Below are 226196 nucleotides of genomic sequence, written 5' to 3' on the forward strand. Positions count from 1 at the left end.
CTCGGCCGTGGCGGTCGCCGACGCCGCGACCTCGTCGGCGGTTCGGCCGGTCGCCTCGGCCAGCGCGCGGGCCGTGTAGGGCAGGCAGTACGGCTCGTTCGGAGCACCTCGGAACGGATGCGGTGTCAGGAACGGCGCGTCGGTCTCGAGCAAGTACTGCCCGTCCGGGACCAGCTGCGCCGCCTCCCGCAGGTCATGCGAGTTCTTGAAGCTCACGGTGCCGGAGAAGCTGAGCACGTACCCCGCGTCGACACACACCTGCGCCATCTCGGGACCCGACGAGAAGCAGTGGAAGATCACAGTCTCCGGTGCGCCCTCGTCCAGCAGCACCGCGAGAACGTCGTGGTCGGCGTCGCGGTTGTGGATCATCAACGGCTTCCCGACGCGCTTCGCCAGGTCGATGTGCCACCGGAACCCGTCGACCTGCTCCTCGACCGAGGCGCAGCCGTCGAGCTTCCCCGGCCAGTAGTAGTCGAGCCCCGTCTCCCCCACGGCGACGGTGCGGGGATCTCGCGCGAGGCGTTCGATCTCGGTCTTCACCTCGTCGGTGAGCACGTTCGCCCGCGTCGGGTGGATGGCAGTGGCCGCGAAGACGCGCGAATCCCAGTGCGCCGCAGCGACGGCGAAACGGGCCGCGTCCAGGTCGTCCGCGACGGTGACGACGCGTCCGACGCCCACCGACTCGGAACGATCCAGGATCGCCGCGACCGACGCTGCATCGGTGGCCCCGCACGCGTCGAGGTGCGTGTGCGCGTCCACGAGCGGTGCGAGCGGAGTGGGCAAGTCGGGGGCGGGACGGTCTCTCGGCACGAAAGATAGAGTAGGCGCACCATGACTGAGACCGGTTCGAACAAGCCTGCGTTCTACATCACGACCGCTATCGCCTACCCGAACGGTGATCCCCACATCGGCCACGCGTACGAGTACATCTCCACCGATGTCCTCGCTCGGTTCAAGCGGCTCGACGGGTTCGACGTGCGGTTCCTGACGGGAACGGACGAGCACGGTCTGAAGATGGCGCAGACGGCGTCGAAGGAGGGCATCTCCACCGCCGATCTGGCGCGCCGGAACTCGGACGCGTTCCAGGCCATGCAGGAGTCGCTGAAGATCACGTTCGACCGGTTCATCCGCACCACCGATGCCGACCACCTCGAGGCCAGCCGCGACCTGTGGCAGAAGATGACCGACAACGGAGACATCTACCTCGACTCGTACAGCGGGTGGTACTCGGTGCGCGACGAGGCCTACTACGCCGAGGGTGAGACCACGCTTCAGGACGACGGTTCCCGCATCGCGACCGAGTCGGGCACACCGGTGGAATGGACGGAGGAGTCGACGTACTTCTTCCGACTGTCCGCGTACCAGGACAAGCTCCTCGCGCTGTACGAGGAGCGTCCCGACTTCATCCTCCCGGCGGGTCGCCGCAACGAGGTGGCGAGCTTCGTCAAGTCCGGTCTCAAGGACCTGTCGATCTCACGGTCCACCTTCGACTGGGGTGTCCAGGTTCCCGGCGATCCCGACCACGTCATGTACGTGTGGGTCGACGCGTTGACGAACTACCTCACCGGCGTCGGCTACCCCGACACCGACAGCGAGTCGTTCCGGAAGTTCTGGCCGGCCGACGTCCACATGATCGGCAAGGACATCGTGCGATTCCACGCCGTGTTCTGGCCGGCGTTCCTGATGTCGGCAGGTGTCGAATTGCCGAAACGCGTGTTCGCGCACGGCTTCCTGACCAACAAGGGCGAGAAGATGTCCAAGTCGGTGGGCAACGTCGTGAGCCCGGCGGCCTTGATCGAGGAGTACGGCCTGGACTCGCTGCGCTTCTTCCTCCTGCGCGAGGTGTCGTTCGGACAGGACGGCAGCTACAGCCACGAGGCGATCGTCACCAGGATCAACGCCGACCTGGCGAACGAACTGGGGAACCTGGCTCAGCGGTCGCTGTCCATGGTGGCCAAGAACTGCGATGCGCAGGTGCCGACACCCGGCGAGTTCACCGCCGACGACGAGGCGATGCTCGCTCGCGTCGATGAGCTTCACGCCGCGGTGCGCGGCCACATGGACGCCGTCGAGATGCACCTGGCGCTCGACGCGATCTGGTCGGTACTCGCGGAGACCAACCGCTACTTCTCGTCGCAGGAACCGTGGGTTCTGCGCAAGACGGATCCGGCACGCATGGCGACGGTGCTGTACGTGACCCTCGAGGTGCTCCGCGTGACCGTCCTGCTGACCCAGCCGTTCATGCCCGACAGCACGGCGAAGCTGCTCGACCTGCTCGGGGTGACGCAGCGCGAATTCGATTCGCTGACAACGCGTCTCACGCCGGGTGTGGCGTTGCCCAAGCCTGCGGGCGTGTTCCCCCGCTACGTCGAACCGGAGGAGTGAGCGGCCCGATCGGCGACCGTCGTGCCGACCACGACGAGCAGGATCACCGCCGTCACGGCCCCACTGACGACGGCCGATCCGGGTACCGCAGTGGCCGCGAGCACGGCCACACCGCCGACCGGCGTCACGATGTTCACCAGCCGTGACGACCGGCGGCGCATCGCCACCATCCAGAACCCCAGGACGAAGACCGCGACCGGAATCGTGATCGCGGCGGAGGACTGACGGTCCGACAGCACTCCGTCTCCCTCGATGTGCGCGACAGCCACCTCGATACCCGCGGACACCGCGCCCGCGGCCGCGAACACGAAGTAATGCGTGTAGCCGAAGCTCAGCGAGCGGCCGAGTCTCGCCCCGACCGAATCCTCCTGCGACACCGAGAAGTACAGCCACCACATGCCGGCGACGACGACGAGCGTGGCCATCGCGAGGCCGACGAGTTCGACCGTGTGATCGTGTTCGTTGATGCCGCCGACGATGGCCGTCGCCGAGGCCAGCAACGACTCACCGAGCAGGATGAGGGTGAAGAGACCGTAGCGCTCGGCGATGTGCTCGCCGTGCAACGGCGTCCGTCCCGCGCGCTCCGCCAGCACCGGGACGGCGAGCTCCGCGGCCACCAGCGCGACGAACCCGAGCACGGCCACGCTGTCGGGAAGCGCGAGGCGGGCGACCCACAACACCTGCACGACGGTGATGCCCACCGCGTATCGCACGGCGGTGGCGCGGAATTCGCTGTTGCGCAGCCCCGCCCGTATCCACTGACTCACCATCGCCAGTCGCATCACGACGTAGCCGATGGTCACCAGCGTGAAGTCGTAGTCGATCATCGCGTCGGAGACACCGCTGGCCAGGATCAGTACGCCGGCCATCTGCACGATGGTGGTCACGCGGTACAGCCAGTCGTCGGTGTCGAACGACGTGGCGAACCATGTGAAGTTCATCCACGCCCACCAGATGGCGAAGAACACCATCGCGTAGGCGCCGACGCCCGACGCGATGTGGTCCTCCTCCAGCAGATGGGCGAGTTCCACGGAGGCGAACGACACCGCGACGACGAAGACCAGGTCGAAGAACAGCTCCAGCGAACTCGCCGCTCGATGTTCCTCGTTCGGGTCCCGCGGAACCATGGGCCGCAGAGCGAGACTCACCCGTCGGCCAACTTTTCGAGCTCCTCGAGTGCGGTGTCCAGATGCGTGAGCATCCGCTGCAGGGACGGCACGCTCCGTCGATCGCCGACCAGTCCGAAGTTCACGTTGTCGGCATTGGTGGCCAACGTGATGTTCAGCGCCTGACCGTCGAGGACGATCGACGCCGGATACACCCCGTCCAGTCGCGCACCGTTCCAGTACATCTCGGTCTTCGGGCCAGGCACGTTGGAGATGATCACGTTGAACGGCGGTGGAGTGTTACGCACGAAACCCGGGACGGGAGTCAGCAACAGGGGGGCCATCACGGCGGCACCGTAGCTCAGCGCCTGCAGCGGAGACAAGTTGCGCATCATCGCCTTCGACTCGTTCATCGACGAGACGACGGAGGCGAGACGACGCTCCGGGTCGGGCTGATCCGTGCCGAGGTTGCACAGCACGGTGGTCACGGCGTTGCCACCGTCCGCGTCGGCACCGGCCTCACGCATCGACACCGGCACCATGGCGATCAACGGCTGATCGGGCAGCGCATTGCGGTCGATGAGGTACGAGCGCAACGCACCCGAGCACATCGTCAGCACGACGTCGTTGAGGGTGACTCCCAGGGCCGACGCGATGTCCTTCATCCGCGACTTGGACCACTGTTGCGACGCGAACCGCCGCGCTCCGCCGATCGGCACGTTGAGCATCGTCCGGGGCGCCGTCAGCGGCAGCACCATCTCGTTGCCCCGCAACTTGTTGATGCCGATGCGGGCCGCGGCGGGACCGACTCCCGCCAGCTCCCCGGCCGCCTTGGCCCCGGTCGTGAGAAGGGACATCAGTCCGCCCTCGTCGACCTTGGCGACCTCCGTGCTCTTCTTCGGGCGCTCGAACAGCGCCGGATTCCAGATGGGGCCGCAGTCCCGCGCCTCCGGATCTGCCGAGAGGGTGCGTTCGAAGAGCTTGAGGGCGGAGACGCCGTCGACGAGCGAGTGGTGGATCTTGCTGTAGAGGGCGACGCGCCCGTCGGCAAGTCCTTCGATGATGTGCAGCTCCCACATCGGCCGATGTCGGTCGAGCGGCGCACTGTGTTCGGCGGAGATGTAGCGCAGCAGCTCGCGGACGCGGCCCGGTCGCGGCAGCATGATGCGCCGGACGTGATGCTCGAAGTCGAGCTCCTCGTCGTAGATCCAGCGCACGGTGCCCATGAAGTTCACCGGCGGCGCCGGGCGCTTGCGGAACAGTTTGTAGACGTCGGTCGCGGCCTGGAACGTCTCGTAGATCTGCATCCCGAAGTCGTCCCCCGCGTCCTCGGGCGGGACGAACAGCTGGAGTCCCCCGACATGCATGGGATGCTCCCGCGTCTCGGCGAGGAGGAACATCGACTCGGTGACCGGCATGAACGGCATGTGATCTGGCCTCTCTCGGAGCGTCGCTACCGCTGTCGCGGTACGGCTCACCTGCATGTTCACGGTGGTGGCCACAGGTTACGACCTGCACCCACCACGTTTGGAGAACGTCACGAAGTGACGCCGGTTACAACTATTCCTCGAGATGTGTTTCGTTTCGGCCCTATCGTGCGATTCATAGGAAGAGCAAGGAAGTGGAGGGCCGCATCATGAGTATCGCCTCGGCCGAGTCGACACCGTCGTTGTCCCAGTCATCGTCGTACCGCGGATCAGCACTGGCAGTTCGCCGCGCCCTGGGACGGTCCCATCAGGTGGACCGCCAGGAGTTCGACGGCGTCAGCGTGCAGTCGGCCATCCTGTCCAGGTACCTGAGGGCGACGGTCCGCCCGTTCCTCGGCGTCTGGGCCCGCACTCACACACTTCCCTGGCCCATGTCGCTCGTCGACCACGCCGGGCGCTTCCTGCCTGCTGTCGGGGACACGACCTGCTCGCCCGTCGGACTCGACAACTGTCGTGCCGAGTGGATCCGCACCGACCGGCCTCGGCGCGTCGGCGCCGACGGACGCGACGAGCGTCCGGTACGCCGCGGTGACAAGGACCGCGTGATCCTCTACCTGCACGGCGGCGCGTTCGTCGTGTGCGGTCTGAACAGTCATCGTCGCCTGACCTCGCGCATCGCCCGCTCGACCGGCGCCGACGTGTTGGCCGTCGACTACCGGATGATGCCGCACAATCCCATCTCGCACGCGGTCGAGGACGGCGTCGACGGCTACCGCTACCTGCTCGACTCGGGCTACCTGCCCGAGCAGATCTTCATCGCCGGTGACTCCGCCGGCGGCTATCTCGCGTTCATGGTCGCGCTGGCACTCAGGACGCAGGGTCTCGCACCCGCCGCCGGAGTCATCGCCCTGTCCCCGCTGACCGACCTGGACCCGGCACGGAAGATGGCGCACGCCAACGCGGACCGCTGCGCGGTGTTCCCCAAGTACGCCGTTCCGGCCCTGACGGATCTGGCCGACGAGGTCGACGCTCGCCTGGTGGTCGACGGAGTTCGTGGACCACGCGTGAACCCTGTCGACGCCGACCTGTCGTCGATGCCGCCGGTGCTGATCCAGGTGGGCTCCTCCGAGATGGTGTACGCCGACTCCGAGCTGATGGCGGACAGACTCGCCGACGCCGGCATCGAGTGCCGTCTGCAGGTATGGCAGGACCAGGTCCACGTGTTCCAGGCAGCCGATTTTCTTCCCGAATCGGTACGAGCCGTCGCCGAGATCGGAGCGTTCGTGGACGAACGGGTGTGGGAAACCGCCCGTCCGGCACTGCGTACCGGTGCGTGACACCGGAACAGCCCTCTAGCTGTTCACAGTCGGTTACATTCACCCCATGGCTGTCAGCGGAAACAGAGAAGTCGAGATCGAAGCACCCCTCGCGGAGGTCTTCGCCGTCATCGCCGACCTCGAGGGTCTTCCGGCCTGGTCGTCGATCCACAAGAAGGTGTCGGTGCGTGAGCGCGACGATCAGGGTCGCCCTGTTCTCGCCGACATGACCGTCGCCGTCATGGGGATCACGGACGAGCAGGTGCTGAAGTTCACGTGGACCGACACGTCGGTGGCGTGGGACGTCGTCGAGAGCACTCAGCAGAAGTCCCAGCACGCCGAGTACCGACTCACGGAGACGGACAAGGGAACTCACCTCGAGTTCGAGATCACCCTCGACCCGAAGATCCCCGTTCCCGGATTCATCGTCAAGCGCGGCACCAAGTCCGTTCTGGAGACTGCGACGGACGGGTTGCGCCAGCAGGTCGTCGGTTAGACCCGCGCTGCGAGCACAGCTTCGTACAGCTCCCGCTTCGACACGTCGGCAGCGGTCGTCGCGGCTACCCGTGCGCACGCATCCTTGAGTCCGAGTCCTGCGGTCACCAGATCCTCGACCTCGGCGACCAGGTCCGCCGGGTCGGCGACCGTGGGTTCGGCACCGGCGAGCACGACGGTGATCTCGCCGCGCACGCCGTCGGCGGCCCACTCGGCCAGTTCACCGAGGGTCCCACGCTTGACCTCCTCGTAGGTCTTGGTCAGCTCGCGGCACACGGCTGCGCGACGATCGTTCCCCAGCACCAGGGCGGCGTCGGCCAGACACTCGGCGATGCGGTGCGGAGCCTCGAAGAACGCGACCGCCCGGCTCTCGGTGAGCAGCGTGCGCATCCACGCCTGGCGGGGACCCCGCTTGCGGGGAGCGAAGCCGTCGAAGCAGAACCTCTCCACCGGAAGTCCCGACAGGGCCAGTGCGGTGGTGACGGCCGAGGGGCCGGGCAGGCAGGTCACGCCGATACCGCCTTCTGCGCACGCCGCGACGAGGCGATAACCGGGGTCACTGACCGACGGCATGCCCGCATCGGTGACCAGCAGGACGTTGCGGCCCTCCCGCATCTCCTCGACGAGGCCCGGAACACGGTCGGTCTCGACCTGGTCGTAGAAGCTGACGACGCGCCCGGTGATCTTCACACCCAGGGCGGTGGCCAGCGATTTCGTGCGGCGAGTGTCCTCTGCCGCGACGATGTCGGCGGTGGCCAGCGCGTCGCGCAGACGCGGCGACGCATCCGCGGGATTGCCCATCGGTGTCGCACCGAGTACCAGCACGGGTGATCCCTCATCTCGTTCGCGATCCTGCGTCACGGTCTCCCCGCGCGTTCCTAGCCTACGATCGAACGGTGACCCTGCTGACCGCGCGTGCCGACGGTGCGCGCGAGTCGTCGGATCCCGGCGGCGCACAGCCCACCGCACATCTCGTCTCCCCCGCTCCCTCCTTGCCGTCCGCCGTGTTCGGGCCGACCGACCGACTGCGGGGATGGATCGCCACCGGCGTCCTCACGGTCATCGCCGCCATCACGCGATTCACGATGCTGGGATATCCGACGGATGCGGGCACCCCGGTGTTCGACGAGAAGCACTACGCACCGCAGGGGTACCAGGTGCTCACCGGCGGCGGAGTCGAGGACAACCCTGCGTACGGACTGGTGGTGCACCCGCCCGTCGGCAAGCAGCTGATCGCGGTGGGCGAAGCCCTGTTCGGCTACTCCGGGTGGGGGTGGCGCTTCTCGTCCGCCGTGTTCGGCGTCGTGCTGGTGCTGCTCGTCGTCCGCATCGTGCGCCGGATGACGCGCTCGACGATGCTCGGGGCGATCGCCGGGATCCTGCTGATCGCCGACGGCGTCACCTTCGTGACGTCGAGGGTGGGCATGCTCGACATCTTCATGGTGGTGTTCGTCGTCGCCGCGTTCGGTGCACTGCTGCGCGACCACGACGACGTCCTCGAACGGCTGCACAGGGCCGCCGTGGACGGCCGACTCGACGCCTCCACGTGGGGGCCGCGTCTGGGTGTGCGCTGGTGGCGCTTCGGAGCCGGCATCTTGTTGGGGCTCGCGTGCGGCACCAAGTGGTCCGGGATCTACTTCATCGCCTTCTTCGGCGTGATGAGCGTGGCGCTCGACGTCGTGGCCCGTCGCCGGTACGGCGTGACCCGCCCGTGGGTGGGCACGATCGTGCGCGACGTGGGGCCGGCGCTGTACGCCCTGGTCGCGATCCCCGTCGGGGTCTACCTGGCGACGTACGCCGGGTGGTTCGCCAGCGAGACGGGCGTCGACAGGCACGCCGTGGGCACCGACGTCGGATACGGCGGACCGTTCTCGTTCGTGCCCGACGCGCTGCGCTCGCTCTGGTACTACAGCGGGAACGTTCTGGACTTCCATGCCGGGTTGACCAATTCGGCAGGGAACCGGCACCCGTGGGAGTCGAAGCCGTGGACGTGGCCGATGGGGCTACGCCCTATGCTGTACTACTTCGCCGACGGGCAGCAGATCACCGGATGCTCGACAGGCACGAACTGCGTGAAGGCCGTCATGCTCGTCGGGACACCGGCGATGTGGTGGTTGGCGTTCCCCATGCTGGGGTGGGCGTTGTGGAGCACCGTGGCACGACGCGACTGGCGTTACGCCGTCGTCCTGGTCGGCTACGGCGCCGGCATCCTGCCGTGGTTCCTGACGTTGGACCGTCAGATGTACTTCTTCTACGCGGCGACGCTGGCGCCGTTCCTCATCATGGGCCTGACTCTGGTCCTGGGAGACGTGCTGCGGCGCCTGCGGGGCAGACCGGGCCTGATCGTCGTCTCGCTGTACGTCGCCGTGGTCGTCGCCAACCTCGTGTGGCTGTGGCCCATCCTCACCGGTCAGCCCATCACGGCGGGAATGTGGCAGAACCAGCTGTGGCTGCCGAGCTGGCGGTAGTCGCCGGCTCGACAGCCACAGGGCAGTCGGAACTATTTCTACAGCTCGGCTCGGCCGCGATCCTTGATGCGTCGCAGACGTGAACGCTTCTGCTCCAACACCAACGGGTCGTGCGACAGGTCTCGGTAGAGCGAGACGGACAGTCCGATCATGACCAGCACGAACGGCGCTGCGGCAATGATCGTCATCGTCTGAAGGCCGTTGAGCGCGTCGGCTCCGCCAGTCCACAGGATGATCGCCGCCGTTCCACCGGTGATGGCACCCCAGAACACCACGACCCAGCGGCTGGGCTCGAGCGAGCCGCGCTGACTGAGCGTGCCCATGACCATCGACGCGGCATCGGCACCCGAGACGAAGAACACCGCGACCAGAACCATGACCACCACGGTCGAGATGCCGAACAGCGGCAGGTTCTCGAGCATGCCGAACAACTGCGACTCGCTGCTGCCCCGTGCCGCCAGGTCGACGCCGTCACGCTGCTCGGCGATGCCGGCTCCACCGAAGATGGAGAACCACACCAGGCTGACGGCGCTGGGGATCACGATGACGCCGATGATGAACTCGCGGACGGTGCGACCACGGCTGATGCGTGCGAGGAACATCCCGACGAACGGGGTCCACGAGACCCACCATGCCCAGTAGAAGATGGTCCACGACGAGAGCCACGAGGCCGTCTCGGGATCCGACGACGCAGCGGAGCGCGCCGACATGTGGAACAGCTGGCTCGCGTAGTCGCCGATGGTGGTCGGGATGAGGTTCAGGATCAACACCGTCGGCCCGAGAACGAACACGAACAGGGCCAGCACCAGTGCCAGCACCATGTTGAAGTTCGAGAGCCACTGGATGCCCTTGGCGACGCCGGACACGGCGGACGCGACGAAGGCGAGGGTCAGCAGGGCCACGATCGCGACGAGGAGCAGAGTGCCGGCCTCCCCGAGCCAGCCGATGACCTCGACGCCCGATCCGATCTGCAGTGCGCCGAGACCGAGAGACGCGGCCGTGCCGAACAGCGTCGCGAAGATTGCAAGGATGTCGATGACCTTGCCGACGGGGCCGTCGGCACGACGTCCGAGAAGCGGGAAGAAGGCCGAGCTGATCAGCTGACGGCGGCCGCGCCGGTAGGTGCTGTAGGCGACTGCCAGGCCCATGACCGCGTAGATGGACCACGGGTGCAGGCTCCAGTGGAACATCGTGGTCGCCATCGCCGTCCCGACACTGCTGTCGGTTCCGGGCGGCGGGGTGACGAAGTGAGTCAACGGTTCGGAGACGCCGTAGAACATCAGGCCGATGCCCATACCGGCGCTGAACATCATGGCGATCCAGCTGACGGTCTTGAATTCGGGCTTCTCGCCGTCCTTGCCCAGTGGGATGCGTCCGTACTTCGAGACCGCCAGGTAGATACAGAACAGCACGAAACCGGTGGCGGAGATGATGAACAGCCACCCCATGTTCGTCACTAGCCAGTCGAGCGTGGCCGAGGTGACGGTCTCGAGGCTGGACGGTCCCGCGAGACCCCAGACGATGATGGCCGTGACCACCGCGGCTGCGACGCCGAACACGATCGGGTCCAGCGTCGCGCGCGCGGGTGTCGGTGGATCACCGGGATCTCCGTGATCGGGTGGCGCAGCCGTCCGTATTTCAGCGGATGCGGCGTCGTCTCGCCCGTTGTCGCCGCGCTTCCGGGGAGCCTCCGAGGGTCCTGTGTCGGTCTCTACACGCGATGTCATGGACGTTCACGTTGCTCGCCTCGAGCCCCGGGTGCAAGTTCACAAGCCGGACCGATCGGGCTATACGGACGTTCGTGCAGGTCAGGCCTTGACGCGAGACCGCGAGCCGTTTCGACGGAATGCACGGTCGACGCTGTACGTGCCCGATCCGACGGCGACGAGCAGCAGTGCGCCCGCACCCAGTGCGACGACGAGTTCCCAGCCGCCGTCGGTCACGAAGACACCCTTGTCCGCGTGCACGAAGACGAGGGCGCCGACCATGTCGACCACCAGCAGGATCGCTGCGACGGACGTCAGCAGACCGAGGATCAGCAGGCCTCCGCCGATCAGTTCGACGAAGGTGGCGAAGTACGCGGAGACCTTCGGAGCGGGGATGCCGAGTCCCTCGAATCCGGCGGTGGTGGCATCGAGTCCGTTGGTGCTGAGCTTCTGCCAGCCGTGGGCGACGAAGACGACTCCCAGGGCGACGCGCGCGATGAGGGCGGCGATGTCTCGGACGACAGGTGTGTTCACGTCGGGGGCCTCGATTTTCGATGAGTAGGTCGGATCGGTCGGAGCCCACGATGACACACAGTTAGTTGAAGCGTCAACCTAACTCGCGTAGTGCGGTACGGACGTACTTCATCGCGACGTCGTCGTCGATTCCGGCGCGGCGAGCCGCCTTCACATAGGCCGTGGCCGCCAACTGCACCGCCCCGGCGGACGGATCGCCCCCGGCTGCGACGAACGTGCCCGACCGTCCCCGCGTCTCGATCACGCCGTCCTTCTCGAGTTCGCGGTACGTCTTGGCGACGGTGTTCGGCGCCAACGTCAGCGTGTCCGCCAGTGCACGCACCGTGGGAAGCTTGGACCCCGCGATCAGGTCACCCGATCGCACCGCGGCGACGATCTGCACCCGCAGCTGCTCGAAGGGTGCCGTCGCCGACCCGTCATCGATCGCGAACTTCACTGCCCTACCCCCGTCATACTTGCTCCATGTCAGTGACGATCTATCACAACCCGCGCTGCGGGACCTCACGTACCGTCCTCGCGACCATCCGCGACGCCGGAATCGAGCCGACCGTCGTCAAGTATCTCGAGACTCCCCCCGACGAGGACACACTTCGCCGTCTCATCGCCGATGCGGGCCTCACGCCCGGCACCGCCGTCCGTAAGCGCGAGACCGTGTACAAGGAACTCGCTCTGGCCGAGGCCGACGACGAGACCGTCCTGCGGGCGATGCTCGACAATCCGATCCTCATCGAGCGGCCCTTCGTCGTCACCGACCGCGGAACGATCCTCGCGCGCCCGGCCGCCACCGTGACGTCCGTTCTGAGCTAGTCCCGCTAGGCGAGGGGGTCGCGGGAGACCGGGCAGGACATGCAGCGCGGCCCCCCGCGACCGGACCCCAGTTCGGACCCGGAGATCCGCAGCACCTCGATGCCGGACGCCTCGAGCCGCGCGTTGGTCTCGACGTTGCGCTCGTAGGCGACGACGACTCCGGGAGCCAGCGCGAGCGTGTTGTTCCCGTCGTCCCACTGCTCGCGCTCGGCCGTCACGTTGTCCAACCCGGTGTCGATGACCCGTAGCTTCCCGATACCCATCGCGTCGGCAGCCGCGTCGAGGAACGGACTGGCGCCCACGATGGACACCCCGCTGTCTTCCCGTCGGATCGTGAACGCGGACAACGTGTCCTGGATGATCGGGTACATCACGACGGCGTCCGTGTCGACCATCGTGCATACCGTGTCCAGATGCATCGAGGCCCGCTCCTGCGCGATGGGCACCACCAGGACGGTGTGGGCCAACTCGTCGTCGAACAGGCTGCGCGCCAACGCTTCCGCCCCGGCCGGTGTCGTGCGCTCCCCCACGCCGACCGCCACGACACCCGGCGCCAGGAGCAGGACGTCGCCGCCCTCGACCGGGGCGGTGTGCGATTCGTAGGCGCGACGGACTCCGAGGAACCGGGGGTGGAACGCGTAGATCAGATCGGTCAGCGACGTCTCGCGGGATCGAGCGCGCAACGCGAGCGACGTGATGGCCACCCGCTTCTGGATCCAGAACGAGGAGTCGCGGGTGAACAGGAGATTCGGGAGCGGTTCGATGACGAAGTCCGCGCCGTGATGCATACGCCGGACGAGGGAGACGCCCGAGTCGTCGGCGACCGGCAGTTCGTCGAACGTCATGCCGGCCATCAGCACGGTCGCCAACTGCGGCGCAGGAAGTCCGCGGAGGTAGGTCGCCAGATCGCGGGCGAGGACATGGCCCAGACGCCGGGGGTCCACCGCCGCGGACACACCCTGCACCCGGGCAGCCCCACTGCGTTCCAGAGTCTCCGTCAGCAGGTCGCCCAGGAGGAGTACTTCGACTCCTCTATCGGTCAGGAGTTGCGCGAACGCATCGTGCTCGTCCCGCGCTCGATCGACCCAGGGCAGACCGTCGAACAGCAACTGGTCGTTGTTGCGCGGGGTCAGGCGACGGAGTTCGTCGCCGGGGCGGTGCAGCATCACCGTGCGGAGCGTGCCCACCTCGGAATCGGCGCCGAGCGGCGGCGTGAACGTCATCGGCGTCTCCCGCGACGCGGGGGTTTCAGCAACGACGAGAAGTGGTCGTTCGCGGCCTGCATGGCGACCTCGTAGGGCAGGGCGAACTTGCGGGCGACCCAGTATCCGACGCGAATGTCGTTGCTGGAGTAGATGAGGAAGTGCCGCCGGGCCATCCCGGTGAGAATCTTCTCGGCCACCACCTCGGGCGAGACGGCACGCTTGTCGAAGCGCGCCGCCAGCTTCGCCACTCGCGGTTCGCTCCGGTCGACCCCGGCGATCTGGACGGTGTCCACCAGCGGAGTCCGCACGGCGCCGGGCACGACCAGGCTCACGCCGATGCCGTGGCGCGCCAGGTCGAACCGGAGCACCTCCGACATTCCCCGCACGCCGAACTTGCTCGCGCTGTACGCGGCATGCCAGGGGTAGGCCAACAGCCCGGCGGAGGACGACACGTTGACCAGATGCCCACCACGACCCGCGGTAACCATCGGCGGCACGAACGATTCGACGACATGGATCGGGCCCATCAGGTTCACATCGACGAGCGCCTTCCACGTCTCGTGAGCCATGTTCTCCACGGTGCCCCACGCGGAGATACCGGCGATGTTCATGACGACGTCGACGCTGCCGACCTCGGCATGCACCGCGTCGGCGAAGTCACGAACCTGCTCGTACTCCGAGACGTCCAGGGCCCGACTCGACACGACCGTGCCTCCCGCGTCCGTGATGTCGCGGACCGTCCGGTCCAGGCCGGCCTCGGCGATATCCGTGAGGACCATCCGCGCGCCTCTCGACGCCGCCTCGAGCGCGGTCGCGCGGCCGATTCCGCTGGCTGCACCGGTGACGAGAACGATCGCCCCGCGCAGATCGGCCATCGACCGGCCGGCCTTCCTGTATCCACCCAATCTGCCCAGCACCATGCGGGTTCGGCCTCTCGTCGGTGGATATCGACACTACCGCGCCGACCGACGCGTGGTCCGACTTGTCAGAGCCGCGGGCGGCGGCGCAGACTTTCCCACCATGGCGTTGATCTCGAAGGGCTTCGTGGGCCGCAGGCGCGGCGACGACGGACGCACTCCCCCCGGCCAGTACCTCACCAAGGACTTCCCGGTGCTCGCGATCGGGCCCGCGCCCGTCGTTGCGACCGACACGTGGTCGTTCTCCGTCACGTCGGAAAGTGGGGAGACGCGCGAGTGGACGTGGGACGAGTTCGCCGCGCTCCCCCACGAGACGCCGACCGTCGACATCCACTGCGTCACCAAGTGGTCGAAGCTCGACACCAGCTGGAACGGCGTCAGCCTCGACCTCCTCCTCGACGGCATGGATACCGACGCCGGGTACGTGGTGGTCCACGGGTACGACGGGTACACCACCAACCTTCCGCTCGAGGATCTCCGCGACGGAAAGGCTTGGGTGGTCACCGAATTCGACGGGGCGCCCCTGACGCGCGAACACGGCGGCCCCGCGCGGCTCCTCGTCCCGCACCTGTATTTCTGGAAGTCCGCGAAGTGGGTCTCACGTATCGAGCTGACGGTGGACAACGAGCAGGGTTTCTGGGAGCGCGGCGGCTATCACGACTACGGAGATCCGTGGCGCGAGCAGCGTTACCAGGGCGACTGACGTGACGGGAGCACACCCGTGGCTCGTCGCGACGGTCGAGTCCGTTCGCCGCGAGACACCGTCCGCGTCCACCCTCGTCCTCGACGTCGACGGCTGGCCCGGACATCAGGCCGGCCAACACGTGGACGTCAAACTCACCGCGGAGGACGGGTACAGCGCTCAGCGCAGCTACTCGTTGGCGTCGGCACCCGACGGGTCCTCCCGTGTGGAGATCGCGGTGCAGAACGTGTCCGACGGAGAAGTGTCGCCGTACCTCGTCGGGAACGTCGAGGTCGGTGACCGGTTCGAGATCCGCGGTCCCATCGGCCGGTGGTTCGTCTGGCGCCCCTCGCGACCCGACGAGACGCCGTCTCCCCCGATCCTGCTCATCGGCGGCGGGTCGGGCATCGTCCCGCTCCGTGCGATGGTGCGTGCGCAGGCGTCCGCCACAGGTGGCCGGGTGCCCTTCCGGGTGCTCTACTCCGTGCGGGAACCGGCCGAGGTGTACTTCGAGCAGGAGTGGGCTCATCCGCCTCCCGGTGTCGACGTGACCACTCTCTTCACGCGTCGCGCACCTGCGGGGTCGACCCGACCTCTGGGCCGCATCACGGTCGAGGACCTCGACGCCCACGGGTGGCCGGCCGAGTTCGAGCCGCGGTGCTACATCTGCGGTCCCACCAGCTTCGTCGACACGGTCGCGGACATGCTGGTCGCCCGAGGACACTCCGCAGCGAACATCCGCACGGAGCGCTTCGGTCCCAGCTGATCGGGGTGCACGAGAATCAGAGGCGCACGAGGATCAGAGGCGCGTGGTCATCTCGTCCTGGTACTCACGCACCGTCCGCTCGATGCGGGACGCGTCGTCCTCCGCACCCCGCCGGCGCGCGTCGTCGGCGCGCGACTGCAGGACCCGGATGGCCTTCCGCAGTTCGTTGTCCGACATCCTGCGTCCGGATGTCGCACGTTCCTGCGTGGCGGCGTCGTTCATGATGTCCTCCCGAGTTCACCGAGCGACCGGGCCACGTGTGTGACCCGCATCACTGCAGTGTGCTCTCGTCGGACGCTGCGCGCCAGTACTCGTCAGTGGTCGACGGAGACCTCGGTGGTCGAACGATCGCGGACGAAGCTGGACAGGCTCCGCGAGGCGAACTCGCGGAAGTACGGGAGCTTGGCCGGCGGCACGAGCGAGGGAAGAATCGTGTGCCAGACCTGCTCCATGCGCACCGCGGCTCCGTCGAGACGGGCGGTGCCCTCGGCGACCATGAGAACGCCGCTCAGCATCTCGGAGACCAGGCAGGACGCCGTCTCGGAGTCGAGGGAGTCGATCACGTCACCGTGCTCGATGGCGCGCTCGAACAGGTGGGAGAATATGTTCTGCCATGTACCGAAGACACTGCCGCGCGAGGGATCCGGAGCGTCCACCTCGAGCTGGAGCCGGTACATGATGCGCACCAAGTTGTCCGTATTGGCAAGGTCGAGAACAGAGTACGTGATGCCGATGACGGATTCCAGTGCGGGAGAACGGCTGTCGACCATTCCGGTGCACGCGGCGGCCACACGCTCACGACCCTCGTCGACCAGCGCGCGCGCCAGTTCTTCCTTCGAGGCGAAGTGGAAGTAGAGAGCACCCTTGGTGACTCCCGACTCGGCGGAGACCTGACTCAGGGTCGCCGTGGCATGACCGACCCGGAGGAACAGATCGGCAGCAGCCCGGAGGGCCGCAGACCGCGTTGCCTCTGCACGTAATTGCCTGACCATTGTTGCTCCCCACTCGGTGACGCGCGTCCGGACGACTCGCCCGGACCGCAGGTATGAATCCCGTGCCACACCCTTCTGCTGCGCATGATCATGATAGGCACACGACAGTGCTGATCGTCGCCACAAGAATGCACTCGAGACAAAATCACAATAACCCGGGGCGCGATAGCGAGTGCCTGCACCGCTAGCGTTGTTTCTACTCGTCGGTAGGTATGTAAAAGTGCGTCAATCGTTCACCACGTTCGAACTCGCCCGCGACGGCAGAGGTCACTGCAGGAGGACGGAGACGAAGATTTCGACGTTGCCGTCGGGCGAGAGACACTCGAATTCGGCGCCACCCGCCCGGACGATCGATCCGTCGGCAAGCGCATCCTCGACCTGGGACCAGGCATCCTCGGCTCGATCCGGGAGCGTCATGGACGGTGCGAAGACCGCGTACGCGCCGGACGGAACGGTCACGAAGACGTCGCCGACGGGCACATCGTCCGTACCGGCGCGAGGGACGCCGACGACCACGTTGGTCACGCCCCTCTGATCGGGGACGTAAACGGTGTAGATGTCCGCACCCTCCGGCTCACGCTCGCGGATGCGTTCGCGCATGAAGACGACCAGGTCACCGGCCGACCCCTCGGGGCCCGCCTCGATGCCGGGCGCGACCAGTCCGCCGAACAGCACGCTCGGACGAGCGATCAACCGGAATGTCATTCGGCACTTCCGGGAGCGGCTACCGGCACGAACATCTCGATCTTGTACGCGTGGGGATAGACCTCGAACTCGCCCGTGTAGGCACGACGGAACGACCCGATCTCTTCGGCATGGGTGATTTCGTTCCACAATGTCGTGAGGACCTGTGGGAAATTGCCCACCGCGGAGAATTTCGCATAGCGACCGGCGGGCACCCTCGCGACGATATGTCCGCGCCGGACGTCACCGTCGGCTACTCGATATCCGACGATCTGCGTGCTGTACGACCCGATGGCGGGAACGAAGTCGGTATAGATCGATCCGAGGGGTTCACCGATGTCCTGATTGAGAATGCCGGACCACGCCCGCTCGAGATTCTTGTCGTACAGCGAGCCCAGCGCCCGTTTCGGACTGCGCACAGGCAGGCCGGCAACCCACGTTTCCGCGAGTTCGACGAATTCGATTGACATGGCGGGCTCCACTAGAACGGATGGCTGTTCGCGTGATGGCACCTGCACCCGACCGGTGAGCGACACTCGCGTCCCCGCCCGAGAGAAGTGTCATCTGTCGAATACCACTACGCAACCACACCATACAGTGCCGACTCAGGGCAGAACGGATACCCCACGAGATCCGTCCATTCCTGTGGGTACCGGTGCCGTCGCCTGCAGCGTCGGCGCCTCGGCACGCCACTGCACGACGGCCGCGCCGACCAGAATCGCTGCACCACCGATCATTTGAACGAACGACACGGTCTCTCCCAACAGGATCCAGGCCGCGGCGACCGCGCACAGCACCTCCACCAGCGCAATCACCGATGCTGTCGACGCGCCCAGTGCGCGGGACGCCATGATTCCCACCGCATAGGCGACAGCGGCGCTGACGAACGCCAGTACCGCCACGGCAGTCCACCACGGAAATGCGCGACCACTGAGTTCCACATCGGCGGTAGACGCCTGCAGCGACACCATTCCCAACATTCCGGCCGCTGCCACCACAATGGCGCCCACAGCCAAACCGGCAGCCGAGAGGACCAGCGGATCGACGGCATCACCCTGACGGGCGGACACGACGAAATAGAACGCGAGGCATACCGCGGCGGACAGACCCCACAGGACGCCCACCGGATCGAACACCGCACCGTCGAACACGTTGAGCACCACCAACGCTCCGCTCAGCGACAGCACCACGCCCACCAGCGTCGTCCAGCGGGGGCGTCGTCGAGTACTGATCCACACCCACCCGATCACGAGCACCGGGCCCAGGTACTCGAGCATCAACGCCACCCCGACCGAAAGGTGTTGTATTGCATTGAAGAAACACACTTGCGCGCCCGCCACGGCTATCACGCCGTACGCGATGACGGTGACGGGCGCCGACCGCAGTCCTGCTACCGCGCTTCTGCGCAACAGTGCGATCACCGGCAGCAGGATCACCGCACCACCGACGATGCGTGCGAGCACGGCCGCTTCCGGTGACCAGCCGGCGTCGGTCAACGCCTTGGCGAAGGGGCCGGACATACCGAACGAGAGCGCCGACACGATGGCGAACGCCACGCCGGAACGGGAAGACAGCATGGAGGCGCCTTTCGCGGACGTCGGTCGTGTCACGACCGAACTGTAGATTGGTCATGACACTAGAGACACGGAAGGTCACGAGTCAAATGCTTTTCACTCATGACACACGCACGGCGCTGGTCTGGTCTGCCGCGCTGATCAACACCTGCGCCAACGGCGAGGAACACCTGTCGGACATCCCCACTCTGACGGCGATGCTGGACGAGCACGAGTGGACCGGGCGACGCGACGGGTCCGAGAGCGAACTCGAGGGCGTGAGAGCCCTGCGGCCCTCGTGGCGTGCACTGTGGGAGTTGTCGGACGCCGACGCCCTGGTGCCCGAGGTCAACCGGATGCTCGCCGAGTCGAACGCGAAGCCCCACCTGACACGGCACGGCGACTGGGGGTGGCATCTGCACGTCAGCGACGACGATGCACCCCTGACCGAACGCATGACGGCCGAGACTGCCGTCGCTCTCGCGGAAGTGGTGCGATCCGACGAGCTGGACCGACTCCGATCCTGCGACTCCCCCGACTGCGACGCGGTGCTGGTCGATCTGTCCCGAAACCGTTCACGACGTTATTGCGACACGGGGAACTGCGGCAACCGGGCCAACGTCGCCGCGTACCGAGCCCGCAAGCGTAGTTAACGAGTATTCGCATGTTGTAGGAATGGTGATCCCACCGGTTCGGACTGGTCCGGCACCCGGAACATCTCCTCACGTGTGAGTATCGGTTCACCGAGTAATAGTGTGCAGCAACGGATTTGCGCCTGACGACATTTTGACGCGACTCAGGTCCGGGGCTACCGTCGGTTCCCGTGACACCCATTCACAGGGTGTCTCGAACTTCGCGCACCCTCGCGGCAGGAGCTGCTCACCATGTCGATCGATACGTCTCTGGACACCAGGGTTCTGCCCCATGAGGTCCTGGCCCACACGCGGGAGCACCTCTCCGAGTCTCGTGCACGGGTGGCCTCCATGCTGGGCAGCATCGTCGAGGACAGATCCGCGGGATCGAGGGTGTGGTCGAGCGACGACGTCGAGTACCTCAACTGCGGTGGTTACGGAACGCTGCTGCTGGGGGCACGCCATCCACGAGTCGTCGACGCCGTCATCGCGCAGCTCGGCCGCCACCCTGTCTCGACGCGCACGCTCCTCGAACCGCGCGTAGCCGAGGCCGCCGCCTCACTAGCTGCTCGGCTTCCGGAATCCCTGACGAAGGTGTACTTCGGCGCGTCCGGCACGGAAGCGACGGAGGCCGCCATCAAGATGGCCTGCAGCGCCGGGCACCACAGGATGATCGGCGCCGGCGGCGGGTACCACGGCAAGACTCTCGGCGCCTTGGCGCTCACCGCGAACAGCGCATACCAGAACCCCTTTCGCCGGCTCTTCACTGCCGCGACCCGCGTACCGTACGGCGACATCGATGCACTGTCCGACGCGATGGGTGACGACGCCTCCGATGCATGCGTGGTCCTCGAACCCATCCAGGGAGAGGGCGGAGTCGTCATTCCTCCGCCGCAGTATCTGGCCGCAGCATCCGCCCTGTGCCGGGAGCGCGGCGCGCTGCTGGTGATGGACGAGATCATGACCGGTCTCGGACGTACCGGCGTGTGGTGGGAGAGCGAGCGCGACGGCGTGGCGGCCGACATCGTCCTGGTGGGAAAGAGCCTCGGCGGTGGTGTGATTCCGGTATCGGCGGCTGTGGCGACACCGCGAGCCTTCCGGGCGTTCGACATCGACTTCGGCATCCACACCTCGACCTTCTCGGGAGCGCCGCTGGGGATGGCCGCCGCGTGCGCGGCACTCGACGTGATCGACGACGAGAATCTCGTCGATCGCTCCGCACGACTCGGAACCCGCATCCTCAGCGAACTACGTTCTCTCACAGCCGGTCTCGATACGGTGAGTGTCCGCGGCCGCGGCCTGCTGATCGGCCTCGACTTCGGGGACGCCGGCGCTGCCGGCAGGTTCCTGCTGGCACTGCTCGATCGCCGCGTCGTCGCCAATCATTCGCTCAATGCCAGTCCCGTGGTGCGCCTCACCCCGCCGGCGACCATGACGGATTCGGACGTCGACTGGATGCTCACCGCCGTAGCCGGCGCTCTGCGTGACACCTACTCGGAAGGACTTCTGTGACCGTTCTGTTGACCGGCGCCTCGGGCGTCGTCGGACTCCCCACCCTGGCAGCCCTGCGCTCGCGACACGACGTCGTCGTCTTCGAGGGGCGTCGTCCGGTCGAGCACTCGGGTCGCTCCGTGCGCGGTGATCTGCGAGCGCCCCGTCTGGGACTCGACGACGCCGAGTGGACGGCACTGGCCGACACCGTCGACGTCGTCGTGCACTGCGCGGGCGTCGTCGACTTCGGAGCGGACGACGCCGCGACACGAGCGGTGAATGTCGACGGTGTTCGACACGTCGTCGAGTTGGCGACGGCGGCGTCGGCACGCCTGGTGCACGTCAGCACGGCCTTCGTCGAGCAGCCCGTGGTTGCCGACGTGACGGGCGGTATGGCCACGATGCACCCCGGTGCCTACATCGCGAGCAAGAAGGACGGCGAGGCCCTGGTACGCGCGAGCGCCACCGACTGGACGATCGTCCGGCCGTCCATCGTCTGCGGAGACTCCACCACCGGCGAGATCTCGCAGCTGCAGGGGCTGCACACGCTGATCCGCGCCTTCCTCAAAGGCACACTGCCCGTGGTGTTGTGCGAGGACGCGCTGCAGTACGACTTCGTGCCCTGCGACGTGGTCGCCGACACCATCACCGCCGTGGTCGATCACCCTCTGCTGTTCGAGCGTGAGCACGTGTGGGCGACCAGCGGGCGTGCTGCACTGGACATCGATCAGCTCATCGCGATCCTCGTCGACGAGGCCACGCGCCTGGGCATCTCGGTCGACGCCCCGCGTCGACTGCACCCCGAGGTCTTCCAGCGGCTGTGGAAGCCGGCGTTCTTCGAGATGCTCGACGTCCCCGCACAGACCAAGTTCGCCAATCTGCTGGCGTCCGTGGCGAACCTGTTCAACACGACGCCGTTCCCCAGCTCACTCGGATCCGGACCGCTGCCCGCGGCGCAGACCGCCGAGACCATCGAACGATCGGCTCGGCTGACCGCGCGGCACCTCGTATCCCTCTCCCCCGCTGCCTATCCCATGCTTCAGCCCGCCTGACATCCCCGACTCCAGGAGCATCATGTCCCCCAGCATCATCAGCGTCGTCGCCACGATTTCGGACGTCTCGGCAGATGACGTCTTCGCGCGCATCAGCGACTTCGCCTCCTTCGGCGACCACGTCACGATGGTCGACTACATCACCGTGACCGACGCCCCGCCGGTCGACGCCGCCACGTACACGCGGTCGTCGTCGTGGTCGACGCATTTCCGCGGCGGACTGCTGCAGTGGATCGAACGCGACACGGTCGACATCACAGCCCGAACCGTCACCTTCGAGCAGTCCAGCGGCGACCTCGGATCCTTCGACGGCCGATGGTCGGTGCGGGAGACCGCCGACGGAACGGTGGAGATGGCGTTCGACGCAGCCGTCGACATCGGCATCCCCTCCATGGCGGACATGCTCAATCCCGTTGCTGCGCAGGAGCTGGCGACCGGAGTCCGCCAGATCGTCGACGGTGTCTTCGGCAGCAAGGTGGTGTCCGTCGACACCGGAGCCGCTGTCGCGGGACGCTGAAAGGCCTCGGCCCGACCCGTGAGTCTCTAGACTGATCCTCCGACGACGAGGAGACTCCACGATGTTCGGCCGACGACTGTTCCTCCGAGGAAGCGGCGTGGTTGCCGCGTCGGTGGTCGCCGGATGTTCTACCTCACCCTGGTCCGGGGACTCCTGGTGGAAAGATGCGTCGGGGACGCTGCGTATCGCCACGGGCAACGTCGGGGCGGTCTTCGACGAGTACGGCACAGCACTTCGGGTAACGGCAGAACGCGTCATGCCGAACATCGACGCAGACGTCCTGGTGACCGGCGGTTCGGTGGGAAACGTGGTCGAGTTGATCGCCGGGAACGCGGATGTCGGTTTCTGTCTCGGCGATACAGCGATCCAAGCGGTGGACGGAAGCGGACCGTTCGCGAGTCCGGTTCCGTTGACAGCACTGGCGCGCCTGTACGACAGTTTCCTGCAGGTTCTGGTGCGCCGGGATTCACCTGTCGAATCGCTGTCACAACTGGCCGGACGCAAGATCAGTGCCGGGCAGCGAGACTCGGGCACGCTGCTGGTGACCGAGAGGTGCGTGACTGCAGCAGGGTTGAACACCGACGACATCGAATTCGTACCACTCTCTCTTGCCGACGCCGCTGTCGCTCTGGAACGCGGCGAGATCGACGTCCTCGCCTTCGTCAGCGGGTTCCCGATCCAGACGCTGGTGGATCTGGGACGGCGAGTCCCTCTCCGGGGAATCGACATCGGCGATCTGGTGGAACCACTCGTCGCGTCGTGGGGTCCGCAGTACGTGACAGGGCCGCTTCCGGGCGATCCCTACGGACTTACCGCGTCGGTTCGGACCGTCAGCGTGAAGACGTACATGGTAGCCATGCCGAGCCTCGCGGAGGACACGTCATATGGTTTCACGTCGGTCGTCTTCGACCACCAGGACGACATTGCCCGACAGGTGCGCGACGTGCGCCAACCCACCGTTGCGGCGGGCATGTTCACGCAACCGGTCCCTTTGCATCCGGGAGCGTTGCGGTGGTTCCGGGATCGTGACGCGCGAGAAGTGAGATGACAGTGCGTAATCCGGGTTCGGCCATCTCAATCGTCACGTCACCACCCGCATCACGCATTCGCAGTCCGAGGATCGCCAATCCGAGTCCGGTGCCGTCGATGTCCGCGTGACGATCGAGCCGGTGGAATCGCCGACCCAGTTGCGACGCTTCCTCCGGCGTCACTCCGTCACCGTGATCGCGGACGACAAGCTCCCACCCGGCGTCGCGACGATGCAAGGACACCTCGACAGCGCGCCCCTCGGCGTACTTGACGGCATTGTCGAGCAGGATGTCGAGAACCGTCGGGATCAGATCCTCCTCCAACAGAGCGGATGTCGGTCCCGGCGGGACCGTCACCGTCAACAGGTCACCGAACAGCGGGCCCCACAACCCGACGCGCTCGCGCACCTGGCCGGCGACGTCCACGTCGATCACTCGCCTGTCGAATGCCCCGCCTCGGCTCACTTCGATGACCGCGTCCAACGACCGCGCCATCCGCTCCGTCTCGGCGAGAACGGGTTCCACCGAGGGGTCGTCCTCGGCAAGGCTCTCGAGCCGTAGCCTCAGTGCGGTCAGCGGGTTGGCCAGTTGATGGGAGACGTCGGCGATCAGGTCGCGTTGCTGATTGCGTGAGTGTTCGACGTTCGAGGCCATCTCGTCGAATGATTCCGCGAGGCGGCGAAGTTCCGGCGGGCCCACATGCTTTCCCGACGACGGAGCGCGACCCTTGGCGAGTTCGTCGACACGTTCGGTCAGATCGTCCACCGGTCGAACTACCCACCCCACCAGAGGAACTCCGACGAGCCACGCCACCAGAGCGAGAACGAGAAGTCCGACGGATACCGCCGCCGCGATCCAGAGCGTCACGTTCTGCCGCGCGCCGGATGTGTCTTCCAGCATCACGACCGCACCGAGTATCTGGGCATCGCGTCCGATGGGAGTCGCCACGATCATCGGCCCGTCGCGCCACGGCCACAGTGCGGACGGCGCCGAGGTCGGTGTGCCGCTCAGAGCTTGTCGCGTCGCCTCGGTAAGCTCCGGCACACCGTCGGGCAACTCCGACCCCGCGGGGGCGAGTACGGCTCTGTCGATTCCTATCAACCACGTTCGGGTACTGGTAGTCACCTCGCCGTATCGCTCGAGATCCGGGCCGAGGACCCCGACGTCACCGTCCGCACCTGAACTCCCGGCGAGGGTCGCGAACCGTGTCGCCGACGCGAGCCGGCGTTCATGGATGGTGACGGCACGTTCCTCGGCATGCGCGGTGACCAGGGGCGCAATCAGCGCTGCGAGCACCGCGGCAGTGAGCGTGATCGCGAGAGCCAGCAGCCGCTTCCTCATGGGTCCGTCGGATCGGCGACGCTCAGTCGGTAGCCGACTCCGCGCACCGAATCAATGGTCGCTATTCCGCGTAACTTGTTCCGCAGTGACGCGACGTGAACATCGAGGGTGCGCGATGCCCCGACCCACGTGGTATCCCACACCTCCTCCATCAGCGCGGCGCGGCTGAGCGGATGATCGGGTGTCCGCGCCAGCGCCACCAGGAGCTCGCATTCCTTGGTGGTCAACGACCGCACCGAACCGTCGGCCGCGGTGACGCTCCGCGTGGACTCGTCGACGACGAACCCGAGATCCACCGTCGGAGCAGCCGAGTCGCGTCCGACGGTGCGGCGCACCACGGCATCGAGACGAGCCAGGAGTATCGCCAAGCTGTACGGCTTGGTGACATAGTCGTCCACCCCCGCATGGAGGGCGCCGATCACCGAACCTTCGTTCCGTCGCGCAGTGAGGGCCACGATCGGAACAGAGGAATGAGCTCTGATCTGTCGGCACACCCAGAGCCCGTCGTGGTCGGGCAGGCCCATGTCGAGAAGCACCAGGTCTGCTTTGTCGACGAGGTCGAGAGCCGCTGCGCCGGTAGGAGCGTGACGCACAGACCACCCCCGGCGACGTAACGCCTGGGTCAGTGCGTCCGCGACTCCCTGGTCGTCCTCGACGACGAGAATCTGCATCGACGACTCCCGTCCAGTCGAACCGTGACCAGCCTCGCCCGAGCCTAACCCATCCGGCCCGGTCCAAATCAGGAGACGGACACCGCGTCCGGGTTCGCCCGCTTCGCCTGTTCACCGTCGAGATACGTGGGTGCACGGTTCTTCAGGACGAAGATGTAGACGATCAGCGATACACCGATGGCTACCGTGACGTAGATGCCGAACGCGTCCAGCGCGTCGCGCTCCTTCGCCGCCGTGTAAATGACCGGCGCCGTCCCTCCGAACATCGAATTAGCAAGGGCGTAACCGAGTCCTAGACCGAGAGCTCGAATATGCGCCGGGAACAGTTCGGCCTTCACGATGGCATTGATCGAGGTGTAGCCCGTGAGGATGACATACGTACCGGCCAACAGCAGGAAGGACAGCATCGGTGTGTCGACGCGGGGCAGCAGGTTGAGGAACGTCCACGTCCACAGCACACCCGCGACGCCGAACCCGACGAGCAGCGGCTTGCGTCCGATCTTGTCGCTGAGCAGTCCTCCGAGAGGCTGGATCAGCATCAGGAAAACCAGGGCTGCCAGGTTGATCCACGTCGCGGTCATACCCTGGTCGGCGTACGCGCTCTTGACGATCAGCGGACCGTTGACGCTGTACGTGTAGAACGCCACCGTGCCGCCGAGAGTGACGAGGAAGCAGATCAGCAACTGCTTCGGGTAGGCCGTGAACAGTTCGGCCATGGATCCGCTGCGCTTGCCCGCAGTGTCGTCCTTGTTCAGCGACTCGTCCATCGAGCGACGTAGGAAGAGGACGACGACGGCACTGACGGCGCCGATGAAGAATGCGATGCGCCAACCGAAGTCGGCAATCTGCTCATCGGTCAGGAACGTCTGCTGGACCAACAACGTGACCTGAGCGAGCACGTGACCGCCGACGAGGGTGACGTACTGGAACGACGAGAAGAATCCTCGAAGTCCCGGGGTGGCCGCCTCGGACATGTACGTCGCGGACGTGCCGTACTCACCGCCGGTGGCGAAGCCCTGCAGCAGTCGGCAAAGGACAAGGACGACGACCGCCGCGGACCCGATGGTCTCCACGGTCGGCGTGAGCGCGATCAGCAGAGACGCGCCGGCCATCAAGGAAATGCTGAAGACGAGTGCGGGGCGACGACCGTGGCGGTCGGCGTACCGCCCGAAGAACCAGGAGCCGATCGGTCGCATCACGAAGGTCACCGCGAAGATCGCCATGGTGTAGATGCCGGCGTTGGGCTCGCCCTCGGCGAAGAAGCTGGACTGGAGATAAGACGCGAAAACGGTGTAGACGTAGACGTCGTACCACTCGACGAGATTGCCGAGCGATCCTCGGACGGTGTTGTACACCGCTCGTTTCGTCGAGGGGGGCCCGACAGGGGCATGTGTGGCCATGAGGAGTGGTCGCCTTTCGGTCCGGTGCGAACTCGGACCCGGGAGGTACGGATCCACGCGTCGAACAGTAGGTGTGACCCGGACCATATGACGTGGATCGCACAGCAGTCTTTACATAGGCTTTGCATACCGCCGTTGCCGCGTGTCGGTGGGTCCTGCCACCATCGCCGACATGACGACGCCTGCGCTCCCGGAAGCGTGCCTCGAGTGGTGCGCGGACCGCTCGTACGAGTACGACGTGATGGGTGACCTCGTGGAGGTCGATCTCGACTGGTGGAACAGCAGGCTCGACGAGGCGCGTATCCCCGTACGGCTCCACGGCCGAGCGGTGAACGGAGATCCGGTCGACACCGGCGCCGGTTTCCTGCGACGGGGCGACCTGCACTCGGTGGGTCGCGGATGCGATCTGTCCACCGTCTACCACTGCGCTGCATGGCTTGTCGGGCACCGTCACCGCGAACGTGCACGGCGGTTCCCCGATGCGCGCGATCTGTCGGAACCTGTCCACGCGATGCGGCTCGATCGTGTGCGTCGCGCCCTGGGTGAGTGCCGCCGCGCGCCTGCCCTCATTGATCTGGGCCCGCAACGGGAGTGGTCGGGGTGGCCGGCTGCCACAGGATTCGGTCCCGTCCCGCTGTCGCTGTTCGCCTGGGCAGTCGGGTCGGAGGGCACGCTGGAGCGCCCCCAGATCGTGGACCAGCAGGCCCTGTCCGAACTGGTGCACCTCGGGTGGGTCGAGAACCCGTCGGTCTCCGGAATCACCGTGCGGCGGTACATGCGGTACTGCGACGTTCTCTACGGCTGGGCCGACCTGGCGCGCGTCCGACCGGAGTTGATCGAGATGTGGCTGGTGTATGCCTGGCGTCGGCGCAGAGCGTCGCCCTCACCGTTCATGCAGGAATTTCGCGATGCGCTGTGACCGTGCGCTGCGGGCAGAACGTGGTGGAGCTGAGGGGAATCGAACCCCTGACCTTCTCGATGCGAACGAGACGCGCTACCAACTGCGCCACAGCCCCTGACCTGGCGAACCAGGATCGTCTCGAACTCTAGCAGCCCCGCGAGACTGCCAGAAATCCGGTCACTCTCCGGCAGCCCGACGCATTCTGACGGCCAGGTGGGAGTCGCCGACATGCTCGTCGTAGTGCTCGAGATGGTCGAACGCCGGGTCCTCGTCGTCCACCTCGAGCACGACGGCGCCGGGACGGCGTAGCCGCTCGGGGGTGAGCTTGAGCTCGGGGTCGGTGTTGGACTCGACACCCAGGCGCGAGCGCTGGAGCCGCTGCATACGCCGGCGGCGGATGTCTTCCTCGATGCGCACCTGACGGCGGAGGTAGAACAGGTACGAGGACAGGCCGACGAGTGTGACGGTGAAGACCCACCAGAAGATCGGCGACGCAAGGAAACCCAGTGCGGCCGACATCGCGATGACGAACACCGAGCCGAGCACCGCGCGCTGGCGGAAGCCGTAGCGGGCCGCGCGGGCGATGGCGTCGGCTTCGGGATCGAATCCGCCGCGACCACGACGCTGCGGCACGTAGTCCTCGGCGAAGTACTCGTCCTCGTCGTGATCCGCGGCGTGCTGGGTGTCCATCGGATCCTCCGAGTCGGGTGTACTGGGGCGCCAGTCGGGATCGCTGCGGTGGCCTGCGGCGGGGCCGGGATCGACGCGCAGACGTGCGCCACCTCGGTGCAGAACACGCGTAGCCAGGGCAACATCGGTGGTTCGCCTGATGCGCGGACGCGATTTGACGACCATCGGCACCAGCACGAACAGCCAGATGGCGACGAGGCCGATCCAGATCACCGAATTGGGCACTGCCACCACCTCCTGCCGCGTGAATCACATACATGTGAGCTTGCACGTCAGCGTAGTGGTGAGCGTTGCATGCCGGTTGCCGACGCGCCGAACACGAGTGCACTCATGTCACACCAGTCACACTGCGGAGCCTCGATTCGGGCTCCCGCGGGTGTTGCGTGTTCCCGCGGGCACTGCAGTGGTGGCGCGAACAGGAAAGTCCCGCGGGAACACCCGGGGGAGGTCAGCGCGCCCAGGCCGCCCGACCACTACGCACCAGCACATCGGCCGCAGTTCCGGGGGTCTCGCCGACCGTCATCGCGACGAGGATGTGGTCGCGCCAGGCACCGTCGACGTCGAGGTAACGCTGCAACAGCCCCTCCTGCCGGAACCCGACGTTGCGGAGAACCGCTTGGCTCGCAGCGTTTTCCGGCCGGACGGTGGCCTCGATGCGGTGCAGTCCGGCGGCGCCGAAGCAGTGGTCGACGCCGAGCGCGAGGGCCGCGGTGGCGACACCCTGACCACCGACGTCCTTGGCCACCCAGTACCCGATCCACGCGGACCGCAGGGCTCCACGGACGATGTTGCCGACGGTCAGCTGCCCGCAGAATTCGCCGTTGAGCTCGATGGCGAAGGGGAGCATCGTCCCCCGCCGCGCTTCCGCTTTCAGGCTCGAGAACAAGGGTGGCCACGACGACATCGCGTGCCTCATGTCCCAGGGCGCCTCGCCGGTGGGCTCCCACGGTTCCAGATGTGCGCGATTCGCGATGCGTGTGCGCGACCAGACGGACGCGTCGCGCAGGCGGACGGGTCGGACCGTCACATCACCCGCGGGGACCACGAGTGGACCCAGTTTCGCCGGCCATCCTGGATGGCTGGACCACGATCGCGGCATACTTCGAGACTGTAGCGAATCAGCCGCGCTGCGCGAGAAACGCGACGTCGACTTCTTCGCCGGTGCGCACCTCGGTCACCGCGGGGTCGACCATGACGAGGCAGTTCGCCTCGGCGAGCGTGGCCAGCAGATGCGACGAGCTGCCGGGGGCACCGCCGAGCGCCTGCACCAGGTACTCCCCCGTGCCCTCGTCGCGCATGAGCTGTCCGCGCAAGTAGGCGCGTCGACCGGCGATGGACGTGATCGGGCCGACGGTGCGCGCGGTGACGATCCGGCGCATCGGCTGGCGACGCCCCAGAGCGATGCGCACGAGTGGACGCACCATCACTTCGAACACCACGAGCGCGCTGACGGGGTTGGACGGAAGGAGGAATGTGGGGACCTCGTCACGTCCGAGCTGCCCGAACCCCTGCACCGAGCCCGGGTGCATCGCGACGCGGCCCACCTCGATGTCGCCGAAGTCCTCGAGCGCCTCGCGGATCTCCTCGGAGGCACTGCCGCCGACGGCACCGGCGATGACGACGATCTCGGACCGGATGAGCTGACCTTCGACCACCTCACGCAGCCGCTTCGCGTCGCCACTGACGATGCCGATGCGGTTGACGTCGGCGCCGGCATCGCGCGCAGCGGCGGCAAGGGCGTAGCTGTTGACGTCGTAGACCTGGCCTTGACCGGGCGTGCGCTCGATGTCCACGAGTTCGCCGCCGATAGAGATCACCGACAGACGCGGACGGGGGTGGACCAGCACCTTGTCGCGACCCACGGCGGCCAGCAGACCGACCTGAGCAGCACCGATGATGGTTCCCGAGCGCACCGCGACGTCGCCGGGCTGCACGTCGTCGCCGATGCGTCGCACGTACTCGCCGGACCGGACGGGAGCGAGAACCTCGATGCGTCCACGAGCGAGCTTCGCGCGATCCATCGGGAGGACCGCGTCGGCAAGCGTGGGAAGGGGGGCACCGGTGGCAACGCGCACCGCCTGGCGAGGCTGCAACCGGATGGGCTGACGCGATCCCGCGCCGACCTCACCCACCACGGGCAGCGAGATGTCGACGGCCGCACCGTTCTCGTCGGTCGCGGAGCCCGCAGCAGCGATGTCGACGCTGCGCACCGCGTAACCGTCGATCGCTGCCTGGTCGAAGCCCGGCAGGGGACGCTCGGTCACCACTTCCTCGGCGCACAGGAGTCCCTGCGCCTCGGAGATGGCGACTCGCACCGGCCGGGGGGCAACCGCTGCAGCCGTCACTCTCGACTGCTGCTCCTCAACCGAGCGCATCCGCACCTTCCGTCGTGTTCTTCTGGCCGGGCCTCACTCGTACGTCGTGAGCTCCGGAGCCCAACTGTCGCTCAAGCGCTCCTGGAGCCACTCGCGCAATGCCGGACCGTAGTCGTCTCGTTCCAACGCGAAGTCAACCGCAGCGCGGAGGTATCCCCCGGGATTTCCGAGGTCGTGTCTCACACCACGATGCACCACGACGTGGACCGGGTGGCCCTCGGCGATCAGCAGAGCGATGGCGTCGGTCAGCTGGAGCTCGCCGCCGGCGCCGGGCTCGATGCGTCGCAACGCGTCGAAGATGGCGCGGTCGAGGAGGTACCGGCCCGCGGCCGCGTAGTTCGACGGGGCGTCCTCCTTCGCGGGCTTCTCCACCATGCCGTTGACCTTGAGCACGTTGGGGTTGACCGCGTCGGGAACGATCTCGGTGTCGAAGACGCCATACGACGACACCTGGTCCTCGGGAACCTCGATGGCGCACAACACACTTCCGCCCCGCTTGGCGCGCACGCGGGACATCACGTCGAGCACACCGCGGGGCATCACCAGATCGTCGGGAAGAAGAACGGCGATCGCGTCCTCGTCGTCGTCCAACACTTCCTCGGCGCATGCCACGGCATGTCCGAGGCCCAGAGGTTCGTGCTGGATCACCGACTGGACGTCGAGAAGCTTGGGGGCTACCCGGACCTTGGCGAGCAGTTTGAGCTTGCCGCTCGCCTCGAGCTTGTTCTCCAGGACCAGGTCCTCGACGAAGTGTGCGACCACTCCGTCCTTACCGGGCGAGGTGACGATGACGAGGCGCTCGGCTCCGCAGTCGGCGGCTTCACCGGCAACCAACTCGATACCGGGTGTATCGACTACGGGCAGTAGCTCTTTGGGCACGGTCTTCGTGGCGGGGAGAAAACGGGTACCCATGCCTGCAGCGGGGACCACGGCCGTGCGGAAGGACGGTTTCTTGCTCCCGGCCGTGGACTCACTGTTCGCTGAGCTCATGCACACACCCTATCCATGTAAACCGCGAACTTCCTTCGCGAGACCCTAAGGTTTAACCCGTGATCGCGGACGACAAACTCGAGTGGAGGACGCGCATCCTTGCTGCCCGCAGGCGTCGCGACCACCGTTCTCGGCACCGTGCGTCAGAGGCACTCTCTCACGCCGTCGCACTTTTGGCGTCCGATGTCCTCGGTCGTGGCGGTGACACCCTGGCCGCCTATGTACCGGTCGGTAGCGAGCCGGGGAGCGTGTCGATGCTCGACGCAGCACTCGCGGCCGGCGTGCGGGTCCTGCTCCCTGTTGCCCGCGAGCCGGGAGCGATGTCGTGGGCGGAGTACACCGGACCCGACTCGCTGGTGCCCGCAGCGCACGGACTCCGCGAACCGGCGGGCACGGTGCTCGCGCCCGACACGGTGACCGAGGCCTCCGTGTTGCTCGTTCCCGCCCTGGCCGTCGACCGTGCCGGGGGCCGGTTGGGTCGCGGCGCGGGGTTCTACGACCGCACGTTGCACGCGGTGCGGTCCGACGCCCTGCTGGTGGGAGTCGTGTACGACGACGAGCTGGTCGACGTTCTCCCCACCGAGGAGCACGACATCCGCATGACCCACGTCCTCACGCCCGACGGAGGGTTGTCGACGCTGGTAGGCCGACCGCCCGCGGAATAGCTCCACCTGCGGCGGCGTTCTCCGATTGCCGATGCTGGCACTGTCGACTGTAGAGTGCCAAGAAGGACCGACAGCGGGAGAAAACGTGCCTACCTACTCATATGCATGCACCGAGTGCGACAACCGGTTCGACATCGTCCAGTCGTTCACGGACGATTCGCTGACCGTGTGCCCCGCGTGCTCGGGCAAGCTGCGCAAGCTCTTCAACACCGTCGGGATCGTGTTCAAGGGCAGCGGCTTCTACCGCAACGACAGTCGCGGCACCTCCTCGACCAGCGAATCTGCATCGTCCGACTCGAGCAGCAGCTCGGACAGCAAGAGCTCGACCGAGAAGAAGTCGGACTCGAGCAAGCCGTCCGAGAAGTCCTCCGGCTCGTCGGAGAAGAAGTCCACGAGCACGTCCGCGTCCGCCGGCGCAAGCTGAGAACACCCCCTGTGGAGAGCCGCCCGGTTCTCCACAGGGTCACCGGCCGTCCAGCCATCTCGGGGCCTGACCCTCTCTAGCGTCGGTGCATGCCCACCCCGAAGCCCGCTGCGGCCCATCCGCTCGGCGCGCGTCTTCTCGACCGCATCCCGTCTCTCCCTCCAGGACTTCGCTCGACCACCGCGCGGCGCGTCCTCGCGGCCGCCCTGGTGCTGCTGGCGGTCGTCGCGGCATATCGCTCCGACCCTTCGCGTAGCCGCGTCCCGGTCGTCGTGTCGGCCATCGACCTGGTGCCGGGCTCCTACGTGACGGCCGCGGACCTCTCGACGACCCTCGTCGACGAATCCGTCGTCGCGCAGGGCTCACTCACCTCCGTCGACGACGCCGTGGGACGCACGGTCGCGGGACCCGTCCGGCCCGGCGAGGTCTTGACCGACGTGCGCCTCCTCGGACCGCGGCTCGCGTCGGCCACACTGCGTGCCGACGACGCGCGGGTGGTGCCCATCAGGCTCGCCGACCCCGAACTCGCCGATCTACTGCGGGCAGGCGACGTGGTCGATGTCGTGCGGGCCGCCGACGGCGACTCGGCGGACGACGGCGGCGGTACCGGGATCATCGCCGAAGCCGCCACCGTCGTTGTGGTGTCCGCGGCCGGAACCGGAGTGGCCCGGAAGGAGCAGCTTGTCCTTCTGGCGCTGCGTGCGGATGCTGCCGCCACAGTGGCAGCCGCATCGTTGTCCGACGCACTCACCGTTCTGCTGCGCTGACTTTCGAGAACTCGGCAAACACTTCGGTCGGTTACGCTCACCCCAGAAATTCGCGCACGATCGGACGAGGGGTACATCGCATGCTGAAGGGTTTCAAGGATTTCCTGCTTCGAGGAAACGTTGTCGATCTGGCCGTGGCGGTGGTCATCGGCGCCGCATTCACCGCGATCGTCACCGCATTCACCACCAACATCGTCAACCCGCTGATCGCGTCCATCGGGGCCAGTAACGAACTGGGATGGGGCTTTTCCATCCGCGCCGGCAACGCGGCGACGTTCGTCAACATCGGCGGTGTCATCACGGCCATCATCAACTTCATTATCATCGCGGCCGTCGTCTACTTCGTGCTGATCCTCCCGGTGAACACCGCGAAGGCACGATTCGCCACCAAGAAGGAGAAGGCGCTCAGCGATCAGGACATCCTGATCCAGATCCGAGACCTGCTGGCGGAAGGCAAGTCCGAGGGCGTCAAGACCACGACCGACGGAGTCACCGGCAACACCACGACGTAACGCCGTATCGACGACGAGGGCTCGTCCGCACCCGAGGGTGTGGACGAGCCCTTTTTGTCATTCCGGCGGTGTTCGAGCGCGGGCCGGTCCGTTGTCGCTCCGAGCGCGGGTTCCCGCAACGGTTCCAGCAACCTGCAATGGCTACAACCGTTGCAAGTTGCCGAAGTCGTTGCGGGAACGTCGCCGGGCCGTTGCCTGCTCCCGTTGCAGCAAGGTGCTCCGGCTACAACCGGCGCAGGTTGCGTAAACCGGAGCAAGAAGTGCCGAGCACGGGTTCCCACAACGGTTCCGGCAACCTACACCGGTTGCACCGGTGTAGGTTGCCGAAGTCGTTGTAGGTAGCGGAACGGTGACGATCAGAACCGCGCCGCTCCCCGTCAGTTGCCGAACTTCAGCAGCGGGAACTCGTCGAGCGTGATCGCGGTACCGGCCGACGAGCATGCATCGGCGACAGCCTTCGAGTTGTCGACGAAGGCCTGACCCGACGTGCTGTCGGGCTCGGTCAGCTCCAGCGAGTCGGCCGGGAGGCCGGAGATCAGTGTGGAGAGGGAGGTTTCGACACCGTCGGTCGCGGTATCGGCCAGCGGCTGGAACTTCTGCATCTCGGCAGTCTTGGCGGCGGTCCATGCCTCGATGTCGGAGTCGGCCGGACCGGCCTTCACGAGCGCGGTGAACTGGTCGTAGGCAGTCTCGAAATCGGTGCATGCGGTGGCATTCTCGGGTGAGGCGTCCGACGAACCGGAATCGCCGCTGCTGCACGCCGAGAGCCCCACCAGAGCCGTGACGGCGACGGCTGCGGTGATCAGACGGGTTGCGGTACCGGAATTCATACCGCCTATTCAACAGGATCCCCGTTTCGCGGAAGCGACTGGGGCGGTGCGCATTCGGTCCGTCGTGACAGTCCACGAGCCATTGCGGACGCCATAGTTGCCGTTCACGAACACGACGAAGCCCCACCCGGAGAACCGGATGGGGCTTCGTACGTGTGTTCAGTTCTGCCGAGGTAGCGAACTACCTGTCAACAGGCAACCGATACTGGCTTAGCCAGGATCAGTTGAAGCGCCACGGCTTGCCGTAGGTGATTGCGGTGTCGCCATTGCTGGAGACGACCTTCACGTACGGGCGAACCGAGACGTTGCCGGCGATGTTGGTCGCCGTGCCGTGCACGTTCGAGATCTGGATCTCGGTGCGCTCGCCCGAAGCCGAGCCGGTGCCGACCTCGACGTCCTCGATGCCGGGGCCCGGCTCGAGGGTGACGGTCGTGGCGAGCTGCGGGAGAAGATCGTTGGTCGAGAGCGTCGCACCCGTGCCAGCGCCTGCCGCGTCGATGCCGACCTCGGCCGAGACGTTCGGCGTGGTGTAGCTGAACTCGAGCGAGCCGCCGAGGGACATCGGGTAGCCGAACTGGTAGCCGAGAGTGATGTCGCCCTCGAAGTCAGCAGCGTCGGGTCCGGTGACCTCGACGATTGCGCGACCGTTGTGGAACCACTCGCGAGTCAGCGGGTTTCCGTCGAGCGGGTACACGCTGTTGATGAAGGTGTCGGCCTGCGAAACCGTGATGGTGTTGCCACCACCGTCGACGACGGAGTTCGAGTCGTCGACTGCTGCAGATGCCGAGCCGCCACCGACGACCAGGCCGACAACTGCGGCGCTGGCGACCACTGCGGTACGCATGGACTTGAGCCCCCGGCTGCGCCGCGGCTTCTGAATTACGGTCATGTACTTCCTCATCATGTTCGTCCCGGGGCGTGTTCGCCTCAGGTGCGCTGTCGGGCTCTGGATTCCTCCCGAACGGTTCACGTCGAGCGAACCGTATCAGGCGGCGACGGCAAGCTGGTGGCTTACGTGTCGGGCAGTGCAGGACCACAATTTGGTTGCTGTCTCGTATCGATTCAGCACCCACTGTCGAACCTGAGCGAAACCTTAGAGGGAGTTCGCAACCCTGACAATCCCTACGCACACGGCGTTACGTCTCGGATCCGCCGGCCACGTTTCCTTCATGTGAACCTGCGTCACAAGCGTTTTGAGAAAGCGACTCGCCGGTACCAGGAAGGAGCTCGAGCGCTCGAAACTGTGCTAACACGCTGCGGGAATAGCCGTGACGTGCGAGTTGTTGGGCGCACCCCTGCGTCGAACGGACATCCCGGTCGGTCGTCGAGTCACACCAGTAACATCTACCCTGCGGTAACCGCATGGGTGGCACAGTCGGTTTGTACGAATATCCGGTTAACAGACATGCAACACGAGATGCGGGATGTGAACGTTCACGTGATGTGGATCACACCAAACTATTCGTAATGAGGAGGCCTCTGACTCCTCAACCACTCCTCCGAGCGGCCGGACGAATCACCGCCATGTGGTTCGGAGCCGACGGCATCGTCGCTCGTCGACTCCGGAAGTACCTCGCCGAACACACGCGCGAGCCGGGCCCGTCGTTCACGGGCCCGGCTCGCGGGGTCGTCGAGTGAGGACGAATCCTCCGGTGGCTCAGCCGTCAAGGCTGGACAGCTCACCGATCACGTGTGCGGCCAACGGCGTCAGTGTGGCCATACCGTCACGCACAGCGGCGCGGCTGCCCGCGAGGTTGACGACGAGCGTGCTGCCGGACACGCCGGCCAGCCCTCGGGACAGTCCCGCATCCAGTGAGCCGGCGGCCAGGCCGGACGAGCGCAAGGCCTCACTGATACCCAGCAGCTCACGATCGAGCACCTCGGCGGTGGCATCGGGTGTCACATCGCGAGGCGAGGTACCGGTGCCGCCGACGGACACCACCAGGTCCACACCGCCGATGACCGCAGTGTTGAGCGCGTTGCGGACGTCGATCTCGTCGTTGCTGACGACGACGACACCGTCGACGAGGAAGCCGGCCTCGAGGAGCAGTTCACTTACCAGGGGTCCGGTCGAGTCGGCGTCTCCGTGGGCGGTGCGATCGTCGACGATCACGACGAGCGCCCGTCCGGCTACCGCGGCATCCATAGTCATGTCGCTCACCGTAATGCCCGCCTCCAGACGCGTCTCCATCTGCCCGACACTCGCCATCGCCGCGAAGCCCTCGACGGCATCGGAGTTCATCCGACTCGGCTCGATGTGGCCGACGATCGGCGTCAGATGGCCACCGTCACGGACGATCCGGGGTCGCTTCATCAGTTGCCTCCACTGGGGGCCGTGCCGAGGGTGACCTGCACGGTCTGCTCGTTGCCGCCCTGGGTGTACTTGACCGACACCTGGTCGCCGGGAGCGTGCGAGCGTACGGCTGCGATCAGCGCGTCGCCACTGGCGATGACGCGTCCGTCGACCTCGGTGACCACGGCGCCGGTGGGGATACCGGCCTGCGCTGCCGGTCCGCCCTCGGTGACGGCCATGACCGTCGCACCGTTCGCGTCGTCCCTGCTGGGAACACTGATGCCGATGATGGCCTGGGTGGCCTTGCCCGTCTGCACCAACTCGTCGGCGATGCGGCGAGCCTGGTCGACGGGGATGGCGAATCCGAGGCCGATGGAACCGCTCTGCGATTCGGACGAACTCGCGCCGGCACCCAGCGTGGCGATCGCGCTGTTGACGCCGACGAGCTTGCCGCTCATGTCGACGAGTGCGCCACCGGAGTTGCCCGGGTTGATCGCCGCGTCGGTCTGGATCGCGTCGATCACGGTCGTCTGGTCGGTCGACTCACCACTGGTCGCGACGGGGCGGTTGAGCGAGGAGATGATGCCGGAGGTGACGGTGCCCGCCAGTCCCAGCGGGGATCCGACGGCGACGACGCCCTGCCCGACCTGCAGACCGTCCGACGTTCCCAGCTCGATCGGCGTCAGTCCGCTGCGACCCGTCGCCTTGATGACGGCGATGTCCGACGACGCGTCGGCGCCCACGACCGTCGCGCCCGATGTCGAACCGTCGTTGAAGGACACGGTGAGCTGCGCACCGGCGCCGGCACCCGACACCACGTGGTTGTTGGTCAGGATCAGTCCGTCGGAGGAGAGGATGACGCCCGAGCCCTCACCCTCGGCCGTGCGGCCGGCGACCTGGATCTGCACGACGCTCGGAAGCACCTTCTGTGCCACGGCCTGAACGGACCCGTCCGGCGCGTTGGCAGCCGGGTTCGCCTGCGTCACAGGCTGATTGAGGGCGTTGGTGACACCGCCACCGTTCGAATCGGTCGCGATGGCTCCCACCGCGCCGCCGATGCCGCCGCTCACCAGGGCGAGTGCGATCGCTCCCGCCACGAAGGCCGCGCGACCGGGCTTGCGCGTCGCGGTCGCCGTGGACGTCGCGCCGTAGTACTGCGGCTGCTGTCCGGGCTGCTGGTACGGGTTCTGCTGGTAAGGCTGGGTGTACGGGTTCTGCTGCTGATTCGGGTTCTGCTGGCCACCCTGGTACCGACCGTCCCACCCGGAGTACTGCGGCTGATGCGGGGGTGTCTGCTGCTGAGCCGTGGGATCTTCCCGGCCGTCGCGGCCGGTGTCTCCAGTAGTGCGGTCCTCACTCATGCGTTCTGCTCCATCTCCGAGTCCGGCACTCGCCGGTCACCTCACGTCGTCCGACTCGACGATGCCCCTTCGGACTGAGAAGGCGCTGAGACCGTCATGTCAGCCTCCTGTGCGTTACCGGCTTCCCCGGGAAGAACTATGCGAATCAGCGTTCCGCCGGCCGCCGAATCCTCGACGGCGATGGTTCCGCCGTGCTTGAGCACCACCTGGCGCACGATGGCCAGCCCCAATCCGGAGCCGGGCATGGACCGCGACGCCGTGGATCGGTAGAAGCGCTCGAAGACCAGTTCCCGCTCGTCCGGCGCGATTCCGGGTCCGGCATCGGCCACCGTGAGCTCGAGCAGTCCGTCGGGCCGCGCGACCATGGCCACGTGCACGGTGGCCCCGGACGGGCTCCACTTGGCCGCGTTGTCCATGACGTTCAGCACGGCACGCGAAAGACCGGCCTGGTCGCCGTACAGGATCCACGGGGTGGTCACGGCGACGAAGTCGATCTCGTTGCGGCGTCGGCGAACCCGTTCGAGGCTGCGCTCGACGACGTCGGACATGTCGACACGGTCGAACACGTTCTCCGGAGCGTCCTCGCGTGCGAGGTCGACCAGGTCTCCCACCAGGGTCGACAGTTCTTCGATCTGGGCGACGACGTCCACACGCAGGTCGGCCATGTCCTGCTCCGGGATGCGCGGTGCGCCGGGCTGTCCCGACGCGATGAGCAACTCCATGTTCGTACGCAGCGAGGTCAGGGGCGTCCGCAGTTCGTGTCCGGCGTCCGCGACGAGGCGCGACTGGCGCGCCCTCGACTCGGCGAGCGCTCGCAGCATCGTGTTGAAACTGTCGGTCAGTCGGGCGAGTTCGTCGTTGCCCGTCACCGGGATCGGGGTCAGGTCGTCCGTACGTGCCACGCGTTCGGCAGCGGCAGTCAGCCGACCGATGGGCCGAAGACCCGTCCGCCCCACAGCGGTCCCGGCGACTGCGGCCAGCACCACGCCGCATCCGCCGACGACGAAGAGCACCCAGGCGAGGCGGTCGAGCACCTGCCCCGTCGGTGCCAGTCGCTGTGCGATGACCAAGGTGCTGCCGTCCTGGGTGCGCTCGGCGAGCACGCGCGCACCGGATGTGGTGCGCAGCGACGAGTCCTCTTGCCCGATCGCCACAGTCATCTCCGGGTCGCCGATCGGCACCGTCGAACCGGGCGGCACGTACTTGGTCAGGTCCGGAAAGATGAGAGCGACACTGACGTCCGTGCTGTAGAGCGTCGCCCCGGCGACGTAGCGGGGATCGAACGCGACGAGGTTCGTCTGGATCAGCGCGGACGCGCGCGTCCGAAGTTGGTTGTCGACGTCGCCGTACAGCGCGCGGGACACCACGGCGTAGGCAGCGATGGCCATGACCGCCACCGCGATGGCCACCACCGACGCAGCCAACAACGTCACCCGCCACCGGAGCGACACCGACCGCGTCAGCGGCATGGGCGGACGCATCTGCCCTCTCACGTCGAGCGGCTCCGCCTGCGTACCGACACCGTTGCGGGCAGTCGAGCGCCCGAACGGAGCAAGATTCACGGTGCCGTTTCCCTCAGCACGTACCCGACGCCCCGGACGGTGTGGATGAGCCTGATCTCGCCGTCCGCCTCGGTCTTGCGACGCAGGTAGCCGACGTAGACCTCGAGGGCGTTGCCGGACGTCGGGAAGTCGTACCCCCAGACCTCCTCCAGGATGCGGCTGCGGCTGAGCACACGACGCGGATTGGCCAGAAGCATCTCGAGCAGCGAGAACTCCGTCCGCGTGAGGCTGATGGGCCGCTCGCCTCGGTGAACCTCGCGGGTGACCGGATCCAGGGACAGATCGGCGAACGACATCACCTCGCTGTCCGGGCCCAGTTCACCCCCGGTGCGGCGCAGCAACGCGCGCAGACGGGCGAGCAGTTCCTCCAACGCGAACGGCTTGGGCAGGTAGTCGTCGGCCCCGGCATCGAGACCGGCGACGCGCTCGGACACCGAATCGCGAGCCGTCAGCACCAGGATGGGCAGATCGTCGCCCGTGCTCCGCAGCCGCCGGCACACCTCGAGCCCGTCCAGACGCGGCATCATGACGTCCAGTACCAACGCGTCCGGCCGCTCGGCGGCCACTTTCTCGAGTGCATCGAGGCCGTCTGTGGCCAGGTCGACGGTGTATCCGTTGAAGGTGAGGGACCGGCGCAGGGATTCACGGACGGCACGATCGTCGTCGGTCACCAGAACTCGCATGGACCCAGTGTCACCCCGGTGACTGAGACGGTGCTGAGAGGGCACGGGATCAGGCCGTCAGCGGCGACCGAACAATCCGTCGACGAAGGCGACGGCGTCCGGCTGCGAGTCACGGAAGGTCTGGCTGTGGTCCCCCGGGTAGGTCTTGAAGGTCAGCGGCTCACCGTTCGCGGTCATCGCCGCGGCGAGCGACAGTGCCGACGGAGCGGGCACGTCGATGTCGCGCAGACCTTGTCCGATGAACACCGGCCGGTCGTAACCCGACGTCGGCACCCCCATGTAGTCGTTGAGCACGCCGTAGAGATTCGGGATCTGCGCCAACGGCCGCGAGAACATCTCCCCCAGCTTCAGCCCTGCCACCGCGTCGTGGAACGGCATGGCGCACATGGTCTCCGCCGTATCCACCCACTGCTTGCCGAGCGGGGTGAGGTACGAGTCGACATCGATCTCCGGGTGCGCGCTGCGCAGTCCCGCGAGGATGTAGAAGACGTAGGAGGTGAGGCCGTCGGGAATCGCGACGGGCGGGACACCCGGGCCCAGCGGAAGAAGCGCCAGTTCGATGTTGGCGGGGACGCCGGTCCCCACGGCGCCGAGGTAGTCGAGCGACTCTCCCCCGTACTCGGTGGCGTATCGCGCGGTGGTCACGGCAGCGCCACCTCCCTGCGACTGACCGATGGCCACCCACCGGTTCGACAGGGACGGGTACAGCGCCCGCGCTGCGGTCACACTGTCGACGACGCTGTGAGCCTGCACCTTGCCGTCGAGGTATGCCATGACGCCGGGTGTGCCCAGACCGACGTAGTCCGTGGCGACGATCGCGTACCCCTTCTGCAGCCACGTGGAGAGGTAGGGGAAGTCCCGTTCCGGGAGAGTGGGTCCTACGACGGACGGCGCGCAATCGTCTCCGAGACCGGATGTGCCGTGCGCCCACGCGATGACCGGCCACCCACCCGCCGGCGCCTGGCCGGGCGGGAGGTAGACACCGCCGGTGCTCAGCGCTGCCTCGTCGCGCGGCCCCACGGACCAGTAGGTGATGCGTGCTGCGTCGACGCTGCCGGGAATCGGCGCCGGTGATGCGGACGAGCTCACCAGCGTTCCAGGAGTCGTGCCGTCCGCGTGCGCGACACCGACGAGCGAGAATGCGAGGGACATCGAGGCGGTCATGGTCACGAGCGCACGCACGAGGCGGCGGGAGCGGTTCGGCACGGCGTCACCGTACAACCCGCATCCGACGGACGTGCGTCGTTCTCGACCACTAGAACATACGTTCGAACACGGCTACGATGAGTGCCATGGACGACTCGGGTAGAACGCAGAGCGCGGTGAACGACAAGGTCCTCGAGCTGCGCGCGGTCGCCGACGAGCTCAGAGAACTCGACGATCATCGTGTCGCACTGGGAGACAGACTGGTCGACCTCGAACACTGGTTCCGACGCGTCGGCTGCGCGGAACTGTCGGATCACGCACTCGACGTCTTCGTCTCGCGGTACGTGGGCCGGGTCTTCGAGCTGGCCGACGGTATGCGGGAGTAACAGTTACCCGTCTACACGGATAGAAGTGACGTGCGTCGCCCGGTCCGGCGAGACGTGGGGTGCCCCTCACTTCGGTGAAAACGGACCTTCTGCGGGGAATCATGGTGTCAGCGAGATCCGTTCTCGCCAGTGCGGTTCAGGGGGATCCGCACTCGCTCGATGTGGAGGTAACACCATGATCGCTTTGACTCTCGTCGGTGTCGCAGCACTGGCCGTCGCACTGCTGTCCGGGGGCCGCGACCTCGACTTCGCGGGCCGACAGACGTCGTACAGCTACCGCGCACGCTGACGTTCCACAGATTCGACAGCAGCACCTCGTCCGATGGGCGGGGTGCTGCTGTCGTGGTACGTCAGGACGTCGAGTGCTCCGCCGTGAACTCGGTGATCCGGGAAAGGGCCGGCTTCGGAGTGAAGTCTCGTTCGACGATGCCGAAATTCTGCTCGGTGTCGCCGAGGTCGGTGCCCGAGTCACGGATGCTGTAGACGTAGGCGGGGCCCAACCAGTCGTTGCCGAGTAGAGCATTCATCATGATCGCGATCGATTCGGCCTGCCCGTCGGCAGACATCGCGTTCGCGTTCGTCCCTGTGGGCGCACCGATCTCGGTGATCCAGATCTGCTTCTCCCCGTCACCGGCCCCGGCCATGATGTCGTGCATGGGCCACATCGCCATCGCCGTGTTCCACTGCGCCGTCGACAGATCGTTCGGCAGGAACGGCCACGTGTAGGGATGCACGTTGAACGCGTCGAAGTATCGGTTGGCACCCAGCGAGTTCATCTGCGTCAGAAACGTCTTGGGTGAGATGTTGATCCCGTTGTCCACAGCGGGGGCCATTCCGCCGGACAGCACCAGGGCCTCGGGCTGCACAGCCTTGATGGCCCGGTAGGTCGCCCGGAGCATCAGCGCGTACACCGTGGGATCGGGCCTCGGCGCGAAGTACGTGGTGATGTTCGGCTCGTTCCACACCTCCCACAACGAAATTCGGTCGCGGTACCTTTCCGCGGCGAGTGCCCCGAACGCTGCGAACGCGTCCGGGCTCGCCGGTCGCGCGTACGGCTGATCGACCGCCGTCGCCACTCGCGCCCACGGTGGGGCGTAGGTGACGATCGCGTACGGGCACATACCTCGCGCGACGATGGCGTCGACGATGCGATCGGTCGACGCCCAGTCCCGCCGACCGGGCCGCGGCTCCACCACCGACCAGTCGATGTCGATCCGTACCGAGAACATCCCGGCGTCACGCGCGATATCCAGTTCGCTGCCCAGATCCTCGTCCGAGAGGAAGCCGAACGATCCACCGGGAGAACCGCCCACCCGGACGCCGTCCGACTCCGCGACGCACCGCGGCACCTCGCCCGACGGAGCGCCGGACGCCGGTATCGGCACACCGACGAGAACGAGAAGGACGGCGGCTCCCGACAGGGAGCACCGCCGGAGAAACTCGGCACCGGGTCTGCGCCGAGTCGACCTCGGACGAGAAACAGACCGATCGGTGATCACCGGCCAAGGCTAACAGCGGGGGCCGCATGGGGCGTACCAGCGAAAACGGACACCGGAAAGGCTCCGAATTCCACGATTCGCCACATCGCTCGAACACGAAGACACCTGCATTAGTATCGGCGAAATGACGACGGGAAACGACGGCTTCGATGCCCGCCTGAACGAGGTTCTGGAACAGCAGGCTGTGCGGGTGGGCGAAACGGTGCCCGCCTATGTCCGGCGTGCCGTCGTGACACGCCTGGTGAAGGAACTCGCCGAGGCCGACGACACCGATCTGGGCCATCTGCTCAAACGCCTCGAGGCGACAGCTGATCCCGTGCCCGATACTCCTGCCTCCACGCCGCCGGCAGCATCCGAGCAACCGTCGATCGTCACCGATCCCGATCGTGTTCGCGCTGTCGAGGCCACCGGGCTTCTCGACACCCCGTCCGAACCGGCCTACGACCGCATCGTCGCCATGGCTGCCGATGCGCTGTCGGTGCCGGGTGCCGCGATCTCGCTGATCGACAAGGACCGCCAGTTCATCAAGAGTGCACTCGGTTTCGGACCCGAGGAGGAGCGGCCGCGGGCCATCCCTCTCGAGGCCGGCATGTGCCAGCACACCGTGGCGAAGGGCGAACCACTGCTGGTGGAGGACGCCCGCCTCGACGAGAAGTTCAGGAATCACCCCGGCGTCGTGGACAAGACCTTCATCTCCTACCTCGGCATCCCCTTGGTCGACGACGGCGGTCACGCGGTGGGCACGCTGTGCGTCTGGGACGCCGAACCACGTCAGTGGACGACGGGGCACGTACAGGTACTCAAGGACATTGCGTGGATGGTTCGCGAGCGAATCTTCGAGTGAGCGAACCATTCCGGGCGTGATCTACATTTCTGCGTCGATTCTCTGTCTATCGGTCGCTTTTCCGTAATGGCGCCGTGACCATTCTGAGAAGACAACTCCGAAGAATGGTCTAGTGTTGATCTCGGTCGGTCAACCACTAGGTCCGTACGGAGTGAATCCTGTGTCAGAAACACTGGAATCGCGAGATACGTTGCAGCGCAACGCCCCTGCCACGAGGGTGTCCAAGGAACGTGGATTAGCGGACCGTCTTCGCGTCGATCCTGCACACACGATGGTCACCATCGCAGCGGATGCGACGGCGGCGATCGTGGCTGTCGCCGTGGCGAGATTGTGGCCCGGATCGGGCGACATCGATTACGGCTGGGTGCCGTGGCTGTTCGTGCCACTGGTCCTGCTCATCCTGGCGTCCCGCTCGCTCTACCGGCGCGGCCTCCGACGGAACTTCCTCGACGAGATCGGTCCCGTCGAGACGTCCGTCGCGATGGCCACTCTGCTGGTCCTGACGATCCTGCTGGTCGTGGGCACCGAGTACCGGCCCGGCCTCTTCATGGTCCGCGTGTGGATCGCCGCGGGCATCCTGGTGGCGGTGGCTCGCTTCCTGCGGACCACGATCCAGCGCTACCTCCGCGTGAACCACAAGTCGGCGGCTCCGACACTCATCATCGGCGGCGGCCCGATCGCGCACCAACTGGCGTCACGCATGCATCAGTTCCCCGAGTACGGTCTCGACCCCGTCGGCGTGCTCGACAAGGCCCCTGCGATCGATCCGGAGCCGGACACTCCCGAGGCGCTGGCCGTCCCCTACATGGGCAATCCCGCGCAGCTGGCGCAGGCCATCGAGCAGACGGGCGCCGAGGAGCTCGTCATCGGATTCTCCGACGTTCCGACCGAGAGTCTGGTCAAGGCCATCCGTACTGCCCACTCGAACGGCATGCGCGTCTGGTTGGTTCCGCGCTTGTTCGACACCGTCGGCGTGCGCACCCGCGTCGAGCATCTCGGCGGACTTCCCCTGATGGTGTTGCCGCACACCGACCCCAAGGGATGGCAGTTCTTCGTCAAGGGCGTCATGGACAGGGTCCTCGCGGGCCTGGGCGTCCTGGTGCTCTCGCCGGTGTTCCTCATCCTGGCGCTGCTGGTCAAGACCAGCTCGCCCGGCCCGATCTTCTTCTCCCAGGACCGAGTGGGCCGCGACGGAAAGACGTTCGGCTGCCTCAAGTTCCGGTCGATGCGTCCGCCTCGCGCGTCCGACGCCGAGTTCGCGCGCGTCGAGGGTTCTGCGCCCGGAGGTGTCGAAGGCGTCGACCGTCGTACCCGCATCGGCAAGCTCATGCGCCAGACCTCGCTCGACGAGTTGCCCCAGTTGCTCAACGTCGTCCGCGGCGACATGAGCCTGGTCGGGCCGCGACCGGAGCGACCGCACTACGTCGACCTGTTCGAGATGCAGATCCGACGCTACGGCGAACGCCACCGCGTCAAGGCCGGCGTCACCGGGTGGGCTCAGGTACACGGTCTCCGCGGCCAGACGTCCATCGCCGATCGCGCCGAGTGGGACAACTACTACATCGAGAACTGGTCTCTGGCACTCGACGTGAAGATCCTCTTCCTCACGATCGCCGCCGTGCTCAAGAAGGCCGAAGACTGACGGTGGTGCCCCGATGATCGTCGTCGAGGCCTTCGCCGCAGCGCTCGTTCTCCTCGCCGCGTTCCTCGTCGCGCGAGCGGTCTTCTATCGCCCGCAGGTCGGTGTGCTCGTGCTGGCCGCGTTCGTGCCGCTGAACGGTCTCCTGGCCATCCTTCCGCTGCCGGGCATCGTGGCCGGGTGGAAGGAAGGTCTGGTGATCTTCACGCTCGGATCCGCGTACATCCGTCGCAGCCGGGCACGATCCGGGCGCGCGCCGACCTTGTTGATGCCGTGGTGGCCGGCGGCTGCGCTGTTCGTCGTGTTCGGCGTCGCGTCGGCGTTGTTGTCCTTCGGCGTCATCGGCACCGTGGGCATCAAGGTGACGTTCTTCTACCTGCTGCTCGTCGCGATCCTGTGGCTCGCACCGTTCGACGCCCGCGATCGCGATCACCTGGTCACCGTCCTGATGGGAATGGGCGCCTTCACCTCGCTCGTCGGACTCGCCCAGTTGGCCGTCGGTCCCGCTGTCCTGGTGTCGCTGGGCTACGAGTACGGAACCCAGGTGCGCACCTCCGGCGGCCTGCTGCGCACGTTCAGCACGTTCAACCTCCCGTTCCCGTTCGGTCTGTACGTGATGTTGTCGCTGCTGGTCGGCGGGGCTGTCGCACTGGCGGATCCCCGGCGACGACGGAACCTTCTGTTCCTGTGCGCGAGCCCGTTCATGGTGATCGCGATGTCCAGTGCGATCGTGCGCGCGGCGCTGCTCGGCCTCGCCGTCGGACTGATCTACATGGCGATCATCCGCTTCCGCGCTCTCGGCGGACTTCTCGTGATCGTCGCCGCCCTCGTCGGCGCGATCCTCCCGTTCGTCCCCAAGATCACCTCGGTCTTCTTCTCCTCCAGCAGCCTGAACGAACGCGGTGGCCGCTGGAACGAAGTGATCGAGAAAGTGAAGACCCACCCGTTCGGAGAGGGGCTGGGGTCCAGCGGCGCTGCCGCCGACCGGATCTCGACAGCTCAGGGCACGACGTTCTCCGGACTGTCCACCAATTACCAGCCCGACAACTACTACGTGAAGACAGCTCTCGAACTGGGCCCCATCGGACTCTGGGCCGTGCTGGCGCTGTTGATCACAGCGCTGCTCTGGTGTACCCGACTGTCCCGGACACTGCCCGGGCAGGACGGCGCACTCTCGCTTGGGGTGGGGGCCTCGATCGTCGCCGCGATGTTCGCGTCGCTCGTGGCCACCTATTTCGAGATCTTTCCTATCGACGTGTATTTCTGGCTTCTGTTAGGAGTAGTGGGATGCGCAGCAGCACAACACGGATCGTCTTCGGGGCCCTCGCCCTCCGACCGGGAGGCAGCGGTGTCCAGACATACATCCGCGAGCTCCTGAACGAGCTCCCCCAGCATCTGTCGGGGACCGACCTCGCCGCGGTCGTGCAGAAGGACGCCGTCGGCGAGCTTCCCCGCGCGGTGCGGCCGATGGTCAGACCGGTGTCGGGCGGGGCTGTGCGCGCGGTACTCGGCGCGTTGCCGGTCGGCTCGCACGACGTGGTGCACGGCCTGGATGTCGACCTCCCGTTGATCTCTCGGGGCGCGACAGTTGCGACCGTGCACGACATCTCGGTCATCGACATGCCGTCGGCATCGAGTCGGTTCCGCGCGGCCGGCGAGCAACGGTTGGTGCGGCGATCGCTGCGGACGGCCGATCTCCTCATCGCGGTGTCCCGGTTCACGGCCGATCGCATCAAGGCCGTCAGCGGCCGCGACGCCGCGGTGGTCGAACTCGCCCCGGCAGCATGGGCGACGCCGCCCGACGAGAACGCCGTCGAGGCGGTGCGGGCCAAGTACTCGCTACCCGACACGTTCGTCATGCAGGTGGGCACCGTGGAGCCACGCAAGAACGTCCAGTTGGTCGCCGACGCCGCCGAGACGCTCGGTGTTCCGTGCCTTCTCGCCGGTGCAGGGTCGACCGGTCCATCCGCTCCCCGCTATGCGACTGGCCTCGGGTACGTCGACGTCGAGGACCTCCCCGCCCTCTACTCGGCCGCCACCATCACCGCGTACGCCTCGCGCTACGAGGGGTTCGGACTGCCTCCTGTCGAAGCGATGGCCTGCGGCGGCGCCGTCGTGGCCAGCGCGGTGGGAGCGCTCCCCGAAGTGGTGGGCAAGGGCGCGGTGCTGCTGGACGACGAACGCGTCGAGTCCTGGGTGGACGCATTCCGACCCCTGCTGTTGGACGCAGCCGCCCGTGAGGACCTCGTCGCCCAAGCGCTGCACGCCATGGCGGACCTCACGTGGGCGCGGACGGCCGAGCGCACCGCGGCGGCGTACCGCGCAGCCGGACTCCTCTGATGGACGACGACATCGTCGGCGACGGTTCGGAGACTGCCGCACCCGACTACCGGGCTCTGGCCGCCGACCCCAAGGCCGCGGCGCGCGCGACGATCGCCGTGTTGGCGTCGCGAGTGATCGTCGCCGGCCTGGGGTGGGTCGGGAGCGTCATCGTCGCCCGCTCGCTGAGCCCGGAGGGATGGGGCCAGTTCAGCTTCGTCTTCGCGCTCCTGGGCCTGATGTCGGTGGTGACCGATCTCGGGGTGGGGCGTGTGGTCCTGGCTCGCCTGATGGACGACGACGCCGACGAGATCGGCCGCACCGCATCGTCGTTCCTGGCGTTACGGACGGTTCTCGGTGTCGTCGGGTACGTCCTCGCCGTCGGCTACGTGCTGATCCTGCAGTACCCCGGTGAGGTCGTTCTCGCGACGGCGCTGGGCGGACTGGTGGTCGTCTTCGCGACGCCGTCCCACGCGTTGTCGGTGTTGTTCCAGGCTCGGCATCGAATGCTGCTCGTCGCGGTCGTCGAGAGTCTGGGCCAGGTCCTGCAACTCGTCCTGACGATCCTGGCCGCGGTGTTCGCACCGGTGTTGCTGATCTTCGTCCTACCCGCGGTGGCGAACGAGGCGTTCCGGGCCGTCGGCAAGGGTCTGGCCGTTCGGCGACGCTCGGTCGGCCTACGCCCGTCCCGGCACATCGACGTCAGCAGGTGGGGGGCGTATCTGCGCGAGGCCGTCCCGCTGGCCATCGGCTTCGCGTTGACCATCGCCATGCTCAAGATCGACGTCCTGATGCTGAGTCTGCTGGACACGTTCGATGCCGTCGGCCTGTACTCCATCGGCTACAAGTTCTCGGACATGATGGACACGATCGCGCTGGCCGCCGTGGCGCCGGTGAGCACGTTGCTGGTGGCGGCGTGGCCGAACGAGCTCGCGGTGTTCCGGGCCCGGTCCCGTTCCGCGGGAATCTACTTCGCGACGTTCGGTGCCGTCGCGGTCGCGGGATTCTGGCCGTCGGCCGAACCGCTGATCCGCCTGCTCTACGGGGAGCGGTTCACGGCCGGTTCCGACGCGGCCCGACTGTTGGTGCTCGGCGCCGCCCTGATGTCACTGATCCTGCTGGGCATCTTCCTGCTCGCATCCGCAGGAATGCAGCGGCACTATCCGGTGGTCGCTCTGTTCGGCCTCGCGCTCAACATCGCGCTCAACATCGTGCTGATCCCCCACCTGTCCTACAACGGTTCCGCGATCGCGACCGTCGTCACCTTCGCGGTGACGGTGGTGATGCTCTGGATCGTCATCGAGCGCAGCATGCCCATGTCGGGACTGTTGGCCGTGATGCCCGTTCTCTCGCTGGCGGTCGTCACCGCGGCGGTCACGGCGGTCGCCACGCTGGCCGTCGACGCCGCGCCCGCGTTGTGGTTCCTGGTGTCCGTCGTCGCCGCGGTCGTCGTCGGAGCAACCGGATTCGTGCTGTCGAGGAGGGACTCGTGAACACCGTCTTCGTCGGCCACACCTCGAACATCTCGGGCGCGGAGAAGATGCTGCTCGCCGTCGTCGGAGAAGCCGTACGGTCCGGCGCGGCGGTGACCGTCGTGTGCCCGGAAGGTCCGCTGGCGCAGGCACTCCCGCCGGAGGCGCAGCATGTGGCGATTCCCGAGCTGGGTCTCGGCGGTGAGCAGGGACCGGCTCGGATCCTGGCCGCGGCACGGATGGCGGCGCGGTGGGTGTCGGCGGCCCGGACCATCCGCTCGTTGTCGCGACGCCCCGGCACCGCCACCGTCGTGAACTCTCTGTTCGCCCTTCCCGCGGCGCAACTCGCCCGACCCCCGCGCGGCGTGTCCTGGCTCGTCCACGACGCCGTCGCCAGCGGTCGGCAACGCGCCGTCGTCTCGATCAGTCGACGCGTGGTGCGGCGCGCGGTCGCGTGCACGGAGGCGGCAGCCGCTCCGGTCCGCGACCTCGGCCTGCCCGCCGAGGTGGTGCCGTACGGCGTGCCGTGGCCGGTGGAGGACTACTTCGCGGCGACGCGGACTCCACCGGTGGTGGGCATGCTCGCACTGCTGACTCCCTGGAAGGGCCACCTCGTCCTTCTCGACGCGATCGCCCGGCTCGACGGCGTGGACGTGGAACTGGCCGGGGGCAATTTCTCCGGAGACCAGGACTATGTCGACGAACTCCGCGCTCGCGCAGAACGTCCGGACCTCGCGGGTCGGGTGCGTTTCCTCGGCCACGTGGATCCCGACGAGGTTCTGCGTCGATGGGACGTCGTCGTGTCCTCCAGTGTGCTTCCCGAGGCCGGTCCCCTGTCGGTCCTCGAAGCGATGTCGCACGGGCTTCCCGTCGTCGCGTCGGATCACGGCGGGCCGACCGAGTTCCTCGCTCACGGAGAAGGAATCCTGGTGCCCGCGGGCGACTCCGGCGCCCTGGCCGACGCGCTGCGCACTCTCCTCGGTGACGACTCCACACGCGCCGAGATGGGGCGACGCGCCCGAGCGACCGTCGCGGCGCGCCACGACAGCGCCGTGACACTTCCGGCGCTGTATTCCGAGTTGATCGCATGAGCGCCGCGGAAATGGCTCGCATCGACCATTCCCCGACGCACCACAATGGGCGTCAGGACGGTTTGGAGGACAGAAACCGGCATTCCGACAAGAGGGTGACACACCACTTCTCGGCATTACCTGGGGTGAACCGCGACCTGCGTATCATCGAATGGGACATGTCGATCCGCGACATTGTGCGCGTTCGCACGAGCGATTCGAGGAGATTCGGTTGGCTCCCGTAGACGACCCGGTGCACCGCGGTGACGTTCCCCCGCCGATCGACCTGGCGGGTCATATGCGTGAACTCGGCCGCGCAGTCGTCCCGGCCCTTCTCGTGGCACTCCTCGTCGGAGCGGCAGTATTCGGCCTCCGCGAGTTCATGACGGAGAAGCAGTACTCGGCGACCGTGGTCACCGAGATCGAACCGGCCGGCGAGATCGTGCCCGGCGACGCGTTCATCGAGCAGCTCCGTGCGCCGTTCATCGGCCTCGCGGCCGACAACGACGTGCTCGAGCAGGTGCTGGCGCAGGTGGACACGGGGTGGGATGCGGGCACGCTCGCCTCGCATCTGGAACTGACACCGGGGACCTCGCCCGCGCTGCTCGACTTCACGGTCACCGCCGACTCGCCCGAACAGGCTCTGCAGCTGGTCCGCACGACGGTGGCCACCGTGTCGCAGGCGTCGTCGGCCACGGCGGCACGCAACGCGCAGGGTCAGCTCGAGCAGATCCAGGGCGCCATCGCCGCCGAGGAAGCGCGCAACGCTCAGCTGATTCCCGGCGATCCGGCGCGCACCGCCTCCGACCAGTCGCTGTCGGACCTCAGAACCCAGTTGACGCAACTGCAGTCGACGGGAGGCGGGGACCAACTCGTCGTTCTCGCCGTCCCGGAACAGAGCACCGCCCCCGTCTCCCCCAAGCCCGTGTCCGAGGCGTCGGTGGCCGCGCTGCTCGCGTTGATCGTCGCGGCCGAAGTGATCGTCCTGCTGCGTAGCCGGTTGGGCCGCACACCCAGCCGCGCGTGGGCTCGGCGCATCTCGCGGAAATACGGTGCCGAGTTCGACCCGACCGTGACCACCGGTCTGCCGCCCGTGGTCGCTGCCTCGGTCGCCGCGTCGGAACGCGGTGCCGCACCGAACTCCACGGGCTCCGTCGGCGCCCGCCACGCCGCGAACCGCGGACGCACCGAACAGAACGTCCTGGTGCTCGTCGGCGACGACGCCGTCTACCCGGCGCCCACCGCGACATCACCCGGCGGGCAACCCCGTCACCCCGACGCGTTGGTCGGCGCCGACCTCGCCAGCGAGTGGTGGACGTTCATCGATGTGCACGACGTCGAGACGGCGGTGGTGTTGCTGTCCTCCAAGGGGCGTGACCGTAAGACCGCCGAGGCCGCACTTCGGCGCCTGCGCGCTTTCGGACTCCGTACCCACCTCGTGGTACAACCGTCCGGACGTCGGCGCCCGTCCGAACCGGTCATCCAACGACGCCCCGACAAGCAGGTCGAGAACAATGCCAGACACTGACAAGATCGCCATCGTCCACGAGCGGTTCACCGAGGTCGCCGGCTCGGAACACGTCGTCGAGCAACTCGCCCTGCAGTGGCCGGGTGCGCAGGTGTACGCCCCGATCGCCCGACCGGAGGGGACTCCTGCCGGTCTGACGACTCCCCCGCACACCACGTGGCTCAATTCCGTCTACAACGGCATCGGTCAGCGCTCGTACGCTCCCGTGCTTCCCCTGATGCCCAGCGCTTTCCGTCGTCTCCCGCTCCGGGATGCCGAGGCCGTCGTGGTCAGCCATCACGCGTTCGCGACGCAAGCCGTCCATGCCACCGACGCACCCGTGATCGCCTACGTCCACAGCCCCGCACGGTGGGCGTGGGATCCCGAACTGCGTGCCGGAGAGGGTGGCGGCCGGGCCGGCGCCGCGATCCTCACGGCACTCTCCGCGGTGGCACGTCGGTGCGAAACGGGCGCCGCTCCCAGCCTGACGACGGTCGTCGCCAACTCGACCGCTGTCGCGGAACGCATTTCGCAGTGGTGGGGGCGTGACGACGCGGTGGTGGTGCATCCGCCGGTGGACACGGAAGGTTTCACACCCGACCCGACGGTGGAACGCGAGGACTTCTTCCTGCTCGCCGGCCGCCTGGTTCCGTACAAGCGACCCGACATCGCGATCCGCGCCGCGGCTCGCGCCGACGTTCCGCTGATCGTCGCCGGCGACGGCCGAGCCATGGAGCAGTGCCGCGCCCTCGCCGGTCCGAAAACCGTGTTCCTCGGTCGCGTGTCGCACGAGAAGCTTCTGCATCTTCACCGCACGGCGCGAGCACTGCTCATGCCCGGCATCGAAGACTTCGGCATCGTCCCCGTGGAATCCATGGCGACGGGCACGCCCGTCATCGCGCTCGGTGAGGGCGGCGCCGTCGACTCGGTCATCCACGGCACGACCGGTCTGCACATCTCCCCCGGTTCGGACGATCACATCGTCGCAGGCTTCGCCGACGCGATGTCGTCCTTCGACCCGAACCAGTTCGACCGCACCGAGATCCGTGTGTGGGCGGAAGGATTCTCCCGAGCGAACTTCCGCGCCCGGATGCAGGAGGTGATCGATGCCGCGACATAAGTCCGGAAGCACCTACGCGTCCTCGGAGTTGGACCGCACCTTCGCGCCGGCTCAGACGCTCGCGGTCATCGGCCCCGTCGTGGGCCTCGACGAGGACTCTGTGCGAGCGATGCTGACCGCTGCGGAGACGGCATCGCCGGCGTCCCGCATCCGCGTCGATGCGCGGGCGGACCGGCGGCACTGGGACTACCGCGAGAACATCGCGTCGGGAACAGCTGTAACGTCCCGGCCCGATCTGGCGACCGACGATCTCGGTGAACTGATGGACCGTGTCCGGACCCGTCCGGGCGAGCGCGCCCCCGTGGAGATAGTGCTGTGCGGCGACTACGTCGTCGTCCACTATTCGCACGGCGTCGGCGACGGTCAGATGGGCGTCACCATGGTCGGCGCCGCGGCGTCCGATCCCGGCCACGCGATGGCCGCCAGCATGGCCCCGTCACTCCCTCGGAACGCGACCTGGAGTGCCGTCCGTCGACACTTCGGCTCCACACCCTCTGCGGCACGGGACTTCTGGCGCCTCCGCGCCCACCACAAGCGTCGGGACAGCGCACCGGCCACGCGCCGCATCGAGCACTGGGCCGAGTCCAAGACCACTCGCGCCGCCTACATGGCTCCGGAGCAGGTCGCCGCGTTGCGAGCCTGGGGCAAGGAGCACGCTCCCGGCGCCACCAGTGCGTCGGTGTCCGTGGCTCTGGTGATCGCCGCGCTGCGCAGTGAGGGTGTGGATCTCGACGAGCACGTCATGATCCTGTTCAACTGCCGCCGGTACCTCGACGCGTCGCACCGGGCCGAGCACGGGAACTTCGCCATCGGCATCCCGGTGAAACTCCCGACCCTCCCCACTCCCGGCGACGTCGCGACGGTCATGAAGGAGGTCATCGATTCGGGATGGCCCGTCGCCGTTCTCGCGCTCGCCGATGCCAAGGCCGCCATGAAGGGCCACCGCACGTCCCCGCCGCCTCCGCCCGACGACGTGGTCGTGGTTCCGGAGCGTCCGCGACTCGCCGTCAGCGACCTGGGCACGCTCTCCCTCTACGACCACCTCACCTGGCGTGACGACGGTCGGCCCCGGCAGATGACCGCGGCGCTCGAACCCGACGGTCCCGACGGGATCTCGGTCCTGATCTCCCAGGTCCAGGGCGGCCGTTCGTATTCCGCCTCGTTCTGCGGCGGCATGATCGACGTCGCGGTCGTCGACAGAGCGCTGGCCCGAGCCTGCGCCGACCCGGTCGCCCTCCTCCGCGGTATCGAGTGATGCAGCATGGCCGCGTGCGGGAAGTCGTTCGCGGGCCTCGTGGCCGTCGTGCTGGCCTGCGCGGCATGTACGTCGGCACCGTCCGACGTTCCTGAGACACCGACGTCCGCCGCCCCCGGCACGTTGCTCGCGGACCCTGTCGACTTCACGGGCTACCCCGCGCTCGCATCGCTGACGTCCACGTCGGTGAGCGTGCTGTACGGATCGACGTCCGGAATCGACGGATCGACCACGGCCGTCAGTGGATTGGTGCTCGTACCCAAGGGTGAACCGCCGTCCGGAGGATGGCCCATCGTGTCCGTCGGACACGCGACGACGGGAACCGACACACGATGCGCTCCGTCACGTCGCATCGGACTGCTCGGATCGCTGACCACCGTGATCCCGTTCCTCGCCAATGGCTACGTCGTGGCGATGACCGACTACCAGGGCTTGGGGGCACCGGGCCCGCATCCGTATCTCGACTCCACGACTGCCGCATTCAATGTCATCGACATCGTCCGCGCCGCCCGTGAGGTGGAGCCGGCGACATCCGAGACCTGGGTGGGATACGGAGTGTCCCAAGGAGGTCAGGCGGTCTGGGCCGCGAACGAGCAGGCCGGTGACTACGGCGGCGGACTGCGGCTCGCAGGAACGATCAGCATGTCCCCCGCCACCGATCTCACGCCGGTCGTGTCCGCGATGGAGGAGGGCACGCTGACCCGCGAGCAGGTGATCCTGCTCCCGTCGGTGCTGAAGGGACTGTCCGTGGCGCATCCCGATCTGGTGACGAGCGACTATCTGCACGGGGAACTGTTCGATCGTCGCGACGTCTTCACGGCGTGCGAGGGAGAGAACAGCGGCCTCCAGAGCTCGATCGCCGAGAGCGTCACGCCCGCCGACTACGCCCCCGTCGATCGAGCTGCTGCAGATCGCCTGCGCGCGTGGCTGTCCGACGCGGGGGTGCCTCGCCGCGCCGCCACCGCACCGATGTTCGTCGGGTACGGCGACCTGGACACCCTCACGCTTCCGGCGTGGACGATCGACGCGGTTCGGCGCGCATGTGCACTCGGTGACACCGTCGAGCTACGTGAGGCAGCAGGGCAGGGCCACGGCATCCTCGACCTGGGAAGTGCACCCGCGGAATGGCTTCGGGGCCGCTACGCCGGCGAACCCGCACCCAGCACCTGCGGGTGAGCGGTCACTTCTTCTCGCGCCACTCCCTCTCGAACGGCAGGCGCCACGCGTCGGGGGCCACGAGCGAATGAATCGCGTTGGGACCCCACGATCCCGGCGCGTAGGTCCGCACCGGGGGCGGATCCGCGAGCAGAGGCGCCGACACCTCCCACAGGCGTTCGATGCCCTCGGAGGTGGTGAACAGGGTGTGGTCTCCGTGCATCGCGTCCAGGATCAGCCGTTCGTACGCCTCCAGAACGTCCGAGGCACTCTCGGTTTCGTGCAGCGCGAACTGCATGCTGAGTTTGTCCAGACGCATCCCCGGGCCAGGACGCTTGCCGTAGAACGACAGCGACACCTTCGACGAGTCGGTCAGGTCGAACGTCAGGTGGTCCGGTCCCTGAGCCCCGACACCGGATCCGGCCGGGAACATCGACTTGGGCGGCTCACGGAACGCGATCGAGATGATGCGCTGGCCCTCGGCCATCTTCTTGCCGGTGCGCAGGTAGAACGGCACGCCCGCCCATCGCCAGTTGTCGATGTGACACTTCAGCGCCACGAACGTGTCGGTGTCCGAATCCGGGGCGATCCCCTTCTCCTGCCGGTACCCCGAGTACTGCCCGCGCACCACCTCGCGCGGATCGATGGGCAGCATCGACCGGAAGACCTTGTTCTTCTCCTCCTTGATCGCGTCGGGCTCGAGCGCGGTCGGCGGTTCCATGGCCGTGAACGCCAGCACCTGGAACAGGTGCGTCACCACCATGTCCTTGAACGCACCCGTCGACTCGTAGAACCCGGCGCGCCCGTCGAGACCCAGCGTCTCCGGGATGTCGATCTGGACGTGCTGGATGAACGTCCTGTTCCAGATCGGTTCGAACAGTCCGTTGGCGAAGCGGAAGGCGAGAATGTTCTGCGCCGGTTCCTTGCCCAGGAAGTGGTCGATACGGAAGATCTGTTCCTCCGCGAAGGTTCGGTGCACCGCGGCGTTGAGGTCGATCGCGCTGGCGAGGTCGGTGCCGAACGGCTTCTCCATGATGATGCGAGACCGCTCCACCAGGGACGCGTCCGACAGCATGTCGATGACGGCCAGCGCAGCCGACGGCGGCACGGACAGGTAGTGCAGCCGCCTGGTTCCCTCGCCCAACTCCTTCTCCGCGTTCGCGACAGCATCGGAGAGGGCTTGCGGGCCGTCCGACTGCGAGACGTAGGTGAGACGTTTCGCGAACGCCGCCCACTCCTCGTCCGACGGCGTCCTCGAGGAGAACTTCTCGACGGCGTCCTTGGCCATCGCACGGAACTCGTCGCTGGTCATCGCCTCGAGCGAGGTGCCGACGACGCGCATCCGCGGCGCGAGGTCGGACAGGACCAGGTGCATCATGCCGGACAGAAGTTTGCGTTTCGCCAGATCACCGGTAGCGCCGAAGAGGACGACGACCTGGGGTGGCAGCGAGTCGGGGACCGATTTCGTCATGTCAGGATGCTTCCACCGAACCGGTCGGCGTGCTCGGCGAAACGCGGAGCGGCAGTGGCATGTCACCGTCTCGCGCTACCGTGGTGCCTACTCCTCCACTCCTCGACCGTCGGAGTTCCGCTCATGTCTCGCCGCCCCCCGTTCCGTACTGCCGTTCTGGCGTGCCTCGCACTCGTGATGCTGCTCGTGTCCGCGTGCACCATCGGTTCCGGCGGTGGCGACACCGGTGGCGCCGCGCCGGAGACGACGCAGGCTGCTCCCGCACCGACGGTGACGGTGGATCCGGCCGACGGCGCCACCGATGTCAACCCGTTGGCGCCGATCAGCGTCGGCGCCACGAACGGGACCATCACCGCGGTGACGATGACGAACGCCGACGGCGTCGTCGTCGACGGGGTGATCACCCCCGACGGATCGACGTGGAAGCCCGCGACGACGCTCGGGTACGGCAAGTCGTACGAGCTGTCGATCGAGACGGCCGCCACCGACGGCGCGGCGCATCAGGAGACGAGTTCGTTCACGACGGTCGCGCCCGACAACTACACGCTCCCGTCGTTCGTCACCGCGGGCGGCAACCTGCTGACCGACGGCGGCACGTTCGGCGTCGGGATCGTGGCCGTCGTGCACTTCGACGAGCCCATCGGTGACCGCGCCGCCGCCGAGAAGACATTGAGCGTGCAGACCACGCCGGCCGTCACCGGCTCCTGGTACTGGGCCGACGATCAGAACGTCCACTGGCGGCCCGAGAACTACTACACCCCCGGGACCGCCGTGACCATCTCCGCGAAGGTCTACGGAGTCGAGGTCGGTGACGGCCTGTTCGGGCAGGAGGATGTCAGCACCTCCTTCACCATCGGCGACTCGCACGTCTCCGTTGCCGACGACAACACCAAGCAGGTCGAGGTCTACGAGAACGGGACACTGATCCGCACCATGCCCACCTCGATGGGCATGGGGGGCAGCGAGACAATCGGCGGACAGACGTTGACCTTCTGGACGCAGCCCGGTGTGTACACCGTCCTGGACAAGGCCAACCCGGTGATCATGGATTCCTCCACGTACGGGCTGCCGGTCAATTCGCGGTTGGGCTACAAGGAGTCCATCAACTACGCGACCCGCATCAGCAACGACGGCATCTACCTGCACGAACTCGAGGACACCGTGTGGGCGCAGGGCAACACGAACGTCTCGCACGGGTGTCTCAATCTCAGCCGCGCCAACGCGTCGTGGTTCTTCGACTTCTCGGTCCCCGGCGACGTGGTCGAGGTCCGTAACACCGGCGGTGCGCCGCTGCAGCAGTGGCAGAACGGTGACTGGAGCGTGCCGTGGTCGGAGTGGCTCGCCGGGAGTGCGCTCGTCTGATCGGGCATGCCTGAACCGTCACATCTGTCGGCACCACCCCTCCGGCGCCTTTACACTGTACGAAGACGCGACTCGTCTTCGAGCCGCACGCCAGAAAGGGCCCACGAGGAATGCCGGGGATGACGACAGCGCCACTCTCATGACACGCGCGACGCGATGACGACACGGGACGAACTGTTTCCCGGGTCGGACGCGACTTCCGTGGCACACCGTGAGTTCGACTGGTCGTCCACACCGCTCGGCCCCGTGGAGTCGTGGCCCACCGCGTTGGTCACCGCGATCCGTACGGTTCTGCCGTCCCGCGTGGGCATGCTGATCTGGTGGGGCGACGACCTCGTCCAGATCTTCAACGAGGCCTACACGCCCATGGCGGGCGAACTGTTCCCGAAGGCAGTGGGCCAACGAGCAGAGGACTGCTGGCACATCGCCTGGGACTCCCTGGGGCCACTCGCGATGGAGGCTCTCGGCGGCACCGCGATCCACCGCACCGAGCAGCGCATCCTGCTGAACCGGTTCGGGTACGTGGAGGAAACGTTCTTCACCTTCTCCTACAGTCCGATCCTCGCCGAGGGAGGCGGAGTCGACGGTGTCTTCGTCGCCACGACCGACGTCACGCAGCAGGTCCTGGCCGATCGACGAATGGCGGTTCTCCGCGATCTGGGAACGATGACAGTCGGCGCGAAGGGCATCGACGCCGTCTGCCGGGAGTCGCTGGATCTGCTGTCCGGCAACACGGACATCCCGTTCGCGTCGATCCACCTCCACCAGGACGACGGTCTCGGACCGGCGTCGTTCAGACCTGTCGCCGTCACCACGACCTCGACGACCGCCGCCGTCGATCCCGACGTGATGCTCCGAGTCACGGCCACCGGCGTGGCCGAGAACGTCGAGATGGGCGATCAATCGGCTCTCGTGTTGCCGCTGCGCACATCGTCCGACGAATCGACGGGAGTCCTCGTCGCGGGCATCAGCGAATTCCGCCGACTCGACGATCCCTACCGGGTGTTCCTCGACGTCGTCGCCGACAGGATCTCGACCGCCCTCACCGATGCGTACGCCTACGCTGCCGAAGTTCGTCGGGTGGCCGACCTCGAAGAGTTGGACACCGCGAAGACGAGGTTCTTCGAGAACGTCAGCCACGAATTCCGGACGCCGCTGACGCTGCTGCTCGGTCCGCTCGGGGAGGTGCTCGAGGATCAGCAGAACGCGCTGCCGTCGTCGCACCTGCGGTCTCTGCAGTCGGCTCGCCGCGCGGCCCTGCGACTCCAACGCCTGGTGGACACCCTCCTCGATGTCGCTCGCGGCGACGCCGGGGGCTTCGAGGTGACGCCCGAACCGACAGACATCGTCGCCCTGACCACGGAGTGCGTCTCGATGTTCCGGGACGCCACCGAGCGCTCCGGGGTGACCCTGAGCGTCGACGTCGACGGTGTGAGCGATCCGCACGTCGAGATCGACCGCACGATGTGGACCCACGTCGTCATGAATCTGATCTCGAATGCGGTCAAGTTCACCACCGAGGGGTCGATCACGGTGACGTTGTCCGCGTCCGACCGCGGTTTGACCGTGGCCGTCGCCGACACCGGACTCGGCATATCCGAGGCGGACCGACCCAAGGTGTTCGACCGCTTCTTCCAGGTCCCCAGCATCGACGGACGCAGTCGCGAGGGATCCGGAGTGGGTCTGTCGTTGGTGTCGGACCTGGTCTCCGCGATGGACGGCTCGATCACCGTCGACGGGAACTCCCCTCGCGGCTCGATCTTCACCGTCACCGTTCCCCTGGTTCCGTCCGCCGCACCCGCCGCCGTCGACGCCTCCACGCGGGAAGTCACCGCGGCGCTCGGCGCCGGCTACATCGGTGAGGCCGACATGTGGAGGCCGCTCGAGCCCCGCGCGAGCCAGCCGGCACCCGACCAGCGCCGAGTCGTTCTCGTCGAGGACAACGCCGACATGCGCGAATACCTGGTGGGACTGCTGACAGAACAGGAATGGCACGTCGCGGAGTTCGCCGACGTCGACTCGGCGATCGCGCATTCCCGGCAGAACCCGCCCGATGTCATCGTCAGCGACATCACGCTTCCCGGACGCAGCGGTCTGTCGTTGGTGGACGAGGCACGCTCCGACGGTCGATTGGTGCGGATTCCGATCGTCCTGCTCAGCGCACGTGCCGGGTCGACATCCATCGTGGAGGGCCTGCGCCTGGGCGCGGACGACTACGTGACCAAACCGTTCCAGCCGACGGAGCTGGTGGCGCGTATCAGGGTGCACCTGGAACTGGCGCGACTGCGCGAGCAGCTGCTCGGGCGGGCGGAGCGCGAAGTGTCCTCTCTGCGAACAGCTCTGGACAGCCGTAGCGTGCTGAGCCAGGCGGTGGGAGTGATGATGGTGACCGCGAGGATGACGCCCGAGGCGGCGTTCGACCACATCGCGACGCAGAGCCAGGCGGCCAACGTCAAGGCGCGAGTCATCGCCGAGAAGATCGTGGCGCAGTTCGTCGAGGACCTGGACAACGACTCGGACGCTGCGACGGAGACCTAGGGGCCGCGAGAATGACGCAGCGTAAGCCGTGGGACATCAGCGTCCAGACCTGGGTGGACCGTCAGATCCGCGAGGCACAGGACAAGGGCGCGTTCGACGATCTGCCCGGCCTGGGCAAGCCCATCCCCCCGTCCTCGACCGACGAACTGTCGTGGGTACGTGGGTATCTCGAGCGGGAGAATCTTCCCGGCGACGCGTTGCTCCCCACTCCGCTGCGACTGCGCAAGGAAGTCGAACGCCTCCCCGAGACGCTGCGGGACGTGCGCTCCGAAGAGCAGGTCCGCGCCGTCGTCAAGGACTTGAATGCGCGCATCATGGACTGGCTCCGCGCGCCTGTCGGACCGCAGATTCCCATCGGACGTGTCGACGCCGACGAGACCGTCGAGCACTGGGCCCGTGCACGGGACGAGCGTCGGCAGCGTCTGGCCGCCGCGAAAGCTGCGCTCAGCGAGCCCGTGCGTCCATCACCCGCTGAGTCACCGGCTCGACGACGCGGGCTGCGATGGGGCCGACGACGGCCATGATGAGCACGTAGGCCGTGGCCAGCGCGGCCAGTTCGTCCTCCACCGCCCCGGCGGCCACGGCCAGACCCGCGATGACGATGGAGAATTCGCCGCGCGCGATCAGCGCGGCGCCGGCACGCATCCGGCCGAGCTGCCCCACACCGATCCGGCGGGCTGCCCACGCTCCGGTGGCCACCTTCGTCGTGGCGGTGATGAGGGCCAGGACGATCGCGTACCCCAGCACGGGAGGGATGGATCGCGGATCGGTGTTGAAGCCGAACACGACGAAGAAGACAGCAGCGAACAGGTCACGGAGCGGTTCGAGCACGCGCGTCGCCGCTTGCGCAGTGGACCCCGAGATCGCGATTCCCAGCAGGAACGCACCGACCGCCGCGGAGACCTGCATCGCCGACGCGACACCGGCCACCAGCAGTGCCGCGCCGAACACCTTCAGCAGCACCACCTCCCGGTCCTTGCTGTCGACGATGGCCGAGACCACCCAGCCGTAGCGCAGCGCGACCAGGAGCACCACGGTCACCACCAGCAGAGAGATGCCCACCGCTTCGGCTCCGCCGAGAAGGCTGACCCCGCCGAGCACAGCCGTGAGGATCGGTAGGTACAGCGCCATCATGAGGTCCTCGAACACCAGGATCGACAACACGACGGGCGTCTCGCGGTTACCCAGACGGCCCAGATCGCTCAGAACCTTCGCCACGATGCCCGACGAGGAGATGTAGGTGACGCCGCCGAGGACGATCGCCCCGATGAGACCCCACCCCAGGATCAGAGCGACCACGGCCCCCGGCACGAAGTTCAGCACCAGGTCGAGAAGACCTGCGGTCCAGGATCTCCGCAGACCGGTGACCAACTCGTTCGCCGTGTACTCGAGACCGAGGAGTAGAAGGAGCAGCACCACGCCGATCTCGCTGGCGAGGTGCGTGAAGTCGTCGATCCCGTCGAGCTCGACCAGTCCGCCGTTGCCGAAGGCCAGACCCGCGAGGAGATAGAACGGGATGGGCGACATCCCGATTCGCGACGCCAGCCGCGCCAGCAGCCCGAGTGCGAAGAAGACAGCACCCAACTCGGTGAGTTCGAGCGCTGTTTCTCCCACTCGTCAGCTGCCCAGGATCTTTGCTGCGTGATCGAGTCCGTCGCTGGTGCCGACGACGACCAGGAGATCGCCCGAGACCAGCGTGAAGTCCGGCGTCGGTGACGGCTGCACCTGACCGGCCCGCATGACGGCGACGATGGAGACACCGGTCTTCGTGCGCATCGCCGTGTCGCCCAGTTGCCGCCCGTCGAAACGGGAACCCTCGCGGATCGGCAACTGACGGGTCCTGATCCCCGGCAGATCGCGATGCTCCTCGCCCAGCTGCGCGACGAGCTGCGGCGTACCCAGCAGGTTGCCCAGCGCCGCGGCCTCCTCGTTGCTCAGCGTGATCGAAGCCTGTGTCGAATCCGGGTCGTTCTTCTTCGACACGATGAGCTCGTTCGTGCCGTCCTTGCGCGTGATGACACCGATGCGTCGTCCGGTGGACAACGCGAAATCCTTGCGCACCCCGATGCCGGGGAGCAGGGTGACGTCGACGTTCATGCGGTGATGCTAACCCGGTATCCGCTCAGAGCGACTTCGGATCGAGAACGCCGAGCTGGACGGCCTTCACCAGCCGACGGGGCACCCTGTGCACGACTCCCGCCACCGTGACGGGCACAAGATCGGGCGGTGTGGCCTTCCATTGCGCGCGTCGGCTGCGCGTGTTCGACCGGGACATCTTCCGCTTCGGAACGGCCACGACTCAGACCTTCCTGGCTCGGGGCGACGCGTCTCGCTTGCCGTACCGACGCTCGAACTTCTCCACACGCCCCTGGGTGTCCATCACACGCGCGGCCCCGGTCCAGAACGGGTGCGACTCGTTGGTGACGTCGACGACGATCAAGGGGTAGCTGTGACCGTCGGTGTACTCGACCGTGCGGTCACTGGTGATCGTGGATCTGGTCAGGAACATCGATCCCGTGCCCGAGTCCTGGAAGACCACGGGGTGGTAGTCGGGATGTACGCCGTGCTTCATTCCGATGCCTTTCTCTCTATGTCCGACACGGCATGGACGTCCGTGTCGCAGGGATCCTGGTGGTACTGACCGAACGGGTCGGCCCAGGTGGACCACCGCTCGGGGTGTCGCAGCTCGTCGTCGGTCAGCAGTGCGTCCGACAACGTCGCGTGGACGTGCTCGGGATCGGCCTCGTGGACGAGCACGACCAGGGACTGCGCGCGGTCACCGAAGTCGTCGTCCCATCCGAGTGCCGCGAGAGCCCGCCGCGCCGTCGGCACGTCCTCGTATTCGTCCGGCGTCATCGCCGCGAGCCACGATCCTGCCGAGGCGACCCGGAGTCCCCCGCCGGCCGATTCCAGCCACAACACGGCGTCGGGTTGGGTGGCCACCCACATCCGCCCACGCGTGGCGACGACGCCGTCGAGAAGTACGTCGATCGCCGCGTGCAGTCGTTCGGGATGGAACGGACGCCGATCGGCGAACTCCACGAGCGCGACGCCGCATTCGGACGACAGAGGAGGTTGACCGTCGAGCAGAGGCGCATGCGCGTCGTCGACGGCGCCGCGACGAGCCGTCGCAGGAACGCGGGACAGGAGTCCGCGAGGCGTCTCTCCTGGCAGGATCCACACCGCCGGAGCCCGCGGAGAGAGACGTTCGAGTACGGCGGCCAGTCTTGCCGCCTCCCATCGATCGACCCCGGTGTCGGCGACGACCAGCAGGTCGGCGCCGCGCACATTCCCCACCGCCACCTGCGCGACGGTGCGGTCGTCCAGCAGATCGACCGTCCCGTCGGGGAATGCCCGCTCGCCGACCAGCTCGTCACCCGTGGCGTCCGGGAGCCAGGTCGCGCTGTCGACGCAGCCGATGACCGCCTCGATCCGCACGTCGTGCGACGCGGGTGCGTCGACGCGTCCCACCATGCCGGTGACGACGGTGTTCTCCACGGCCCAGCAGATCGCCTCGACGTCGAGTGACGGATCTACTCGCACGACGATGCGGCGCACCGAAGAGTCGGTGGACGTCGACCGCAGCAGCGGCAGCAGATCCTCGCGCAGCAGGCACGACACACAGCACCCCAGCCCGGCGAGATCGACCACGCGGGTGGTCACTGCGCCGTCGTCGCCCACTCGGACGGTTCGGCGGCGGACGACACCGACGGATGCGTCCGAGAGGTCGTGATGCAGGACCAGCGTGCCCTCGTCGTGCAGCGACGCGGTCACTGCTGCTCCCGGGTCCGCCGGTCCGCACACCAGGACCAATGGAGTCCTTCTGTCGGTCGCCATGGTCAGCGATCCCCCTCACGTTCTTTTTCGACAATGATTTTCACTTACCGGCGTCCGAGCGTACAGTCCGACGCAGCGCTTGTCGAAAACGATTATCAACAAGGCGATTGCCAACAGGAAGGACCGCGATGTCCGCGCACTGCGATGTCACCGGCCGGGTACCGAGCTTCGGGAAGACCGTGTCGCATTCCCACCACCGCACGAGTCGGCGATGGGATCCCAACATCCAGAAGAAGACCTACTACGTGCCCAGCCTCGGTCGACGCGTCCGACTCACCGTGTCGGCGAAGGGCATCAAGACCATCGACCGTGACGGCATCGACTCGGTGATCACGCGGCTGCGCGCCGCAGGAAGGACGTTCTGACATGGCGTCGAAAAGCACCGATGTCCGGCCGATCGTGAAACTGAAGTCCACTGCCGGCACCGGCTACACCTACGTGACCCGCAAGAACCGTCGCAACGACCCCGACCGCCTCGTCCTGAAGAAGTACGACCCGGTCGTCCGACGACACGTCGATTTCCGGGAGGAACGCTGATGGCCAAGAAGTCGAAGATCGCGCGGAACGACCAGCGAGCCGTCGTCGTCGCTCGCTGGGCGAGCAGACGACACGAGCTGAAGGAGCTGATCCGTCGGCCCTCGACGAGCGCCGCGGACCGCGAAGCAGCCCTCCGGGCTCTCCAGCGTCTACCGCGCGATGCGAGTCCGGTAAGATTGCGCAATCGAGACGCTGCGGACGGACGACCGCGCGGGTATCTCCGGAAATTCGGACTGTCCCGCATCGGCGTTCGAGAACGAGCACATCGCGGGGAACTACCCGGCGTCCACAAGAGCAGCTGGTGAAAGAGTGGAGAGAACATGGCAGTGAAGAGGGCTCCGTCCAAGAAGGGCAAGGACGATGCGAATCGCAAGCCCAAGAAGAACCCGCTGATCGCGGCAGGTATCACCGAGGTCGACTACAAGGATGTGAACCTGCTCCGTCAGTTCATCTCCGACCGCGGCAAGATCCGTAGCCGTCGCGTCACCGGACTCACCCCGCAGCAGCAGCGTCAGGTCGCCACCGCCGTGCGCAACGCACGTGAGATGGCGCTCCTCCCGTTCACCACTCGCTGAGTGCAGGCCGGTAGGGGCTGAGGCCCTTCCGTGTCAGGAGTTCTCGCCGGATTCACCGTCATCTTCGTGGTCATCTTCATCGGCTACGTCGTCGCACGTACCCACGTGCTCGGTGAGTCCGGCGGTCTCGTTCTGGGGCGGATGGTGTTCTTCGTCGCCACACCCGCCCTGCTGTTCGACACTCTCGCGCGCGCCGACCTGTCGGTGATCTTCTCCCCCACCTTGGCCATCACCGCGGTGGGGGCCTTGATCGTGGGCGCGATCTCCCTGATCATCGCTCTGACGGTGACCAAGCGCGGCCTCCCGGAGGCGACCATCGGCGCCCTCGCCGCGTCGTACGTCAACGCGGCCAACCTCGGCATACCCATCGCCGTGTACGTCCTGGGCGACGCCTCGTTCGTCGCGCCGCTGCTGCTGTTCCAGATCATGATCTACTCGCCGTTGGCGCTGACGGTTCTCGACGTGTCGACGTCGTCGAAGGACGCGTCGTTCCTCGGGATAGTCGCAGCGCCGTTCAAGAATCCGATCGTCCTCGCCGGATTGGCGGGCCTCGCCCTCGCGATCACCGGGTTCACCCTCCCCGATCCCGTCATGCAGCCGTTCACGCTGCTCGGTGGCGCCAGCGTGCCGGGGGCACTGCTGGCATTCGGGATGTCGCTGTACGGCGTCAAGGTCCTCGAGCGTGGTGCCGGCCCTCGTCGGGACGTCGCGCTCGCGTCGTTCCTCAAGATGGCGGTCCTGCCGGTGCTGACCTACGCGCTGGCGCGATGGGGCTGGAACCTGGACGGGCACGACCTGTTCGCCGTCGTCGTGATCGCCGCTCTGCCCACCGCGCAGAACGTCTTCGTCTACGCCACCCGCTACGGCCGGGGCACGGTCCTGGCGCGCGACACGGCCTTCGTCACCACGATCGTGTCCATCCCGGTCATCGCCGTCGTCGCCGCGCTGCTCGCCTAGTCCGGAAACCGCGCTACCGTGGAGGCCATGAGGTCGTTCGCGTTGGGGTTGCTGATGTGTCTCGCACTCGGCGGCTGCGGATCCTCCGACTCCACCGAGCCCACCGACATCGAGACGGGGGCGGCCACGCCGACCGATCTGGTACCCGTTCCCGGGTCACCTCCGGTCCCCCACCAGGTCGCCGCCGACCAGGTCGGCACCTCGTTCACCCCGGGCGCATCCCTCATCATGGCGCAGTCCACTCCGTTCGAGGCGTGGACACCGTTGCCCGGCAACCGCATCGCCGTGCACTTCGTCACCGGTACTCCCGAGTGCTACGGCGCCGATGCGACCGTGGTGGAGACCGAAGAATCGGTCACCGTCACGGTGCGCACCGGCACCCTCGAATCGGCGAAGAACAAGTCCTGCATCATGATCGCCGTCTACGGAACGATGGAGCTGCAACTCGCCGCACCCGTCGGCACACGCACCGTCCTCAACGGAATGTGATCAGCGCTTCCTCCGGGCCGTGAGGTAGTCGCTGACCACGGCGGCACCGAGACCGTCGAGGTCCGGCGCGATGACCCTGCCGCCCACACGATGCGCCATCCGATCGACGACGCGGGCCAGACCCGGATCGTCACCCAACCGGAAGATGGTCACCTGGGCGCCGATCTTGGCCAGCGTGTCGAGCTCGCGCACCGTCAACCCCAGTGTTCGGGGATGCGGCGGGTAGTCGAAGAACGCGTGGCCGTCGGGCTCGAGGTGTGCCGTCGGCTCACCGTCGGTGACGATCAGGACCACCGGCTGCGCGTTCGGATTCCGCCGAAGATGCTTGACCGCCAACATCAACGCGTGGTGCAGGTTGGTTCCCTGGTCCCACGCCCCGTCGAGACCGGCGAGTTCCGACGGCGTCAGTGTCTGCGCGTGGCGCCCGAAGCCGATCATCGTCAGGTCGTCCCCGCGGAATCGGGTGCTCACGAGGTGATTCAGCGCGAGAGCGGTGCGCTTCATCGGCACCCACCGACCCTCCATGACCATCGAGAACGACGTGTCCACCAACAGCGCGACCGCTGCCTGTGACCGTTGCTCGGTCTCGCTGATCTCGACATCCGTCACCGCCAGTCGGACCCCCGCACTGCTGTCCGTCGCGGGATCGGCAGCAGTCCGCAGCACCGCGTTGGTCACCGTCCGCACGACGTCCCACGGCTCGGTGTCGCCGAATTCCCACGTGCGCGACGCACCTGTCGGTTCGCCCATCGCGCCGGCCCGTCGTGTGTCCCGCTCGCCCCGTCGGGACGCGATACTGCCGGCGACATCCTTCAGCGCCGACTGTCCCAACTGCCGCATGGCTTTCGGCGACAACCGCCACTGCCCGTCGGCGCCCTTGTCGAGGAAACCTTCCCGCTGCAACGCCTTCTCGAGATCGGCCAACGTGCGAGCGTCGGCCGCCGCTTCCGGTCCCAGCTGACGCAGCAGGGCGTCGGCATCGATGTCGTCCAGCGCCGCACCGTTGTACTGCTGGGACAACTGATCTCCCAGCTCCTCCAGTTCGGCGATGTCCTGCAGGACGCCGGTACCGTCTCCGAGACCCATACCCTCCTGGCCACGGAACTTCTGCGCTCCGTCCCAGTCCTCGCCGGGGCGTGCGGACTGGAGGTTCTGATCCAGGCGTGCCAGCTGATCCATCAGCTCCTGGCTGCCGAAGGCTTGCTGCGCCAAGGCATCGAGCTCCGCCCGCTGCTCGGGAGACAGTGAGTTCCGCAGCCGCTGCGCCGCCGCGGATCGTTCGGCCAGCGCATCGATGAGGTCGTCGATCGTCTCCGGATTCTCCGGGAAGTGCTGCCCGTGCTCCTGCATGAACTTCTCGAACTGCTCGTCCGTGTTCTCACCGCGGCCGTGAGCGTCGAGCAGATCGTTGAGGTCGGACAACATCTTTGCGACCGCGGCGCGATCTTCCTCGGTCGCTCCTTCGAGCGCCTGCTTCATACCCTTGAAGCGTTGGTCGAGAACCTCGCGTCCCAGCAGATCCTTGATCTTCTCGAAGTTCTCGCGAGCCTCACTGCTGCGCCAGTCGTAGTCGGACAGCTCCTGCACGGCCTGCGCCGTCGACGGTGGGAGTTCCGCGATCTGCATCTCCTGGAACCGGGCATCGTCGTCGAGGGCACGAGCCAGCGTCTTGCGCTCCTCGAGCACGGCCTTGTCCAGCAGTTCGCGCACTTCCTGCAGCGTGCCGTCGAGATTCTTGTTCTTCAGGAGTTCGCGACGACGCCGGTTCGCGCGCGCCGCCAGGTCGTCGAGACCCGTCATGTTCTTCGTGCCGCGTCGCAGCATCTCCTGCAGGGCGCGACGAGGAGACGAGCCCTCCAGCACGTCCTGCCCGATCGCGTCGAGCGCTTCACGGAGATCGACCGGTGGCGCGAGTGGGTCCGGACCGTCGACATAGGGGCCGTACCGGGAATTACCTGCCATCAGCTGTACACCGTCTGCCCGTCGTCCCCGGTGTCCTTTCCGATGCGCCGGGCAAGGTACAGACCTTCGAGTGCCAGCTCGACTGCCGCGGCGCGCTCACCGTCGGACGTCGCCCCGAGTCGCTCCGAAAGCTCGTCGAGCACAGGCAGATCCGGCAACTCGTCGAGAAGGACCTTGGCGGTGACACGGTCGCCCGTCACCACGGGCTCGCCCTGCTCGACAGCGGTGACCAACGAACTCAGGTCGATGCCGCCCAGCAGATCGCGGGCGGTGTCCGCGGTCGCACGTCGCAGCAGGTGGTTCAAAACCTCGATCTCTCGGCCTTCCTCGCCGGACTCGAACTCGACCTTGCCGCGCAGCACGTCGACGATCGTCTGCGTGTCCACGGGACGCGCTACCGGATCGGCTTCGCCGAGGACCGCAGCGCGGTGAACGGCTGCGGCGCCGACGGTCTCGGCAGCGGCGACGGCGAATCGAGCGGAGACGCCCGAGCGCTGATCGACCGACGCGGATTCGCGCAGCAACCGGGTGAACCGGGCGAGCACTTCGAGAACGTGTCCCGGAACGGTAGCCGTCAGGTCGGCTTCCTGCTCGATGACTGCAATCTCGTCCGCCAGCAGGATGGGGTAGTGCGTGCGGATCTCGGCGCCGAAGCGGTCCTTGAGCGGGGTGATGATGCGCCCTCGGTTGGTGTAGTCCTCGGGGTTGGCGCTGGCGACGAGCAGTACGTCGAGCGGCAGCCGCACGGTGTAGCCACGGATCTGGATGTCCCGCTCCTCCATGACGTTCAGGAGCGAGACCTGGATGCGCTCCGCGAGGTCGGGGAGTTCGTTGATCGCGACGATGCCGCGGTGGGTGCGGGGAACGAGGCCGAAGTGGATGGTCTCCGGGTCTCCCAGGCTGCGGCCCTCCGCGACCTTCACGGGATCGACGTCGCCGACGAGGTCCGCCACGGACGTGTCGGGGGTGGCCAGCTTCTCGGAGTACCGCTCCGAACGGTGCCGCCAGGCGACCGGGAGGTCGTCTCCCAGTTCCGCCGCGCGCCGGATCGAGGCCGGAGTGATGGGGTCGTAGGGATGCTCGCCGAGCTCGGAGCCGTCGATGACGGGGGTCCACTCGTCGAGCAGCGTCGCGAGGGTTCGGAGCAGGCGGGTCTTGCCCTGTCCTCGCTCGCCGAGGAGGACGACGTCGTGTTGTGCGAGGAGGGCTCTTTCGAGTTGCGGGAGCACCGTGTTCTCGAAGCCGAGGATGCCGGGCCAGGCGTCCCGGCCTTCCCGCAGAGCGTCGAGGAGGTTGTCGCGGAGTTCGTTCTTGACGGATTTCTGAACGTGTCCCGAGGCGCGGAGTTCACCGAGCGTGGTCGGGCGGGATTCTGAAGACGAAGTCACCTCTCCAACGTACGAGCCTCCACGCGTTTCGGCACGTTCTCCTGCCGGTCAGTGCCCGGAAGGGTCCGTCAGACTCTTGCCCTCGGCGTTCTTGACGCGTTTGCGTTCGAGCAGCACGACGGCGAGACCTGCGGCCCACAGCACGACAGCCGCCGGGAAGCAGATCATCGCCCATCCTTCGAAGCCGCCGCCGGCCGCGGTGAGTCCGAGGCCGAGAGCGCCGAGTCCGAGGGCGATCAGGAAGTACCCCGGCCAGTTCCGCGCATCCGCGATGGCCTCACCGGCGTGCGCGCGGAAGGTGCGCTCCTCGTCGCGCGGCTCCCGTTCGGAGCTGCCTTCCTTGACTCCACCATCCGGGTCGCCGCTGGCCTGGCTGTCACGGTGCCGATCTGTCATGGCCCGCGTCTACCCTCGCTGAGAACGGACCAAACTCCCTCGTACCCGATTCCCGGGAAAACTCGGTAACGTCGAGAGGTGACCCAGACCAGTGCATACGACTTCACCGCCACGACCATCGACGGCGAGCCCGTCGACCTCGCCGACTACAAGGGCAAGCCCCTTCTGATCGTCAACACCGCATCGCAGTGTGGGTTCACCCCGCAGTACGAGGGACTCGAGGTCCTGAACAAGACGTACGCACCGAAGGGCCTGGTCATCCTCGGTTTCCCGTGTGACCAGTTCGGACACCAGGAGCCGGGTGACGCGGAGGAGATCAAGAACTTCTGCTCCCTGCGCTACGACGTCACCTTCCCGCTGCACGAGAAGATCGAGGTCAACGGAGACGGCGCGCATCCGCTGTACAAGTGGTTGCGTGAACAGAAGTCGGGCATGCTCGGCAGCCGCATCAAGTGGAACTTCACCAAGTTCCTCGTCGACGCCGACGGCCAGGTGGTCGACCGTTTCGGGCCGACCACCAAGCCGGAGAAGCTGGCCAAGCCCATCGAGAAGGTCCTCGGCGGGTCCTGACCGTTCGGTTCCCCGCGAGAGGTCAGTGGGCGAAGTGACGCGAGCCGGTGAGGTACATCGTCACACCGGCCTCGCGCGCGGCGTCCACGACCTCGTTGTCGCGGATCGACCCACCGGGCTGCACGACGGCGGCCACACCCGCGGCGGCGAGGATCTGGAAACCGTCCGGGAACGGGAAGAAGGCGTCGGACGCGGCGACCGCACCGGTGGTGCGGTCCCCGGCGCGGCGCACTGCCAACTCCGCTGAGTCGACTCGGTTGACCTGTCCCATCCCGACCCCGACCGAGGCACCGTCGGCGGCGATGAGGATGGCGTTGGACTTGACCGCACGGCACGCACGCCACGCGAACTGCAGGTCCGCCAGAGTCGCCTCGTCGGCGGGCTCACCGACCGCCAGAGTCCACCCCGACGGGTCGTCGCCCTCGGCGTCGAGAAGGTCGCGATCCTGGAGAAGGAGTCCGCCGGAAATCTGCTTGATCTCCGGCGTCGGCTGAGGTGGCTCGCAGATCAGCACACGGATGTTCTTCTTGCGCTGCAGAACTCCCAAGGCACCGTCCGCGTAGGACGGCGCGATGATGACCTCGGTGAAGATCTCCGCGACCTGCTCGGCCATCTCGACGGTGATCTCGCGGTTGGAGGCGATCACGCCGCCGTAGGCGCTGACCGGGTCGCACGCGTGCGCCTTGCGGTGAGCCTCCGCGATGGAGTCGGTGGTCGAGACGGCGATGCCGCACGGGTTGGCGTGCTTGATGATGGCGACGCACGGCAACTCGTGGTCGTACGCGGCGCGCCACGCGGCGTCACCGTCGGTGAAGTTGTTGTAGGACATCTCCTTGCCGTGCACCTGCTCGGCGCGCGCGATTCCGGCGGGGGCCGACGGGTCGACGTACAGGGCGCCGGCCTGGTGCGGGTTCTCGCCGTAGCGCAGAACCGACGCGCGGTCGTAGGTGGCGCCCATCCACGCCGGGAAGTGCTCGGAGTCGTCGGTGACGAGCACGTCGGTCATCCACGACGCGACCGCCACGTCGTACGCCGCCGTGTGCTGAAAAGCGTTCGCGGCGAGGGCGATACGTTCGTCCAGCGAGAAGCCACCGGCCGAGACGGCAGTCAGGACGTCGTCGTAGCGGGCGGGGTCGACGACCACGGCGACCGACGGGTGGTTCTTGGCCGCGGCACGCACCATCGACGGGCCACCGATGTCGATCTGCTCGACGCACTCGTCGGGGGATGCACCCGATGCGACGGTGTCGGTGAACGGATACAGATTGACGACGACCAGTTCGAACGGCGCGACACCCAGTTCCTCGAGCTGAGCGAGGTGCTCCGGCTTGCGCGTGTCCGCCAGAACGCCGGCATGGACGCGCGGGTGCAGCGTCTTCACACGGCCGTCGAGAGTCTCCGGGAAGCCAGTCAGGTCCTCCACGCGCGTCACCGGCACCCCGGCAGCGGCGATCTTGGCGGCCGTCGACCCGGTGGACACGATCTCGACTCCCGCAGCATGGAGTCCCACGGCGAGCTCCTCGAGCCCGGTCTTGTCGTACACGCTGACCAGAGCGCGCGTGACTGCTCGCTGATTCACTGGGCTATTCACTGGGGATCTGAGCCTTTCGTCCATCGGTGATGACTCCACGTGCGGCGACGGCTGCGACCACATCGATCAGCAGCCGTCGTTCGACGATCTTGATGCGCTCGTGCAGCGACTCTTCGTCGTCGCCGTCGAGCACCGGCACTGCTTCCTGCGCCAGAATGGGTCCGGTGTCGACGCCGTCGTCCACCAGGTGCACGGTGGACCCGGCGACCTTGACGCCGTGCGCCAGAGCGTCGGCGACGGCGTGCGCACCGGGGAACGACGGCAACAGCGCCGGGTGTGTGTTCACGACGCGACCGCCGAAGCGGGAGAGGAACGCGGGCCCGAGGATGCGCATGAAGCCCGCACTGACGACGAGGTCCGGTTCATGGACGGCGACCGCATCGGCCAGAGCGACGTCCCATGCACCACGGTCGTCGTAGTCGGCCGGCGCGATCCGGCTGCACGGCACGCCGACCGATTCCGCGCCGCACGGGCGGTCGACCACGACAGCGACGACGTCGGCGGGGTATTCGGAGGACGACGCGGCGTCCACGAGCGAGCGGAGCAGAGAACCGATTCCCGACGCGAGAACGACGACACGAGCCGGGAGGTCCCGCGTGGACGTCGAACGCGGGGCAGACAGCGTGCTTCTCCTCGGCTGATCGAGCGGGTCGTGGACGGGATGAAGCCTAGACCGCCGCTTGTCGGAGCCTCGAGCGGGCTCGGCTCCTCAGGCTTTGCCGTCGGTCGGCAGCTCGACTATTTCGGCGTCCACGACGTCGTCCGCTGACTCGGAGCTGTCGGGAGCAGCGGGGGTCTCGGGAGCAGCGGGGGTTTCGGGAGTGTCTGCTTCTGCGTCGACGATGTCCGCGGAGTCCTCGGCGACAGCCGGTGCGGCGGTCAGTGCGGCCGGCTCTGCCAGGGTGACCGCATCCGAGCCGGTTTCGTGGTCATCGTCATCGTGGTCACGGTCCCAGCCGTGTTCGTCGTGGCGACGCATCCGGTAGGCGACCACGGCGGCGACACCGGTGCCGACGACGACGCTCCACGCGAAGGCCGTCACGCCGAACAGCGGGGCGTCGAGGCCGAGATGACCGAACGTCCCCACGGTTCCGCCCGCGAGCACCCCGACGACGACACACCCGACGCTGACGAGAACGGACGCCGCGGCCGCGGAGCGCAGCGCGTCGCCCAGGGACGTGGTCGCACGAGCCGCAGCTCGGCCGAGAACGGCGGCGGCCAGGGCCGGAACGACGAGCATGACCGGCCACCAGGCCTGCGCCGCCGACTCCGGCATGACGGCCAGCACCGGTACTGCCGGCATCTCGCCGCCGACGGTGTCGAACAGGGACACCGTGGCCGCCCCGACATGGGCTGCCGAGCCGGTCACGACGGCAGCGGCCGCGACGACGACGTTGGGCAGGTAGAGCACGGACACTGCCGTGAGCCCCAGCGCTCCCCCGATGCCGCCGCCCGAGTCGATCAGTGTGCCGAGGGTGGACGTCGACATGACGAGCGACGCCACCACCAGCACGCTTCCACCGGCGAGCAGCACAGCGGCTGCGCGCGCTGCCGGCGCGAACGACGCTGCCAGCCACGGCGGAAGGTCGACCAGACGGATCACCGACGGCCAGGTGCCGCGGATGCATCCGATCAGCACGCCGATGCCGTGCACGAGGAGCACCCAGCCGAACGTCGCGAGCGCGTCGGGCGTGCTCAGAGCGATGACCGTGGACGCGTCGTGAATCATTGCGAGCATCACCGCGGACATGGCGAGCGGGCCCGCGAGACCTGCGCCGACTACCCATGCGATGTCGCGGCGGGTCGACGACTCGTCGACCGACTTGGCCACGATGGTCGCTACGGCACGCACCAGGAGCGCCGTGGCGAGCAGCGGAAGTACGGACAGCGTGGCACCGGCGATGCCCAGAGGGACCTGGTGCACCGCGAGCCAGACGGCGGCCAGAGCACCGAACGTGCCGGTGAGATCACTGTTGGCGGATACGAGCGTCACCAGCACGACGGCCGTGACAAGGGCCAGCAACGTACCGACGGGCCGGAATGCCACCTGCAGCAGCATCCGGGCCTCGTCGGGACTCGGCCCGAAACGGCCGTGCGCGTGAGGTTCGCGGTCGAGGAGAGACGTCATCACCGATCAGGTTCTCACCGGACACCGACCTCCGGACCGAGGCGCGCCGAACCGATCAGGTGCGGTCGTCCGGGCGCTGACCGAAGTCGAGGGCTCGCGTGGCCTCGGGTGCGGCGCCGTCGGGCTCGGACTGTGCTCGATCGTCGGACTGACCCTGGTCGCTCGGCGGCGCCTGCGGTGATGGATCGGTCTGGGGCGCTGGATCGGTCCGGGGCGCTGAATCTGTCTGTGGCGCTGCGTGCGCGGGTGCGGTGTTCACGGGCGCGGAACCGACAGGCTGTCCGTACCGCTCGGTCGGCGCACCGTAGGGAGATCCGTATCCCTGTGGCTGGCCGTAGCCCTGCTGACCGTAGGGCTGGCCGTATCCCTGCGGCTGTCCGTACCCCTGGGGCTGGCCGTACCCCTGGGGCTGGCCGTACCCCTGCGGCTGGTTGTACCCCTGGGGCTGGCCGTAGCCCTGCTGGGAGTACGCACCCGGTTGCGGCTGGCCGTAGGGCTGCTGTCCGTATCCCTGCTGGCCGTAACCCTGGGGCTGGTTGTAGCCCTGCGGCTGTCCGAACGGCTGGGCGGGACGAGCTTCACGCGGCGCCGGCACCGTGACGACACCGGACTCGATCAGCAACGAGCCGACCGACGCCACGACCTGCAGTACCGCGAGAATCAGAACCAGGATCGACCCGATTCCGACCCCGACACGCACCGCGTCACCGAACGCCGTGAAGGCGGCGCCCCGGTTGAACAGCTGGAAGATCAGCGTGAACAGCGCGGTCACGGACAGCGCTGCCACCAGGACCGCGGAGGCCTTCTGCTTGGGTAGCAGTCCCCCGGCGGTGACCAGCGCCGCGAGCAGCAACAGCGCGACGGCGGTGGGGTCCCCGAGTTCACGCTCGAAGAAGTTCGAGGAATCCCCACCGAGCGCGAACTGCGCGGACAGGCCGAGAAGGAAGGCCAGCACGCCCGTGCCGATGACGACATACGAGGCGATTCGGCCTACCTGCTTCGTTCTCGCGGCGACGCGCTCGTTCGTCGACGATTCCGTGTCTCCCGACGTCGGATCCGTCGACTCGGGAGCGGGAGCGACAAGGCCCGATCGGTCCGTGGTGCTGTCGCCGCCCGCCTCCGCCGACTGCATGCGGGGGTCGGTTCCCTCGGGTGAGAAGGTCATCTCGATTCCTCTTCCTCGGTTCTCTTCGCGTTCGACCCTTCACAGTACGGACGGTGGGATCGGCCGATCGACCGAGTCTCAGGACACCCCGACAGGCTCCCGGTCCTTCGACCGCGACGCCTCGATCTCGCGGACGAGGGGCAGAACCTTCTCCCCGAAGTACTCGATCTCCTCCTGGAAGTGCAGGAAGCCGCCCAGGATCAAGTCGACGCCACGGTCGCGGTAATCGACGATGCGAGTAGCCACCTGCTCCGGGGTGCCGATCAGCTGCGTCTTGAAGCCGTCGTTGTACTGCACCAGGTCCTCGAAGGTCGAGTCCGCCCACATGCCCTGCTTGTCGGCGGTCGAGTTGCCCGCCTGCTGCACTGCACCTCGGAACCCCTCCACAGCAGGCTTGTTGGCCTTCTCGATGATTTCGCGAAGCGTGTCGCGTGCTTCCTTCTCGCTGTCGCGTGCGATCACGAAGCCGTTGAGTCCGAACTTCACTTCCCGCTGGTGCGCACGCGCGACGGTACGGATGTTGTCGAGCTGGCCGGTGACTCCGTCGAAGTCCTTGCCGTTGGAGAAGTACCAGTCGGAGTACTTGCCCGCGTTTTCCTGTGCCGCAGCCGAATTGCCGCCCTGGAACAGTTCCGGGTTCGGGCGCTCGGGCGTGTTCAGCGGCTTGGGCTTCAACGTGAAGTCGTGGATGCGGTAGAAGTCGCCACGGAAGTCGACGTCGTCCTCGGTCCAGATCTTGCGCAGGACCTGCAGGAACTCGGCGCTTCGACGGTACCGCTCGTCGTGTTCGAGCCACGGCTCACCGAGGTGGGTGAACTCGTCCTTGAACCATCCACTCACGACGTTGACGGCGAATCGGCCGTTGGACAGATGGTCCGCGGTCGCACCGAGTTTCGCCAGGACTGCCGGCTGCCACAGCCCGGGGTGTACCGCGGCGATCACCTTGAGGCGTTCGGTCGCGAGAAGCAGTGCGAGGCTGAAGCTCGTGGACTCGTGCTGGAATTCGGCGCCGTAGCTGGCCTCGTACCGGACCTGACTCAGTGCGTACTCGAAGCCGTTGTTCTCCGCCGTTCGCGCGAGCTTCTTGTTGTATTCGAACTCCCAGCTGGTGCGCTGCTCGATGTCACTGGTGACCAGCCCGCCACTGACGTTGGGCACCCAGTAGGCGAACTTGATCTCGTCGGAAATTCTCTCGGTACTCATGCATTCCTCGGTTCGATGATGGTGCGCGGCAGATAGTTTCAGGAATACCAGGTGGGCTGCGGAAGCTCACCGCTGAGGACGTGGCGTCCCACCTCGCGACGCTTGTAGGCGACCGGGTCGTGGAGGGTGTGCGTGCGCACGTTGCGCCAGAACCGGTCGAAGCCGTGGCTGGACGCCGTCGCGCGTGCGCCGAGTCCTTCGAAGATGCCGGAGGTGATCTCGAGCGCGACCTCGGTCGCTCGCGCCTTCGCCGCGGCCACGCGAACCTCGTGCTCGCCCCGCTCGTGCTCGGTGACGGTCCAGGCATTGTCGTGGATCCGCTGCTGCTCCGCCGCCACCGCATCGGCGAGAGCCTCTGCAGCCCAGAGCTTCGCGGTCAGATCACCGTAGAGGTCGATGATGTACGGCTCGTCGAGCGCGTTGTCGACAGTGCTGTGCAACCAGGCCCGGGTCGTGGTGCGGGTGTAGTCGGCGGCGGTGTCGAGGGCGCCGCGGGCGATACCGAGGTAGAAGTTCACGAACACGAGCTGGATGATCGGAACGTTCAGCGTGTTGTAGACACGCGGCTCGAAGGCCTTGTCCCGGAAGCCGGCAGCCGAGCTCCAGTCGGTACGCACGTGATCGATGGTGACACTGCCGCTTTCGGTGCGACGCTGGCCGATGTTGTCCCAGTCGTCGTGGAAGGTCAGGCCGTCCGAGTCGGACGGCACGATCGCGAACACGTGGGTATCGGTACCCGCGAGAACACCTTCGAGGACGGTCACGTCGGACACTCGGCTGCCCGTGGAGAACGTCTTGGCGCCGTGGTAGACGATCGAGTCACCCTCGTCGGTGATCTCCACGTCATTGTCACGCGGGTTGACAGCACCGCCGAAGAACCAGGTGTTCTCGGTGGCAGCCTGCTCGACGGCAGCGATCTGCTCCTTCGTCCCGACCAGCCGTGCCGCCCAGAACCACAGCAGGTGGTAGCCGAGAAGCTGGCCGATGGAACCGTCGGCGCCAGCTACCGCGCGAATGACCTGGTAGGCGGTCTCCCACGTCTGTCCGCCGCCTCCGAACTCGGTGGGACCGAGAATCGTCACCAGACCGGACTCCTTGAGCAACGTCACCTCGGCATGAGGCGCTTCGGTTGCCCGGTCGCGTGCGACGGCGTCGACAGCCAGGATTGCGGCGACCTCGTGTGCTCGCTCAATCCACTCGGCGGAGGTGGTGGGGACGGTGGTCCAGCGCGGTTCGGTGGCGGCGCCGGCGGGGCGATTGTCAGTGATCGTCATGACGGGAAGTGAACCGTCCACCTCGCGGCGGAACCACCGTTGCACTCTGGGTGATTCGAACGGTTCTGCGCCGAGGCCAGAGCAGTTTTCGACGTTCAAACCTTTTATCGTCAAGTGGTATCAATAGTTCAGACCCGGAGGTACGGTGACCTTCCACAAATGGTGGCGGCGAGAACCGCCTTTTTCTTAGGACACGTCATGAAGAAGTCCGTTCTCGCCGGTGCAGCAGCCGCTGGTGTCGTACTCGGTGCCGTTGTATTTCCCGGAACGGCGTCGGCAGCCGACACGACGGTGACGTTCTCCATCACGGCGGGGGGTATCGCGATCACAGCCCCCGGCAGCGCGGCACTCACGGAGAACGCACTCCTCGACACCGCAACGGGTTCCATCACCGGGGTCAAGGTCACCGATGATCGACGCGGCATCTCCGGGTGGACAGCAACCGCATCCAGCACCGCGTTCACCAACGGCACAGGAGCCGGAACCACGTCGATCGCCGCAGATCAGGTGACGTACACGGGCAACCTGGCCTCGTTCACCGGCATTGCCGTCGTGACCCCCGGGCTGCCGGGCACCCTGGCCACCGCACGAAGTGCACAGGTCGCCACTGCAGTCGTGGGAACGAACACCGCGACGTGGTCACCCACCCTGTCGATCGCTCTGCCGACCAATCGCACCTCGGGTTCGTACTCGGGCGTGATCACCCACTCGGTTGCGTGACAAAACGACCGTTCTGCTGACGCGACGGTCGATATCGGTTTTCCTCCTTCTTTTATTCGGCGTCAGCGTGTCATCGGCCATTCCTGCCGTTGCGCAACCTCCATTGGACGGATCGACGGGTATCAGCATTCGATTGTTGGAAGCGCCGGTAGCCCTCGAAGGTGATCCTCGGGCGCTGTCGTACATCGTCGACAATCTGCCACCGGGAACTCTGATCGACAGAAAGTTCGAAGTCACCAACGACACCGGCGCAGAGGCCACCGTCCGCATGTATGCGGGCGCGGCCGACATCGCAGGAGCGGACGGTTTCGTCTTCGAGGACGGTGCTGCCGTGAACGAACTGACGTCCTGGATGACGGTGACGCCGTCCGAGGTGGTCGTACCGTCGGGCGGCTCCACCGAGGGACTCGTGTCCATCTCGGTCCCGTCGGACGCGACCGAGGCGGAGCGGTACGCCGTCGTCTGGGCAGAGGTGAATGGCGCACCCGGTTCCGGCGGAATCTCGACGGTGTCGCGGGTCGGCATCCGCGCCTACCTGTCCGTGGGAGCCGGGAACGGCCCGCCGGAAGACTTCTCTGTGACCACCGTGACCGCCGGCCGGTCGACGACGGGCGCGCCGGAAGTCACCATCGGCGTCGACAACACCGGCGGGCGGGCCCTCGACCCGTCGGCGACAGTGACACTGTCCGGCGGCCCGGGCGGTATCAGTGCTGCCCCGGCAACCGGATCCGGAGGTTCCATCGCGCCCGGTACGAGCGGAACGGTGACCGTCGCGCTCGACGCCGCTCTCCCCGCGGGTCCCTGGACCGCCGGCGTCACCGTGACGAGTGGCCGCGTGAGCCGGGACGGAAGCGGGCAAGTGACATTCCCCGATTCGGGCACCGCTGACGCGCAACAAGTATCGGCGTCGAGCGGCGGGACGCCGGTGTGGATCTGGATCGTGGTGGCGGCGGTAGTCGTCGCTCTCGCTGTTGCGCTGACTCTCGTCCTGCGGAGCAGGGCGCGGACGAGCACCTGACATGACTGCCCGGTACGCACCGACGCTCATAGCTCTCGTGATCCTCACTGCGGCAACATCGATTGCTGCGCCGACGGCCGGGGCGCAGGACGTGGACCCCTGCTCGATCGTGACGACGACACCCGAGGAAACTCCTGTCGTGGTCGTCACGACCACACCCGCGCCGACGTGCCTACCGGTCACCACCGACCCGACCGTCACGACGACCACTGCTCCTCCGATCACGACAACTCTTGCTGTTCCGACAACTACCGCTGTTCCGACGAGTACTGCTGCTACGACGACCACTGCTGTGACGACCACTGCTATGACGACTTCTGCTGCTGCTTCGACGACCACTGCTGTGACGACTACCGGTACGCCGACGACCACTGTTCTGCCGACGACCACGGACGCGGTCGCGACCGTCGATCTCACCACGACAACCTCTAGCACCCCGTCGACAACCGCCCCTCGGCAGCGGGCCGCGGTGTCTGCAGCCGGTATCGGAATCACCCTTGGCACCGTGACTTTGTCCGGTCCCGCGACCCCATCGCCCGGCACTACGTGGGTCGGCGCCGGGAACGCGTCGATCACGAGTGGCCTCGGATCCTGGGTTGCGACGGTGACTCTCAGTCCGTTAGCCATCACGCAACCAGTCAGGTCCGCCTACACCGTCACCGACGGCTCGTACAGCGCGGCCCAGTCGAGCTGCTTGGGGTTGAGCCCCATGCCGGCCACCACCGTCGCGCTCGACTCGACGCCCCGAGAAGTGAAGAAGTCTCCCGCCGGTCTTGTGTCCACTCTGGCGTGTCTCACCAACTGGAACTACACGGTGTCTCTGCCCTTGCCGTCCACGCTGCTGTCCGGCACCTACACCGGAACGCTCACGCACTCGGTCGCCTGACAGTCGCCCCCGCTCATTCGCCGGGTGCGGTGAGGTAGTCGTTGCCGTTGGAGTCGCGGATGTGGACGATGCCGTCGCGGAGCATGCGGTAGTGCCATTGTCTGCGGGTTTTCAATCCGTGGTGTCGGCGGCAGAGGGGTTCGAGGTTGCCGGTGACGGTCCAGCCGCCCCTCTGTGGGTCCGTGTGGTCGAACGGGACGACGTGGTCGAGGTCGCAGTCCTCGCTCGGTACGGCGCATCCCGGATGGACGCACGTCGAATACAGCGCTGTCACCACCGCCGCGACTGCCTCCGACGGCCGGTAGGTCAGCGCCCCGTCCGGAGGCGCGACGAAACCCCCGTGGCCGTCGGGGTTGTCGACGGCACGGTCCAACGCTGATGGTGGGAGCGTGCGGAGGTACTCGACCTGCTCTCTCACCTTCCTGGCTTTCGTGCTTCCCAGTTTCCCCGTGGTCGGGGTCCAGCCTGCTGGCATGCGGCGGGTGCGGCGAACTTCCCTGCCGTCGACCGGAACCGGTGGATCGTGCTCCGGGTCTGGTGGGTGGTGTTCGCTGTCCTGCGCGGCGGTGATGAGTGCTTGCCACGTCGCATCTTCGGCAATTCTCCGGGCCACATCAGCCGGAACAGGTCCCCACCCGACGAGGTGACCGGGTTCCCCCGCCAACCCCGCCGCCGTCGCAGCGTCGAGAACGATGACCGCATGGTTGGCCGGTGCGCCCGATACAGCTCCGGTCAAGAGAGCGTGCGCGGCGTCGAACAACCGCGCCGGCAACGAACTCGGATCGGTCACCCCACGCGCAGCAGCAGCAGCGATGTTCCGCCACATCCCGGCGACCTTCTCCGCCGGACCACGAATTATCAGCTCCGCCTGACCCCGAGGGAGTTTCCGCACCGTCGCCGCCCGCTCCAGCGCAGCCCGCTCCCGGACGACCCGGTGCCACTCCGCGTCGAAGTCGGCGAGGATCCGGTCGATCGCCGCCGCCACCGCACCCGGGGTGCACCGCGATGCGGCAGCGATCACCCGTTGCAGTAATGCTTCGGTTGCATTCGGAACCCCGGCAAGGGATCGGCACACCGTGCGAAACGCCGCGTACGCCAACCTGCCCGCAGTGAACGCTTCCTGCACCGCCGGACGAGCGGTACGGGTCAGGAACAGCCACTCGGTGACCGTGCCCGTGGACACCGACAATGCCGACGCGACCTCCGCCACCGCGCACGCCTCGGCGGCATCGGCGTCGAACACCCCACCGGGCCCGAGCACCGCGGGGCGCCGCGACTCCTCGTGAACGTAGGAGCACGACGCGGCGACGGTACGAGCGAACGAAGCCTGGGCGTCGACCTTCGCCGACACCAACACATCGACGGAAACTGTTGCGTCGTACACGAATTCACCCCCCGGTGATGCCCGATCAGGCCGCCCCCCGACGACCTGACCACACAGTAACCCAACCCACCGACATACTTTCGGGTCACGCAGTCGGGTCACGCAGTCGGGTGCGCTCCAGCTCGCGGCATGTCGATCGGCGGTCAACTGGATGAGGCCGAGTGCCTTTCGGCCAGGACTCTCGCGAGCTGGCTGATGCGTACGCGGGCTGCCTCCGGGGCGAGGATTTCGATGTGGTCGCCGAACTGGAGCAGTTGACGCACCGACTCGATGTCGGGGTAGCCGGCGACGACGGTGCATGTTCCTTTTTTCGGATCGGATACGTCGTGGATGCGTTTGCCGAGGATGCGCCGCGCAAGGTCGAGACGGTCTTCCGGCAGTCGAAAGGTCACGCTGACACGACCTCGCCCCTCGGTGCGTTCCTTCAATGCGGCCCATCTGGTTCGGAGGGTTTCGTCAGGTGGGAGAGAGACTGGCGCGTCGAGTAGTTCGAAGGCCGAGAGTCGGTCCAGAGCGAACAGCCGGCCATCTCCTCGGTAGTCGGCGACGAGATACCAGCGGCCGGACTTTGCCACGATCCCGTACGGGTCGACCACACGCGTCGAGGCTTCACTCTCGGCGCTACGCCGGTATCGGATTCGCAGTCGGCGGCGGTGCTGCAGGGCCGATGCCAGATCGGCGACGTCGACCGCTGTTTCCGAATCGGCGAACCACGGGGCGCTGTCCACCAGCACGAGGTCCGCCAGTCGCAGCGGGCTCGTGCCCGTGGGTGTCGCGGCCTGGCGGGCGGCGATCTTGCGTGCTGCCGACTCCCACATCGCCGACACGCCCATGCGCTCACGTTGCGCGCTGTCCAGACCCGCCAAGGAGAGGGCTTCCAACTCCGGCGGTTCCAGATGGGATGCGTTGAGCCGCGCACCGGGGAGCAGGACGATTCCACCGCTGCGGCCACGTTCGGCATACACAGGCACTCCTGCTGCCGACAGGGCCTCGACGTCCCGCAGCACCGTCCGGCGCGATACTTCCAGTCGCGCGGCGAGCTCGGTTGTGGTGGTGCGCTGGCGGGTCTGCAGTAACAACAAGAGATGCAGCAACCGGGAAGCCTTCATGCGTCCGATCTTCACAGAAAAGGTGACAGGTTCTGTCGTGATAAGTCGGTGAACTGTGGCGGTACCGAGAATTCACCGAACCGAGGAGCGCTCCATGCCCGCACCGAACCTGTTCTTGATCGGCGTCCGCGACGCCGAGGCCGCTACCAGCTTCTACAGCGATCTGTTCGATATCGAACCGGCCTTCACCAGTCCCCGCTATGTCGCTTTCCAGGTAGCTCCCGGCGTCTTGTTCGCGCTGTGGACCGGCTACGGCGACCACATGGTCCCGGACACCCCGCGCACGACCGAGGTCGGACTGATGGTGCCCGGGTCGGCGTCGGCCGTCGACGAGGTCTTCGCGAACTGGGTCTCGAAGGGAGTCCGTGTCGTCGAAAAGCCGCATGACGCTGTCTTCGGCCGCACGTTCGTGGTCTCCGACCCCGACGGCAACCTCGTCCGGGTCTCCCCGGTCGACTGATCTACCGAACGACGACCACCTTGCCGATGGTGCCGCCGCTTTCCACCCGCCGGTGCGCATCCCGCAGGGTGTCCACGTCGAGAGGCGACAGGGTGGTGGTGCGGGTGCTTCGCAACGTCCCGTCGTCGATGAGGCGCGAGATCTCGTCGAGGATGGCGCGCTGAGATGTGCTCTCGGGCAATGACAACGGCACCGTGAACATCAGTTCCCAGTGCCAGGTCTGGCTTTTCGACTTCAGCGGCGTCAGGTCGAGGCCGACCGGATCGTCGATCGCGACGACCTGCCCGTGCACCGCCATGACCGCCGCATAGGTCTCGACGTTGCCCTCGGAGAACGGGGAGAACACGTACTCGACGCCGTCCGGCGCCAGGGCACCGACCTCGTCCACGAGCGAGTGCCGATCCACGACGTGATGTGCGCCCATCTCCGTTGCCCAGTCGCGGGATTCGCCGCGTGATGCCGCGGCCACGACGGTGAGCGAGGTCAGTGCCCGGGCGAGCTGGATGATCATCGAGCCGGTACCGCCGGCGGCTCCCACCACGAGAAGTGTTCCGGTGCTGTCCTTTCCGAGTCCGAGCCGGACGAACAACGATTCCCATGCCGTGATGGCGGTCAGCGGCACGGCCGCGGCATCCGCGGCGGACAGTGACGACGGCGCATGGCCGACGATCCGCTCGTCGACGAGCTGGTACTCGGCGTTGCTGCCGTCCCGAGCGATGGATCCTGCGTAGAACACTCGATCGCCCGGCACGTACACCTGAGCGTCGGAACCTACCGCGACGACCTCACCGACGGCGTCGAAGCCGAGGATCTTCGGGCCGTCCGACGAGTCGAAGGAGGTACGAACCTTCGTGTCCACCGGATTGACGGAGACCGCGTCGACACGCACGAGGATGTCGAAACCGGTGGGAGAGGGAGTCTCTCGCTCGATCTGCACGAACGACGAGTCGGCGTCGACGGAGCCGGGTTCCGTGGAGACGATGGCAGAGTGAGTCGCGGGAATGCTCATACCTCGACGGTAGTCCCCGGGAACGACACGAGGGAGGCAGGGTTCCCGTGCGGGAAACCGGCCTCCCTCGTGCGAGAGAAGAAAGAGTGACTACTTCTTCTCGAGGATCTCGCGCGCGAGGGCAGCGGTCTCGGACGGAGTCTTGCCGACCTTCACACCGGCCGCCTCGAGGGCGTCCTTCTTGGCCTGCGCCGTTCCCAGCGAGCCGGAGACGATGGCGCCGGCGTGGCCCATGGTCTTGCCCTCGGGAGCGGTGAAGCCGGCGACGTATCCGACGACGGGCTTGGTGACGTGCGCCTTGATGTAGTCGGCCGCACGCTCTTCGGCGTCGCCACCGATCTCACCGATCATGACGATGATCTCGGTGTCGGGATCGTTCTCGAACGCCTCGATGGCGTCGATGTGCGTGGTGCCGATGACCGGGTCGCCGCCGATGCCGATGGCGGTGGAGAAACCGAAGTCACGAAGCTCGAACATCATCTGGTAGGTCAGGGTGCCCGACTTCGAGACGAGGCCGATGGGTCCCTTGCCGGCGATGTTGGCGGGCGTGATGCCGACCAGAGCCTCGCCGGGGGTGATGATGCCGGGGCAGTTCGGCCCGATGATGCGGGTCTTCTTGCCCTTCTCGACGTTGTAGGCCCACGCGTACGCGCTGTCCTGCACCGGGATTCCCTCGGTGATGACGACGAGCAGCGGGATCTCGGCGTCGATGGCCTCGACGATGGCGTCCTTGGAGAATGCCGGCGGCACGAACGCGATGGACACGTCGGCTCCGGTCTTCTCCATGGCCTCGGCAACGCTGGCGAACACGGGCAGCTCGACGTCGGAACCGTCGGCTGCGGTGTGCTTGACCGTGGTTCCGGCCTTGCGAGCGTTGACGCCGCCGACGACCTGGGTGCCGGCCTTGAGCATCAGGGCGGTGTGCTTCGTACCCTCGCCGCCGGTGATGCCCTGGACGATGACCTTGTTGTTCTTGTTCAGGAAAATAGACATAGTTTCGGTGCCCTCTACTTCGCAGCCAGCTCGGCGGCCTTGTCGGCGCCTTCGTCCATGGTCTCGGCCAGTGTCACCAACGGGTGCGCAGCATCGGCGAGAATCTTCCGGCCTTCTTCGACCTTGTTGCCGTCCAGGCGGACGACCAGCGGCTTGGAGGCGGTGTCGCCCAGCGTCTTCAGAGCGCCGACGATGCCGTTGGCAACCGCGTCGCACGAGGTGATTCCGCCGAAGACGTTGACGAACACGCTCTTGACCTGCTCGTCGCCGAGGATGACGTCGAGGCCTGCGGCCATGACCTCGGCCGAGGCGCCGCCGCCGATGTCGAGGAAGTTGGCGGGCTTGACTCCGCCGTGCGCCTCACCGGCGTAGGCGACGACGTCGAGGGTCGACATGACCAGTCCGGCACCGTTTCCGATGATGCCGACCTGTCCGTCGAGCTTGACGTAGTTGAGGTCGTTCTCCTTGGCCTTCGCTTCGAGTGGGTCCGCCGCGTCGGCGTCCTCGAACTCGGCGTGGCCCTTTTGACGGAAGTCCGCGTTGGCGTCCAGCGTGACCTTGCCGTCGAGAGCGAGGATCTCGTCGTTCGGGGTACGAACCAGCGGGTTCACCTCGACGAGGAGGGCGTCTTCGTTGATGAAGACTTCCCACAGCTTCTGGATCGTGTTGGCCGCGGCGTCGAGCACCTCGGCGGGGAGCTTGCCGGCTTCGGCGATCTGGCGCGCGAAGGCGAGGTCGACACCCTTGACGGCGTCGACGGGGATGCGGGCGAGCGCGTCGGGGTTCTCCTCGGCGGTCACCTCGATCTCGACACCACCCTCGACAGAACACATTGCGAGGTAGGTGCGGTTCGTGCGGTCGAGCAGGAAGGAGATGTAGTACTCCTCCGCGATGTCGCTGGCTTCTGCGACGAGAAGCTTCTTGACGACGTGGCCCTTGATGTCGAGTCCGAGGATCGCTTCCGCGTTCGCCTCGGCCTCGGCGACGTCCTTGGAGTACTTCACGCCGCCGGCCTTGCCGCGGCCGCCGACCTTCACCTGGGCCTTGACCATGACGGGCTTGCCGATTTCTTCGGCAATCTGTCGTGCACCGGCAACCGTGTCGGTGACACGTCCCGCCGACGTCGGAACCTCGTGCTTGGCGAAGAGTTCCTTCGCCTGGTATTCGAAGAGATCCATCAGCTCACCATCTCGTCTGCGTTGACGCCCGCTCGAGGGGTAGGAGCGGGTCCGACTTGCGACTGTAACTTTCCCCGATATGTCGATATCGGCGCCCCGTACATCTTGTGGTTCAGATCACCGGTCGCCGATCGGACCTACTCACCAGTACGAAACAGCAGGCCGCCTACCAGCGCGGACGCCACAGCGCCGACCCCGCACACGAGCGCACCCGACGAGGGGGTGATCGCCGCGTCCGCATCGCCGACGAGCGCGCTGCATACGACCGCGGCCAGGGCGATTCCGGCTCCAACCTCGAGTGCCGCGCCACGTGCCGGTCGCGCCCGCGTCGCGATCACGGCGGCGACGCCCACCGCGACGGCCAGCGTCAGTCGGCCCCACACGTCCCACCCCCAGGGCAGCGAACCGATCCACCCGGCGGTGTCACCGTCGATGTCGTACACGGGGAGAAGCAGCCCGACGACGGACACGGCTGCGGCGATACCCGCTGCCACGGCCACCCCGCGAGCTGCGGGGTCCAGGTCGCTCGTGTCGACACCGTCACGCTCCGAGGCGCCCGCTACCCCGATCGCGATCACGGCGAGCACACCCGTCGCGACGCCGAGGAGAAGCAACCATCCGCCGGACCCGATGCCCACTCCGTCGATGCCGACTCCCAACACGACGGCCTGCAGCACCGCGAAGGAGAGGGCGATGTGGCCGAGGACGATCAGCGCCGCGGCCGGCCGCACAGCCGAGGCGAACTCGGAGAAGAACAGCACCACGCCGACGACGACGGTCACCAGAGCGAACAGCAGTACCGGTCGCTCGCCGGCCACGGCGGGCTGACGTCCGTCTGGGGCGGTGAGCAGCGGCAGCAGCGCGCTCGCACCCAGGACCAGGCCCGTGAGGACGGTCGCCGCCCCGGCGATCATGTGTCGGCGTGACGTACTGCCAGCAGTACGAGCGGCCCGTGGCGCAGCGGATTCGACCGCCCCGCCGGATCGCGCGACGACGAGCGCCGCCAGGGCCAGGGCGAGAACACCCACGACGCCCACCACCGGGCCCGGAGCGATGCCGATGCGATCACCGGCGCCGCCCGCACCGACCACCCGCACCAGGGCGACGGACGCGGCGGCCAGTGCCGTCCCGGCCAGAACCCCGGCCGCGACCTCACGACTCGACGATGTCAGCGCCACCGCGCACGCCACCAGCGCTGTCACCGCACACAGGGCGCCGCCGACGGCAAGAAGAATCGGACCGGCCACCAACGCAGGAGCCAGGAACACCGGATCGCTGCTGACGAAGGACGGCAGCACGAACGACGCGGCGACGGCCAACGCGCCGGCGATACCCAGTGCCACTGCGGAGGCAGATGCCGGCCGGCCGTCGTCGAACGGAGCGTCGTCCGACCTCGATGCCGCGACCATGGCGAGGACGCCCGCGGCGACGACCACGAGATGGCCGAGGACGACCGCGACCGAGCCCGGACCGGGTGACAACTCGGCGGCAGTGACCGGACGGAACAATTCGAGCCGATCCGCATCGATCGCGGACACGAAGAGTTGGAGGTCGGCGACCGCCATGCCCAACGACATGGCACCCACAGCGGTGACCACTGCCCCGGCAAGGAGGGTTCTGCCTCGGGCGAGCGCGAACAGCGCGACGATGGCGACCAGGATCCACACGAGCGCCGATGCGAGCGCGGCCGCGGTGCCGGGCCCACCGACTGCACTGCCGTCGGAACTTCTCACGACCCCGATCACGGGCGCGAGCGATACCGCGGCAGCCGCGATCGCGGTGAGGGCGACGGGGACCGTGACCCGCGCACGGGATACGAACTGTGTCGGCTGTGTCACGATGATCGACGGTAACGGGTCTCGGCCCGATCACAGCTCGATGGACATCCGCGCCGCTTCGTCGTCGGGACACTTCCTCGAGTTTCGCCAGGACAAACTGTGAGCCACCTCACAAATCAGTGGCCAGGTCCCGTTTGGCTTGCGCCGCCCGCAACCGTTTCGTTACCGTCCACGAGGTTCCACATCACGGGCAGGTCACGAATTAGGAGGACGGTAGGTCTTGCAGCACCACCGCACCCCCTTCACACGATCTCGCTTCGTCGCAGACGACTCCGCAGACAACAGCTTCTCCGCCGACCGCACCGTGTTCACCCCGGCTGCAGGCAACGGGCACCTCGTCGACACCGGTTCACTGGACATCGTCAGCCTCGGCAGCGCTGCCGACGACCTTCCGTCGTCACCGTGGGACCGCACACACGAATCGGACGACTACGCAGCCAGTGCCCCTGCCTACGTCGCCTCGTCCGAGGCCGACCGGCGTCAGCGGCGCTCGGTTCCCGCCACCACGTTCCTCGTGACTCCCCCGGTTGCAGCGACCACCGTCGACGAGACGGCCGTCAAGCGCACCGGAGCTCACCGCATCCCCGCTCCCCCGTCGGCCCTCAAGGGCCGCGTGGCGGTCGTCGCCGTCGCAGCCGGTGCCGTCGTCGCAGCCGGCCAGGCAGCCGTCGACAACGCGCAGCCGGCCGAGCGATCCGAGACATCGGAGTACGCACTGGCTGCAGGGCAAGCTCCCGCAGCAGCGATCGCCGCCGTTCCCGCGGCGTCGACCGCCGGCATCGTCACCGACACGTCCCATGTCGACTCCATTCCGACGGCCACCTCCACCGGAGCACCGGTCACCGCGCCGTCCACATCGGCGGCACCCCAGATCCTCAACATCGCCACCCCGGTCGACCTCGGACAGTTCTCCGAGTTGCTGGCCAAGGGACAGCGGTTCAGCGAGGAACGCGAAGCTCGCGAGGCAGCCGCACGGCGCCCCCTGTTCGCTCTCCCCGCCATCGGCACCTACACCTCCGGCTTCGGCTCACGATGGGGAACGCTGCACGCCGGCGTCGACATCGCCAACGCCATCGGCACGCCCGTCCACGCAGTGGCGGACGGAACCGTCATCGACTCCGGCCCCGCGGCCGGCTTCGGTCTCTGGATCCGGTTGCAGCACGCCGACGGCACGATCACCGTCTACGGACACATCGACTCGTCCGAGGTCCAGGTCGGTCAGACCGTCATGGCCGGCGACGAGATCGCGAAGATGGGTAACCGTGGCCAGTCCACCGGACCCCACCTGCACTTCGAAGTTCATCTCGCGGGCGACAGCAAGATCGACCCGCTGCCGTGGCTGGCCTCGCGCGGCATCAGCCTCGGCGCCGAGCGCGACTAGCTTCTCGCGCCCGGCCCTTTCCTCGTCCTACAGCTTCGTCATCGGCACTCCGCCGATGAGCATCATCTTCACGCGCCCGGACGTCCCGAAGTCGATGAGCACCATCGCACGCTGACCGGACCCTTCCGACTCCACGACCGTGCCCAGTCCGTACTTGTCGTGGCTCACGCGGTCACCCACAGCCAGCACGAGGGTGTTGTTGGTCCGCGCCTTGCCGAAGCTCGGCGTGGGTGCCGCAGAGGGTGACGAGCCACCGGACCATCCGCCGCGCGGATTGGACGTCCAGTCACGCTGACGCGACGACCCGGTGCCGCCGCTGGAACCGAATCCACCGCTGCCGACGCCGGGATCCTCGCGCTTCCAGTCGATGAGATGCTGCGGAACCTCCTGCAGGAAGCGGGATTCCGGGTTGTTGATCGGCTGACCCCACGCGGATCGCATGATGGCGCGCGTCAGATACAGGCGGTGCCGGGCACGCGTGATCCCCACATAGGCGAGGCGGCGTTCCTCGGACAGTTCGGCAGGGTCTCCCAGCGCACGCATGTGCGGGAACTGACCGTCCTCCCAGCCGGTGACGAACACGACCGGGAATTCGAGGCCCTTGGCGGTGTGCAGCGTCATCAGCGTGACGACGCCGTCGCCGTTGTCCGGGATCTGGTCCGTGTCGGCGACGAGGGACACGCGTTCGAGGAAGGCCGCGAGCGATCCGGGCTCGGCGATGCCGTCGGTGTCCTGCCCGTCGTCCTCGTCGAGATCGGCGTTGATGTCGGACTCCTCGAGCCCCTGCAGATTGCGCGCGTCGGCACTGAATTCCCGTGCGACGCTGACGAGTTCGTTCAGGTTGTCCAGCCTGGCGCCGTCCTGGGGATCGGAGCTGGCTTCCAGTTCGGCACGGTACCGCGTGCGGTCGAGGACTGCCTCGACGATGTCGCCGATGTCCGCGACGTCGTTGCCGTCGGCGTCGGTGGCCGTCATCGTCGCGCGCAGTTCGTCGATCATCTCCATGAACGAAGCGATCGCGTTCTGCGCGCGCGTGTTGAGCAACGAGACGGTGCCGGCGGCGGCATCGAGCAACGCGGCGTTGAAGCTGATGTTCTTCCGCTCCGCATGGACCGCGACGCACGCTTCGGCGCGGTCACCGATACCGCGGCGCGGCGTGTTCAGGATGCGCCTCATGCTGACCGTGTCGTCGGGGTTGGCCAGCACCCTGAGGTACGCGACGATGTCCCGAACTTCCTTGCGCTCGTAGAAGCGGACACCGCCGACGACCTTGTACGGCAGGCCGAGTCGGATGAAGATCTCCTCGAGTGCACGGGACGAATTGTTCGTCCGGTAGAACACCGCCACGTCGGAGTACTTGTAGTCCGTGCCGTCGACAAGTCGGTCGATCTCCGACGCGACGAACTTGGCTTCGTCGTGCTCGTTGTCGGCGACGTAGCCGATGATGGGATCGCCGTCCCCGGTGTCGGTCCACAGCCGCTTGTCACGACGGTTGGTGTTGCGGGCGATCACCGCGTTGGCGGCAGCCAGGATCGTCTGCGTCGAGCGGTAGTTCTGCTCGAGCAGGATGGTGCGGGCATCGGGATAGTCGCGTTCGAATTCCTCGATGTTGCGGATCGTGGCGCCGCGGAACGCATAGATGGACTGATCGGCGTCACCCACCACGCACAGCTCGCTCGGCGGGACGGCCCCCGCTTCCGAGTCGGTCCCCACCAGCTCACGCACCAGCATGTACTGGGCGTGGTTGGTGTCCTGGTACTCGTCGACGAGGACATGGCGGAACCGGCGCCGGTAGTACTCCGCGACGTCGGGATGACTCTGCAGCAGCGCGACGGTCTCACCGATCAGATCGTCGAAGTCGAAGGCGTTGGCCGCGCGCAGGCGCTGCTGGTAGTGCCCGTACACCTTGGCGATGATGGCCGGAAGCTCCGCCGGATCCTTCTCCGCGTCGGACACGGCTTGATCCGGATCGATCAGCTCGTTCTTCAGGTTGGAGATCTGGGTGGCGAGCAGCCTCGACGAGAACTTCTTGGGATCGAGCTGCAAGTCCTTGCCAATCATCGTCAGCAGACGGCGTGAATCGTCCGCGTCGTAGATCGAGAAGTTGGAGTTGAGCCCCGGCAGCAGGGCAGCCTGGCTCCGAAGAATGCGGACACAACTCGAGTGGAATGTACTGACCCACATGAAATTGGCTCGCGGACCGACGAGTCCCACGACGCGCTCCCGCATTTCTGCGGCAGCTTTGTTGGTGAACGTGATCGCGAGAATCTGGCCGGGTGTGACATCTCTCTCCGCGAGCAGATAGGCGATCCGACGCGTCAGCACCGCCGTCTTGCCCGACCCCGCTCCCGCGACGATGAGCAACGGCGACCCGGAGTGCATCACCGCCTCCCGCTGCTGAGGGTTGAGCCCCTCGAGAAGCTGGTCGGAGGGTCGAGTGGCGCGCGCGGGTGACTGAGTGTTCATCGTCCGTCCAGGTTACCGGCGCACCCCGACAGAACCACACCGACATCGCAGGGCGGGCAGCACCATCACCCGGGACGCCTGCACCGAATCCCTGAGGTGAGCCCCGCAGGACCTCGTGAATGCACGGTCGAGGCGCAGCGCACGGGACCTTTGGTTCTTTACCGACGGCCGGACCGGGCATAGTGTTGCGAGGCTCTCTTCGCGGGACGTGCTGCGTCAGTGGTCCTGCATGACGACGACCAGGGATTTCACGACCCGAGAAGACAATATTCGGAATCTACGTAACGGAACGTGGCATCGGAACGACACACGTTTCGACACGAGGAGTTGATATGAGCGCAGCAGTGGACACCAACCGCGACGCCGGAGCAGCATCGACCGAGTCGAAGACCTCCGCGGACGACGCGGACCGCCCGACGGCCGATCTGCCGACGTCGGAGGCCGAGATCGACGAACTCCGCAAGGAGATCGACCGTCTCGACGCCGAGATCCTCGCAGCAGTCAAGCGACGCTCGGAGATCTCCCGAGCGATCGGCCAGACTCGTATGGCACAGGGTGGGCCTCGCCTCGTGCACAGCCGTGAGATGAAGGTGCTCCAGCGCTTCAGCGAGCTCGGCCAGGAGGGTCACACGCTGGCCATGCTCCTGCTCCGCCTCGGCCGTGGCCGCCTCGGTCACTGAACCACCACCGGGAACCGCCCGCATCGGGCGGTTCCCGTGAGTGTCACTGCAGGGCGATGTACTTGGTCTCGAGGTATTCCTCGATCCCCTCGCTTCCGCCCTCTCGCCCGAATCCCGACGCCTTGATCCCACCGAACGGTGCGGCCGCGTCGGAGATCACCCCGCGATTGACGCCCACCATTCCGGTCTCCAGCGACTCCGCCACGCGGAGCGCTCGGTCGAGGTCCCGAGTGAAGATGTAGGCAGCCAGGCCGAATTCCGTGTCGTTCGCCGCATCGATGCCGTCCTGTTCCGTCTCGAATCCGCGCACGGCGAGAACCGGTCCGAACACTTCCTCGCTGAGAATGCGCGCGTCCGCCGGCAGGTCGCTGAGCACCGTCGCCGGGTAGAACCACCCCGGACCGTCCTCCGCCTGTCCACCGAGCGCCACGGTCGCGCCCTTCGATGCCGCGTCGTCCACCAGTTCCGCGACCGTGTCGCGCTGGTCCGAGTTGATCAACGGTCCCAGCTTGGTCGCGGGATCGCTGCCACGGCCGAGCGTCATGGTCTTCATCTTCTCCGTGACCTTGGCAACGAACTCGTCCTTCACCGAGTTCTGCACGTGGAAGCGGTTCGCCGCGGTGCAGGCCTCACCGCCGTTGCGCATCTTCGCCAACATGGCGCCCTCGACGGCCGCGTCGATGTCGGCGTCGTCGAAGACGACGAACGGCGCGTTGCCACCGAGCTCCATGGACGTGCGCAGCAGATGCTTCGACGACTTCTCCACGAGCATCCGACCCACCTCGGTGGAGCCGGTGAAGGTCAGCTTTCGCAGACGTGGGTCCTCGATCAGCGGCCCGGTCACAGCGCTGGACTTGGACGTCGGCAACACCGAGAGAACACCCTCGGGCAGTCCCGCCTCGGAGATCAGCTTGGCTAGATACAGCATGGTCAGTGGGGTTTCCGACGCCGGCTTCACCAGGATCGTGCACCCGGCCGCCAGCGCCGGGCCGATCTTGCGCGTGCCCATCGCGAGGGGGAAGTTCCACGGTGTGATCGCCAGGACCGGTCCGACAGGTTGCTTGGTCACCAGTATCCGCCCGTTGCCCGCCGGAGCCGGGGTGTACCGCCCGGCGATGCGCACGGCCTCCTCCGAGAACCAGCGGAAGAATTCACCGCCGTACTTCACCTCGGCCTGACTCTCTGCGAACGCCTTGCCCATCTCGAGGGTCATCAGCAACGCGATGTCGTCCGCGTTCTCGGTGATGGACTCGAACACCGCCCGCAGGATCTCCCCTCGCTGCCGTGCCGGCGTCGCCGCCCAGGACTTCTGCGCCGCGACGGCCTCGTCGAGTGCGCGGGCCGCGTCCGCGGGACTCGCGTCGGACACCTCGGTGAGCACCTCGCCCGTCGACGGGTCACGCACGGCGAACGTCGCCCCGTTCTCGGCGTCGACCTGCTTGCCACCGATCCACAACTTCGTGGGGACCGACGCGATCAGGTCCTTCTCCTTCGTGGTTCCGGCAGGCTGTTCGTTCGGCTGCGCCATGTGTGTCACCCTTTCGATCGCGGCGCGTCGCCCGATCGGGCCGACGTCGCTCCTGATGTGTGTCTACCCCGACCTCACCGGATCGTCACGCACACCCGCACGGCAGCATCGTCCAGCGATTAGTGTCGACAACCATGAGCGCCGACATCACACGCACCGAGGCCTGGAGCAAGCTCGAAGCCCATCACCGGACGGTGGCCGACCGTCACCTCCGTCAGTTCTTCGCCGACGACCCCTCGCGCGGAACCGAACTGACGGTGACGGCCGGTGACCTCTACATCGACTACAGCAAGCATCGAGTGGAGCGGGAGACGCTGGAGCTGCTGCTCGACCTGGCCCGCGCCGCGGATGTCACGGGCCGTCGTGACGCGATGTTCGCCGGAGAACACATCAACACGTCCGAGAACCGGGCGGTCCTGCACACCGCTCTGCGCCTGCCCGCGGACGCGACGCTCGAGGTCGACGGGCAGGACGTGGTGTCCGACGTCCACGAGGTTCTGGGGCGCATGGGCGACTTCACCGACCGCGTGCGGTCCGGCGAATGGACGGGCGCGACCGGTGAGAAGATCCGCACCGTCGTCAACATCGGCATCGGCGGTTCCGACCTCGGACCGGTGATGGTCTACCAGGCACTGCGCCACTACGCGGACGCCGGCATCTCGGCGAGGTTCGTCTCGAACGTCGACCCCGCCGACCTGACCGGCGCGCTGGCCGACCTCGACCCGGCGTCGACGCTGTTCATCGTCGCGTCGAAGACCTTCGGCACCCTCGAGACCCTCACGAACGCCACTGCCGCACGCCGCTGGCTGACCGCCGCGCTGGGTGACGACGCAGTGGCCCAGCACTTCGTCGCGGTGTCGACCAATGCGGAGAAGGTGTCGAACTTCGGTATCGACACGGCCAACATGTTCGGGTTCTGGGACTGGGTGGGCGGCCGCTACTCGGTGGACTCGGCGATCGGCCTGTCGGTGATGATCACCGTCGGACGCGACGCGTTCGCCGACTTCCTCGCCGGTTTCCACCTGATCGATCAGCACTTCCGCGAGGCGCCTCTCGAGGCCAACGCGCCGGTGCTGCTGGGCACTCTGGGCGTCTGGTACTCGAGCTTCTTCGGCGCCCAGTCGCGCGCGGTGCTGCCGTACTCGAACGATCTGAACCGGTTCGCGGCGTACCTGCAGCAGTTGACGATGGAGTCCAACGGCAAATCGGTGCGTGCCGACGGCTCCCCCGTCACGACGGCGACGGGTGAAATCTTCTGGGGCGAGCCGGGAACCAACGGCCAGCATGCCTTCTACCAACTGCTGCACCAGGGAACGCGCCTGGTGCCGGCGGACTTCATCGGGTTCGCCGAGCCGACGGACGATCTGCCCACCGCGGACGGCACCGGCAGCATGCACGACCTGTTGATGAGCAACTACTTCGCCCAGACGAAGGTGCTGGCCTTCGGCAAGACCGCCGAGGAGATCGCCGAGGAGGGTACGGACGCGGACATCGTGCCGCACAAGGTGATGCCCGGTAACAGGCCGTCCACGTCGATCCTCGCGCCGAAGCTCACGCCGTCGGTCGTGGGTCAGTTGATCGCCCTCTACGAGCACCAGGTGTTCGTCGAAGGTGTCGTCTTCGGGATCGACTCGTTCGACCAGTGGGGTGTCGAGCTCGGGAAGACTCAGGCCCAGGAGTTGACTCCCGTGCTGACGGACGACGCCGGTCCCGGCGCGGATCTGGACTCGTCGACCGCCGCTCTGATCAGCTGGTACCGAGGCGAGCGCGGGCGGTCCTGACTCGAACGACAGCGAGACCGTGCCGGTCCGTCGGGTCGGGGGTCTGACGGACCGGCACGGTCTCACACACCATGTCGCCGCAACCCGTCCCGGCGTTACACACCGGGAAAACTTCCCCCGACGACGGCGCGAACATCATGGTTCGGTGAACAACCACAACGGTGGCCGCGCGCGGTACGGTCGAACCATGAACGTTCGGATCGAACGCAGCGGTCCGGTGGTCACGGTGATCCTCCACCGACCCGAGGCGCGCAACGCCGTCGACGGCCCGACGGCAGCAGCGCTTGTCGAGGCATTCGAGGACTTCGACGCCGATCCGAGCGCGTCGGTGGCCGTGCTGTGGGGCGACGGCGGCACCTTCTGCGCCGGAGCCGATCTGAAGGCACTGGGCACCGAGCGGTCGAACGTCGCCACCGAACACGGGGACGGTCCGATGGGCCCGACGCGGATGGAGCTGTCCAAGCCGGTCATCGCGGCCGTGTCCGGTCACGCCGTCGCCGGTGGTCTCGAACTCGCGCTGTGGTGCGACCTTCGAGTCGCGGACGACGACGCGGTGTTCGGAGTGTTCTGTCGCCGGTGGGGTGTGCCGCTCATCGACGGCGGGACCGTGCGGTTGCCACGCGCCGTCGGAAGTTCGCGGGCGATGGACATGATCCTGACCGGCCGAGCGGTGGACGCGCAGGAAGCCCTGTCGATGGGGTTGGCCAACCGGGTGGTGCCGTCGGGCACATGCCGGGAGGCGGCCGAGGAACTCGCCGCGACACTGTCGACGTTCCCACAGGCCTGCATGCGCGGTGACCGACTCTCCGCCCTCGAGCAGGAAGGCCTCGAACACCGAGCGGCCATGGCCAACGAGTTCCGCCACGGTGCGGCATCGGTGGTCGAGGCGCTCGACGGAGCCCGCCAGTTCGCGGCCGGCGCAGGCCGTCACGGGGCGCCGCGCGAGTGACGAGGTTGTCCGTCGTCGACGAGATCTTCCTTCGCACCCACCGTGGTTTCGGCATTCCCGTTGCCATGCAGGGCATCTGGATCACCGAGGAACCCGTGAGCGAAGACGCCCTCGATCTGGTCGACCGCAGGGTGGCATCGGGTCCGCTGGGCCTGAGGATCGTCTCGCCGACGATTCCCGGTGCGCGCCGGCGATGGGTCCGGGCCACCGTACGCCCCGGAGTGACCTGGTCCGAGCGCACCGACGACCCGTTGTCGTGGGCGGACTCGTGCGCGGACATCCCACTCGATCCGGAGTACGGGCCGGGCTGGCGGCTGAGCGCGGCACCGTACGGATCCGGCACGGCCGTGTCGATCGTGTGCTCGCACGTCATCGCCGATGCGCGTGGACTGATCGACGCAGCGGCAGCGGCGGTGTCGGGCGCCGACTCGGACGTCGTCGAGGACGACCGGTCGAGCGATCTGGCCGATGCGGTCTCGACGGTGTCGACGGTCGTCGGGCGGACGACCCTCGCCCTGTCCGCGTTGGTGTACAGCCGTTCCCGGCGCACCGAGCTCCGCGGTTATCTGCGGGCATCCAGGACACCGACGACTACCACCGCCGCGCGCCCCGCGGCCTGGGAACAGGTGTCCGTCACGGCCGATGTCCCGGCAGCGCGTTGGGACCGAGTAGCCGCGGCCGGTCAGGGGACTCCGAACGTTCTGTTCCTGTCGGTGGTCGCGGCGATCGTGGCTGCGGTCCGGACACCGTGCGGGGCCGAGACCGTTCTGCTCGGAGTGCCGATGAAGGTACCGACCGGGGGCGCGAACGCCCTGTCGGTGACCGCGGTCCATATCGGTCCGCAGTCCTCCCTCGCCGACATCAGAGCACTCGCGAAGACGGCGTACCGAAGCCCGCTGACCGGGCCCGCAGGGTTCCCCGACGAGTTGCTGCACGTGATCCCCGAGCGTGCGGCCGAGGTCCTCGCCCCGTCGACGGGTCTTCGAGATGCGTTGTGCTCCAACATCGGACCGCTTCCCGACGCCGTCCGCACCATCGGCGGCCGCCGCGCGCTGCGCGTCGCCACACGCGCGATCCATCCGGGTCTGCGGCACGAGCAGGCCGCGGCGTCGCCGACCGTGCTCTCCGCATACCTGTGCCGAGTCGGCGAGGTGTACACCCTGTCCGTCGTCGTCACGGACCCCGCGGCCGCTCATACCCGGGACGAGATACGCCAGCAGATGACCGCCGCATTGTCGCGGCACTCGCTCGAACCCGACTTCTGGTGAGTACCGTGAAGATCTGCATCAGCACGACCGTCGAAGGGAACAGCGCGATGAGCGAGTCCGACATCTACGCACGTATCAAGTCCCTGGTGGACACGGAGCACGAGTTGCGCTCGCGCACCGAAGCCGGCGAGATCGATCCCAGCGAGGAACGCGCGCAACTCGATCAGCTCGAGAAGGCACTCGACCAGTGCTGGGATCTGCTGCGGCAGCGTCGCGCGAAGCGCGATGCGGGCCTGTCCCCGGACGACGCCGAGGCGCAGCCGGTGAACCAGGTCGAGAACTACCTCCAGTAGCTCAGACGAGGCGGTCGGTCAGTCTCCGCGGCAGAAAGCGCAGCACCATGTCGATGGCTTTCCACCTGGCGCCGGGAAGCGCTGATCGAGTCACTTCCTTCTCGATCGCCGACACCATCGCCGACACTCCGTCGTCGAGAGACGACATCAGCGAGCCGGTGTCCCCCGCGCGGGAGGACATGTCGGTGGCCACGTATCCGGGGAGCAGTGTGGTGACGGCGATGGGTGTGGGGCGCAGTTCCGCCGCCAGGGCTTCTCCCAGTGAGGACACCCCGGCTTTCGACGCGGCGTACACGGCCTTGGACCCGGGCAGTCCGCGGCCCGCGCTGATCGAGGAGACCAGCACCAGGTGGCCGGTGTTCTGCTCCCGGAACACTGCCAGCGCCGCCTCGATCTGCGAGACCACGCCGACGAAGTTCGTGCGGGCCGTCTCGAGGTTGGCGTCGGCGCGGCCCGTGCCCAACGTGGCCCCCTTACCCAGACCGGCGTTGACGACGACGCGGTCGATGCCGCCGAGGTCCGCGCGGAGCGATGCGATGCCGTCCACCACCGACTCGTGGTCGGTCACGTCCATGGCTGCCACGGCCACCACGATGCCCGGGTTGGCGGCGACCAGTTCGGCGCGCAAGCTCTCCAACCTGTCCGTCCGGCGCGCGCACAACCCGACGTCGCGGCCCAGGGCGGCGAACCGGCGCGCCATCTCTTCGCCGAGACCGGAACTCGCTCCGGTGATCACGATCTTCTGTCTCCCCATTCCGCACACCCTAATCCCGGAGGAACAGTGACCCATCCGAACATCGACGAGTACGACGTCATCGTCATCGGGGGCGGTCCCGTCGGCGAGAACGCCGCGCAGTACGCCATTCAGGGAAGCGATCGCACGGCGGTGATCGTCGAGCACGAACTGATCGGCGGGGAGTGCTCGTACTGGGCGTGCATGCCCAGCAAGGCGCTGCTGCTGCCGGAATCGGTCCTCAACCAGGCTCGGTCGATGCCCGGTGTCCGCGAACTCGTCGGCGATTCGTCCCTGGACGTCGATGCCGTCCTCGCGCGACGGGAGAGCTACACCCACTCTCTGGACGACTCCTCGCAGGCGCACTGGGCCGAGACCGCCGGAATCGACGTCGTGCGTGGCCACGGCCGACTGTCCGGCGAGAAGCAGGTGAGCGTGGGCGACCGGACTCTGCGTGCCCGTCACGCGGTGGTCGTGGCGACGGGTACGACGGCGACCGTGCCGCCCATTCCCGGACTGCGCGAAGCCCTTCCGTGGACGTCTCGCGATGCGACCAATCTGCACGAGGTGCCGGAACGCATCATCGTCATCGGCGGCGGCGTCGTCGCGTGCGAGGCCACGACCTGGCTGCTCGCGCTCGGGGCCCAGGTGACCATGATCGTCCGCGGCACGTCCCTGCTCGCCGGGTCGGAGCCGTTCGCCGGCACGGCGGTCGCCGACGCCCTGACCGCGGCGGGTGCGCGCATCCTCTTCGAATCGCAGGTGTCCACGGTGTCGCGACCCGATGCGAGCGATACCGGATACGGCCGTATCCACGGGGGTCCGGCCTCGGTGACCGTCGGTGACGACACCCTCGAGGTGGACGAGATCCTGGTCGCCGCCGGTCGTCGTCCCGCGACGAGGGACCTGGGACTGGACATCCTGCCGGGCGGACCGACACCCGGTGAATCCATCACCGTCGACGACCACCTGAGCGCGGTCGACGAGTGGCTGTACGCCGTCGGCGACGTCAACGGACGCGCTCTGCTGACCCACATGGGCAAGTACCAGGGCCGCATCTGCGGCGACGTCATCGCGGCGCGCGCCGAGGGACGACCGTTGGACGGCACCCGGTTCCTCGCCCTCGCCGACCACGGTCAGGTGCCGCAGGTCGTGTTCACGACACCCGAGGTGGCGTCGGTCGGACTGACCGAGAAGCAAGCACGAGCCGCGAAGATCGCCGTTCGCGTCGTCGCGATGGACATCGCGGTCGCCGGCAGCTCGTTGCGTCAGGACGACTTCGCCGGGCGCGCCTCGATGGTGCTCGACACGTCACGGAACGTGATCGTCGGATTCACCCTCGTCGGACAGGGTGTGTCTGAACTACTGCACGCGGCCACCATCGCGGTGGTCGGGGCCGTCCCGCTCGATACCCTGTGGCACGCGGTCCCGTCGTATCCGACGATGAGCGAGGTGTGGCTCCGACTGCTCGAGGCTGCCAGGGACTAGTCACGAATCGGTTGGGCACGCCGCACGGAGTCCGCGGCACGGGAGGCGTCGAGAGGCACCGGTGAGATCACGACACCGGTGCCGACGCGCAGCGTCCCCGAACTGACCGGTTCGGTGCGCAGACCGCCGCGGCCGATCAGAGCTTTCCGCATACCGTCGACGACCATGCGGTCCATCCACGCGCACGGGTGGGCGGGCCGCCCACCGCGCAGCAGCACCGGCCCGTCCCCGGTGTCGATGACGAACTCCTCGCCGCGGAGCGGGTCGAGTTCGAGACCCCGCACGACGACGTTGCGACGCGCGACCGAGATGTCCCCGTCCCAGGGTTCACCGTCGGCGACCGCCTGGTGCAGCGCTGCGTCCCAGGCCTCGGCGGCGAGGAACGTGATCGCCGCCTCGGTGTGCGCCTTGACGCCGAAGAACCGGTCGCCCCGGATGCCCTTTCCGGTCACCACGTCGATGGACGACGGCATCCGCGTGGATACGTCGGCGGGGCCGTCCTTGCTACGACCGAAATATGCATGTGACGGCGACACGAGAAGCTGCACTATCTCGATGGGATAGGTGAAGGTCATTGTGCCGTCGAGGCTAATGGACCGTCCGTATAGTCCTTCCGCATGGGGCAGGGAGAACAGAACACCGATACCGAGATCACGACGTCCGACGGGCGGGTCCGCGGATTCGTCCGGCGGGGCATCGCGCAATGGCGGGGCATCCCGTACGCGCAGCCGCCGGTCGGGCCGTTGCGTCTGCGCGCGCCGCAGCCGCTGTCACCGTGGGAAGGCGTCCGCGATGCCACCTCGTGGGGTGACGCCGCCGTCCAGGACACGGCGCGCTCCCCCATCGGACCGGTGCGCGGACAGGCCAGCAGCGAGGACTGCCTGACGCTGAACGTGTGCGCACCGGCCACACCGTCCGCGACTCCGCGCGCGGTCATGGTGTTCATCCACGGTGGCGCCTACACACTCGGGACGTCGGCGACGTCCATGTACTCGGGCACCTCCCTCGTGCGACGCGGCGACATCGTCTACGTCTCGCTCAACTACCGGCTCGGAGCGCTCGGATACCTGGACTTCCGTCAGTTCTCGACGCCGGAGCGGACGTTCGACAGCAACCTCGGCCTGCGGGACCAGATCGCGGCACTGCAGTGGGTCCAGCGCAACATCGCCGCGTTCGGCGGGGATCCCGACAACGTCACCATCTTCGGCGAGTCGGCCGGCGGTAACGCGGTCACCACGCTGACCTCGATTCCCGCGACGACGGGACTGTTCCACCGCGCCATCTCCCAGAGTTCGGCACCCGGCATGGTCGCGACGTCGGATCGGAGTGCGACGTGGGGCGCGGAGTTCGTCCGCCTCCTCGGCGCGACCCCGGCGACCGCCGCCGACACCCTGGCGACCGCCGACACCGGGGCACTGCTGAAAGCCGCGAAACGGTTGGGCGGCAAGGTCTTGCGAGAGACGCCGGGGCTGATTCCGTTCGGACCGAGCGTCGACGGCGACCTGGTGCCCGAGGCACCGCTCGAGGCGTACCGCTCCGGCGCCGCGCAGGCCGTGCCGATGATCATCGGCAGCAACGAACACGAGGGCACCTTGTTCCCCAAGTGGCTCGACGCGCTGCCGACCGACGCCGCGCGCATCGACCGTCTGTTCGCGGACACCGACCCGTCGGCCAAGGACCGCATTCTCGCGCAGTACCCGGGATACCCGAAGGGTCTGTCCGCCATCGACTTCGGCGGAGATTTCACGTTCTGGCGGCCGTCCCTCGAGATCGCGGACGCGCACACCGAGTACGCACCCACCTACGTCTATCGATACGACTACTCCCCGCGCCTGTTCGACCTGCTGAAGCTCTACGCCACGCACGGCTCGGAACTGTTCGCGGTGTTCGGTGTCTACCGCTCGCGGGTCGGTAAGTTCTTCTCCCTCCTGGGGGACCGAGGCGGCGCGGCCAGGGTCACGGACGAGGTTCAGCGGCAGTGGCTGGCCTTCGCCACAACCGGTGCGCCGGAAGCAGACTGGGGCCGGTACGAACTTCCGACCCGGGCGACGCGCATCTTCGACGCCACGACCCGCATGGAGAACGATCCGCTCGGCGCACGCCGCGCTGCCTGGGACGGGTACACCGGCTACGACGCCCCGTCGGCGGAGTCGTCGCAGGACTTCCGTACCGGCACGGAGCGCTAGCTACTTCACCAGGCGTGACAGGCGGCGGTCGGCGAGGATGCGGCCGCCGGTCTGGCACGTCGGGCAGTACTGGAACGACCGATCGACGTACGACACCTCGCGCACCGTGTCGCCGCAGACGGGGCACGGCATGCCGGTGCGAGCATGCACCCGCATGCCGGACCGCTTCTCGCCCTTCAGACGTGCCGCATCCTGGCCCTCGGACCGGGCGACGGCGTCGAGAAGCACGGTGCGCATGGTGTTCCACAGCATGGTCACAGACTCAGGGGTGAGCGAGGCGGTGGTGGCGAACGGTGAGAGTTTCGCGGTGTGCAGGATCTCGTCGCTGTACGCGTTGCCGATACCGGCGAGCAGCTGCTGGTCCACCAACGCTGTCTTGAGCCGAGAGCTCTTGCGCGAGAGTATCTCCGCGAATTCCGGCTCCGTGACTGCGAGCGCATCAGGGCCCAGACGGGCTATGCCGGGCACCTCCTGCGGGTCCCGCACCACCCATACCGCAAGCCGTTTGCGTGTGCCGGCCTCGGTGAGGTCGAACGCCGGCGTGAGTCCCTCCGGCGTGAACAGATGGACGCGGAGTGCAAGCGGACCCTTGCCCGGCTTCGGGGGTGCCGACGACGGTTTGTCGGCCCAGCGAAGCCATCCGCCGCGGGAGAGGTGCGTGATCAGCCAGAGCCCACCGGCTTCGATGCCGAGGTGCTTGCCGAATCGGGCGGCCGCGGTGATGTCCTTGCCCTGCATGTCCGTCACCGGCGGATCGAACGTTTTCAGCACACTCAGTGCGGCGACGTCGATACGTCCGATCACCGCTCCCAGCGCATGCTCACGCAGGAAGCCCGCGAGAGCCTCGACCTCGGGTAATTCCGGCACTCCTCGAGCCTAATCGGAAGTCACGGTCGATGGACGAGATAGGTGTCCATCACCCACCCGGTGCGTTCTCGGAGGGCCGCTCGTCGCTCCACGATCTCGTCGCTCACCTCGTCGACCGGGCCTGCCAGGATCACCTCGTCGGGCGTCCCCAGGTTCGCGCCCCACCAGACGTGCCAGCCGGGCAGAGACCGGAAGCTGCAGTCGGAGTCCAGCATGACCACGGCCGCGCCGACTCCGTCGGGAAGGCCGGACTCGCGCAGCTGGCGACCCGTGGTGGTCAGCACCGGCTCGCCGATCCTGTTCAGCACGATGCGGTGCGCGGCGGCGAGCGCGGACGGGCTGGTCACGCCGGGAACGACGGACACCTCGAACGGCTCGTCCAGGACCGCGCGGACCCGTTCGACGACGCGCAGGGTGCTGTCGTAGAGCGACGGGTCGCCCCACACCAGCATCGCTCCCACCGAGTCGGCCGGCTCCGCCGCGATCAGGTCGGCCAGCATCCGCGCGCGCAGGTCGTGCCAGGTGTCCACCGCGCCGTCGTAGTCGGCGGGGGTGCGGTCTCGCGGCGGATCGGTGAACTCGACGATCCGATGCTCACGCGTGACGTGCTCGGCGAGAATACGGGTGCGGACGTCGACGAGCTCCTGCTTCTGCGCGCCCTTGTCGATGACGAAGAAGACGTCGACGGTGTTCATCACCTTGATCGCCGCGACGGTCACCTGGTCGGGATCACCCGCGCCGATACCGATCACGTGCATGGTCTTCATCTTCCTGAGCCTAAGGTGTAGCCATGGTCGCGACGCCCTACGAGGATCTGCTCCGCCGCGTGCTCGCGGAGGGCACCGCCAAATCCGACCGCACCGGGACGGGCACCACCAGCCTGTTCGGGCATCAGATGCGCTTCGATCTGTCCGAGGGATTTCCGCTGGTCACCACCAAGCGTGTGCACCTGAAATCCATCGTGCACGAGTTGCTGTGGTTCCTGCGCGGCGAGTCCAACGTGGCCTACCTCCGCGAGAACGGCGTGACCATCTGGGACGAGTGGGCGGACGAGAAGGGCGATCTGGGCCCGGTCTACGGCGTGCAGTGGCGTTCGTGGCCCACACCGTCGGGCGAGCACATCGATCAGATCTCGCAGGTGATGGACACCATCAGGCGCGATCCCGATTCGCGACGGATGATCGTCTCGGCGTGGAACGTCGCCGAGATCCCGGACATGGCTCTGGCTCCGTGCCACGCCTTCTTCCAGTTCTACGTCGCCGACGGCAAGCTCTCGTGCCAGCTGTACCAGCGCAGCGCCGACATGTTCCTCGGCGTGCCGTTCAACATCGCGAGCTACGCGCTGCTGACGCACATGGTGGCGGCGCAGACGGGCCTCGAGGTCGGCGATTTCGTGTGGACCGGCGGCGACTGCCACATCTACGACAACCACGTCGACCAGGTTCGTGAGCAGTTGACGCGAGAGGCGTTCCCCGCCCCCACGCTGCGGCTCGCGCCACGAGAGTCGATCTTCGACTACACCTTCGAGGACATCGAGATCGTCGACTACCAGCATCATCCGGCGATCAAGGCGCCCGTCGCCGTATGACCGTCGGCATGGTGTGGGCGCAGGCGCACGGCGGCGTCATCGGTAAGGACGGCACGATCCCGTGGCGTGTGCCCGAGGACATGGCGCACTTCCGCGAGGTCACGGGCACCGGTCGCGTCGTGATGGGTCGGCGGACGTGGGATTCGCTTCCGGCCCGGTTCCGCCCCTTGCCGGGGCGCGAGAACATCGTGCTGAGCCGGGACCCGTCGTGGTCGGCCGACGGCGCCGTTCGCGTCGCTTCGGTGCAGGACGCCCTGCCGACGGACGGGTCCGACACCTGGATCATCGGCGGTGCCGACGTCTATCGGCTGGCTCTCCCCGTCGCCGATGTCGTCGAGGTGACCGAGATCGACGTCGAGGTGGACGGCGGCGACACCCGCGCACCGGAGGTTCCGCCCGAGTTCGTCCGGTCGGACGGAGCGTGGCAGATCAGCGAATCCACAGGAATCCGCTACCGATTCGTGACGTACACCCGCTGAATCACCCGCGCAGCACCGTCCTCGTGCCGGATAATCCAGCACCATGGACAAGAAATCGCTGACAGCTCTCGCCCGGCAACAGCTGAAGTTGGCGAAGACCGCGTCCAGCGGGCGCAGCTCGCACACCGTCTACGGCGGACACCAGCGAAGCCTGCGCCAGACCGTCGTGGGGCTGGCCGCCGGCAATTCCCTCGCCGAGCACGACCTCAACGGCGAGTCGACGGTGCTGGTCCTCAGCGGTCAGCTCCAGCTGGTCAGTGGCGACCGCAGCTGGAAGGGTTCCGCCGGTGACCTCCTGGTCGTCCCCGACGCCCGCCACAGTGTGGAGGCCGTCGAGGACGTCGCCTTTCTGCTCACCGTCGCGATGTGAGCCTCAGACGCTGAGGACCTCTCCGCGTTCACGCTCGCGGGCGAGTGCGCGGTCGCGGGACTCCTCGAAGCGAACGGCCTGCTTCTCGAGGTCCCCGAGGTAGTCGGCCACCAGTTCGCGCAGCTTCTCCCCCTCGGCGCCGAAGTCGGTGCGCTCGAAGATGTTCCACTTGCGCAGAATCGGCATGATGACCTCGTCCAGATGCTGACGCAGGTCGTAGATGCCGTACTTGGCGATCAGCACAGCATTGCGTCGGAAATCGGGTTGGTTCAGTCCCGGCATCTGGAAGTTCATGACGACGTCGGCGATGGCCTTCATCGTCTGATCCGGCGCCAGGTCGATCGCGGCCGAGCACATGTTCCGGTAGAAGATCATGTGCAGGTTCTCGTCCGCGGCGATACGCGCCAACAGCGCGTCGGCGATGGGGTCGTTGCAGGCCTTGCCGGTGTTGCGGTGCGACACGCGCGTCGCCAATTCCTGGAAGGTCACGTACGCGACGCCGTGCAGGAGGTTGGCCCCCTCCATCGGCGAGTCGATGCCGACCGTCATGTGTTCCATGCGGGCCTGCTCGAGCGCGACGGGGTCGACGCTGCGGGTGACGACGAGGTAGTCGCGCATCGCGATGCCGTGTCGGTTCTCCTCGGCGGTCCACCGGCCGACCCACGTTCCCCAGGCACCGTCCATCGAGAAGTTCTCGGCGAGCCCGCGGTGGTAGGACGGCAGGTTGTCCTCGGTGAGGAGGTTGGTCACCATGGCGGCCTTGGCCACCTTGGACAGGGTGGACTGCTCCGGTGACCAGTCCTGGCCCCCGAGCATGGCGAAGTTCTTGCCGTCGCTCCACGGGATGTAATCGTGAGGATTCCACGGTTTCGCGAGGTCGAGGTGACGTTCGAGATTGGCTTCCGCTACCGGCTGCAGCTCGCGCAACAACTCGATCTGAGACAACGCCTGTGGCATGAGTTACCCCCGTGAACCTTGATGTTTCGTGACTATCGGACGCCCTGGCCGGACGTCGCTCACCGACGCTAGGACCGTCCGGCGAGCAGCGCCCCACCCTTGCGCCGATGTTGGGAACATTCGTAGGAGCCCCCCGAAGGCTCTGGATCCGATCACAGCAGTGTCCCGAATCGCGGCATGAAACTACACATATAAACTTTTATTGCCCTACAATCTGTACTCACGCCCCGTTTTGCGCGAGTGATGAGCCTCTCCAGCAGGTATGTGCGAGAGAAACCGACATACGTCACGATGTGGCCAACGGATCGCCGACCGGAAGGAACAAGCACGTGAGTGTCGAGAACACGCAGCCGTCCCAGGCTGCTGCGATGGAGAAGAGCACCAGCGGACTCTTGGTGGCCGGGCGTCCCGCCGGGTCCGCACGAGATCTCGAGAACGTCGCACGACGGACCGTCGGGCCGGCGTCACGGGCATCTTCCCTGAGTGCCAGCCTACGGTCCGATGTCACCGAATTGACCGTCACCTGCCTGTCCATGGCGGTCGGTGTCGGAGGCGACTCCACCACGGCATCCGACGCCGACATCGCCGAGCTCGGCGGCCGTGCAGCACAGTGGGCGCGCGAGGGCGTACCGCTCCGCGCTGTTCTCGGCGTCTACCACGAGGGCATCCAGATGGGCTGGGACCTGGTGTCCGAGCGTGCATCCAGCGGCGGGGCCGCGCACCTCACCAAGGTCGCCAAGGCCTTCGTCGGTCTGTCCGAGCGCATCTCGACAGCAGCGTCGTCCAGCTACGTCGACGAGCTGCAGGCAGTCGCCAGCGAGCACCACACCGCCGCGCACACCGTCGTCACGGCGCTTCTGAGTGGACACAACGCGCGGTCGGTGGCTCGACAGTCGGGCATCGAACTCGCCGACTCCTTCACCGTGCTCGCCGTCTCCATCGCCGCTCACCCCGACGAGAGCAACCCGGCGCTCCCCCGCGCCGTCACCGCTCGCCGCAAGCTGCGTCGCGTGCAGGCCGAACTCGCCATCGTGTGCGACCGGTCCCCGCTGTCGATGCTGTCCGCCGAGGGCGGCACCATCCTCGTTCCCGGTGAACGTGACGACGAATGGGTGGCCACCCTGGTCGAGCGGATGTCCGCCGCCGCCGAGACCGCCGTCACCGCCACCGTCGCCACCAGCTCGGTCAACGATGTTCCCTCCGCCTCCGACCAGGTGCACGAGCTTCTCGACCTCGCTCAGCAGCTGCGCCGCCCCGCCGGCGTCTACCGCATGACGGATCTGGTGCTCGAGTACCAGCTCACGCGTCCCGGCCCCGGCCGCGCCTACCTCTCGCGCGTCCTGATCCCGCTGGACAACTCGCCCGAGCTGCTCGAAACTCTCGAGATCCACATCAACCACGATCTGAACCGCCAGCGGTCGGCGCGTCAGCTGCACCTGCACACCAACACCGTCGACTACCGCCTCAAGCGGATCGCGCACCTCACCGGCTTCGACCCCACCCGGCCGTCGGGAATGCGCCATCTGCAGGCCGCTCTGGTCGCCCGCAAGTTGGAAGCGATCTCGCCGAGCGCCTGACAGTCATGTGGACCCGGTAGAGTGCTGTGCGTCAGCCGGTACTCGCCGGGTCGGCCCTCGTAGCTCAGGGGATAGAGCAACCCTCTCCTAAAGGGTAGGTCGCAGGTTCGAATCCTGCCGAGGGCACCCTTCGCCGAATACAGTTCCCACCATGATGCGCGCCCTCCTCCTCGTCGCCGCCCTACTGGGCTCCCTCTTCGTGGCGGCAGGACCGGCCTCCGCCGCACCGTCCACCACGTGGCTGTGCCGCCCCGGTGCACCCACCGACCCGTGCGGCGGCGGAACCGACGCGCCCGTCGACTGCTTCTACGTCTATCCGACGGCGTCGCTGCAACCGGCGCAGTCCGCGAATCTCGATGCGTCGCCGGAACTGATGTTCGCCGCGGCCGCGCAGGCCCGACCCTTCGACTCCGTATGCAACGTGTGGGCGCCGGTCTACCGGCAGGCCACCCTGCTCAGCTTGGCGACGGCGGACGGTCCGGCTCGCGATGCGGCGCTCGCCGCGGCATACATCGACATCGATGCGGCCTGGACGGATTTCCTGGCGCAGCGCGACTCGAACCGCGGAATCGTGCTGCTCGGGCACTCCCAGGGATCGCGGATGCTGAAGAATCTCCTGCAGAACCGCATCGAGAACGACCCGGCGTCGCGGGCGAAGCTGGTTTCCGCGATCATCCCGGGCGTGACACTGAGGCAGTCCGACTTCACCACCGTCGTTCCGTGCACCGACCCGAGCCAGACGGGGTGCGTCGTCGCCTACTCCACGTTCTCCCGCACTCCTCCGGCCGATTCCCGGTACGGCGGCGACGATGTTCTCTGCACGAACCCGGCATCGCTCGGCGCGAACGCCCGGACGCCGGTTGCCGGCCCGCTGCCGGACCTCACCGCGCAGTGCGACGTGGACAACGTGCTGATGGTCGAAGGTGGTTCCGCCGCAGCACTTCCCACGTTGCCGAACGCGACATGGGGGCTGCATCTGCTCGACCTCACGATCCCCCAGCAGACGCTGGTCGATCTGGTGCGCACGCAAAGCGCGGCCTACGCGGGCTGACCCCGGCGGCCGGAGCGCACACGGGTTCTGTGAAGTGCACACCCGTTGCAGCCGGCGGGTAGGGGTGTGCGCTCACCAGAAGAGGTGCACATGCGTACCAGCGGGCATCCGGCGCTGCTTACCTGCTGCGGCCATCAGGTGAGGGTGTGCACACGCGAACCAGCTCAGCGTCCGCAGCACTCGTGGCGCATTGGCGGAAGCGCACACCGATTCCGTGAAGCGCACACCAGATGCAGCCTGCAGATGAGGGTGTGCGCTCACCAGAGGGGGTGTGCACACGCCAACCAGCGCGGCACATGGCAGCACCGGCGTCGCAGCGCGCCCAGTGGACCGTGCGGGTGGAGGTGTGCGCACACCACTTGGGGTGTGCGCACGCCGAGCAGCGCAGCGCCGGCCGCACATGGGGCCCGACGCCGAAGCGCACACCGGTTCTGTGAAGCGCACACCCCTTGCAGCCAGCGGGTGAGGGTGTGCGCTCACCAGAGGGGGTGTGCACACGCCAACCAGCGCGGCACACCGCAGCACCGGCGTCGCAGCGCACCCAATGGACCGTGCCGGTGGAGGTGTGCGCTCACCACAAGGGGTGTGCACACGCCGAGCAGCGCAGCGCCGGCCGCACATGGGGCCCGACGCCGAAGCGCACACCGGTTCTGTGAAGCGCACACCCACTACAGCCGGCGGATGCGGGTGTGCGCTCACCACTAGGGGTGTGCACACACCGTCCAACCACGCCGATCCTGTTCCGCCACAACCACTCCACCCCACAGCACCAGCCGCGAACACTGCGAGACCACGGTCACACCCACCGACCGGCTACACTGGGTCTCGCTGCTGCGCTTCGATGCGCGGCGTACGTCGTGGAATCAGCACGAATTTTTCTTACGGCGATCGGAACTGCCCACCGGCAGTCTCGCCATTCTGCGCTCCGCAATCGGAGTGCTCAGATGCCCGAAAGGCACTCGAACTCTTCATGACTTCTCTCTCCTTCGCCGACCTCGGCGTCAGTGACCGGATCGTCCGCGCCCTCACGGGTGCAGGCATCGCGTCACCGTTCCCCATCCAGGCCGACACACTTCCCGACACGCTGAAGGGTCGCGACGTTCTCGGTCGCGGAAAGACAGGCAGCGGAAAGACTCTCGCGTTCTCGATCCCCATGGTGTCCCGTCTCGGCGACACGTTCTCGGGTGTCCGCAAGCCCAACCGTCCGCGTGGACTCGTCCTCGCTCCGACGCGTGAGCTCGCGACTCAGATCGCCGCAGCACTCGAGCCGCTCACCATGGCGACGAACCTCCGCGTCACCACCATCTTCGGTGGCGTCTCGCAGGCCCGTCAGGTCACGGCGCTGAACCGCGGCGTCGACATCGTCGTCGCCTGCCCCGGTCGCCTCGAGGACCTGATGAAGCAGCGTCTGGTGACGCTCGACGACATCGAGATCACCGTCCTCGACGAGGCCGATCACATGGCGGACCTGGGATTCCTTCCCGGCGTCACGCGCATCATGAAGGCCACCCCGTCCCACGGTCAGCGCATGCTGTTCTCCGCGACGCTGGACAACGGCGTCGACAAGCTGGTCAAGCAGTTCCTGACCGACCCGGTGCAGCACTCGGTGGACGAGGAGAACTCGCCCGTCGCCGCGATGACGCACCACATCTTCGAGGTGGGCGGTGTCGACGGCAAGAAGGCCCTCGTCCAGCGCCTCGCATCCGGCGAAGGCCGCCGCATCCTGTTCATGCGCACCAAGCATCAGGCTCGCAAGCTGGCTCGTCAGCTGACCGAAGCCGGCATCCCGTCGGTCGACCTGCACGGCAACCTGTCGCAGGCTGCTCGTGACCGCAACCTCGCCGCGTTCTCGACCGGCGACGCACGCGTCCTCGTCGCCACGGACGTCGCAGCCCGCGGCGTGCACGTCGACAACGTCGAGCTGGTCGTCCACGTCGATCCGCCGGCCGAGCACAAGGCGTACCTGCACCGCAGTGGTCGTACCGCTCGCGCGGGCAGCGCCGGTGACGTCGTCACCGTCGTGCTGCCCGAGCAGCGTCGCGACCTGGCGGTCCTGATGCGCAAGGCCAAGATCGATGCGGCACCGCAGCGCGTCACCGTCGACTCCCCCGCCGTGCAGGACCTGGTCGGCGCGGTGGCGGCATACGTCAAGCCCGTACCGAAGGAAACCGCACCGGCTCCGAAGCAGGGGCAGCCCGGTCGCGGACGCTCCACCCGCGGCGGACACGCAGGCAACTCCACCGCGAGCTCCGGCCGTCGTCGCCGCCCGCAGACCGCGCGCAGCGAATCAGCCGGTTACCGGGGCTGATCGCCGAGCGATACCGACGCTGAGCACCGCCGCCACGACGCAGAGACCAGCTGCGCCGAACCAGGCGGCGGTGTACTCACCGGTGGCATCGCGCACCATGCCTGCCACGACGGACGCGATGCCGGCACCGACCTGGTGGGATGCGAACACCCACCCGAACACCAGCGGTCCCTGGGTGCCGAACACCTCGCGGCACAGGGCGATCGTCGGGGGAACCGTCGCGACCCAGTCCAGTCCGTAGATGACGATGAACACGACGATCGACGGGTGCAACGCGTCGGAGAGCAGCGCGGGCAGGAACAGCAGCGCCACTCCTCGGAACGCGTAGTACGCCCCGAGCAGCACCCGTGGATCGACCCGGTCGGTGAGCCATCCCGACCCGATGGTGCCCACGATGTCGAAGATCCCCACCACGGCGAGCAGCCCTGCCGCCGTCGTCTGCGGCATTCCGTGATCGTGGGCGGACGGAATGAAGTGCACTCCCACGAGGCCGTTGGTGGTCGCGCCGCAGATCGCGAACCCCACCATCAGCGCCCAGAACGTGCGTACCGACGACGCATCTCTCAACGCCTTCAGCGCACGCACGGCAGGATTGCCGGTCACGACCACGGGCGTGGGAGCTTCGGTCGCTCCGTACGGCAGCGCCCCCACCTCCGCCGGGGAGTCCCGTAGGAACAACACCACGAACGGGACGACGACCAGCGCACCCGCAGCGACTACGAGGGACGCCGTACGCCACCCCGAGTTCTCGGCCAACACGGCCACGACGGGCAGGAAGATCAGCTGCCCGGTCGCGGATCCTGCCGTGAGGATGCCCGAGACCAGTCCGCGTCGGCGAGTGAACCACCGGTCGGTCACCATCGCCGCGAACACCAAGGCCATCGATCCCGTCCCGAGGCCGATGAGCAGACCCCACGTGAGCAGGATCTGCCACGGCGACGTGACGAAGACGCTGAGAGCGCTGCCCAGAGCCACGACGGTCAGTGCGACGGATGTCACGGTGCGGATGCCGAAGCGGTCCATCAACGCCGCGGCGAACGGCGCGGTGAGCCCGAACAACAACAGGTTGATGCCCACCGCGGCGGACAGCACGCTGCGCGACCAGCCGAACTCGTCGGTGATGGGGACCATCAGGACGGACGGAGCAGCGCGGAATCCGGCCGCACCGAGCAGCGCCAGAAATGCCACCGCGGCGACGATCCACGCGCGGTGGATCCGCCGCGGACGCGCCGCGACGACGGGCTCGGACGTCATGAAGCTCTCTTTCGGCGAACACGAACCGGACACACCGGTGGCACACTCGAGGAGTGAGAGGCAGAACGGCCACAGGTCGCGGTAGGAGCACGCTACACCCGGACGAAATGGCGACCGGATCGGTGATGACGGCTCTCGCTGTCGCGTTCTCCGTGATCGGTTCGCTGATCCCTGTCGCCGGGGCCCTGCAGATCGTGGCGATCGTTCCCCTTGCCGTCGTGGCGCAGCGACACCGGATCCGTGCCTTGGCCGTCGCCGGGACCGCGGGCGTTCTCGTGTCGTTCGTCGCAGGCGGGTTCGGCACGGCGCTCACCATGACGGTGTCCACCGTCCTCGCGGGCATCGTGGGGGTCAGCGTGCGGCGGGGCCGGGGCTTCGGTTCCGTGCTGACTCTGTCCCTGGTCGCCGGGGCCGTCGTCGGTGGGCTGTCCGTCCTGATGTTGCTGCTTCTCAGCGGTCTGCGCGAACTGTTCCTCACCGTCCTGGAGAACTCGATCCGAGGAAGCGCGGACATCGTCGGCACGTTCGCCCCTGCCGAGGACGTGGCCACCGCGGTGGCCGATTACGTGTCGTTCGCGCTGGGGTACTGGTGGATTCTCGTGTTCGTCTCGGGCATGATCTCGACGGCCGTGAGCGGCGTCGTCGCGTGGTGGGTGCTGCGCGCCACCCTCACCAGGCTCGGTCAACTCGAGACCCGCGGCGAGCTTCCGGATGTCGTCGACACCGATACGACTGCGCCGCAGCCGGTTCCGGTCCGCCTGACGGGCGTGACGTTCCGCTATCGCGGTGCGCAGGACGACGCCCTGGGGCCGCTGGATCTGACGGTCGTACCCGGCCGCTTCGTCGCCGTCGTCGGCGCCAACGGGTCCGGCAAGTCCACTCTCGCCCGCATCCTCGTGGGCGCCGAACCGACGGGCGGCCAGGTCGAGCGGTACGGGCGCACCGGGCTCGGGATGGTCGGCGGGACGGCCATGATCCTGCAGCACCCCGAAGCCCAGATCCTGGGAACGCGGGTCGCCGACGACGTCGTCTGGGGACTGCCGACGTCGTCTCGTCCGACTCCCGAGCGGGTGGAGGAACTGCTGACCGAGGTGGGACTGGCCGGATACGGCCTGCGGGACACCGGAAGTCTGTCCGGCGGGGAACTGCAACGACTCGCCGTCGCCGCCGCATTGGCACGCGAGCCGAAGCTTCTGGTCGCCGACGAGGCCACCGCGATGATCGACCCGCAGGGACAACGGGAGCTGGTCGAGCTGCTGGCCGCGCTTCCGCGTCGTCACGTGATGGCCGTCGTGCTGATCACGCACCGGGCCACCGAGGCCGCCCTGGCCGACGACGTGGTTCGGCTGCACCGCGGACGACGCGTCATGCACGATCCCACCTGGATGTCGTCGGCGCCGTTCGCCGGTACCGCGCCGTTCCCTCCCCCGGGACCGCCGCAGCTCGTCTTGCGCGGCGTGGGGCACGTCTACAACCGCCGCGGCCCGTGGGCGACGCGTGCGCTGCAGAACGTGGACCTGACAGTGCATCGCGGCGAGGGGCTGCTGATCATCGGCGGGAACGGCTCGGGGAAGTCGACTCTCGCCTGGATCATGGCGGGTCTGACATCACCGACCGAGGGCACGTGCGAGCTGGCCGGCAAGGCCACCTCGTCGTCGATCGGCACCGTCGCCCTGTCGTTCCAGCACGCTCGTCTCCAGCTGCAGCGCCGGACGGTGTCCGAAGACATCGAGGCTGCCGGTGGTAGCGATGTGGGCACGATCGACGTCAGTCGAGTGCTGGACCAGGTGGGGTTGGATCGACGTCTCGCCGGTGCACGCATCGACGAGCTGAGCGGCGGACAGATGCGCCGCGTCGCCTTGGCCGGACTCCTGGTGGGCAAGCCCGAGATCCTGGTGCTCGACGAACCGCTGGCCGGGCTCGATCCGCCGGGGCGCCGCGAGATCACGGCGCTGCTCGCGCACCTTCGACGAACAGGACTGACGCTGGTGATCATCTCGCACGACGTCGACACCCTCGCGTCCGTACGCTCGCGCACCGTGATGCTCGACCACGGCACCCTGCAGGTCGAGACTGCCGCCGGAGTGATCCGATGAGAGGCACGTTGCTCCGCGAGCTTCCGACCGTGAGTCCCGTCCACAAGCTCTGGGCGGGAACGAAATTGGTGGCCGTGACACTGCTCGGCGGATCGTTGGTGGTGTACCCGACGTGGGCGATGCTCGCCGCCGTGTCGACGGTGCTGCTGCTCGCCGCGCTGGTCACCCGCGTGCCCGTGTTCGCCGTTCCGGTGCCGCCGTGGTGGCTGTGGGGTCTGGTCGCGTTCGGTGCGGCCGTCAACCTGGTGGTGGGAGCGGACGCCGTGTGGGTCTACTTCCGCGGCATCCTGTTCGGAGTCGTCCTGCTGTGGGCGACATTGACCGTGGCGTGGACGACGGCGATGGCCGACATCGCGCCGGCCATCGCCACGTTGCTCTCACCCCTGCGCAGAGTCGGTGCGCCCGTGGACGAGTGGGCCGTGTCGATGGCCCTGTTGCTGCGCGCTTTGCCGATGCTCGTCGACGACGTCTACACGTTGGTGGCCGCACGACGGCTGCGCCCCCGCAAGACCACGCGCAGCGGGAAGACGCAGGACACGTTCCTGGTCGACATCATGGCGGCCATCATGTCGGTCGCGATCCGCCGGTCGGCGGACATGGGCGAGGCGATCGCCGTGCGGGGTGGCAGCGGCAGCATCACGTCGGGTCGGCGACGGCCGGGTGTGGCCGACGCCGTCGCCCTCGTCCTGGTGATCGCCGCGTGTGCGACGGGCGTCGTCCTGTCCTGAGACTCAGGCGAAGACGGTGACGAACGTGTCGACCGACTTCTCGATGTCACCCTTGAGTGCGCGGGCCACACCGGATCCGACGGGACCGAACAGCGGCGCGCCGCCGAGGTCGATGGTCATCTTCAGCTCGCTGCCGTCGGACTTCTCGGTGACCGACAGCTTCAGCGACACCTTCACGCCGCCCTTGCCGGAGCCCTTCAGCTCGAGCTCGCGGGGCGGGGAGTACTTCTTGACGGTCCATTGGACGCGGTTGCGCATCCCCTTGACCGAGACGACGGACGCCATCTGCGTTCCCTCGGTCAGCTGCTCCGGCAATTCGCCGCGCCACCCGTCGTGGATGCTGAGCCACTCCTCGTATCGGGTGAGGTCGGACGCGCCGTTCCAGGCGACCTCCGCGGACAGAGGAACGATGCGGACCACTTCGAGTTTCGCCACCGCGTCAGACTAGCCGGTGGGTGTGCTCGTAGTGGCCCGCATCGCGATCGGACTGTGGTCGAGATGTCAGTGAGCGGATGCCTTCTCGGCGCCGACGCCCGTCATGGACCGCACCTCCATCTCGGCTGCCTTGTCGGTGCTCTCGTTGTCCTTCGACGTCAGCGTTCCGACGATGCCCAGGATGAAGGCGAGCGGGATCGAGACGATGCCGGGGTTGGACAGCGGGAACCACGCGAAGTCCGAGCCCTTGATCATCGACGTCGCCGAGCCGGACACGGCCGGGGAGAAGATGATGAGCAGGATCGTCGAACCCAGTCCGCCGTACATGCTCCACAGCGCACCGCGCGTGGTGAAGCGACGCCAGAACAGCGAGTACAGGATGGTCGGCAGGTTCGCGGCTGCCGCCACGGCGAAGGCCAAGGCGACGAGGAACGCGATGTTCTGACCGTTGGCCAGGATGCCGCCGCCGATGGCGAGGACACCGATGACGACCGCGGTGATCCGGGAGACCTGGACCTGCTTCTTGTCGTCCACCTCGCCCTTCTTGATCACGCTGGCGTAGATGTCGTGGGCGAACGACGCCGAGGCGGTGATCGTCAGACCCGCGACGACCGCGAGGATGGTCGCGAACGCCACTGCCGAGATGATGCCCAGCAGGATCACGCCGCCGAGTTCGAACGCGAGAAGCGGTGCGGCGGAGTTCTGTCCGCCGGCCGCGGCGAGGATGCGGTCCGGGCCGACGATGGCCGCTGCGCCGTATCCGAGCACCAGGGTGAAGAGGTAGAAGGCACCGATGAGGGCGATGGCCCACACGACGCTCCGACGAGCTTCCTTGGCGGTGGGGACGGTGTAGAAGCGCATCAGCACGTGCGGGAGACCGGCCGTACCGAGCACCAGGGCGATACCGAGCGAGACGAAGTTCAGCTGCGAGGTGGCCGAGCCGCCGTACTGGGCGCCGGGAGCCAGGACATCTCGTGCTGCAACGGTTTCCGCAGCGGAGTCACTGACCATCGACTGCGCACTGCCGAGGATCTCGGACAGGTTGAAGCCGAACTTGGCCAGCACCAGAACGGTCATCAGGGCGGCACCGACAATGAGAAGTGCGGCCTTGATGATCTGCACCCAGGTGGTGCCCTTCATGCCGCCGACGAGCACGTAGACGATCATCAGGATGCCGACGACGGCGATGACGATGGACTGACCGGTGCGGTCGGAGATGTCGAGCAGCAGAGCGACGAGGCCGCCGGCGCCGGCCATCTGCGCCAGCAGGTAGAAGAACGACACGGTGAGGGTCGACAGTGCGGCCGCGGTGCGGACCGGGCCCTGCTTGAGCCGGAAGCTCAGCACGTCGGCCATCGTGAACTTGCCGGTGTTCCTGAGCATCTCGGCGACCAGCAGCAGCGCGACGAGCCACGCCACCAGGAAGCCGATGGAGTAGAGGAAGCCGTCGTAGCCGTAGACGGCGATGGCTCCGGCGATGCCGAGGAAGCTTGCTGCCGAGAGGTAGTCGCCGGCGATGGCGACACCGTTCTGCGGGCCGGAGAACCCGCCACCTGCGGTGAAGAACTCCGCCGAGGTGGCGTTCTTCTTGCTGGCCTTGATCACCACGGCCATCGTCACCAGGACGAAGACGCCGAAGATCGAGATGTTGATCAGAGGGCTGCCGACGGTCTCGGCCTGGGCGGCTTGCGCGAGGAAGCTCATGTCAGGGGTCCTTCGAGTTCTTCGCGAATCTTCGCGGCGCGGGGGTCGAGCTCACGGTTGGCGAACTTCACGTAGATACCGGTGATCGCGAACGTCGTGACGAACTGGGCGAGCCCGAGCAGCAGGCCGACGTTGATGTTGCCGAACACGGTGGTGGCCATGAAGTCGTGGGCGTAGGCCCCGAGCAGCACGTATACCGCGTACCAGATGAGGAAGAAGGCTGCCATGGGGAAGACGAAGCCGCGCAGGCGCTTCTTGAGCTGCTGGAACTCCGGGGAGGCCTGCATCTCGACGAAGTCCTGAGGAGAGGGCGTGCGGGCGGCGGGCGGTGTGCCCGGCGGGGTGGGTTGTGCGGTGGTCACGGGTGCTCCTACGTGTCGGGAGATACGCCGATGACGGTAATGAGACCGCGATCACACGGGTAGTGCGTGGCGCCGATCACACGCCGAGCAGCGCGCCCGTGCGCCGAACGGTCTGCGGAGTGGGACGAACGGTTACTGCTTGCGCAGCCGCTCCACACCCAGCCCGAGGCGTTCGGGTGCGTGCATGGCCGACATGATGCGGCCGATGTCCACCGGGACGGACGAGCGCGTGGCCCACGAGACCGCCACCATGACCGCGAAGGCCAGCGGAACACTGACGGCCGCCGGGTACCCCACCACGGCCGCCGGCCATCCGCCGAGCCAGTCCTCGGAGACACCTCCGAGTACGGCGACGGAGGCGGCACCGGTGGACACCGCTCCCCCGACGATCAAGCCGGCAGCGGCGCCGGCAGCCGTAAGCCCACGCCACCAGATGCCGAGCACCAACAGGGGACACAGGGTCGACGCGGCCACGGCGAACACCAGGCCGACCGTGCGCGAGAGATCGAGGGTCACCAGGCCCACGGACAGGAGCAGCGGCCCGGTTCCTGCGACGACCGCGGCGATACGGAAGTCGCGCACCCGGCCGCGGAGGATGTCGGTGCTGAGCACTCCCGCGATCGTGACCAGCAGTCCGGACGACGTGGACAGGAAAGCCGCCATGGCGCCCGCGGCGACGAGTGCCGCGAGGACGAGTCCGGGCACACCGTCGATGGCCGCGGACGGCAGCAGCAGCACCGCAGCATCCGAGGCGCCGGTGATCAGCAATTGCGGCACGTACAGCCGGGCGAAGACCCCGAGCACCGTCGGGAAGAGGTAGAAGACCGACAGCAGTCCCACCACCGTCAGTGCCGTCCATCGCGCCGCCGGCCCGTCCGGGTTGGTGTAGAACCGCACCAGCACGTGTGGGAGTCCCATCGTCCCGAGGAACGTGGCCAGGATCAGCGAATACACCTGGTACAGCGGGAAGGGACCCCCGAAACCGTTGCCGGGAGCCATCCAGTCGGACCCCTCGACGGGGGCGCCCGCGACGACGGGGACGGGTGATCCGGCGTCGAGTTCGAGCACGGTGCCGGACAGCAGTGTGTGATCGCCGGCGGCGAGCGTCGTCGGACCGTCCACACGGGCACCGTCGACAGTTCCCCGCACCACGACGGGAAGAGCTTCCTGCACCTGCACGACGACGTCGGTACTGATGTCGACCGTGGTCGCGGTGTCGACGGAGGGCGGTGCGGGAGTGCCCATCTCGCGAGGGTCCTGGACGAAGTGCACGGCCAGCACCAGGGCGGGCACCGCCACTGCCGTCAGCTTGAGCCAGTACTGGAAGGCCTGGACGAACGTGATGGACCGCATGCCGCCGCCCACCACGTTCAGGATGACGATGACGCCGATGATCGCGGCGCCGGCCCAACTGGGCACTCCCAGCAGGATGTTGAGCGTGAGACCGGCGCCCTGGAGTTGCGGCACGAGGTACAGCGCGCAGACTCCGGCGACGACGAGCATGGCCAGCGTGCGCAGACGCGGTGATCCCAGCCGGAACTCGGCGAAGTCCGGCACGGTGTAGGCACCGGACCGGCGTAGCGGCGCGGAGACGAACAGCAGCAGCCCGAGGTAGCCGGCCGTGAACCCCACCGGGTACCACAGCGCATCGGCACCGTACTTCGCGATCAGTCCGGCGACTCCCAGAAAGGATGCGGCGGACAGGTATTCACCCGATACCGCAGCCGCGTTCCATCGCGGCCCGACGCTGCGGGACGCCACCAGGAAGTCGGAGGTGGTGCGCGCCAACCGGACTCCGTACGCACCGACCGCGACCGTGGCCACCGCGGAGGCCACGACGGCCAGCAGGGTCGGGATGGACAGCATCAGTCCTCGACCAACTCCGTGAATTCCTGCTCGTTGCGCTCCGCCGACCGTACGAACCTGTACCCGGCGACGAGCAGCAGCGGATAGGACCCGACCGCCAGCAGCCACCAGGGCAGACCGATTCCCAGAACCTGGACCGCTCCGGCAGCGGGGGCGAGTACCCACACCACCGGGACGATGCCGAGGAGCAGGACGACGACGGCCGCGGTCCGCAGAGCCAGTGCGAGCTGAGTGCGGACCAGACCGTTGATCATGGCCTCGCCGACCTCGGTCTGCTCCTGCACCTCCACGCGAGTGCGCACGATCCGCGCTCCCCGGCGCTGCGCCAGCACGACCTTCTCCCGACCGGCCATGTCAGGAACGCTGCTGCCCGGCCAATGCCGCCCGCGGTCCCCGGACGAGTCGGTCCCGCAGCTCCCGCGTGTGGCGCCGACTCACCGGCAGCTCGACGGGCGCCGAACCGGGCGCGCCGCGCAGCACCACCACCAGCCCGGATCCGACCGTACGGGTGCCGCCGACCTGCGCGACCGAGACCAGGAACGAGCGATGCACGCGCAGGAAGCCGTGATCGGCCCATCGGGCCTCGAGTGTGGACAACGCGATGCGCACCAGGTGCGTCCCGGTGGCGGTGTGCAGACGGGCGTAGTCGCCCTCGGCCTCGACCCACAGCACCGTCGACCGCGGAACCATCGTCGTGACTCCCCCGAGTTCGACCGGGATCACGTCGTCCTGGTCCACCCGGGCGGACGTGCTCGGAGCGGCACCCGATCGCTTGTCGACGACGCGTCGCACGGCCGCGGCGAGCCTGTCGTCGCGCAGCGGCTTGAGGAGGTAGTCGACCGCGCCGATCTCGAAGGCGGCGACGGCCCGATCGTCGTGCGCGGTGACGAATACGACGGCGGGCGGCGAGGCGAAGTTGCTCAGCACGCCGGCCAGTTCGAGGCCGTCCAGTCCGGGCATGTCGATGTCGAGGAACACTCCGTCCATCGGTGAGTCCCGCAGGATGCGCAGCGCGGTGGTGGCATCCGAAGCACCCTCGACCGTTCCGACGGCTGGGTGTTCGCGCAGCAGGAACATGAGCTCGTCGAGCGCGGGTCTCTCGTCGTCGACGGCCAGCAGGCGCAGTCCGGTTTGCTCTGTCACAGTAAGACGATCGTGCCACGGCGACGCCGAGCGCGGATGCGGTTACACCGAGTCAGCGAACGTGGACAGCCGTCGGTTGCCGACGTCCGCTATTTCGCGCCGCGGAAATATGGTTCGACGGTGCCCTTGAGCTTGACGAGCATCGGATTTCCGTAGCGATCCTTCGCGGTCGGGACTTCGACACGGACCCAACCATCAGTCACGTTGTACTCGCGAACACTTTTCTTCTCGACGCCGTTGAAGCGAATACCCACGTCCCGGCGCAACACCTCTTCATCGTAGAAAGCGCTGCGTGGGTCGATCGACAGGTGATTCGGTGGCACGTCTGCGTTCTGGTCCTCGGGCATGATCACTTCCGTTGGCGGCGACGATGTCGGATGCGTGGGTCAGCTCTCGAGAAATATACGCGACCCCTGACCGCTGGTGGGGCAGTGTGCTTCTACGGCGTACTCGAGCGTCCGGTCGCCGTCGGGACCGGTAACGGTGACCTCGTAGGCAACCGGGGATTAAGCAGCTCAGGTAGGGCGCCGCAGCACAAGCCCCAGTCCGATCCCGGCGAGTATCACCGAGCCGACGGCCACTCCCGTCGAGACCCAAAGATCCGCGGTCGGTGAGAACGTCGCGGTGTCGACCTCGGTCAGCGGCGTGTAGGCGGTCCATCCATAGGTGACGATCATCGGAACCGTGATGGCGACCAGGACCGCCAGGCCGACGGTCGACGAGGACGCCATCGTCGGTGTGATCGCGGTGAAGACGTACGCTGCGGCAGCAGGGAGCACGGCCAGGCTCGCGGCGAAAGCGATGTTGTCCAGCGGCGGGCGGTCCAGTAGCGCGGTCACGCAGACGACGGCGAGGACTGCGATACCCGTGATCGGCCGCTTCCAGCGCACCCCGAGGCCGACTCCGACGGCCACCGCGATGACACTCCCGAGGATGAATCCGTACGTCCACGCCGGGCTGCCCACGTCGAGGCCGATGCCCGACGACGTGGACGTGGCAGCCAACACCGCGGTCCCGGCGAGTACCGGGGCTCCGGTACGACCCGGCATGAGAGCTGCTGCGACGAGGAGCACCGGCACGGCGAGGATCCCGAAATAGTAGATGCCGTTCGTGCCCCCGCTCGAGTCGTACAGCTGGCGAAGGAACAACCAGTGGGTCAGCAGACCGCACAGCGGTATCATCAGCACAGCGAGCAGAAGTCGGCCCGAGCGCTCGGCGGGTGGAACGGCCGCGAAAGGTCGTCGACACGACCCCACGACGATCAGGACAGTGAGCGCCGCCAGCACGGGCACGATGACAGGGGTGCTGCGCTCCGCCTCGGTGAGGTAGTCGGTGTACCGCTCCGGCACATCGGTCTCGAGTGCGTCCCACGCGCCGGCAGTGAGCAGGCCGACCAAGAACCCCGCCACGAACATCGGCTGCCATCGCACACCGGAGAGTGAGACTGACAGCACCGCAGCGCATCCCAGCAGAATGCTGCCCGCGACGACCGCGACGTACTCGTACGAAGACTGTGCGAGCAGGACCGCCGACAGGCCGGCCGTGGCCGCCGACATGGCCACGAGCGTGGCCACGACGACCCGTCCCCGCGCGAACATCGCCACCAGGGACCCGGCGATCACGGCCGCCGCGAGAACGCCGCCCCCGCTGGCGAGCAGCACCCCGACGCCCGACGAGTCGCCCGTGATGTCGAGCCCACCGGACTGCGACAGCAACACCGCCGCCAAGAAGCTCGACAGCAGAACAGCGAGCGCGCTCACGCCCTGATCCCCGAGCGGAACTTGGGAATCCTCATGCTGACTTTCGTACCCGAGTCGGGCGCTGTCTCGACCACCAGCCCGTAGTCGTTGCCGAACGCGGCGCGCAACCGGTCGTCGACGTTCGACAACCCCACGTGCACGCCGTCCTCGGACCCCAGGTCACCGGTGCGGAGCAGCTCCGGATCCATGCCGACCCCGTCGTCCTCGACGCTGATCGCGGCATCCGTGCCGGCGTCGGCGGCGACGATCGTGATGCGTCCCCGACCTCGCCCGGCGACACCGTGGCGCACCGCGTTCTCCACCAGCGGTTGCAGAGCGAGGAACGGCAGGACAACTCCCAGGACTTCGGGGGCGATCTGCACGGTGACCTCGAGAGAGTCGCCGAACCGTGCGCGTTCGAGCGTCAGGTACCGGTCGATGTTCTGCAGTTCGTCCGACAGGACCGTGTACTCACCGGCCGACCGGAACGAGTACCGCGTGAAGTCGGCGAACTCCAGGACCAGCTCGCGCGCACGGTCCGGATCGGTGCGGACGAACGACGCGACCGTGGTCAGCGCGTTGTAGATGAAGTGGGGGCTGATCTGTGCGCGCAGAGCACGCACCTCCGCACGGTCGAGTCGGGCGCGGCTGGCATCGAGCTCGGCGAGTTCGACCTGTTCGCCCACGTAGCGGGCCACCTCGGTGCATGCGCCGAGCAGCCCGGGCCCGGGCTCGTCGAGTGTCACCACGCCCAGTACGCAGACCACCCCGGCGCCCGGCGTCAGGACCGGTTGCACGACGAGCGATCCGCCCGGTGCGGTGGTCGTGCGGACGAGGACTCGCCGTTCGCTGTCGACGGCTCGCCTGGCGGTGTCGAGGAACGTCGACTCGAGTCCCTCGACCGGCCCGTCGTGTCCCAGCATCGTCCCGTCGGGACCGGCGATGATGACCGCCCGGGCGCCGGTGAGGGTGCGCAGGTGGGGCGCCGCCTCGGTGGCCGACGCCTCGTCGAGACCGCGACGGAGTGGGCGCGCGGCCAGCGACGCGGTGTGCAGAGCAGCGTGCACGGCACGTTCGGTGGGTGTGGTCAGGGGCCTCGTGCCCCGGCGGGTGATGACGACGACGGCCCCGGCGACCAGGGCCGCCATGGCGATCAGCACCACTGCCGTCGTGGCGGTCACGGCAGTTGGTCACACGTGTTCGTCGGTGTGTCCCCGAGGAAGCGCTGGGTGACCCAGTCGATGCCCTCGATGTTCGCGGCGGAGTCGGCGTGGCCCTGGTCCGCGCGGACGCGGAAGTCGATGCTGTCGCCCAGCGCGCACGCCGCTCTCGCGGCAGCTTCGGTCCACTGCGGAAGTATCAGGTTGTCCCGCGATCCCACCAGGACCATCATCGGAGCGCCGGCAGCCTTCTTCGGAAGAGCGTTGTCCGCCAACCACGTCCGCATCGCCGAGTACGCCTCCGGCGAGCGCGGACGGACGTCGTCCGGCCCGATCGACGACGCCGCGGACAGTTTCCCGGTGGCCAACGGACCGGTGCACGCGAGCAGGACGTCCTTGTTCTCGAGGAGTCCGCCGCTGAGGAAGTCCGAATCCTGGTACGGCGGATCGGCCTCGGCCGCAACGTCACTGGCGAGGAATCCCTCGACGACAAACGGCATGATGGACTGCTGCGGGAGCGTGAGGTCACCGAGTCCGCCCTCGGGAGCGATGGGGCTGACGTCCGCTGCGGGTGACAGGTTCGCCGAGCCGACGAAGTCGAGCCCGTCGCCGTACTCGTCGGCCATCTCCGCCGCCGCCCAGGTCGCCTGGCCGCCCTGCGAGACACCGAGGGCAGCCCACCGGGTTCCGCTGCCCGGAGCGATGTTCCGCGCTGCCCGCACTGCGTCGATGATGTCGTATCCCGCTGTGGGCGCGTCGAGGTAGGGATGCGGATCGTCGGTACCCAGCCCCTGGTAATCGGTGACGGCGACGACGGCCCCGCGTTGGAGCAGCGGCGTCACCAGTCCGATGGTGCCGAGCAGGTTGGGATACAGCGACGGTGCGCACTCGTCCGTCACGCCGGTGGTGCCGTGGCCGACGGAGACGACCGGCCAGCCTCCGGCCGGAGGTGTTCCGGCGGGGACGAACACGACTCCGGTGACATCCGCGCCGGCCCCGTCCCGCACGCCCGAGGTCGAGCGGTAGGTGATCCGGTGGGCAACGGCACCGAGGGCGGACACGGCCTGATCCACCTGTCCCAGCACGACATCGGAGACGATGGCACCGCGTTCGTCACCGGCCGGTGCCGGTGAGGTGGGGGCCGCCGCAGGCGTCGAGGACGTCGGGTCGTCGGTCGTTCCGGACGAGCACCCCGCCAACGCCAGCATCGACACCGCCACTGCCATCACTGCTCTGCGCACAGGGTCAACCTCTTTCCGCCATGAATCGTTGCAGCCGGGTCTCGCTGGCCGCCTGTTCGAGATCGAGCCCGTCCAACACGGTACGCAACACCTCGTCGTCCAGTTCGCCGGAATCGCGGGCGCTCAGGAGCGCTTCGCGTTGCCGTCGCAGCACCGTCCTGCGCCACTCCTCGAACGTGGCACCGGTGGCGCGGGTGCGTTGCGCGCGTTCGTTGTCGTCCTCGACCTCACCCGCCTGGATCCGCGCCATCGTCACGCGTCGCACGCGCTCGAGGACGTCGGCGGTGTCCTTGTCCGACACTTTCTGCAACGCCTCGTCCAGACACTCCTGCACAGCCCGACGGGAGATCAGCCGCGCGCGATGCCTCTGCTCGTCGAGATGCTCCGCCTCCAGCGGATCGGTGATGTCGAGCCGGGCGATGACCAGCGGCAGCGTCACTCCCTGGATCAGCAGAGTGCCCACGGCCACGGTGAACGCGATGGCCTGGATGATGCCGCGCCCGGGGAAGTCGTCGCCCGCGAGAGTCGTGAACGGAACACCGGCCGCGGCGGCGAGCGTGACCACTCCGCGCATACCGGCCCACGACAGGACGACGTTCTGTCGCCACGTCAGTTCAGCGTGTTCGGACTTGCGCAGTCGGTGATAGGAGCGACGGATCGCCGAGCCGGCGAACAGGGCGAGCGGGCGCAGCACCATCACCAACAGCAGGACCAGCAGGCCGTAGAGGAAGATCACGTGGACCGGCAGGCCCTCGGCGGCGATATCGTCGATGACGAACTTGAGCTGCAGGCCCATGTAGGCGAAGACGAACGTCTCGAGCAGCAGATCCAGGGTCGGCCACACGTGACGTTCCTGGATGCGCGTCGGAACGGCGTCGCTGCTGCGTGCGGACCCCAGCACGAATCCTGCCGTGACGACGGCGAGCACGCCCGAGGCGTGGATCTGCTCGGCCGCCAGGTAGGCGGCGAACGGAATGAGAATGCCGAGAACGGTTTCCAGGGCGCTGTCGGACATCCGGTTGCGGGCGAAACGCACCAGCCTGCTCAGGATGTACCCGACGGCGACGCCGCCGACCACCTCGTAGAGGAAGAACACCACGGGCGAGTCGACACCGATGCCGCTTCCCGTCACCGAGGCCACCGTGATGGTGAACAGCGTCAGCGCGGCAGCGTCGTTGACCAGCGATTCACCGGTCAGGATGGCCATCATGCGGGACGGCAGACCGAGCTTGCGACCCACGGCGACGGCGGCGACAGCGTCGGGAGGGGCGACGACGGCTCCGAGGACCAGGGCTGCGCCGAGCGTCAGTTCCGGGACCAGCCAGTAGGAGAAGTACCCGACCGACACCGTCGTCACGGCGACCAGTCCGACGCCGAGCCGGACGATCGACCGGAAGTTGTGCGCGAACGAGGTGAACGAGAAGTTGAGCGCCGTCGAGTACAGCAGGGGCGGAAGAATCACGCCCAGAAGCAGTTCCGGTTCCAGCGCGGGGCGCGGAAGTCCGGGGATGAACGAGGCGACCGACCCGACAGCGACGAGGACGAGCGGTACCTGCAGTTCCAGGCGCTTCGCGAAGCCGGCGATGACGACGGCACCCACGATCACCAGAAGCAGGAGCCACCCGTCCATCGTCTACGGTCCGACCCTGGCCGGCCTACTTCTCGGGGATCGCCTTCTTGGCGGCGTCCTGAACCTTGTCGATCTTGTCGGCGTACTTGCCCTGCGTCTTCTTGTCCGCGAAGTCCGCTGCCTTGTCCACGGCCTTCTCGATCTTGTCACTGTTCTGAGCGGCGGCCTTCTTGCCCTGGCCGATCAGCTTCTTGAGGTTGTCCACGAGTGCCATGGCTGTCACGATACCGCGCCGGACCACCAGCGACGGTTCGGCAGAGTGCGCGAGAGATCCACGCGCTGACCGGGCATCGGCACCACCACGGAGATTCGTGCGTCCTCCGCTGCGGTCAGGAGGCGTTCGACGGGCTCGGACCACGGGTGGAAGGCGAGGTTGAACGTCGCCCAGTGCACGGGGACGACGACTCCGGCGGACGGGTCGCCGCCCTGGAGATCGGCATGCGCCCGGGCTGCCTCCTCGGGATTCATGTGGATGTCGCGCCAACGGTCGTCGTACGCGCCGACCGGGAGCATCGTGACGTCGAACGGACCGAGTCGTTCACCGATGCCGACGAACGCGTCGGTGTATCCGGTGTCGCCACCGAAGAATGCGCGGTGCGACGGGCCGACGATCGACCACGACGCCCACTGCGTCGTGTCCCGGACCAGCGACCGACCCGAGAAGTGCCGGGCCTCGAGGCAGGTGAGCGTCAGTGACCCGATAGTGACGTCGTCGTTCCAGTCGAGCTCGACGATCCGGTCCTCGGGGACCTTCCATCGACGCAGGTGCGCACCCACGCCGACGGGTACGACGAACGGCGCAGACTGGGTCGACGTCAACGTGGCGACCGTGTCGCGGTCGAGATGGTCGTAGTGATCGTGCGAGATCACGATCGCGTCGACCTGCGGGAGTGCTTCCGCCGCAACGGGAACGGGGTGGAGGCGAGCGGGTCCGACCACCTGCGACGGCGAGACGCGCCGGCTCCACACCGGGTCGGTCAGCACGCGGTACCCGTCGATCTCCACCACCACGGACGAATGGCCGAACCAGGTGACCGCGAGGTCTCCTGCCTCTGCCGGGGCGAGCGGCGTGGCCAGCGGGACCGGCCGCTCGGGACGTCCCGATCGGCCGCGGGTGAGCATGGCGACCCCGATACTCGCCTGCTCTCCCGCGGCCACCGCGGAACTCGCTGCCGTGTTGTGGAACTTCCGGTCGGAGTAGTGCGCGGAGCCCGCGGCGTAGGGCCGGATGGCACCTCGTCCGGCGCCGACCGCGGACGGCACACCCCACGCCGCGCGCGCGAGCCAGGACAACCCTGCGGCGGCGAGCCCGATGGACACTGCTGCGGTGGCTGGTTTCACGCTTCCGACACTAGTCCACGGTTGCTGTGTACCTGTTTCACAAGTAATGGCTCACTTCTGTTCGGGCAGGATGTGCTCCCCCGTCTTGTCCGTGCTCAGCGACAGGGACGAGATGTAGAGAGTCTCCCCGTCGGGACCCTTCTTCGCCGACGCGATCATGTCGGGGCGCTCGAACTCCATGCCCGACACGGAGCACATCAGCGTGGCGTCGGACGGGTTGCCGTACTCGTCGAACATCGGCAGGTCGATGCCGTCGTCGGTGCGGCGCAGGTAGTACTTGCCCTTGGTAGCGACGGCCAGGACGGGCGGGAGGACGATGGCCAGCACCAGGGCCACGATCGGCGAGTACGGCTTGATCGCCGGCCCGAAGGCGCCGAAGAAGACGAGGATCGACAGGATGGCGGAGACTGCCATCGATCCGAAGCCGACCGGGTTGACCGCGTAGAGCATTCCGCGTCGGAACTCGGGGACCTTGGGTGAGAGCTTCAGGATGTACTTGTTGAAGACGATGTCGGACGCCACGACGGCGATCCAGGCGATACCGCAGTTGGCGTAGAAGCCCAGAATGCTGTTCAGGAAGTCGAACATGTTGGCTTCCATCAGGATCAACGCGATCGCGAGGTTGAACAGCACGAAGATCATGCGGCCCGGGTAGCTTTTGGTGACGCGGGTGTAGGAGTTGGTCCAGGCGAGCGAGCCCGAGTACGCGTTGGTCACGTTGATCTTGATCTGGCTGATGACGACCAGGATGACGGCGAGCGTCATGGCGAGCCATCCGGGCATGAAGTTCTCGTAGATCTCGAGGAACTGGTGCACCGGTTCGTTCGCGATGCTGGACCCGTCGACGACGTTCGCGATGAGGTAGACGGCGAGGAACAGGCCGACGATCTGCTTGAGGGCACCGAAGATGACCCAGCCCGGACCGGCGAGAAGAACGGCGGTCCACCAGCGACGCGAGTTTTCGGGCGTCTTCGGCGGCATGAAACGCAGGTAGTCGATCTGCTCGGCGATCTGCGCGATGAGCGAGAGGCAGACACCGGCCGCCAACATGACGGATCCGAGGTTCACGCCCTTGCCCGCGTCACCGTCGGCGCCGCCGAAGGCCATGAACTGGCCGACGGAATCCGGATTGCTGACCACGAGGTACACGAACGGCAGCACCATCAGGATCAGCCACAGCGGCGTCGTCCAGACCTGCAGTTTGGCCAGCGCCTTCATGCCGTAGATGACCAGCGGGATCACCATCAGCGTCGAGACCGCGTAGCCGATCGGGAGCGGGATGTTCAGGCCCAGTTCGAGTCCCTGGGCCATGATCGACCCTTCGAGCGCGAAGAAGATGAACGTGAACGTCGCGAAGATGACGTTGGTGACCACCGAGCCGTAGTAGCCGAATCCGCTTCCGCGCGTGATGAGGTCGAGGTCGATGTTGTAGCGCGCCGCGTAGTACGCCAGCGGAAGACCGGTCAGGAAGATGACCACGGCGAACACGAGGATGCCCCACAGCGCGTTGCCGGTTCCGTACGAGATGCCGATGTTGGCGCCGATGGCGAAGTCCGCGAGGTAGGCGATGCCGCCGAGGGCGGACGTCGCGACGACACCCGTTCCCCACTTGCGGTAGCTCCGCGGTGCGAACCGGAGCGTGTAGTCCTCGAGCGTCTCCTTCAGCGCAGCGTTCTCCTTGGCCGCACCCGGCGTGAGCGTCGAATCGGGGGGTACATCTCCGAGAGCGGTCATATGTTCGTGCCTCCGGTCGTCGTCACACGCCGTGCGGCGCGATGCGAGATGACCGTAGGAACGACGTGTTGCCGATTCGTACGAGCTTGATGTCCAGTGCGTTACGTAGACCCCGAGGCGATAGCCGTCGCCCGAATTGTCCGGTTGCGCTACTCCCCGAGGAAGACCGGGGGCCGCTTCTCGCTGCGCGCACGACGAGCCTCGACCGCGTCGTTGCTCGCCCACGCGGCCGCGAACGCCTCGTTCTGGGCTGCATCGGGCTCCGACCTCGTCCCGTCGTCGTTGAACACGAGCTTGAGGTGCCGCAGAGACAACGGCGCCAGCTGCGCGATCTCCTCGGCCCACGCCAGCGCGGTGTCGAGGTCACCCAGCTTGTTGGCCAATCCGCACGTGAAGGCCTGCTCGGCGCCGATCTGCTCGGCGCCCATCAGCACGGTGCGGGCCGGGCCACCTCCGGCGAGCGACGCCAACCGCTTGACCGTCCAGCTGTCCACGGCGATGGCGAGTCGTGTCGACGGAATGGCGAAGAACGCACCGGAATCGACGACCCGGAGATCGGCGGCGATGGCCAGCTGCGTTCCCGCGCCGACGGCCGGACCGTTCACCGCGGCGATCACGGGGATCGAAACCGTCTGCAGCGCGCGGTTCATCGACAGCAACGCGTCCGGGAACTCCTCGGCGATACTCTCGCCCGACAGGTCGGCGCCGGCACAGAAACTCGTCCCCTCGCCGGTGATCACGACGACGCGCACCCCGTCCGCCTCGGCGCCCTCCACCGCCTCGCGCACCTCCGTGCACAGAGCCGTGTTCAGAGCGTTGCGGCGCTCCGGTCGCTGCAGTTCCACGGTGAGAACCGCGCCGTTCCTGGTGAGACCGATGGTCACGTTGTGTCTTCTCTCTGCGTCGAACGAAGTGTTCCGTGAGACCCCCCGATGCGAATTTACCGGGTGCGTACCCCTGCCTGGTGTACTGGACGGGTGCAACACGTCGACGTCGCAGTGATCGGTGCCGGGCAGGCCGGCCTGTCCGCGTCCTATTTCCTGCAGCGAGCCGGTCTGACGGCGTGGGACGACTACGTGGTGCTCGACGGCGCACCGGCCCCCGGAGGTGCGTGGCAGTTCCGGTGGCCGTCGTTGACTCTGGAAACGGTCAACGGCGTGCACGACCTCCCGGGCATGGCCTTCGCCGACACCCTGGACCCCGATGTCGACCCGGCGCACGTCCCGGCGTCGACGGCCGTTCCCGAGTATTACGCCCGCTACGAGAAGCACTTCGAGCTACCGGTGCGCCGACCCGGACGAGTGTCCGTCGTCTGCGACCGCGACGAGAGATACCGGGTCGAGGCCGAGCAGGGCGACGTCCACGCCCGCGGGTTGATCAACTGCACCGGCACCTGGGAGCACCCGTTCGTTCCGAACTACCGCGGGATGTCGACGTTCCGGGGACGCCAGCTGCACACCAAGGACTACGTCGATGCCGACGAGTTCCGCGGCAAGCACGTCGTGGTCGTCGGGGGCGGCATCTCCGCCGTCCAGCTGCTCGACGAGATCTCCCGCGTGACGACGACGACCTGGGTGACGCGTCGGGAACCGGTGTGGCTCGACCGCGAGTTCACACCGGAAGTCGGTCGCGCCGCCGTCGCACAGGTCGAGGACCGGGTGCGGCAGGGTCTGCCGCCCGGTTCGGTGGTGTCGGTGACCGGGCTGATCCTGACGCCGAGCCTGCGGGAAGCACGCGAGCGCGGCGCCCTGGACCGATTCCCCATGTTCTCCGAGGTAGTGCCCGACGGCGTTCGGTGGGACGACGGCAGCACCGTCGACGCCGACGTCATCCTGTGGGCCACCGGTTTTCGGAGCGCACTCGATCATCTCGCCCCGCTGCGGCTTCGAGGAGCCGGCGGCGGGATCACGATGACCGGTGCGTCGGCGACGCAGGTGGCCGCCCGACCCACCGTGCACCTCATCGGTTACGGTCCGTCCGCCAGCACCATCGGCGCCAACCGTGCCGGGCGAACGGCCGTACGAGAACTACTTCGGGAGCTGGGTCGGTCGTGAGTGCAGTAGTCCGTATCGACGAACTGTCCGCCTATCGCGGGGAGCGCACACTGTTCGACGGACTCGACCTCACCGTCGGGCCCGGCGACGTCGTGGGGCTCGTCGGTGCCAACGGCGCGGGCAAGTCGACACTGCTCGCGATCGTGGCCGGAGAAGGTACGGCCGAACACGACGGAACGGTGACTCTGACACCGTCCGATGCGACGGTGGGCTATCTGGCCCAGGAAGTTTCGCGCATACCCGGTGAGACGGTCGAGCAGTTCCTGCAGCGGCGCACCGGCGTTCGCGCGGCCGAAGATGCCATGAACACCGCGGCGGAATCGCTCGGAGACGCCGACGCCGAGGACCTCTACACTCCCGCGCTCGAGAAGTGGTTGGCACTGGGCGGCGCGGACCTCCCGGAGCGCGCCGAGTCGGTGCTCGCAGGGCTGGGCCTCGAGACGGCACTCGACACCGAGATGGCGGCGCTGTCCGGTGGGCAGGCGGCACGAGCGTCCCTCGCCGGAATCCTGCTGGCGCGCTACGACGTCCTGCTGCTCGACGAGCCCACCAACGACCTGGACCTGGCCGGTCTGGAGCAACTCGAGAACTTCGTGTCCACGACGCAGTGCGCCGTGATGATCGTCAGCCACGACCGAGAGTTCCTGGCCCGCACCGTCACCGGGATCGTCGAGCTGGATCTCGCGCAGCAGCAGATCGCGGTCTACGACGGCGGCTACGAGGCCTATCTGGTCGAGCGCGACGTGGCGCGTCGTCACGCACGGGAAGAGTTCGAGCAGTATGCCGACACCAAGTCCGGGCTCGAGGATCGCGCTCGCATGCAGCGGAACTGGCTCGAGCACGGGGTGCGGAACGCTCGACGCAAGAGCAAGGACAACGACAAGGCGAGCCGGAAGGTCCGCGCCGAATCGACGGAGAAGCAGGCCGCGAAGGCACGACAGACCCAGCGACGCATCGAGCGACTCGACGTCGTCGAAGAGCCGCGCAAGGAATGGGAACTGCGCATGGAGATCGCGGCGGCGCCGCGGAGCGGCAGCGTCGTCGTCTCGCTGAATAACGCTGTGGTCGAGCGTGAATCGTTCCGACTCGGACCGGTGACGGCGCAGATCGACGCGGGTGACCGCATCATCGTCACCGGCGCCAACGGCTCCGGCAAGACCACGTTGCTCCACCTGCTGCTGGGCCGCATCACCCCGACGAGCGGATCGGTGAACCTGGGTTCGGGCGTCGAGATCGGCGAGATGGACCAGGCACGATCGGCGTTCGACGGGACGGATTCGGTGGCGGACGCCCTGGCCGCGTCGGTTCCGGACTGGCCCGACGCCGAGGTCCGCACACTCCTCGCGAAGTTCGGCCTACGGGGCCAGTCCGCCCTACGGCCGTCGGCGTCGCTGTCCCCCGGCGAGCGCACCCGCGCCGGTCTGGCGTTGCTGCAGGCGCGAGGAGTGAACCTGCTGGTTCTCGACGAGCCCACCAACCACCTCGACGTCCCGGCCATCGAACAGCTGGAATCGGCCCTGGAGTCCTACGAGGGCACGTTGCTGCTGGTCACGCACGACCGACGGATGCTCGACTCGGTCCGCGGCACACGGCAGTGGACCGTCGAGTCAGGCCTGCTGCACCAGGACTGACAGCCGGCCTCGGCCCAAACCCACCGCGAGTACGTCCATAGCGTCGCTGTATCCCCGGGATTCACGACGATTCAGGCGTACTCGCGGGAAGGGTGTGCCTGCGGTGTTGACAGATCGTTGGGTTTTTACAACACTCTGATGCATGAGTCCGGTCAAACGTGGGGAGCAGCTCCCTATTCACAACCGCATCGGCGTGCTGCGCGCCGAGCGCCGGATGACGCGTGCGCAGCTCGCCGAGCAGGTGAACGTCAATCCACAGACGGTCGGCGCCCTCGAACGCGGAGACCACTACCCCAGCCTGGATCTCGCTATGCGCATCTGCGAGGTGTTCGGGCTCCCGGTCGAGGCAGTGTTCTCGCGTACCGAACTCGGCCCACTGTCCGCAGAACTGTTCTCCCGGGAGGGGCGATCATGAGCGACACGATCCTGGAGCGCTATCAGGCGTTCCGCACCCGCCGATACCTGAAGAACGAGGCGCGCTACGCCCACTACCTCCCCACATGGCGCACGCGCTCACGCCGCCGACTCCTGGTGTGGGTTCTCGTCGCTTCGCTGATCGCTCTTACGGCGTCGTCGGTGTTCATCCTCGTCGGGCCCGAGTGGGCGCCGCTCACCTGGCTTCCCGGCGCGATCCTCATGAGCGTGTCGTGGACGACGATGCAGATCGTCACCGGCCGCCGTAGCGACGCTCCCGCCGACGCGCTCGACGAGTGGGATCTAGAACGGCGCAACAGTGCTCGCTCCATCGGGTTCGCGATCACCCAGGGCGCCGTGACGGTTCCGACGGTTGCCCTCGTGTGGGCCACGTCGTTCACCGACGATCCCCGCCTCGCACTCGGTGGCGGCTTCATCATACTGAGTGGTCTACTTATCGGGATCTGCTCTCCCGGCATCGTTCTCGCCTGGACTGCGCCGGTCGACGAACCGGACGAATTCCCCTCTCCCGCACTCCATCAGGAAGGATCAGCATGAGCGGCTCGACTCTCGAGATCGACGACCTGCACAAGAGATACGGGGACACCGTCGCCCTGGACGGCGTCGGCTTCACCGTGAATCCCGGTGAGGTGTTCGGCTTCGTCGGCAGCAACGGAGCCGGCAAGACCACGACGATGCGCATCACGCTCGGGGTCCTCGCGGCCGATTCCGGGGAGGCTCGCCTCAACGGGCAGCCCATCGATCTGAACGTCCGCCGCACCATCGGCTACATGCCGGAGGAGCGCGGTCTCTATCCGAAGATGAAGGTCGGCGCTCAGCTGAAGTATCTCGCGGAACTGCACGGACTCTCGAGTTCCGACGCCTCCGCCGCTGTCGCCCGGTGGACCGAACGGTTGGGTATCGACGGCCGGGTGAACGACACCGTCGATTCACTGTCACTGGGAAACCAACAGCGAGTCCAGTTGGCGGCAGCCCTGATTCACGATCCCGCCGTCCTGGTCCTCGACGAACCCTTCTCGGGTCTCGACCCCGTGGCGGTCGACACGATGAGCGAGGTGCTGCTCGAGAAGGCGCGCACCGGCGTTCCCGTGCTGTTCTCGAGCCACCAACTCGACCTGGTGCAGCGACTGTGCGACCGCGTCGGCATCATCGGTGCCGGCCGGATGAAGGCCGTCGGCAACGTCGACGAACTGCGAGGGAGCTCGGGCTCCACCCTCGAGGTGCACGCACCGGCCGCGCCCGCAGGGTGGGCCGACACCGTTGCGGGGGTCACCACACTGTCCCACACCGACGGTCGCACCACGCTCACTCTCGACCCTAGTGTCGACGACCAGGCCGTACTCGCCGCCGCGCTGGCCACCGGGCCTGTGCACGAGTTCGCCCGCACCACTCCGTCTCTGACCGATCTGTACCGGGAGGTCGTCGCATGACCGAGCACTCGAACACCCGACCGCCCCTGTCGGCGCGACGCGCCATCACGTTGGTGGCCCGGCGCGAATTCGACGTCCAGGTACGCAAGAAGAGTTTCCTGATCTCCAACGCCATCGTGCTGCTCGTCATCATCGGCGGCATCGTCGCGTTCTCACTGTTCTCCGGCGGAGACGATTCGGAGGACCGCACGCCGCTGGGTCTGGTGGGCGACCAAGCGTTGTCGCAGACACTGACCGCCGTCGGCGACCAGCTCGGCGAGCCCGTGGAAATTCGGCAGATCGACACGGCCGACGACGCCCGTACCCAGGTGACCGACGGCGACGTCGATGTCGCGCTGGTCCCGGGCAACGACGGCGCCTACACGGCGATCACCGGGGATTCCGTGGACGGCACGCTGAAGGCCGTCATCGACACCGCTGTCTCCGCGAAGGCGCAGAACGACACCCTCACCGGCCTGGGCGTCGACCCGCAGGCAGTCGCCACCGCCACCGCGAACGCTGCTGTGACGGTCGAGGCGATCGATCCGCCCGATCCCGCACAGGGTCAGCGGCTCGCCTTGAGCTTCATCGCGGTGATCCTGCTGTACGCGCAGATCATCACGTTCGGCATGTACGTCGCGATGGGCGTCGTGGAGGAGAAGTCGTCCCGCGTCGTCGAGCTCCTGCTCTCGACCGTCCGGCCGCTGCAGTTGCTGTGGGGCAAGGTGCTCGGTATCGGCGTCGTCGGTCTGCTGCAGTTGACCGCCTACGGCGCAGCCGGCCTGATCGCCGGAACCGCAACCGGCACACTGACGGTCACCGGTACCGCGGTGAGTGTCTTCGTGTCCACCATCGGATGGTTCGTCCTGGGCTTCGCGTTCTTCGCCGTGCTGTACGCGGCAGGTGGGTCCATGGTGTCGCGTCAGGAGGACGTGAACTCCACGACGATGCCGTTGCTGATCGTGATCCTGGCGATGTTCTTCGCGGCGTTCTCCTCCATCGACGACCCCGGCGCGACGCTTCCCACCGTGCTGTCCTGGATCCCGCCGTTCTCCGCGATCCTGATGCCGCTGCGCATCGCCGCCGGAGTGGCGAGCCCCGTCCAGGTCGTGGGGACGATCGTCCTGATGATCGCGGCCACGCTGATCCTCGCCGTCCTGGCCGCCAAGATCTACCAGCGCTCCATCCTGCGCATCGGCCGCACCGTGTCCTGGAAGGAGGCACTGGGCCGCGCCTGATCGCACGCCATACTGAGCGCATGACGACCTCGGCGCAGCAGTTCCTCGACGCGGTGCTCGATCCCGAGAGTTTCCTCTCGTGGGATCGAGCACCGCTCGTCGTCGCGGCGGACGAGCGCTACCTCGCCGACCTCAAGCGGGCACGGACCCGCAGCGGAGTGGACGAGGCGGTACTGACGGGCGAGGGCACGGTCGCCGGTCGGCGCGTCGCGGTCGTCGTCTGCGAGTTCGCGTTCCTCGCCGGCTCCATCGGAGTCGCTGCCGCGGAGCGGATCACGCTCGCAGTGGAGCGCGCCACGGCGGAGGAGCTGCCGCTGATCGCCTCGCCCACCTCGGGCGGCACCCGGATGCAGGAAGGCACCACCGCCTTCGTACAGATGGTCACGATTGCCGCCGCGGTGACGCTGCACAAGAACGCGTCGCTGCCGTACCTCGTGTACCTCCGTCACCCGACGACGGGTGGGGTGTTCGCGTCCTGGGGGTCGCTCGGCCACATCACGCTCGCCGAGCCCGGCGCCCTGATCGGCTTTCTCGGACCCCGCGTCTATCAGGCGTTGTACGGCGATGACTTCCCCGAGGGCGTGCAGTCCGCGGAGAACCTCTTCCGCTGCGGTGTCATCGACGCCGTCGTCGCGCCCGACGACGTGCGGGACGTGATGGAGCGGGCACTGGTCGTCCTCCGGGATCCGGCCGAGCCGCAGGACAGCGGACCCGAGCCGCAGGACGCCGCCGGGAGCGCGGTCTCGGCATGGCACTCGGTGTTGCTGAGTCGCCGACCCGAGAGACCCGGCGTGCGAGAGCTGCTCGCGGCGAACACCTCTCATCACATTCCGTTGAGCGGTACCGGCCGCGGCGACTTCGACTCGACGGTCACGCTGTCCCTCGCCCGGTTCCGAGGACGACCGTGCGTGGTGTTCGGGCAGGACCGCACCGGGCAGACGCCCGAGAACACCATGGGCCCCGGCGCACTGCGGGAAGCGTTGCGCGGCATGCGACTGGCGGAGGAACTGGGCCTGCCGGCGATCCTCGTCATCGACACCCTCGGGGCGTCGCTGTCCCGAGAGGCCGAGGAGCACGGCCTCGCCCCGGGAATCGCGCGGTGCATCTCGACGCTGATCACCCTTCGCACGCCGACGGTGTCGGTTCTGCTGGGCCAGGGCACCGGGGGCGGCGCACTGGCGTTGCTGCCCGCGGATCGCGTCGTCGCCGCGCAGCATGCCTGGCTGGCGCCGCTTCCTCCCGAGGGCGCCAGTGCCATCGTCTACCGCGATACCGCGCACGCCCCGGCGATGGCCGAGGCTCAGGGCATCAGGCCCGTCGACCTCCGCGGGTCCGGCATCGTCGACACGATCGTGGCGGAGGACCCGGACGCTGCGGACGAGCCGTCGACGTTCATGGATCGCCTCGGCCGGGCGATCACGCGGGAGATGGATGCCGTGACGGCGATGGACCCGGCTGCGCGGCAGGCGCAGCGCCTGCGCCGGTTCAGGAACTTGGGGCGGTAGCCTTCGCTCGATGCCGACGTACCGCGTCCCGATTCGAACATGCTGTGCCGCAATATCTCTGCTTTCCCGTTCGCGAGAAGTCCGCGTACACCCGATCGCAGTCCGCGGCATCGCAGCGGCCCAGTCGGTGCATTCCACGCCCGACGAGGTGGAGTGCGGTTCCGACGCTGACCAGTGCTCGCACGACGTCGGCGAGGGGCAGTTCGGGATCGCGGTAGTGCAGGTGCCAGCCGTCGTCGGCGTGGTTGGTCAACCTCGGATACGCGGACGTCTGCGCCAGCAGCGCGTTGAGCGCGAGTGCACGCTGATCGTGTGTCGGCGCGTCGATCACCGTCAGCCATTCGTCGAAGAACGCCGCGGCGCGCGCGAGGTCCGTGTGCATCGCGACGGTGTCGTCCGACATGCCCGCGTCGAGGCAACGCTGCTCGAACTCCACGGCGTCCGTCGGCGGATCGTTGACGATGTCGACGGCCAGCCGGACGGCGTATTCTCCGTAAGGGTTGAGATGCATAAGACCATTACAGCAGACTCGACGACATGAGCGAACTCCTGTGCCTGCACCGATGGACCGTCGCGTCCCGACACCCGACGAGCGAAGGCACGGTGATCTATCTCCGGTGCCACTGCGGAGAGCACTGGGTCACGCGCGACGCTCAGCTGCCGGACGTACTGGCCATCACCGGCACCATCACGGCCACGGTGACCGCCGTGTAGACGTCCTGCACCGCCTTCCGGACAGCCTCACCGGCCCAGTCCCCCTGCGCGATGTCCTTGGCGCGGTTTCTGATCGAGCGTTTGTCGGCATCGGGCAACACCTTGTGCGTGGCATCGATCGCCGACAGCAGGGCGACCAGTGCGCAGGTGCGCGCGTCGGGGTCGAGTCCGTCGACCAGCACCGACGACAACGTGGCGCGTACCCGATCCTCGTGCGAGGAATCGCGCGCCGGCCACGACGTCGTCGGGAAGAGCCCGAGAACCCGCCCGCGCTCCTCGCCGACGAACCCCTGATCGATCACCCTGGCCACGACCTGCTCGCGAATGCCCTTGTGCAGCTTCTCCACGGCGGACTTGGGCGTCATCGGCCGCTTCGCCGTCTCGATGGTGTCGACCGCACGGGCGAGGAGCTGATCCGACGGAATGCGACCGGGCGTGACGGCGAGGCGGCCCTTCTTCGTGGACTCGTTGTCGCCGGCGACGAAGACCGTGCCGTCCATCGCCAGCTCGAGCACCACGGCGCCGGCGAGGACACGCGGCAGTTTGGTGCTGTCGACGACCGGCTTCCCCGATCCGTCGTCCAGAAGGAGAAGGAGCAGATCCTCGGCAATCAGGGTCATGACTCGACCTTACGGAACGCGGACGAATATTACAGTCGGGTCATGAGCGAATCCGGTGCCTACCGCAGGGCGTACGACGCCGCCGCGACCGATCCCGAGACCTTCTGGCTGGACGCCGCGCGCGCGGTCGACTGGGAGAGCGCCCCGACACGGGCCCTCGACTCCACGACGCCACCGTTCTACCGCTGGTTTCCGGGCGGCACCCTGAACACCTGTGTGAATGCGCTGGACCGGCATGTCGCCGCAGGCGCGGGCGACCGAGTGGCGCTCATCCACGACTCGGCGATGACGGGAGCGCGGGTGTCCTTCACCTACGCCGAACTGTTGGCCACCGTGTCGCGATTCGCCGGGGTGCTCGCCGCCCACGGTGTCCGCACGGGCGACCGCGTCGTCCTCTACATGCCCATGATCCCCGAAGCCGTCGTCGCGATGCTCGCGTGTGCACGCCTCGGCGCCGTCCACTCCGTCGTGTTCGGCGGTTTCGCGGCGAAGGAACTGGCCGCACGTATCGACGACGCGGACCCGGTCGTCGTCGTCACGGCGACGGGTGGCCTGGAACCCGGTCGCACCGTCGACTACGTGACCCCTGTCGCGGCGGCCCTCGAAATGTCGACGGCGACGCCGCGCGCCGTGATCGTCAGGACCAGGCCGGAGGTCTCGATCGAGACACCGGCGACCTGGCTCGACTGGGACCGCGAAATGGAGACGGCGGAACCTGCCGACCCGGTCACCGTCGCGGCCACCGATCCGCTGTACATCCTCTACACGTCGGGTACCACCGGAAAGCCGAAGGGCGTGGTGCGCGACAACGGCGGCCATGCCGTGGCCCTGACGTGGTCGATGCGCAACATCTACGACGTCGGTCCCGGCCAGGTCATGTGGACGGCGTCGGACGTCGGGTGGGTGGTCGGCCACAGCTACATCGTGTACGGCCCCCTGTTCGCCGGCGCGACAACCGTTCTGTACGAAGGCAAGCCGGTGGGAACGCCCGATGCCGGCGCGTTCTGGCGCGTGATCGCCGACCACGGCGTCCGAGCGCTGTTCACGGCGCCGACGGCGCTGCGCGCCATCCGCAAGGTCGACCCCGACGCGGCGCTGCTGGACGAGTACGACGTGTCGTCGCTCGAGACCCTGTTCGTCGCCGGGGAGCGTCTCGACCCCGACACCTTCGCGTGGGCGTCCAGGATCCTGGGCAAGCCGGTCGTGGATCACTGGTGGCAGACGGAGACCGGGTGGGCCATCTGCGCGAACCTTCGAGGTCTGGAAGCGATGCCGATCAAATCCGGCTCACCCACCGTCCCCGTTCCCGGATTCCGCGTCGGCGTCCTCGACGCAACCGGTGCGGCAGTGCCCGAGAACACGGAGGGCAACATCGTGCTCGAACTACCGCTCCCCCCGGGCACTCTCACGGGTCTGTGGAACGACGACGAGCGATTCGTGAAGTCCTACCTCGATGCCTTCGACGGGCACTACCTGACGGGCGACTCCGGATACGTCGACGCCGATGGATACGTCTACGTGCTGGGCCGCACGGACGACGTCATCAACGTCGCCGGGCACCGATTGTCCACGGGCAGTATCGAAGCCGTGGTCGCGTCGCACCCGGCCGTCGCGGAATGTGCCGTCATCGGCATCCACGACGAGACGAAGGGTCAGCGACCGAGCGCGTACGTGGTGCTGAAGTCCGGGGTGTCCATCGACGAGGACACGCTGCGGGCGGAACTCGTCGCCGCGGTGCGCGCCGACATCGGCGCCGTCGCGACCTTCCGCGACGTCACCGTGGTGCAGGCGCTGCCGAAGACCCGCTCGGGCAAGATCCTGCGAAAGACGATGCGGCAGATGGCCGACGGAACCGAGGTGGTGGTTCCGTCGACCATCGAGGACGCATCGGTGCTCGACGCGCTCGCGGCCGTCTTCAGGACTTGAGCGCGGCGAAGCGACGCAACGCTTCCTCCCGCTCGTGCTTGTGGTCGACGATCGGCTCGGGGTAGTCCTCGGGCCGACCGTCCTTCAGCATGTGCACCGCCTTGCCGTCGATGCCGCGTAGTTCGGGGACCCACCGACGCACGTAGTCACCGTTCGGGTCGAACTTCTCTCCCTGCGTGGTGGGGTTGAAGACGCGGAAGTACGGCGACGCGTCGGTTCCCGTGCCGGCGGTCCACTGCCACCCGTGCTGATTGCTGGCGATGTCACCGTCCATCAGGTGATGCAGGAAGAAACGCGCTCCACGCCACCACGGCAGGTGCAGATCCTTGACCAGAAACGACGCGACGATCATGCGCACCCGATTGTGCATCCAGTTCTCGGACACCAGTTGTCGCATGCCGGCGTCGACGATGGGAAAGCCCGTCCTGCCGTCGCACCATGCCTGGAACAGCTCGTCCGCGTGCTTGCCGGAGTCGAGTTCGATGGCATCGAATCGCTTGTCGTAGTTCTCGCGGGCGCTGTCCGGGCGGCGGAAGAGGATGTCTCCGTAGAAGTCTCGGAAGCACAGTTCGCGTCGGTACGCCTCCGATCCGTCGTTCTTCAGAGACGCGAGGTCGGCGAGCATCGTCCGGGGATGGATGGTGCCGTACTTCAGATGCACCGACATGCGGCTGGTGCTGTCCTTGTCGGGACGGTTGCGCTCGTCGTCGTACCCGGCGGCGCGGTCGTCGCGGAAGTCTGCCCACGAGGCCAGGGCCGCCTTCTCCCCCGCGTCGACGTCCGCGTGCGTGCTCTCCTCCGGGATGTCGGTCCGCGCAGGGCCGCCCGAGAGGCTGTCCGGATCGATCCATGTGGCCGTCTTCGCGGACGTGTCGGCAGGGCCACGCCACCCGTGCTCCTGCCACCGGCGATAGAACGGGGTGAAGACCTTGAAACCCTCGCCGTCGTCCTTGCGGATCCGTCCCGGTGACACCGCGTACGGGGAACCGGTGCGGACCAGGTCCACCGACTCCGCCACCGCGTCGTCACGCCGGCGACCGTACGGTCCGAAGTCCTCGCTGACGTGGACGGCATCGGCCCCGACCGCCTTCGCGACGGCCGGCACCGCGGTGACCGGGTCTCCCTCGACGACCAACAACCGGCCGCCCAGCTGCTCGTTCAGCGCGGTGAGCGAGCGGAACAGCACATCGCGCCGCGCCGGTCCGGACGGCCCCAGCAGGTGCTGGTCCAGGACGAACAGTGCCAGCACGTCCCGTCCGTCCTCGGCCGCGTGCGCCAGGGCCGGATGATCGCCGAGTCGGAGGTCGCGCCGGAACCACAGGACGGACGGTGCATTCTCACTCATGGTTGATGTTCGTACCCGTTCCGCCGCTCGGCCGAACGTCAGGGGCCGAGGAAGGGCGGTTCGCCGGGAAGCAGTCGGGTCTGCACCTGCGCCTGCACCAGACCGGCGAGAGCGGACGGGGCCGTCTTCAGCGGTCCCAGCGGATCGGTGCCGGGAGGGGTGAGCTGCAGGCAGCTCTGCGTACCGATGCGGGAACGATCCGCCGGACCGTCGTGATCGAGCGCGTCGGCCAGCATCGCGATCGCGGTGGCATCGGACGGCAGCAGCACGTGGGACACGTACTTTCCCGGGCAGACATCCTGGATCACCAGGTTGGCAGCACCGTCCATCGCGTTGGCGGCGGGAGCCGGCCGCACCAGCTCGTCGAAGGCGGTCGCGACGGTGGTCACCGACGACCCGGCCGGGAACGGCGTCTCGACGAGGGCAGTCATGAAGTCCGAGCCCGTGGAGAACTGCCAGATGGGCGCGGCGCACCCACCGAGCGCACCGCAGACGGCGTCGGTGTCCTGTCCGGCTCCGACGGGGGCGAGGCCCACCACATCGTCGACGACGGCAGCGACATCCGGGTCGGACTTGACCGCCCACGCCGCGAGCGTCCCACCCTGACTGTGTCCGACCAGGTCGACCGGGCCGCCGCGGGCATCCGCGGTGCGCAGCACGGCGTCGATCACGTACTGCGTACTGATCTGGACGTCCACCGTCGCGCGACTCGGAAGTTCCACCGTGCAGAACGGCCGACCGGTCTGCGTGAGCCACGGTTCGAGAACGGCGCCGAAGTCCTCGGCGCTGGTCGTCCAGGTTCCGTGCACCAGGACCACCGGATCCTCGGCCGCTCCGGCGACATCGCCCGTGCACCGGTACGTCGACCCCACACCGGACTCCGCCGGCGCAGCGACGGCGGATACCGCACTGACCACCACGGTCGCGGCAACAGCCGTCACCACCAGCCCGATGCGCATCGGCACTGTGAACATCGACATCGCGCTGTACGACACATCGATCACCCCCGAGGCGGAAAGCTACCGCCTGCCGGAGACCGAGCCGTCCCGAAATCGGACATCCGAGACGGCTCGAGGGGAAGTCACCAGCGCGAACCCCGAGTCACAGGACGAACAACATCTCCTGGTACGTCGGCAGCGGCCACAGGTCGTCGGCCACGACCTCCTCGAGTGTGTCCGCGGCCGCACGCACTGCCGCCATCGCGGGGAGCAGGGCTTCCTTCGCGTGCGTCGCCTCACCGAGAGCGTCGTGACCGGTGTCGGCCGCGAGCGCTGCCTTCAGCGTCGCCAACCCCGCGCGGAGAGCAGCGAGGGGTTCGGACACGGCATCGAGCGGCGCCATGTCGATCTCGACCCCGACCGCCTTCAACGCGGCCAGGTTCTGGGCCACCTCGGTCTGGTAGCGGACCGCTGCGGGAAGCACGATGGTGGTCCCCATCTCTAGGGTCAACCGTGCCTCGACTCCGATGGTCAACGCGTACTGCTCGAGCCCGATCTCATAGCGGCTGTGCATCTCCCGCGAGTTGAAGACGTTGTACTTGCCGAACAGCGCGAGAGCCTCGTCGGTGATGAGCTCCGGCAGGGCGTCGAGAGTGGTGCGCAGGTTCGCCAGTCCACGAGCCTCGGCCTCGATCGGCCAGTTCTCGGAGTATCCGTCGCCGTTGAACACCACGGCGCCGTGATCGGTGATGATCTGCGTCAACAGGTTCTGCACCGCGGTGTCGAAGTCGACGCCGTCCGCGACAGCCGTCTCCAGTTCGGTGGCCATGTAGTCCAGCGACTCGGCCATGATCGTGTTGATGACGACCATCGGCTCGTTGACCGTCTGCATGGATCCCGGTGCGCGGAACTCGAACCTGTTGCCCGTGAACGCGAACGGGCTGGTGCGGTTGCGGTCGCCCGGGTCCGTCGGCAGAACGGGGAGCGTGTCCGCCCCGATCATCATGGTGCCCTTGCCCTTCGACGACGTCGCCGCACCCTTGGCGATCTGGTCGAAGACGTCGGCCAACTGGTCGCCCAGGAAGATCGAGATGATCGCGGGCGGAGCCTCGTTGGCACCGAGGCGGTGGTCGTTCGTCGCCGACGCGACCGAGGCGCGCAGCAGGCCCGCGTACTTGTGCACGGCGCGGATCACGGCGGCGCAGAACACCAGGAACTGGGCGTTGTCGTGCGGGGTGTCTCCGGGTACGAGCAGGCTGCCGAGTTCGGAGTTGCCCAGGGAGAAGTTGACGTGCTTACCCGAGCCGTTGACCCCGTCGAAAGGCTTCTCGTGGAACAGGATCTCCATGCCGTGCTTCTTGGCGATGGTCTTGAACGTCGTCATCAACAACTGCTGATGGTCGGCTGCGATGTTGCCGCGTTCGAACATCGGCGCGATCTCGAACTGGCCGGGCGCGACCTCGTTGTGACGGGTCTTGGCGGGGATACCCAGCTTGAACAGCTCACGCTCGGTGTCCATCATGAATCCGAGAACACGCTCGGGAATGGCACCGAAGTAGTGGTCGTCGAATTCCTGCCCCTTGGGCGGCTTCGCGCCGAACAACGTCCGGCCCGCGTTCAGCAGGTCGGGGCGCGCCAGGAAGAAGTGGCGGTCGACCAGGAAGTACTCCTGCTCCGGGCCACAGAAGGACACCACGTGCTCCGGGCTGGTGTGACCGAACAGCGTCAGGATGCGCTCCGCATGGCCGCCCATCGCCTGCTGCGAGCGCAACAGGCCCGTCTTGTGATCGAGCGCCTCACCCGTCATCGACACGAAGACCGTCGGGATGCAGAGAGTGTTGCCGTTGGGGTTCTCGAGCACGTACGCCGGACTGGTCACGTCCCAGCCGGTGTACCCGCGAGCCTCGAACGTGTTGCGCAGGCCGCCGTTGGGAAAGCTGGACGCGTCGGGCTCGCCCTGGATCAGCGTCTTGCCGGCGAACTCCGCCATCGCGGACCCGTCGGACACCGGCTCGAGGAAGCTGTCGTGCTTCTCGGCGGTGAGGCCGGTGAGCGGGTAGAAGACGTGCGCGTAGTGCGTCGCACCCTTCTCGATCGCCCAGTCCTTCATCGCCGACGCCACCGCGTCCGCCACCATCGGGTCCAGCGGAGCACCGTGCTCGATGGTCTTGACCACCGACTTGTAGACCGACTTCGGCAGTCGCTTCTGCATGACGACCCGGTTGAAGACGTTCTCCCCGAACACCTGGCCCGGCGTCTCGGAGTCGGTGAAACTCACGGCCGGAGGCTGGTAGGCCTCGACGGCGCGCAAGGCCTGCAGACGAACGGTGTTCGCGCTCATGGTGGTACCTCTTCCGGTTCGGGACAGCTTCGCGAACACTAGAGACCGTTGATTCCGGGAATGTTGCGCAGATGTGACCGGCGCGGTCGTTTCTGCGCCCGGTTCGGCACAATCGACCCATGACCGAACCCACGACCGACTCCGACCGGCCCGCGACAGTGCTCGTGGTCGACGACGACGTGGATGTTCTGGGCTCCATCGAGCGCGGACTGCGCCTGTCGGGATTCACCGTCATCACCGCGCGGGACGGGGCCTCGGCACTCGACCTCGTCGGCACCCACGACCCCGACGTGGTGGTGCTCGACATGAACATGCCCGTACTCGACGGCAACGGAGTGGTGACCGCGCTCCGGGCGCGCGGCAACGACATTCCCGTCTGCGTCCTGAGCGCCCGCAGCTCGGTGGACGACCGCATCGCCGGCCTCGAATCCGGTGCCGACGACTACCTGACCAAGCCGTTCGTCCTCGCGGAACTGGTCGCGCGCATCAAGGCGATGCTGCGCCGACGAGGCGGACCCGGCTCGGTCGCGTCGGCGTCTGTACCCGCCATGGTCGTCGGACCGCTGAGCGTCGACGAGCCCGGACACCGGGCCGCGATGAACGGGCGTCCACTCGACCTGACCAAGCGCGAGTTCGAACTGCTCGCGGTGCTGGCGCGCAACTCGGGTGTGGTGCTCAGCCGCGAGCGTCTCCTCGAACTGGTGTGGGGGTACGACTTCGTCGCCGACACCAACGTCGTGGACGTCTTCGTCGGCTATCTGCGTAGGAAGATGGAAGTCGGTGGCGCCCCACGCATCCTGCACACCGTGCGGGGTGTCGGATTCGTCGTGCGGACATCTGCGTGACGCGGCGCCCGTTCTCGCTGCGAGCGCGTGTCGCGGCCGCCACCGCGCTGGGCGCGATCGTCATCGTGTCGCTGGTGGGCTGGTACGTTGCCGCGGCGATCTCCCGGAACAACATCATGCAGCTCGATCGTCGACTACAGACCGCCTCCGACGTCGTGGTTCCGCGCGCGCAGACGTTCGAGGTCTTCCTGGGCAGCCTCAGTCGGTCGGAGGCGTTCGCCATCACGATCCGCCAGGCCGACACCGTGCGCGCGAGTACGCAACCTGAACTTCCGGACCTGACCCTGGGCTCGTCGACCGCCGATGTCGACGGAACCCCGTTCCGCGTGTACACAGCCGTGGTTCCCGATCGGCAGGACGCCGAGGTCTCCATCGGGGTGCCGCTCTCGGAGGCGCAGGACATCACCGACGACCAGCAACGACAGGTGTTGCAGGCCGGGGCGCTGGCCGTCAGCGCCTCGACGGTGCTGGGGTGGATCTTCGGCGGCCGTGCCGTCCGGCCGTTGATGCGGCTCACCCGCGACGTCGCGAAGGACCCGCCGACGCCGCCGCGCAAGTCCACCGGGGTGCGCGAAGCGGATGCGTTGGCCGCCGCCGTGGGCGACATGCTCCAACGCGTCTCCGACGCTCAGGAACGAACTGAGAGCGCGCTCGAGACCGCCCGCGATTTCGCAGCGGTGTCGGCGCACGAACTGCGGACGCCCCTGACGGCGATGCGCACGGACATCGAGGTGCTGCGCACCCTCGACCTGTCCGACGAGCAGCGTCGCGAAATCCTGGGCGATCTCCATCGGACGCAGGGCCGGGTGGAGTCGACGTTAGCGGCGCTCGAACGGTTGGCGACGGGTGAGCTGACATCGGCAGCAGATCGCGTGAGCATCGACGTGGTGGAGGTCGCCGACCTGGTGGCCAGGGATGCGGAGCGGACTATGCCGTCCCTGCACGTGCGCGTGGAGGCGACCGGCCCGGTCACGGCACTGGGCCACCCGACGGGGCTGCGTCTGGCACTCGACAACGCCGTACTCAACGCTGTCCGTCACGGCGAGGCGACGTCGGTCGTCATCACGATCGAACGGATGCAGGACGGCAGCAGTCGAATCATCGTGGACGACAACGGAACCGGCGTGCCCGAGGACGAGCGGGAGCGCGTGTTCGGACGATTCGAACGGGGAACACGCGCCGCGGCGGGCGGGTCCGGTCTGGGACTGGCGCTGGTCGCCCAGCAGGCTCATCTGCACGGGGGAGCCGTGCGCTTGGAATCGAGCCCGCTGGGCGGCGCGAGGTTGGTGCTGGAGGTGCGCTGACCTCAGGCGTTGAGCAGGTCGATCACGAACACGAGGGTCTTGCCGGACAGTCGATGGCCGGCGCCCGCGGGGCCGTAGGCCAGCTCGGGCGGGATGGTGAGCTGACGACGGCCGCCCACCTTCATGCCGGGGATGCCGTCCTGCCAGCCCTGGATCAGGCCGCGCAGCGGGAAGGTGATGGACTCCCCGCGGTTCCACGACGAGTCGAACTCCTCGCCCGTGTCGAATTCGACGCCGACGTAGTGAACCTCGACGGTACCGCCGGGAACAGCCTCTTCGCCGTCACCGATCGTGATGTCCTCGACCACGAGGTCTGTGGGAGGGGGGCCGGCCTGGAACTCGATCTCGGGCTTGGTCACAAGAACTCCTGTAGTCGATTGATACCGAACAACGTTGATCAGTACCTGCCGATTCTACCGTGAGGGTGCTCACCCGATCGGGGACGGCATCTCCGCGACCCGATAGGCGCAGGTCGACCGGGTGTCGGTGGCGGGATCGTGCATCTCGACCTTCCACGCTCCGGCGAACTGATCCACTCCCGCGATCATCGACACGGTTCCGGACAGAAGCACCGTTCCGGGGGAGAACAACCCACGCTCCTCCAGGACGTCGAGCCAGTGGTCGGGGGTCAGCAGGTCCGCCAGAGAACCGTCCTGGATCAGCGTCGTCGCGTCCGACTCCCCCACCCACGCCCGCAGCGTGATGTCGTCGAGACGATCGCGGACGTCCGCGAGTCGCCAGGCCGTGGAGCCCAGCACGTCCGGCGACGCGTTCTTGCTCCACGCGACGCTGTGCACCTCGAGCTCACGGTCTGTGTGATCGCACGCGGCGGTCAGCAGCACGTCGTCACGCCCGGGTCCGGTGATCACCAATGCCCACTCGGCCTCCCCGGACGTGCGCCCGTGCTGGACGTCCACGTGCGAGGTCTGTTGCGCGAGGTAGGGCGAGACGGGATACATCGCGGGTGTGGCGGTGGGGGCCGGAACGCCGAGCTCGGCGAGTTCGGCGATGTGGGAGGCGACTTCTGCCTGATCACGCCCGGCATAGCCGGCATTGAGCAGGGTAGTCACAGTCACCGATTCGGATGAGCCGTCGGGAAGTTCGAAGGTCAGTGTCGTCATGTTTCGCTCCTGTCACCACTACGTTTCGTTGCGCCCGAGGGGTTGCGCATACGTCTTGTATACAGCAAGTATATGAACCACGACACCCGAAAGGACACCTCATGGACGGCACGACACACGAGAGCGGGCAGGTGATCCGTCCCGATCGGACGGCGCTGACCAAGGCTTTCGCTGCCAGCCTGACCGGCACGGCGCTCGAGTGGTACGACTTCGCCGTCTACTCCGCGTCGGCCGCGTTGATCTTCCCGATCATCTTCTTTCCCCAGAGCGACCCGCTGACGGGAACGCTCCTCGCGTTCTCCACGTACGCGGTCGGATACGTCGCCCGACCCATCGGCGGATTCGTCTTCGGACGTCTCGGCGACGTCATCGGCCGCAAACAGCTGCTCGTGATCACGTTGCTGCTGATCGGCATCACGACGTTCCTCATCGGCCTGCTCCCCGGCTACGCGACCATCGGCGTCGCGGCTCCCATCATCCTGGTCGCCCTCCGATTCGCCCAGGGCATCGCCGTCGGCGGCGAATGGGGCGGCGCGGTGCTGCTGTCGAGCGAGTACGGCAATCCGCGCAGGCGAGGATTCTGGTCGTCCGCAGCCCAGATCGGCCCGCCGGCAGGCAACCTGATGGCCAACGGCGCGCTGGCCGCCCTCACGTTCTTTCTCACCGAGGATCAGTTCGAGTCGTGGGGATGGCGCGTGGCGTTCTTGCTGTCGGCCGTCCTCGTCGGATTCGGTCTCTGGATCCGCCTGAAGCTGGAGGACACCCCGGTCTTCAAAGCCCTCCAGGAGAGCGGCGACCGTGCCGAAGCACCGATCACCGAAGTGTTCCGTGAGCAGTCACGTCCGCTGATCGCCGCGATCCTCTCCCGGATCGCCCCCGACGTCATGTACGCGCTGTTCACCGTCTTCTCCATCACCTACGGCGTGCAGAAACTCGGGTTCGTCCGCAGCGAAGTCCTCGCCGCCGTGCTGATCGGTTCGGCGTTCCAACTTCTCACGATCCCCCTGGCCGGCGCCGTGTCGGACATCGTGAATCGTCGGTTGGTCTACGGGGTCGCCGCCATCGGCGGGGTGGCCTGGGTCGCCATTTTCTTCATCCTCATCGGCGGCAGTTCGTTCGCCATGCTGGTCGTCGGCATCGTCGTCGGGCTGACGTTCCACTCGTTCATGTACGGGCCGCAAGCCGCATTCGTCACCGAGCAGTTCTCGCTGCGCCTGCGGTCGACGGGAAGTTCCCTGGCGTACACGATCGCCGGTGTCTTCGGTGGCGCGATCGCTCCGTTGGTGTTCACGTTCCTTCTCGACCGGATCGACAGCTGGGTGCCCGTGTTCGTCTACATCATGGCGATGGGAGTGCTGACGATCGTCGGACTGATCCTGGGCCGCGGCCCGGACCCCGCCGAGGAAGAGGAGTACGTGCGCAACAACCTCAGCCACGCAGCAGAATCCGCATCGTGACGTCGAGGTGTGCATCGATCTCCGCCGCGGCACGCGCCGGATCCCCCGACGCCAAGGCATCGACGATCGCGCGGTGCTCGGTGCACACCTGGCGCTTGCGGTCGGGCGCCCCGAACAGGGCCGACAATCCTGCGCGCAACTGTCGTGCTCGCAGTCCCGCGTACGTCCGGGACAGCAGCTCGCTCCCGGCCGAGTCGATGAGTTCCTGATGGAACGTGCCGTCCAGGTCGATGAAGGACCGGGCATGGTCCTCCGCTGCTCCCGTCGCCAGAGCTTCCTGCTGCTCCAACATGGACGTCATCGTCTCGATCGGGACGTTGTCGGCGGTGATCGCGCGCTCGGCGGCATGCCGTTCGAGAACGCCGCGAAGGTCCATCAGTTCGCCGATCTGCCGTCCGGACATCGGCGGCACGTACGCCCCGCGGCCCCGCACCATCTCGACCAGACCCTCGGATACCAACAGCAGCAACGCTTCCCGGACCGGAGTGCGCGACACTCCGATCTGCGACGCCAACTCGCCCTCGTTCAGGAACGTCCCCGTGAACGCCGGTTCGGACAGAACGCGGTCACGGAGATAGCCGTAGGCGCGTTCACGACCGGACTGCTCTTGCATACTGTGTGTATACCAGTTCTCCCGTTCCGCACGTCATCGTCAGGAGTCACGCATGAGAATCAGCCTCGCCCAGATCACCGCCTCCCGCGATCCGCAGGAGAACATCGACCTGGTCCGCTCCTCCGTCCATGACGCCGTGGACGCGGGCGCCCGACTGTGCGTCCTTCCCGAAGCCACCATGCGCCGCTTCGGCGGCTCCATCGTCGATGTCGCCGAGCCCCTCGACGGCCCCTGGGCGACCGCGGTGCGCGGCATCGCCGACGACGCCGGCATCACCGTCGTCGCCGGAATGTTCACTCCCGCCGTCGGAGGCGACGAGAGGGTGCGCAACACGCTGCTGATCACCGGCGGCGGCGTCGACACCTCGTACGACAAGATCCACCTGTTCGACGCGTTCGGTTTCGCCGAATCCGACACCGTCGCACCGGGTTCCGATCCCGTCGTGACGGACATCGACGGCGTGGGAGTCGGATTCGCCACCTGCTACGACATCCGCTTCCCCGGCTTGTTCCAGACACTCGCCGACCGCGGAGCTCTCCTGACGGTGGTGCCGGCGTCCTGGGGTCGCGGCCCCGGCAAGGTGGACCAGTGGACACTGCTCGCCCGCGCACGGGCGCTCGACTCCACCACGTTCATCGCTGCCTGCGGTCAGGCGGACCCGGCGGAATCAGGAATCGAGATCACCGGATCGGCGCCCGTCGGCGTCGGCAACTCGATGGTGGTCTCCCCCACCGGACACGTGCTGGACCAGCTGAACTCGGCGCCCGGAATGCTCACGATCGACGTCGACACGGACGAGATCGGCGCGGTGCGTCAGAACCTGCCGGTCTTGGAGAACCGGAAGTTCTGACGCACCGCGCCGTCCGTGTGGTGCGGGAAACGACCGATCAGCGGCCGTCGATGCCCTCGTAGCCGCGCTCGGTGTAGCCGGTGTAGATCTGACGGGGGCGACCGATCTTGGCGTTCGGGTCCTGGTGCATCTCCTGCCAGTGCGCGATCCAGCCGGGCAGACGGCCGAGTGCGAACAGCACGGTGAACATGCGCTCCGGGAAGCCCATGGCGCGGTAGATCAGGCCCGTGTAGAAGTCGACGTTCGGGTACAGCTTGCGCTCGACGAAGTAGTCGTCGGACAGCGCGACCTCTTCGAGCTTCATCGCGATGTCGAGCAGCTCGTCGTTGGTGCCGAGCTTCTCGAGGATCGAGTGCGCCGTCTTGCGGACGATCGCTGCACGCGGGTCGTAGTTCTTGTAGACGCGGTGTCCGAAGCCCATGAGCTTGACACCGTCCTCCTTGTTCTTGACCCGCTTGAGGAAGTCGGCGCTGTCGCCGCCCTCGCTCTGGATGCGGTAGAGCATCTCGAGCACAGCCTGGTTGGCGCCGCCGTGCAGCGGGCCCCACAGTGCGTTGATGCCGCCGGAGATGGACGTGAACAGGTTGGCGTTCGACGAGCCGACCAGGCGCACCGTCGAGGTCGAGCAGTTCTGCTCGTGGTCCGCATGCAGGATGAGCAGCATGTCGAGAGCCTTGATCATCTCCGGGTCGGCCTCGTACGGCTCGGCCGGGAAACCGAACGTCATGCGCAGGAAGTTCTCGACGTAGCTCTTCGAGTTGTCCGGGTACAGGAACGGCTGTCCGACCGACTTCTTGTAGGCGTAGGCCGCGATGGTCGGCAGCTTGGCCAGCAGACGGATCGTCGAGAGCTCGACCTGCTCGGGATCGTTCGGGTCCAGAGAATCCTGGTAGTACGCCGACAGCGCGTTGACTGCGGACGACACGACGGGCATGGGGTGCGCGTTGCGCGGGAAGCCGTCGAAGAAGCGCTTGAGGTCCTCGTGCAGCAGAGTGTGCCGACGGATGCGGTCGGTGAAGTTCTCCAGTTCGACCGAGGTGGGCAACTCCCCGTAGATCAGCAGGTAGCTGACCTCGATGAACGACGACTTCTCGGCAAGCTGGTCGATGGGGTATCCGCGGTAGCGCAGGATCCCCTCGGCACCGTCGATGTACGTGATCGCCGACTTGGTGGAGGCCGTGTTGACGAACCCGCCGTCGAGCGTGGTGTACCCGGTGTTCGCGAGCAGTTTGCCCAGCTCGATACCGTCGTTGCCCTCGGTCGCTTTCGCGATGGTCATATCGTGTTCGCCACCGGGATAGATCAGCTTGGCGGTAGCGGCGTTGTCGGCATTCTCAGCGGGCACGAATGGTCCCTCTCGAGCTCGGTGTAACGGAACTTGTGGTGTCTCGATAAAACTAGTCGTCGCCGACCTCGTCCGCCCAGGGAGGGTCCGCACCGGGCCGCGACACGGTGATGGCGGCTGCCCGCGCGGCGAACGTCAGAGCCGCAGTCCACTGCTCGCCGGCGAGTCCACGGACGTCTCCGGACGACCGCACGCCCTGCTCCGTCAGGTGGTGCAGGATCGCGCCGTGCACCGTGTCACCTGCACCGATCGTGTCGGCAACATCGACGGAGACTCCCTGAACCGTCGTCTCGCCGTCCGCCGTGACGACGGACAGACCGTCACCACCCCGCGTGACGACGACGGCGGTCACGCCCGCGGCGAGCCAGTCGTCGACGGTCGATCCGCCTACACCCTCGCCCAACCACCCCGCGTCCTCGACCGAGACCTTGAGGATGTCGACGGACGGAAGCCACGACCGGAACCGGGCGCGGTACCTGTCGGCGTCGGTCATCGCCGCCGGACGGATGTTCGGATCGAGCATCGTCAGGACCCCGGCCTCGTGCACGCGGGCGAGGATCGACGCGTAGACACTCGCCCCCGGCTCGTACAGCAGGGACAGCGTGCCGAACGAGGCCGCGGTGATCGAATCGGGAATGTCGGCGGGCTCCTGGACGAGTCGGTCCGCGGTGCCGTCGGCATAGAAGGAGTACTCCGCGGCGCCGTTCGCGTCGAGCACCGTCAGGGCGAGCGTGGTGAGCTCCGGTCCACGCTGGAGATGATCGAGCCCGACGTTCGACGCCTCGAGCCACGCCACGAGGTCGCGGCCGAACGGGTCGCGGGAGATACGCGAGAGGAACTGCACGTCCGCGCCCAGCCGACCGAGCGCTACCGCGACGTTGAACGGGCCGCCGCCCAGCTTGGGTGTCAGGGTAGGCCCGCCACCGGCCCGGTCCGGCACCAGGTCGACGAGCGCCTCACCGCACACGAGGATGCTCATGCGCTGATCCCCCACTGTCCGGTCCACGTCTCGCCCGGCTGCAGAACGATCAGTCCCACACCGGAATTGAGCGCGTCGGGCGGGCACGTCATGGGTTCGATCGCGAGCGCCCGGCCGCGGTCCGGGTACGCCTGATCGTGGTCGGGGTCGGCCGTGAAGACCTGCACCCACGGGAAGTTCGCATCGGTCCACAGCACGGTGGCCGCGCTGTCCGGCGGCGTCAGATACTGCCGCGCGATGCCGTCCGCGTCGGGCACGAGCGCGCTGAAGGGAGTGTCGAGCCACACCCCGGACAAGCTCCGCGCCTCGGCGAAGTCGAGGTCCGTGCCCTTGACGGGCACGGGGCCGCCGCTGGGCAGGTTGCGTTCCGAGTCGAGCGGCAAGCGCACACCCGCCGAGAGTCGCAGCGTGCACTCGTCGAGAGGAGCGTCGCCCGCGCGGACGAAGGAGTGGACGCCCATACCGAACGGCGCGGTGCGGTCGCCGATGTTCGTGGCCGTGTGGGTGACGGTCAATCCGTCGTCACCGAGGCTGTGACGCGCGGTCAGACGGAGCGCGAACGGCCATCCCTGTTCGCCGCCGATGTCGATGGTGTGGGTGATCGACGAGTCGGACCGCTCGGCGACGTCCCATTCGCGCCGACGGACCAGTCCGTGGCTCGCGTTGTTCCTGGCAGGCTCGGTGATCTCGAGCTGATGCGTCTCGCCGTCGAAGGTGAATCTGCCGTCGCGGGTGCGGTTCGGCCATGGTGCGAGAACCAGCCCCGCCGACAACGGGGGTTTGACGCCCGCCTCCCACGTCTCGGTGAGTCGCCGGCCGGCGTGCTCGAGGGCACGCAGACCCGCACCGGTGGCGGCGACGTCGGCGCGGTACGCACCGTGGCGCAGAGAGTGGGACAGGGCGGATGGCGCGTCGTCGACCATGTCAGCACGCTACCGCCCCGGTATGTCGCGTCGTTCTCTGTACGGTGGATCGGGTGTCCACAGTCGCCGTCGCCACCGAACCGGTGGCACCCCGCCGCTGGGTCGACAGGACCCTCGTCGACATCGTCGTTGTCGTCGCGGCCCTGGTGGTATTCAACCTGACCGCGCACTTCGCGCCGACCCCCATCGCGGTCGCCGCGGTGCCGGTCGGCGCCCTGCTGCTGCTCGCCTTCGCCCGTGCGCGCGGCCTCCAGTGGAGCGACCTGGGACTGAGCAACGTCGGACGCGGAGCCCGTCACGGCGCCGCCGCGGCGGGCATCACGCTTCTCGTCGTCGCCATCGCCGCGTCGATACCGCTGACGCAGAGCGCCTTCCTCAACGAGCGGTACGGCGTCAACGTCGGCGCCACACTGTTCGCGGCCCTGGTCATCATTCCGCTCCAGACGGTCGTTCCCGAGGAGCTCGCGTTCCGCGGCGTCCTGCACGCGAAATTGTCGCGGCGCTTCGGCATTCGTGCGGTCGCCGTCATCGGTTCGCTGCTCTTCGGCCTGTGGCACGTGGCGTCGTCACTCGGCCTGACGGTGGGCAACGACGGCTTCTCCGCCGTGCTGGGAACCGGCCTCTTCGGTCAGATCATCGGGGTGTGCGGCGCCGTCGCCGGGACCACCCTGGCCGGCTTCGTCTTCACCTGGCTACGCCATCGTGGCGGCAGCATCATCGCCCCCATCGGGCTGCACTGGGCGCTCAACGGCGCCGGCGCGCTGGCCGCACTCGCGGTGTGGCACCTCACCTTTCACTGAGACCGAGCGACGCCGCCAGATCCCGCACGATGTCGGCGTAGAACGCGCCGGTGTCCGCGGTGACGCCGACCAGGTGGCCGAAGCGCTCGAACGACACGGCGCCGAACACGGTGATCCACGCGGACAAGGTGCGGGCCACCAGGTCGTCCGTCATCACGCCACTCACGTCCTCCCCGCGGGTCTCCCGGAAGTGCTGCACGACGAAGTCGCGCGCCGGCGAGTAAAGGCCGGGCTCGATGGCCGTCGGCGGCTCGGATCGGTAAGCATCGACGACGATGCTCACCAGCACGAGGGTAGGCCGGGTCGCGGGAACCACCGTGGTCCGCGGAGCGCGGTAGCCGGGCACGGGTGAGCCGTACAGCAGCGCGTATTCGTGGGGGTGCGCCGCGGCCCAGGACCGCAGCGCGTCACATACCGCCACCCAGCGGTCGAGAGGCTTCCCGCCCCGCGGATCCGCGTCTTCGAGAGCGGCGCCGACCTCGTCGTAGCACTGCACGATCAACGCGGTGAGCAGGTCGTCCCGGCTCGCCACGTAGCGGTAGACGGCCGAGGACACCATGCCGATCTCCCGAGCCACCGCCCGCAGCGACAGCGACGCGGGACCGACCTCGGCGAGCTGTGTCCGTGCGGCGCTCAGGATCGCGGCCATCGTCTCCGTGCGTGCGGTCTCGCGGGGCGTGGGCATGCCTTCACAGTAACCGAGAGCACCGCTCTTGACTTTCGAGAGCGGTGCTCTCATAGTTAAGGCGAGAGCGGTGCTCTCCACTACGGAAGGTGTTTCCCATGTCCGATCGTCACGTCGTCGTCGGGGCCGGCCCCGTCGGTACCCACGTCGCCCGCCTCCTCGCCGACCGCGGCTCCGAGGTCGTCCTCGTCTCCCGCCGCGGCACCGCCGTCCCGGGTGTCACGGCCGCCGCCGCGGATGCTTCCGACGCCGACGCTCTCAGCGCGCTCACCGAAGGGGCCCGTGCCCTGTACAACTGCGCGAACCCCAGCGACTACACACAGTGGCATCAGGTGTGGCCGCCGCTGGCGCGGTCGCTGCGCACCGCCGCCGAGCGGACAGGCGCCGTCCTCGCGGTCACCGGCACGCTGTACCCGTACGGGCCCGTCGCCGACGGTGTCATGCGCGAGGGAATGCCCGACGCGGCCACCGACCACAAGGGAATGCTGCGGGCGCAGATGTGGCGCGACCTCGCCGACGCACACCGCGCCGGAACTCTGCGGGCAGTCGAGGTACGCGGTTCGGACTACGTGGGAACGGGAGTGGGCGCGAACGGCCACGTCACGCGTCTCCTCCCCGCTGCACTGGACGGCAAGGCCGTCTGGGCGATCGATGCGGCCGACGTGCCGCACTCGTTCACCGACGTCCTCGACGAAGCGCGAGCGCTGATCGCCGCCGTCGACACCCCCGAATCGTGGGGACAGGTGTGGCACGCGCCGACCAATCCCGCTGTGACACTGCGACAAGCGATCACCGACACACTCGCGGCCGTGGGCAGACCCCCGGTGCCCGTACGCGTCGTACCCCGGCTGATCACGCGGGCTGCGGGTCTCGCCGTACCGATGCTGCGGGAGCTGAACCAGCTGTCCTACCAGCGCACCGCGCCTTACGTCCTCGACTCGACCCGGTCACAGCAGATGCTGGGTATCGAGCCCACGCCCTGGGCGGAAGTGTGCCGCCGCACCGCTCAGGTCTGAGCGGTGACGTGGTATTTCACGAACGCCGGGATTGCGAGGGCTGCGATCATCACCCCGACGATCACCAGCACGCCACCGCCCGCTGCTGCCGCCGCGGTGCCCACCATGAACGCGGCGGCGCCGTGCAGGACGTCGCCGACGCGCGGGCCGCCGGCGACCACCACGATGAAGACGCCCTGCAACCTGCCACGCATGTCGTCGGTGGCGACGGATTGCAGCATCGAACTCCGGAACGCGGCGGAGATCATGTCGGCGCCGCCGCCGATCGCCAGGAAGCCCAACGCCATGTACAGCGCCCACCCCCGCTGGCCGACGGTCGCGAGCGCCACGGAGATACCGAACCCGATCATCGCGCCGCCCCACACCACGATGCACGCGATCACCGCGACACCCTGTCGCCGCACCCGCGGCAACCACCCCGAGAACACTCCGCCCAGCACCGCGCCCGCCGACAGCGACGCGAACAGCAGACCGAGCACCAGTCCACCCTCGGCCGGGTCACCGAACGTCTCGGTGGCCACCTCCGGGAACAGGGCGCGCGGCATCCCGAACACCATCGCGATGATGTCGACGACGAACGAGGCCAGCAACACCTTCTGCGTCGCCAGGTAGGCGAACCCTTGGAAGACCTCGCGCAGACCCGCGCGTCGCGACTCCCCCGTCGGCGGGATCTTCGGCAGTCGCGCGACTGCCCACAGCGTGACCGACAGCGCGATGGTGTCGAGCAGATACAGCGTCGGCAGACCGAAAGCGGGAATCAAGGCGCCGGCGAGCATCGGGCCCGCGATGGCACCGAAGTTGAACACCGTCATGTTCAGCGAATTCGCAGCGGGCAACTGCCGCACCGGAATCAGGCGCGGAATGATAGCGCTGCGCGTCGGCTGATTCACCGCGAAGAAGCCCTGCTGCACGGCGAGCAGCACCAACACGATCCACACGTTGTTCAGCCCGAGGTGCGCCTGCAGCCACAGCATGAACGACGTCGCGCCGATCCCCACCGTGGTGATCATCAGCAGGGTGCGCCGATCCATCACGTCGGCCAACGCCCCGCCCCACAGCCCGAACACGACGAGAGGAACCAACGCGAAAGCACCCGCGAGTCCCACGTACGCCGAACTCGACGTGATCTGGAAGATCTGTTGCGGCACAGCGACGACCGAGAGCTGGGCACCGATGACCGTGACGACGCCCGACGCCCACAGGCGTCGATAATCGGGGTTCTGGAGAGGAGTGGTGTCGGCGAGGAGTTTCACGGTTGCAGACGTTCGACGCCGGACGCCGTGACCACCAGCCTGTTGTGCAGACGGTTGTTCCGGCCCTGCCAGAACTCGACGGACTCGGGTGCGATGCGGAGGCCGCCCCAGTTCGGAGGCACCGGCACGTCTTTGTTCTCGAACCTGTCCGTCACGTCGGCAAGTTGCCGTTCGAGATCCTGGCGCGATCCGATGGGTTTCGACTGCTGCGACGCCCACGCACCGAGCTGCGACCCCCGCGGACGGGTGGCCCAGTAAGCAGCCGTCTCGTCGGCGCTCACCCGCGTGACCGGTCCGCGCACCGTGAGTTGACGCTGGATACCGATCCACGGGAACGTCGCGGACGCAAAGGGCGTCGACTCGAGGTGGCGGGCTTTCGCCGAGCCGTAGTTGGTGAAGAAGACGACGCCGTCGGTCGAGATCTCCTTGCAGAGCACCGTTCGAGTGGCCGGTCGGCCCTGCGCGTCGACGGTGCCGAGCGTGAGGGCATTCGGTTCCGGCAGACGCGCGTCGATCGCCTGCTGCAACCACACGCGGGCGAGCGCGAGCCAGCCGCCGGCGAGGTCGCTCTCCTCGAGATCGTCGTCCCCGCCATACGCCACCCGCATATCCGCCAGGTCGATGTTCTCGGTCACCGCGCAGACGCTACTCCCGAGTTTTCCGGGTGCCACCCGTACCCACTATGGTGCGATGACATGCCGGTCCGGCCATGGACGAGGACCGCGCGGACACAGGGAACGAGGGATCAGATGGCCCAGAACACCGTCGTACCGGAGGGCTTCGTCGCCGGGCTCGAAGGGGTTGTCGCGTTCACCACCGACATCGCCGAACCCGACAAGGACGGCGGCGCCCTGCGCTACCGCGGCGTCGACATCGAGGACCTCGTCGGCAAGGGCGTCACCTTCGGCAACGTGTGGGCGCTGCTCGTCGACGGACGCTTCGGCCCCGGACTACCCCCGGCCGAGCCGTTCCCCCTCCCCATCCACACCGGCGACGTCCGCGTCGACGTCCAAGCCGGACTCGCGATGCTCGCCCCGATCTGGGGGTACGAGCCACTCCTCGACATCGACGACGACACCGCCCGCGAGCACCTCGCCCGCGCCTCCGTCATGGCACTGTCCTACGTCGCCCAGTCCGCGCGAGGGATCTACCAACCGGCCGTCCCCCAGGCGCGGATCGACCAGTGCTCCACTGTCACAGAACGATTCATGACCCGATGGAAGGGCGACCCGGACCCGGCCCACACCGAGGCCATCGACGCCTACTGGGTCTCCGCCGCCGAGCACGGCATGAACGCCTCGACCTTCACCGCCCGCGTCATCGCCTCCACCGGAGCCGACGTCGCCGCAGCCCTCTCCGGAGCCATCGGCGCCATGTCCGGCCCGCTCCACGGCGGCGCCCCCGCCCGCGTCCTCCCCATGATCGAGGCGGTCGAGAAGTCCGGTGACGCACGGGCACTGGTCAAGGGCATCCTCGACCGCAAAGAGAAGCTCATGGGCTTCGGGCACCGCGTCTACCGCGCCGAGGACCCCCGCGCCCGCGTCCTGCGCGCCACCGCCCAGCGCCTGAACGCACCGCGCTTCGAGGTCGCCGCCGCCCTCGAACAGGCCGCACTGACCGAACTCCGCGAACGCCGCCCCGACCGCGCCATCGAGACCAACGTCGAATTCTGGGCCGCCGTCATCCTCGACTTCGCCGAAGTACCCGCGCACATGATGCCCGCCATGTTCACCTGCGGCCGCACCGCCGGCTGGTGCGCCCACATCCTCGAACAGAAGCGCCTCGGCAAGCTCGTACGCCCCGCCGCCATCTACACCGGCCCCGACCCCCGCTCCCCCGAGAGCGTGGAGGGGTGGAACACCATCGCGTGAGGTAGGTGGGGGGCGCACCCCGATTCGTCTGGCGCACCTCCCATCGGGAGTGCGCCACACGAACGGCGGTGCATCAACGACGACGAGTACACGGCGTGGGCATCGTCGCCGCAATGTCGAAGGCCCGGCGCAGCCGACGCCCGACGACGTCAGGCGTCGCCAACTCGGACCACACCCAGCGCACCACCATCCACCCGTACGACCGGAACTCGTCTTCCCGTCGCTTCTCGGCGAAGGCGACCCGACTCGGACTGCTCCCTTTCGGCACCAGGGACGAGTACTTCACGAAGCCGTCGAACTCCCCGATCACTCCCTGCCGGTCGAACAGGAAGTCCGGACGTCCGATGAGCCGCCCCGAGGGATCGAGCACCGGAATCTGCAACTCCGGAGCAGGCATACCGAGGGCTCTCAGCATCACCCGACTCCTGGATTCGCCGACACTCTCGCTCCGTGGGTCGAGGAAGTCGACGGCCCGGCGCGCGGAGGTCCCACCACGGGTGGGAGTCGAGTCCAGGCACGCTCGGATCGCCTCGATAGTCGTCGACCCCGAGTTCAGCGCGGAGTCCCCCACGCAGACCGCCGCCTCGAAGTCGAGAGTGCGGCTGAGGTCGGCAATGGTTCGAGCGGCGCTCGTCACCTGGAGACCGTCGACCGACACCACGTCGTCGGCTGCGAGCGGCCCGACGTGCACATGCCTCCGCGTGGTGATCCTGCCGCCCGCCGCACGATCGACCGTCACGTGCACCAGCGTCAGATCGGGTTCCCACAGGGAGAAGCCGTGCACGAGAGCAGCCGACTGGTGACTGACGACACCGGCCGACACCGAGGCTGCACGAACACTGTGCAGATGTCGGACGTCGGCAGAGGAGCCCTCGAGAACAGAGCGCGCGACGTACACGCCCGGGCGCACCGTCGACAGGACGCCGCGTGTAACAGCACGCCGGATCTGGTTGTCGGTCATTCCGCACGCGAGCAACCGGGCACGCGTCCATGTCTCCTCGCCGAAGTTCACCCGTCGAGCGTGAACGGTGAACCCGACACGGTCCACGACCACGTCGAGCCCGGGGATGGCGCTCCACAGTTCGCGTGATGCTCTTGACATCGGGGGTGCACGTGACCGAACGGGGTGCACGACCCTCCTCACCGCTGCACTACCCTGATCACGCCGGTAACGCCCACACGAAACTAAGGACGCGAACCCCGTATGGCCGAGAACCTGACCATTCCTTCCGACCTCAAGCCCGGTGACGGACGCTTCGGGTGCGGTCCGTCGAAGGTTCGGCCCGAGCAGCTGCAGTCCCTGGTGGACGTGGGTGCCTCGGTGTTCGGCACCAGCCACCGCCAGAAGCCGGTCAAGGACGTGGTGGGACGGGTGCGCGACGGGTTGCGCGAGCTGTTCACCATTCCCGACGGCTACGAGGTCGTGCTGGGCAACGGTGGCACCACCGCCTTCTGGGATGCTGCGGCGTTCGGCCTGATCAAGGAGAAGTCGCTGCACCTCACCAACGGTGAGTTCAGCTCGAAGTTCGCGTCGGTGGCCAAGGCGAACCCGTTCATCGGTGACCCGATCGTCGTCTCCGCGGAGCCGGGCAGCGCCCCGGAGCCTACGTCGGATCCGTCGGTCGACCTGATCGGGTGGGCTCACAACGAGACCTCGACGGGTGTCGCCATTCCCGTGTCGCGCCCGGCGGGCTCGGAGAACGCTCTCATCGCGATCGACGCGACCTCGGGCGCCGGCGGACTGCCCGTGAACGTGGCGGATTCGGATGTCTACTACTTCGCTCCGCAGAAGAACTTCGCTGCGGACGGCGGCCTGTGGGTCGCGCTGATGAGTCCCGCTGCCCTGGCCCGTGTCGACGAGATCGCGGCGAGCAAGCGTTGGGTTCCCGACTTCCTGTCGCTGCCCATCGCGATCGACAACAGCAGCAAGAACCAGACGTACAACACCCCCGCGGTGGCGACGCTCCTGCTGTTCGCGGATCAGATCGAGTGGCTGAACGGCAAGGGTGGTCTGGACTGGGCGACCTCACGGACCGCCGACTCGTCGTCTCGTCTGTACGACTGGGCCGAGAAGTCGGAGTTCGCGACGCCGTTCGTCACGGATCCGAAGCACCGCTCGCAGGTGGTCGGCACCATCGACTTCGACGAGAAGGTCGACGCTGCGGCCGTCGCGAAGACGTTGCGCGCCAACGGCATCGTCGACACGGAGCCGTACCGCAAGCTCGGCCGCAACCAGCTGCGCGTCGGCATGTTCCCCGCCGTCGAGCCCGACGACGTCACGGCCCTGACGGCATGCATCGACCATGTGGTCGAGCACCTCGCCTGACCCGTACTGCGTGTCCCCCCGGCTGCTGCACTGTGGTGCATTACAGTCGGGGGAGGCACCGAAGCCGGCCTCGCGCTCGATCTTCGAGCACCCGGGAGCCGGAGCCCTTCGCGACGCAAAGGAGTGATCGTGCGAGAGATCCACGTGATCGGCCTGGCGTCCGACGGTAAGAACATCGTCTGTGCCGATTCCTCCGGCGAGAAGTTCCGTCTGCCGGCCGACGAGAAGTTGCGTGCCGCCGCCCGTGGCGACGTCGCGCGACTCGGACAGATCGAGATCGAGATGGACTCTCTGATGCGACCGCGCGAAATTCAGGCGCGTATCCGATCCGGCGCCTCCATCGAGCAGGTGGCCAAGGAGTCGGGAATGCCGGCGAGCAAGGTGGAGCGATACGCCCACCCCGTGTTGCTGGAGCGTTCTCGCGCTGCCGAACTGGCGCAGCAGGGCCATCCCCTGCGTGCCGACGGTCCCGCCGTCCTGACGCTCGTGGAGATCGTGGGCTTGGCGTTCCGCGGCCGCGGCCATTCGATGGACCTCGCCGAGTGGGATGCCTGGCGCGACGAGGACAACCACTGGATCGCCCAGCTGACCTGGCCTGCGGGTCGCACGACGAACACCGCGCACTGGCGTTTCCAGCCGGATGCGCACGGTGGCAGCGTCACTCCGCTGGACGATGCGGCGTCGGAACTGATCGACCCAGACTTCGGTCGGCAGCTGCGCGGTCTCGCTCCCGTCGCGGTCGCGGCGGATCAGGACGCGCCGTCACAGCAGACTCTGGACGACTACTACGGCGTCGAATCCGACAACGAGCAGCCCGCGGCCGAGGCCCCGGAGACGCCGACCGACGAGGCACCGACCGACACCGAGACCGTCCAGCCGAAGCCCGCACCGTCGCATCCCAGCACGAAGGACAAACGGGGCAAGCCCGCCATGCCGTCGTGGGAGGATGTCTTGCTGGGAGTTCGCAGCAACGGCCGATAGGGCAGTTCGACCACGACAGTGACCGTCTGGAACCGGACGACGAGAGAGGGGCGCCCGGTGGGGGTGGGTACAGCAGCGTTGTGGTTCGTCGATGCACCGGATCCGGTGGCCGTGTTGCGGTCCGGAGTCCAGTCCGATGTCGACGCCGCGTCGGCTCTCGCCAGAAAGCTCCACCCCGGTCTGGAACCGACCCTCGTCGGCATGGCTCCGCTGACGGCGTTCGCCGTCGCCGCCGAACCCGACCGTGTGCTGATCGGCTGCTACCCCGGCATCACCGTCGTCTGTGCGTCCGAGCCCGCGGCGGTCCGGCCGTCCACCCTCGCGGAGAACTGGACCACGCTGGTGGCCGCGAAGCACACTCTTCTCGTCGCGTCCGAGCGTGAACATGCGTGGGGTGCGTTCGCGGAGTGGGACTCCGGGAACCTGAAGCGCTCGTTCAGCGCCGGCCCGACCTACATCCACGAGGACGAGGGTCTGCCCTTCCCGTGGGAGCGGCCGTTCTGGTCGGGCGAGCATCCGCTGCAGTTCGACGGGGAGAATTATCCCGATCCGCAGGCGCTGCCGTTCCACCCGCAGGAATTCGCCGACGCCGCGAGTGCCCACTGGCTGGGCGTGCGCATGATCGGCGGTGCACGGGACGGCGACACCGATCCGGCGTCGGTTCTGTTGTGCGACTTCTCGATGCGTGATCCGAACGCGGCTCCCCCTCCCGACTCACGGCCACCCGTGGAGACGGACCGGCCGGACGAGTCGAAGAAGAAGCGCGGTCTTTTCCGACGCCGTCAGTGACTCGACCCCAGGCGCACACGCTCGTAGAACGCCATGGCTGCCGCGGTGGCCACGTTCAGCGAGTCCGTTCCCGGCGCCATGGGTATGCGCGCCCGAACGTCGGTGGCGCGCATGGCATGTTCGGTCAGACCCGGACCCTCGGCGCCCAGCAGCAGCGCCACCTTCTCCCCCGTCATCGCGTCGGCGAGCGGTGTGGCTGACGGGTTCGGCGTCAAGGACACCAGCTGAAACCCGTTGTCGCGCAGCACCGACAGGCCTCGAGGCCAGTCGGGGACGGTAGCGAACGGCACCCGGAGGACGTGGCCCATCGACACGCGCACCGAGCGTCGGTACAGCGGGTCGGCGCACGCTCCCCCGAACAACACCGCGTCCGCGCCCAACCCGGCGGCGTTGCGGAACATCGATCCCAGGTTCTCGTGGTCGTTGACGCCCTCCAGGATCGCGACGGTGCGGGCGCCGGCCACGACGTCCGCGAGGTCGAGCGGCGGAGGTCGGTGCGCTGCCGCGAGCACACCTCGGTTGAGGTGGAACCCGATGACCTCGGCCATCACCTCGGCGCTCGCGCGGTAGAAGGGCACGTCGACGTCCACCAGATCGTCGGCGAGTTCGGTGAGCCGTCGATCCACCCCGAGGAATGCGTGCGGTTCGAACCGTGAGGTGACGAGCCGCTGCACCACCAGCACGCCCTCGGCGATGACCAGACCCTTGCCCTCCGGCAGGTCGGGGCGGCGATCGGAGGAGTTCAAGTCCCGGAAATCGTCGAGTCGGGAATCTTCGGGGTCGGTGATGTCGACGACGTGTACCACCGGCCCATCATCGCAGGGTCGGACATCGCGTCGGCACGGACGGTACGGCCCGATAAGCTCACCACCGATGACTACCGACGACACGATCACCATCCGCACCGCCACCGAGGACGACTGGGATGCCGTCGCCCTCCTGGATGCTCATGCGTTCGGCGAGCACCAGAACAGCGACGACATGGCCGAGACGAAGCTGCTGACGGCGTCGTCGGAGATCTACCTCGCGTGCGACGGGGACCTCCCTGTCGGCGTCACCATGCATTTCCCGATGGACGTGACGGTGCCCGGCGGCGCGACTCTGCCTGCCACGGGTGTGTCCTGGGTGTCGGTCGCTCCGACCCATCGCCGACGCGGGATCCTCCGCCGCATGTTCACCGCTCAGCACGAGCGCTTCGAGGCCGCCGGCAAGCCGCTGTCCGTCCTGACGGCGAGCGAGGCGACCATCTACGAGCGATTCGGGTACGGCGCGGCGACACAGGGCGTCGACTACACGATCGACCGCCGCTTCACGGCCTTCCGCAAGGAGTTGCCGCCGCCGCGCGGCGCGCGCCTGGTCACGTCGGAGGAGGCCCGCACCCTGCTGCCCGACATCTACAGTCGGTGGCAGCGTCAGACTGCCGGTGCCCAGCCGATGCCCCAGACGCGGTGGCACCGATTCTTCGCCGACCGCAAGAACTCCCGCGGTGGCTTCTCCAAGCTGTTCTTCATCGTGCACCCGGACGGGTACATCGCGTTTCGCCGCGGCTACCGCGTCGGGACCGCGGGTGCCCAGGAGGCCCGCATCGTCGACATTATCGCCGCGACGGACGAGGCGCGCTCGGACCTGTGGCAGGTGATGTGCGGCATCGACCTGGTGGAGACCATCGAGGTGACCCTGCCCGTCGGCGATCCGCTGCTGACGTTGCTTACCGATCGCCGTGTCCCCGCCGTCACGGGTGTCAAGGACGGCCTGTGGGTCCGACTCATGGACGTTCCCGCGGCCCTGTCCGCGCGCACGTACGCGATCGACACCGATCTCACCATCGGCGTCGAGGACCCGTTCCTGAACGCCGGTGGAGCGTTCCGCTTCGTCTCCCGCGACGGCCACGCGGAGGTGACCCGCACGGACGCCGATCCGGACGTCACGGTGTCGTCGTCGGTGCTCGGCAGCATGTATCTGGGTGCGCACCGGGCACGTCAGTTCGCCGCCGCGGGACGCGTCGCCGCGACGTCGGAGAAGGCGCTGCACGAGTTCGACCTCGTCTTCGGTACGCCGAGTCAGCCGCAGATCGGCTGGCACTTCTAGACGCTGGCCCCGACCGTCTCCTCGATGCGGTCCACGTGCGTGCGCCGCACCACGAGGGCCGCTCCGAGGCCGGCGAGCAGTGAGACGACGCCGCCCACCACCAAGGGTGCGCGCGGATCCACGACATCGGCGATCCACCCGAGCAGTGGGCTGCCCAGTGGGGTTCCGCCCAGGAAGCACAGCATGTAGATCCCCATGACGCGTCCGCGCATGTCCGAGGGCACCGACGCCTGGAGGATGTTCATGGCGACTGTGCTGAAGGTCAGCTGCACTGCACCGGCGGGGATCAGCATGACGGCGACGGCCCAGAACGCGGGCATCAGCCCGGCGAGCGTCTCGAAGACGCCGAAGGCGATGGCCGACAGCACGAACAGCCGGATTCCAGGCGTCCCGCGTCGCCGAGCGGCCAACGTCGCACCGAACATCGTGCCGACCGCGAGCACCGTCGACAACAGACCGTAGGCGTCGGCACCCTTGTCGAAGGTGTTGCGCGCGATGACGGACAGACTGAGCGGGAAGTTGATACCGAACGTCGAGACGACCACCACCGTGCCGAGGATGACGCACAGGTCGGGCCGTCCGGCGACGTACCTGAACCCCTCCCGCACCTGACCTTTCCGACGCGGTGCTCGTTCGACGCGGAACAACTCGTCGGGTCGCATGATCTTCAGTGCGAAGAAGACGGCGACGAACGACGCGGCGTTGACCAGGAAGACCCAGCCCGTACCCACCAGGGTGATCCCGACGCCGGCGATGGCCGGCCCGATGATGCGGGCCAGGTTGAAGGTCATCGAGTTCAGCCCGATGGCGTTGGGAAGACGTTCCGGTCCGACCATCTCGATGGTGAAGGACTGTCGCACCGGAGCGTCGATCGCGGACGAGCATCCCAGCAGCAGGGCGAGGATGTAGACGTGCCAGAGTTCGACGAACCCGCCGACGTCCAGCAGGCCCAGCACCAGTCCGAAGACGGCCGCCGCCGCCTGGGTAGCCATCAGCAGACGACGCTTGTCGTAGCGGTCGGCGAGGACCCCGCCCCACACCGACAGCACCAGCGTTGGTCCGAACTGCAGAGCCATGACGATGCCCACGGCGAAACCGTTGCCACCGGACAGTTCCAGGACCAGCCAGTCCTGCGCGATCCGCTGCATCCAGGTGCCGATCAGCGAGACGATCTGCCCCGACGCCCACAGTCGGTAATTACGCGAGTGGAGCGCATCGAAGAGCGACGGACCGCCCGACTGTCGATGAAGTAGTTGCACGAAGTATCAATTTACTCCGGTGCGTGTCACTCGGATTCGTTGACGATCGCCGACATGATGTCGACTGCACGCCTCATCGTGGCCAGCTGCTCGGCATCAAGGCCGCGAAGCTGCTCGGTCAGCCACATCTCCCGGGCGTTGACCTCGTCCTCGACGACCTTCCGCCCCGCCTCGGACAGCGAGACGATGATCTGTCGGCCGTCCGTGGGATGCGGCATCCGCTCGACCAGACCGACGTCTCCGAGCGATGCGACGACGCGTGTCATCGACGGCGGTTGGACGCGTTCACGCGCCGCCAGGGTGCCGGGTGTCATGGCCCCGTCCCGCGCGAGGGTGGCCAGTGCCGACAACTGGGTCAGCGTGACCTGACTGGTGCGACGGCCTCGTAGGTGACGTGTCATCCGCACGACGGCGAGAGACAGATCGCCGGCCAGCGCGCGCAGTTCTTGAGGCATCGCATGAGAATACGACATCCGAGCAGGTGGAACCGACTATCGGTCGTGCTGCCCCGCAGCGCATCCTGCGGGGATCCGTCAGGTGATCGCGTCCGTGATGGGGCCGAGGGCGAAGTAGGCGACGAACAGCAGCGCGACGATGCCGAGAAGTGGGTGGACACTGCGGATCTTGCCGCGACCGATGGCCAGCACCACCCAGGTGATGAAACCGACGCCGATGCCGTTGGCGATGGAATACGTGAACGGCATGACGACGATGGTGAGGAACGCGGGAAGCGCGACATGGAATTTCGAGAAGTCGATGTCGGCGACCTGCCCGATCATCAGCGCTCCGACGACGACCAGCGCAGGCGCTGCCGCCTCGATGGGCACCACCGAGTACAGCGGAGTCAGGAACATCGCGGCGAGGAAGAGCACGCCGGTGACCACGTTGGCCAGACCGGTGCGCGCACCCTCGGCGATGCCGCCGGCGGATTCGACGAACACCGTGTTCGACGACGCCGAGCCCGCCCCGCCCGCCACGGCTCCGAGACCCTCCACCACCAACGCCTTTCCGACGCCGGGAAGGGTGCCGTCCTTGTCGGCGAGACCCGCTTCCTTGCCCAGTCCGGTCATCGTTCCCATGGCGTCGAAGAAGTTCGCGAGGACGAGGGTGAACACCAGCAGGCTGGCCGCGAGAACACCGATGCGCGTGAACGCGCCGAGAAGATCGACGTTGCCGACAAGGGAGAGGTCCGGAAGTTCGAACACGACGTCCGGCAGGGAGGGGACGCTGAGGTTCCATCCCTTCGGGTTGACGCCTTGCGACGCACCGGTGTCGGTGAGCGCCTCGACGATCGCGGCCACGACGGTGGTGACGACGATGCCGATGAGCAGGCCGCCGCGAACCCGACGTGCCACGAGGACACCCATGAGCAGCAACCCGAAGACGAAGGTCGCCGTCGGCCACGATGCGATCGACCCGTCGATACCCAGGCCGACGGGCACCGTCGTTCCGGCGACGTCGGGCACGCGACGGACGAATCCGGCGTCGACGAGCCCGATGAGCGCGATGAAGGCACCGATTCCGGCCGCGATGGCGGCCTTGAGTTCCTTCGGTATCGCCTCGAACACCGCGGTGCGGAATCCCGTCAACGCGAGCACCACGATGATGATGCCGTCGATGACGACCAGGCCCATGGCCTCGGCCCAGGTGACCTGCGGCGCGATGGTGACGGCGAGAAGAGTGTTGATCCCGAGTCCCGCTGCGATCGCGAACGGGTAGTTGGCGATCACGCCGAACAGGATGCTCATGACGCCGGCGACGAGCGCTGTCACGGCGGCGACCTGGGGCACCGGCAGGATGTCGCCCAGGACATCGGTCTTGGCTGCCGCGTCGTCGGGCGAGAAGCTGCCGAGGATCAGCGGATTGAGAACCACGATGTAGGCCATCGCCACGAAGGTGACGACACCGCCGCGTACTTCCGCCGACAGCGAGGATCCGCGTTCGGTGATCTTGAAGTACGAATCGACTCGCCGGAAGGAACCGGCGCGGGACAACGCTCGAGACATGAGGTGGAGACTAAAGCACGACCGGCGTCGGCGCCGTGTCGGCCGCGAGTAGCGTCAGCGCCGTGCCGACACAGCAGCATGCGACTCCCTCTCCCCCGCCCGGACTTCCGGCGCGATGGACCGATCCCGCACCGGTGCTCGCGGCCGGAACGGTCCTCTTCCTCGTCGCGGCGATCCTGTGCACGGTCGTCGACTCCTGGTCGGGCGCTGCACCGACCTGCTGGGCGGGAACCGTGCTGGGCGCGTTGGGGTTCGGCCTCTTCGCCCTCCAGCGCCGCGCGGCTCGCAGCGGTCGGCGGACGGCTCAGAAGGGCCTCGTCGCACCCCCGGACGCCTCCGACGTGTGACCCGGGCTACACCGAAAGTGCCTCTGACGTGCGCAAACTCACCCCTGTCGAGGTTGAGTAACACGAACGTAACGTGGAGGATGGGTTATGTCAGATACGACATCCATTCAGCGTCAATGTCCGGAGTGAACACCACAGTGAAGTACGTCGAAAGTTTCCTCAACCGCCGCCGCCACGTTCGGGCCCTGCGCGATCTCTACGCGCGTGCCGACAACGTCGGTAGCCCCGCGATGCGTGACGAGCTCCTCGTCATCGCCCAGCGCGAGCGCTGATCAGCCTCAGCACAAGCACGATCCCCGCGGCGCCGAACGCCGCCCCGAGAGCCCACCCGGCGACCACGTCGGTGAGCCAGTGGGCACCGAGGTAGACGCGGGAGAACCCGATGAGCAGCGATGCCGCCGTGACCACGGCGGCCGCTGCTCTCGTTCGTTTCCGGGGTAGGTCCATTCGCGCCAGGGCGCACACCACCGCGGCGGCGAACATCGCCGACATCATCGCGTGACCCGACGGGAACGAGAACGTCGAGATGTCGACGAGCCTCTCGGGAAGCGGAGGTCGGTCCCTGCGGAACGTGTACTTGAGCGCGTTCATCAGCCCCCACCCGAGGAGCATCGTCACCACCAGCGCGAGCGCATGCGGCCTCGCGCCGCGGGTCACGAACCACACCGCGACAGCGATCGTGGCCAGGGCGACGCCCCCTGTGTTCCCGACCGTCGTGATCACCGTGACGATGTCCGTGACGACGGGGTCGCGGTGATCGACCATCCAGTCGAGCACCGCCTGATCGGGCCACCGTGCGGGCGCTGCAGCCACTCAGATCACGCTCCCCGACAGATGAAGGACACCGTCGTCGGTGATCCAGAACGGCACGTCGCGCGTCACGGCGACGATTCCCTCGCACCGCACGGTCAGCCGATCGTGGAGTTCGACGACATCCGGCACGGGCCAGGTGACCGCGGCCCGCATCGCGGCCAGCAACGGGTGGTCGTCCACGACGACGGTCACGCCGCTCGACACCACGTCGACGGTCAGCACCGACGACGCGGTCTCGACGTCGAGGAGATCGGCGAGTGCATCGGCGGTCTCGAGCGACCCCATCACCGCCCGATCGGGGGGAATCACCGCGATCCACTTGGCGTGATCCAGCACGACGACGCGGCTCGGATCGACCACGGTCCCCGACAGGGTCCGTACCGCGTCGGGCGGGTCGACGTCGCGAACGTCCAGCCGAGAGGACGCGGCGGCAGCGGCGAGCACGCGGTGAGCGGTGACGGCCACGGCGGGTGACACCGACCGCTCGGGATCGGCCGCCGCCGTCAGGATGTCGGTCGCGGTGTCCGCGTCGTCGACATCGACACCCGCGAGGGCCGACCGGAACTCGGGTGCGTGAGGATGATCGACCGGGTCGAGCAGCCCCGTGAACGTCGAGTCCTCCGGCAGTCGCAGCAACCCCAGCGGTGTCCCCTGCAGTCGCGCGTGTCGACGCAACCACCACGGGGTGTAGCCCGCGCGATCCCGCAGAGCAGCGGCCGTCTCGGGACGATCTACGAGGAGGGTGAGCGCCTGTGCCCACCGCGACTCGTCGACCAGGTCGAGGTCCCGTACCGCGATCAGGGCCGTCGGTTCCGCGGAGTGCTCGGACGATCCTGTGACACTGTCCCACCACCCGCTCTCGTCGTCGAGATCGTGGTCGGGCCCCGTCGGCTCGTCGTCGACGACTGTTCCGAACGTCCACCCGACGCCGACGACTCGCAGGGCGTCGGAACCGTACTGTTGCACAACCGAATCGGCCACCACACCGAACGGGTGATCCGACACCATCACCGCGAGCAGGGGTGATGCGGGCAGCACCAATTCGTCCGCGGCCCGTGCGTCACCGTCGGACGACGCCAGGGGCAGCGCTCCGAGACCGGGAGCTGTGTCGGTGCCGCCGACGGCGCCGGCGACTGTGAGGACCTGGTGCACGAGGTCGTCATCGACGTGGTCCGGATCCTCGAGCATGGCTGCCAACGCAGGATCCGCGAGCAGATCGGCCGGCCGCACGGTCTGTGCGCCGAGCCGCTGCAGGAGCGGATGCGCCGCGTCCGGGTGCACGACGCGTGCCCAGCCGATCGGACCGAGGTCGACTCCGTCCACCAGCAGCACCGTGCGAGGACCGGTGACGGTTCGGCCGTCGGTCAGCGGAACCGGCAGTGCCGCACACTCGTCCGCGTCGGCCGTGTCGTGCACGACGTCCGCCAGTGCGCCGTAGATGCGACGCCACCACTGCGGCGGCTTCGACAGTCCCGACAACGCCTCGACGACCGCGGCCAGGCCCAGACGTCGGGATCCGACCGAGATCAGCGCCCGGGTTCCGGATCGATCCGAGGCGTCGGCAGCGACGAGTCCCGGCACGACGTCGGCGAGGAGGTCTGCGAACTCGGTCGAGATCGATTCCAGCACAGCGGCATCAGCGGGCCTGACAGGCTTTCCGACGGCTGTCGGCACCCAGGCGGTGGCCTCGAGGTCGTCGATGACGGCCGCGCGGAGCTCCTCGTCGACGCCGGACGCCGGCAGACCCGGAACCGGCACCGCCGCAGTGCGATCCGCTGCGGGAAGTTCGGCTACCAGGTCGCCGTAACCCGTGGCCACCGTGGACAGATCCGCGCCGGGAAGAACCCGACGACGATCCGGTTGCAGCGGCACGTCCGCGACCACCAGCAGCGGAAGAGTCAGCACCTCGTCGGATCTCGTCGGGGCGCGCAGGACGTCGCGGCGGACCGGGGACGGCTCGCCCCCGACGAGCGGCAGGAACCACCGAGCGCACGGGGCGTCGCCGCGCCACCACCGGTCGGCGCCGATCCGCACCTCGGTCCACGATCCCGGACCGGGCGCCGTCGATCGCGTGATGTCCTTGTCGTGCAGGGATATCGAGGCCAGCGCATCCAGCTCGAGGAGGAGATCGACGGCCTCACGCTCGGCCGCCTCGACCACTCCCGCCGCGTCACCGACTCCGTTCAGGACGATCTCGGTGTCCCAGCCGTCGGCAGGTACCTCGTCGAGTGGCCACGGCAGTCGCAGTACGGGCGCGCCCACCGCCGGCTCGGGCAGACCTCGCGCCTGAAGTTCCGTGCGGGTCCGGGCTGCGTCGAACACGATCGACCCTGTCGTCGACCGGATCTCGATGCGGTCGGACAGTGCCCGGACGGACGTGAAGCCGACGCCGTATCGGCCGATCGACCCGCCGTCCTTGTCCGACGCACGCAGCGCCGAGAGCGCCTGCACACCCGAGACCGTCAGGGGCGCACCGACATTGGCGATACGGAGCGTCGTACCGTCGTGCCGGATCGACAGGCGACCGTCGACTCCCGCGCGGGACGCCGCATCGGCAGCGTTCTGCGCCAACTCCGTGACGACGCGGTCGCGGTACCCGCCGGCCACCAGGTCCGCTTCGGTGGCCGCATCCTCACGCAGGCGGGTGGGAGACGACTCCCACGCCGCGAGAACCGACTCGCGAAGTGCAGCGGTCCCGAACGGGTCCGCTAGTCCGCCGACGACGACCCCGCGTCGGACTCGGCAGCGTCGGGAGTGGGGACGGTCTCGAGTGCACCGTCGTCGTACGCCGCGTAGGCGGGCGAACCAGCACCCGTCGGGCCCTCGGTGTCCGAATGGGCTCCGCATCCGTAGGACGCGTGGACGACGCGGCCGTCGGCAGCCAACTCGTTGCCGCAGACACCGAACGCCGCACTGAGCGAGCCCTGCAGAGCCAGGTAGAAGCCACACGTCACGCAGGTGCCGGGTGCGGCCTTGGCCATCGGGGCATCGGGACCGAAGTCGCCCTCCGCCCATCGCTCCGCAGCCTCGAGCCGACCCTCGCGGCTCATGACCTGCTTGCGGCCCAGGCCGAGTTCGAGCGCGACGTCGTCGACCGCGGGATCGCCGGTGGCCAGGTATCCGGGCACCAGACGCACGTCGTCGTGACGAGGAGGGAGCAGATCGCCGGGCGCCAGATCGCCGGGACGAATCCGTTCGTCCCAGGGGACCCAGGTGGGGGCGACCAGCGCGTCGGGGCCGGGCAGGAGAGCAAGCTCACTGATGGTCACGGACTCGGCGCCGGGGTGGGCGGCGACGACGACAGCCCACTGCCAGCCGCGGTAACCGGGCAGGTCGGCGGCGAAACGGTGGATCGCGGCGGAGTCGTCGACGGCCTCGACACCGAGGTGGTCACCGACAGCGCCCTCGTCCGTTTCGACGACGGCGGCACGCGCCACCTCGGTTGCTCCGGCCAGAAGCGGGCGGATCTCGGTCACGGAAGGGGCACTCACACCTCTATTTTGCAGCATCACCCCGCTGCGCGCGCCCACTGGGCCGTACAGCGCGGGGACCGACGGCGTAGCGGGTGGGCTGACAGGATGAGCGGATGCGCCCCGGTCGAGCCGTCCACGGTCCGTTACTGATCGCGCTGATCACCGGCGCCGCACTCGTCGTCGGGTGCGCCGGTGATCCCGACGCCGTCTCGACTCCGGCGGACGCGACGCTCGACGTGCGGATCGTCTCGACCCGCCCGCACGATCCGTCCGCCTTCACGCAGGGACTCGAAGTGGACGGGAATCGGCTGCTCGAGGGCACCGGGCGCTCCGGCCGATCGAGGGTGACGGCGTCCGACCTCGCGACCGGCGCGCCGCTGGCCTCCGTCGACCTGCCCGCACCGCTGTTCGGCGAGGGACTGACGGTCGCCGGGGACACTCTGTGGCAGCTGACGTGGCAGGACGGTGTCGCCGTGGCCCGCGACCCCGACACTCTGCAGGAGGTCCGGCGCGTGAGCTACGAGGGCGAGGGATGGGGACTGTGCTTCGACGGCAGCTCGCTGGTGATGAGCGACGGGACGGACACGCTGACGTTCCGTGACCCGGTCACGTTCGAGCCCACCGGCTCCGTCCGCGTCCGCGACGACGGACAGGCGGTCGAGGAGATCAACGAGCTCGAATGCACACCCGACGGTGTGTACGCCAACATCTGGAAGACCGACGAGATCGTCCGGATCGACCCTGCGAGCGGAACGGTGACCGCGGTGATCGACGCGTCGCCGCTGCGCGCGGCACTCGAGGACAGCGGCGCGGACACGTCGGGAATCGACGTGTTGAACGGGATCGCCGCCGTTCCCGACACCGATCGCTTCCTCGTGACGGGGAAGCTGTGGCCGACGCTGTTCGAGGTGGAGTTCGTGCCCCGCGACGCGGATGCGCCGTGAGTCCACCGCACAACCGCGCGTAGGGGACAATGAACGTGTGACAGGTCCGGAGAATTCGCGCCATCCGGGTTGGGACAACTACTCGCCGTCCGAGCGACTCCCCCCACGGCGATCACCGCTGCCCCCACTGCATCCGGTCGACGGCTCCGACGACGTCTCGGCTGCGCATGATGCGCACGCGACGACAGCGGGACCTGCGACCCCGGATCCCGGACCCCGGCGCCCCCGCGTTCCTCGCAAGCTGACCGTCACGCGTGTCGCTGCGATGCGCGGCCGGGAGATCACCGGCAAGGGCATCGCGACGTTCCGGCGGGCGGCGACGGCGGACGGCGCGGACAAGTCCGGCCTGACCGCCCTGACCTACGCGACGATGGCCAACTTCGCTTCGGACGCCGCCATGGCCGTCGCGCTGGCGAACACGTTGTTCTTCTCGGCTGCGACGGGCGAGGACAAGACCAAGGTCGCGCTGTACCTCGTCATCACCATCGCCCCGTTCGCGGTGATCGCGCCGTTGATCGGGCCGATGCTCGACCGCCTCCAGCACGGCAGGCGCATCGCGCTGGCCGCGTCGTTCGTGCTGCGCGCGGTTCTCGCGGTCGTGCTGGTCTTCAACTTCGACAGTTGGCTGCTGTACCCGGCAGCGCTGGGGATGATGGTCCTCAGCAAGTCGTTCTCCGTCCTCAAGTCCGCTGTCACACCGAGGGTTCTCCCACCCGACATCGACCTGGTGCGGGTCAATTCCCGCCTCACCGTCTTCGGCCTACTCGGTGGCACCATCTCCGCCGGCGCCGTGGCGGCAGCCATCGCGTACGCGCTGGGATCGGCCGGCGCCCTGTGGTTCACGTTCGCCGTCACCCTGTTCGGCGCCTACCTGTCGATGCGCATCCCGTCGTGGGTCGAGGTGACGGAAGGCGAGGTGCCGGCCACTCTCGGGTATCACGCGGATGCCACCACCGATGCGATCGGCGTCGTCCCCGCGCCGAGCAAGCGCCGCCAGCCCCTCGGTCGCGACGTCCTGACCGGCCTGTGGGGTAACGGGACGATCCGCGTCCTCACCGGTTTCCTGACGCTCTACGTCGCCTTCGTCGCCAAGTCGCGCACGGAGCACGAACCTCTGCAGCAGGCGTTGATGTTGGCGTTGGTGGGCGCGGCCGCCGGTCTGGGCAACTTCGGCGGCAACGCGGCCGGCGCGCGCATCGCGCTGGGGCGGCCCTCCCTGCTGGTGCTGCGCAGCACCTTCGCCGTCACGGCGGTAGCCGTCGTCGCCGCCGTCACCGACAGCCTGCTGACCGCCGCCCTGGCCGCTCTGGTCGCGTCCGGCGCGAGTGCGCTGGCCAAGGTGTCGCTGGATGCGTCCCTGCAGAACGACCTGCCTCCCGAGTCGATCGCGTCGGGCTTCGGGCGCAGTGAGACCGTGTTGCAGCTCAGCTGGGTCATCGGCGGAACTCTGGGAGTGCTTCTCCCCACCGAGTACTGGCTGGGTTTCACGGTGGTGTCGGTCATCCTTACGATCGGCCTGGTGCAGACATTCGTGACCTACCGGGGTGGATCACTTCTTCCCGGCTTCGGCGGCAACAGACCGGTCCGAGCCGAACAGGAGGTCGCGGGTAGTCGACGGCGCACCCCGACCGGCCGGATCCCGAGAGTCGACACCCCCACCACGAAGGACGCAGCTCTGTGACGCGACGGACCCTGATCGCACTCTCGGCGCTGGTCGCGGTCGTCGGCGTCGCCTTCGTCCTGGTGGTGGGCAACGCGATCCTGAGCGCTCCCGAGGAGCCGCCCCGGGTCAGCGCCTTCGCCGACGGCCGGTACGAGGAAGTGGAGCCGTTCCGGTACTGCCCCGTCCAGGAACCGTTGTGCGACTACGAGGGCACGACCGCCTCGCTCCCGGTCCGCGAGGGGTACCCGCTGCAGCTCTCGCTGCCGGGCGCCATCTCGGAGAACCCGTGGGGATTCGCCAGCGTCTACGCCGACGAGGCCACCGGCACCGTCGTCGAAGCGGACGAGTACTACGCACCGGGCAGCCGCAACACCCTGACGGTGCCCGCGGTGAACGACGACGGGCTCACCCTGATCGGCGTCGAGATCCGGCTGCCGTCGGGCGTCATCGACGTCGACACCGATCAGGAAGAGATCGTCAGCCACGCGATCTGGTCCATCGCGACGACACCCGAGCTCGACAGCTAGCTGTCGAGCTCCCGAGCGACCGCGCGGACCACTTCGGAGATCTTCTGCGCGGTCTTGCGATCCGGGTAACGGCCCTTGCGGAGGTCGGGCTGAACCGTGGCCTCGAGGAGCGTGATCATGTCCTCGACCATCCCGTGCAGCTCGTCCGGCGTGTGCTTGCGCGCAGCGGGTTCCTTGCGGGCGGCAGTGTTCTGACGGACGGACGGCGCCGGTTCGAGCACCGTCAGACTCAGCGCCTGGGGGCCCCGGCGACCGGCGGCCATGCCGAACTCGACGCGCTGGCCCGCCTTCAAGCCCTCGACACCCTGAGGGAGCGCGGACGAGCGCACGTACACGTCCTCGCCCTCGTCCTGCGACAGGAAGCCGAAACCCTTGTCGACGTCGTACCACTTCACCTTGCCGGTCGGCACCGCACTCACCCGTTCAATCCGTTGGTCGTCTCACACGAATAATCGCGCCCGGGTCGCCGACTGCACTGCTCGGTCGGCTTCTGGACGCGACAACTCGAAATGCTACTCCGCACCGGAACGTGCGGGCACCGGAGTTTCTCGGCGCCGACGCCGGTCCGACTAAACTGGCCACCGTGACCGACTCCTCGCGCACCTCCATGCCGCCTCTGCTCGCTGCTGCGTTGATCAGCTTCGGCCTCGGTCTGCTCGCGATCGTCGTCATGTTCCTGGTGCTGCTCCTGTCGGACACGCCCCCCGGCCTGTGGCTCTACCTCTCGGCGATGCTGTGCCCGTTCGGATTCCTGCTGGGCCTCGTCCACGCCTTGCGGAGCGGTCGACGCGTCCGGCGCTGACCGCGGGCGAACCGGGCATACTGGTCACATGCGACTGCTGCTGAACATCATCTGGTTCGTTTTCGGCGGCCTGTGGCTGGCGCTGGGGTACTTCCTCGCCGGGATCGTGTGCTGCATCCTGATCGTCACCATCCCGTTCGGGATCGCAGCCTTCCGGATCGGCGTCTACGCGCTGTGGCCCTTCGGCCGGACCGTCGTCGACAAACCCACGGCCGGCCTCGGTTCGATGATCGGCAACGTCGTCTGGATCATCGTGGCGGGCATCTGGCTCGCGATCGGGCACGTCCTCACCGCGATCGCCATGGCGATCACCATCGTCGGGATCCCCCTGGCCCTGGCGAACCTGAAGATGATTCCGGTGTCGCTGATGCCGCTGGGCAAGGACATCGTCGATTCGGACGCGGTGGGCGTCGTCGGAGCGCCCGCACCGATGCGGTACTGACCACCTCGAAAACCCACCAACCGTAACGAGCGGTCGCGTTTCGGCGTGCCCTGACCGGCTGTCGGCTCCCTTTCGGTCTACGATCCTGTGCGTGATACTGAGGAAATCCGACGACCGCACCTTCGGATCACATAGGATCTTCGTCGCGCTCACGGTCCTCGGCGCCGCGATCGCGGTGTTCGCGCACGACCGGCTGATCCCGTTCGACGTCCCGAAGTTCGGCCTCTTCCAGTTCGGAATCGACGCGCTCGTCTACCGCGCGGGCGGCGCCACGGTGCTGGGCCCCGAACCGCTGTACGCAGGGAATCTCGTCGGCGAGCTGCCCTTCACCTATCCCCCGTTCGCAGCTCTCGTGTTCGCCCCCCTCGGGGTGATGTCCACCACGACGACGCACCTGCTGTTCTGGCTGGGCAACATCGTCCTGCTCTACTTCATCGTCCGGTCCTGCTGGCTGTTCCTCGGCTTTCGCGACGACCGCAGCCTGCGCATCGTCTGCCTCTCGTTGTCGGTGATCTTCACCTGGCTCGAGCCGATCCGTATGACGATCTGGCTCGGCCAGATCAATCTGGTGCTGCTGGCCCTCGTGCTGTGGGATCTGACCCGCCCCGAGGGAAGCAGGCTCCGCGGCATCGGAGTCGGCATCGCCACCGGAATCAAGATGACTCCGGGCCTGTTCCTGATCCATCTCGCGTTGACGCGGCAGTGGAAGGCCCTCCTGATCGGAGCAGTCACCGCCGCCGTGAGCGTCGTCCTGGGATTCGTCGTGCTCTTTTCCGACGCGGTCACGTACTGGTTCGGAGCCATCTCCGACTCGTCCCGGATCGGCGACATCGGCTCGGGCGCGAACCAGTCTCTGCGCGCCTCGATCCCCCGGTGGTTCGGCCTCGACGAAGCGCCGGTCCTGCTGTGGGTCGTGATCGCCGGCGCTGTCGGTGTGGCAGGCCTGCTCGTCGCGGCGGCTGCGCACCGCAAGGGACTTCCGCTGCTCGGACTGATCGTCTGCGGGCTGACGGCACCTCTGGTGTCCCCGTTCTCGTGGGGGCATCACTGGGTGTGGCTCCTGCCGCTGCTGATCGTGTGCATGGACGTCGCTCTCCGGGCGAGCAATCCCGTCGCCTGGTTGCTGCCGTTGCTGGCCAGCCTTCCCCAGATCGCGTGGTTCTGGGTGGCACCCGACAACGTCTACGCCATCGGCACGTTCATGCTCCCGCCGTCCAACCGACTCGAGGCCGTCGCACTTCAGACGGTGTATCCGACCACCGGCGTCGTGGTGATCGTGGTGGTGGCCGTGATCCTGCGCACATGTGACTTCCGCCACATAACGAAGCGGTCACGAACGGGTGACGACGCGGTAGTCAACACGTCCTCCCCGTCCTAGCTGCGGATACCCGTTGCGACACGTCACAACGGCGATGCGACGCGTACACCAGGCGAAGTTATCGAACAGTGACATCTGTGCCCGATTCGTAATAGTGTCCCCTTCGGCCGGAAGTTCGGCCGACGTTCGGCCCGCCGCGCCAAACCTCGTCCCGCGGGTACCGGACATCCCTCACAGACATGATCAGGGACGAGGGCGGGGGACCCACACGTCCTTCGTAGATATCCGGCCGGCTCTCGCGGCGCCCCACCGGGCCCCGAGCAGTCGACCTAGGGGTGAAGCCTCTCCGCTCCAGCCAGGAGCGCACCGAGGCCGGGCTACCTCTCAGCCCGAATCCGACAGCTGACCTCGCAGGCGCGTGTGGAGAGGATTTCTACCCTTATGAGCGGACGTCATCGCAAGCCGAGCACCACGGGCAAGACCGTCGCCAAGGTCGCCGTCACCGGCGCACTGGTCGGCACCGCAGGTCTCGCATTCAGCGGCACGGCCAACGCAGCCCCCGATTCCGACTGGGACCGTCTCTCGCAGTGCGAGGCCGGCGGCAACTGGGGCATCAACACCGGCAACGGGTTCCAGGGCGGACTGCAGTTCTCCCCGAGCACGTGGACCAGCCACGGCGGCGGCGAGTACGCGGCCACCGCGAACCAGGCCAGCCGCGAAGAGCAGATCGTCGTCGCCGAGCGCGTGCTCGAGTCGCAGGGTTGGGGCGCATGGCCGTCCTGCTCCTCGCAGCTCGGACTGAGCAGCGGCCCGACGCAGCGCGACGCACCGGCGACCACGGCGCCCACCGCACCGGCACTCCCCGATCTGACGAGCATCCCGTCGACCGAGCAGGCCGTACAGGGACTGACCCAGGTCGTCCAGAACTTCACCAACGACCCGGCGATCCTCGGATTCGTCCAGGCCGCAGCCGGAGACCCCCAGATCGCGAGCTTCATCGCCGCGAACCAGGATCTCCTGCCTCGCTGACGCTCCACTCGTACGAGAAGGGCCCCACCGCATGCGGTGGGGCCCTTCTCGTCGTCCGGGTCAGCGGTTGATGACCGTATGCGGATGTGCGTACGGAAGTGACTCGGCCGGCAACGGAAACTCGGTCTCCTCGCCGTACGGCGACAGACTGCCGGCGCGAGCGGACGCCAGTTCCGTCACGGGATGGTCGTCGTCGTCAGCACTGTGAGGCCAGCCCGGATCGACGTATCGCTTCTTCTCTTTGTTCGCCATGCTTCATTTCACCATTACGAAGGGCACGTCTGCCAGTCCTGGTCTGCAGTCGCCGCCACCGAAGTCTCTAGGCTTGACGGCGATGACCGACAACGAGGGCGATCGGGCGGACTCACTCACCGAGTGGCTGTCCTCCCGAAGCGACGACGAACTGGCCGAACTGCTGCGTCTGCGGCCGGACCTGACCATCCCGCCGCCTCCCACCCTCGACGTGCTCGCCGGCAGATCCCACCAGCGGGCGTCGGTGCTGCGTGCCGCGGAGGACCTGGACACTCTGTGCCTCACGGTCCTCGAACTGCTCGCTCACGAAGGCGGCGACACGGACCCGGTACCGCGGAGCCGCCTCGACGAGCTGGTGGACAAGCGCGCGACGAAGAAGGCCGTCGACGCGGCACTGGCCCTGCTGCGCACCCGCGCCCTGATCCGGGGAACGACGTCGCTGACGATGGTGGCCGCGGCGCGGGACGCGGTCCCCTGGCGCGTCGGCAGATTCCTCGACGCCGATTCCGGGTTGACCGCCGAGGTGGTGGCCGACAAGCTCGCGGCCGTCGACGACCGCAGTCGTGACCTGTTGACCACGCTGACGCGCTCGTCGTCGATAGGACGCACACGCGACGCGGCGCCGGGCACCCCGGCGGACCGGCCGGTGCAGCAACTGTTGGCCTCCGGGCTCCTGACCTGGCTGGACGACAACACCGTCGAACTTCCGCCGCAGGTGTCCCAGACGCTGCGCGGCGAGCCCGTGACCGACCCGCTCGCGCTCACGCCTCCGACTCCGTCGACCCAGCAGGTCAAGGTCGCCGACGTCGACGCCGCCGCGGCCGGCGAAGCACTCGAGCTGCTGCGGCAGAGCGAGAACATCCTCGCCGCGCTCGGCCGGACACCTGCCCCCGCGCTCAAGGCGGGCGGACTGGGTGTGCGGGAGATCCGGCGCATCGGGAAGTCGACCGACCTCGACGAGGCGCGGGTCGGTCTGCTGCTGGAGTTGCTGTCCGCTGCCGGACTCGTCGCCGTCGGCCTGCCGGACTCGGGCCCCGCCGGCGACATCGACGACCTCTGGGCCCCCACACCGACAGCCGACGCATGGCTCACGGCCGGCCCGGACCGCCGCTGGGCTGCGCTGGCGGGCGGATGGCTGGACCTCGCGCGCGTGCCGTGGCTCATCGGGATGCGGGACTCGAACGACAAGCCGATCGCGGCGCTGTCCGACGAGGCGAGGTCCGCAGCCGCCCCCCGCGACCGACGCGTCGTGCTGTCGGTGCTCGCGGACCTCCCGTCCGGTCGCGCAGCCGCCACCGAGGACGTGGTCCGTATCGCCACGTGGCGACGGCCTCGCCTGGCCGGTCGACTCGGTGTCGGCCCGGTCTCGCGCTATCTCGCCGAGGCGACGACGCTCGGCATCGTCGGACGCGGTGCGCTGTCGACTCCCGGCCGGGCCCTGCTGTCGGATCCGGACACGGCGGCAGCCGCGATGAACCGGGTCCTCCCGGACCCCATCGACTACGTCCTGGTCCAGGCGGACCTGACCGTGGTGGCTCCCGGCCCGCTGACTCCCGAACTGGCCCAGCGGATGGCCGCGGTGGCGGACATCGAATCGGCAGGTGCCGCGACGATGTACCGCGTCGACGAGAAGACCCTCCGCCGCGCGCTCGACGGCGGATCCACCGCGGCGGAGATCCACTCGCTGTTCGGCGTGCACTCGCGCACTCCGGTCCCCCAGGCGCTGACCTACCTCATCGACGACGTCGCGCGTCGTCACGGCCGGCTGCGGGCCGGTGTCGCGTCCTCCTTCGTGCGGTGCGAGGACCCGGCCCTGCTCGCCGAGGTCCTCTCCTCCCCCGCGGCCGAGGCTCTGGCGTTGCGCGCACTCGCCCCGACGGTCGCGGTGTCGCAGGCCCCGCTGGCCGACGTTCTCGCCGGATTGCGTACCGCCGGGTTCGCGCCGGCCGGCGAGGATTCGTCCGGCACCATCGTCGACGTGCGCGAGCGCGGCGCCAGGGTGGTCCCGCGGCGGGGTCGGTCGCCGTACCGGACGCCCGCCGTGCCGACAGACGAGCAGTTGGGCCGCCTGGTGTCGGAGATGCGTGCGGGAACGAAGGCCGGGGACGTCCGGCGCTCGGAACGCGAACGGGTGCGCTCGGACGGCACCCGCGCGTCCGGAGCCGCCACGATCGCTCTGCTGCAACGTGCCGCGGTCTCCCGGTCCCCGATCAGCATCGGATACGTCGATGCCGCGGGAGTGTCGAGCAATCGCGTCGTGGAACCGGTCGGCGTGGGCGGCGGCCAACTGGACGCGTGGGACGCCGATGCCGGTGTCATGCGTCACTTCACCCTGCACCGCATCACGTCGGTTGCTCTGCTGGGGTGAGGCCCTGTCGTACGCAGAGGGCACAATGGACTGGTTGCGCCCCGGACTCGTCCACACGGGGTGCGTGAGGAGACACCCGTGACCGACGGACCGTTGATCGTCCAGTCCGACAAGACCCTGCTGCTCGAGGTCGACCACGACCTCGCGTCGCAGGCCCGCGCGGCCATCGCTCCGTTCGCCGAACTCGAGCGCGCGCCCGAACACGTCCACACCTACCGCATCACCCCGCTGGCCCTGTGGAACGCACGCGCCGCCGGTCACGACGCGGAGCAGGTCGTCGACGCGTTGGTCACCTTCTCCCGGTACGCGGTACCGCAGCCGTTGCTCGTCGACATCGTCGACACGATGGCCCGCTACGGCCGGTTGCAGCTGGTGAAGTCGCCGGTGCACGGCCTGTCGCTCGTCAGCCTCGACCGCGCCGTGCTGACCGAGATCATGCGCCACAAGAAGATCGCGCCCATGCTCGGCGCACAGGTCGACGACGACACGGTGCTGGTGCACCCCAGCGAGCGCGGCCGCCTCAAGCAGATGCTGCTCAAGGTCGGCTGGCCCGCCGAGGACCTCGCCGGGTACGTCGACGGTGAGGCCCACCCCATCGATCTCGACTTCTCGGGTGGCCACTGGGAGCTGCGCGACTACCAGCAGATGGCCACGGATTCGTTCTGGGCCGGTGGTTCCGGCGTGGTGGTCCTCCCCTGTGGTGCGGGCAAGACGATGGTCGGGGCGGCCGCGATGGCCAAGGCCGGCGCGACCACGCTGATCCTGGTCACCAACACGGTCGCCGGCCGTCAGTGGAAGCGTGAACTGATCGCCCGCACGACGCTCACCGAGGAAGAGATCGGTGAGTACTCGGGTGAGCGCAAGGAAATCCGTCCGGTCACCATCGCGACGTACCAGGTGATCACCCGGCGCACCAAGGGTGAGTACAAGCATCTCGAGCTCTTCGACTCGCGCGACTGGGGGTTGGTGATCTACGACGAGGTGCACCTGCTCCCCGCGCCGGTGTTCCGCATGACGGCCGACCTGCAGTCCCGTCGCCGCCTCGGGCTCACCGCGACCCTGGTCCGCGAAGACGGCCGGGAAGGTGACGTGTTCTCCCTCATCGGCCCCAAGCGGTACGACGCGCCGTGGAAGGACATCGAGGCGCAAGGGTGGATCGCCCCGGCGGAGTGCATCGAGGTCCGGGTGACGCTGACGGACGCCGAGAGGATGTCCTACGCCGTCGCCGAACCAGAGGAGCGCTACAAGCTCTGCTCCACCGCCCACACCAAGATCGCAGTCGTGAAGTCGATCCTGTCCAAGCACCAGGATTCGCCGACGCTGGTCATCGGTGCGTACCTCGACCAGCTCGACGAGTTGGGTGCCGCTCTCGACGCCCCGGTGATCCAGGGATCGACCAAGAACAAGGAGCGCGAGTTGTTGTTCGACGCGTTCCGACGCGGCGAGATCAAGACGCTGGTGGTGAGCAAGGTGGCCAACTTCTCCATCGACCTCCCCGAAGCCTCCGTCGCCGTCCAGGTGTCGGGAACGTTCGGCTCCCGCCAGGAGGAGGCCCAGCGCCTCGGCCGGCTGCTCCGCCCGAAACACGATGGTGGACAGGCGCATTTCTACTCGGTCGTCTCCCGGGACACCCTGGACGCGGAGTACGCGGCGCATCGCCAGCGGTTCCTCGCCGAGCAGGGCTATGCCTACCGCATCACCGATGCCGACGACCTGCTGGGACCGGCGATCTGACATGAGACGCTTCGAATTCCCGGTCGACCGCTCCCATGCGAAGTCGGTCAACGAAACGCTCGGAGACGTTCGGCGACTGCAGCTGTCGTCCGTCGTCTTCGCGATCGTCCTGGGAGCGGGGGCAGCCTGGCTCTTCGTTCTGCAGCACCCGTGGTCCTACATCCTCGGCGCCGTCCTCGCCGTCGCCGCCGTCATCTCGCTCTGGGTGTCGGTCTGGGCTCCGCGCAAGGTGGGGTCGATCGACGACCTTTATGCGAACAGTGCCCTGGTGCCGGCGATGGTGTCGGAGACACGTCCGCGCGGCGCCACCATTCTCGCGTTGATCGACGTGGCGAAGCCGGACACGGCCGTGCCGCACTACGCCCTCGTCGTGCGCAACGTCCGCGCCCTACCCGGGCACACGTTGACCGAAGGTGAACGCGTTCCGTCGGTCGCCGTCCTCACCGATCGCAGTACCAAGTCGATCTCCGAGACCTGGCAGATGGTCAGCCCCATGCCCATCGCGTGGGGCACCCGCGACCGCACGGTTCTGCGGACCGCGATAGAAGCCATCGACTCGGTGGAGTGGAAGTTGCTGCGCAAGAACCTGTCCCTGTCGGAGAAGGTGCGAACGGCGGAGAACAACCAGATTCTCATCGACCCGCACGATCTCCCCGAGGAACTGCTCCGTCCCGACCAGGGCTGACCCCGGCCGCTAGGCTTTGTCCATGTCCGTGACCGATGGTGAGGCTGTGAACGAGCGCGATATCCCGACGGTGGCCCGCCTTCGTCCGTTCGGCTCGACCATCTTCGCCGAGATGACGGCACTGGCCGCCACGCACGACGCGGTCAATCTCGGTCAGGGGTTTCCCGACACCGACGGGCCCGCACGCATGCTCGAGGTGGCGCAGGAGGCCATTGCCTCCGGCCTGAACCAGTACCCGCCGGGCCCGGGCATGAAAGTACTGCGCGACGCGATCGCCGGCGACCGCGCGCGGCGGTACGGCACGCAGTACGACCCGGACTCGGAGATCCTGGTGACCGTGGGAGCCACCGAGGCCGTCAGTGCCGCGATGCTCGGACTTGTCGAGGCGGGCGACGAGGTGCTGCTGATCGAGCCGTACTACGACTCGTACGCCGCCGCGGTAGCCCTGGCCGGCGCGCGACGACGCACGGTCCCGCTGGTCGTCGACGGTGACCGCTTCGCCCTCGACCTCGATGCCCTTCGCGCGTCGGTGGGGCCGGACACGCGGATGATCGTCGTCAATTCTCCGCACAATCCCACCGGAACCGTCTTCACGACACAGGAACTCGCCGCGATCGCCGAGGTCGCGTGCGAGCACGATCTGCTGGTGCTGACGGACGAGGTGTACGAACGGCTGGTCTTCGACGACGCCGTGCACACCCCCCTGGCGACGTTCGACGGAATGGCCGAGCGGACCATCACCGTCTCGAGCGCCGCGAAGACCTTCAACGCCACCGGCTGGAAGACCGGATGGGCCTGTGGGCCCGCACCGTTGATCGCGGCGGTCAAGACCGCCAAGCAGTTCCTGACCTTCGTGGGCGGCGCACCGTTCCAGCCGGCGGTGGCGCACGCACTCGAACACGAGAGCGCGTGGGTCGACTCCCTCCGCGCGGGGCTTCAGACCAAACGGGATGTGCTCTCGACAGCCCTGTCCGACGCCGGCCTGGGCGTCAAGCGCAGCGAGGGAACGTACTTCGTGTGTGCGGACATCGCCCCGCTCGGTGAGCACGACGCCGACGCGTTCTGCCGTGCGCTGCCCGAACGTATCGGAGTGGTCGGGGTGCCGGTGGACGCCTTCGTCGACCACCGCGAGGGGTGGAACACGTTGGTGCGCTTCGCGTTCTGCAAGCAGGACGAGGTTCTCGCCGAGGCAGCCGCCCGTCTGGCTCGTCTCACCGACACGGCATGACGAGCGAGAGTCCGGCGTCTCCGACCATTTCCGTCGAGTTCGTCCGCACTGCCGTGTCACTGGCCCGCGAGACAGGGCTCGATCTGACGGCGTGTCTGCGCGAGGCCGACATCGACCCGCACGTGCTGTCCCGCCCGGGCGCCCGCCTCACCACCGATCAGGTGACCCGGTTGACGCGCGCGTTGTGGCAGATGACCGGGGACGAGCTGATGGGCCTGGGGTCCGCGCCGGTGCGACGCGGTACGTTCCGCGCACTCAGCCTGACGATGATCCATCGCCCGGACCTCGGCAGTGCGCTCGAGCGCATGGTCGACGTGGGGCGAGCGTTTCCCGGCGTGCCTCGCGGCGTGCTGATGCGCGGGGGCGGCCGCGCTCGACTCGAACTCACCGACACCCCGACGATGTTGGACGGTCAGCTCTCCCCCGAGGTGGCGGCAGCGGCACGTCGGATCCAGATCGAGTTCCTGCTGATCCTGTGGCATCGCTTCTCGGCGTGGCTCATCGGCCGTCGCCTGAAGCTTCTGTCCGTGGAGATGCCGTTCCCCGAGCCCGCGCAGCCGTCGCCTCGCGTGTACGACGACATCTTCGGGGTGCACGTGAGATTCGGCAGCGACGTCGCCGCCCTCGAGTTCGACGACGCCATCATGGCGTCGCCGTTGGTGCAGACCGAGGAATCGCTCGAGGAGTACCTGCGCGAGTCGCCCAACCGCCTGTTCTCCGAGCGGGACTACGGGTCCAGCGCTGCGAGCGTGGTGCGACGCGCGCTTGCTCTGGGGGCGATGGGCAGGGCGTCGACCACCACCGACATCGCCGCGATGCTGTCCATCAGCGTTCCGCACCTGCGTCGACTCCTCCGCCAGGAAGGCACGTCGCTGGGGGAACTCCGCGACGAGGTGCTCCGGGACGCGGCGGTGGCCGGGCTCGAACGGGGCGAGACGGCCGAGGAGATCTCGACCCGCCTCGGCTTCTCCGAGCCCAGCGCGTTCCGCCGCGCCTTCAAGCGGTGGACCGGAGTGACCCCCGGTTCCTATCGCTCACACGCGTGACGCGCTCAGGATCATCTCCGATGCCTTCTCTCCGATGAGCACCGACGGCGCGTGCGTGTGGCCCCGGATGATCGTGGGCATCACCGACGCGTCGGCGACCCGGAGTCCGGACACGCCGCGGACCCGGAGTTCGGGGTCGACCACCGAGTTCGCATCCGACCCCATCCGGCAGGTGCCCACCGGGTGATACAGCGTGTGCGACATGGTGTCCAGCGATTCGGTCAGCGCCTCGTCGAGGGCCTCGCTGTGCCGCAGGACCGGCCGGACCATCTCCCCCAGCCGTGACTTCAGAGGCTCGGTCTGCGCGATGTCCGCGCAGTAGCGGAGCCCGCTGAGCATGGCGGCACGGTCGATGCCGTCGGCGTCGGACAGGTACCGCGGATCCACGACGGCCTTGTCCAGCGGCTGCGACGACCGTAGCGAGATGCGCCCACGGCTCTCCGGCTTGAGCAGGATCGACCCGAGAATGGCCGCGTGGGAATCGGCCGGGATCAGTCCCTCGTCGAAGAACGGAGCGGGCGCGAACAGCAGCTCGAGATCCGGGAGATCGAGGGAGTCGCGGCTGCGCACGAACCCGTACGCCTCACCGACGTTCGAGGTCAGCATGCCGCGACGCCGCGCAAGATAGTTGATCAACTCCGGAATCTTCTCGGCCGTGAACAGGGTGTCGGACTGCACGCCGTATCCCAACGCGGACACCAGGTGGTCCATCAGGTTCTCGCCGACCTCCGGTGCCGCGTGCACCACGTCGATGCGGTGCTCGGCCAGGTGCTCGGGATTACCGATACCGGAGAGCATCAGCAGCTGGGGAGTGTTGATGGCGCCTCCGGACAGGATCACCTCCACCCTCGCTCGAACGGTGTGCAGCGCACCGTCCTTCGAGTACTCGACGCCGACGGCGCGTGTACCCTCGAACAGCACGCGCGTCGCCTGCGCCTCCGTCACCACCGTCAGGTTGGGACGTGACATCGCCGGTCGAAGGTACGCATCGGCGCAACTCCAGCGGGCGCCGCGCTTCTGGGTGACCATGGTCTCGGTCATGCCCTTGGGCGCCGGCAGGTTGGCGCGCTCGGTCGACAATCCCAGCGCTGCAGCGGCTTCCAGGTACGCAGCGGTGATCTTGCGAGGACTCCGCTGCTTGGACACGTGCAGGGGCCCACCCGTCCCCTCGTCGGATTCCGTGGCACCTTCCAGGTTCTCGATCCGTCGGAAGGTCTCGACGACGCTGTCGAACGACCAGTTCTGCCCGGCTGCCTCGGCCCAGTCGTCGTAGTCGGCGGCGAATCCGCGCACCCACATCATGGCGTTCATCGACGACGAGCCGCCGAGCATCTTCCCGCGCGGCCAGAAGATCCTGCGGCCCGCCAGTTCCGCCTGCGGTTCGGTGTCGTAGTCCCAGTCCATCTCGGAGCGGAACAACTTGGAGAAGCCGGCCGGGATGTGGACGAACTTGTCCTTGTCCTCGGGCCCCGCCTCGAGGACGACGACGTCGTTGGCGGACGACGCGCTCAGGCGGTTGGCGACGACGCAGCCGGCGGAACCTGCGCCGACGACGACGTAGTCGGTGGTGATCTCGGGCATGTCAGCCTCTCAGAGCGGATGCGAAGATGGCGGGCAGAGCTTTCCAGGACGGTGCCGCCGCGAAGGCCGTGAAGCGCTTCGCCGTGGTGGCTGCCGTGCGGTTGGTGACGAACCACGGCGGCTTCGGGGACAGAGTCATCTCGCCCTTGAGGATGGAGCGCGGCGACGGCCGGAACGGTCCGCGGACGACGGTGCGCTCGGGCCGGTCGATCAGGAGAGCGTTGTGCACCACACCGATTCCGCTCTGGACGTCGTCCAGGGTGTGCCCCGGGAACGCACCCCAGGTCGCGGCCGCGGTCAGGAATCCGACTCCGGTCCACGCGTTCAATGCAACGGTTCCGTAGCGGAGGCTCTCGATCATCGTGTCCACACCGCGGCCCATCGCCGACAGCGTGGCGGGGTGGGCGATGATGTTGACTCCGAGTGTCCCGACGAACTCCTCGTTGGCCATGCGCACCGCCTCGGAGACGTATCGCTCACCGCTGTAGGGGATCTCGATGACACCGAGGACAGGCGCGAAGTACTCGGTGGTGAGCAGCGCGCGGTAGCGGTCCGGGTCCAGATCACTGACGAGGGTGCGCTCGCCGGCAGGTCCGAGCGACTGCGCGCCGGGGTAATCCGCCCGAGCCCCGGCGACACGGGTAGCGCTGCCCGGGTAGTAGGCGTCGCGGCCGGGGGCGTCGTGAAGGGCCTTGCGCAGCGCCGCCAGGAACTTGTCCCGCTTGTCCCACTCGGAGGAGATGACGACGACCTGCGCTGCGACACAGTTGTATCCGCCGTTGTGCAGGCGCTGGGTGACCACGTGCTCGGCCTGGAACGCGATGTCCGCGTCCGACCAGTCGCCGGGAAGCACGATGACGGGCGAGACGCCGCCGAGCTCGCTCGAGATGGGCACGTCGAGGACGGGGGTGTTCGCCTTCTTGCGAGCCGCGCCCTCCTCCCCCGTCCCGAACACGATGGCGTCGTGCGTCAGCGAGCTGCCGGTCATGTGGACATGCGCGACACCGTCGTGACGCACCAGGTAGGACCCGACATCGGGACCGCCGGTCAGGATGCGGACCGCACCGATGTCGATGAGCGGCGCGAAGGCCGCACGCAGCACCGGTGCCATCGGATCGGTGACCGGGTTGAGCTTGAGTGCCACGACCCGATTGTGGGCGACGAGTTCGTACAGGGTGTCGAGCGGTGCGATGGACGTGATGTTGCCGGCGCCGAGCACGACACCGATGCCTCCGGTGGTGGCCGGATCACGTTGCGCCAGACCGGCGTTCTTCCTGGCCGTGTCCGCGTCGACTCCCGGCTCGAGCCACACCTCGGCGCTGAACCCGTTGAGCAGCAAGGTGTCGAAGATGTTGGAGGGCAGCACCTTCACGGTGGTGCGACCACCGGGAGCAGTGCCCAGATCGACGCCCGTCAACGGACTGCGGCCGGCGTCGAGCTGACGGATGCTCTGCGCGAGCACGCCGCATGCGGTGATCACCGAGTACGGACCCGACAACCATTCCTCGCCCATCAACGGTGACGACGCGGGGAGCTTCTTGAATACGGCAGCGGCGTCGACCCACGCCTGGGCGTGCTTCGCCGTCAGTGCGCTGACCTCGTCGAGAAGTCGTGCGCGGTCGGCGAGCGAGGTGCGACCCCACACCGTCTCGCCCTGCGCGAGATCGGTCAGGGCGGTGTCGACGTCGGGAAAGGTGGGTGAGTCGGTGGTGCTCGAGGACAATTCGCCTGTGGTCATAGGTTCGATTGTGACGTGCACTACATGCGGTGACCATAGGCACGCGCCGGTGCCTGACCGCGGCGCATTGTGCCCGCGCACAGTAAGGGTGTGGCGCCCGTTACACGCGGCCCGTAGGGTCGAGGAATGTCGACACCCGTGGTCACTCGCCCGACCGGCGCCGCGCCTCTGACCTCGGAGTCGCTCGCGTCGCAGCTACGAGCCCATGTGGGTGAGCTCAGCGACCGGCTCGTCGCCGACATCCTGACGGTCGAGCAGTCCTACCTCGACTCGACGTCGCTGACGCGCGATCAGCTGGACACGGTGTGCACCGGCAATCTCCGATCCATGCTCGACGCTCTGGCCTCCGGCGATACCGGCGATCTGGAGCCCGCACGAGCAGCCGGTCGCATCAAAGCCGAGAACGGAGTCCCGCTCGCAGCGCTGCTGCACGCGTTCCGTCTCGGCGGGCGGTTGATCTGGCAGGAACTCACCGTGACAGCCGCCGGTCGCACTCCGGAGGTGCTGCTCGCCATGGCGACGGACGTCTGGGCGATGGTGGACACGTACTCGGACGCCGCCGCCGACGCCTACCGGGATGCCGCGGACCGCCTGGCGCTGGACGACGCGGACGCACGCCGCCGAGTCCTCCGAGCCCTGTTCGATGAGGCCTCGTCCGACCCGTCGTCGCTGCTCGACGCCTTGCGGACGTTCCGTATCCCCGACTCCGGGCACTTCACCGTGGTCTCGGCGGAGACATCGCTCGAGCGTGGCGCGCTGTCCGGTCGCGCCCGCGACGCCGTGCTCGCTGCCGGTGTCGACTCGGTGTGGGACACCGACGCGGACGGCCACCTGGGCCTACTGGTCGGATCGTCGGATGCGGCCCTGGATCGTGCCGTCGAGACCCTCGGCGCCCTGTACGGCACCAGGGTCGGTGTCGGCACGTACTTCCACCGATCGCTCGCGACTCCGGTCGCCGTGGCCCAGGCTCGCAGCGCCCGACGATGCGCTCCGGCGGGGAGCGCGCGGGTGATCCGCTACGACGCGTCCCCGATTCCACTCCTGCTGGTCACGACGCCCGACGCGGCCGCCCTGGCTGCCCGTCAGATACTCGGACCGCTGGCCACGTCCGCGGTCGACGACCGCGTGAGTCTTCTCGACACTCTCGATGCCTGGTTCGCCTCGGGCGGATCCACCACGGCGGCGGCCGACGCGCTGCACTATCACCGCAACACGGTGCTCTACCGGCTCCGCCGGATCCACGAGCTGACCGGGCGCGATCACACCGACCCCGCCCAGGCCGCCGAGTTGTACGTCGGACTCCGCGCCGCCGAACTCGCCGGTCTGCGCTGACCACTAGAACATGCGTTCGACTCCGCGCTAGAATGGCTCGATGAGTTACGCACTTCAGGCGTCCCTGTTCGACGATGCCGCGGACGGACCGTCACTCGGCCCGCTGTCGGACATCAGGCGGACGACGCTGACGGACGGGGCGTGGATCGACGTACTGCCGGGGTGGGTCCGAGGATCGGACACACTGTTCGACACCCTGGTCGAGGACGTTCCGTGGCGCGCCGAGCGTCGTCCGATGTACGACCGGGTGGTCGACGTGCCGCGGCTGATCTCGTTCTACCCCGACCCGGCACGGCTCCCGTCACCCGCTCTGGTCGAGGCCGGAGACGCGTTGAGTCGGCACTACCGAGCAGAACTCGGCGAGGACTTCGCGACGGCCGGGCTCTGCTTCTACCGGGACGGCAAGGACAGCGTCGCGTGGCACGGGGACGACATCGGGCGCGGCGCCCGCGAGGACACGATGGTCGCCATCGTGTCCTTCGGCGCCGCGCGGTCGCTGCTGCTGCGACCGCGCGGCGGTGGTCCGTCGGTGAGACACGCACTCGGACACGGTGATCTGATCGTCATGGGCGGTTCGTGCCAGCGGACCTGGGAACACAGCATCCCCAAGACCGCACGACCGACCGGTCCTCGCATCAGCGTTCAGTTCCGGCCCCACGGCGTGCGCTGACCGCGTCGGCGAGCGCGTGCAGTGCCGTGGCCGTGTCGTCCCATCCGATGCACGCGTCGGTCACCGACTGGCCGTAGGTCAGGTCGGCATCGCGTCCGGAGAGAAGATCCTGGCGGCCCTCGACGAGGAAGCTCTCGATCATGACGCCGACGACGGCGCGGTCACCGGCCGCCACTCGGTCGGCGATATCACCCAGGACCACGTTCTGCCGACGATGATCCTTGGCGCTGTTGCCGTGGCTGACGTCGACGACCACCCGACCCGGCCGACCGGCGAGCTCGAGGCGCCGCGTCGCGTCGGCAACCGAGGCCGCATCGTAATTCGGTCCTGCTGTGCCGCCGCGCAGGATCACGTGGGAATCGGGGTTTCCGTCGGTACGCACGATGGCGACTCGGCCGTCGTCGTCGACACCGGGGAACACGTGCGCCGACGACGCGGACCTGATTCCGTCGACAGCCACCTGGACGTCGCCGTCGGTGCCGTTCTTGATGCCCACCGGCATCGGCAGGCCGCTCACCATCTGCCGATGCACCTGGGAGGACGCCGTTCTCGCCCCGATCGCCCCGTACGTCACCAGGTCCGACAGGTGACCGGAGATCATCGGGTCCAGGAACTCCGTCGCCGCCGGCAGACCGGCGTCGACGATGTCCGCGAGGATCCGGCGCGCAGCACGGAGGCCGCCGTCCAGATCGTCCGACCCGTCGAGACGAGGGTCGGAGAGCAGCCCTTTCCACCCGACCGTGGTGCGCGGCTTCTCGAAGTACACCCGCATGATCACCTGTATCCGGTCGGCCAACTCCCCCGACAGGACGGCGAGACGCTGCGCGTAGTCCATCGCCGCAGCCGGGTCGTGAATCGAGCAGGGCCCCACGACGACGGCGATGCGATCGTCGTCGCCGGCAAGGATGCGGCGCAGTTCGGCACGACTGTCGGCGACGCGAGCGGGCGCGAACGGCGACGACGGCACGGCAGAGCGAAGCTCACGAGGTGAGAGGAGTGGGCCCGTCAGGATCTGATCGGGCGCGGTGTCCAGTGCAAGAGTCACGATGATTGTCCTCGTCGGGCTCGGGTGACCCGGCACGACCGACGAACGCACTTCCACGCGAGCCGGTCCTGCCGGCTCGTCGGGTGGGGTTGGTCAGCGCATGGTTCCGCTGACCGGACCACCGAGGGCCGGCCTGCTGAACCAAAAATATGCTCGCTGCACATCTGCACTGTAGCGGACAGCGAACGTGGGACGATACGTCGATGTCTGACGCGAGATCCACAGGTGACCGGATACAACGCAGTCCCGGCTTCGAGAAGGCCGCACGGGCAGGTCATCTCGGCAGCGGAGTCGTCCATCTCCTGATCGGGTACATCACCGTGCGACTCGCCCTGGGCGGCGGCGGGAACGCCGACCAGTCGGGCGCACTCGGCGAGCTCGCCTCGCGTCCGGGCGGCGCTGTCGTGCTGTGGATCGCCGTCGTGGCGTTCGTGGCGCTCGCCGCGTGGCGCGCGGTCGAGGCGAGCGTCGGCAAGAAGTCCGACGCCGATTCCGGAGGTGTGACCGACCGCCTCAAAGCGGCGTCTCTGGCCGTGGTCTACCTTGCCTTCGCCTGGTCGGCCTTCACCTTCGCCAGCGGATCCGGGAAGTCGAGCGGGCAGCAGAACGCGGGTATCACCGCGCGGTTGATGGAGTCCGGCATCGGCAAGGTCGTGCTGATCGTGGCCGCCGTGGTCATCGTCGCCGTCGGCATCTACCACGTCTACAAGGGTGTTTCCACGAACTTCACGGACGATCTGCAGGGCGGGGTGGGACGGCCGGTCCGGGCGATCGGTGTGGCCGGCTACTCGGCCAAGGGCCTGGTGCTCACCGGCGCGGGTGTGCTGGTGGCCGTCGCGGTGCTGACTGCCGACCCGAGCAAGGCCACCGGACTGGACGGAGCTCTCAAGACCCTGGGATCGCAGCCGTTCGGGCAGGTACTCCTCGTCCTGGCCGGACTCGGTCTCGCGCTGTACGGCGTGTACGCCTTCGTGCTCGCGCGTCACGCCAAGATGTAAGAGTTATTCGGCGAACCCGTGGGCCGTTCACAGCCTTTTACCAGCGACGTAGTGCACACTACGGGGTATGAGTTTGCTGCACGCTCCGAAAACCTCCACGGCACCCGTTACCGAGGGTCACTACCCATCGGTGCCCACCACCCCGCTCACCACGCCGTCGCGTCCGACGGACGACGCCTACCCGGGCATCCTCCGCACTCTCGCGATGTTCCTCTTCGCGCGCTGACCGCCGTCGAGCACCACTGCGGCTTTTCGCAGGAGAGAAAGGTTGTGCACAATCTAGTTGTGCACTACTGTTCGGGGAGTGAACGACACACTGGCTCTCGACAAGCAGCTGTGCTTCGCCCTCTACTCGGCGTCGCGCGCCACCACGGCGGTCTACCGGCCGCTGCTCGACGATCTCGGCGTCACCTACCCCCAGTACCTCGTCCTCCTGGCGCTGTGGGAACAGGACGGCTTGGGCGTCTCCGAACTCGGAGCACGTCTGGACCTGGACTCCGGGACCCTGTCACCGCTGCTCAAGAGGATCGAGACGATCGGCGTGATCACCAGGGAACGGTCCCCCGACGACGAGCGTCGCGTCGAGATCCGCCTGACCGATGCCGGCCACGCTCTGCGTGACCGTGCGCGATCCATACCGGAGTGCATCTTCACCGCGTCGGGGCTGACCGCCGACGAAGCCACCACGCTCGTCGCCCTCGTCCGCAAGACGACGGCCGCACTCCGCCACTCCTGAACTCACCCGCAACAGAAAGGCCTACTCATGAAGACCCTGTACACCGCCGAGGCACTCGCCACCGGAGAAGGCCGCGACGGCCACGGACGCACCACCGACGGCAAGGTCGACGTCGACCTGTCGATCCCGACCGAGATGGGCGGCAACGGCAAGGGCACCAATCCCGAGCAGCTCTTCGCTGTCGGGTACGCAGCCTGCTACCACTCCGCACTGCGCATGGTCGCCGGCCAGCAGAAGGCCGACGTCTCCGACTCGTCCGTCGGCGCGAAGGTGAGCATCGGCCCGAACGACGCCGGCGGCTTCCAGCTCGCCGTCGTCCTCGAGGTGACCCTGCCCAACCTCGACCACGACACGGCGCAGGCCCTCGCGGACAAGGCCCACGAGGTTTGCCCCTACAGCAACGCCACCCGCGGAAACATCGACGTCCAGATCACCGTCAGCGACGACTGAGCACTAGATCGGGTACGTCACGCCCGTGAGCTCGACGGACTTGTCCCAGAGCTCACGGGCAGTTTTCTCGTCGTGAGACGCCTTGTTCGAGCCCACCTTCTTCGGATAGCCGCTGAGCTCCTGGAAGCCGTCCGGGCCGTAGTACCCACCCGAGTCGAGTCCGGGCTCGGTGGCTGCGTACAGCTCGGGCAGGCTGCCCATGTACGCCGACTGCGCGAACAACCGGCCGATCGACATGACGGCGTCCTGGAACGACTCGGTGCGCCCCTGCAGTTCGGTCGACGAGTATCCGGGATGGGCCGCGAACGACTTCAGCGGTGATCCTGCCGCACGCAGACGTCGGTCCAGCTCGTAGGCGAAGATGAGGTTGGACAGCTTGGACTGCCCGTACGCACCCCATCGGCTGTAGCGACGGTTCTCGTAGTTCGGGTCCGACACCTTCAGCCCCGGCACCTGGTGCATGAAGCTCGACATGGTGACCACCCGGTCGGTGATCCTGTCCAGCAACAGACCGGTGAGGGCGAAATGGCCGAGGTGGTTCGTGCCGAACTGCATCTCGAACCCGTCGGCAGTCTTCTTGTGCGGCAACGCCATCACCCCGGCGTTGTTGATCAGCACGTCGACCTCGGGGGTGTTCTCCGCGAACTCCCGCACCGAGCTCAGGTCCGCCAGATCGAGTCGACGGACGTGCGCGTTCTCTCCGATCTCGGCTGCGATCGGCGCGGCCTTCTCGACCGTCCGGCACGCGAGGACGACATTCGCGCCGGCCCGCCCCAGAGCCTTGGCCGCCTCGGCGCCGAGCCCGCTGTTCGCCCCCGTGACGACGAAGGTCCGACCGGATTGATCCGCGATGTCGGTCTCGGCCCATCTACGTGTTTTCGTTGCCATCGTTCATCCCCCAGAGAGTTGCTCGTCGCCGATCCTGCTCGTGCGACACGACACTACTGACGCGCACGCGCTTTACTTGACCGGTGCCCGCACCCCTGCCCATCCGCGACGGACTGAATCCGACGAGGATCCGCATGCCCGAGGTGTCGTCCGACGGCGACACCGTCGTGGGGTACCTGTCCGGACGGTTCCCGAACGACGCGGACTCGTTGCGCGCGAAGGTGTCGGCCGGCGAGGTGGTCGACAGCACCGGACGACCGGTGTCCACCGAATCACCGCTGGTCCCGAGGTCGGACATCTACCTCTACCGGGATCCCCCGTTCGAGCCCGAGGTGCCGTTCGCCATGGAGATCATCCACCGCGACGACGCCATCGTCGTGGTGGACAAACCTCATTTCCTGGCCACCACGCCGCGCGGCCGATTCGTCGTGCAGACGGCGTTGACTCGTCTCCGCCGCGTGCTGGGGAACGACGAACTGTCCCCCGCGCATCGGCTCGACAGACTGACCGCCGGTGTACTGATCTTCACCGCGCGCACCGACGTGCGGCGGGCGTACCAGGAGATGTTCCGCGACCGCACGATGACGAAGGTCTACGAGGCGGTCGCTGCGGAGTCGTCCACGACCACGTTCCCGCGCACGGTGACAAGTCGCATCGTCAAGGAACGGGGGTCGTTGCAGGCCCTGGAGGTCGCCGGCGAGTCGAACAGCGAGACCCTGGTGGAGAAGATCGGTGCAGTCGGCGGACTCGCGCACTACCGCCTGCACCCGCGCACCGGCAAGACGCACCAACTGCGCGTACACATGGCGTCACTCGGCTTACCGATCGTCGGCGACTCGCTGTACCCCGTTCCGCGCGAGGTGGCTGTCGACGACTATCGGGATCCGCTGCAACTTCTCGCGCGGAGCATCACGTTCACCGACCCGATCACAGGCGCACCGCGGCACTTCGAGTCTCGGCGGAGCCTGTGGCCGTTCGGATCGTGATCTGGTGCGAGATCGCGGCGAGGGTCAGCAGCCCTATCGCTAGATTGCTCAGCGCCGCGAACCCGGTCTCGGCGAAGTCGACGAGCGCGCCGAGCAGCGCGTAGATCAACGCGGCCGTGCGCAGCCTGCGTAGCGGCCACTGCGCCCCCGTGCGACGCCGGGCGATCAGCGCGGGGAGCGCGAGAACGACTGTCGCACAGGCGGTCAGCCACAGGATGCCGCCGGACAGGGTCATGCGGTCCAGGGTGACGTCCAGATCATCGCTCTCGATCACCAGGCCGCCGGTGAGCAGCTGCGCCACCCCGGCCAGCACGGTCGCCAGGGCCGTCACGACCATCAGCCACGACAACACGGTCACCCACCGCGGGCTCGTCAGCATCGACGGCACGGCGCGTGACGTACGCGCACGCCAGACCGTCGTCCGGGACGACGCCGGCGCGCACCGGGTCAGGATAGTGTCGATGCCGGCGACGACCTCGGCGTCGGCGCCCGTCAGCCGCGCCCTGTCCAGAAGCTCCCGCGCGAGTTCGCGGCGCGATTCAGGAAGTCCGCCGATCACACCGTCGGCGGCGATGGCGGCGGCGTTCGCCAGGCACTCCACGCGAGGTCGGCTTGCGGAGGTCACGCACTGTCCGGCTGAGGATCAGAACCAGCACGACGGTCACGTACATGATCTCGGCCGACGGTCCGTAGAAGTAGTCGTTGTCCTTGGTCACGAACTTGCCGACTTCGTCGAGGAACAGTCCGAACCCCACACCGCCGAGGACCACCGCGACGGACCGGACACCGTAACCGAGGAACAGCCACCCCGACACGAGCGCTGCCATCATCAGCGCCCCGCCCCACAGCGCGTGCGCGATGTGCAGGGACCCGCCGCCCACCTGCGGATAGTCGGTCAGCTCGAGATACGCCCGGGTGAGGAGAATAGTGGCGACCGCGCCGATGACGAACAGCTCCACGGAGGACGTTCCGTGGGCACTGCGCACGATCGGCGTCCGCACGGGGATCGACACCGTCGGCGGCTTCGTGGTGGCCATCGTCGATTATGGCAACTCACAGTGGGTTTTGGCGGTCGAGTCGCCGATTCGTCACGGTAATGTTCGGTCGATGAAACTCGTCTCCGTCGCGTTCGCCGCAACCGCCGCCCTCTCGCTCGTGCTCACCGGGTGCAGCTCCGAAGATCAGCAGTCCGCGCAGGACACCGCGAACAACGCCGCCGAGTCCGTCGGCGACGCCGCTCAGGGCGCCCTGAGCTCCGCACAGTCGGCCGCCCCCGGCATCCAGTCCAGCGCCGGCAACCTGGCCGACGACGCCGGAAACGTGTTCGACGATGCCAAGCGCGCCACCTTCGTCGCCGCGTACAAGGCGCAGTTCTCCACCCTGTCCGAGGGGAAGTCGGACGAGGACATCGAGGGACTGCTGGGCAGCATCTGCCAGCAGATCACCGACGGCAAGGACAAGGACGCCGTCGTCACCGACATCCGATCCGCAGCCACCAACAACGGCAACGAGCCCGGTGTCGACGAGGCCGGCAACATCTACGAGCAGGCCAAGGTCGCCTGCCCCTGATCGCCGCGGCAGCACGTGTCGGTGTGCGCGGCTAGCGTGGCGATCGTTCCCCCGACGGAAGGATCGCCACCATGCCGGAGCCTGTCTCGACTCACCGACCGTGCTGCCAGGGCGTAGTCCCGCCCTACCTTCTGCAGCGCCTCGCATCGGCACCGACCGAGCGCAGCGCTCGCCTGGACACGGCCCCCTCCGTCGCCAGTCGCACGCTCGAGCTGGACGACGAGATGCGTCGACGGCGCGACGTGACACGGGAATCGTTGTCATCCAACGCCTCTCGCGGCGCAGTTGCCGGACGTCTCGTGCGGACCGTCGCCGACGCGAAGAACACGCAGACCCTTCCCGGCGACGTCGTCCGGCGCGAGGGTGATCCTGCTGTCGGCGATGCCGCAGCGGACGAGAGCTACGACGGGTTGGGGCTGACGTACGCCCTGTTCGACGAGGTGTACGGATGGGCGAGTCTGGACGGCAAGGGACTCCCCCTCGACGCCACCGTGCACTACGGCGAGCAGTACGACAACGCGTTCTGGGACGGCGACCGCATGGTGTTCGGCGACGGAGACGGCGAGGTGTTCACACGCTTCACGGTGTCCCTGTCGGTCGTCGCCCATGAACTGGCACACGGCTTCACCCAGTACACCTCGCAGCTCGAGTACTCCGGCCAGTCGGGTGCGCTCAACGAATCCATCTCGGACGTGTTCGGCGTCCTGGCCGAGCAGCGCTCACGCGGTGAGAACGCCGAGGACGCGTCCTGGCTCGTCGGCGAAGGCCTCTTCCTCCCCGACGTGCAGGGCTCCGCGCTGCGCTCGATGCTCGCACCGGGCACCGCGTACGACGACGACGTCCTGGGCAAGGATCCGCAGCCCGCCGACATGGCCGGGTACGTCGAGACCACCGATGACAACGGCGGTGTCCACATCAACTCCGGTATCCCCAACAGGGCGTTCGCCGAGGCCGCGGTGGCTCTCGGCGGCCCGGCGTGGGACCGTCTCGGGCAGGTCTGGTTCGACACGTTGACCTCCGGAACTGTGACGCCCACAGCAGATTTCGCAGCATTCGCCGCCGCCACCGTCGCTGCGGCGGCCACCCGCTACGGCTCGGATTCCGATGTTCACCGGGCCGTGCTCGGCGGGTGGACTACCGTGGGCGTCGAGCAGACGGGGTCCGATGCGTCGGACGAGGTGAGCCGAAGGGCGTGACATGGTCATCGTGGTGGTGCGCAGCGGCGGCGTGGCCGGGATGACCCGCCGCGGCAGCGTCGACACCACCACCGTGGGCGACGACTGGCAACAGTTGGTCGAGCGCGCTCTCCCGTTGCTCTCCTCGCTCGACGACTCGTCGACGTCGGTGCGCGACGGCTTCCGGTGGCGCCTCCAGATCGGTGACCACTCCTGCGAAACCGGCGACTCGGCGCTCACCGGTCCGCTGCGCGAGCTTGCGGAACGCACCTTGAAGGAGGGGCGTCCGCCGCGATAGCGGCGGCCTCCCTGCGTGCCAGGTTCGCGTTCCACCACGGGTCGCTCCCCGGCTCGTCGAGGATGCAGGCGCGCAACTCCGGTTCCAGGGTAGACACCGCCGGCACCGCGTCCGCGGACAGCGTGGACAGATAGTCGACGTCGATCAGTCCGGTCCGCTCGTAGCGCTCGACTGCCCGCTCCGCGACCAGCGCATCGACGTTCACCACCGCCATCACCAGCACGCCCACTGCCGCCGTACCGACTATCACGGCAGGCAGACGACGAGACGACCATCGCGCACCGGCGACGATGACGGCGAGCACGACGACGCCAAACCACACCTCGACGGCCATGACACCCACACGGAGCCGGGTGAGACCGAACTGCTGCTCGTACAACGACATTCAATACACCGCCGACCAGACGACCACCAATGTCAGGACACACAGCGACCCGAACGCGACTCGGGCGAGAACACGGTCGCGCCGCACCTCGGCATCGACCTTGCGCGCTTGCACGGCGACCACGACGAGTACGCCGACGGTCACCATGACCAGCTGCCAGAACCCCGACCGGGCATGATCGGCGAACGTCAGGTCGTCCGTCGTCATCACATGGTCGTGTCCGCCGAACAACGTGGCCGCCTGCACCACCACGAACGCAGCGAACACGACGACGAGCGCCGATACCGGCACCGCCCACTCCCACGCCGATCGTCGTCGACCGGCGCCCGGAGCGAGCGCGTCGAGTTCCACCTCGTGACGCTTCGCATGGGCCGCACCCAGAATCCACAGAGCGACGCACAGAGTAACGACCGGACCCAGAGGGTCGACATCGACGGACACGGTCGGGATCACCGCGTCGACGAGGGAGGCGAAGCGGTCGTCGGCGCCGGCGAACAGCAGCGTGAACACGGTGACCAGCAGGGCCGTGCTCACTACGACGCGCACAGCGCGCAACGCTGACCGCCGCGACGGCAGCGTCACCTCGGCGGCGCCGGAACCGAGCGAGCGGAACACCGCTCCCTGCGCTACGACGGGCATGAGAGGAGAGAGCACCGTCGCGGTGAACGTCGTCGATGTCGATGTCGTCGTCGACAGCGCCACACACCACACGGCCAGTCCGATCGACGACACGGCGAGCCACCCCGAGTCGCGGACGGACGGCACCAGCAGCAGTGCGAACGCGACGACGATCCACGCCACCGACCAGCGCGATCGCCGGTCGAGCAGCCCTGCGGCGAGAACGGCGGCCACGCCGACGACGAGGTAGGCCACCGACGGGCGGTCGGTCAGCGCGGCGCCGGCGACCACACCGACTGCCGCGGCGATACCCACGGCCCGACGACGCGGAGACTCGGTGACGCTGCGGACCGGCGACTGCGCCGCCGGATCGGGAAGAAGGTCGGTTGTCATCGTGAACCTCTCTCGGGCAGGGGTGATCGCGCGAGCACCGGATGCGGTGTCACGTGGTGAGTACGGACGGTGGGGTCAGACGGGAAGCGTGAGCCGGAAGCAACACCCGGCGTGGACGTCGACCACATCGAGTGTGCCGCCGTGCAATTCGGCGGCCCATCGGGCGATGGCGAGCCCGATACCGGTGCCGCCGTCGGTCGACCCGCCGCGGACGAACCGGTCGAACACCCGAGCGCGGTCGGGCGGAGCGATCCCGTCGCCCTCGTCGACGACGTCGATGCGCACCGAGTCCTCACCCACGACGGCGGAGACGGCCACCGCACCGTCGGGTGGGCCGTGGCGCACGGCGTTCTCGACGAGATTGGCCACCACCTGTCGCACCCTCTCCTCGTCGGCGGTCACCGTCGCACCGGACGGCTCGACCGACACCGAGAACCGGGTCGCCGTGCTCTGGGTGACCACGCTGGTCAGAAACTCTCGGAGGTCGAACGTGCTGCGCGACAGGCCGAGTGCGCCACCCTCGAGCTTCGACAGATCCAGGAGGTCGTCCACGAGCCGGGCCAAGCGTTCGGTCTGCTCGAGTGCGACTCCGACCGCCGCGGGGGTCGCCTCCTGCACCCCGTCGGCGATGTTCTCGAGCACGGCCTGCAGCGACGCGATCGGCGTCCGGAGTTCGTGCGAGACATTGCCGATCAGTTCCCGACGGTAGCGATCCGCCTCGGCGAGGTCCGCCGACATCGTGTTGAAGGCGACGGCCAGCTGGCCGATCTCGTCCCGCGACGTGGCCCGGACGCGGTGTGTGTAGTCCCCGTTCGCCATCGCTCGCGAGGCTGCGGTCATCTCGCGTAGCGGCGAGGTCATCCCGTGCGCGACGATCTGTGTGACCACCAGCGCCACGACGAGTGCGAGCAGCAGCGCGTACCGGAAGGGCTGTTGCGCCGCGAGCCAGAAGGTGCCCGACGCCGCGAACAGTGCGATGACCACCACCAGGCCGGTCTTGACCTTGAACGAACGTAGCGAGTCGAGAGGGCGGATCATCCGCGTGCCCGGAACGCGTACCCGACACCGTGAACGGTGCGGACGACGTCGGAACCCAGTTTGCGCCGCAGCGCTTTGACGTGGCTGTCGACCGTGCGGGACGGCACCGATGTCATGGAGTCGTCTCGCGACCACCCCCACACGTCCGACAACAACCGGTCTCGCGCGAAGGCCGCGCCCGGCCGCCGAGCGAGGAAGAGCAGCAGATCGAACTCCGTGCGCGTCAGGTGGACCTCGTCACCGTCACGGAACACCCGTCGCGCATGCTCGTCGACGCGGACGTCGTCGAACTCGTGGACGACGGTCGGCGTCGGCGCGGGATGACGCTCCACCCGGCGCAGCAATGCGTGCACGCGGGCCACCAGGGTGCGCATCGAGAACGGTTTCGACATGTAGTCGTCCGCACCCACCCCGAGACCCACCAGCTGGTCCGTCTCGTCCGACCGCGCCGTGAGCATGAGGACGGCGACCGGGCCCTCGGGGCGGGACTGGATACGTCAGCATACCTCGAGACCGTCGAACCCCGGCAGCATCACGTCGAGGACCACCAGATCCGGATTCGTTCGCGCTACCGTCTCCACGGCGGCCGGTCCGCTCGATGCGAGGTCGACGTCGAAGCCCTCGGAGTGCAGCCGCGCCGCGATGGCATCCGCCAGAGCCTTCTCATCCTCGACCACCAGTATTCGCCGTCGATCCATGAAGCAGACCGTAACGGCATCATGTGCGGGTCTCGGGGACGCGATGTGAAGATTCCGTGGAGATCACTCTCGGCCCATGAACCGGACGCAGCGTCAGCCGAGCAGGCGTGCCACCTCCGCGGCCGCGCGACCACCCGATACCAGCGCACCCTGGATCGAGGGCGTGTCGCGGTGGTCACCGGCGAGAAGCACGCGGTCTCCCACTCGTAGCGGTCGACGCAGTGGTGTCCCGGGTGCCTGGGCGGGAAGTGCGTGCGACACGTCGTGTCGGACGATCACCCGCCACGACGAGGTCGACCGTCCCCACAGCCGGTCCAGTTCGGCGCGCACCACCGACTCCGCCGCCGGTCCGGCGGCACCCAGAAGTGTTGTCGCTTGCACCAAGGTCTTCCCGGTCGGCGCGTAGCCGGGGGCGATCGCGCTCATCTCGGCCGTGTTGACCACCGAACCGCCCGCGCCCGAGACTCGGAGGAAGGTGTCGGAGTCGGCACCGTCGGCGTCGAACCACCAGGTGGACAGCCCGCGCATGGACGAGGTCTCCGTGTCCGTCAGCGCAGCTGCAGCCGGCGCATCCGTTGCCACCACCACGGCGCGGGACCGCAGCACAGTGCCGTCGGCGGTCCGAACCGTCGGCGTGACGGTGTCGTCGGTGACGCGATCGACCCTGGCCGAGTACGTGATGTCGACACCGGCGCCCCGGGCGAGTTGCTCGGGAAACGCCTGCATGCCGGCGTTCGGAACACCGGGGGTGGCCAGCAGGAAGCTGCGGAGCACCAACCTGACGTACCGGTCGGACGTGGCACCGACGCCGTCGGCGAGCACTCCGCTGAGAAACGGAGCGAGCAGCGCATCTCGCAGAGGCCCGCGGAGACCGAGCCGGTCCCAGTCGTCGGCCAGTGCGGCATCGGGTGCGCTGCCCAGTCGACGGACGGACCCCACTGCGGGCAGTGCCCACCGCACCGCCCCGGCGACCGCTCGGGGCCTGACCAACCCGAGCCGGACAGCGGATCGGGCCGTCTCGAGCAGCAACGTCGGGTGACGGGTCGGATCGGCCACTGTCCGCACGGTGTCCGAGTCGTCGACGATCCGAACGCCTCGACCGGCGACCCGCAGGTCGAGCGCATCGATGTCGACATGCCTCTTCACCGCCGGGTACGACGGATTGAGTAGTTGGAATCCTCGGTCGCACCGGAAGCCGTCGATGACGTCGGTGCGGATGCGCCCACCCGGCCCGGTCCCCGCCTCCACGATCCTGGCGGTCAGTCCGCGTCGTCGGAGGGCTGCAGCGCATCGCAGACCGGCGATGCCCGCCCCCACCACGATCACGTCCGCGTCGATGTCAGTCATGATCCGTCGATGCTATCCGGCCGTCGTCACCACCCGATCCGACACAGCCCCGGAAACCACGAAAGCCACCTGCACGCAGGTGGCTTGTCGATTCATGGTCGTTCTTCGGTGGCCAGAGCCGGGATCGAACCGGCGACCTTCCGCTTTTCAGGCGGACGCTCGTACCGACTGAGCTACCTGGCCGTGACATCCGTGGCTGACACCGGATGGTACTGATGCATTCGCACCACCGAGATGATGCGATTGTTGCGACCCTGACGGGACTCGAACCCGCGACCTCCGCCGTGACAGGGCGGCGCGCTAACCAACTGCGCCACAGGGCCATGCTGTGAAGCATGTACTGCGTGGAAGACCCTACTGCATCTTCGTCGTACTTCTTACCACTCGGAGAGTGGCCCAACCCGTTGCGGTGATGTCACACACCGAAACGTACCCCCTACGGGATTCGAACCCGCGCTACCGCCTTGAAAGGGCGGCGTCCTAGGCCGCTAAACGAAGGGGGCCCGTCGAATCGCTCCGACCGTACCCCAACGGCGTTCCGTTGGGAGCTTGGATAGCTTATGACACTGCTTCAGGATTTCCCAAATCAGCAGGTCAGACTATGAATCGACGCTTACAGCGGTGCGTGAGGGCCACCCGTTGACGCGCCACTTGTCCAGCCATTCGCGGGACGCCATCGCCATCAGCAGAACCTCGAGCGACTCCTCGAACAAGAGCGTGAGATTGGTGTCGTCGGCGGTCAGGTCCGCCATGTAGCGCTGACCGGCGAGGGACGTGACCAGCACGCGGGTGAACATCCGCGGATCGATGTCCGGGCGGAGCAGGCCGGTCTCGTGCGCCTCGGACGCCAGCTTGTGTGCGGTGCGCCCCCAGACGGCGCCGGCGCCTTCACGGATGCTCTCGTGGAACTCGGGTTCGACGACGAGACGGAACTCGGCGCGGACGACGACGTTCTCCTCGAAGGACGTGGCCAAGCTGGTGATCAGGGTGTGCAGCCATTCCAGCGCGTCCGTGCCCTCGGGGCGCGGCGTGTCCATGACGGCGATGTACTTCTCCATCGCGGTCTGCAGCACTGCGCGTGCGAGTTCTTCCTTGGAACTGAAATGGAAGTACATCGCGCCCTTGGTCGCGCGTGAACCTTCCAGGATGGTGTTCACCGATGCCGCGGTGTAACCACGCCTGCTGAACTCGTACGCCGCAGCCTCGACTATCGCGGCCCGGGTGCGTCGAGCGCGTTCCTGCTGTGCCATTGCGCCTATGCCTCCGAAAATGATCACCCAAAGGGGCCCTGATACTCGCCGAAGCTTAACCGACAAACCTGAGAATCCCCTCGGACCTGTCCACGAATGCCGCGTTGTCGCCGGTTCCGACGTCGCTGCACGACCGCCTCACTTGGCAGGCGTGCACCGACTGCCGGTTTTGTCCGGTTCCGTGCTGGCGAGCGTCCGCACTCGCGTCGTAAAGAATGGTGAAAATTCATAAAGCCATTTCAAAGGCAATTGCCCGTCAGCGGGCGGGAGCCGGTGGGCGGCCGCCGCGAACCGGTCCATTACACTCGTCGAGCACTGGCCCCTATAGCTCAGTTGGTAGAGCTACGGACTTTTAATCCGCAGGTCGTAGGTTCGAGCCCTACTGGGGGCACCACGCGCGAGTACCGACGACGCACCGCAGGACGATCCGGTCACGGATTCTGCGAGAGCCTCGACCCGATGCTCTGATGCAGCGCACGCAGGGCGTTCTGCCCCAACGCGACAGTCTCGGATTCGATATGTCGCAGCAGGTGCGTGTCGCTGACCACCTTCTCCGACGACTGGATCAACACGGTTCCCGCACCGGTGAAGTCGAACTGCCGCTCCTCCCCCGTGTTCGCGCCGAGCAGCATCCCCTGAGCCGCGCCGAGGAAGTTCTGCATCCACGCAGCGTCGAAATGATGCGACGGCGCCGGGCAGTCCGCCCACCCCACCAGCGCCTGCGGGTCGACTCGCACGGGCGGTTCGGCGAAGACCACCGCACCGTTCGACGACGCCAGGAACTTCCCGGTGCCCAGCAGGGTCAGGAACCCGGGGACGATCGACTGTTTCAGCTCCAGCCCCGGCTCGAAAGCCAGCAGATTGGCCGCGCGAATGGTGAGATTGCCGTCGTCCAGGTCGTAGGAGTTGATGTCGAACCCGCGATCTCCCAGGATCACCTTGCCGTGGCCACTCGCCAGGACCCAGTCGTCCGCGTACAGCGGGGACGAGAATCGACTGGCCACGATCGCCGCCATGGACGTCCGACCGAGGGGCTCGAACTGGATGGTCCCGTAGTAGGCGATCATCGCCCCCTTGGCGGTGAACCACGGTCGGCCGTCGAGTTCGATGCAGAACGCGTAGTCGTTACCGGGCACGTTGTCGTTCACCGGCAGCGTGTAGGGGTTGTGGACGACATCGGTCATGATCTGCGTACTCCTGTCAGAACTTCTGCTCGGACGCCTGGACCCAGACCGTGCCCTGCCCGCCGACGGCGAGCTGCACCGCTTCGCCGGACCCACGACCCACCGCATCCCGCCACCCGACGCTCGCCGAGATGTCGATGGTCAGATGTCCGCGATGGCAGACGTAGGCCTGCGGATCGACCACCACCTGCGGCCGGTCCGGCCCCACCTCGAGCGCCGTCATACCTCCGTGGGACAGCACTGCCACCTGCCCACGCCCGGCGACCTGCGTCGTGAACATGCCCTGACCGGTCATCGCGCCACGGACGACGCCTCGGGCGCCGCCCTGCTGGGTGAGCGGGACGACGGATGTGGACAGGTGCCCGATGTGCACCAGCAACCGCGACGCCTCGACCGACAGCGGCATCGCCCCGTCGAGGTCGATGACCGCCACGTGCAACCCGGCGTGGCCGTAGTGGACGGTGCCGGACCCCTCCGCGGCCATCGTCGCCATGTGCTCGCCGGACATCATCCGACCCGCCATTCCCGCGAGAGCGCCGACGCCCGGCATCGCGCCTGCCGCGCCGCCCATGCTGTGGGGGACGAATCGGACGTCGCCGGTATAGAACAGCATCGACCCTCGTCGGGCGAGGGCCGGAAGTCCCGGCGTCAGCGTCGCGGCGACGACCTTGCTGTTGACGACCTCGAGCATGTCAGCGCTCCTCGGGCTGGACGTAGACGACACCCGTGCCGTCGAAACGCAAGGAGAACGCCTCGCCGCTTCCGCCGCCGAGGGCGGACCGCCACGTGACGTCGGTGACGAAACTCTGGGTGACCTGTCCGCGGTGGGCGACGAAGGCGTCGGGATCGACGACCAGTGGGAACTGCGGCGATACCTCCAGCGCTATCAACGGCCCACCGGCCGACAGCAGTGCGACGTCACCCTGCCCGCTGACCACGGTCGTGAACAGGCCCTGACCCGACGATGCTCCGCGCAGTCCGGCGAACGCGACGTCCGACCGCAGCGAACCCGACAGCGCCAGGAGTTGGGACGACTCGACGTGGATGGCGTCGCCCGACAGCGGGACGACCGACACGTGCTGGGCATCCACCGCCAGTCGGGCCACACCCGAACCGCCGATCTCCATCAGCGACAGGGACTCCCCCGTCACCTTCTGTTTGAGCGCAGCGCGCAGACCGCCGCCACCGCCCACACCGGCGTTCTTGAACGTCAACCGGCCCTCGTAGGCGACCATCGATCCCGTGATCGCGCGTATCGTCTCGTCGCGCAGTTCGACGACCAGAACACGGTGTCCCTCTGTTCTCAGGTGAGCCACCGGGACAGGATGGCAGAACGACGTCGGAAACGGGGGCCGTCCGGTGATCCGGACGCCCGTGGTGCAATCGAGTGACGTACAGAACATCCATACCGTTTCGCCCACAACTCACAAAGCCCGTTCCCCGGTCGCTGCGGCATATAATAGGAACCAGTCCACGTCTGTGGAGGTAACGAACTTTCACCCCTGTTCGATACTCGTTTACCGGACGGTACGTCAGCAGCCCCGGCGCGCATCGAAGCGATTCACAACAAACTTACGGTGCCGTAGGCTCGAACGAACCGACATCATTCTTGGAGGACACGCATGGCACGGGATCTGACACAACTCGAGCTGCTCGACGAGCTGCAGCCGGTTGCGGAAGAAAATCTGAACCGGCATCTCTCCATGGCCAAGGAGTGGCACCCCCACGACTACGTCCCGTGGGACGAGGGTCGCAACTTCGCTGCTCTCGGCGGCGAGGACTGGTCGCCGGAGCAGTCTCGTCTCGACGAGGTCGCCAAGGCCGCGATGATCACCAACCTCCTCACCGAGGACAACCTGCCCTCGTACCACCGCGAGATCGCGGAGAACTTCTCCCAGGACGGCGCCTGGGGAACGTGGGTCGGTCGCTGGACCGCCGAGGAGAACCGCCACGGCATCGTGATGCGCGACTACCTCGTCGTCACCCGTGGTGTGGATCCCGTCGCTCTCGAGCAGGCCCGCATCGAGCACATGACCAACGGCTTCTCCTCCGCCGCCGCCGGCGGTCACGACGAGATGGGCTTCCTCCACTCCGTCTCGTACGTCACGTTCCAGGAACTCGCCACGCGCGTCAGTCACCGCAACACCGGCAAGGTCTGCAACGACCCGATCGCCGACCGCATGCTGCAGCGCATTGCCGCCGACGAGAACCTGCACATGATCTTCTACCGCAATCTGTGCGGCGCGGCCCTCGACATCTCCCCCGACCAGGCCCTGCGTGCCATCGCCGACATCGTGCAGAACTTCCAGATGCCCGGCGCCGGCATGCCGAACTTCCGTCGCAACGGCGTCCTGATGGCCAAGCACGGCATCTACGACCTGCGTCAGCACCTCGAGGACGTCGTCATGCCCGTCCTGCGCAAGTGGAACATCTTCGACCGCACCGACTTCACCGCCGCGGGCGAGCAGACGCGCGAAGAGCTGGCAGCCTTCCTCGAGAAGCTCGAGAAGGACGTTCTCAAGTTCGAGGAGCAGCGCGACCGGATGCTCTCACGCGAGGCCGCGAAGCGTCAGGCGCAGGCGTCCTGACACCGCTCACGCCGACGGCGTGATTGGCCGAGTTCCGACTCGGCGGATACTCTCGATGTGCCCGGCAACCGTTTCTGCGGATGCCGGGCACATCGCTGTTTCCACTACTGACGGGTGACACTGGCCATGACTCTGCAGATCGGATCTCTGACCCTGCGCAGTCCCGTCGTGCTCGCCCCGATGGCCGGGGTCACCAACGTCGCGTTCCGCACGCTGTGCCGCGAACTCGAGGAGCAGCTGACCGGAAGCACGTCCGGCCTCTACGTGTGCGAGATGGTCACCGCGCGCGCCCTCGTCGAGCGCCAACCCGCCACGCTGCACATGACCACCTTCGGGCCCACGGAGACACCGCGCTCGCTGCAGCTCTACACCGTGGACCCCGACACCACGTACGACGCCGCGAAGATGATCGTCGACGAGAACATGGCCGACCACATCGACATGAACTTCGGCTGCCCGGTGCCCAAGGTCACCCGCAAGGGTGGCGGTGCCGCCCTTCCGTACAAGCGCTCACTGTTCGGGCGGATCGTCGCAGCTGCGGTCAAGGCGACCGAGGGAACGGACATCCCGGTCACGGTCAAGTTCCGCATCGGCATCGACGACGAGCACCACACCCACCTCGATGCCGGCCGGATCGCCGCCGGCGAAGGCGCCGCGGCGGTCGCCCTCCACGCACGCACCGCCGCTCAGCGGTACTCCGGCACCGCCGACTGGTCCGAGATCGCCCGACTCAAGGACCACGTCCGGGACGTGCCCGTCCTCGGCAACGGCGACATCTTCGATGCCGGCGACGCCGCGCGCATGATGACGGAGACGGGCTGCGACGGAGTCGTCGTCGGCCGTGGATGCCTGGGCCGCCCATGGCTTTTCGCGGAGCTGTCCGCCGCGCTCCGAGGCACCACTGCGCCGACTCCGCCCACCCTCGGCGAGGTGTCGGTCATCATGCGTCGTCACGCGCAGCTGCTCGCTGACCACCACGGCGAAGGACGCGGTCTGCGCGAGATGCGCAAGCACGTCGCCTGGTACATGCGCGGCTTTCCGGCCGGCTCGGATCTGCGGGTCCGGATGGCGACGGTGTCCACGCTGACCGAGCTCGACGACCTGCTCGCTCGACTCGACCCGACGGTTCCGTTCCCCGCCGACGCCGAGGGTCCCCGCGGCCGCCAGGGGTCGCCCGGGACGGTGTCGCTCCCGGACGGATGGCTCGACGATCCGGACGACTGCGCGGTGCCCGCGGGCGCCGATCTGATGCACTCCGGCGGATGATCAGTAATATGGCGTCGATCCGTCGACCGCTCGTCGACGCGCGGACGATGGGAACGACAAGTGGGTGACGACGACGACTCGGGGTCATCCACACCCGGACGTCGAGCCCCCTGGGAACGGCCCATTTCCCGCGTTCCCCGTTCGGATCAGGATTCGGGTCCGCGGCCTCCGGTCGAGCCCGTTCGACCTGACAGCCCGACCCCCCCGGACTCTCGGCCACGGCCGGACGACCCGAGGCCGGTAGCACCCACCCCCAGCCCTCCTTCCGACGACGAGGACAAGCGCCTGTCCGTCGCCGAATTGGTGGACAAGGTCTCGAAGATCGCGTCGTCGCGCAACCGTCGGACCGACGATCACCCGACACGCTCCGCTCCGCCCGAGCCCGACGCCGAGACCGACCCGCCGACCGTCGTCATACCGCCGGTACCCGCCCCTTCCCGGGAAATCTCGGACAAGGATCGCCCCGCCCCGGAAGCCGTGGGCCCGATCCCACCGCCCGCGTTGACCAGGCTCGCCCTGAGCCGGGCCCGCAAGCGCCGACGCGTTCGCGTGTTCGGCCGCATCGGAGTGTCGATGGTGTCGATCCTGGCGCTCCTCGTCACCGGCGTCGTCTGGGGTTATCTGCGGGCGACCGACCGCGGGTTCGAGCAGGTCGCCGCGCTGGACACCGAATCGACGGACGTGGTCGACGCCCCCGGCCAGTACGGCGACGAGACGTACCTGATCGTGGGTACCGATACTCGCGCAGGTGCCAGTGGTGAGATCGGTGCCGGCACGGAGGCCGACGCCGAGGGTGCGCGCTCCGACACCGTCATGCTGATCAACATCCCCGCCGACCGCAGCCGCGTGGTCGCGGTGTCGTTTCCCCGAGACCTCGACGTCGAACGCCCGGAGTGCGAGGGATGGAACAGCACGACGGGCGACTACACCGGTGAGATGTTCCCGGCCGCGGACGGCGACAAGCTGAACGCCACCTACGCCCTCGGTGGGCCGAAATGCCTCGTCAAGATCATCCAGAAGATCTCGGGACTCCGGATCGGACACTTCGTCGGCATCGACTTCGCCGGCTTCGAGTCGATGGTCAACGAGGTCGGCGGCGTCGACGTCTGCACGCCCGTTCCGTTGGTCGACGACGAACTCGGGACGGTCCTGGCCACGACGGGTGAGCAACGCATCGACGGACGCACCGCGTTGAACTACGTCCGCGCCCGCAAGGTGGAAGCCGAAGGCACCGGAGACTACGGACGCATCAAGCGTCAGCAGCTGTTCCTGTCGTCGTTGCTCCGCTCGGTGCTGAGCAATCGGGTGCTGTTCGATCCGGGCGCGCTGAACGGCTTCGTCACCGCGTTCACGAGGGACACGTTCGTCGAGAACGTCAAGACCTCGGACCTGCTCACTCTCGGCAAATCGTTACGGGGCGTGGCCGCCGGCGCGGTCACGTTCCTGACCGTGCCGACGTCGGGAACGACCGATTACGGCAACGAGATCCCGCGGACCGACGACATCAAGGCCATCTTCCAGGCCATCATCGACGACCAACCGCTGCCCGGTGAAGAGCGCGCCGCGGAGGTTCCCGGGGCTCCCGTGACGACGGCGCCTCCCATCACGTCCGAGCCGCAGATCGCGGTCGATCCCTCCACGGTGTCGGTGCAGATCTCGAACGGGTCCGAGATCAGCGGACTCGCTGCCACCACGGCCGACGAACTCGCCGCGTACGGGTTCCAGATCATGGGCACGGGTAACGCCGAGGTGCCGGGATCTGCCGCCACCGTCGTGCGCTACGGCACCGGGTCGATCGCCGAGGCCGAGACCGTCGCGAGCGCCATTCCGGGAGCGGTGCTCGAGGAACTCCCGAGCCTCGGAGGCATCGTCGACGTGGTGCTGGGATCGGAGTACCAGGGGTTCACGTCCGTTCCCACCGCCGTCGGCGAGGTCCTTCCGACCTTCCAGGTGGGAACATCCGGGGCCACCGAGGTCGCTCTCCCGAGCGATCTCACGGTCACGAACGGCGCCGACGACGCCTGCGTGTGAATCGATAACCCGCATTCACCGCCCGTTCACCGCCTGCATGCCCGTTGCCCATGTCGAGCCGAGTAAAATCGGACCATGCGCGTGGCTTACAACGAACAGATGACAGAACTCGCCGACCTGCTCGGCGAGATGGCCGCATTGGCCGGTAGTGCGATGGAGCGTGCCACGCAGTCCTTGCTGCAGGCCGACCTCCGTATCGCCGAGCAGGTGATCGGCGAACACGAGAGGATCACCGATCTCAGCTCCCAGGCCGAGGAGCGTGCGTTCGCCCTCCTCGCCCTCCAGGCCCCCGTCGCCGGCGATCTCCGATCGGTGGTCTCCGGCATCCAGATCGTCGCCGACATCGACCGCATGGGCGCCCTGGCTCTCCACGTCGCCAAGATAGCGCGTCGTCGCCATCCTCAGCACGCCCTGCCCGAGGAAGTGAACGGCTACTTCGCCGAGATGGGCCGCATCGCCGTGGCTCTCGGATCGTCGGCACGCGAGGTGCTCGAGACCCGCGACCCCGAGCGCGCCGCGAAGCTCCGCGAGGAGGACGAGGCGATGGACGACCTGCACCGTCACCTCTTCAGCGTCCTGATGGACAAGGAGTGGAGCCACGGAGTCGCTGCGGCCGTCGACGTCACGCTGCTCGGACGCTTCTACGAGCGTTTCGCCGACCATGCCGTGGAGGTGGGCCGTCGAGTGATCTTCCTGGTCACCGGCAGCCTGCCCAGCGACCTGCCGACTCCCCCCGCGCAGCACGTCTCCTGACCCACACGCACACGGACGAAAGGGCGCCCTCCTGACCGGAGGGCGCCCTTTCGTCTGTGCGGAGGTTGTCGGTGTTTATCCGAAGCGGCCGGAGATGTAGTCCTCGGTGGCCTTCTGCGTCGGGTTGGAGAAGATCTTCTCGGTGTCGTCGATCTCGATGAGGTTGCCGGGCTTACCGGTGGCCTCGAGGTTGAAGAAGCCGGTCTGATCGCTCACACGCGCAGCCTGCTGCATGTTGTGCGTGACGATCACGATGGTGAAGTCCTTCTTCAGCTCGCCGATCAGGTCCTCGATCGCGAGCGTGGAGATGGGGTCCAGCGCGGAGCACGGCTCGTCCATGAGCAGCACATCCGGCTGCACCGCGATGGCTCGTGCGATGCACAGGCGCTGCTGCTGACCACCGGAGAGACCACCACCGGGCTTGTCGAGGCGGTCCTTGACCTCGGTCCAGAGGTTCGCGCCCTTGAGCGACTCCTCGGCGATCTCGTCGAGCTGCTTCTTGTTCTTGCCGCCCTGGAGCTTGAGGCCGGCGACGACGTTGTCGCGGATCGACATCGTCGGGAACGGGTTGGGACGCTGGAACACCATGCCGATGGTGCGCCGGACGCCGACGGGGTCGACACCGGAGCCGTAGATGTCCTCGCCGTCGAGAAGCACGGAGCCTTCGACGCGGGCACCGGGGGTGACCTCGTGCATGCGGTTCAGCGAGCGCAGGACGGTGGACTTGCCGCAGCCCGACGGTCCGATGAAGGCCGTGACACTACGAGGGGGGACGGAGAGCGTCACATTGGATACGGCGTGGAACTTGCCGTAGAAGATGTTGACGTCTTTCAGATCGAGTCGCTTGGCCATGTCGAGAATCCTTCAGGTCAGAAGTTCTTGGGGGCGAAGAAGCGGGACACCAGCTTCGCGCCGATGTTGAGGACCGCGACGATGAGGATGAGGGTGAGAGCTGCTCCCCACATCCGCTCGCTGGTCAGCGCGGCCGTACCGGCCTTCTGCAGATCGACCATCATCAGCGGCAGCGAGGTCTGCGGGCCGGCGAAGAGGTTGAAGTTGATGGCGGTGGCGGATCCCACGAGGATCAGCACCGGCGCGGTCTCTCCCATGACGCGGGCGAGGGCGAGCATGATTCCCGTGACGATGCCCGAGAGCGCCGTCGGGACGACGATCTTCGCGATGGTCTTCCACTTGGGCACCCCGAGTGCATACGACGCTTCGCGGAGATCCTGCGGAACGATGCGCAGCATCTCCTCCGCGGACCGCACGATCACCGGGATCATCAGCAGCACCAGGGCGAGGGAGACGGCGAGACCGGAGCGGTCGAAGCCGAACGTCGCGATCCAGAGGCTGTAGATGAACAGAGCCGCGACGATGGACGGGACACCCGTGAGGATGTCGACCATGAAGGTCGTGGCCTTCGCGAGCCGCGTTCCGACGCCGTACTCCACCAGGTAGATGGCGACGAAGATGCCGATCGGGATGGAGATGACCGCGCAGAACAGTCCTTGCAGGAGCGTGCCGACGATGGCGTGGTAGGCGCCGCCGCCCGGCTTGAAAGGTGTGACTCCGGCTTGCGAGAACTGCCACCAGTCGGCCGTCGCGACGGCGCCGATGCCCCGCGAGACGACGGTGTAGAGGACCCACACCAGCGGGATCAGAGCGATCACCACGGCCAGGGTCACCAGCACGGTGGCCAGCGAGTCGGACACCTTGCGGCGGGAACTGACACCCTGGAACGTCGGCTGCTTGACCGGCCGGTCCATGGTGGCCGTCGAGGCGTTGTCGGCCATGGGTCAGTCCTTCTTTCCGGCGATGGCGGCGCGGGCGCCGGCGTTGACCACGAAGGTCAGGACGAAGAGAACGAGTCCCGCGGCGATGTACGCACCGGCCTGCAGCTGGTTGTTGAACTCACCGGCTGCCAGTGCGATCTTGGTGGCGAAGGTGTTGCCGCCGTCGAAGAGCGTCCACCCGAATGTTTCCTGGGTGCTGCGGATGATGATGTAGAGCGCGATGGTCTCGCCGAGCGCGCGGCCGAGGCCGAGCATCGAACCGCTGACGAATCCGGACTTGCCGAACGGAATGACGGTGGTGCGCACCACTTCCCAGCGAGTTGCACCGAGTGCGAGCGCAGCTTCGATGTGGCCCTTGGGTGTCTGGACGAACACCTCGCGGGTGACCGCGGCGATGATGGGCAGAATCATCACGGCGAGGACGATGGCACCGGTGAAGATGGTGCCGCCGCCGGCGATGGACACCGAGCCGGTGGCGAACAGCGGGAACCACGCCAGGTTGGTGTTGAGCCACTCGGCTGCCGGGGAGATGGCCGGCGCGAGGACGTAGAGGCCCCACAGGCCGAACACGATCGACGGCACCGCGGCCAGCAGATCGATGACGTATCCCAGAGGACCCGCCAACCGCTTCGGCGCGTAGTGCGTCAGGTAGATCGCGATACCCAGCGCCACCGGCATCGCGAGGATCAGCGCGACGATGGACACGGTGGCGGTCACGAGGAACAGGTCGCGGACGCCGAACAGCATCGCCGACGTGTCCGACGTGCTCCACTGGCCGTCGTACGTGAAGAAGTTGACGGTGTTGTTCTGCAGCGCGGGGATGGCCCGCCACAGGAGGAACCCACCGATCGCGGCGATCAGAACGATGACGAAGACACCGGACCCGGTGGCGAGCGTCGAGAAGATCCGGTCGCCCGGGCGGGTGACCGTACCTGTGGCTTTCTTGTCGGGCACTGGTGTCGGCGCTTCCGTCTTACGAGCGGCGTCGACGGCTGGGATGGTAGCCGGGGTGACGCCGCTGATCGAATGGGTGTCGCTCATACCGCTCACTGTCTCGTGTGGTGGGGTACTTGCGTCGCCTGCATCACTCCGAGGAGCGATGCAGGCGACGACCAGTGTGTCAGGAAATGGCGTTGATCGCCGTCACCAGACGCTCCTTGAAGCTGTCCGGGAGCGGCACGTAACCGGCAGCCTCGAGGCCTTCCTGGCCCTCGTTGGCAGCGCTGAGCAGGAACGACTTGACGCCCGCGGCGGTCTCCGCGTCGTAGCCCTTGGAGCAGACGATCTCGTAGGTCGAGAGCACCAGCGGGTAGGAATCGGCGTCCTTGCTGGCGAACAGTGCGTCGGTGTCGAGCGCGAGGTCGTTTCCGTCACCGGAGAAGGTGACCGTGTCGATCGCCTTGGCGGCGGTCTCGGTGGTGAGCTCGACGGCACCGGCGCCGAAGTCGATCTGCGCCGCGGTCAGGTTCTCCTGATCGGCGAAGCCCTTCTCGACGTAGGTGATGGCGCCCGGGGTGGCGGCAGCGGCCTGAGCGACGCCCGACGAACCGTTGGCGCCCTCGCCCACTCCACCGGCCCAGTCGGAGCTGTGGTCCAGCGTCCAGGACTGCGGTGCGGCGTCGGACAGGAAGCGCTGGAAGTTGTCGCTCGTGCCCGAGGAATCCGAGCGGTAGATCGGCGTGATAGCGGTGGTCGGGAGCGTCGCGCCCTCGTTCAGCGCGGCGATGGCCGGATCGTTCCAGGTGGTGATCTTGCCGGTGAAGATCTGGGCGATGACGTCGGGCGTCAGGACCAGGTCGTCGACACCGTCGAGCGTGTAGGCCACGGCGACCGGGCCGAACACGAGGGGAAGGTTCCACGCCGGGTTGCCGGCGCAGCGCGTGGCAGCCGCGTCGGCCTGCTCTTCCTTGATGGACGAGTCCGAGCCCGCGAAGTCCACGAGACCGGCGACGAACTGGGTACGGCCGTTACCGGAACCGCTGACCGTGTACTCCACTGCCTTGCCGGAGCACACACCCGAGTAGACGGACGTGAAATTGGACATCGCGTTCTGCTGCGCCGACGACCCTTCGCCGGTGACGGGACTCTTGCCCTCGCATGTCGCGGCGGAGTCACCACTGCCGGTGGCCTCGACGTTCGCGTCGGAACCACATGCAGCCAGCGTCAATCCGCCGACAGCCAGTACGCCCATGAGGGCAATGCTGCGCTCGAGCTTCACCTGTCTCCTCCAGAAACAGCCCGTCGCGACCGATCGGTCGGCGGGCGAGAAAAGGATGCGATCACTCGATCGCAACGGTTAGCGTGCGCTACCCGAGGGAGAACGTAAGCGCCGGTGGTGGACGGTGTGCCGCGCCTCCGTGAACGGAAGGTGAACAAGGCGACCGGATGCCCGGAAAGGCATGAGATATCGGTCTCGAGAACGCCGGACGATCAGGCGCGGGCGAACGCCGCATCGACGTGGAACGTGGTGAAACCGAGCTTGCTGTACGTGTGGACGGCGGCCGTGTTGTCCGACTCGACGTAGAGCAGTACCGCGGGCAGTTCGCGATCGGCGAGGTAGCGCAGGCCGGCCAGGGTCAGCAGTGCGCCCAGACCCTTGCCCTGCGCGTTCGGGTCGATGCCGACGACGTAGACCTCCCCGAGTTCGGGGTCGTCGCCGGTCGGGGGGTGAACCTTGGTCCAGTGGAAACCGAGAATCGTGTCGGGATCGTCCGCGGACGTGGCGACGAACAGACCCTCCGGGTCGAACCAGTCCTCGGCTCGACGCTCGTCGATGTCGGCGCCGGTCCAGCCGCCCTGCTCCGGATGCCACGCGAAGGCGGCGTTGTTGACGCGAAGGATCTCGGCGTCGTCGCCGTCGCGATAGGTGCGCAGTGTGATGCCCTCGCGTACGGGGAGTTCCGGAAGCGGGATGTCCGAGCCCAGGGGGCGACGCATCTGCAGCAGCTCCCGGACGACGGTCAAGCCCAGTTTCTCCGCCACGCGATCCGCCGACGGGAGCCTGCCGTGCGCCCACACGCGTGCGGTGGGTGACGGCAGAGCTCGCTCGACCAGCTGCGTTCCGATGCCTCGACCGCGCGCATCGGGGTGGACGACGACCTCGGCCATCGCCGGGGTGTCGCCGTGCTCGGGTGCCAGCGTTGCGTAGCCGACGAGTCGACCATCGTCGAGGGCGAGCAGATGCTCGTCGTCACGGGGTGACTCGACGGCCCGTTCCGCCTGCTCGGACAGTGGCGGAGTGCCGTCGACGACGGTGGCGCGCGCGATCGCGTCGCGGACCAGCTGCGCTTCCTCCGGCGTCGGGCGACGGGAGTCGATCGAGATGTCTGCGGCCATGTCAGGAACCCGACCGGTCGGACGGAGCGAACGAGCTCGAGGCGGAGGACGACACGGGCTGGGGAGCGTCGTCGACGGGCATGTCCGCGTCCAGGTCGGAGGTGTCGTCGGCAGACGACGATCCCTTGCCCGCACGGCTGGGACGGACGGCCTTGTAGCCGACGTTCCGGACGGTACCGATCAGCGATTCGTACTCGGTGCCGAGCTTCGCCCGCAGTCGACGCACGTGGACGTCCACCGTGCGGGTGCCTCCGAAGAAATCGTATCCCCAGACTTCCTGCAGGAGCTGAGCGCGAGTGAACACCCGACCGGCGTGCTGGGCCAAGTACTTGAGCAGCTCGAATTCCTTGTACGTCAGGTCGAGCGGCCGGCCCCGCAGGCGCGCGGTGTACGTGCCCTCGTCGATGACGAGCTCGCCGAGCGTGATCTTTCCCGACGCCTCGGGACTGCTGACTCCGCCGTGGCGGCCGACGAGCAGACGAAGCCTCGCGTCGAGCTCGGCGGGCCCGGTGGTGGGAAGCAGGATGTCGTCGAGTCCCCACTCGGCGTTGACCGCGACCAGCCCGCCCTCGGTGAGGACGGCGACCACGGGAATCGAGGAGCCGGCGCTGCCGAGGAGTCTGCACAGTCCACGTGCCGCCGCGAGGTCGGTGCGGGCGTCGACGAGCGCTATGTCGGCACTGCCGGCTTCGAGGAGAGAGGAGACCTCCGTCGGCGCCGGGCGGACCGTGTGCGCGAGCAGGACCAGGGACGGCAGAACGGACTCCGGGTCCGGGTCGGAGGTCAGCAGCAGTAACTCCACGGGGCCTCCTCGTCTCGTCGGCGGGTCCCACGACCTGCGGTGGGCGGTTGTCGCTGGATCACAGACTAACCTGTCCGGAGTCAGGAACCCTCGCCCACGACGTGCGTCGCGCGGACGAGGGACCTCGATCCCCCGCTGTCATCGCCGTCCGACCGCCCGAGAGGAACTCCGTGCGAAAACTGATCGTCGGGCTCGTCTTCATCCTGGCGCTCGCCCTCGCCGCCGACTTCGGGACCGCTGCGTACTCCGAATATCGGGTTTCACGCGCGCTCCGTGAGGGTGGCGACCTGGTGTCCGACCCCCAGGTGACCATCCACGGGTTCCCGTTCCTGACCCAGGCGGCAGAGGGCAGCTATCGCCGTGTGGAGATACGCGCCCAGGACGTCCCGACGGAGTATGTCGAGAAGACCACCATCGAGGCGACGCTGCGTGACGTGCGGATTCCGCCGTCGGACCTGCTGGACGGGTCGGTGCGCACGGTGCCGATGCGCCAGCTCGATGCGCGCGTCCGTATCGACGCGACGGACCTCGGGCGCTTCCTGCAGATCCCGGATCTGCAGGTGTCGACACCTCCCGCCGACCGATCGGACGGAACCGGCGGATCGGGCGGCTCCGGGGAGACCACGGCCGGGGCCGTGGTGCTGACCGGCACGGTTCCCGTCGGCCCGGTGGATGCGGCCGTCAGTGTCACCGCGGAGCTGGTCCTCGACGGGGACGGCGTCTCGATCGTCGCGTCCGACCTGTATTTCGGCCCGGAGGGTGAGGCGGATTTCACCATTCCCGACTTCCTGAAGCCCGCGGTTCTGGGTCTGTTCACGAAGAAGATCGATGCGCAGCAGCTCCCCTTCG

General features: G+C 67.6%; 222 protein-coding genes, 6 tRNA genes, 2 pseudogenes and 1 riboswitch (2 of these 231 only partly in view). Of the genes and pseudogenes, 109 read left to right on the plus strand and 121 right to left on the minus strand.

Annotated features, from left to right (window positions below):
* Positions 1 to 810, minus strand: the 5' portion of a protein-coding gene (locus ASG64_RS03455; protein ID WP_082518026.1) for a TatD family hydrolase. The gene continues 21 nt to the left of window position 1, outside the view; 810 of the gene's 831 nt are visible here — the first part of the coding sequence; it begins with the start codon at positions 808 to 810; its stop codon lies beyond the left edge, outside the window.
* A 21-nt stretch (positions 811 to 831) separates the two neighbouring features.
* On the opposite strand from ASG64_RS03455, the gene metG reads away from it, so the two are divergent.
* Positions 832 to 2385: a methionine--tRNA ligase gene (metG, locus tag ASG64_RS03460; RefSeq protein ID WP_056070068.1), complete on the plus strand. Its 1554-nt coding sequence runs from the start codon at positions 832 to 834 to the stop codon at positions 2383 to 2385.
* Here metG and ASG64_RS03465 read toward each other — a convergent pair.
* Both ASG64_RS03465 and ASG64_RS03470 read right to left on the minus strand, forming a co-directional pair.
* The gene (locus ASG64_RS03465) at positions 2364 to 3533 is read right to left on the minus strand and encodes a low temperature requirement protein A (protein WP_235579471.1); all 1170 of its coding nucleotides are present in this window, start codon (positions 3531 to 3533) and stop codon (positions 2364 to 2366) included. The two genes, metG and ASG64_RS03465, sit on opposite strands and share 22 nt — an antisense overlap.
* Entirely contained in the window at positions 3530 to 4918 is a 1389-nt protein-coding gene (locus tag ASG64_RS03470; protein WP_056070070.1) for a WS/DGAT/MGAT family O-acyltransferase, read from the minus strand. Before ASG64_RS03470 ends, ASG64_RS03465 begins: the two co-directional genes overlap by 4 nt.
* Before the next feature lie 209 nt (positions 4919 to 5127).
* On the opposite strand from ASG64_RS03470, the gene ASG64_RS03475 reads away from it, so the two are divergent.
* Together ASG64_RS03475 and ASG64_RS03480 are read left to right on the plus strand one after the other, a co-directional pair.
* The gene (locus ASG64_RS03475) at positions 5128 to 6255 is read left to right on the plus strand and encodes an alpha/beta hydrolase (RefSeq protein ID WP_156388244.1); all 1128 of its coding nucleotides are present in this window, start codon (positions 5128 to 5130) and stop codon (positions 6253 to 6255) included.
* Positions 6256 to 6301: 46 nt separating this feature from the next.
* Entirely contained in the window at positions 6302 to 6730 is a 429-nt protein-coding gene (locus tag ASG64_RS03480) for an SRPBCC family protein (protein WP_042574775.1), read from the plus strand.
* Here ASG64_RS03480 and rsmI read toward each other — a convergent pair.
* Positions 6727 to 7554: a 16S rRNA (cytidine(1402)-2'-O)-methyltransferase gene (gene rsmI / locus ASG64_RS03485; RefSeq protein WP_442971112.1), complete on the minus strand. Its 828-nt coding sequence runs from the start codon at positions 7552 to 7554 to the stop codon at positions 6727 to 6729. The two genes, ASG64_RS03480 and rsmI, sit on opposite strands and share 4 nt — an antisense overlap.
* Before the next feature lie 71 nt (positions 7555 to 7625).
* Between rsmI and ASG64_RS03490 the strand changes: the two genes are divergently transcribed.
* Positions 7626 to 9197, plus strand: coding sequence for a dolichyl-phosphate-mannose--protein mannosyltransferase (locus tag ASG64_RS03490; protein WP_442971113.1), 1572 nt, complete (start codon positions 7626 to 7628; stop codon positions 9195 to 9197).
* Between the two features lie 38 nt (positions 9198 to 9235).
* Here the strand turns inward: ASG64_RS03490 and ASG64_RS03495 are convergent, their stop codons facing one another.
* The 3 genes from ASG64_RS03495 to ASG64_RS03505 form a co-directional block, all read right to left on the minus strand.
* On the minus strand, positions 9236 to 10924 hold the full coding sequence (locus ASG64_RS03495) for a BCCT family transporter (protein WP_082518043.1): 1689 nt from the start codon (positions 10922 to 10924) through the stop codon (positions 9236 to 9238).
* Positions 10925 to 11005: 81 nt separating this feature from the next.
* Positions 11006 to 11437 carry a DoxX family protein gene (locus tag ASG64_RS03500; RefSeq protein ID WP_042574773.1) on the minus strand — a complete coding sequence of 144 codons (432 nt, stop codon included), beginning with the start codon at positions 11435 to 11437 and terminating at the stop codon, positions 11006 to 11008.
* 73 nt (positions 11438 to 11510) lie between these two features.
* Positions 11511 to 11873 (minus strand): GntR family transcriptional regulator, encoded by a 363-nt coding sequence (locus ASG64_RS03505; RefSeq protein ID WP_056070073.1) that lies wholly within the window; start codon positions 11871 to 11873, stop codon positions 11511 to 11513.
* A 26-nt stretch (positions 11874 to 11899) separates the two neighbouring features.
* Between ASG64_RS03505 and arsC the strand changes: the two genes are divergently transcribed.
* Positions 11900 to 12244: an arsenate reductase (glutaredoxin) gene (arsC, locus tag ASG64_RS03510; RefSeq protein WP_056070076.1), complete on the plus strand. Its 345-nt coding sequence runs from the start codon at positions 11900 to 11902 to the stop codon at positions 12242 to 12244.
* Positions 12245 to 12249: 5 nt separating this feature from the next.
* On the opposite strand, the gene arcA is transcribed toward arsC, so the two are convergent.
* Positions 12250 to 13467, minus strand: coding sequence for an arginine deiminase (gene arcA / locus ASG64_RS03515; protein WP_056070079.1), 1218 nt, complete (start codon positions 13465 to 13467; stop codon positions 12250 to 12252).
* Complete coding sequence (locus tag ASG64_RS03520) at positions 13464 to 14324, minus strand: SDR family oxidoreductase (RefSeq protein ID WP_082518312.1); 861 nt, start codon at positions 14322 to 14324, stop codon at positions 13464 to 13466. The genes arcA and ASG64_RS03520 overlap by 4 nt, the downstream gene beginning before the upstream one ends.
* A 145-nt stretch (positions 14325 to 14469) precedes the next feature.
* Between ASG64_RS03520 and ASG64_RS03525 the strand changes: the two genes are divergently transcribed.
* Positions 14470 to 15069 carry a sulfite oxidase-like oxidoreductase gene (locus ASG64_RS03525; RefSeq protein WP_056072608.1) on the plus strand — a complete coding sequence of 200 codons (600 nt, stop codon included), beginning with the start codon at positions 14470 to 14472 and terminating at the stop codon, positions 15067 to 15069.
* A gap of 1 nt (position 15070) precedes the next feature.
* The gene (locus ASG64_RS03530) at positions 15071 to 15814 is read left to right on the plus strand and encodes a ferredoxin reductase (RefSeq protein ID WP_156388245.1); all 744 of its coding nucleotides are present in this window, start codon (positions 15071 to 15073) and stop codon (positions 15812 to 15814) included.
* Positions 15815 to 15847: 33 nt separating this feature from the next.
* On the opposite strand, the gene ASG64_RS03535 is transcribed toward ASG64_RS03530, so the two are convergent.
* The 5 genes from ASG64_RS03535 to ASG64_RS03555 all read right to left on the minus strand — a co-directional run bounded on the left by ASG64_RS03535 (position 15848) and on the right by ASG64_RS03555 (position 19100).
* Entirely contained in the window at positions 15848 to 16036 is a 189-nt protein-coding gene (locus ASG64_RS03535; RefSeq protein WP_042574767.1) for a hypothetical protein, read from the minus strand.
* Positions 16037 to 16128: 92 nt separating this feature from the next.
* Positions 16129 to 16875 carry a TetR/AcrR family transcriptional regulator gene (locus tag ASG64_RS03540; RefSeq protein ID WP_235579472.1) on the minus strand — a complete coding sequence of 249 codons (747 nt, stop codon included), beginning with the start codon at positions 16873 to 16875 and terminating at the stop codon, positions 16129 to 16131.
* Positions 16876 to 17073: 198 nt separating this feature from the next.
* Entirely contained in the window at positions 17074 to 17511 is a 438-nt protein-coding gene (locus tag ASG64_RS03545; RefSeq protein ID WP_235579473.1) for an effector binding domain-containing protein, read from the minus strand.
* Positions 17508 to 17960 (minus strand): effector binding domain-containing protein, encoded by a 453-nt coding sequence (locus ASG64_RS03550; protein WP_042574811.1) that lies wholly within the window; start codon positions 17958 to 17960, stop codon positions 17508 to 17510. Before ASG64_RS03550 ends, ASG64_RS03545 begins: the two co-directional genes overlap by 4 nt.
* A 135-nt stretch (positions 17961 to 18095) precedes the next feature.
* Positions 18096 to 19100, minus strand: coding sequence for an EamA family transporter (locus tag ASG64_RS03555; RefSeq protein ID WP_156388246.1), 1005 nt, complete (start codon positions 19098 to 19100; stop codon positions 18096 to 18098).
* 53 nt (positions 19101 to 19153) lie between these two features.
* Here ASG64_RS03555 and ASG64_RS03560 point away from each other — a divergent pair, with 53 nt between their 5' ends.
* From ASG64_RS03560 to ASG64_RS03580, 5 genes are all read left to right on the plus strand, one after another.
* A complete protein-coding gene (locus ASG64_RS03560) occupies positions 19154 to 19696 on the plus strand; it encodes a CGNR zinc finger domain-containing protein (protein WP_042574763.1) in 543 nt (180 codons plus the stop codon).
* 231 nt (positions 19697 to 19927) lie between these two features.
* Positions 19928 to 21187, plus strand: coding sequence for an aspartate aminotransferase family protein (locus tag ASG64_RS03565; RefSeq protein ID WP_056070089.1), 1260 nt, complete (start codon positions 19928 to 19930; stop codon positions 21185 to 21187).
* Complete coding sequence (locus ASG64_RS03570) at positions 21184 to 22218, plus strand: SDR family oxidoreductase (protein ID WP_056070092.1); 1035 nt, start codon at positions 21184 to 21186, stop codon at positions 22216 to 22218. Before ASG64_RS03565 ends, ASG64_RS03570 begins: the two co-directional genes overlap by 4 nt.
* Before the next feature lie 22 nt (positions 22219 to 22240).
* Complete coding sequence (locus ASG64_RS03575) at positions 22241 to 22735, plus strand: SRPBCC family protein (RefSeq protein WP_052493254.1); 495 nt, start codon at positions 22241 to 22243, stop codon at positions 22733 to 22735.
* Positions 22736 to 22796: 61 nt separating this feature from the next.
* Complete coding sequence (locus ASG64_RS03580; RefSeq protein ID WP_056070094.1) at positions 22797 to 23783, plus strand: TAXI family TRAP transporter solute-binding subunit; 987 nt, start codon at positions 22797 to 22799, stop codon at positions 23781 to 23783.
* Here the strand turns inward: ASG64_RS03580 and ASG64_RS03585 are convergent.
* From ASG64_RS03585 to ASG64_RS03595, 3 genes are all read right to left on the minus strand, one after another.
* Positions 23710 to 25104 (minus strand): sensor histidine kinase, encoded by a 1395-nt coding sequence (locus ASG64_RS03585; RefSeq protein ID WP_052493252.1) that lies wholly within the window; start codon positions 25102 to 25104, stop codon positions 23710 to 23712. The two genes, ASG64_RS03580 and ASG64_RS03585, sit on opposite strands and share 74 nt — an antisense overlap.
* On the minus strand, positions 25101 to 25775 hold the full coding sequence (locus ASG64_RS03590) for a response regulator transcription factor (RefSeq protein ID WP_056070097.1): 675 nt from the start codon (positions 25773 to 25775) through the stop codon (positions 25101 to 25103). The genes ASG64_RS03585 and ASG64_RS03590 overlap by 4 nt, the downstream gene beginning before the upstream one ends.
* Positions 25776 to 25843: 68 nt before the next feature.
* Entirely contained in the window at positions 25844 to 27175 is a 1332-nt protein-coding gene (locus ASG64_RS03595; RefSeq protein WP_042574759.1) for an MFS transporter, read from the minus strand.
* Positions 27176 to 27347: 172 nt separating this feature from the next.
* On the opposite strand from ASG64_RS03595, the gene ASG64_RS03600 reads away from it, so the two are divergent.
* Positions 27348 to 28094 carry an 8-oxoguanine DNA glycosylase OGG fold protein gene (locus tag ASG64_RS03600; RefSeq protein WP_156388247.1) on the plus strand — a complete coding sequence of 249 codons (747 nt, stop codon included), beginning with the start codon at positions 27348 to 27350 and terminating at the stop codon, positions 28092 to 28094.
* A 21-nt stretch (positions 28095 to 28115) separates the two neighbouring features.
* Here the strand turns inward: ASG64_RS03600 and ASG64_RS03605 are convergent.
* From ASG64_RS03605 to ASG64_RS03625, 5 genes are all read right to left on the minus strand, one after another.
* Positions 28116 to 28191, minus strand: a tRNA-Ala gene (locus ASG64_RS03605).
* A gap of 62 nt (positions 28192 to 28253) precedes the next feature.
* The gene (sepX, locus tag ASG64_RS03610) at positions 28254 to 28991 is read right to left on the minus strand and encodes a divisome protein SepX/GlpR (protein ID WP_056072614.1); all 738 of its coding nucleotides are present in this window, start codon (positions 28989 to 28991) and stop codon (positions 28254 to 28256) included.
* Between the two features lie 223 nt (positions 28992 to 29214).
* Complete coding sequence (locus ASG64_RS03615; RefSeq protein ID WP_042574758.1) at positions 29215 to 29865, minus strand: GNAT family N-acetyltransferase; 651 nt, start codon at positions 29863 to 29865, stop codon at positions 29215 to 29217.
* 19 nt (positions 29866 to 29884) lie between these two features.
* Positions 29885 to 31141: a molybdotransferase-like divisome protein Glp gene (glp, locus tag ASG64_RS03620; RefSeq protein WP_042574757.1), complete on the minus strand. Its 1257-nt coding sequence runs from the start codon at positions 31139 to 31141 to the stop codon at positions 29885 to 29887.
* A 33-nt stretch (positions 31142 to 31174) separates the two neighbouring features.
* On the minus strand, positions 31175 to 32131 hold the full coding sequence (locus tag ASG64_RS03625; protein ID WP_042574756.1) for a UTP--glucose-1-phosphate uridylyltransferase: 957 nt from the start codon (positions 32129 to 32131) through the stop codon (positions 31175 to 31177).
* Positions 32132 to 32190: 59 nt separating this feature from the next.
* On the opposite strand from ASG64_RS03625, the gene ASG64_RS03630 reads away from it, so the two are divergent.
* From ASG64_RS03630 to mscL, 4 genes are all read left to right on the plus strand, one after another.
* A complete protein-coding gene (locus ASG64_RS03630; protein ID WP_056070101.1) occupies positions 32191 to 32796 on the plus strand; it encodes a 5-formyltetrahydrofolate cyclo-ligase in 606 nt (201 codons plus the stop codon).
* Positions 32797 to 32881: 85 nt separating this feature from the next.
* Entirely contained in the window at positions 32882 to 33220 is a 339-nt protein-coding gene (locus ASG64_RS03635; protein ID WP_042574754.1) for an FmdB family zinc ribbon protein, read from the plus strand.
* An 89-nt stretch (positions 33221 to 33309) separates the two neighbouring features.
* On the plus strand, positions 33310 to 33987 hold the full coding sequence (locus ASG64_RS03640) for an SAF domain-containing protein (protein ID WP_056070104.1): 678 nt from the start codon (positions 33310 to 33312) through the stop codon (positions 33985 to 33987).
* Positions 33988 to 34067: 80 nt separating this feature from the next.
* Complete coding sequence (gene mscL, locus ASG64_RS03645) at positions 34068 to 34499, plus strand: large conductance mechanosensitive channel protein MscL (RefSeq protein ID WP_042574752.1); 432 nt, start codon at positions 34068 to 34070, stop codon at positions 34497 to 34499.
* A 377-nt stretch (positions 34500 to 34876) separates the two neighbouring features.
* Here the strand turns inward: mscL and ASG64_RS03650 are convergent, their stop codons facing one another.
* Positions 34877 to 35329 carry a hypothetical protein gene (locus ASG64_RS03650; protein ID WP_056070107.1) on the minus strand — a complete coding sequence of 151 codons (453 nt, stop codon included), beginning with the start codon at positions 35327 to 35329 and terminating at the stop codon, positions 34877 to 34879.
* A 220-nt stretch (positions 35330 to 35549) separates the two neighbouring features.
* Positions 35550 to 36218: an MspA family porin gene (locus tag ASG64_RS03655; protein WP_056072617.1), complete on the minus strand. Its 669-nt coding sequence runs from the start codon at positions 36216 to 36218 to the stop codon at positions 35550 to 35552.
* Between the two features lie 578 nt (positions 36219 to 36796).
* Between ASG64_RS03655 and ASG64_RS22295 the strand changes: the two genes are divergently transcribed.
* Positions 36797 to 36967 carry a hypothetical protein gene (locus ASG64_RS22295; RefSeq protein ID WP_200933415.1) on the plus strand — a complete coding sequence of 57 codons (171 nt, stop codon included), beginning with the start codon at positions 36797 to 36799 and terminating at the stop codon, positions 36965 to 36967.
* A gap of 19 nt (positions 36968 to 36986) precedes the next feature.
* Here ASG64_RS22295 and ASG64_RS03660 read toward each other — a convergent pair whose 3' ends face one another.
* The 5 genes from ASG64_RS03660 to ASG64_RS03680 form a co-directional block, all read right to left on the minus strand.
* Positions 36987 to 37520: a MogA/MoaB family molybdenum cofactor biosynthesis protein gene (locus ASG64_RS03660; RefSeq protein ID WP_156148891.1), complete on the minus strand. Its 534-nt coding sequence runs from the start codon at positions 37518 to 37520 to the stop codon at positions 36987 to 36989.
* A 122-nt stretch (positions 37521 to 37642) separates the two neighbouring features.
* Complete coding sequence (locus ASG64_RS03665) at positions 37643 to 38983, minus strand: S1C family serine protease (RefSeq protein ID WP_082518047.1); 1341 nt, start codon at positions 38981 to 38983, stop codon at positions 37643 to 37645.
* A gap of 41 nt (positions 38984 to 39024) precedes the next feature.
* Entirely contained in the window at positions 39025 to 40464 is a 1440-nt protein-coding gene (locus ASG64_RS03670) for a HAMP domain-containing sensor histidine kinase (protein WP_156148890.1), read from the minus strand.
* A 77-nt stretch (positions 40465 to 40541) separates the two neighbouring features.
* Positions 40542 to 41228 (minus strand): response regulator transcription factor, encoded by a 687-nt coding sequence (locus tag ASG64_RS03675; RefSeq protein ID WP_042574750.1) that lies wholly within the window; start codon positions 41226 to 41228, stop codon positions 40542 to 40544.
* Between the two features lie 57 nt (positions 41229 to 41285).
* Positions 41286 to 42392 (minus strand): lipase family protein, encoded by a 1107-nt coding sequence (locus ASG64_RS03680; RefSeq protein WP_082518314.1) that lies wholly within the window; start codon positions 42390 to 42392, stop codon positions 41286 to 41288.
* A gap of 128 nt (positions 42393 to 42520) precedes the next feature.
* On the opposite strand from ASG64_RS03680, the gene ASG64_RS03685 reads away from it, so the two are divergent.
* Positions 42521 to 42760, plus strand: coding sequence for a hypothetical protein (locus ASG64_RS03685; protein ID WP_042574749.1), 240 nt, complete (start codon positions 42521 to 42523; stop codon positions 42758 to 42760).
* 350 nt (positions 42761 to 43110) lie between these two features.
* On the opposite strand, the gene ASG64_RS03690 is transcribed toward ASG64_RS03685, so the two are convergent.
* A complete protein-coding gene (locus tag ASG64_RS03690) occupies positions 43111 to 44145 on the minus strand; it encodes a beta-xylosidase (protein ID WP_235579474.1) in 1035 nt (344 codons plus the stop codon).
* A gap of 238 nt (positions 44146 to 44383) precedes the next feature.
* Between ASG64_RS03690 and ASG64_RS03695 the strand changes: the two genes are divergently transcribed.
* The 10 genes from ASG64_RS03695 (at position 44384) to ASG64_RS03745 (ending at position 56661) form a co-directional block, all read left to right on the plus strand.
* Positions 44384 to 45103, plus strand: a complete 720-nt coding sequence (locus tag ASG64_RS03695) for a GAF domain-containing protein (RefSeq protein ID WP_056070112.1) — start codon at positions 44384 to 44386, stop codon at positions 45101 to 45103.
* 271 nt (positions 45104 to 45374) lie between these two features.
* Positions 45375 to 46745: a sugar transferase gene (locus ASG64_RS03700; RefSeq protein WP_082518049.1), complete on the plus strand. Its 1371-nt coding sequence runs from the start codon at positions 45375 to 45377 to the stop codon at positions 46743 to 46745.
* Between the two features lie 13 nt (positions 46746 to 46758).
* Positions 46759 to 48120, plus strand: a complete 1362-nt coding sequence (locus ASG64_RS03705; RefSeq protein WP_056070115.1) for an O-antigen ligase family protein — start codon at positions 46759 to 46761, stop codon at positions 48118 to 48120.
* Entirely contained in the window at positions 48030 to 49082 is a 1053-nt protein-coding gene (locus tag ASG64_RS03710) for a glycosyltransferase family 4 protein (protein ID WP_056070118.1), read from the plus strand. Before ASG64_RS03705 ends, ASG64_RS03710 begins: the two co-directional genes overlap by 91 nt.
* Positions 49082 to 50554 (plus strand): flippase, encoded by a 1473-nt coding sequence (locus ASG64_RS03715; RefSeq protein ID WP_056072632.1) that lies wholly within the window; start codon positions 49082 to 49084, stop codon positions 50552 to 50554. Before ASG64_RS03710 ends, ASG64_RS03715 begins: the two co-directional genes overlap by 1 nt.
* The gene (locus ASG64_RS03720; protein ID WP_235579475.1) at positions 50551 to 51624 is read left to right on the plus strand and encodes a glycosyltransferase family 4 protein; all 1074 of its coding nucleotides are present in this window, start codon (positions 50551 to 50553) and stop codon (positions 51622 to 51624) included. The genes ASG64_RS03715 and ASG64_RS03720 overlap by 4 nt, the downstream gene beginning before the upstream one ends.
* A gap of 211 nt (positions 51625 to 51835) precedes the next feature.
* Positions 51836 to 53131 carry a hypothetical protein gene (locus ASG64_RS03730; RefSeq protein ID WP_197074755.1) on the plus strand — a complete coding sequence of 432 codons (1296 nt, stop codon included), beginning with the start codon at positions 51836 to 51838 and terminating at the stop codon, positions 53129 to 53131.
* Complete coding sequence (locus ASG64_RS03735; protein WP_056070121.1) at positions 53118 to 54230, plus strand: glycosyltransferase; 1113 nt, start codon at positions 53118 to 53120, stop codon at positions 54228 to 54230. Before ASG64_RS03730 ends, ASG64_RS03735 begins: the two co-directional genes overlap by 14 nt.
* Positions 54217 to 55485, plus strand: a complete 1269-nt coding sequence (locus ASG64_RS03740; protein WP_056070123.1) for a hypothetical protein — start codon at positions 54217 to 54219, stop codon at positions 55483 to 55485. Before ASG64_RS03735 ends, ASG64_RS03740 begins: the two co-directional genes overlap by 14 nt.
* A 6-nt stretch (positions 55486 to 55491) precedes the next feature.
* The gene (locus tag ASG64_RS03745) at positions 55492 to 56661 is read left to right on the plus strand and encodes a lipase family protein (RefSeq protein WP_056070128.1); all 1170 of its coding nucleotides are present in this window, start codon (positions 55492 to 55494) and stop codon (positions 56659 to 56661) included.
* Positions 56662 to 56665: 4 nt separating this feature from the next.
* Here ASG64_RS03745 and zwf read toward each other — a convergent pair whose 3' ends face one another.
* Complete coding sequence (gene zwf, locus ASG64_RS03750; RefSeq protein WP_056070130.1) at positions 56666 to 58111, minus strand: glucose-6-phosphate dehydrogenase; 1446 nt, start codon at positions 58109 to 58111, stop codon at positions 56666 to 56668.
* 123 nt (positions 58112 to 58234) lie between these two features.
* Between zwf and ASG64_RS03755 the strand changes: the two genes are divergently transcribed.
* From ASG64_RS03755 to ASG64_RS03765, 3 genes are all read left to right on the plus strand, one after another.
* Positions 58235 to 59473 carry a L,D-transpeptidase gene (locus tag ASG64_RS03755; RefSeq protein ID WP_042574741.1) on the plus strand — a complete coding sequence of 413 codons (1239 nt, stop codon included), beginning with the start codon at positions 58235 to 58237 and terminating at the stop codon, positions 59471 to 59473.
* A 156-nt stretch (positions 59474 to 59629) separates the two neighbouring features.
* Positions 59630 to 62011 carry an ATP-binding protein gene (locus ASG64_RS03760; RefSeq protein ID WP_056070135.1) on the plus strand — a complete coding sequence of 794 codons (2382 nt, stop codon included), beginning with the start codon at positions 59630 to 59632 and terminating at the stop codon, positions 62009 to 62011.
* Between the two features lie 11 nt (positions 62012 to 62022).
* Entirely contained in the window at positions 62023 to 62535 is a 513-nt protein-coding gene (locus ASG64_RS03765; RefSeq protein ID WP_056070138.1) for a J-domain-containing protein, read from the plus strand.
* Here the strand turns inward: ASG64_RS03765 and ASG64_RS03770 are convergent.
* From ASG64_RS03770 to mrf, 5 genes are read right to left on the minus strand one after another with little or no spacing between them, the layout of a single operon-like run.
* Entirely contained in the window at positions 62456 to 63625 is a 1170-nt protein-coding gene (locus ASG64_RS03770; protein ID WP_042575323.1) for a cation:proton antiporter, read from the minus strand. The two genes, ASG64_RS03765 and ASG64_RS03770, sit on opposite strands and share 80 nt — an antisense overlap.
* A gap of 3 nt (positions 63626 to 63628) precedes the next feature.
* Positions 63629 to 64108, minus strand: coding sequence for a cation:proton antiporter regulatory subunit (locus ASG64_RS03775; RefSeq protein ID WP_042575324.1), 480 nt, complete (start codon positions 64106 to 64108; stop codon positions 63629 to 63631).
* 25 nt (positions 64109 to 64133) lie between these two features.
* Complete coding sequence (gene rpmF, locus ASG64_RS03780; RefSeq protein ID WP_056070140.1) at positions 64134 to 64307, minus strand: 50S ribosomal protein L32; 174 nt, start codon at positions 64305 to 64307, stop codon at positions 64134 to 64136.
* Between the two features lie 3 nt (positions 64308 to 64310).
* On the minus strand, positions 64311 to 64583 hold the full coding sequence (locus ASG64_RS03785) for a type B 50S ribosomal protein L31 (RefSeq protein WP_056070144.1): 273 nt from the start codon (positions 64581 to 64583) through the stop codon (positions 64311 to 64313).
* Positions 64580 to 65848 carry a ribosome hibernation factor-recruiting GTPase MRF gene (gene mrf / locus ASG64_RS03790; RefSeq protein ID WP_056070146.1) on the minus strand — a complete coding sequence of 423 codons (1269 nt, stop codon included), beginning with the start codon at positions 65846 to 65848 and terminating at the stop codon, positions 64580 to 64582. Before mrf ends, ASG64_RS03785 begins: the two co-directional genes overlap by 4 nt.
* 128 nt (positions 65849 to 65976) lie before the next feature.
* Here mrf and rpmB point away from each other — a divergent pair, with 128 nt between their 5' ends.
* Genes rpmB through ASG64_RS03820 form a run of 6 tightly spaced genes read left to right on the plus strand, consistent with a single transcriptional unit; the run spans position 65977 to position 68406 of the window.
* The gene (gene rpmB, locus ASG64_RS03795; RefSeq protein ID WP_042575328.1) at positions 65977 to 66213 is read left to right on the plus strand and encodes a 50S ribosomal protein L28; all 237 of its coding nucleotides are present in this window, start codon (positions 65977 to 65979) and stop codon (positions 66211 to 66213) included.
* Position 66214: 1 nt separating this feature from the next.
* Entirely contained in the window at positions 66215 to 66385 is a 171-nt protein-coding gene (gene rpmG / locus ASG64_RS03800; protein ID WP_042575329.1) for a 50S ribosomal protein L33, read from the plus strand.
* Positions 66385 to 66690: a 30S ribosomal protein S14 gene (gene rpsN / locus ASG64_RS03805; RefSeq protein ID WP_042575330.1), complete on the plus strand. Its 306-nt coding sequence runs from the start codon at positions 66385 to 66387 to the stop codon at positions 66688 to 66690. Before rpmG ends, rpsN begins: the two co-directional genes overlap by 1 nt.
* Before the next feature lie 15 nt (positions 66691 to 66705).
* On the plus strand, positions 66706 to 66960 hold the full coding sequence (gene rpsR / locus ASG64_RS03810) for a 30S ribosomal protein S18 (RefSeq protein WP_042575331.1): 255 nt from the start codon (positions 66706 to 66708) through the stop codon (positions 66958 to 66960).
* A 30-nt stretch (positions 66961 to 66990) separates the two neighbouring features.
* On the plus strand, positions 66991 to 67917 hold the full coding sequence (locus tag ASG64_RS03815) for an AEC family transporter (protein ID WP_056070149.1): 927 nt from the start codon (positions 66991 to 66993) through the stop codon (positions 67915 to 67917).
* A 27-nt stretch (positions 67918 to 67944) separates the two neighbouring features.
* Positions 67945 to 68406, plus strand: a complete 462-nt coding sequence (locus tag ASG64_RS03820; protein ID WP_042575369.1) for a hypothetical protein — start codon at positions 67945 to 67947, stop codon at positions 68404 to 68406.
* On the opposite strand, the gene ASG64_RS03825 is transcribed toward ASG64_RS03820, so the two are convergent.
* The 3 genes from ASG64_RS03825 to ASG64_RS03835 are packed head-to-tail and all read right to left on the minus strand — an operon-like array spanning position 68407 to position 72152.
* Positions 68407 to 70368 (minus strand): vWA domain-containing protein, encoded by a 1962-nt coding sequence (locus tag ASG64_RS03825; RefSeq protein WP_056070151.1) that lies wholly within the window; start codon positions 70366 to 70368, stop codon positions 68407 to 68409.
* Entirely contained in the window at positions 70368 to 71756 is a 1389-nt protein-coding gene (locus ASG64_RS03830; protein ID WP_042575334.1) for a sigma 54-interacting transcriptional regulator, read from the minus strand. Before ASG64_RS03830 ends, ASG64_RS03825 begins: the two co-directional genes overlap by 1 nt.
* A 48-nt stretch (positions 71757 to 71804) precedes the next feature.
* On the minus strand, positions 71805 to 72152 hold the full coding sequence (locus ASG64_RS03835) for a hypothetical protein (RefSeq protein ID WP_042575335.1): 348 nt from the start codon (positions 72150 to 72152) through the stop codon (positions 71805 to 71807).
* 78 nt (positions 72153 to 72230) lie between these two features.
* Between ASG64_RS03835 and ASG64_RS03840 the strand changes: the two genes are divergently transcribed.
* Positions 72231 to 72722 carry a glutathione peroxidase gene (locus ASG64_RS03840; RefSeq protein ID WP_042575336.1) on the plus strand — a complete coding sequence of 164 codons (492 nt, stop codon included), beginning with the start codon at positions 72231 to 72233 and terminating at the stop codon, positions 72720 to 72722.
* A gap of 22 nt (positions 72723 to 72744) precedes the next feature.
* On the opposite strand, the gene purH is transcribed toward ASG64_RS03840, so the two are convergent.
* The 6 genes from purH to ASG64_RS03870 form a co-directional block, all read right to left on the minus strand.
* Positions 72745 to 74301, minus strand: a complete 1557-nt coding sequence (gene purH / locus ASG64_RS03845; protein WP_442971114.1) for a bifunctional phosphoribosylaminoimidazolecarboxamide formyltransferase/IMP cyclohydrolase — start codon at positions 74299 to 74301, stop codon at positions 72745 to 72747.
* Positions 74302 to 74305: 4 nt separating this feature from the next.
* Complete coding sequence (purN, locus tag ASG64_RS03850) at positions 74306 to 74935, minus strand: phosphoribosylglycinamide formyltransferase (RefSeq protein ID WP_056070157.1); 630 nt, start codon at positions 74933 to 74935, stop codon at positions 74306 to 74308.
* Positions 74936 to 75022: 87 nt separating this feature from the next.
* Entirely contained in the window at positions 75023 to 76441 is a 1419-nt protein-coding gene (locus tag ASG64_RS03855; protein WP_056070159.1) for a cell division protein PerM, read from the minus strand.
* A gap of 55 nt (positions 76442 to 76496) precedes the next feature.
* On the minus strand, positions 76497 to 77606 hold the full coding sequence (locus tag ASG64_RS21745; RefSeq protein ID WP_056070161.1) for a DUF5336 domain-containing protein: 1110 nt from the start codon (positions 77604 to 77606) through the stop codon (positions 76497 to 76499).
* Positions 77607 to 77684: 78 nt separating this feature from the next.
* Complete coding sequence (gene sfnG / locus ASG64_RS03865) at positions 77685 to 78809, minus strand: dimethylsulfone monooxygenase SfnG (protein WP_056070163.1); 1125 nt, start codon at positions 78807 to 78809, stop codon at positions 77685 to 77687.
* A gap of 38 nt (positions 78810 to 78847) precedes the next feature.
* Positions 78848 to 80083: an acyl-CoA dehydrogenase family protein gene (locus ASG64_RS03870; protein WP_056072637.1), complete on the minus strand. Its 1236-nt coding sequence runs from the start codon at positions 80081 to 80083 to the stop codon at positions 78848 to 78850.
* Between the two features lie 198 nt (positions 80084 to 80281).
* Here ASG64_RS03870 and ASG64_RS03875 point away from each other — a divergent pair, with 198 nt between their 5' ends.
* The 3 genes from ASG64_RS03875 to ASG64_RS21440 all read left to right on the plus strand — a co-directional run bounded on the left by ASG64_RS03875 (position 80282) and on the right by ASG64_RS21440 (position 82707).
* A complete protein-coding gene (locus tag ASG64_RS03875) occupies positions 80282 to 80803 on the plus strand; it encodes a hypothetical protein (protein ID WP_056070166.1) in 522 nt (173 codons plus the stop codon).
* Positions 80804 to 80939: 136 nt separating this feature from the next.
* Entirely contained in the window at positions 80940 to 81821 is an 882-nt protein-coding gene (locus ASG64_RS03880) for a hypothetical protein (protein ID WP_235579476.1), read from the plus strand.
* A 709-nt stretch (positions 81822 to 82530) separates the two neighbouring features.
* Positions 82531 to 82707: a hypothetical protein gene (locus tag ASG64_RS21440; RefSeq protein WP_156388248.1), complete on the plus strand. Its 177-nt coding sequence runs from the start codon at positions 82531 to 82533 to the stop codon at positions 82705 to 82707.
* Positions 82708 to 82720: 13 nt separating this feature from the next.
* On the opposite strand, the gene ASG64_RS03890 is transcribed toward ASG64_RS21440, so the two are convergent.
* On the minus strand, positions 82721 to 84091 hold the full coding sequence (locus tag ASG64_RS03890) for an HNH endonuclease signature motif containing protein (protein WP_156388249.1): 1371 nt from the start codon (positions 84089 to 84091) through the stop codon (positions 82721 to 82723).
* 143 nt (positions 84092 to 84234) lie between these two features.
* Positions 84235 to 85200, minus strand: coding sequence for a helix-turn-helix transcriptional regulator (locus ASG64_RS03895; protein ID WP_056072644.1), 966 nt, complete (start codon positions 85198 to 85200; stop codon positions 84235 to 84237).
* 94 nt (positions 85201 to 85294) lie between these two features.
* On the opposite strand from ASG64_RS03895, the gene ASG64_RS03900 reads away from it, so the two are divergent.
* Positions 85295 to 85660 carry a VOC family protein gene (locus ASG64_RS03900; RefSeq protein ID WP_056070173.1) on the plus strand — a complete coding sequence of 122 codons (366 nt, stop codon included), beginning with the start codon at positions 85295 to 85297 and terminating at the stop codon, positions 85658 to 85660.
* A 1-nt stretch (position 85661) separates the two neighbouring features.
* On the opposite strand, the gene ASG64_RS03905 is transcribed toward ASG64_RS03900, so the two are convergent.
* The 4 genes from ASG64_RS03905 to ASG64_RS03920 all read right to left on the minus strand — a co-directional run bounded on the left by ASG64_RS03905 (position 85662) and on the right by ASG64_RS03920 (position 90678).
* Positions 85662 to 86669: a zinc-binding alcohol dehydrogenase family protein gene (locus ASG64_RS03905; protein WP_056070175.1), complete on the minus strand. Its 1008-nt coding sequence runs from the start codon at positions 86667 to 86669 to the stop codon at positions 85662 to 85664.
* 90 nt (positions 86670 to 86759) lie between these two features.
* Positions 86760 to 87662 (minus strand): succinate--CoA ligase subunit alpha, encoded by a 903-nt coding sequence (gene sucD, locus ASG64_RS03910; RefSeq protein WP_027504157.1) that lies wholly within the window; start codon positions 87660 to 87662, stop codon positions 86760 to 86762.
* A 14-nt stretch (positions 87663 to 87676) separates the two neighbouring features.
* Positions 87677 to 88840, minus strand: coding sequence for an ADP-forming succinate--CoA ligase subunit beta (sucC, locus tag ASG64_RS03915; protein WP_042575343.1), 1164 nt, complete (start codon positions 88838 to 88840; stop codon positions 87677 to 87679).
* A 137-nt stretch (positions 88841 to 88977) separates the two neighbouring features.
* Positions 88978 to 90678 (minus strand): hypothetical protein, encoded by a 1701-nt coding sequence (locus tag ASG64_RS03920; protein WP_056070186.1) that lies wholly within the window; start codon positions 90676 to 90678, stop codon positions 88978 to 88980.
* A gap of 514 nt (positions 90679 to 91192) precedes the next feature.
* On the opposite strand from ASG64_RS03920, the gene ASG64_RS03925 reads away from it, so the two are divergent.
* Positions 91193 to 92059, plus strand: coding sequence for a M23 family metallopeptidase (locus ASG64_RS03925; RefSeq protein ID WP_442971125.1), 867 nt, complete (start codon positions 91193 to 91195; stop codon positions 92057 to 92059).
* A 27-nt stretch (positions 92060 to 92086) separates the two neighbouring features.
* Here ASG64_RS03925 and pcrA read toward each other — a convergent pair whose 3' ends face one another.
* Positions 92087 to 94525 (minus strand): DNA helicase PcrA, encoded by a 2439-nt coding sequence (gene pcrA / locus ASG64_RS03930; RefSeq protein WP_056070189.1) that lies wholly within the window; start codon positions 94523 to 94525, stop codon positions 92087 to 92089.
* Between the two features lie 332 nt (positions 94526 to 94857).
* Here pcrA and ASG64_RS03935 point away from each other — a divergent pair, with 332 nt between their 5' ends.
* Entirely contained in the window at positions 94858 to 95205 is a 348-nt protein-coding gene (locus ASG64_RS03935) for a chorismate mutase (RefSeq protein ID WP_042575345.1), read from the plus strand.
* A gap of 43 nt (positions 95206 to 95248) precedes the next feature.
* Here the strand turns inward: ASG64_RS03935 and ASG64_RS03940 are convergent, their stop codons facing one another.
* On the minus strand, positions 95249 to 96733 hold the full coding sequence (locus ASG64_RS03940; RefSeq protein WP_042575346.1) for an NAD-dependent succinate-semialdehyde dehydrogenase: 1485 nt from the start codon (positions 96731 to 96733) through the stop codon (positions 95249 to 95251).
* A gap of 134 nt (positions 96734 to 96867) precedes the next feature.
* Between ASG64_RS03940 and pgi the strand changes: the two genes are divergently transcribed.
* The 4 genes from pgi (at position 96868) to ASG64_RS03960 (ending at position 101024) form a co-directional block, all read left to right on the plus strand.
* Entirely contained in the window at positions 96868 to 98514 is a 1647-nt protein-coding gene (pgi, locus tag ASG64_RS03945) for a glucose-6-phosphate isomerase (RefSeq protein ID WP_056070192.1), read from the plus strand.
* Between the two features lie 187 nt (positions 98515 to 98701).
* Positions 98702 to 99463 (plus strand): crotonase/enoyl-CoA hydratase family protein, encoded by a 762-nt coding sequence (locus ASG64_RS03950; RefSeq protein ID WP_042575376.1) that lies wholly within the window; start codon positions 98702 to 98704, stop codon positions 99461 to 99463.
* Positions 99460 to 100731 carry a hypothetical protein gene (locus tag ASG64_RS03955; protein WP_056070195.1) on the plus strand — a complete coding sequence of 424 codons (1272 nt, stop codon included), beginning with the start codon at positions 99460 to 99462 and terminating at the stop codon, positions 100729 to 100731. The genes ASG64_RS03950 and ASG64_RS03955 overlap by 4 nt, the downstream gene beginning before the upstream one ends.
* A 47-nt stretch (positions 100732 to 100778) precedes the next feature.
* Positions 100779 to 101024: a DUF2630 family protein gene (locus tag ASG64_RS03960; RefSeq protein WP_042575377.1), complete on the plus strand. Its 246-nt coding sequence runs from the start codon at positions 100779 to 100781 to the stop codon at positions 101022 to 101024.
* A 1-nt stretch (position 101025) separates the two neighbouring features.
* Here ASG64_RS03960 and ASG64_RS03965 read toward each other — a convergent pair whose 3' ends face one another.
* A complete protein-coding gene (locus tag ASG64_RS03965; RefSeq protein ID WP_056072647.1) occupies positions 101026 to 101778 on the minus strand; it encodes an SDR family oxidoreductase in 753 nt (250 codons plus the stop codon).
* Between the two features lie 27 nt (positions 101779 to 101805).
* Here ASG64_RS03965 and ASG64_RS03970 point away from each other — a divergent pair, with 27 nt between their 5' ends.
* On the plus strand, positions 101806 to 103245 hold the full coding sequence (locus tag ASG64_RS03970; protein WP_056070196.1) for a dihydrolipoyl dehydrogenase family protein: 1440 nt from the start codon (positions 101806 to 101808) through the stop codon (positions 103243 to 103245).
* On the opposite strand, the gene ASG64_RS03975 is transcribed toward ASG64_RS03970, so the two are convergent.
* Positions 103242 to 103820, minus strand: a complete 579-nt coding sequence (locus tag ASG64_RS03975) for a hypothetical protein (protein WP_056070199.1) — start codon at positions 103818 to 103820, stop codon at positions 103242 to 103244. The genes ASG64_RS03970 and ASG64_RS03975 overlap by 4 nt on opposite strands.
* A gap of 42 nt (positions 103821 to 103862) precedes the next feature.
* Here ASG64_RS03975 and ASG64_RS03980 point away from each other — a divergent pair, with 42 nt between their 5' ends.
* Positions 103863 to 105431: a carboxylesterase/lipase family protein gene (locus ASG64_RS03980; RefSeq protein WP_056070202.1), complete on the plus strand. Its 1569-nt coding sequence runs from the start codon at positions 103863 to 103865 to the stop codon at positions 105429 to 105431.
* On the opposite strand, the gene ASG64_RS03985 is transcribed toward ASG64_RS03980, so the two are convergent.
* Entirely contained in the window at positions 105432 to 106298 is an 867-nt protein-coding gene (locus ASG64_RS03985) for an Fpg/Nei family DNA glycosylase (RefSeq protein ID WP_056070205.1), read from the minus strand.
* A gap of 20 nt (positions 106299 to 106318) precedes the next feature.
* Positions 106319 to 107065 (minus strand): precorrin-6A synthase (deacetylating), encoded by a 747-nt coding sequence (gene cobF, locus ASG64_RS03990; RefSeq protein WP_056070207.1) that lies wholly within the window; start codon positions 107063 to 107065, stop codon positions 106319 to 106321.
* A 23-nt stretch (positions 107066 to 107088) separates the two neighbouring features.
* On the opposite strand from cobF, the gene ASG64_RS03995 reads away from it, so the two are divergent.
* The 3 genes from ASG64_RS03995 to ASG64_RS04005 are packed head-to-tail and all read left to right on the plus strand — an operon-like array spanning position 107089 to position 108735.
* Positions 107089 to 107886 carry a thymidylate synthase gene (locus tag ASG64_RS03995; protein ID WP_056070209.1) on the plus strand — a complete coding sequence of 266 codons (798 nt, stop codon included), beginning with the start codon at positions 107089 to 107091 and terminating at the stop codon, positions 107884 to 107886.
* On the plus strand, positions 107883 to 108365 hold the full coding sequence (locus ASG64_RS04000; RefSeq protein WP_056070211.1) for a dihydrofolate reductase: 483 nt from the start codon (positions 107883 to 107885) through the stop codon (positions 108363 to 108365). Before ASG64_RS03995 ends, ASG64_RS04000 begins: the two co-directional genes overlap by 4 nt.
* Before the next feature lie 43 nt (positions 108366 to 108408).
* Positions 108409 to 108735 (plus strand): cupin domain-containing protein, encoded by a 327-nt coding sequence (locus ASG64_RS04005; protein ID WP_042575356.1) that lies wholly within the window; start codon positions 108409 to 108411, stop codon positions 108733 to 108735.
* Between the two features lie 3 nt (positions 108736 to 108738).
* On the opposite strand, the gene ASG64_RS04010 is transcribed toward ASG64_RS04005, so the two are convergent.
* Positions 108739 to 109692 (minus strand): acyl-ACP desaturase, encoded by a 954-nt coding sequence (locus ASG64_RS04010; protein WP_042575357.1) that lies wholly within the window; start codon positions 109690 to 109692, stop codon positions 108739 to 108741.
* 368 nt (positions 109693 to 110060) lie between these two features.
* Between ASG64_RS04010 and ASG64_RS04015 the strand changes: the two genes are divergently transcribed.
* The 4 genes from ASG64_RS04015 (at position 110061) to ASG64_RS04030 (ending at position 114628) form a co-directional block, all read left to right on the plus strand.
* Complete coding sequence (locus ASG64_RS04015; protein WP_056072650.1) at positions 110061 to 111269, plus strand: PucR family transcriptional regulator; 1209 nt, start codon at positions 110061 to 110063, stop codon at positions 111267 to 111269.
* Between the two features lie 53 nt (positions 111270 to 111322).
* Positions 111323 to 111395: transfer RNA gene (locus ASG64_RS04020), tRNA-Arg, on the plus strand.
* A 25-nt stretch (positions 111396 to 111420) separates the two neighbouring features.
* Positions 111421 to 112320, plus strand: coding sequence for a DUF3089 domain-containing protein (locus ASG64_RS04025; protein WP_056070213.1), 900 nt, complete (start codon positions 111421 to 111423; stop codon positions 112318 to 112320).
* A 970-nt stretch (positions 112321 to 113290) separates the two neighbouring features.
* On the plus strand, positions 113291 to 114628 hold the full coding sequence (locus tag ASG64_RS04030) for a DEAD/DEAH box helicase (RefSeq protein ID WP_042575380.1): 1338 nt from the start codon (positions 113291 to 113293) through the stop codon (positions 114626 to 114628).
* Here the strand turns inward: ASG64_RS04030 and ASG64_RS04035 are convergent.
* On the minus strand, positions 114608 to 115882 hold the full coding sequence (locus ASG64_RS04035; protein ID WP_056070216.1) for an MFS transporter: 1275 nt from the start codon (positions 115880 to 115882) through the stop codon (positions 114608 to 114610). The two genes, ASG64_RS04030 and ASG64_RS04035, sit on opposite strands and share 21 nt — an antisense overlap.
* A 125-nt stretch (positions 115883 to 116007) precedes the next feature.
* On the opposite strand from ASG64_RS04035, the gene ASG64_RS04040 reads away from it, so the two are divergent.
* Both ASG64_RS04040 and ASG64_RS04045 read left to right on the plus strand, forming a co-directional pair.
* Positions 116008 to 117978 (plus strand): ATP-binding cassette domain-containing protein, encoded by a 1971-nt coding sequence (locus tag ASG64_RS04040; RefSeq protein WP_056072653.1) that lies wholly within the window; start codon positions 116008 to 116010, stop codon positions 117976 to 117978.
* Positions 117975 to 118706, plus strand: coding sequence for an energy-coupling factor transporter transmembrane component T family protein (locus tag ASG64_RS04045; RefSeq protein WP_056070219.1), 732 nt, complete (start codon positions 117975 to 117977; stop codon positions 118704 to 118706). Before ASG64_RS04040 ends, ASG64_RS04045 begins: the two co-directional genes overlap by 4 nt.
* 3 nt (positions 118707 to 118709) lie before the next feature.
* Here the strand turns inward: ASG64_RS04045 and ASG64_RS04050 are convergent, their stop codons facing one another.
* From ASG64_RS04050 to ASG64_RS04120, 15 genes are all read right to left on the minus strand, one after another.
* Entirely contained in the window at positions 118710 to 119141 is a 432-nt protein-coding gene (locus tag ASG64_RS04050) for a type II toxin-antitoxin system Rv0910 family toxin (protein WP_042575361.1), read from the minus strand.
* A gap of 66 nt (positions 119142 to 119207) precedes the next feature.
* Complete coding sequence (locus ASG64_RS04055; protein WP_042575362.1) at positions 119208 to 120845, minus strand: solute symporter family protein; 1638 nt, start codon at positions 120843 to 120845, stop codon at positions 119208 to 119210.
* The gene (locus ASG64_RS04060; RefSeq protein WP_042575363.1) at positions 120842 to 121207 is read right to left on the minus strand and encodes a DUF485 domain-containing protein; all 366 of its coding nucleotides are present in this window, start codon (positions 121205 to 121207) and stop codon (positions 120842 to 120844) included. The genes ASG64_RS04055 and ASG64_RS04060 overlap by 4 nt, the downstream gene beginning before the upstream one ends.
* 132 nt (positions 121208 to 121339) lie before the next feature.
* Positions 121340 to 123073 carry a sodium/solute symporter gene (locus ASG64_RS04065; protein ID WP_056070222.1) on the minus strand — a complete coding sequence of 578 codons (1734 nt, stop codon included), beginning with the start codon at positions 123071 to 123073 and terminating at the stop codon, positions 121340 to 121342.
* Positions 123073 to 123426 (minus strand): hypothetical protein, encoded by a 354-nt coding sequence (locus ASG64_RS04070; RefSeq protein WP_042575365.1) that lies wholly within the window; start codon positions 123424 to 123426, stop codon positions 123073 to 123075. The genes ASG64_RS04065 and ASG64_RS04070 overlap by 1 nt, the downstream gene beginning before the upstream one ends.
* A gap of 1 nt (position 123427) precedes the next feature.
* A complete protein-coding gene (locus tag ASG64_RS04075) occupies positions 123428 to 124216 on the minus strand; it encodes a LytR/AlgR family response regulator transcription factor (protein ID WP_056070226.1) in 789 nt (262 codons plus the stop codon).
* An 89-nt stretch (positions 124217 to 124305) separates the two neighbouring features.
* Complete coding sequence (locus ASG64_RS04080; protein ID WP_042575382.1) at positions 124306 to 124563, minus strand: DUF3297 family protein; 258 nt, start codon at positions 124561 to 124563, stop codon at positions 124306 to 124308.
* A gap of 168 nt (positions 124564 to 124731) precedes the next feature.
* Entirely contained in the window at positions 124732 to 125976 is a 1245-nt protein-coding gene (locus tag ASG64_RS04085; protein ID WP_056070228.1) for a hypothetical protein, read from the minus strand.
* Positions 125973 to 127136, minus strand: coding sequence for a sensor histidine kinase (locus tag ASG64_RS04090; protein WP_442971115.1), 1164 nt, complete (start codon positions 127134 to 127136; stop codon positions 125973 to 125975). Before ASG64_RS04090 ends, ASG64_RS04085 begins: the two co-directional genes overlap by 4 nt.
* Positions 127133 to 128341, minus strand: coding sequence for a lipase family protein (locus ASG64_RS04095; RefSeq protein WP_056072659.1), 1209 nt, complete (start codon positions 128339 to 128341; stop codon positions 127133 to 127135). Before ASG64_RS04095 ends, ASG64_RS04090 begins: the two co-directional genes overlap by 4 nt.
* Before the next feature lie 19 nt (positions 128342 to 128360).
* Positions 128361 to 129986 carry a Na+/H+ antiporter gene (locus ASG64_RS04100; protein WP_056070229.1) on the minus strand — a complete coding sequence of 542 codons (1626 nt, stop codon included), beginning with the start codon at positions 129984 to 129986 and terminating at the stop codon, positions 128361 to 128363.
* Between the two features lie 25 nt (positions 129987 to 130011).
* A complete protein-coding gene (locus ASG64_RS04105; RefSeq protein ID WP_042575922.1) occupies positions 130012 to 130200 on the minus strand; it encodes an antitoxin in 189 nt (62 codons plus the stop codon).
* Between the two features lie 5 nt (positions 130201 to 130205).
* On the minus strand, positions 130206 to 131327 hold the full coding sequence (locus ASG64_RS04110; RefSeq protein ID WP_235579479.1) for an MBL fold metallo-hydrolase: 1122 nt from the start codon (positions 131325 to 131327) through the stop codon (positions 130206 to 130208).
* 51 nt (positions 131328 to 131378) lie between these two features.
* The gene (locus tag ASG64_RS04115; protein WP_056070238.1) at positions 131379 to 133061 is read right to left on the minus strand and encodes a purine-cytosine permease family protein; all 1683 of its coding nucleotides are present in this window, start codon (positions 133059 to 133061) and stop codon (positions 131379 to 131381) included.
* Positions 133062 to 133210: 149 nt separating this feature from the next.
* Positions 133211 to 133945, minus strand: a complete 735-nt coding sequence (locus ASG64_RS04120; protein ID WP_056070241.1) for an enoyl-CoA hydratase — start codon at positions 133943 to 133945, stop codon at positions 133211 to 133213.
* Positions 133946 to 134038: 93 nt separating this feature from the next.
* Here ASG64_RS04120 and ASG64_RS04125 point away from each other — a divergent pair, with 93 nt between their 5' ends.
* From ASG64_RS04125 to ASG64_RS04155, 7 genes are all read left to right on the plus strand, one after another.
* On the plus strand, positions 134039 to 135115 hold the full coding sequence (locus ASG64_RS04125) for an NAD(P)-binding domain-containing protein (RefSeq protein WP_235579480.1): 1077 nt from the start codon (positions 134039 to 134041) through the stop codon (positions 135113 to 135115).
* Positions 135112 to 136746 carry an ABC-F family ATP-binding cassette domain-containing protein gene (locus ASG64_RS04130; RefSeq protein WP_056070247.1) on the plus strand — a complete coding sequence of 545 codons (1635 nt, stop codon included), beginning with the start codon at positions 135112 to 135114 and terminating at the stop codon, positions 136744 to 136746. The genes ASG64_RS04125 and ASG64_RS04130 overlap by 4 nt, the downstream gene beginning before the upstream one ends.
* 142 nt (positions 136747 to 136888) lie before the next feature.
* Entirely contained in the window at positions 136889 to 137161 is a 273-nt protein-coding gene (locus tag ASG64_RS04135; protein WP_056070249.1) for a helix-turn-helix transcriptional regulator, read from the plus strand.
* On the plus strand, positions 137158 to 137718 hold the full coding sequence (locus ASG64_RS04140; protein WP_056070252.1) for a hypothetical protein: 561 nt from the start codon (positions 137158 to 137160) through the stop codon (positions 137716 to 137718). The genes ASG64_RS04135 and ASG64_RS04140 overlap by 4 nt, the downstream gene beginning before the upstream one ends.
* Positions 137715 to 138611, plus strand: a complete 897-nt coding sequence (locus ASG64_RS04145; protein ID WP_056070254.1) for an ABC transporter ATP-binding protein — start codon at positions 137715 to 137717, stop codon at positions 138609 to 138611. Before ASG64_RS04140 ends, ASG64_RS04145 begins: the two co-directional genes overlap by 4 nt.
* On the plus strand, positions 138608 to 139828 hold the full coding sequence (locus ASG64_RS04150; protein WP_056070257.1) for an ABC transporter permease: 1221 nt from the start codon (positions 138608 to 138610) through the stop codon (positions 139826 to 139828). The genes ASG64_RS04145 and ASG64_RS04150 overlap by 4 nt, the downstream gene beginning before the upstream one ends.
* 20 nt (positions 139829 to 139848) lie before the next feature.
* Positions 139849 to 141333: a carboxyl transferase domain-containing protein gene (locus ASG64_RS04155; protein WP_056070261.1), complete on the plus strand. Its 1485-nt coding sequence runs from the start codon at positions 139849 to 139851 to the stop codon at positions 141331 to 141333.
* Here the strand turns inward: ASG64_RS04155 and ASG64_RS04160 are convergent.
* Positions 141314 to 141844 carry a CGNR zinc finger domain-containing protein gene (locus tag ASG64_RS04160; protein WP_056070264.1) on the minus strand — a complete coding sequence of 177 codons (531 nt, stop codon included), beginning with the start codon at positions 141842 to 141844 and terminating at the stop codon, positions 141314 to 141316. The genes ASG64_RS04155 and ASG64_RS04160 overlap by 20 nt on opposite strands.
* 142 nt (positions 141845 to 141986) lie before the next feature.
* A complete protein-coding gene (locus ASG64_RS04165; protein ID WP_056070267.1) occupies positions 141987 to 142667 on the minus strand; it encodes a GOLPH3/VPS74 family protein in 681 nt (226 codons plus the stop codon).
* A 42-nt stretch (positions 142668 to 142709) separates the two neighbouring features.
* On the opposite strand from ASG64_RS04165, the gene ASG64_RS04170 reads away from it, so the two are divergent.
* Entirely contained in the window at positions 142710 to 144593 is a 1884-nt protein-coding gene (locus ASG64_RS04170) for a propionyl-CoA synthetase (protein ID WP_056070270.1), read from the plus strand.
* Here ASG64_RS04170 and ASG64_RS04175 read toward each other — a convergent pair.
* From ASG64_RS04175 to ASG64_RS04185, 3 genes are all read right to left on the minus strand, one after another.
* Positions 144583 to 145938, minus strand: coding sequence for a cryptochrome/photolyase family protein (locus tag ASG64_RS04175; protein ID WP_056070272.1), 1356 nt, complete (start codon positions 145936 to 145938; stop codon positions 144583 to 144585). The two genes, ASG64_RS04170 and ASG64_RS04175, sit on opposite strands and share 11 nt — an antisense overlap.
* Before the next feature lie 38 nt (positions 145939 to 145976).
* On the minus strand, positions 145977 to 146918 hold the full coding sequence (locus tag ASG64_RS04180) for an esterase/lipase family protein (protein WP_156388250.1): 942 nt from the start codon (positions 146916 to 146918) through the stop codon (positions 145977 to 145979).
* A 121-nt stretch (positions 146919 to 147039) separates the two neighbouring features.
* On the minus strand, positions 147040 to 149217 hold the full coding sequence (locus ASG64_RS04185; RefSeq protein ID WP_042575909.1) for a glutamine synthetase III family protein: 2178 nt from the start codon (positions 149215 to 149217) through the stop codon (positions 147040 to 147042).
* A 119-nt stretch (positions 149218 to 149336) separates the two neighbouring features.
* Here ASG64_RS04185 and ASG64_RS04190 point away from each other — a divergent pair, with 119 nt between their 5' ends.
* Together ASG64_RS04190 and ASG64_RS04195 are read left to right on the plus strand one after the other, a co-directional pair.
* Entirely contained in the window at positions 149337 to 150062 is a 726-nt protein-coding gene (locus ASG64_RS04190; RefSeq protein WP_042575898.1) for a response regulator transcription factor, read from the plus strand.
* On the plus strand, positions 150059 to 151366 hold the full coding sequence (locus ASG64_RS04195; protein ID WP_056070277.1) for a sensor histidine kinase: 1308 nt from the start codon (positions 150059 to 150061) through the stop codon (positions 151364 to 151366). Before ASG64_RS04190 ends, ASG64_RS04195 begins: the two co-directional genes overlap by 4 nt.
* A gap of 2 nt (positions 151367 to 151368) precedes the next feature.
* On the opposite strand, the gene ASG64_RS04200 is transcribed toward ASG64_RS04195, so the two are convergent.
* Both ASG64_RS04200 and ASG64_RS04205 read right to left on the minus strand, forming a co-directional pair.
* The gene (locus tag ASG64_RS04200; RefSeq protein ID WP_042575896.1) at positions 151369 to 151725 is read right to left on the minus strand and encodes an FKBP-type peptidyl-prolyl cis-trans isomerase; all 357 of its coding nucleotides are present in this window, start codon (positions 151723 to 151725) and stop codon (positions 151369 to 151371) included.
* 69 nt (positions 151726 to 151794) lie between these two features.
* The gene (locus tag ASG64_RS04205; protein WP_056070279.1) at positions 151795 to 152487 is read right to left on the minus strand and encodes a DUF2848 domain-containing protein; all 693 of its coding nucleotides are present in this window, start codon (positions 152485 to 152487) and stop codon (positions 151795 to 151797) included.
* A gap of 101 nt (positions 152488 to 152588) precedes the next feature.
* Here ASG64_RS04205 and ASG64_RS04210 point away from each other — a divergent pair, with 101 nt between their 5' ends.
* Entirely contained in the window at positions 152589 to 153944 is a 1356-nt protein-coding gene (locus tag ASG64_RS04210; protein WP_056070284.1) for an MFS transporter, read from the plus strand.
* Here the strand turns inward: ASG64_RS04210 and ASG64_RS04215 are convergent.
* On the minus strand, positions 153916 to 154557 hold the full coding sequence (locus ASG64_RS04215) for a GntR family transcriptional regulator (protein ID WP_056070287.1): 642 nt from the start codon (positions 154555 to 154557) through the stop codon (positions 153916 to 153918). The two genes, ASG64_RS04210 and ASG64_RS04215, sit on opposite strands and share 29 nt — an antisense overlap.
* A gap of 52 nt (positions 154558 to 154609) precedes the next feature.
* Between ASG64_RS04215 and ASG64_RS04220 the strand changes: the two genes are divergently transcribed.
* Complete coding sequence (locus ASG64_RS04220; RefSeq protein ID WP_056070291.1) at positions 154610 to 155407, plus strand: carbon-nitrogen hydrolase family protein; 798 nt, start codon at positions 154610 to 154612, stop codon at positions 155405 to 155407.
* A gap of 37 nt (positions 155408 to 155444) precedes the next feature.
* Here the strand turns inward: ASG64_RS04220 and ASG64_RS04225 are convergent, their stop codons facing one another.
* From ASG64_RS04225 to ASG64_RS04235, 3 genes are read right to left on the minus strand one after another with little or no spacing between them, the layout of a single operon-like run.
* Positions 155445 to 156752: a citrate synthase gene (locus tag ASG64_RS04225; RefSeq protein ID WP_082043216.1), complete on the minus strand. Its 1308-nt coding sequence runs from the start codon at positions 156750 to 156752 to the stop codon at positions 155445 to 155447.
* 52 nt (positions 156753 to 156804) lie between these two features.
* Positions 156805 to 157731: a carbohydrate kinase family protein gene (locus ASG64_RS04230; RefSeq protein ID WP_056072663.1), complete on the minus strand. Its 927-nt coding sequence runs from the start codon at positions 157729 to 157731 to the stop codon at positions 156805 to 156807.
* A complete protein-coding gene (locus tag ASG64_RS04235; protein WP_056070294.1) occupies positions 157728 to 158654 on the minus strand; it encodes an aldose 1-epimerase family protein in 927 nt (308 codons plus the stop codon). The genes ASG64_RS04230 and ASG64_RS04235 overlap by 4 nt, the downstream gene beginning before the upstream one ends.
* 53 nt (positions 158655 to 158707) lie before the next feature.
* Between ASG64_RS04235 and ASG64_RS04240 the strand changes: the two genes are divergently transcribed.
* Positions 158708 to 159454 (plus strand): CPBP family intramembrane glutamic endopeptidase, encoded by a 747-nt coding sequence (locus ASG64_RS04240; RefSeq protein ID WP_231568758.1) that lies wholly within the window; start codon positions 158708 to 158710, stop codon positions 159452 to 159454.
* On the opposite strand, the gene ASG64_RS04245 is transcribed toward ASG64_RS04240, so the two are convergent.
* Positions 159441 to 160139 (minus strand): TetR/AcrR family transcriptional regulator, encoded by a 699-nt coding sequence (locus ASG64_RS04245; RefSeq protein ID WP_056070296.1) that lies wholly within the window; start codon positions 160137 to 160139, stop codon positions 159441 to 159443. The two genes, ASG64_RS04240 and ASG64_RS04245, sit on opposite strands and share 14 nt — an antisense overlap.
* Positions 160140 to 160237: 98 nt before the next feature.
* On the opposite strand from ASG64_RS04245, the gene ASG64_RS04250 reads away from it, so the two are divergent.
* Positions 160238 to 161155, plus strand: coding sequence for an NAD-dependent epimerase/dehydratase family protein (locus ASG64_RS04250; protein WP_056070299.1), 918 nt, complete (start codon positions 160238 to 160240; stop codon positions 161153 to 161155).
* On the opposite strand, the gene ASG64_RS04255 is transcribed toward ASG64_RS04250, so the two are convergent.
* The gene (locus ASG64_RS04255; protein WP_056070303.1) at positions 161146 to 162408 is read right to left on the minus strand and encodes an MFS transporter; all 1263 of its coding nucleotides are present in this window, start codon (positions 162406 to 162408) and stop codon (positions 161146 to 161148) included. The genes ASG64_RS04250 and ASG64_RS04255 overlap by 10 nt on opposite strands.
* Positions 162405 to 163016 carry a pyridoxamine 5'-phosphate oxidase gene (gene pdxH, locus ASG64_RS04260; RefSeq protein WP_056072666.1) on the minus strand — a complete coding sequence of 204 codons (612 nt, stop codon included), beginning with the start codon at positions 163014 to 163016 and terminating at the stop codon, positions 162405 to 162407. The genes ASG64_RS04255 and pdxH overlap by 4 nt, the downstream gene beginning before the upstream one ends.
* A gap of 141 nt (positions 163017 to 163157) precedes the next feature.
* Between pdxH and ASG64_RS04265 the strand changes: the two genes are divergently transcribed.
* Complete coding sequence (locus ASG64_RS04265; protein WP_042575887.1) at positions 163158 to 164279, plus strand: citrate synthase 2; 1122 nt, start codon at positions 163158 to 163160, stop codon at positions 164277 to 164279.
* 73 nt (positions 164280 to 164352) lie between these two features.
* On the opposite strand, the gene ASG64_RS04270 is transcribed toward ASG64_RS04265, so the two are convergent.
* Positions 164353 to 165381 (minus strand): type IV toxin-antitoxin system AbiEi family antitoxin domain-containing protein, encoded by a 1029-nt coding sequence (locus ASG64_RS04270; protein ID WP_200933417.1) that lies wholly within the window; start codon positions 165379 to 165381, stop codon positions 164353 to 164355.
* A gap of 102 nt (positions 165382 to 165483) precedes the next feature.
* Between ASG64_RS04270 and serC the strand changes: the two genes are divergently transcribed.
* The 3 genes from serC (at position 165484) to ASG64_RS04285 (ending at position 168375) form a co-directional block, all read left to right on the plus strand.
* Positions 165484 to 166605 carry a phosphoserine transaminase gene (gene serC / locus ASG64_RS04275; protein WP_042575886.1) on the plus strand — a complete coding sequence of 374 codons (1122 nt, stop codon included), beginning with the start codon at positions 165484 to 165486 and terminating at the stop codon, positions 166603 to 166605.
* 129 nt (positions 166606 to 166734) lie between these two features.
* On the plus strand, positions 166735 to 167586 hold the full coding sequence (sepH, locus tag ASG64_RS04280; RefSeq protein ID WP_042575903.1) for a septation protein SepH: 852 nt from the start codon (positions 166735 to 166737) through the stop codon (positions 167584 to 167586).
* A gap of 57 nt (positions 167587 to 167643) precedes the next feature.
* Positions 167644 to 168375 (plus strand): DUF6928 family protein, encoded by a 732-nt coding sequence (locus ASG64_RS04285; protein ID WP_056070309.1) that lies wholly within the window; start codon positions 167644 to 167646, stop codon positions 168373 to 168375.
* Here ASG64_RS04285 and ASG64_RS04290 read toward each other — a convergent pair.
* Positions 168369 to 169181 (minus strand): TrmH family RNA methyltransferase, encoded by an 813-nt coding sequence (locus tag ASG64_RS04290; RefSeq protein ID WP_056070310.1) that lies wholly within the window; start codon positions 169179 to 169181, stop codon positions 168369 to 168371. The two genes, ASG64_RS04285 and ASG64_RS04290, sit on opposite strands and share 7 nt — an antisense overlap.
* Positions 169182 to 169248: 67 nt before the next feature.
* On the opposite strand from ASG64_RS04290, the gene ASG64_RS04295 reads away from it, so the two are divergent.
* Entirely contained in the window at positions 169249 to 170463 is a 1215-nt protein-coding gene (locus tag ASG64_RS04295) for a GNAT family N-acetyltransferase (protein WP_056070313.1), read from the plus strand.
* Here the strand turns inward: ASG64_RS04295 and ASG64_RS04300 are convergent.
* The 3 genes from ASG64_RS04300 to ASG64_RS04310 form a co-directional block, all read right to left on the minus strand.
* Positions 170460 to 171722: an MFS transporter gene (locus ASG64_RS04300; RefSeq protein ID WP_056070315.1), complete on the minus strand. Its 1263-nt coding sequence runs from the start codon at positions 171720 to 171722 to the stop codon at positions 170460 to 170462. The genes ASG64_RS04295 and ASG64_RS04300 overlap by 4 nt on opposite strands.
* Before the next feature lie 26 nt (positions 171723 to 171748).
* The gene (locus ASG64_RS04305; protein ID WP_042573839.1) at positions 171749 to 172177 is read right to left on the minus strand and encodes a MarR family winged helix-turn-helix transcriptional regulator; all 429 of its coding nucleotides are present in this window, start codon (positions 172175 to 172177) and stop codon (positions 171749 to 171751) included.
* A 78-nt stretch (positions 172178 to 172255) separates the two neighbouring features.
* Positions 172256 to 173728 (minus strand): NCS2 family permease, encoded by a 1473-nt coding sequence (locus ASG64_RS04310; protein WP_056070318.1) that lies wholly within the window; start codon positions 173726 to 173728, stop codon positions 172256 to 172258.
* A 62-nt stretch (positions 173729 to 173790) separates the two neighbouring features.
* On the opposite strand from ASG64_RS04310, the gene ASG64_RS04315 reads away from it, so the two are divergent.
* Together ASG64_RS04315 and ASG64_RS21445 are read left to right on the plus strand one after the other, a co-directional pair.
* Entirely contained in the window at positions 173791 to 174075 is a 285-nt protein-coding gene (locus tag ASG64_RS04315; protein ID WP_056072668.1) for a DUF2530 domain-containing protein, read from the plus strand.
* Between the two features lie 125 nt (positions 174076 to 174200).
* The gene (locus tag ASG64_RS21445; protein WP_156148826.1) at positions 174201 to 174347 is read left to right on the plus strand and encodes a hypothetical protein; all 147 of its coding nucleotides are present in this window, start codon (positions 174201 to 174203) and stop codon (positions 174345 to 174347) included.
* Here the strand turns inward: ASG64_RS21445 and ASG64_RS04320 are convergent.
* The 3 genes from ASG64_RS04320 to ASG64_RS04330 all read right to left on the minus strand — a co-directional run bounded on the left by ASG64_RS04320 (position 174325) and on the right by ASG64_RS04330 (position 178397).
* Entirely contained in the window at positions 174325 to 174888 is a 564-nt protein-coding gene (locus ASG64_RS04320; RefSeq protein WP_235579481.1) for a phosphatase PAP2 family protein, read from the minus strand. The genes ASG64_RS21445 and ASG64_RS04320 overlap by 23 nt on opposite strands.
* Positions 174889 to 177495 (minus strand): sacsin N-terminal ATP-binding-like domain-containing protein, encoded by a 2607-nt coding sequence (locus tag ASG64_RS04325; protein ID WP_200933418.1) that lies wholly within the window; start codon positions 177493 to 177495, stop codon positions 174889 to 174891.
* A gap of 101 nt (positions 177496 to 177596) precedes the next feature.
* A complete protein-coding gene (locus tag ASG64_RS04330; RefSeq protein WP_056072673.1) occupies positions 177597 to 178397 on the minus strand; it encodes a DUF3027 domain-containing protein in 801 nt (266 codons plus the stop codon).
* Positions 178398 to 178474: 77 nt separating this feature from the next.
* Between ASG64_RS04330 and ASG64_RS04335 the strand changes: the two genes are divergently transcribed.
* Genes ASG64_RS04335 through ASG64_RS04345 form a run of 3 tightly spaced genes read left to right on the plus strand, consistent with a single transcriptional unit; the run spans position 178475 to position 181495 of the window.
* Positions 178475 to 179305, plus strand: coding sequence for a glutaminyl-peptide cyclotransferase (locus ASG64_RS04335; RefSeq protein ID WP_056070321.1), 831 nt, complete (start codon positions 178475 to 178477; stop codon positions 179303 to 179305).
* On the plus strand, positions 179295 to 180986 hold the full coding sequence (locus ASG64_RS04340; RefSeq protein WP_082518055.1) for an MFS transporter: 1692 nt from the start codon (positions 179295 to 179297) through the stop codon (positions 180984 to 180986). The genes ASG64_RS04335 and ASG64_RS04340 overlap by 11 nt, the downstream gene beginning before the upstream one ends.
* Positions 180983 to 181495 carry a DUF2771 domain-containing protein gene (locus ASG64_RS04345; RefSeq protein WP_056070325.1) on the plus strand — a complete coding sequence of 171 codons (513 nt, stop codon included), beginning with the start codon at positions 180983 to 180985 and terminating at the stop codon, positions 181493 to 181495. The genes ASG64_RS04340 and ASG64_RS04345 overlap by 4 nt, the downstream gene beginning before the upstream one ends.
* Here ASG64_RS04345 and ASG64_RS04350 read toward each other — a convergent pair.
* Positions 181492 to 181905, minus strand: coding sequence for a cold-shock protein (locus ASG64_RS04350; protein WP_200933439.1), 414 nt, complete (start codon positions 181903 to 181905; stop codon positions 181492 to 181494). The two genes, ASG64_RS04345 and ASG64_RS04350, sit on opposite strands and share 4 nt — an antisense overlap.
* Before the next feature lie 173 nt (positions 181906 to 182078).
* Between ASG64_RS04350 and ASG64_RS04355 the strand changes: the two genes are divergently transcribed.
* The 4 genes from ASG64_RS04355 (at position 182079) to ASG64_RS04370 (ending at position 185086) form a co-directional block, all read left to right on the plus strand.
* Complete coding sequence (locus ASG64_RS04355) at positions 182079 to 182297, plus strand: hypothetical protein (protein WP_442970471.1); 219 nt, start codon at positions 182079 to 182081, stop codon at positions 182295 to 182297.
* A gap of 28 nt (positions 182298 to 182325) precedes the next feature.
* On the plus strand, positions 182326 to 182739 hold the full coding sequence (locus ASG64_RS04360) for a YccF domain-containing protein (protein ID WP_056070333.1): 414 nt from the start codon (positions 182326 to 182328) through the stop codon (positions 182737 to 182739).
* Between the two features lie 91 nt (positions 182740 to 182830).
* Positions 182831 to 184117, plus strand: a complete 1287-nt coding sequence (locus ASG64_RS04365; protein WP_056070336.1) for a glycosyltransferase 87 family protein — start codon at positions 182831 to 182833, stop codon at positions 184115 to 184117.
* 166 nt (positions 184118 to 184283) lie between these two features.
* Positions 184284 to 184490: riboswitch (cyclic di-AMP (ydaO/yuaA leader) on the plus strand.
* Between the two features lie 8 nt (positions 184491 to 184498).
* Positions 184499 to 185086, plus strand: a complete 588-nt coding sequence (locus tag ASG64_RS04370) for a transglycosylase family protein (RefSeq protein ID WP_042573845.1) — start codon at positions 184499 to 184501, stop codon at positions 185084 to 185086.
* A 60-nt stretch (positions 185087 to 185146) separates the two neighbouring features.
* Here ASG64_RS04370 and ASG64_RS04375 read toward each other — a convergent pair whose 3' ends face one another.
* Positions 185147 to 185338, minus strand: a complete 192-nt coding sequence (locus ASG64_RS04375; protein ID WP_042573846.1) for a hypothetical protein — start codon at positions 185336 to 185338, stop codon at positions 185147 to 185149.
* Between the two features lie 82 nt (positions 185339 to 185420).
* On the opposite strand from ASG64_RS04375, the gene ASG64_RS04380 reads away from it, so the two are divergent.
* From ASG64_RS04380 to ASG64_RS04400, 5 genes are all read left to right on the plus strand, one after another.
* On the plus strand, positions 185421 to 187706 hold the full coding sequence (locus tag ASG64_RS04380; protein ID WP_056070339.1) for a helicase-associated domain-containing protein: 2286 nt from the start codon (positions 185421 to 185423) through the stop codon (positions 187704 to 187706).
* 78 nt (positions 187707 to 187784) lie between these two features.
* A complete protein-coding gene (locus ASG64_RS04385) occupies positions 187785 to 189440 on the plus strand; it encodes a DNA repair helicase XPB (protein WP_042573912.1) in 1656 nt (551 codons plus the stop codon).
* Between the two features lies 1 nt (position 189441).
* Complete coding sequence (locus tag ASG64_RS04390) at positions 189442 to 190125, plus strand: DUF3239 domain-containing protein (RefSeq protein WP_056070342.1); 684 nt, start codon at positions 189442 to 189444, stop codon at positions 190123 to 190125.
* A gap of 22 nt (positions 190126 to 190147) precedes the next feature.
* Positions 190148 to 191353, plus strand: a complete 1206-nt coding sequence (locus tag ASG64_RS04395; protein WP_056070345.1) for a pyridoxal phosphate-dependent aminotransferase — start codon at positions 190148 to 190150, stop codon at positions 191351 to 191353.
* Positions 191350 to 192399, plus strand: a complete 1050-nt coding sequence (locus tag ASG64_RS04400) for an AraC family transcriptional regulator (RefSeq protein WP_056070349.1) — start codon at positions 191350 to 191352, stop codon at positions 192397 to 192399. Before ASG64_RS04395 ends, ASG64_RS04400 begins: the two co-directional genes overlap by 4 nt.
* On the opposite strand, the gene ASG64_RS04405 is transcribed toward ASG64_RS04400, so the two are convergent.
* Together ASG64_RS04405 and ASG64_RS04410 are read right to left on the minus strand one after the other, a co-directional pair.
* Positions 192388 to 193980: a GMC family oxidoreductase gene (locus ASG64_RS04405; protein ID WP_056070351.1), complete on the minus strand. Its 1593-nt coding sequence runs from the start codon at positions 193978 to 193980 to the stop codon at positions 192388 to 192390. The two genes, ASG64_RS04400 and ASG64_RS04405, sit on opposite strands and share 12 nt — an antisense overlap.
* A gap of 1 nt (position 193981) precedes the next feature.
* Complete coding sequence (locus ASG64_RS04410; protein WP_056070355.1) at positions 193982 to 195718, minus strand: aldehyde dehydrogenase family protein; 1737 nt, start codon at positions 195716 to 195718, stop codon at positions 193982 to 193984.
* A 126-nt stretch (positions 195719 to 195844) separates the two neighbouring features.
* Here ASG64_RS04410 and ASG64_RS04415 point away from each other — a divergent pair, with 126 nt between their 5' ends.
* Positions 195845 to 197050 carry a PucR family transcriptional regulator gene (locus ASG64_RS04415; RefSeq protein WP_056070359.1) on the plus strand — a complete coding sequence of 402 codons (1206 nt, stop codon included), beginning with the start codon at positions 195845 to 195847 and terminating at the stop codon, positions 197048 to 197050.
* Between the two features lie 40 nt (positions 197051 to 197090).
* Positions 197091 to 197720, plus strand: coding sequence for an alpha-ketoglutarate-dependent dioxygenase AlkB (locus ASG64_RS04420; protein WP_056070362.1), 630 nt, complete (start codon positions 197091 to 197093; stop codon positions 197718 to 197720).
* On the opposite strand, the gene ASG64_RS04425 is transcribed toward ASG64_RS04420, so the two are convergent.
* The gene (locus ASG64_RS04425; RefSeq protein WP_200933440.1) at positions 197686 to 198768 is read right to left on the minus strand and encodes a 3-deoxy-7-phosphoheptulonate synthase; all 1083 of its coding nucleotides are present in this window, start codon (positions 198766 to 198768) and stop codon (positions 197686 to 197688) included. The genes ASG64_RS04420 and ASG64_RS04425 overlap by 35 nt on opposite strands.
* A 200-nt stretch (positions 198769 to 198968) precedes the next feature.
* Between ASG64_RS04425 and ASG64_RS04430 the strand changes: the two genes are divergently transcribed.
* From ASG64_RS04430 to ASG64_RS04440, 4 genes are all read left to right on the plus strand, one after another.
* Positions 198969 to 199763, plus strand: coding sequence for a DUF1206 domain-containing protein (locus ASG64_RS04430; protein WP_056070363.1), 795 nt, complete (start codon positions 198969 to 198971; stop codon positions 199761 to 199763).
* Between the two features lie 67 nt (positions 199764 to 199830).
* Positions 199831 to 199989 (plus strand): hypothetical protein, encoded by a 159-nt coding sequence (locus ASG64_RS21755; protein WP_156388251.1) that lies wholly within the window; start codon positions 199831 to 199833, stop codon positions 199987 to 199989.
* 78 nt (positions 199990 to 200067) lie between these two features.
* Complete coding sequence (locus ASG64_RS04435; protein WP_042573856.1) at positions 200068 to 200499, plus strand: MarR family winged helix-turn-helix transcriptional regulator; 432 nt, start codon at positions 200068 to 200070, stop codon at positions 200497 to 200499.
* Positions 200500 to 200526: 27 nt separating this feature from the next.
* Positions 200527 to 200949, plus strand: a complete 423-nt coding sequence (locus tag ASG64_RS04440) for an organic hydroperoxide resistance protein (RefSeq protein ID WP_056070367.1) — start codon at positions 200527 to 200529, stop codon at positions 200947 to 200949.
* A gap of 3 nt (positions 200950 to 200952) precedes the next feature.
* Here ASG64_RS04440 and ASG64_RS04445 read toward each other — a convergent pair whose 3' ends face one another.
* A complete protein-coding gene (locus ASG64_RS04445) occupies positions 200953 to 201837 on the minus strand; it encodes an oxidoreductase (RefSeq protein WP_056070370.1) in 885 nt (294 codons plus the stop codon).
* 134 nt (positions 201838 to 201971) lie between these two features.
* Here ASG64_RS04445 and ASG64_RS04450 point away from each other — a divergent pair, with 134 nt between their 5' ends.
* Positions 201972 to 202823 carry a pseudouridine synthase gene (locus tag ASG64_RS04450; protein WP_442971126.1) on the plus strand — a complete coding sequence of 284 codons (852 nt, stop codon included), beginning with the start codon at positions 201972 to 201974 and terminating at the stop codon, positions 202821 to 202823.
* On the opposite strand, the gene ASG64_RS22230 is transcribed toward ASG64_RS04450, so the two are convergent.
* Positions 202765 to 203448 (minus strand): hypothetical protein, encoded by a 684-nt coding sequence (locus ASG64_RS22230; RefSeq protein WP_327212881.1) that lies wholly within the window; start codon positions 203446 to 203448, stop codon positions 202765 to 202767. The two genes, ASG64_RS04450 and ASG64_RS22230, sit on opposite strands and share 59 nt — an antisense overlap.
* Positions 203363 to 203860, minus strand: coding sequence for a hypothetical protein (locus ASG64_RS22235; RefSeq protein WP_327212882.1), 498 nt, complete (start codon positions 203858 to 203860; stop codon positions 203363 to 203365). The genes ASG64_RS22230 and ASG64_RS22235 overlap by 86 nt, the downstream gene beginning before the upstream one ends.
* A 70-nt stretch (positions 203861 to 203930) precedes the next feature.
* On the opposite strand from ASG64_RS22235, the gene ASG64_RS04460 reads away from it, so the two are divergent.
* From ASG64_RS04460 to ASG64_RS04470, 3 genes are all read left to right on the plus strand, one after another.
* Complete coding sequence (locus ASG64_RS04460; RefSeq protein WP_156148828.1) at positions 203931 to 204392, plus strand: hypothetical protein; 462 nt, start codon at positions 203931 to 203933, stop codon at positions 204390 to 204392.
* Between the two features lie 71 nt (positions 204393 to 204463).
* Positions 204464 to 205588, plus strand: coding sequence for a M4 family metallopeptidase (locus ASG64_RS04465; protein ID WP_056070375.1), 1125 nt, complete (start codon positions 204464 to 204466; stop codon positions 205586 to 205588).
* Position 205589: 1 nt separating this feature from the next.
* Entirely contained in the window at positions 205590 to 205865 is a 276-nt protein-coding gene (locus tag ASG64_RS04470; protein WP_042573862.1) for a protealysin inhibitor emfourin, read from the plus strand.
* Here ASG64_RS04470 and ASG64_RS21995 read toward each other — a convergent pair.
* The 8 genes and pseudogenes from ASG64_RS21995 to ASG64_RS04515 form a co-directional block, all read right to left on the minus strand.
* Positions 205804 to 207261 (minus strand): annotated as a pseudogene (locus ASG64_RS21995) (DUF4153 domain-containing protein). The gene ASG64_RS04470 and the pseudogene ASG64_RS21995 sit on opposite strands and share 62 nt — an antisense overlap.
* Positions 207262 to 207336: 75 nt before the next feature.
* A complete protein-coding gene (locus ASG64_RS04485; RefSeq protein ID WP_056070384.1) occupies positions 207337 to 208299 on the minus strand; it encodes a HAMP domain-containing sensor histidine kinase in 963 nt (320 codons plus the stop codon).
* A pseudogene (locus tag ASG64_RS04490) lies at positions 208296 to 208979 on the minus strand (response regulator transcription factor). The gene ASG64_RS04485 and the pseudogene ASG64_RS04490 overlap by 4 nt, the downstream one beginning before the upstream one ends.
* Positions 208980 to 209090: 111 nt before the next feature.
* Complete coding sequence (locus tag ASG64_RS04495) at positions 209091 to 210344, minus strand: FAD-dependent oxidoreductase (protein WP_056070387.1); 1254 nt, start codon at positions 210342 to 210344, stop codon at positions 209091 to 209093.
* Positions 210345 to 210453: 109 nt separating this feature from the next.
* A tRNA-Phe gene (locus ASG64_RS04500) sits at positions 210454 to 210527 on the minus strand.
* A 66-nt stretch (positions 210528 to 210593) separates the two neighbouring features.
* Positions 210594 to 210667 (minus strand) — tRNA-Asp (locus ASG64_RS04505).
* A gap of 107 nt (positions 210668 to 210774) precedes the next feature.
* A tRNA-Glu gene (locus ASG64_RS04510) sits at positions 210775 to 210847 on the minus strand.
* Positions 210848 to 210943: 96 nt separating this feature from the next.
* On the minus strand, positions 210944 to 211594 hold the full coding sequence (locus ASG64_RS04515) for a ScbR family autoregulator-binding transcription factor (protein WP_042573866.1): 651 nt from the start codon (positions 211592 to 211594) through the stop codon (positions 210944 to 210946).
* Positions 211595 to 211912: 318 nt separating this feature from the next.
* Here ASG64_RS04515 and ASG64_RS04520 point away from each other — a divergent pair.
* A tRNA-Lys gene (locus tag ASG64_RS04520) sits at positions 211913 to 211988 on the plus strand.
* Between the two features lie 37 nt (positions 211989 to 212025).
* On the opposite strand, the gene ASG64_RS04525 is transcribed toward ASG64_RS04520, so the two are convergent.
* From ASG64_RS04525 to ASG64_RS04535, 3 genes are read right to left on the minus strand one after another with little or no spacing between them, the layout of a single operon-like run.
* Positions 212026 to 212778 carry an AIM24 family protein gene (locus ASG64_RS04525; RefSeq protein ID WP_056070390.1) on the minus strand — a complete coding sequence of 251 codons (753 nt, stop codon included), beginning with the start codon at positions 212776 to 212778 and terminating at the stop codon, positions 212026 to 212028.
* 16 nt (positions 212779 to 212794) lie between these two features.
* Positions 212795 to 213469, minus strand: a complete 675-nt coding sequence (locus ASG64_RS04530; protein ID WP_056070392.1) for an AIM24 family protein — start codon at positions 213467 to 213469, stop codon at positions 212795 to 212797.
* A 1-nt stretch (position 213470) separates the two neighbouring features.
* Positions 213471 to 214094, minus strand: coding sequence for an AIM24 family protein (locus ASG64_RS04535; RefSeq protein WP_056070395.1), 624 nt, complete (start codon positions 214092 to 214094; stop codon positions 213471 to 213473).
* Between the two features lie 306 nt (positions 214095 to 214400).
* Here ASG64_RS04535 and ASG64_RS04540 point away from each other — a divergent pair, with 306 nt between their 5' ends.
* From ASG64_RS04540 to phoU, 4 genes are all read left to right on the plus strand, one after another.
* Positions 214401 to 215366, plus strand: coding sequence for an acyl-ACP desaturase (locus ASG64_RS04540; RefSeq protein ID WP_042573870.1), 966 nt, complete (start codon positions 214401 to 214403; stop codon positions 215364 to 215366).
* Positions 215367 to 215492: 126 nt separating this feature from the next.
* Positions 215493 to 216632: a tRNA dihydrouridine synthase DusB gene (gene dusB / locus ASG64_RS04545; RefSeq protein ID WP_042573916.1), complete on the plus strand. Its 1140-nt coding sequence runs from the start codon at positions 215493 to 215495 to the stop codon at positions 216630 to 216632.
* Positions 216633 to 216692: 60 nt separating this feature from the next.
* Positions 216693 to 218663 (plus strand): LCP family protein, encoded by a 1971-nt coding sequence (locus tag ASG64_RS04550; protein ID WP_056070398.1) that lies wholly within the window; start codon positions 216693 to 216695, stop codon positions 218661 to 218663.
* Between the two features lie 75 nt (positions 218664 to 218738).
* The gene (gene phoU / locus ASG64_RS04555) at positions 218739 to 219416 is read left to right on the plus strand and encodes a phosphate signaling complex protein PhoU (protein WP_042573872.1); all 678 of its coding nucleotides are present in this window, start codon (positions 218739 to 218741) and stop codon (positions 219414 to 219416) included.
* Positions 219417 to 219491: 75 nt separating this feature from the next.
* On the opposite strand, the gene pstB is transcribed toward phoU, so the two are convergent.
* The 6 genes from pstB to ASG64_RS04585 all read right to left on the minus strand — a co-directional run bounded on the left by pstB (position 219492) and on the right by ASG64_RS04585 (position 225347).
* A complete protein-coding gene (gene pstB / locus ASG64_RS04560; RefSeq protein WP_042573873.1) occupies positions 219492 to 220268 on the minus strand; it encodes a phosphate ABC transporter ATP-binding protein PstB in 777 nt (258 codons plus the stop codon).
* Between the two features lie 17 nt (positions 220269 to 220285).
* Positions 220286 to 221209, minus strand: coding sequence for a phosphate ABC transporter permease PstA (gene pstA / locus ASG64_RS04565; RefSeq protein ID WP_042573874.1), 924 nt, complete (start codon positions 221207 to 221209; stop codon positions 220286 to 220288).
* A 3-nt stretch (positions 221210 to 221212) separates the two neighbouring features.
* Positions 221213 to 222250: a phosphate ABC transporter permease subunit PstC gene (gene pstC, locus ASG64_RS04570; RefSeq protein ID WP_056070401.1), complete on the minus strand. Its 1038-nt coding sequence runs from the start codon at positions 222248 to 222250 to the stop codon at positions 221213 to 221215.
* A 79-nt stretch (positions 222251 to 222329) separates the two neighbouring features.
* Entirely contained in the window at positions 222330 to 223427 is a 1098-nt protein-coding gene (gene pstS / locus ASG64_RS04575; RefSeq protein WP_056070404.1) for a phosphate ABC transporter substrate-binding protein PstS, read from the minus strand.
* A gap of 212 nt (positions 223428 to 223639) precedes the next feature.
* Positions 223640 to 224545 (minus strand): mycothiol synthase, encoded by a 906-nt coding sequence (gene mshD / locus ASG64_RS04580; protein ID WP_056070407.1) that lies wholly within the window; start codon positions 224543 to 224545, stop codon positions 223640 to 223642.
* Between the two features lies 1 nt (position 224546).
* Positions 224547 to 225347: a winged helix-turn-helix transcriptional regulator gene (locus ASG64_RS04585; protein ID WP_056070410.1), complete on the minus strand. Its 801-nt coding sequence runs from the start codon at positions 225345 to 225347 to the stop codon at positions 224547 to 224549.
* A gap of 170 nt (positions 225348 to 225517) precedes the next feature.
* Between ASG64_RS04585 and ASG64_RS04590 the strand changes: the two genes are divergently transcribed.
* Positions 225518 to 226196 carry the 5' portion of an LmeA family phospholipid-binding protein gene (locus ASG64_RS04590; protein WP_042573879.1) on the plus strand. 101 nt of this gene lie beyond the right edge of the window, so 679 of the gene's 780 nt are visible here — the first part of the coding sequence; it begins with the start codon at positions 225518 to 225520; its stop codon lies off the right edge, out of view.

Origin of the sequence: Rhodococcus sp. Leaf247, from assembly GCF_001426185.1 — a bacterium.
Lineage (GTDB): Bacteria > Actinomycetota > Actinomycetes > Mycobacteriales > Mycobacteriaceae > Rhodococcoides.

Coding starts and splice junctions, on each gene's coding strand:
- metG (WP_056070068.1), top strand. CDS start 832: ATGACTGAGACCGGTTCGAACAAGCCTGCGTTCTACATCACGACCGCT.
- ASG64_RS03470 (WP_056070070.1), bottom strand. CDS start 4,918: ATGCCGTTCATGCCGGTCACCGAGTCGATGTTCCTCCTCGCCGAGACG.
- ASG64_RS03475 (WP_156388244.1), top strand. CDS start 5,128: ATGAGTATCGCCTCGGCCGAGTCGACACCGTCGTTGTCCCAGTCATCG.
- ASG64_RS03480 (WP_042574775.1), top strand. CDS start 6,302: ATGGCTGTCAGCGGAAACAGAGAAGTCGAGATCGAAGCACCCCTCGCG.
- ASG64_RS03495 (WP_082518043.1), bottom strand. CDS start 10,924: ATGACATCGCGTGTAGAGACCGACACAGGACCCTCGGAGGCTCCCCGG.
- arsC (WP_056070076.1), top strand. CDS start 11,900: ATGTCAGTGACGATCTATCACAACCCGCGCTGCGGGACCTCACGTACC.
- arcA (WP_056070079.1), bottom strand. CDS start 13,467: ATGACGTTCACGCCGCCGCTCGGCGCCGATTCCGAGGTGGGCACGCTC.
- ASG64_RS03520 (WP_082518312.1), bottom strand. CDS start 14,324: ATGGCCGATCTGCGCGGGGCGATCGTTCTCGTCACCGGTGCAGCCAGC.
- ASG64_RS03525 (WP_056072608.1), top strand. CDS start 14,470: ATGGCGTTGATCTCGAAGGGCTTCGTGGGCCGCAGGCGCGGCGACGAC.
- ASG64_RS03535 (WP_042574767.1), bottom strand. CDS start 16,036: ATGAACGACGCCGCCACGCAGGAACGTGCGACATCCGGACGCAGGATG.
- ASG64_RS03545 (WP_235579473.1), bottom strand. CDS start 17,511: ATGACATTCCGGTTGATCGCTCGTCCGAGCGTGCTGTTCGGCGGACTG.
- ASG64_RS03550 (WP_042574811.1), bottom strand. CDS start 17,960: ATGTCAATCGAATTCGTCGAACTCGCGGAAACGTGGGTTGCCGGCCTG.
- ASG64_RS03560 (WP_042574763.1), top strand. CDS start 19,154: ATGCTTTTCACTCATGACACACGCACGGCGCTGGTCTGGTCTGCCGCG.
- ASG64_RS03565 (WP_056070089.1), top strand. CDS start 19,928: ATGTCGATCGATACGTCTCTGGACACCAGGGTTCTGCCCCATGAGGTC.
- ASG64_RS03575 (WP_052493254.1), top strand. CDS start 22,241: ATGTCCCCCAGCATCATCAGCGTCGTCGCCACGATTTCGGACGTCTCG.
- ASG64_RS03580 (WP_056070094.1), top strand. CDS start 22,797: ATGTTCGGCCGACGACTGTTCCTCCGAGGAAGCGGCGTGGTTGCCGCG.
- ASG64_RS03585 (WP_052493252.1), bottom strand. CDS start 25,104: ATGAGGAAGCGGCTGCTGGCTCTCGCGATCACGCTCACTGCCGCGGTG.
- ASG64_RS03590 (WP_056070097.1), bottom strand. CDS start 25,775: ATGCAGATTCTCGTCGTCGAGGACGACCAGGGAGTCGCGGACGCACTG.
- ASG64_RS03595 (WP_042574759.1), bottom strand. CDS start 27,175: ATGGCCACACATGCCCCTGTCGGGCCCCCCTCGACGAAACGAGCGGTG.
- ASG64_RS03600 (WP_156388247.1), top strand. CDS start 27,348: ATGACGACGCCTGCGCTCCCGGAAGCGTGCCTCGAGTGGTGCGCGGAC.
- ASG64_RS03615 (WP_042574758.1), bottom strand. CDS start 29,865: ATGCCGCGATCGTGGTCCAGCCATCCAGGATGGCCGGCGAAACTGGGT.
- glp (WP_042574757.1), bottom strand. CDS start 31,141: ATGCGCTCGGTTGAGGAGCAGCAGTCGAGAGTGACGGCTGCAGCGGTT.
- ASG64_RS03625 (WP_042574756.1), bottom strand. CDS start 32,131: ATGAGCTCAGCGAACAGTGAGTCCACGGCCGGGAGCAAGAAACCGTCC.
- ASG64_RS03640 (WP_056070104.1), top strand. CDS start 33,310: ATGCCCACCCCGAAGCCCGCTGCGGCCCATCCGCTCGGCGCGCGTCTT.
- mscL (WP_042574752.1), top strand. CDS start 34,068: ATGCTGAAGGGTTTCAAGGATTTCCTGCTTCGAGGAAACGTTGTCGAT.
- ASG64_RS03650 (WP_056070107.1), bottom strand. CDS start 35,329: ATGAATTCCGGTACCGCAACCCGTCTGATCACCGCAGCCGTCGCCGTC.
- ASG64_RS03655 (WP_056072617.1), bottom strand. CDS start 36,218: ATGACCGTAATTCAGAAGCCGCGGCGCAGCCGGGGGCTCAAGTCCATG.
- ASG64_RS22295 (WP_200933415.1), top strand. CDS start 36,797: ATGAGGAGGCCTCTGACTCCTCAACCACTCCTCCGAGCGGCCGGACGA.
- ASG64_RS03660 (WP_156148891.1), bottom strand. CDS start 37,520: ATGGAGACGCGTCTGGAGGCGGGCATTACGGTGAGCGACATGACTATG.
- ASG64_RS03665 (WP_082518047.1), bottom strand. CDS start 38,983: ATGAGTGAGGACCGCACTACTGGAGACACCGGCCGCGACGGCCGGGAA.
- ASG64_RS03670 (WP_156148890.1), bottom strand. CDS start 40,464: ATGCGTCCGCCCATGCCGCTGACGCGGTCGGTGTCGCTCCGGTGGCGG.
- ASG64_RS03675 (WP_042574750.1), bottom strand. CDS start 41,228: ATGCGAGTTCTGGTGACCGACGACGATCGTGCCGTCCGTGAATCCCTG.
- ASG64_RS03680 (WP_082518314.1), bottom strand. CDS start 42,392: ATGACCGCCTCGATGTCCCTCGCATTCTCGCTCGTCGGTGTCGCGCAC.
- ASG64_RS03685 (WP_042574749.1), top strand. CDS start 42,521: ATGGACGACTCGGGTAGAACGCAGAGCGCGGTGAACGACAAGGTCCTC.
- ASG64_RS03695 (WP_056070112.1), top strand. CDS start 44,384: ATGACGACGGGAAACGACGGCTTCGATGCCCGCCTGAACGAGGTTCTG.
- ASG64_RS03700 (WP_082518049.1), top strand. CDS start 45,375: ATGGTCACCATCGCAGCGGATGCGACGGCGGCGATCGTGGCTGTCGCC.
- ASG64_RS03705 (WP_056070115.1), top strand. CDS start 46,759: ATGATCGTCGTCGAGGCCTTCGCCGCAGCGCTCGTTCTCCTCGCCGCG.
- ASG64_RS03710 (WP_056070118.1), top strand. CDS start 48,030: ATGCGCAGCAGCACAACACGGATCGTCTTCGGGGCCCTCGCCCTCCGA.
- ASG64_RS03715 (WP_056072632.1), top strand. CDS start 49,082: ATGGACGACGACATCGTCGGCGACGGTTCGGAGACTGCCGCACCCGAC.
- ASG64_RS03735 (WP_056070121.1), top strand. CDS start 53,118: ATGCCAGACACTGACAAGATCGCCATCGTCCACGAGCGGTTCACCGAG.
- ASG64_RS03740 (WP_056070123.1), top strand. CDS start 54,217: ATGCCGCGACATAAGTCCGGAAGCACCTACGCGTCCTCGGAGTTGGAC.
- ASG64_RS03745 (WP_056070128.1), top strand. CDS start 55,492: ATGGCCGCGTGCGGGAAGTCGTTCGCGGGCCTCGTGGCCGTCGTGCTG.
- zwf (WP_056070130.1), bottom strand. CDS start 58,111: ATGACGAAATCGGTCCCCGACTCGCTGCCACCCCAGGTCGTCGTCCTC.
- ASG64_RS03755 (WP_042574741.1), top strand. CDS start 58,235: ATGTCTCGCCGCCCCCCGTTCCGTACTGCCGTTCTGGCGTGCCTCGCA.
- ASG64_RS03760 (WP_056070135.1), top strand. CDS start 59,630: ATGACGACACGGGACGAACTGTTTCCCGGGTCGGACGCGACTTCCGTG.
- ASG64_RS03765 (WP_056070138.1), top strand. CDS start 62,023: ATGACGCAGCGTAAGCCGTGGGACATCAGCGTCCAGACCTGGGTGGAC.
- ASG64_RS03775 (WP_042575324.1), bottom strand. CDS start 64,108: ATGAACGTCGACGTCACCCTGCTCCCCGGCATCGGGGTGCGCAAGGAT.
- ASG64_RS03785 (WP_056070144.1), bottom strand. CDS start 64,583: ATGAAGCACGGCGTACATCCCGACTACCACCCCGTGGTCTTCCAGGAC.
- mrf (WP_056070146.1), bottom strand. CDS start 65,848: ATGGCGACCGACAGAAGGACTCCATTGGTCCTGGTGTGCGGACCGGCG.
- rpmB (WP_042575328.1), top strand. CDS start 65,977: ATGTCCGCGCACTGCGATGTCACCGGCCGGGTACCGAGCTTCGGGAAG.
- rpmG (WP_042575329.1), top strand. CDS start 66,215: ATGGCGTCGAAAAGCACCGATGTCCGGCCGATCGTGAAACTGAAGTCC.
- rpsN (WP_042575330.1), top strand. CDS start 66,385: ATGGCCAAGAAGTCGAAGATCGCGCGGAACGACCAGCGAGCCGTCGTC.
- rpsR (WP_042575331.1), top strand. CDS start 66,706: ATGGCAGTGAAGAGGGCTCCGTCCAAGAAGGGCAAGGACGATGCGAAT.
- ASG64_RS03820 (WP_042575369.1), top strand. CDS start 67,945: ATGAGGTCGTTCGCGTTGGGGTTGCTGATGTGTCTCGCACTCGGCGGC.
- ASG64_RS03825 (WP_056070151.1), bottom strand. CDS start 70,368: ATGGCAGGTAATTCCCGGTACGGCCCCTATGTCGACGGTCCGGACCCA.
- ASG64_RS03835 (WP_042575335.1), bottom strand. CDS start 72,152: ATGACAGATCGGCACCGTGACAGCCAGGCCAGCGGCGACCCGGATGGT.
- ASG64_RS03855 (WP_056070159.1), bottom strand. CDS start 76,441: ATGACGTCTCTCCTCGACCGCGAACCTCACGCGCACGGCCGTTTCGGG.
- ASG64_RS21745 (WP_056070161.1), bottom strand. CDS start 77,606: ATGACCTTCTCACCCGAGGGAACCGACCCCCGCATGCAGTCGGCGGAG.
- sfnG (WP_056070163.1), bottom strand. CDS start 78,809: ATGAGTACCGAGAGAATTTCCGACGAGATCAAGTTCGCCTACTGGGTG.
- ASG64_RS03870 (WP_056072637.1), bottom strand. CDS start 80,083: ATGACGATCACTGACAATCGCCCCGCCGGCGCCGCCACCGAACCGCGC.
- ASG64_RS03875 (WP_056070166.1), top strand. CDS start 80,282: ATGAAGAAGTCCGTTCTCGCCGGTGCAGCAGCCGCTGGTGTCGTACTC.
- ASG64_RS21440 (WP_156388248.1), top strand. CDS start 82,531: ATGCCGGCCACCACCGTCGCGCTCGACTCGACGCCCCGAGAAGTGAAG.
- ASG64_RS03895 (WP_056072644.1), bottom strand. CDS start 85,200: ATGAAGGCTTCCCGGTTGCTGCATCTCTTGTTGTTACTGCAGACCCGC.
- ASG64_RS03900 (WP_056070173.1), top strand. CDS start 85,295: ATGCCCGCACCGAACCTGTTCTTGATCGGCGTCCGCGACGCCGAGGCC.
- ASG64_RS03905 (WP_056070175.1), bottom strand. CDS start 86,669: ATGAGCATTCCCGCGACTCACTCTGCCATCGTCTCCACGGAACCCGGC.
- sucD (WP_027504157.1), bottom strand. CDS start 87,662: ATGTCTATTTTCCTGAACAAGAACAACAAGGTCATCGTCCAGGGCATC.
- sucC (WP_042575343.1), bottom strand. CDS start 88,840: ATGGATCTCTTCGAATACCAGGCGAAGGAACTCTTCGCCAAGCACGAG.
- pcrA (WP_056070189.1), bottom strand. CDS start 94,525: ATGAACACTCAGTCACCCGCGCGCGCCACTCGACCCTCCGACCAGCTT.
- ASG64_RS03935 (WP_042575345.1), top strand. CDS start 94,858: ATGAGCGCAGCAGTGGACACCAACCGCGACGCCGGAGCAGCATCGACC.
- ASG64_RS03940 (WP_042575346.1), bottom strand. CDS start 96,733: ATGGCGCAGCCGAACGAACAGCCTGCCGGAACCACGAAGGAGAAGGAC.
- pgi (WP_056070192.1), top strand. CDS start 96,868: ATGAGCGCCGACATCACACGCACCGAGGCCTGGAGCAAGCTCGAAGCC.
- ASG64_RS03950 (WP_042575376.1), top strand. CDS start 98,702: ATGAACGTTCGGATCGAACGCAGCGGTCCGGTGGTCACGGTGATCCTC.
- ASG64_RS03960 (WP_042575377.1), top strand. CDS start 100,779: ATGAGCGAGTCCGACATCTACGCACGTATCAAGTCCCTGGTGGACACG.
- ASG64_RS03965 (WP_056072647.1), bottom strand. CDS start 101,778: ATGGGGAGACAGAAGATCGTGATCACCGGAGCGAGTTCCGGTCTCGGC.
- ASG64_RS03975 (WP_056070199.1), bottom strand. CDS start 103,820: ATGACCTTCACCTATCCCATCGAGATAGTGCAGCTTCTCGTGTCGCCG.
- ASG64_RS03980 (WP_056070202.1), top strand. CDS start 103,863: ATGGGGCAGGGAGAACAGAACACCGATACCGAGATCACGACGTCCGAC.
- cobF (WP_056070207.1), bottom strand. CDS start 107,065: ATGAAGACCATGCACGTGATCGGTATCGGCGCGGGTGATCCCGACCAG.
- ASG64_RS03995 (WP_056070209.1), top strand. CDS start 107,089: ATGGTCGCGACGCCCTACGAGGATCTGCTCCGCCGCGTGCTCGCGGAG.
- ASG64_RS04000 (WP_056070211.1), top strand. CDS start 107,883: ATGACCGTCGGCATGGTGTGGGCGCAGGCGCACGGCGGCGTCATCGGT.
- ASG64_RS04005 (WP_042575356.1), top strand. CDS start 108,409: ATGGACAAGAAATCGCTGACAGCTCTCGCCCGGCAACAGCTGAAGTTG.
- ASG64_RS04010 (WP_042575357.1), bottom strand. CDS start 109,692: ATGCCACAGGCGTTGTCTCAGATCGAGTTGTTGCGCGAGCTGCAGCCG.
- ASG64_RS04015 (WP_056072650.1), top strand. CDS start 110,061: ATGGAGAAGAGCACCAGCGGACTCTTGGTGGCCGGGCGTCCCGCCGGG.
- ASG64_RS04025 (WP_056070213.1), top strand. CDS start 111,421: ATGATGCGCGCCCTCCTCCTCGTCGCCGCCCTACTGGGCTCCCTCTTC.
- ASG64_RS04030 (WP_042575380.1), top strand. CDS start 113,291: ATGACTTCTCTCTCCTTCGCCGACCTCGGCGTCAGTGACCGGATCGTC.
- ASG64_RS04035 (WP_056070216.1), bottom strand. CDS start 115,882: ATGACGTCCGAGCCCGTCGTCGCGGCGCGTCCGCGGCGGATCCACCGC.
- ASG64_RS04040 (WP_056072653.1), top strand. CDS start 116,008: ATGACGGCTCTCGCTGTCGCGTTCTCCGTGATCGGTTCGCTGATCCCT.
- ASG64_RS04045 (WP_056070219.1), top strand. CDS start 117,975: ATGAGAGGCACGTTGCTCCGCGAGCTTCCGACCGTGAGTCCCGTCCAC.
- ASG64_RS04055 (WP_042575362.1), bottom strand. CDS start 120,845: ATGAGCTTCCTCGCGCAAGCCGCCCAGGCCGAGACCGTCGGCAGCCCT.
- ASG64_RS04065 (WP_056070222.1), bottom strand. CDS start 123,073: ATGCTGTCCATCCCGACCCTGCTGGCCGTCGTGGCCTCCGCGGTGGCC.
- ASG64_RS04070 (WP_042575365.1), bottom strand. CDS start 123,426: ATGGCCGGTCGGGAGAAGGTCGTGCTGGCGCAGCGCCGGGGAGCGCGG.
- ASG64_RS04080 (WP_042575382.1), bottom strand. CDS start 124,563: ATGCCCGAGGACCAGAACGCAGACGTGCCACCGAATCACCTGTCGATC.
- ASG64_RS04095 (WP_056072659.1), bottom strand. CDS start 128,341: ATGGCAGTGGCGGTGTCGATGCTGGCGTTGGCGGGGTGCTCGTCCGGA.
- ASG64_RS04100 (WP_056070229.1), bottom strand. CDS start 129,986: ATGGACGGGTGGCTCCTGCTTCTGGTGATCGTGGGTGCCGTCGTCATC.
- ASG64_RS04105 (WP_042575922.1), bottom strand. CDS start 130,200: ATGGCACTCGTGGACAACCTCAAGAAGCTGATCGGCCAGGGCAAGAAG.
- ASG64_RS04115 (WP_056070238.1), bottom strand. CDS start 133,061: ATGACCGCTCTCGGAGATGTACCCCCCGATTCGACGCTCACGCCGGGT.
- ASG64_RS04135 (WP_056070249.1), top strand. CDS start 136,889: ATGAGTCCGGTCAAACGTGGGGAGCAGCTCCCTATTCACAACCGCATC.
- ASG64_RS04140 (WP_056070252.1), top strand. CDS start 137,158: ATGAGCGACACGATCCTGGAGCGCTATCAGGCGTTCCGCACCCGCCGA.
- ASG64_RS04145 (WP_056070254.1), top strand. CDS start 137,715: ATGAGCGGCTCGACTCTCGAGATCGACGACCTGCACAAGAGATACGGG.
- ASG64_RS04150 (WP_056070257.1), top strand. CDS start 138,608: ATGACCGAGCACTCGAACACCCGACCGCCCCTGTCGGCGCGACGCGCC.
- ASG64_RS04155 (WP_056070261.1), top strand. CDS start 139,849: ATGACGACCTCGGCGCAGCAGTTCCTCGACGCGGTGCTCGATCCCGAG.
- ASG64_RS04160 (WP_056070264.1), bottom strand. CDS start 141,844: ATGCATCTCAACCCTTACGGAGAATACGCCGTCCGGCTGGCCGTCGAC.
- ASG64_RS04165 (WP_056070267.1), bottom strand. CDS start 142,667: ATGACCCTGATTGCCGAGGATCTGCTCCTTCTCCTTCTGGACGACGGA.
- ASG64_RS04170 (WP_056070270.1), top strand. CDS start 142,710: ATGAGCGAATCCGGTGCCTACCGCAGGGCGTACGACGCCGCCGCGACC.
- ASG64_RS04175 (WP_056070272.1), bottom strand. CDS start 145,938: ATGAGTGAGAATGCACCGTCCGTCCTGTGGTTCCGGCGCGACCTCCGA.
- ASG64_RS04180 (WP_156388250.1), bottom strand. CDS start 146,918: ATGTCGATGTTCACAGTGCCGATGCGCATCGGGCTGGTGGTGACGGCT.
- ASG64_RS04185 (WP_042575909.1), bottom strand. CDS start 149,217: ATGAGCGCGAACACCGTTCGTCTGCAGGCCTTGCGCGCCGTCGAGGCC.
- ASG64_RS04190 (WP_042575898.1), top strand. CDS start 149,337: ATGACCGAACCCACGACCGACTCCGACCGGCCCGCGACAGTGCTCGTG.
- ASG64_RS04205 (WP_056070279.1), bottom strand. CDS start 152,487: ATGACGACACTGACCTTCGAACTTCCCGACGGCTCATCCGAATCGGTG.
- ASG64_RS04210 (WP_056070284.1), top strand. CDS start 152,589: ATGGACGGCACGACACACGAGAGCGGGCAGGTGATCCGTCCCGATCGG.
- ASG64_RS04215 (WP_056070287.1), bottom strand. CDS start 154,557: ATGCAAGAGCAGTCCGGTCGTGAACGCGCCTACGGCTATCTCCGTGAC.
- ASG64_RS04220 (WP_056070291.1), top strand. CDS start 154,610: ATGAGAATCAGCCTCGCCCAGATCACCGCCTCCCGCGATCCGCAGGAG.
- ASG64_RS04230 (WP_056072663.1), bottom strand. CDS start 157,731: ATGAGCATCCTCGTGTGCGGTGAGGCGCTCGTCGACCTGGTGCCGGAC.
- ASG64_RS04235 (WP_056070294.1), bottom strand. CDS start 158,654: ATGGTCGACGACGCGCCATCCGCCCTGTCCCACTCTCTGCGCCACGGT.
- ASG64_RS04245 (WP_056070296.1), bottom strand. CDS start 160,139: ATGCCCACGCCCCGCGAGACCGCACGCACGGAGACGATGGCCGCGATC.
- ASG64_RS04250 (WP_056070299.1), top strand. CDS start 160,238: ATGTCCGATCGTCACGTCGTCGTCGGGGCCGGCCCCGTCGGTACCCAC.
- pdxH (WP_056072666.1), bottom strand. CDS start 163,016: ATGCGGGTGGCGTATGGCGGGGACGACGATCTCGAGGAGAGCGACCTC.
- ASG64_RS04265 (WP_042575887.1), top strand. CDS start 163,158: ATGGCCCAGAACACCGTCGTACCGGAGGGCTTCGTCGCCGGGCTCGAA.
- ASG64_RS04270 (WP_200933417.1), bottom strand. CDS start 165,381: ATGTCAAGAGCATCACGCGAACTGTGGAGCGCCATCCCCGGGCTCGAC.
- serC (WP_042575886.1), top strand. CDS start 165,484: ATGGCCGAGAACCTGACCATTCCTTCCGACCTCAAGCCCGGTGACGGA.
- ASG64_RS04295 (WP_056070313.1), top strand. CDS start 169,249: ATGACTACCGACGACACGATCACCATCCGCACCGCCACCGAGGACGAC.
- ASG64_RS04305 (WP_042573839.1), bottom strand. CDS start 172,177: ATGCCTCAAGAACTGCGCGCGCTGGCCGGCGATCTGTCTCTCGCCGTC.
- ASG64_RS04310 (WP_056070318.1), bottom strand. CDS start 173,728: ATGTCTCGAGCGTTGTCCCGCGCCGGTTCCTTCCGGCGAGTCGATTCG.
- ASG64_RS04330 (WP_056072673.1), bottom strand. CDS start 178,397: ATGCTGCAAAATAGAGGTGTGAGTGCCCCTTCCGTGACCGAGATCCGC.
- ASG64_RS04335 (WP_056070321.1), top strand. CDS start 178,475: ATGCGCCCCGGTCGAGCCGTCCACGGTCCGTTACTGATCGCGCTGATC.
- ASG64_RS04340 (WP_082518055.1), top strand. CDS start 179,295: ATGCGCCGTGAGTCCACCGCACAACCGCGCGTAGGGGACAATGAACGT.
- ASG64_RS04360 (WP_056070333.1), top strand. CDS start 182,326: ATGCGACTGCTGCTGAACATCATCTGGTTCGTTTTCGGCGGCCTGTGG.
- ASG64_RS04370 (WP_042573845.1), top strand. CDS start 184,499: ATGAGCGGACGTCATCGCAAGCCGAGCACCACGGGCAAGACCGTCGCC.
- ASG64_RS04375 (WP_042573846.1), bottom strand. CDS start 185,338: ATGGCGAACAAAGAGAAGAAGCGATACGTCGATCCGGGCTGGCCTCAC.
- ASG64_RS04380 (WP_056070339.1), top strand. CDS start 185,421: ATGACCGACAACGAGGGCGATCGGGCGGACTCACTCACCGAGTGGCTG.
- ASG64_RS04390 (WP_056070342.1), top strand. CDS start 189,442: ATGAGACGCTTCGAATTCCCGGTCGACCGCTCCCATGCGAAGTCGGTC.
- ASG64_RS04395 (WP_056070345.1), top strand. CDS start 190,148: ATGTCCGTGACCGATGGTGAGGCTGTGAACGAGCGCGATATCCCGACG.
- ASG64_RS04400 (WP_056070349.1), top strand. CDS start 191,350: ATGACGAGCGAGAGTCCGGCGTCTCCGACCATTTCCGTCGAGTTCGTC.
- ASG64_RS04405 (WP_056070351.1), bottom strand. CDS start 193,980: ATGCCCGAGATCACCACCGACTACGTCGTCGTCGGCGCAGGTTCCGCC.
- ASG64_RS04410 (WP_056070355.1), bottom strand. CDS start 195,718: ATGACCACAGGCGAATTGTCCTCGAGCACCACCGACTCACCCACCTTT.
- ASG64_RS04415 (WP_056070359.1), top strand. CDS start 195,845: ATGTCGACACCCGTGGTCACTCGCCCGACCGGCGCCGCGCCTCTGACC.
- ASG64_RS04420 (WP_056070362.1), top strand. CDS start 197,091: ATGAGTTACGCACTTCAGGCGTCCCTGTTCGACGATGCCGCGGACGGA.
- ASG64_RS04430 (WP_056070363.1), top strand. CDS start 198,969: ATGTCTGACGCGAGATCCACAGGTGACCGGATACAACGCAGTCCCGGC.
- ASG64_RS21755 (WP_156388251.1), top strand. CDS start 199,831: ATGAGTTTGCTGCACGCTCCGAAAACCTCCACGGCACCCGTTACCGAG.
- ASG64_RS04440 (WP_056070367.1), top strand. CDS start 200,527: ATGAAGACCCTGTACACCGCCGAGGCACTCGCCACCGGAGAAGGCCGC.
- ASG64_RS04445 (WP_056070370.1), bottom strand. CDS start 201,837: ATGGCAACGAAAACACGTAGATGGGCCGAGACCGACATCGCGGATCAA.
- ASG64_RS04450 (WP_442971126.1), top strand. CDS start 201,972: ATGCCCGAGGTGTCGTCCGACGGCGACACCGTCGTGGGGTACCTGTCC.
- ASG64_RS22235 (WP_327212882.1), bottom strand. CDS start 203,860: ATGGCCACCACGAAGCCGCCGACGGTGTCGATCCCCGTGCGGACGCCG.
- ASG64_RS04460 (WP_156148828.1), top strand. CDS start 203,931: ATGAAACTCGTCTCCGTCGCGTTCGCCGCAACCGCCGCCCTCTCGCTC.
- ASG64_RS04465 (WP_056070375.1), top strand. CDS start 204,464: ATGCCGGAGCCTGTCTCGACTCACCGACCGTGCTGCCAGGGCGTAGTC.
- ASG64_RS04470 (WP_042573862.1), top strand. CDS start 205,590: ATGGTCATCGTGGTGGTGCGCAGCGGCGGCGTGGCCGGGATGACCCGC.
- ASG64_RS04485 (WP_056070384.1), bottom strand. CDS start 208,299: ATGATCCGCCCTCTCGACTCGCTACGTTCGTTCAAGGTCAAGACCGGC.
- ASG64_RS04495 (WP_056070387.1), bottom strand. CDS start 210,344: ATGACTGACATCGACGCGGACGTGATCGTGGTGGGGGCGGGCATCGCC.
- ASG64_RS04515 (WP_042573866.1), bottom strand. CDS start 211,594: ATGGCACAGCAGGAACGCGCTCGACGCACCCGGGCCGCGATAGTCGAG.
- ASG64_RS04525 (WP_056070390.1), bottom strand. CDS start 212,778: ATGACCGATGTCGTCCACAACCCCTACACGCTGCCGGTGAACGACAAC.
- ASG64_RS04530 (WP_056070392.1), bottom strand. CDS start 213,469: ATGCTCGAGGTCGTCAACAGCAAGGTCGTCGCCGCGACGCTGACGCCG.
- ASG64_RS04540 (WP_042573870.1), top strand. CDS start 214,401: ATGGCACGGGATCTGACACAACTCGAGCTGCTCGACGAGCTGCAGCCG.
- dusB (WP_042573916.1), top strand. CDS start 215,493: ATGACTCTGCAGATCGGATCTCTGACCCTGCGCAGTCCCGTCGTGCTC.
- phoU (WP_042573872.1), top strand. CDS start 218,739: ATGCGCGTGGCTTACAACGAACAGATGACAGAACTCGCCGACCTGCTC.
- pstB (WP_042573873.1), bottom strand. CDS start 220,268: ATGGCCAAGCGACTCGATCTGAAAGACGTCAACATCTTCTACGGCAAG.
- pstA (WP_042573874.1), bottom strand. CDS start 221,209: ATGGCCGACAACGCCTCGACGGCCACCATGGACCGGCCGGTCAAGCAG.
- pstC (WP_056070401.1), bottom strand. CDS start 222,250: ATGAGCGACACCCATTCGATCAGCGGCGTCACCCCGGCTACCATCCCA.
- mshD (WP_056070407.1), bottom strand. CDS start 224,545: ATGGCCGCAGACATCTCGATCGACTCCCGTCGCCCGACGCCGGAGGAA.